This is a genomic window from Type-E symbiont of Plautia stali (genome assembly GCF_059731115.1).
The window spans coordinates 1,209,425-1,440,110 of sequence record NZ_AP035906.1 but is presented as its reverse complement, the minus strand read 5'-3'; the positions used below and the strand labels follow the sequence as shown (position 1 = coordinate 1,440,110).

Here is a 230,686-nt window from a genome sequence, read left to right as displayed (position 1 = left end):
ATTAGAATGACGCCGTTTTAAATAATGGTCTGCACCTTCCTGGCGGCAAGGACATTCACAGCTGCCACAAGATAGCGAAAAAAGGCCCTTTCATCAACTTGTTACAGGTAAAGAAGAAGTTAAACCGTGAACATTAACGTCGCAGAATTGTTAAGCGGAAATGACGTTCTGTTATTATTTGTCGTCTTAGCCCTGGGGCTGTGCTTAGGCAAATTACGTCTCGGCTCGGTACAGCTAGGAAATTCCATTGGTGTCCTCGTTGTTTCATTGATTTTAGGTCAGCAGCACTTTGCGATAAATACCGATGCACTCAGTCTCGGCTTTATGTTGTTTATTTTTTGTGTCGGTGTTGAAGCCGGACCTAACTTTTTCTCGATCTTTTTCCGCGACGGTAAAAACTACTTCCTTCTTGCCTTTGTTATGGTGGTCAGCGCCCTGCTCGTTGCGTTGGGACTCGGCAAAGTGTTCGGCTGGGATATTGGTCTCACGGCAGGCATGCTGGCCGGTTCCATGACCTCCACGCCGGTACTGGTTGGCGCGGGTGACACGCTGCGACAAAGCATCAGTGACAACCATCAGCTCAGCATGATGCAGGATAACCTCAGCCTCGGTTACGCCCTCACCTATTTGATTGGTCTGGTCAGCCTGATCTTTGGCGCTCGCTATCTGCCTCGTCTGCAACATCAGGACTTACCCACCTGCGCGCAGCAGATTGCACGGGAACGTGGTCTGGATGCTGACAGCCAGCGCAAAGTATTCCTGCCTGTGATCCGCGCCTATCGCGTTGGCCCGGAACTGGTGGAATGGAGCGGCGGTAAAAATCTGCGCGAGCTGGGCATTCATCGCCAGACCGGCTGCTACATTGAACGCCTGCGCCGTAACGGTATTCTCGCCAGCCCGGATGGGGATGCGATGCTGCAACTCGGCGATGAGATCTCGCTGGTGGGCTATCCCGACGCGCATGCACGCCTCGATGCCAGCTTCCGTAACGGCAAAGAGGTGTTCGACCGCGATTTGCTCGACATGCGCATCGTCACCGAAGAGATTGTAGTGAAGAACCACAATGCGGTGAATAAACGCCTGAGCCATCTGAAACTCACCGATCATGGTTGTTTCCTTAACCGGGTGATTCGTAGTCAGATTGAGATGCCGATTGATGACAGCATCATGCTGAACAAAGGCGATGTATTGCAGGTGAGCGGTGAAGCGCGCCGTGTGAAAAGCCTGGCGGATCGCATCGGCTTTATTGCGATTCACAGTCAGATGACCGATCTGCTGGCCTTCTGCGCCTTCTTTATCATCGGGTTGATGATCGGCATGATCACCTTCCAGTTCAGCAACTTCAGCTTTGGCATCGGTAACGCCGCCGGTTTGCTGTTCGCGGGTATCATGCTCGGCTTCCTGCGCGCCAACCATCCGACCTTTGGCTACATTCCGCAAGGGGCGCTGACCATGGTGAAAGAGTTCGGTCTGATGGTGTTTATGGCAGGTGTCGGCCTGAGCGCCGGTAGTGGCCTGCAACATGGCCTTGGCAGCGCGGGCGCCTTGATGTTGCTCAGCGGTCTGCTGGTGAGTCTGATCCCGGTGGTGATTTGCTATCTGTTTGGTGCCTACGTGCTGCGTATGAACCGCGCGCTGCTGTTTGGTGCCATCATGGGCGCTCGCACCTGTGCCCCGGCCATGGAGATTATCAGCGATACCGCACGCAGTAGCATTCCGGCACTCGGCTATGCAGGAACTTATGCGATTGCTAACGTTTTGCTGACGCTCGCCGGCACGCTTATTGTGATAATTTGGCCGCTTTTGCCTTTTTAAAAATATTTTTACTGCGTTCAGAACTTTCTATTTGGGGCGCAGTCTGAATAAGTGCCACTGCTTTTCTTTGAAATCCCCAAATTGTGGAGCCCGCCGGTCACTGACTTGCGGGTTTTTTTATGCCTGCAATTCCTGCTGCTTAAGGTTCTCCTAAGCGTAAATTGCGACCCTGCCACTCTGGTTTCGCTATTTTCCCATATTCATGCAACTTTCATCAAAGTTAAACACTCCAACAACCCACGATAAGATTAAGAGCCCGACTATTTATTGTTTGTCTGGTCGCTTTTACGCTATCAACTTTATTTTACTGGCAATTTCAGCACTGGTGTTTATGTGGTGGTCGCGCCACGAAAGCCTGGATATCGCGATCAGCCAGCAGTGGTTTGACCCACAGACGCAGACGTTTCCATGGCAACACAACCGCTGGCTGGATCTGATCAATCATCGCTTGTTCAAGGATGTGATCATCGCTGGAGCGGTATTGATGTTGTTACGAGGTGTGCAGAAGCGTGATGGCCGCCGCGTGTTGGTGGCCCTGCTGTTTGGTATGGGGCCATTAGTGGTGGGCATCCTGAAGGCGCACAGCGCGCACTCCTGTCCATGGGATTTGGCGATGTTTGACGGTAAGGCAGCCAGTTTTGTACTGCTGGACCCGACTCCGGCTAACAGCGGTCCCGGGCAATGCTTCCCCGGCGGTCACGCTTCCAGCGGCTTTGCCCTGATGGCGCTGTTCTTCCTGTGGTGGCCCGAGCGTCCGCGCCGCGCCGTACTGGCGCTGTTGTTCGGTATCGCGGTGGGCTTACTGATGGGATACGGACAGGTGATGCGCGGTGCCCACTTTTTCTCTCACAACTTGTGGGCTGGCTGGTGGGTGTGGCTGAGCCAGGTGCTGATTTTTGCTGGTGTTTCTTTTTGGGTAGACAAGATGAGGAAAAGCAAACGTGATGGAAGCGCTCAACCATAGCCTGTTTCTATGGATCAACGCCACGACGGATTCACCGCCATGGTTGATTAATCTGGCGACCTTTATCGCCAAAGATGTGATTGCCATTGTCCCGCTGCTGATTGTGGCCTTATGGTTTTGGGGACCGCGCGATCAGGTGCAATCTCAACGCGCGCTGGTACTGAAAACCGGCATGGCGCTGATTTATGCATTAAGCATTTCATGGTGCGTGGGCCAACTGTTGCCGCATCCGCGCCCGTTTGCCATTGGCTTCGGACATCAATTCCTGGCACACGCCGCCGATGACTCTTATCCCAGCGATCATGGCACCACCATCTTTACTTTTGCGCTGGCGTTCATCTTCTGGCATCGCCTATGGTCTGGCGTCATTCTGCTGGCCGTTGGCAGTGCGATCGCCTGGTCACGCGTCTATCTTGGCGTGCATTGGCCGATGGATATGCTGGGCGGATTTTTGGTGGGCTTGCTGGCGTGTCTGGCTTCGCATATGGCGTGGCAGTTGTATGGCGAACGCATGCTGGCCTTCACCCACCAACTGTATCGCGCCCTGTTCGCTATGCCGATCAAAAAAGGGTGGGTACGCGGATAAGGTAAAGGGCGGCTCACTCGGGCCGCCCGATAGGGGACTAGCTAAACCACTTCCCAAACCAGCCGTTGAATTTCATCATAATGAAGTCCCAGATACGGCCAATAAATCCGCCCTCCGGCACCGCTTCCATCACCACCAGCGGGCGCTGATCCACGGTTTTGCCATCCAGCTGGAAATCAATAGTCCCCACCACCTGATTCTTCTCCAGTGGCGCTTCCAGCTGCGGTGAATTCAGGGTGAAACTCGCCTTGAGGTTTTTCATCTGCCCTTTCGGCACGGTGATCGCGGCGTCTTTCGCGACACCGAGATTGACCTGACTCTGCTCACCAAACCACACGCGCTGCTGGGCAAAAGGCTTATCGCTTTTAATCGGTGTCACGGTTTCGTAGAAACGGAAACCCCACGTGAGGAGCTTCTCACTTTCACGGAAGCGAATCGCATCGGTTTGCGTGCCCAGTACCACCGAGATCAAACGCATGTCTCCGTCCACGGCGGACGCGACCAGGTTATTACCCGCGCCCGAAGTGTGTCCGGTTTTAATCCCATCCACCTTCAGGTTACTGCTCCACAACAGGCGGTTACGATTCATCTGCTTGATGTGATTAAAGGTGAACTCTTTCTCACTGTTTAACGCATACTCTTCAGGTACATCGCTGATCAAACGCTGGCCGATAATCGCCATATCGCGCGCGGTACTGTATTGCCCATCGGCATCCAGCCCGTGCACGGTCATAAAGTGGGTATTCTGTAATCCAAACGCCTTAACGTAGTTGTTCATCAGACCGATAAACGAGTCCTGGCTACCGGCGACATAATCGGCCAGCGCGATACAGGCATCATTGCCTGACTGAATCACCACGCCCTTGTTGAGTTCAGAGACCGGAATACGGTCACCCGGTTTCAGGAACATCAGTGAAGAACCGCGCAGCTTCGGGTTGCCGGTTGCCCATGCATCCTGGCCGATAGTGACCAGGTCATCGTTGTGGATCTTGCCGGCTTTTAGCGCCTGGCCGACCACGTAGCTGGTCATCATTTTGGTCAGGCTGGCGGGGTCCAACCGCTGGTCGGCATTGGACTCAGCCAATACCTTGCCGCTGTTGTAGTCCATCAAAATCCAGGCTTTGGCCTCAATTTGCGGTGCAGCAGGCGCCTGTTCAGCCTGAGTGGTGACGGGAAGGAACAGCACAAATAATGAAGTGGCAGCCAGCGGCCGCAAGGCAGAAATGACGGAGTTTTTTCTCATGAGCGTGACCAGATTGTCCTTGTTAAATCATGGTTTTCTAGCAGGTAAGACATGTCTTAATAAAAGCTACACGCTTACCACCTGCGAACAAAACCGTTCAACCGTAAAGTTTTATAGAGTTTATTAGAGTAACCCTGGCATCAACCCCGACGCGCTGCCACTTTTACTGTTACGCCGTAGTGGAAAAAGTGAGAGAAATTCCGATTTTTCGCAGAACGGTTAAGCCAGTCACAAAATTCCGCTAACCTGATGCCAATCAGCCCGAGGAGAACCACGATGGACTTAGCCGTTTTCGATCTGGACGAAACCCTGATTTGTGAAGACAGTACCAGCCTGTGGCTGCGCTGGCTGGTCTCACAGGGATTTGCCCCCGAAGCACTCATCTCTCAGGAACAAGCCTTAATGGAGAAATACCATGCCGGCACCCTGTCGATTGAAGAGTATATGAGCACCACGCTTTCCCCGCTCGCCGGTATGGCGACCCTGACGGTTGAGGGTTGGGTACGGCGTTTCATCCATCGCGATATTCTGCCACGCGTCTTCCCCGCCGCGCGGGAACGCATAAACTGGCATCAGCAACGCGGCGACACCGTGATGATCATTACCGCCAGTGGCGATCATCTGGCGGTGCCGATTGCGCAACGTCTGGGTGTACACGGCGCGTTGGCGATTGGCGTAGAAGTGGTTGACGAGCGTTACAGCGGCCAGATTTATGGCACCGCCACCTATCGTGAAGGGAAAGTCACCCGTCTGAGTGACTGGAAGGCTTTGCAACAGGATAAGCGCTTTGAAAAAACCTGGGCTTACAGCGACTCCATGAACGATTTACCCTTGCTCAACCACGCTGATCACGCCTGGGTCATTAACCCGGATGCGCTGCTGCAGCAGGAAGCGCAGCAGCGGGGATGGGAAGTATGCAGCTGGGTGCGTTAAGTTAACCACGCGAGGCGCTGGCGGGTTCCGCCAGCCCGACTTTTAGCAGCTTACCGTTGGCTTCATCGGTGAGCACATACAGATAACCATCCGGCCCCTGACGCACATCGCGAATACGTTCACCGCGATCCTCCAGCAGTCGCTGCTCTTCGACCACTTTCTCACCGTTCACCCGCAGGCGAATCAGGCTTTTTTCCTTTAATGCGCCGATAAACAGCGAGTTTTTCCACTGCGGGAAACGTGCACTGTTGTAAAACGCCATCCCGCTGATGGCTGGTGACACTTTCCACCAGAACTGCGGTTGTTCCGTGCCCGCCACGTGCGTGCCCTGCGCTTCCGGCACTTTCTGTCCGCTGTAATCAATGCCGTAGGTGGCCAATGGCCAGCCGTAGTTTTTGCCTTTCTGCGGGATATTCACTTCATCACCGCCGCGCGGGCCGTGTTCACTCTCCCACATTTGCTGTGTCCACGGATTGAAAGCTAATCCCTGTGGATTGCGCATGCCGTAAGACCAGATTTCTGCCCGCGCGTCTTTGCGCTGGACAAAAGGATTGTCTGCCGGGATTTCACCGTTCTGGGTCAGGCGCACGATTTTTCCTGAAAGCTTGTCGAGCTGTTGGGCGCTGAGGCTGGAAAAGTTGTCGCCAAAGGCAATGTAGAGATAGCCCTGACCATCAAATGCCAGCCGGGTTCCCATGTTGGCGCCGCTGGAGAGTTTGGGTGTCTGCTCCAGCACCACCTTGAAGTCGCTCAATTGACGGTTATCGTCGCTGAGCCGACCATAGCCGACCACACCGCCCGCTCGCCCCTCGTCATCTGCCGTGGTGTAACTGAGCCACACGCGGCGGCTTTGGCCGAAATCCGGTGCCAGCACCACATCCAGCAAGCCGCCCTGACGATTTGCCCACACTTTGGGTACACCGCTAATGGGTTGCGACAAGCCTTTTCCCGGCTGCCAACTGCGGAGTTGCCCGGAGCGTTCGGTTATTAACAACGTTTGATTGTCAGGCAGAAAAGCCACTGACCACGGATGATCAAGTTTGTCCTGTAGTACCTGAACCTGAACATCAGCAGCCAGAGTCGAATGGGCATAACTCAATGCGCCAAGCAACAGCGCGACAGGCAGTAAACGCATGGGATTCTCCTTTATCACGGTCTGCCGTTAAGGGTAGTCAGCCCGTAAGAAAGGATGTGCAGGATTTACAAAACATTAAGCCCGACATAGCGCCGGGCGACGGGATTAAGGCGCGGAGAAGGCTACGACATCACGAATCATTTCGTCGATGCCCGGACGAAGATCGTTGAGCGTAATTGGCGTACTGTTGTTCGGCAGGGATTTACCAAAGGCTTTGCGCACAACTTTGATCATTGGCTTACCGGTCTGCGCATCGACCGCTTCCACCTCGAGGAACAGCGCACTGTTTTGCGTACGGTGGCCAGTGGCCGCCATGGTGCTCGCTACAACTGCCGCAATCGGCACCACTTCGTAGAACTGCATCCCTTCGTTTTCTGCCGTCACGGCGGTGATGGCGCTTTTCACCCTGAGCGTATGTGCACCAGGCTTGCCCACCACCGGTTTACGTTCTGCGACCGCGCGTTTTAACTGACTATCGGTGTACTGACGGATTTGATCCAATGTTTGCTGGCTGATGCGTTCAGTCGGTCGCGCGGCGGGATAGTAAACCACGGGTTCGAACACAACATTGGTGTAATCCGCGCTGTGATAATCCGGCGAGATCCATCGCAATGTCGGTTTACTGCTGGGTGACTGTTCAGATTTTAACTGGCTGTAATCGCCGAGAAAGCCGGAAAACTGCTGTTTATTCGCAACATGAGAGGTACAACCCACCGCCAGCATGGCTAGCGTTAACGCGGGGATATAAAGACGAAATCGCATGAGAAGGCCCTTATAAGAGGTAAATCGCTTCTCAAGTGTAGAGCGCACGCTGCGCTTTGGCGGGAAATTTTCACAGAATGGGAGAAGAAACCACCTGCATTGCAGGTGGTTAGGGAATCACTCGAAGCAGGTCTCAGGATTCTCAGACAACGAAATGAACCTTTCGCCGCCTTTGGTCAGGGCAATAATGCCGCCGCTCTCAATATCATAAACCCACCCATGCAGACGCACTTTGCCTTTACGCAGCGCCACCGCTACCGAAGGGTGTGTTTTGATATTGTTCAGCTGAGCAATCACGTTCTCTTTGACCATTTCATTGAGACGGGTTTCAACTGCTTCATAGTTACGCTCTTCCACCACGGCTTTCGCCGCATTGGCGTAGTGCAACCAGTGATCGACCGCGGGCATGCTTTCTAAATCCGCATTAGACGCGATGGCGTTCATGGCACCACAGTTGGAGTGACCGCAAATGATGATCTCAGTCACACCCAGCGCAACGACCGCGTATTCAATCGTCGCGGAGACACCACCCGGTTCGGGACCAAACGGCGGCACAATATTACCGGCGTTACGGATCACGAACAGCTGGCCTGGCTCGGATTGGGTGACCAGTTCAGGCACCAGACGGCTGTCTGAGCAGGAGATAAACAGGGCTTTGGGATTCTGGTTTGACGCCAGACTTTTGAAAAGATCCTTCCTTTCAGGGAACACATTCTGTTGGAAATTCAGAAAACCTTTAACGATCTCTTGCATTTGTCTGCTCTCACTTTATCCGCATCTGCGCTGGCGGTACGATCTGCACCGTCAGCACGCGTTCAAATTCTTCAGTGCGGTGAATAACTTACAATCACCAACCGAACATTTAAGCAAAACAGGCTGGATTACACAACTCGGATCACCGTTAACGGTTCGCAGTCGCCAGCCTTATCGGCGACGATTTGAACGGATAACAGCTCCATTAAGCATAGCGGGAAACGCCCATTACGCGGTTAAGGAGATTCTTACATCACCTATACATTTTCCCTCGCAACCTCTGTACAATCCCCCGCCTATCCACACTAATTATGATGAATTATTATCCTTATGAGCCATGTCAAAAATCCGCCGCGCGTAGGCTTCGTCTCACTCGGCTGCCCAAAAAACCTCGTCGACTCAGAACGCATCCTGACGGAACTGCGTACTGAAGGCTACGATGTGGTGCCACGCTACGATGATGCGGAGATCGTCATCGTTAACACCTGTGGATTTATTGATAGCGCCGTACAGGAATCACTGGAAGCGATCGGTGAAGCGCTGAACGAGAATGGCAAAGTGATCGTCACCGGTTGCCTGGGTGCCAAAGTGGATCAGATCCGCGAAGTACATCCTAAGGTACTGGAAATCACCGGCCCGCACAGCTACGAGCAAGTGCTGTCGCACGTTCACACCTATGTGCCAAAGCCGGAACACAACCCGTTCCTGAGCCTGGTGCCCGAGCAAGGCGTTAAGCTGACGCCACGCCACTACGCTTACCTGAAAATTTCCGAAGGCTGTAACCACCGTTGCACCTTCTGCATCATCCCTTCTATGCGTGGCGATCTCGACAGCCGCCCGATTGGTTCGGTGCTCGACGAAGCCAAACGTCTGGTGGAAGCCGGCGTCAAAGAGCTGCTGGTGATCTCGCAAGACACCTCGGCTTACGGCGTGGATGTGAAGCACCGCACCGGTTTCTGGAACGGATCCCCGGTGAAAACCAGCATGGTCAGCCTGTGCGAACAGCTGGCGAAACTCGGCGTGTGGGTGCGTCTGCACTATGTCTACCCGTATCCGCATGTGGATGACGTGATTCCGCTGATGGCCGAAGGCAAAATCCTGCCGTACCTCGACATCCCATTACAACACGCCAGCCCGCGCATCCTGAAGCTGATGAAGCGTCCTGGTGCGGTTGAACGTACGCTGGAGCGCATCAAACGCTGGCGTGAAATTTGCCCGGAACTGACGCTGCGTTCGACCTTTATCGTCGGCTTCCCCGGCGAAACCGAAGAAGATTTCCAGATGCTGCTCGACTTCCTGAAAGAAGCGCGTCTGGATCGCGTTGGCTGCTTCCAGTACAGCCCGGTTGAAGGCGCGACGGCCAACCAACTGCCGGACCAGGTGCCGGAAGAGGTGAAGCAGGAGCGTTTCGATCGCTTCATGCAATTGCAGCAGAAAATCTCCAGCGAACGTTTGCAGGAGAAAATCGGCCGTGAAGTGTTGGTGATCATCGATGAAGTGGATGAAGAAGGCGCGGTGGGTCGCAGCATGGCCGATGCACCTGAGATCGACGGTGCGGTGTATCTGAATGGCGATCGTCAGGTGAAAGTCGGTGATGTGGTGCGTGTCAAAGTTGAACACGCCGATGAGTACGATTTATGGGGTACGCGCGTTTAACCGTGCAGCTGCTGGTGCGCACGTTTGCGCGCCAGATAATCGGTGTCCGATCTCAGCCGATCCCAGCATGATTTGAAGATGGCCGCCGCAGCGGCCTTTTCTTTTTCTGTGGTACGAGGTAGCTCGTTACCGTCTGCATCATATTTGCGTCCGCCTTTGTGATTACTGTAGCGACGCGCGCGGGTATAGCCCATCTGAATAAATTTTCGCGCCATATCCATGCCGACAAAGTCGTCCTGTGCACGATACTCCTCAAACAACTGCATGATCTGAACGGAAGATTCCTGAGCCAGTTCCACGGTTCGGAAGCGCCAGAATGGCAGAATTTCGCTCTTGTAAGGCTCCACCATTAACACCCCCTGCTCACCGCGCCCAACCTGATAAAGGTCTGGCCGCTGTCGGAAATCGATATTCTTAAAGTCTTGTTCGTAATCAAAGGGTTTCACTGCATTTCTCCTGCACGACATTATCACTTACTGCAATTATTTTTTTGCGGCTCTTAAGCAATGTGCTTTTACACCGATAACTTCTCTACTAGCCTACTTTGCTCAGGGAAAATCATGTTAACGAAAATGAAAATTGTGACTGCCATCATATTGATGCTGTTGGTATTCACCGCTATGCAGGCCATCTCCGGCTCACTGTTTTTATCTTCCCTGATCGCTGGCCAGCATAATTTCACCGCCAGTAACCAGCTGTCGCATCAACAACGTGAGTTCTCCGATAGCTGGCAAACGCTGGTGAAAACGCGCGTTATCATCAACCGCGTGGCGATTCGCATCCTGAAGAATCAGACCGATGATGCTTCACGCGCTGCCATCAACAAGCTGCTGGTTTCCGCGGGCGCCTCGCTTGATGAAGCGAAACAGCACTTTGACCGCTACAAAAGTGTCCCACGGATTGCGGGGCAAAGTGCGGCAGCCGCCGAGCTTATCGAGAGCAAATTCGCGAACTATTACCAACTGCTGAATCAATCCGCGACCTTCCTGCAAGCCAACAACTACGCCGCTTATGGCGAGCTGGATGCACAGCAAGCGCAGGATGATTTGGAAGCGGCCTACAAGCAGTGGCGTGGCGACAACGTGCAGTTAATCAATACACGCGCTGCAGATAACGATAGCACTTATCAGCATATGCTGGTGATGGTTGCTGTGATGGCGGTGATTGTGGTGCTGTTGCTGCTGGTGGTTTGGCTGCTGGTTCGCCGCATCCTGTTGGCGCCGATGAAGCAAGTTCAGCAGCAGATGAAGCGCTTTGCCGATGGCGACCTCTCCGCCAGTTTGAAGATTGAAGGACACAGTGAAATGGCCGCCATTGCCGCGAGCCTCAACCATATGCAGCAAGCACTGTTGGGCACTATTAACAATGTTCGCGACAGTGCGGATGCCATTTTCGGCAGTGCCAGCGCGATCGCCAACGGTAACAACGATCTCTCCTCCCGCACGGAACAACAGGCCGCCTCGCTGGAAGAGACCGCCGCCAGCATGGAAGAGCTGACCGCCACCGTTAAACAGAATGCCGATAACGCACGTCAGGCGACCCAGTTGGCGAAAAACGCATCGGAAACGGCTGACCGAGGCGGCAACGTGGTGGATGGCGTGGTGAAAACCATGCGCGATATCGCCGACAGTTCGAAGAAAATCGCCGACATCACCAGCGTAATCGATGGCATTGCTTTCCAGACCAATATTCTGGCGCTGAATGCTGCCGTTGAGGCCGCTCGCGCCGGTGAACAAGGTCGTGGCTTTGCGGTGGTCGCGGGTGAAGTCCGTAGCCTGGCGCAGCGCAGTGCACAGGCAGCGAAAGAGATTAAGCTACTGATTGAGGGCTCCGTGCAGCGCGTTAATTTAGGTTCACAACAGGTGAGCAGCGCCGGCGATACCATGCAGGAGATCGTCAGCGCGGTAACGCGCGTGACCGATATCATGGGCGAAATTGCGTCGGCCTCTGACGAGCAGAGTCGCGGCATCGATCAGATTGGTGTGGCAGTGAACGAGATGGATCGCGTAACGCAGCAGAACGCCACACTGGTGCAGGAATCCGCTAACGCCTCGGCTTCGCTGGAGCAGCAGGCCAGCAGCCTGTCTTCGGCGGTGGCGCGCTTTAAAACCGGGACGCGTGCAATGATGGCACCAGTGGCAAACACGGTGAAAGCCCCTGTCGCAGCACCACCGCGTGCCCTTCCGGCTGCCGGTGTGCAGAGCAACGATAATTGGGAAACTTTCTGAGTCGACATAAACCTGGTCGCCATGAATGGCGACCCTACAGGAACAAGTGCAGGTTTGTAGGGTGCGCATTAATGGCGATCCAATGTGCGAAAGTGGGATTTCGCAGAGTGCGCATTTATGACGAACCAATGTACGAAGTGGTATTTCACAGGGTGCGCATTTATGCGCACCAATTTGATATTTCAGGTCTTTAACTTCGGATCCAACGCATCCCGCAGTCCATCGCCCAACAGATTGAAGGCCAGCACCGTCAGGAATATCGCCAGACTGGGGAAGATCGCCACATGCGGGGCTATCACCATATCGGCACGCGCCTCATTCAGCATCGCGCCCCACTCCGGCGTGGGTGGCTGAGCGCCCAAACCCAGGAAAGACAAACTCGCTGCCGTGATGATCGACGTCCCGATGCGCATGGTGAAATAGACCACAATCGACGATACCGTACCGGGCAGAATGTGGCGCATGATAATCGTCCAGTCGGACGCGCCGATGCTGCGGGCTGATTCAATAAAGGTTTGGTGTTTCAGCACCAGCGTGTTGCCACGTACCAGGCGAGCAAATGCTGGGATACTGAAAATCGCCACCGCCACAATCACGTTGCTCATACCGCTGCCCATGATCGCCACCACCGCAATCGCCAGCAGAATACCGGGGAAAGCAAACAGCACGTCACAGATACGCATGGTAATCCGATCCCACCAGCCTTCGTAATAACCGGCCAGCAACCCCAGCAGCGTACCAATCAGCGCACCGATCGCCACCGAGAAGAAACCCGCAATCAGTGAGATGCGTGTGCCGACCAGCACGCGACTAAAAATGTCACGCCCCAGCGAATCCACGCCAAACCAGTGCATCATTGACGGTCCGTCATTCAGTCGGTCGTAGTCAAAATAGTTTTCAGCATCAAACGGAGCGATAAACGGGGCGATGAACGCCACCACAATCAACAGCAGCACAAATAAGCCCGCCACCATCGCCACATGTTGATGGCGAAAGCGGCGCCAGAATTCGCGCCACGGCGTACGTACCCGGGTTTCCGTCATCATCGGCATGGTTTTCAATGCCGCTGCGCGTCGCCAGTTCTTCAAGTGCGACTCCTTACCTGTAACGGATGGCCGGGTTGATCGCCGCATACAGCATATCGACAATCAAATTGATCAAAATAAACTCCAGCGAGAACAGCAGCACCTCGGCCTGAATCACCGGGTAATCGCGCATCTCAACAGAATCCACCAACAGACGGCCTAAACCGGGCCAGTTGAACACCACTTCCACCACAATTGAGCCACCGAGCAGGAAACCAAACTGCAGGCCCATCATGGTCACCACCGGAATCATCGCATTGCGCAGGCCGTGTTTCACCACCACCAGCGACTCACGAACCCCTTTGGCGCGCGCGGTACGCATGTAATCTTCCTGCATGACTTCGACAAACGAAGCGCGGGTAAAGCGTGCCATCACCGCCGCCACGGCTGCACCCAGGGTTATCGACGGCAAAATGTAGTGTTTCCAGCTGTCGGCACCGACCGTTGGCAGCCAACCCAGCTCAACAGAGAACACCTGCATCAGCAGCATGCCTAAGGCGAAAGCGGGAAAAGAGATGCCAGATACGGCCAGCGTCATGCCGATGCGATCGGGCCAGCGGTTGCGCCAGACAGCGGAGGTAATGCCGATGGTCATACCGAAAATCACCGCCCACACCATGCTGGTGAGCGTCAGCCACAGCGTCGGGAAGAAGCGCGCGGCTATCTCTTCTGAGACCGGACGTTTCGACACCATCGACTGGCCAAAATCCCCCTGCAACGCATTGAGAATAAAGTGCCAGAACTGCTGGATCAGCGGCTGATCGAGACCGAGTTCCTGACGCACCAGCGCCACCACCGAGGCATCCGCTTCCGGACCCGCAATCAGGCGCGCCGGATCGCCCGGCAACAGGTGGACAAACAGGAAAACCAGCACCGCGACAATCAGCAGCGTGGGGATCAACCCCAATAATCGTTTGAGAAAATAGTTGAGCATGCAAAATCCTGCGCAGCAGCGGCCAGCCTCGCAAGGCTGGCCGCGCCTGTTACTTCAGATCCGCCTCATCAAAATTGAATGAGGTGTCGGGCATGACATAAAAACCGGTGAGGTTTTTATTGTTCGCGGAGAGCAACTGCTCGACCACCAGCGGGATCCACGGATGGTCGTTCCATATACGATCCTGAGCGTCTTTGTACAGTTTGGCTTTCTGCTCACGATCGGTGGTTTTCAGTGCATCGCTCAGATCTTTATCCACCTTCGGATTGCTGTAGAACGCCGTGTTAAAGATGGCTGGCGGCCAGGAAGTGGTGGCAAACAGCGGCGTCAGTGCCCAATCTGCTTCACCGGTCGAGGCAGACCAGCCAGTGTAGAACATGCGTACACCGCTCTCTTTCTGCCCTTTACTCTCGACTTCTGCGGCACGCTGACCGGCATCCATCGCCGTGACTTTAACCTTCACACCGACCTGCGCCAGCTGCTGCTGAGTGAACTGCAACACTTTCTGCGCGGTGCTGTGGTTGTGAGATGACCACAAGGTCGTTTCGAAACCGTTCGGGAAGCCGGCTTCTTTCAACAGCTCACGCGCTTTGGCCGGGTCATATTTGATCGCCGGGTATTTCTGCGCGAAATCAATCGCCGGTGGCACGATACCGGTGGCTGGCGTGGCATAACCGGCAAACGCCACTTTGACTAACGCCTCACGATTGATGGCGTATTCCAGTGCTTCACGCACTTTTGGATTATCAAACGGCTTCTGCGTCACGTTGAGGCTGATATAGCGCTGCATAATCGATGGCGTGGTGACCACATCGAGCTTGCTGTTGCCCTGCAGTAGTTTGGCCTGCTCAAACGGCACCGGGAAAGCAAAAGTCGCTTCGCCGGTCTGCAACATCGCCGCACGGGTGTTATTGTCTACTACCGGGCGGAAAGTGATGCTGTCCAGCTTCGGATAGCCTTTCTTCCAGTAGCCATCCCACTTCTTCACTTTGACGAAGTCGGTCTGATTCCAGGTAACGAACTCATACGGACCGGTACCCACCGGATGGAAGCCAATGTCCTTACCGTATTTCTTCAGCGCGGTGGGCGAAATCATCACTGCCGCCGGGTGCGCCAGATTGTTGATGAAGGCCGAGAACGGCTGCTTCAGCGTAATCTTCACCGTGGTCGGATCCACCGCTTCGGTGCTGGCGACATACTTGAACAGGTTGTAACGCTTGAGATGATTATCCGGGTTGCTGGCACGGTCGATGTTGGCCTTGACCGCTTCCGCGTTGAAATCGGTGCCATCCTGGAACTTCACGCCCGAGTGCAGTTTGATAGTGTAAGTTAAGCCGTCGCTGCTCGCCTGATAGCTTTCCGCCAGCACGTTTTGCAGCTTCATGTCCTTATCAAAGCCGAACAGTCCCTGATAGAACGCCTTGGCCACCGACTGCGACAATGTGTCATTGGCGTCGTACGGATCCATAGTGGTAAAGGTTGACGCCACAGCAATCACCGCGTCCTTCGCTGCCCACGCTGGCATTGCCAACGCTGAACTCAACAACCCGGCAGTGATAACCCCTTTTCGCATAATATGGTGCATTGTTATCGTTCTCCTGTAATCCCTGTCATGCGCGACATCCGTGGATGACGCGGTTGCTTGCTGCTCAGGCACCGCTAATGGCGTGGCGGGCAACAAAATGCCCCGGTGCCACTTCCAGTAACGGTGCCACTTCTGGCTCATCACCCAAGGGGCGGATCGGGCTGGGGATCTCATCCACCATTAACGCCCGCTCGCGATGACGGTGCGCCGGATCGGCGACCGGCACCGCGGCCATCAGTTTTTTCGTGTAAGGATGGCGCGGCTGCTCAAACACCGCCTGGCGCGGCCCCATTTCCACAATCTGTCCGAGATACATCACGGCCACGCGATGGCTGATGCGTTCTACCACCGCCATATCGTGAGAAATAAATAAGAAGGCGATACCAAACTCGCGCTGCAAGTCGAGCATCAGATTGATAATTTGCGCCTGAATCGAGACATCCAGCGCCGAGACTGACTCATCGGCAATCACCACTTTAGGGTTCAGCGCCAATGCGCGAGCGATGCAGATGCGCTGGCGCTGGCCGCCTGAGAACTCGTGTGGATAGCGTTGCGCATGCTCCGGCAGCAAACCGACGCGCTCCAGCAGCCAGGCTACACGCTTCTCCGCCTGGCGCCGATCCATGGTTTTGTGCACCAGCAGCGGTTCCATAATCGAGAAACCCACCGTCAGGCGCGGATCGAGGGAGGCGTAAGGGTCCTGAAAAATGAACTGAATGTCGCGCCGCAGCGAAGCCAGCGCGTTGCCCTGCAACGCATCAATACGCTGACCATTAAAAGTAATGGTGCCGCCCTGGCTGGCAACCAGGCGCAGCAGCGATCGACCGGTGGTGGATTTTCCGCAGCCGGATTCGCCGACCAGCGCCAGCGTCTCGCCAGCGTGCAGATCAAAGCTGACCTTCTCCACCGCATGCACACGGCGCTTCACGCGATTCAATAACCCACCACGAATATCAAAGCGCGTCACCAGATCGCGTACCTGCAAGATCGGCGGCTCATCGCTGCGCACCGTATCCTGCGGTGTGGCGATCTCTTCTCGGCCATTGGTGTGCAGTAAGGGGAATTTAGCGGGCAGCGGCTGGCCGCTCATCGCTCCCAACCTCGGTACTGCCGCCAGCAAGGCGCGGGTGTAAGGCTGTTGCGGCGCATCAAACAGCTGCTGCACCGGCGCACGCTCAACCACATCTCCGCGATACATCACCTGCACGCGATCGGCCATCTCCGCCACCACACCCATGTCGTGAGTGATAAAAATCACCCCCATCTTCATCTCTTTTTGCAGCACGCGGATCAGCTGCAGAATTTGCGCCTGAATGGTGACGTCCAGCGCGGTAGTAGGCTCATCGGCAATCAGCAAAGCCGGTTTGCATGACAGCGCCATGGCAATCATCACGCGTTGACGCATGCCGCCGGAGAGTTGATGCGGAAAACGCGATAACACATTGTGGGCTTCAGGTATGCGCACCAGATCCAGCATGCGCCGTGCTTCGGTCTGCGCTTGTTGGTGGCTTTTGCCCTGATGTAAACGGATGGATTCGGCGATCTGCTCGCCCACGGTAAACACCGGGTTAAGCGAGGTCATCGGCTCCTGGAAAATCATCGCCATATCGGCACCGCGCACTTTGCGCATCTGGCTGGTGGTGGCGCGCATCACATCCAGCACCTCGCCGTTACGTCGACGCAGTTGGATCTCGCCACTGACATCGCCGCCCGCCTGCTGAATCAAGCGCATCAGCGCCAGCGAGGTGACCGATTTGCCCGAACCGGATTCCCCCACCAGTGCCAGCGTTTCCCCACGATGCAAATCCAGTGAAAGGTTACGCACCGCTTCGGTGATTCGCCCTTCATGCTCAAACCGTACGTTGAGGTCACGCACCGCCAAAACCTGCTCGGGTGCAAACTGCTGCTGCGTCATGCCTGCTCCTTAGCTATCGCGGTAAATCGCTACCTCGACTTCGCCACCCACATAGGCGAATCCCCGATACATCCCTTCACTGTTAAAGGGCAGCACCACATTGCCGTGCCTGTCGACGGCAATCAGCCCACCGCTGCCTTCCAGCTCCTGGACTTTGTCATGAATCACGTTGGCAGTGGCTTGCTGCAGGCTACGGCCGCCGTACTCCATCTGTGCAGAAACGTCATACGCTGCCAGAGTACGAATAAACACTTCACCGGTGCCGGTGCAGGAAACCGCCACGGTCTCATTATTAGCGTAGCAGCCCGCGCCGACGAGCGGCGAATCGCCCACGCGGCCGACCTGCTTGTTAGTCATACCGCCGGTTGAAGTGGCGGCCGCCAGATTACCCTGAAGATCGAGCGCCACCGCACCCACGGTGCCGAATTTGCGATCGGGATCGAGCGGATCGTCGCTGTGGCTTTGCGCAGCGCCGTCATGATCGAGCACCATCTGCTGGCTGCTCAGCGCACGCTGTAGCTGTTCCCAGCGTTCAGGCGTGGAGAAGAAATCCGGTGCAACCTGTTCCAGCCCCTGTTCAGCGGCAAAGGCTTCTGCACCCGCACCGATAAACAGCACGTGAGGGCTATTTTCCATCACCTTACGCGCCGCCAGGATCGGGTTACGAATGTGATTCACGCCCGCAACCGCGCCGACATCCAGGGTGCGGCCATCCATAATGCTGGCATCCAGTTCGTGAGTGCCCTGATGGGTAAACACCGCGCCTTTGCCTGCGTTAAACAGTGGGCACTCTTCCAGCAGCCGCACCGCCTCGGTCACCGCATCCAGCGCGCTGCCGCCCGTGGCCAGAATCTGCTGCCCTGCGGTAACGATTGCGTGCAATTGCTGACGATAGTGCTGCTCTTTTTCGGCGCTCATAGCGGCACGCGTGATTGCGCCCGCACCGCCGTGAATTGCGATAACTGCTTTAGCCATAACCGGTACCCTGTCAGCAAATCAGAACCAAAAACACTGATTTAGAATGGTTTTCATCTTTTTTAGGCAATTTTCGACTATAGAAAGGCACTCCCGGCTTGTAAAGCAGAAAGTGTATCTCCGGTCATAACCTTTTATTGTGGATTATGCTTTTTTAGTCACATGTGACTCGGCAGACAAATGTCACCATAATAGGCAGCAACTGAAATTCATCACGCAGAGACTGACATGGAACCTTTCACCGCAGGATTAATCTCCCTCGAAGACGCGCAGCAAAAAATGCTGCAACAGCTCACGCCCATTAGCGATTGCCTCAGCGTCTCGCTGTATGAGGCTGCAGGTCGCATCACCGCCAAACCGGTTACGTCTCCACTGGATGTGCCGCCGTTTGATAACTCCGCGATGGATGGTTATGCCGTACGTCTCAGCGATATCGTGCCGGACCGCGAATTCCCGGTCGCCGGCAAAGCTTTTGCCGGCGCGCCGTTCAACGGCGATTGGCCCGCTGGCAGCGTGATTCGTATTATGACCGGTGCGCCGATTCCGGCAGGCTGCGATGCCGTGGTGATGCAGGAGCATACCGAGCAGCGTGAGGGCGGTATCGTCATCACCGCTGAAGTGCGCGACGGCCAAAACATTCGTCGCATCGGCGAAGATATTCAGGCGGGCAAGCAGGTTCTGGATGCCGGTGTGCGTCTCGGTGCCGCCGAGTTGCCGCTGCTGGCTTCACTGGGGATTGCCGAAGTCAGCGTGCTGCGCAAACTGCGCGTGGCGATTTTCTCCACCGGCGATGAGCTGCAGGCGGTTGGCCAACCTTTGGCTGATGGGCAAATCTACGACACGAACCGTTTCACCGTATCGCTGATGCTCAACAAACTGGGCTGCGAAGTGATCGATTTGGGCGTGATTGCGGACGATCCCGAGGCGCTGCGCAAGGCATTCAGCGAAGCCGATCGTCAGGCGGATGTGGTGATCAGCACCGGCGGCGTCTCCGTCGGCGAAGCGGATTTCACTAAAGCAATGCTGGAAGAGTTAGGCGTGATTGCCTTCTGGAAGCTGGCGATGAAGCCGGGCAAACCGTTCGCCTTTGGCCGCTTAGCCAACAGCTGGTTCTGCGGGCTGCCCGGCAATCCAGTGTCTGCCGCCGTGACCTTCTATCAGCTGGTGCAGCCGTTACTGGCCACCCTCACCGGGCAGACCACGCGCATTATGCCGCTGCGCCAACGCGCTCGTGCGACTCAACGTTTGAAGAAATCGCCAGGACGCCTCGACTTCCAGCGCGGCATTCTCAGTCGTGGTGAAGACGGCGTGCTGGAAGTGCGCAGCACCGGCGCCCAGGGTTCGCACGTGTTTAGCTCTTTCGCCCTGGCCGACTGCTTTATCGTGCTGGATCGCGACCGTGCTGATGTGGAAGCTGGCGAATGGGTTGAGGTTGAAGTTTTCAATAGCCTGCTGGAGGGCTAATGAGCGTCGAACTGAGCCATGAAGAGATGCTGCGTTACAACCGTCAGATCGTGCTGCGGGATTTTGATTTTGACGGTCAGGAGAAGCTCAAAGCCTCGCGGGTGTTGATCGTCGGTCTCGGCGGGCTTGGATGTGCCGCCGCACCCTATCTGGCTTCGGCCGGCGTGGGCCATCTTACCTTGCTGGATTTCGACACCGTCAGCTTAAGCAATCTGCAGCGCCAGATTCTGCACAGCGATGCCACACTTGGCCAGCCCAAAGTGGAATCTGCGCGTCGGCAGCTCGCGGCAATTAACCCGCATTGCCAGCTCGAAGCGATTGATGCACAGCTGGATGATGCCCAACTCAGTGCTCTAATCGCGCGCCATGATGCGGTGCTCGATTGCACGGATAACGTTGGTGCGCGTGAGCAGATCAATCGTTTGTGTTACCAGCACAAGGTGCCGCTGATTTCCGGCGCGGCCATTCGTATGGAAGGTCAGCTCAGCGTATTTACCTGGCAGCCGGGCGAACCCTGTTATCGCTGCATTAGCCGCTTGTTTGGCGAGCAGACATTAAGTTGCGTGGAAGCTGGCGTGCTGGCGCCATTAGTGGGCGTGATTGGCGCGATGCAAGCTTTAGAGGCCATAAAAGTGCTGACCGCGTTGGGGCAACCTGCCCGTGCACGCTTGTTGATCTACGATGCGATGAGTGCAGAATTCCGCAACATGAAAGTGATGCAGGATAGGCATTGCGAGGTGTGCGGCGAGAAATAAGTAAGGTGCTGAAGGCCAGGAGTCGGCTCAGATAAGGTTCGACCTATCGCAAAGTCACTAAAAATTCAGCGGCCGCGTCTGAATGGATGATGGTGGGTTTGGTTGTTTTCGCTGAAGGTTAGGTGCAGGGTCAGATAAGGTCCGCCCGATCGCAAAGGAAACCGGCATCCATGCCGATCGGCTGGGCCATCCGTGGCCCAGACGCTTTGCTCTTCGGGCGAACCTTATCTTCCCTTTAAACTTTGGTGTGGCTATTTAAATCCAATCGTTGTTCGCGCAGGCTAAATTAACCAACAGAGAGCACGAATATTGATAAAGGCAGGAATGGTGGGTCCGGAGTAAAGCGTTCGCCGCAGGGATGCGGCGACCGAGGCTACAGGGATGTATTCACGCCGTCTTTACGGAGCGGCCCACCATTTATGCCTGAAGGTGCATGACTTCCCAGCGAACTGGCGAACTGGCGAACTGGCGAACTGGCGAACTGGCGAACCAAAGTAAAGCGCCCACCGCAGGAATGCGGCGGACGAAGCTATGAGTATGTAACGATTTAAACAATACCCTGACTGCGCAGATAATCTTCGTAGTTGCCGGTGAAGTCGATAATGCGATCGCCCTTCATCTCCATCACGCGGGTCGCCAATGAACTGACAAACTCACGGTCATGCGAAACGAAAATCAGTGTGCCTTCGTAACCTTCGAGTGCCAGGTTAAGCGACTCAATCGATTCCATATCGAGGTGGTTAGTGGGTTCATCCATGATCAAAATGTTCGGCTTCTGCATCATCAGCTTGCCAAACAGCATGCGGCCTTTCTCACCACCAGAGAGCACTTTAGCAGGCTTCTTAATTTCATCATGACCAAACAACAGACGGCCCAGAATACTGCGCACCGCTTGCTCGTCATCACCTTCCTGCTTCCACTGACTCATCCAGTCGAAAACGCTCAAGTCATCGGCGAAATCTTCTGCGTGATCCTGCGCGTAATAACCAATCAGCGCATTCTCGGACCATTTCACAGTGCCGCTGTCAGGCGTTAATTCGCCGACCAATGTTTTCAGCAAAGTGGTTTTACCGATACCGTTGGCACCGAGAATGGCCACTTTCTCACCGACTTCAACCATCAGATTGAGCTTATTAAACAGTGGGCCGTTATCGAAACCTTTCGTCAGTGCCTCAACTTCCAGCGCATTACGGAACAGCTTCTTATCCTGATCAAAACGGATATAAGGGTTCTGACGACTGGAGGCTTTCACTTCATCCAGCTTAATTTTATCGATCTGCTTGGCACGCGAAGTCGCCTGACGCGATTTAGAGGCGTTGGCACTAAAACGGCTAACGAATGATTGCAGGTCTGCAATTTGCGCTTTCTTCTTCGCGTTATCAGAAATTAAACGTTCACGCGCTTGCGTCGCCGCGGTCATATATTCGTCATAATTACCTGGATACACGCGCAGTTCACCGTAATCCAGATCCGCCATGTGTGTGCACACCATATTCAGGAAGTGACGGTCATGCGAAATGATAATCATGGTACTGTTACGTTCGTTAAGCACCTGCTCCAGCCAACGAATGGTATCAATATCCAGGTTGTTCGTCGGTTCATCGAGCAGCAAAATATCCGGGTTTGAGAATAATGCCTGCGCCAAAAGCACACGCAATTTCCAACCTGGTGCGATTTCGCTCATCGGACCGTAATGCTGTTCCACCGGAATGCCCACGCCCAGCAATAATTCACCGGCACGCGATTCCGCGCTGTAACCATCCATTTCGCCGTATTCGACTTCCAGGTCGGCCACTTTATAGCCTTCCTCTTCGCTCATTTCTGGCAAAGCATAAATACGGTCGCGCTCTTCCTTCACCGCCCATAATTCGGCGTGACCCATAATCACCGTATCCAGCACGCTGAATTGCTCAAAGGCAAACTGGTCCTGACGTAACTTACCGATACGCTCGTTAGGGTCGAGTGAAACATTACCGTTGGTCGGTACCAGGTCGCCGCCCAGTATTTTCATGAAGGTCGATTTACCGCTGCCGTTCGCACCGATTAAACCGTAACGATTACCGCCGCCAAACTTAACGGAGATATTCTCAAACAGCGGCTTACTGCCGAACTGCATAGTGATATTGCTGGAAACTAACACGGCATTGACCTTTGTTACGCGATGGAGGAAAAAACAGCGGGCATTATGCCAGAAACGGGCATCAGGACGCCACCTCTGCGCCTGTTAGCGTGAAGATGAAATGCTGAACGCGTTGTTGCAAAAAGAGAAATAAAAAAGCCGAAGACGATGTCGTCTCCGGCTCCCGCTTACAAGGATTGTGCAGATTATTTGATCAGGAAACTATCCAGGCTTTTACCGGAGTCCAGCGCTTTCTTAATCGCTGCTGGGGTACGGCCCTGGCCGGTCCATGATTTCTCTTCACCGTTCTCATCGGTGTAAGAATATTTAGCCGGACGCGGTGCACGCTTCGCGCGTTTTTTACCGGTTTCCAACGCACCCAGCAATTCGTTCGGGTCAATACCGTCAGCCAGCAGCATTTCGCGGTATTTAGACAGCTTTTCTTCTTTCTCGCGATTCTGCGCTTCTTCTGCATGAACTTCGTCGCGGCGCTCAGTCACCACCACGGTTAATTTCTCCAGAATCTCTTCCAGATCGGTCAATGGCAGTTCACGAGCCTGCGCACGTAATGTGCGAATGTTGTTCAGAACTTTAAATGCGTCACTCATCACAAGGTCCTTGCTTAAGGGGGGTTTAAATAAACTGTAGTGGCAAGATTACCCAATTCAAATAAAAAAATAAATTAATTTATGCGGACGGATAATTCCTAACTGATTAACGTATTCACAATTTGAGCGATATCCCCAGCGAGAAGCTTTAATTAACGGTGAATTAACAACAGCACTTTAGTACCACCGACTGGAACTGGTACCGATTTCAGAGGTTATTCCCGGCTGATAAACAAGCATTTAGCGGTTAATGCCTTGCCTGGCTGATGTGTGTTAGCAGAATAATGAAGATTAATGTTATGGCCGAAAATCTATTTTCACAGGTGATTATTCTATTTTGACAGTTGAGACCACAATCGCATTTTTATCCCCCCTTATCGATAAAAAGCCAGTGCATGCACCGGCTTTTACCCTCATAAAAACGTCACCTCAGGTTACAAGCTTTTCTTCACAGCGTGCGTCAACTGCGGTTGCGGTTCTTCATTTGACAGCCAGTCGTGCAAATAATGCTCGATCTGTTCCAGTGAACGATTTCGTGTTTCCGGTACAAAGCGAACCACAAAAATGGCTCCCCCTATTCCGATTAGCGCAAAAATAAAGAACGCTCCCGATAAACCCACCGATGCCAACAGGATCGGGAACATCAGCGAGATAAGGAAATTAGCGATCCACATTGCAAACACGGCGCCGCCCATAAATATCCCACGCAGACGTGTAGGGAAAATTTCAGACAATAGCAACCAGGTCACGGGTGAGAGTGCACCTTGCTGGAAGCTCAAAAACATCAGCATTCCCAGCAACACCATATAACTGCGCAGAACATCAGGTTGACCATTTACCGTCTCCGGCATGAAATAACTGACGGCACCAATAAATACCAGACAGGCGGTACAGCCAAACTGTCCTAACATCGTCATGGTACGGCGCCCAATGCGCCCCAGCAGCCAGATACCGACGAAAGTCATTAATACTGAAATAACACCATTGGCGATGGTGGCAATTAATGCTGCGTTATCGCTCATGCCCACGGCTTTTAACATGGTCGGAGCGTAATACATGATGGTATTCACCCCGGTTAACTGCTGTATGACCGCAATACCCACGCCAATCAAAAATAATTTAAACAGCCAGGGTTGACGAAGTTCACGCAGGCGTGGGCGCGTTTCATGTTGTTCTTCAGCTAAGGTTTCTTCTATTTCCGTGAGTTCCCACTCAACATCTTGTTTAGCTCGCGTGCGTTCCAGCACCTGACGCGCTTCTGCTAACCGCCCTTTCATCGCATACCAACGCGGTGAGTCGGGCATAAACAGCATGCCGAACCACAGCAGCACCGCAGGCACCGTCGCTACCGCCAGCATCCAACGCCAGGTGGTATCACCGCCCCATACCGCGTTAAAACCGGCGTTGGAGATGTAAGCCAACATCTGCCCGGAGACGATCATCAGTTCTTGCATGGTCACTAACTGGCCACGTTTGTTGGCGGGCGCCATCTCCGCGATGTACACCGGGACTGTCGCTGACGCGCCCCCCACCGCCACACCCAATACCAGGCGGAAGAAAATCATCCATTCAACGTCAGGTGCTAACGCGGTGCCGATTGCGCCAATAGCGAAAATCACCGCCAGCACCAGAATGATTTTTCTCCGCCCGGCCGCGGCGGCAAAGTGGCCTGATGCCAGGGCACCAAAAGCCGCGCCAAACAGCAGGCTGCTGGTGACCAACCCCGTGGTAAAGGGTGTCAGATGGAGATCGTTGCCCATAAATAACAGTGCGCCAGAAATCACACCGGTGTCATAGCCGAACAGCAACCCCCCTAAGGTGGCAATCATTGCTATCACCTTCACAAAGGGTTCAGTGCGCGTGCTGCTGTTCGGCCCTGATGCTTTGTTGGGGGTAAGGTAGTTTTCCCGCGGCATAATCCACTCCTGACAGTAAGAGAAGATTTAAAAATAGTTTATTTCAACCAACAGGAATAATTATGAAATTTAAATTTTGCGCTACAGATCATAAACCCCGCATTTACATGCGGAGCAGATCACAAAAAGGGGCTTTACTGCGTGTAAATCGGTGAAGAGTGATCAGAGGGGAATTTGCATTTAGTCAAAAATGAAAACTTTCGTTTCAAAATGGGCGAATTGTGATGCCTGATGCTGGGGCAACCCGCAGACTGCCCCTTTTACGACTAAGGCACCGTAGTGGCAGGGCCAAACACAGAATATTCCGGCAGATTAACGTTTTGATAAGGTTCCCAGCCGCCGCCCAGCGCTTTGTACAACGCGACTAAATCCAGTGCACTCTGCATTCGTGCCTGTGTCGATTGTGCTTCTGCCTGCGCTAACTGACGCTGTGCGTCCAACACATCCAGGAAGCTGGAAATCCCCTGCTTGTAGCTATCACTGGCGAGATCAAATGCTCTCTGCAATGCGCCAGTGGTTTCATCCAGAGCTGTCACCTGCTGCTGATCGGCGCGATAACTGACCAGGGCATTCTCGACATCCTGCAACGCAGTCAGCACCGTCTGGCGATATTCCAGCGCTGCATTGGCCTGCTGCGCGCGTGCCAGTTTCACGCTGGAGACCAAACGCCCGCCCTGAAAAATCGGAATGGAGAGCGAGGGCCCGATACTGTAGAAATGGCTGCTCCAGTCATCCAGATAGCTGGCATCGGTGTTGCGAACCCCGAGTTGACCCGTCAGTGACAGGCTGGGGAACAGATCCGCCACCGACACGCCAATGTTGGCAGTCTGCGCATGCAGATTGGCTTCCGCCTGGCGAATATCCGGACGTCGTCGCGCCAGCGTGGATGGAATCCCCACCGCCACCATTTTCGGCAACGCCGGTAACGCTTTACTGCTCATCAGCTCGTTATCCAGTGCGCCCGGCGTTTTGCCCAGCAATACCGCTAAACCATTCATGGCCTGACGTTCCTGCGACTGATAGCCCGGTAATTGCGCGTTCAGCGAGGCAAGTTGTGCGCGCGCATTTTCCACATCGGTGAGCGGCGCCATGCCGTTACGCTGCTGGCTTTGCGTCAGTTCCCAGGTTTGCTGCGCCACATCGATTTGCTGCTGCAGCGTATTGAGTACCGCTTGCGCGCCGCGCAATTGCAGATAGGCACGTGCCACTTCTGCTTCGAGTGACACCAGCGCATCATTGCGTTGTTCGATGGCAGCCTGCTGCTGCGCATCTGCGGCTTCCATCTGACGGCGCACTTTGCCCCACAGATCCAGCTCCCAGCTGGCGTCAAAGCTGCCCTGATAAAGGGTGACAGAATGATCGAGGCCGTTCAGTTGATTGGCGACGTCACTGTCCACCTGATCGTAAACCCCGTTGGATTTCAGTATGCCTTTTAGGCCCAACTGCTGACGTGTGACTTTAGCCGAGCCATTGAGTGACGGAAAAAGCCCGCCGCGCGCCTGCGCCAGTTGCTCACGCGCTCCAGCAATGCGCAACACCGACTGCTGCAGGGATAAGTTACCGGCAATGGCGCGTTCAATCAGGCTATCCAGTTGTGGATCATTAAAGCTTTTCCACCACAGTGGGTTGGTGGCCGCCGATTGCGGTTTTGAGGCTTCCTGCGACGGCAAATCGCGATAGCTGCCTGGCGTCTGCGCATGGGGTGGCTGATAATCAGGGCCCACAGCGCAACCCGCCAGAAGCAGAGACAGCGCCAGCAAACTCAAGCGCGGAGAGGTGATCATCTTAGTGTGCTCCTGCACTGCCTTCGCTCTTGATCGGCGAAAGCAACCAACAAAATGGAATCAACAGCAAGGCCACAATACTCAGGCCCATAAATACGTCGATGTACGCCAGGATTCGCGCCTGTGCAATCATCTCTTTGTACAGCTGACCCGTCGCCAGCGTCAGGGGATCGCCCACCGCAGACGTAAAGTCGCGAATCGACTGCGCCCAATGCTGCAAAGTAAGATTGAACGGCTCGTTGAGCGGCGTCATGTTATGCACCATACTCGCCGACCGCGCCTGCATACGCTCAGTGATCCCCGCCGTTGCCAGTGAAATACCGATCGATCCCGCCACATTACGGAACATGGTAAACAATGCCGATGCATCCGCATTGAGCCGTTGCGGCACCGTAATAAAAGCAATGGTCGTCAGCGGCACAAACAGGAAACCCAGCCCTATCGATTGCGCACTGCGCATTAATACCAGGGTGGTAAAATCAACATTCGGCGTCAAGGTCGTGGAATAGAAGAAGGCGCTGGCGAGGCAGGTAAAACCGAAAGCAATGATGTAGCGTGTTTGCACAATCGGCATCAGCTTCAGCACCAGCGGAATGGTCAGGACGATCAATATCGCACCGGGCGAGAGCACCAGCCCCGACCAGGTCGCGGTATAGCCCAGATCCTGCTGCGCCAGTTGTGGAAGTACCACCGAACTGCCGTACAGAATCATCGCCATGCCTGCCATCAGCAAACCGGCCACCCAGAAGTTACGATCTTTCATGACCGTGATATCTACCACGGGTTTACGCGCATACAGCAGCCAGTAGACGGCGCCGACAATGCCGATCACCGCCAGCATGCAAAACAGGCGAATAAAGTGCGAGGCGAACCAGTCTTCATCTTCACCACGGTCAAGGAACACCTGCAAACAGCCGAGTCCAAGGGTGATCAAGCTGATACCGATGTAATCGATTTTCAGCTTGCCCTTCGCCCATTTACGCTCCCAAGGTGGATCTTCCAGCAGTTGATAGATCGCCAGCACCGTTAAAATTCCGACCGGGATGTTAATGAAGAACACCCAGCGCCAGCTGTAGTTATCCGTGATCCAGCCGCCGAGTGTTGGGCCGATCACTGGCGCAACGATAATCGCAATCGAGGAGAGGCCAAAAGCTTTGCCACGATCTTCCGCTTTAAAGTAATCGAGGAGCACCGATTGCTGCACCGGCTGCAAACCGCCGCCGAAAAAACCCTGCAACACGCGGAACAGAATGATTTGCCATAGCTCAGTGGCGATACCGCACAGGAACGAGCAGATGGTGAACATGACAATACAGATCAGGAAGAACTGTTTACGCCCAAACAAGCGGCTAAAGAAGGCGGAAATGGGCAACACAATGCCGTTAGCCACCAGATAGGAAGTCAGCACCCAGGTGGATTCGTCGTAACTGGAAGAGAGTGAGCCGGCAATGTGCGGTAGCGCCACGTTAACGATGGTGGTGTCGAGGATCTCCATAAACACCGCCAGCGTCACCGTGATGGCGACCAGCCAGGGATTGCTGGCCGGACGCCAGCTTTCGCTCGCACTCATTCGACGGTGACCTTCGGCTCAACCGACAGGCCCAGTGGCAACGGATGATTCGGATCCAATCCTTTATCGATGACGATTTTCACCGGCACGCGCTGCACAATTTTCACGTAGTTACCGGTGGCGTTTTCAGCCGGGAAGGTGGAGAAACGCGAGCCGGACCCCATCTGCACGCTATCAACGTGCCCTTCCAGCTTCATATCTGGCCAGGCGTCGATACTGATATCTACTTTGTCGCCGGGATTCATCCGCGCCAGTTGGGACTCTTTGAAGTTGGCATTGATCCAGATATCAGGCGACACCAGTGAAAACAGTGCCGTGCCAGCCTGTACCAGCGTGCCGACCTGCACGTTGCGCTTGGTGACAAAGCCATCGTAGGGGGCGCGCACTTGGGTATAAGAGAGATTCAGTTCGGCGGTATTGAGCTGAGCCTGCGCCTGCTCAACCTGCTGCTGACGCGCTTCTACGTTGGTTTCCTGCTGACGAATCTGCAATTGCACCTGTGAAGCCACTTCGACCTGCGCTTTGGCGCTTTGCAGTTGTGCTTCAGCGGATCGCAGCTGCGCGGCTGCGGTATCGATGTTGCGTTGTGACGTCGCGCGCGGATCCACGCCGCGCTGACGACGATAGTCCGCCTGCGCATTTAAAAGATTGGCCTGCGCTTTGGCTTGATCGGCTAACGCCTGATCGCGCTGCGCAGGATACTGCACGCGTGACAGCGCTAACTGTGCCTGCGCCTGATGCAGTTGCGCCTGAGCCAGGCCAAGCTGGGCTTTAGCCTGATCGCGTTGGGCACTGGTATCGCGTGGGTCGATCTCCACCAGCAAATCGCCCTGCTTCACCCGCTGGTTATCTTTCACCAGCAGTTTCACCACATAACCGGCCGCTTTCGGTGCGATGGTCACGGCATCACCTTCGGTAAAGGCATCATCCGTGGATTCAATGTTGCGCGTGGTAAACCAGAACCACAGGCCCACCAACAGCATGATCACCACCACGATGGCGAGAATGACCAGTGGCTTTTTGCCGGGGCGTTTACGTTGTGGTTCGTTGTTGTCTTGACTGGAGTCTGAAGCGTGCTGCGCATCCTGCTGCTCGCGTGCGGGCGGCTGATTGTGGTTATCACTCATAGGTTATCATCGCTGGCTGTGATCCCGATCCACGGGCAAAAACGGTCAACTTAACCTTAGATCGAAAATTGACAAATGCCAGTACAACTTTACACAAGCCAACAATCAACGCATTTTCTGCCACTAAGTGCGATAACGCGCTGAATAATCAGCGCGTCAGCTCATCGGGCAGAACAAAATGGCAGGCTTAGTGTAGCCAGCGCAACAGGAACCAGCCACACAGCATCGACCACGCCAGCATGGGTAAAGAAAACAGGTGAAAGCGCCACCAGACTTTGCTGTCTTGCGCCATACGCAGCGCAATCAGGTTAGCCAATGAACCCGGCAGCAAGCCAAATCCACCAATGTTGACGGCCCAGGCGAGCACCTCTGAAGGCGGCACTTTTTGCAGCAACAGGATGGTGGCTGGCACATTACTGATCACCTGTGAAAGACCTATCGCCAGCAAGTATAAACCGCCTTCACTCAACTGGCTTATCGCGGCGAAATGCGGTTGTAGCAGGGGAAGATGCATCAGTAAAAACACATCGATGAACATCGCGACAAATACCAGCAACAAGCTCCAGTCAATACTGATCAATACGCTGCGCGCCATAATCAGGAAGCAGCCTGCCACCAACAACAGCGCCCATCCGGTCATTTTCAGCTCTAAAGCCACAATAAACATCAGATACAGCAGCACACTGATGATAAATAATGGTTTTTCCCATTGATGCGCTTCGCTTTGCGCGTGCTTTTGGATGGTTTGTTTAGGAAAACTCCACCAGGTGAGCGCCATCAGGCTGATCATCAACACGGCAACTAACGGTGCCATTTGCAAGATAAAGCCCGGCACGCTGAGCGTGCCGTGGCTCCATAACAGAATGTTTTGCGGATTACCCACCGGCGTCAGCAGCGATCCGGCATTTACCGCCAGCGCTTCAAAAATAATCAGACGAGAAATCGGCAGACGCGAGAATTTGCGTAGCGTCAGGGTCAGCGGCACCAGAATAAACAGCGCCACATCGTTGGTGAGAAAGGTGGAAAGCAGCGCAGCGGCACACACCATAAACAGTGCCAGTGTACGCTCATGTTGAAAGCGCTGCACCAGACGCGCGCCGAGCACATCAAAATAACCGCTGTTTTCCAACCCTTTGGTCAGCATCAATAGCCCGGTGAGCGTCATGATAGTGTGCCAGTCAACGGCGGCAGGCAATTGCGACCAACGATACTCTGCCAGCGGCAATAAAATCACACCCAACAGCAACAGCAAATGCAAAATACGATCACGCATTAAGGAACGCAGCACGATGGGCATGATGGCGGAAGACCTTGTAAGTTAGCGGCTCTCGTAAAACTTCTGGAAGACGGCGAGGGTTTCATCACTGACGTGATGTTCCAGGCCTTCAGAATCCCGGCGGGCAGTTTCCGGGCTGACACCTAACGCCAGCAGGAAAGTTTCAACAATATGGTGACGTACGCGGCTCGCTTCAGCCAGCTTTTCACCTTCAGGCGTCAGAAACACACCGCGATAAGGAACCTGTTCCACCAGACCGGTGGTGCCTAAACGCTTCAACATTTTTGCCACGGTGGGCTGTGAAACGCCGAGGCGCGCGGCCATATCGACCTGGCGGGCTTCACCAAATTCACGAATCAAATCAGAGATTAACTCTACGTAGTCATCAATAAGTTCACGTCGATGCGCTTCGCGCACCTGGCGAAATCCTTCGACATGCTCCTCTATATCTTTAAGCGGCCCCTGGGGCGTATTGGTGGCGCTCTTTGCACGACGACTCATTCAGCTTCCTCTTTATTATCTGCCGCACTTTACCTGCGGTGCGGGCCTGGCTGCGCTCATTGTAAACCAGGCACAAATAAGCACAAATTTTTCCTAAATAGTGTTGGCTAAAGAGTATAGCCAGTGCTATCTTTGTTCGTAATGTAAGCGAATAGCTTATTTAGGAGGCAACGATGAACGCACCCTATTTGCTGCTACTCCTTTTCCTGCTGTTTATCGCAGGTTTGTGCTTACTGTTACGTCGTTATTCATTCGGGAGGTGAACATGACCACCATGAAAAACTGCCTCGACTGTGGCAAATGCTTCCAGGTTGAGCAAAGCAAACCGGCTTTTGAGCTGAAATCGCTGCTGTGCCTGTTTAAACGCTCGCCTTTTGCCCTGCGTCTGATGCTGATTGAAAAGCTGACCGGCAAACAGCTGACCGAGCGCCCTTGCCCCAATCTCATCTGGCGCGGCTGATTCATCCATAAATTTCTTCTCAGGATCCGTTTCCTCAACGGATCCTTTGCACGATCTCACATTTTGTTACCTTTTTAGTCCTACTCTTTCTATTGTTATTGAACGAATTTCCGATCCCTGCGCTCACTGTGGCTGAATCGCTTCAGGCACTGACATAACTTTACCTTCAATAACGCTTAAACGATTAGGCTGCTAACTTTTAGCTTGCAACCTGTTGTGACGTCTGATTAATCTCCTCATAACAAAAAATTACATACTTATAACAAAATCAACCCAGGGTGGGTTTTTCGTAAGGAAGATTAGCAATGTCACTTAAAAAGCCTGAAGAGCAACCATCGGGCAGGAGACGATTTTTACAAAAATCGCTCTCGCTCATTCCCCTCGCCGCCGCAGCCAGTTCCGGTGTGGTGTCACTCTCCTCCCCCGCTGCCGACAAGCCGCAAGGCGTGTTATCCGACTATGTTCCCGCTTACTTCAACGATAAAGAGTGGAAATTTCTGCTCGCCGCGCTGGATCGCCTGATCCCTGCCGATGCCAACGGTCCTGGCGCCGTCAGTGAAGGTGTACAGGTGTTTATCGATAAGCAGATGGAATTGCCCTACGGCTATGGTCGCTTGTGGTACATGCAAGGCCCGTTCGCCGATTCGATTCCGGAAATGGGTTACCAATCCCATCTGGTGCCACGCGATACCTATCGGTTAGGCATCGCCTTAGCTGACCAGCACTGTCAGCAGCAGTACCAAAAAGATTTTTATCAACTGGAAACGGCGCAACAGGAAGAGGTTTTGCGTGCGCTGGAAGCCGACAAACTGCATAACGATGCCATTCACGGCAAGCTGTTTTTCGAGCAACTGCTGGAGAACACCAAAGAGGGTTATCTCGCCGATCCGATTCACGGCGGCAACCAAACGCTGGCCTCGTGGAAAATGATCGGTTTCCCCGGTGCACGTGCGGATTTCGTCGATACCGTACAGCAGCCTAATAAACCCTACCCTCTTGGCCCAGTCAGCATTTCCAGTAAAAGGAGCGTGTAATGGCGGCAGTAAAAAAAGCGCCCGTCGATGTGGTCATCGTCGGGTTCGGCTGGACCGGTTCGCTCATGGCGATGGAACTGGCCAGTTCTGGTTTGAATATTGTGGCACTGGAGCGCGGCGAAAATCGCGATACCTACCCCGACTTCTCCTATCCGCGTATTGCCGATGAACTGACTTATGGCATTCGTTTAAAACTGTTCCAAAACGCCTCGAAAGAGACCGTGACGGTTCGTCACACTACGCAGGAAACCGCGCTGCCATATCGTCGCTTCGGTTCCTTCCTGCCCGGTGATGGTGTGGGCGGTGCCGGTACCCACTGGAACGGTCAGCTGTGGCGTCCGCTGGAAGCTGATTTAAAAATGCGCAGCACAGTCATCGAAAAATACGGTGCTGACTTCATTCCTAAAGACATGACGGTGCAGGATTACCCCTTCTCTTATGCCGAGATGGAGCCCTATTTCGATAAGTTTGAGAAAATTTGCGGCGCGGCCGGTCAGGTCGGTAACCTCAACGGTGAAACCGTCGAAGGCGGTAACCCGTTCGAATCTCCGCGTAAAAATTGCTATCCCACCAAACCGTTAAAAACGCTGTATGCCGGCGAATTATTCTCTAAAGCCGCAAAGCAACTGGGCTATCACCCCTTTGAGTGCCCTGCAGCCAACACCACCGAACCCTGGACCAACCCTTACAACGTGCAACTTGGCGTGTGTAACTACTGCGGTTATTGCGAACGCTTCGGCTGTTTCAACTACTCCAAAGGTTCACCGCAAAGCTGTGTTATCCCTGCTCTGAAGCCGTTTAGTAACTTTGAGTTGCGCACGCAGGCGCACGTGATTCGTGTTAATACCGACAGCAGCGGTAAAAAAGCCACTGGCGTCACCTATATCGATGCGCAAGGTAATGAAGTCGAGCAACCGGCCGACCTGGTGATCCTCAGTGCCTTCCAGTTGCACAATGTGCGCTTACTGCTGTTGTCAAAAATCGGTAAGCCATACGATCCACAAACCGGTGACGGCGTGGTGGGCAGAAACTATGCCTATCAGATGACCGGCGGTATCAAGCTGTTCTATGACAACGACAATTGGTTCAATCCATTTGCCGCCACGGGTGCCACCTCCACCGTTATCGATGATTTCAATGCGGAAAACTTCGATCACAGCAAAGTCGGCTTTGTTGGCGGTGCCACCATTTCTGCGGCCTTCTCCGGTGGACGTCCCATCCAGCAGATGGGCATCCCTAAAGATGCGCCGCGTTGGGGTTCCGGCTGGAAACAGGCCATCAAAGATAATTATCTGCACAACATGAACGTCGGCTCGTCGGGTTCGGTGATGCCATATAAGCAGTGCTACCTCGACCTTGATCCTACGTACCGTGATATCTACGGCCAACCGTTGCTGCGTATGACCTTTGACTGGCAGCAGAATGAACTGAAGATGACCAACTTCATCAAAGATAAGGCCGAGGAGATCGTCAAGGTGATGAATCCTAAGCACTATGAAGTGGGCTTCAAAACGCTCAACAGCCATTACGATGTCCGCCCTTACCAATCAACGCACACCACCGGTGGTGCAGTGATGGGCGACGATCCGCGTACCAGCGTGGTGAATAAGTTCCTGCAAAGCTGGGATGTACCGAACGTATTCGTTACGGGCGCATGCTGCTTCCCGCAAAACCTGGCATACAACCCAACCGGGATTGTCTGTGCCACCGCATTATTCGCGGCGGATGCGATTCGCAACCGCTATCTGGCTAAGCCTGGTCCGCTGGTTCAGGCCTGATAAGGAGCGTTATAGTGAAATTTTCCGCACTCTTTTTCGCTCTCGGCGGCGCACTGATCAGCCACGCCGCATCGGCCGCGACCAATGCCTCGGTTAAGCAAGGCGAGTATCTGGCCAAAGCGGGCGATTGTGCCGCATGCCATACCGCAGCAGGCGGGCAACCTTTCGCCGGTGGGCTCAAAATGAGCACGCCGATTGGTGCCATATACTCCACCAACATCACGCCAGATAAAACGCACGGCATTGGCGACTACAGCTACGACGACTTCGTCAAAGCGGTACGTGGCGGTGTAGCGAAAGATGGCAGCTCGCTCTACCCCGCCATGCCGTTCCCGTCGTATGCCAAAATCAGCGACAGCGATATGCACGCGTTGTATGACTACTTTATGCAGGGTGTGAAACCGGTGAGTCAGGAGAATCGCAAAAGTGATATCCCCTGGCCGCTCAGCATGCGTTGGCCGCTGGCGTTTTGGCGCTGGACCTTTGCCGATGACAGCACTTACGCTCCTGTAGCCGGCCAATCGGCACAGTGGCAGCGCGGTGCTTATCTGGTGCAGGGGCTTGGTCACTGTGGCTCATGCCATACGCCTCGTGGCATCGGCTTCCAGGAGAAAGCCATGGATCAGAACAGCAAAGGCTATCTGACCGGCGGCACACTGGAAGGCTGGCATGCGCCAGATCTGACCGCCAGCCCGGCAGCGGGTTTGGGCAGTTGGTCTGAGCAAGATATCGCCACCTTCCTGAAAACCGGCGCGAATAAGCAAGGCGCTGCCTTTGGTTCGATGACGGATGTGATCGCGCACAGTACCCAGTATCTCAGTGATGAAGATCTGAATGCGATTGCCGTTTATCTGAAGTCTTTACCGGCTGCGGATAACACCGCTGCACCACAGGCCAGCGATGCGACGTCGCAAGCGCTGTTCAAAGGGGATGTCAGCCAGCCAGGCGCGCAGGTGTACGTGGATAACTGCGCTGCCTGCCATCGTACGGACGGTAAAGGCTATGCCAGTACCTTCCCGGCGCTGGCACACAATCCGGCCTTGTTGAGTGAAGACCCGTCATCAGTAATCAGTGTGATTCTGAAAGGCGGCCAGCGTGCGATTACGCAACAGGCGCCGACCGGTTTCACCATGCCAGATTTCGCCTGGCGCCTGGATGATCAGCAGGTCGCTGATGTCGCTAACTTTATTCGCAATGGATGGGGTAACAAAGCGGCACCGGTAACGGCCGATCAGGTGAAGAAGATCCGCGCCACGCTTCCTCCCGCCCCGCAAAAGTAAGCATAAAAAAACGGCCCGTAAAGGGCCGTTTCTTGTGGAACTCTGGTCTAAGCAAAAACTTAGAAGCTGTAGCCTACGCCAGCAATCCAGGTGCCTACGTCTACGCTACGGATACGGCTCTGCTCGTAACCCACGTCAACAGCAACGTTCTGGATTGGGTTGAACTGCATGCCTGCGCCGTAGGAGAAACCGTAATCGCTGGTGTCAGATTTAGACTGTGCAGCAGCGTCATTCGCCTGGTATTTACCGTAACCGATACCGACCACGCCGTAGATGCTTGCCCAGTCGTTCAGACGGTAAGCAGGACCACCGGTGATGCCGTAGTACTGGCCTTTGTTGTAAACGCCAGCGTCAGTGCGGTCTTTCTCGGTGTAGGTGAAAGAACCGATCCAACCCAGTGGGTTAGTACCATCTTCGTAACGGTATTTCAGGTTGAAGCCGTTTGCTTTGTTAGCAACGCCCTGATAATCGCTCTGCGCGTAACCAGCAGAAACGGTGCTCTGCGCCATGGCTGAACCTGCTGAAACTGCCAGTACACAAGCCAGTGCTGAAAGACATGCAATTTTTTTCATAAACCACCTCAAATGTGAATATACTTCTCTCCTGACAACGCTGAAAATATAACAAAAATTAGCAAGAAACTCTGCCCGCTATTTGTTGTCTAAGAGATTGTTTGGTGTAACAGAAAGTTAATGAAGTTTCCTATGTCATTCATTTTACTTATAAAAAGCATCATCTTTCTGCAACAATATTTCGGACAACAAATAATGCGTTTAAGGATATTCCTAAACTAACCTGACATTTCTTTACTTAAATGGCCCGAAAAACGGTTATTTTCCAGGCTGTCACCGCATTTATTTTCCCTCTTACACGCCTCCTTATTTCCTGAAGATTCCTTTACACTGACGTTTTGTTGCTGTGTTGTTAATCACTACAGGATTGAATTACAGGATGTCTACGCCTCTGACGAACACCAAAATGGTCCCGGTTTTGTTCCCGATTGCCGTGCTACTGATTGCTATGCTCTCGCTCCAGGGCGGTGCTTCATTGGCAAAATCGCTGTTCCCCAGCGTGGGGGCGCCGGGCATCACCGCACTGCGCCTCGGATTGGGCACCCTGATTTTGTGTGTCATCTTTAAGCCGTGGCGTTTACGATTTACCTCTGCACAGCGCAAACCGCTCTTGATGTACGGTCTGGCGCTGGGTTGTATGAACTATCTCTTCTATTTATCCATTCGCACCGTGCCGCTGGGCGTTGCCGTTGGCCTGGAGTTTCTCGGCCCCTTAACCCTGGCATTGGCCGGTGCGCGACGTCCGCTCGATTTCCTTTGGGTGCTTCTGGCGGTCACCGGTTTGTGGTTTCTGCTGCCGATTGGTGATGGCATCAGCCATATCGATCCGCTGGGTGCGCTGTTAGCCGTGGGAGCCGGTGCCTGTTGGGCGGTCTATATCCTGGCGGGGCAACGCGCCGGTGCGGAGCATGGCCCAGCAACCGTTGCCATGGGATCGTTAATTGCCTCGGTGATCTTTGTTCCTCTTGGATTAACCTTTGCGGCACCCGGCATCTGGCACTGGGAAATTCTGCCCCTGGCGCTGATTATCGCCCTGCTCTCCAGTGCCATTCCTTATTCACTGGAGATGATGGCCCTGACCCGTCTGCCCGCTCGCATTTTTGGCACGCTGATGAGCCTGGAACCCGCGATGGCAGCGCTTTCCGGGATGTTGTTCCTCGGGGAATTACTGACGCTGAAGCAGTGGATCGCGCTGCTGGCCATTATTGCCGCTTCGGCGGGTTCGACACTCACCATGAAACAGAAGAGTGCCAAAATAAGCGAAGTGGATATTAATAACCCGCAATAAATAATGCCAAATTCAGCCTGTTAAGCTGCAGGCTGAATATATAAGCATTCTCATTCCCATTTTTTTCATCGCAAGTTCCCTCTTTGTTATTATTTTGCAACATCATTGATAAACAATTAACACGGACCATAATCACCTGTTATATAAGACAAATAAATTAAACGCTCAATTCCCGCGCAACATTAAGGTTTATCTATTCCTGTCATCGGTTTAAACAATCCGGCATAGCCAAAAAACTGCTGCTATACTTATTCCCGTGCTTGATTAGGACAACCATCAATTAGAGGATATTAATGATGAGTACCGCAAAACTGGTTAAAACTAAATCGTCTGATCTCATTTACACCCGTAATGATGTTGCTGATAGCGATAAGAAAGCGACCATCGAGGTGCTCAACCGTCTGGTAGTGGAGTTTATTGATCTGTCACTGATCACTAAGCAGGCGCATTGGAATATGCGCGGCGCCAACTTTATCGGTGTGCATGAAATGCTGGATGGCTTCCGTACTGCCATCACCGATCATCAGGACACCATTGCAGAGCGTGTTGTACAGCTCGGCGGCGTGGCGCTGGGTACCACTCAGATCGTCAACGACAAGACGCCATTAAAAAGCTATCCGCTCAACATCCATACCGTTCAGGATCACCTGAAAGCCCTTGCCGATCGTTACGCGATTGTCGCGAACGATACGCGTAAGGCCATCAGTGAAGTAAGCGATGAAGACACTGCCGACATTTTCACGGCAGCATCGCGTGATTTGGATAAATTCCTGTGGTTCATCGAATCCAACATCGAATAATGTCAGTTACAGCGAAGGCGGGATATCCCGCCTTTTTTTATATCTGTAACATTTTGGTGCTTTTTTTGACGTTGTTAACAAAATCTTAATCCTGCCTTTCCCTTGCTCAGCCCTTGGTGCACACTGTGCCTGCACCACCACAGTACGATGCACTATTTTGGTGACCCATATTAGTGCAGACTTTTCGACTACAGCAAAATCGCTTCAGCCAGGCCCTGCATCCTGCTGATTTCGACCAAAATGAAAAGTTGGCATAATTTTTTCATATGAATAGCCGTACATCAGGCCATCAGGTCTGAAGGGTAATAAGGAAAATAATGATGAAGTCTTTGATTAAAGTCTCCGTGGCAGCCCTGGCGCTGGCCTTCTCGCTTTCTTCCACTGCAGCAGATAAGAAACTGGTCGTTGCGACCGACACCGCATTCGTTCCTTTTGAATTCAAACAGGGCAACGATTACGTTGGTTTCGATATCGACCTGTGGGCCGCTATCGCCAAAGAACTGAAGCTGGATTACACTCTGAAGCCAATGGATTTCAGCGGCATCATCCCAGCACTGCAAACCAAAAACGTTGACGTGGCTCTGGCCGGCATCACCATTACCGACGAGCGCAAAAAAGCCATCGACTTCTCTGACGGCTACTACAAAAGTGGTCTGTTAGTGATGGTGCGTGAGAACGAAAACAACATCAAAGGCATCGACGATCTGAACGGCAAAGTGGTTGCGGTGAAGAGCGGTACCGGTTCTGTTGATTACGCAAAAGCGCACATCAAGTCTAAAGATCTGCGTCAGTTCCCGAACATTGACAACGCCTACATGGAGTTGGGCACCAACCGTGCTGACGCCGTGCTGCACGACACGCCAAACATCCTGTACTTCATCCACACCGCCGGTAAAGGTCGCTTCAAAGCGGTTGGCGAGTCTATCGAAGCTCAGCAGTATGGTATCGCTCTGCCAAAAGGCAGCGATGACCTGCGTAACCAGATTAATGGCGCGCTGAAAACCCTGCGCGACAACGGCACGTACAACACAATTTATAAAAAATGGTTCGGCAGCGAGCCAAAATAATTCCGGCCTAAGCCGATTTTTCCAGCAGGGAGCTTAGTCTCCCTGCTTTTTACATTTCCATTGCAACAGATTTTGGAGTTACACCATGGAGTTTGACTGGAGCGTCATTTGGCCAGCCCTGCCGATTTTGATCGAAGGCGCCAAAATGACCCTGATAATTTCCGTACTCGGCTTAATTGGCGGGTTAATCATTGGTTTAGTCGCCGGTTTCGCGCGCGCGTACGGCGGATGGATCGCCAATAATATCGCGCTGGTGTTTATCGAGCTGATCCGCGGTACACCAATCGTGGTGCAGGTGATGTTTATTTACTTCGCCTTACCGATGGCCTTCCCGGACCTGCGTATCGATCCGTTTACCGCCGCCGTGGTCACCATCATGATTAACTCCGGTGCCTATATCGCGGAAATCACGCGTGGTGCCGTGCTGTCGATCAACAAAGGCTTCCGTGAAGCAGGCCTGGCGCTGGGTCTTTCCCGCCGTGAAACCTTACGTTACGTCATCATGCCGTTGGCACTGCGTCGTATGCTGCCGCCGCTCGGTAACCAGTGGATCGTGAGTATCAAAGATACCTCGCTGTTTATCGTGATCGGCGTGGCGGAACTGACCCGTCAGGGCCAGGAAATCATCGCCGGAAACTTCCGCGCGCTGGAGATCTGGAGTGCCGTTGCGATTATCTATTTGGTTATTACGTTGGTGTTGAGCTTTGTACTGCGCCGTATTGAGAAGAAGGTGAAAATCCTGTGATTGAATTTAAAAACGTCTCTAAAAACTTCGGCCAGACCAAAGTCCTGCATGACATCAACCTGAAGATCAATCAGGGCGAAGTGGTGGTGATTATCGGGCCATCTGGCTCAGGTAAATCGACCCTGCTGCGCTGCATCAACAAGCTGGAAGAGATCACTACCGGTGACCTGATCGTTGATGGCATGAAAGTTAACGATCCTAAAGTCGATGAGCGTCTGATTCGTCAGGAAGCGGGCATGGTATTCCAGCAGTTCCATCTGTTCCCGCAGATGAGTGCGCTGGATAACGTGGCTTTCGGCCCGATTCGCGTGCGCGGTGCGAAGAAGGACGACGCACAGAAACTGGCACATGAACTGTTGGGTAAAGTCGGCCTCGCCGAGCGTGCGCACCACTTCCCTGCCGAACTGTCCGGTGGTCAGCAGCAGCGTGTTGCCATTGCTCGTGCGCTGGCGGTGAAACCGAAGATGATGCTGTTTGATGAGCCAACCTCTGCACTCGATCCTGAACTGCGCCATGAAGTGCTCAAGGTGATGCAGGATCTGGCCGAAGAAGGCATGACGATGGTCATCGTAACGCACGAAGTGGGCTTTGCTCAGAAAGTGGCTTCGCGTCTGATCTTCATTGATAAAGGCACCATCGCGGAAGATGGCAATCCGGATGAGTTGATCACCAACCCACCGAGCGATCGTCTGCGTGAGTTCCTGCAGCACGTGTCATAAATGCCGAGGCGGCTGTAAAGCCGCCTCTTCTTCCGTAAAGAAATTTCCTTTCAGAATCTTCACCTTCCATCACTGACTATACTTTTTCTCTTGTGCCGTTGTGCGTTGCTCAAGGAGAAGGTCATGTCGTTTGCCCGCCCATCATGGTGCCCTACCATATGGATGCTGATCTGTCTGTTCCTCGTTCCCACCGCAAACGCGGTCAATCTACCGCAGGCCGCCGTCGCCGCTCAGCAAACGTCAACGCCCGCTGCCAGCACCCCCGCTGCAGGTGAGCCAACGCTGGAAGATAAAAAAGCCGCTTATGCCGCGCTGGCCAATATTCTGGAAAATAACGACTCGCGTCAGGAACTGATCGATCAGTTGCGTCAGGCCGCCACCAGCAAAGCCAATAATGAACAGCCGGTATTGGCTCCACCGCAGGCCGAACAGGAAGATCCCACGGTACTGGAGAGCGTCACCAACGTTACACGCGAATATGGAGGCGCCGTTGCCTCGCAGTTTGTCCGTTTGCACGACAACATCGTTAACGCGCCGCACAAATCCTTTAATCAGCAAACCTTCTTCAATGCACTGAAGTATTTCGCCGGGCTCGCCGCTGCCGTTTTTGCTTTCTACTGGTTCACGCGGCTGATGATGTATCCCGTGTGGCAGCGCATGGGCCGCTGGGGGCGCAATCATAATCTGGATCGCACCAAGTGGCTGCATCTGCCTGCCGCCATTATCGTCGCCTTTCTTCTCGACTTAGTGCTTCTGGCGCTGACGCTGTTTGTTGGTCAGATCATCAGTGACAACTACCACAACAACAACCGCACCATTGCCTATCAGCAGGGGCTATTCCTCAATGCCTTCGCGTTGATTGAGTTTTTCAAAGCGGTGTTGCGATTGATATTCTGCCCACGCTTCCCCACCCTGCGCTTCTTTCATCTTTCCGATGTGCGTGCCGCTTACTGGAACACACGTCTTAGCTGGCTCAGCGGCATCATCGGTTATGGTTTGCTCGTGGTGGTGCCGATTGTCGGCAATCAGGTGAATATGCAAATCGCTGCGTTGGTGAATGTGTTGATCATGTGCATCATGACTGGCTGGGCGCTGTGGCTGATTTTCCGCAACCGACGCAATATCCACGACGAGTTATCGCGTTTGGCCGATCGCAGTATGAGCTTCTTTGCCTTGTTTATCCGCGCCTTTGGTATGGTGTGGCATTGGCTGGCGAGTGCCTACTTTATCGCGCTGTTCCTGTTCTCGATCTTCAATCCGGGTGACAGTCTGAAGTTTATGATGTCGGCCACGGTGCGCAGCATGGCGATTATTGTTATCGCCGCGCTGATTTCCGGCATGCTAACGCGCTGGATTGGCAAAACGCTGACGCTGTCGCCGGATCTGCGCCGTAACTATCCGGAACTGCAAAAACGCGTCAATGATTGGGTCAAAGCGCTGCTAAAACTGGCGCGTGTGATCACCGTGTTCGCCACGCTATTGCTGCTGCTCAATGCCTGGAATCTGTTTGATCTCTGGCACTGGCTCACGCTGGGAGCCGGGCAGAAAATGGTGGATGTGCTGATTCGTATCGTGATGATTTTGCTGCTCTCCGCCATCGGCTGGACGCTGCTGGCCAGCCTGATCGAAAGCCGTCTGGCTTCGGATTCACACGGAAGGCCGATGCCCAGCGCACGTACGCGTACCTTACTGACGCTATTCCGTAATGCGCTGGCGGTGGTGATCAGCACCATCACCATTATGATTCTGCTGTCAGAAGTGGGTGTTAACATCGCGCCGCTGCTGGCGGGTGCCGGGGCGCTCGGTCTGGCGGTGTCGTTCGGTTCGCAAACACTGGTGAAGGATATTATCACCGGTATCTTTATTCAGTTTGAGAACGGCATGAACACCGGCGATTTGGTGACCATTGGCCCGATCACCGGCACGGTGGAGCGCATGTCAATTCGCTCCGTCGGCGTGCGTCAGGATACCGGCGCATATCACATCATTCCGTGGTCTTCGATTACCACTTTCGCCAACTTTGTGCGCGGTATTGGCTCGTTTGTCGCCAACTATGATGTAGACCGCAGTGAAGACACCGAGCGTGTGAATGCGACCTTGCAGGCAGCGGTGAAGGAGTTGCTGGAGAATCCGGATATTCGCGGCATGGTGATTGGCGAACCGAGTTTTTCCGGACTGGTGGGCCTGACCAACCAGTCCTTTACCGTGCGCGTGTCGTTTACCACCCAACCGCTGAAGCAGTGGACAGTGCGTTTTGCGCTGGATGACAAGGTGAAGAAGCATTTTGATGCTGCAGGGATTAAAGCGCCGCATCAGACGGTGGAAGTGATGCAGACAGGCAACGATGTGGGTTCCGCGGCCACGCTGGCAGCGCTGCCGCCGCCCAATCCATCATAAAAACACGTTGGTTGAAACCTTAGGACACCGGATTAAACGCTTACATTCGCGGGCTAAGACTCGCCCCTGCATCCGAACACATGCAGGCTGCAGCCTTTAACCGTCAGTCTCAACGCGAGAACTCAAGTGGGAAATTTCCAGTGCTCGCCTCAATGTTCAACCGATGTGGACTACGGTCTTGAGTCCGTACGATTCAGCACAAGTATTTAAATGAGCGATCCCGAGTTCGCACCCACTAACGACACAATGTGGAATGTGGCCTCAGGATTCGCTGGTTCAGCGCGCGAAGCGTTTAGTGCGCGCGGCTGGCGGCAGGAATGTCCAGGCGATAAAGCGGCTCTGTTTCTGCCCCTGTGCCATCTCGATGATGCGCACTTCCTCAACCTCGAGATCGCGCAACTGATCGCGCAACGCAGGCAGGTTCTCTTTGCGCGAAACCAGTGAGGTAAACCAGACAATGCGGTCGGCATAAGCCACGCTTTCATCGATCATCTTACCCACGAACTGGCGCTCGCCGCCCTCGCACCACAGTTCCTTGTGTTGACCGCCAAAGTTAAGCGGTGCATCTTTGCCTAAGCCCAGATTTCGCGTTTTGCGCTGACCGACCATCGCCGCTTCCTGCGCCGAACCGTGGAACGGTGGATTACACAGCACCGCATGATAGCGTTCATTTTTGTGCACCACACCGGCGAAAATGGCGGACTCGTCTTTCTGACGACGCAGACGCACGCCGCGCTGCAAGCCGGGATTGCTCGCGACAATCTGGTTTGCCGCCGTGATGGCTTCCGCCGTGATATCGGTGCCGGTAAAGCGCCAGCCGTACTCCGCATGCCCGATCAATGGATAAATAAGATTTGCCCCGCAACCGATATCCATCACATCGACATCGCGTGGCACTTTGCCGCCGTTGTCACTGGCCAGCAAATCAGCCAGCGCATGCACATAGTCAGCACGGCCCGGTACGGGTGGCGTCAGGTAGCCTTCCGGTAGCTGCCAGTTCAGGTTATAAAACAGCTTAATCAGCGCCTGATTGAGCAGCATTACCGCTTCAGGATCGGCAAAATCCACCGACAACTCGCCGTAGCCATTTGGACGGACTTTCACCGCCAGCGGCGGATGAGCCGCGGTCAGAGCAGCAAAATCATAACGGCCCTGATGGCGATTACGGGGATGGAATGGCGAGGTGGCGGTTGGCTTGTTCATAGATTCTCCGGATAGTAGCGCGGGCGTAAGATACGCTGGATGGCGGCATCGCACAATCCGCTTACACGATTATCTGTATTGCATTTAAACCTGATATCCCAAAATTGAGTCCAAAATAATTCGTGCTGCAGCAAGCTGCCGTTATGGTCATCCGCTAGCGTTTCCTGATGATAGCGACAGGAATGCCATAACAGCGTTGCGGTGCGAAGTTTAACAGACGAGCCAGGAGCGCTAATGCGACAACGTTATACTTATCAGCCAAGGAGCGGGCATGGTTTGCCACACGATCCGCTGAACGCCATTGTTGGTCCTCGCCCGATTGGCTGGGTGAGTTCGCTGAGCGCCAGTGGCCAGCGCAACCTGGCCCCGTACAGTTTCTTTAACTGCTTTAACTATCATCCGCCGATTATTGGTTTTGCCAGCAGCGGCTGGAAAGACAGTGTGCGCAATATCAGTGAAAGCAAAGAATTCGTCTGGAATCTGGCCACGCGCCCGCTTGCCGAAGCGATGAATGAAAGCTCTGCGTCAGTACCGCCTGAACAAGATGAGTTCGCGCTGGCGGGATTGACGCCGATTGCCGCCTCGCACGTGAACGTCAGTATGGTGGCAGAGAGCCCGGTGAACTTTGAGTGCCGTCTGACGCAGCTGATTCGCCTGCAGGATGTGCAAGGCACTGAACTGGAGAGTTGGCTGGTGTTGGGTGAAGTGGTGGCAATTCATATTGATGAGACGCTGCTGGAAGATGGCATTTACCAGACCGCTAAGGCACAACCTATTCTGCGAGCCGGCGGCCCATCGGCGTATTACGGCATCAGTGAGGATTTGCGGTTTGATTTGGTGCGCCCGGATGCGCGCCGCGGTTAAATTTTGTGGGTTGACGGTTACGGTTGGACTGCGGGTTGGACTGCGGGTTCGAATGCAGTTTGAATGCAGTTTGAAACACAAGTTTGGATTGCTGACTGAAATGCGGGTTGGCTTAAAACCGAGTTAACGCTGGCTGGGGGCGCAGGGGGTCTGGCGTCCTCGCGCCGCTGACGCGGTTCCCTCACTTCGTTCGTCTGCCTCACGGAACGGCGGGGATGGCACATCCCTGTGCCGCCCCGCCTTTCGCCCGCGTCCTGCGGGCTATCCTGGCAGACTCACTCTGCTCGGCGCTGCGGATTGCCTGCCCCCCTGCGCCCCCAGCCTGCTCATAAACTTTCATGCGTTTTGTTAAAGGCACTTTCATTCCCATAATCTTCAGTGTGTTTGTCACCAAGCTTATTTCTGTCCATAAGATTGAATTTGTGATGCTAATGAGAGCATCAGCCGACTCATAAACTTCAACCAATAAGAGCTCACATTGGCTCACAAACTTGAATGCGAGTTGATAAATACCGCACAAGTGTTAGTGGCCGTAGCACCTCTGATGCTGCAAGGGCTATCCGCAACGCTGAAGCTTTTACATTGGGCCGGGAGATCCACGCAGGGATGACCCAAATTTTACAATCTGCTGATGAGCTCAAGTGAATGCTGTTGAAAGGGGCACAATATTTGAGGCCGTAGCACCTCTGATGCTGCAAGGGCTATCCGCAGCGCTGAGGCTTTTACGTTGGGCCAGGAGATCCACGCAGGGATGACCCAAATTTTACAATCTGCTGATGAGCTCAAGTGAATGCTGTTGAAAGGGGCACAATATTTGAGGCCGTAGCACCTCTGATGCTGCAAGGGCTATCCGCAGCGCTGAGGCTTTTACGTTGGGCCAGGAGATCCACGCAGGGATGCGTGGATCAGTTCGGGGCCGACCAGGGATGGTCGATCCCCGAACGTTCCGTCGGCACGACGTGGAAGCCGAGGGCACCGCGCCAGCGGCGCGAGGACTGCCCGGCAGCAGCAGAGGTGCTACGGCCCGCACCCACATGCATTCAGCAGTTAAGCAGTTAAGCAGTTAAGCAGTTAAGCAGTTAAGCAGTTAAGCAGTTAAGCAGTTAAGCAGTTAAGCAGTTAAGCAGTTAAGCAGTTAAGCAGTTAAGCATAACTTAAAGGCTCTCAACTAGCACCGTTCTTCATCACCTCAACCGCACGGGCAATTTCCGGTGCCAGCCAGCGATCTTCCTGCCAGTTCGCCACCTCTGCCCGCAAACGGCGCAACGCCTGTTTCGTCCCTTCCGCCAACTCCGCCTCGCCATGGAAATCCAGCGCCTGCGCCGCCAGCAAATACTCAATCGCCAGAATCTGCCACACATTCCCCACCAGCTTCAGCAGTTTCAACGCAGCTCCCGTACCCAAGCTAAGATGATCCTCCTGCAAACCCGAGGTCACGTAATTATCCAGCACCGCCGGTTGTGCCAACTGACGGTTCTCCGCACACAACGACGCCGCCACGTACTGCGCAATCATCATGCCGGAATTCACGCCCGGCTGCGCCACCAGGAACGCCGGTAAACCGCTGACCAGTGGATTCACTAAACGATCCAGACGTCGCTCCGCAATGCTGCCAACCTCCGCCATGGCAATGGCCAGTAAATCGGCCGCCATCGCCACCGATTCACCGTGCGGATTGGCCTGCGACACCACACGCCAGTTATCCACGGTGCCGAGTACCAACGGATTATCGGTACAGGCATTCAACTCGGTATTCACCTGGCGCGCCGCGTGATCAAACTGATCGCGGCTGGCACCGTGCACCTGCGGCATCGAGCGTAAGCTCAACGCATCCTGCGTGCGCACACCCACGCTTTTTGCCAGCAGTGGGCTGTCGCTCAGCAACTGACGCAAACGCAGGCCACTCACTTGCATGCCAGGACTGGCTTTCAGCGCAATCACTTCGGCATCAAACGCCACTAACTGCCCGCGCAGCGCCTCAAAGCTCATTGCGCCGGTCACGTCGGCCCAATCCAGCAAGCGCATCGCATCATCCAGCGCCAGACAAGACAACCCGGTCATACACGGCGTGCCGTTCACCAGGCTCAAGCCCTCTTTCGCGCCAGGTCGATAAGGCGTTAATCCAGCCTGCGCCAGCGCTTGCTCTGCAGACACGATCTGTTGCTGATACTCAACATCGCCCACGCCAATTAGCGCGAGTCCGATATGCGCCATATGGCTGAGATAGCCCACTGAACCTTGCGACGGCACCTGCGGCGTAATCTGATGATTCAGCAGCGCCAGCAAATGCTGCACCAGTGCCACGGAGACGCCCGATTTGCCATGGCTATAGTTCGCAATCGCCGCACACAGAATGGCACGCACCTGTTCACGCGCCAGTAATGGGCCCACGCCACAAGCGTGACTCAATAGCGTATTACGTGACAACTGGCTCAGCTGCACTTCCGGCAAAGTGATATTGCACAGCGCCCCCAGCCCGGTATTGATGCCATAAGCGATATGCCCGCTGGCCACAATCTGCTCGACGATCTCACGCCCCTGAGCAATACGCTGCCAGGCGCTGGCGCTTAACGTCAGTTCGGCATTGTGCCGTGCCACCTGCACGACATCCTGCCAGGAAAGCGTTTCATCGCCCCACACTAATGTCATGCTGGTTGCTCCGTGTGATGGCTCTGATGGCTGGAGATAAACTGCTTAAAGCGCTGCGAGCCTTGTGCGCCAAACATCTCTTCTGGCGTCCCCTGACAATCAATGGTCCCCTGATGCATAAACACCACCCGGTTGGAAACGTTACGCGCAAAGCCCATTTCGTGCGTCACCACCAACATGGTGCGCCCCTCTTCCGCCAGGCTGCGCATCACTTTCAATACTTCGCCCACCAGCTCGGGATCAAGTGCTGAGGTTGGCTCATCAAACAGCATCACTTCCGGGTCCATCGCCAGTGCGCGGGCAATCGCCACACGCTGCTGCTGGCCGCCGGAAAGCTGTGCCGGATAAAAATCTTTGCGATTCAACAGGCCAACGCGATCCAGCAACTGCTCCGCCTGAGCGATGCAGCTTTTCTTATCGCGCTTCAGAACATAGTGCGGCCCTTCAATCACGTTTTGCAGCACCGTCATGTGCGACCACAGGTTAAAACTCTGGAACACCATGCCCAGACGCGAGCGCAAACGCTCTATCTGTTTAGGATTGGCCGCCAGCTGATGACCACGCGCATGGCGCTTCATCTCAATGGTTTCACCACCGACGCTCACCACGCCAGCATCCGGCGTTTCCAGCAGGTTGATACAGCGCAATAAGGTACTTTTACCCGAGCCGCTGGCGCCGAGAATTGAGATAACATCGCCTTGATGCGCCTGCAGCGAAATGCCTTTCAGTACTTCCATTGCGCCAAAGGATTTATGGATATCGGTGGCGCTTAAGGTTACGGGGGATGTGGATTGCATATCACTCTCCGGCAAGCGGTTTAACGGCGGGTAACGGCTTTTTTTCAACGCGATGCACCGGGGTTAAACGGCGTTCTAACAACGCGTAAAGCTGGACGATAATAAAGTTGAGGATCAGATAAATGGCGGCGGCGCAGATAAACACTTCCATGGTGCGATAGGTACGCTGAATGATCTGCTGCGCCACACCAGTGACATCCCACACAGTAACCAGACTGGCCAGCGCCGTGGACTTCACCAGCAGGATCGCTTCGGTGGAATACGCGGGCAATGCATAACGCAGCATGATGGGCGCGATGATGCGACGCAGTAGCAGCCAGCGCGACATGCCGCAGGCCAACCCGGCTTCGACCTGTCCGGGCGGCACCGCCAGCAAGGCACCGCGCAGGATTTCAGCGGTGTAAGCCGCGGTGCACAGCGACAGTGCCAATACCGCGCAGGTAAAGGGCTCGCGCAGGAACGGCCAGACAAAGCTATGGCGGATCACGCCAAATTGCCCTAATCCGTAATAGATCAGGAACAGTTGGATCAGCAGCGGTGAGCCGCGAAACACCAGAATGTAGCCGCGCGCAAAGCCGCTCAGCACCCGCCAGCGGCTCATGCGCAGTGACAGAATGCCGATAGCGAGAATGCCACCGCAGAGAAAGGCACTGATAAATAGGCCGAGCGTCACCGGCAGCGCGGCGCTCAGCTTGAGAAAGGTATCGGTCAGAAAGGCGAAGTCAATCATACTGCTGCTCCTTAATGCTGTGCCGCAGTGCGACTTTGCCACGCGCGTCCAAGGCGAGACTCTGCCCGGCGGAACGCATGATTAGACAGCAGCGTCAGCACCAGATAGCAGCCACCGCCAATCAGATAGAAAGTGAAGTAATCGCGCGTGGATCCCGCCGCCACCTGGCTGGCACGCATCAGCTCGACGATGCCGGTCACCGACACCAGCGCCGAATCTTTGAGGCTCATCTGCCAGACATTTGACATGCCTGGCAGCGCATAGCGCACAATCTGCGGCAGCAAAATGCGCTGGGCAATACGCCAGCGCGGCATACCGATCGCGACTGCCGCTTCCACTTCACCTTTGGCCAGCGCCAGACGCGCCGCACGATACACCTCACCTTGATAGGATCCAGAGATGAGCCCGATAGCCAGTGCACCAATCAGGAACGGCGGCGCTTCGATAAAACCATCCGCGCCAAACATCTGTCCCACCAGGGTAATCAGGCCCGATCCGCCAAAATAGAACAGGTAGATCACCAGCAGTTCCGGGATGCCGCGAAACACCGTGGAATAGGCTTCACCCAACCAGCGAACCCAGCGCTGCGGCGACAGTTTCGCTGCCGCCACGCCGGAACCGACCACCGCGCCAATCATCAACGCCGCCAGCGACAGCAGCAGCGTGGTGAAGGCAGCCCCCAAAATCAGGCGGCCCCAGCCATCAGCACCAAAACTCAGCAGGCTCATCATCTTTCACCTCACTTACGGGGTTACGTCAGTTTTAAACCACTTCTCACTCAGCTTTTTCACGGTGCCATCGGCCAGTGCGCCTTTAATGGCCTCGTCGAGTTTGGCTTTCAGATCGTTGTCAGCCATGCGCACGCCCATCGCCTCGCCCTCACCCCAAATCGGGCCACCCAACTGCGGGCCACTGAAGGTCAGGTTACTGTTCTCTTTGCGCGCCAGCATCGATTGGGCGAAGGTCACATCGTCGAACACCGCATCAATACGCCCCGCCTGAAGATCGAGAATCGCATCTGCTGAGGAAGTGTATTCGCGCACGTCGGCGACATCTTTGAAGTACTTATCAATAAAGGGCGTGTAAACCGTGCCGGACGCGATACCAATGGTTTTGCCTTTTAACGCCGCTTTCAGTGGTGCAATCGCGGTGTTGATCTCTTTCTCATCGTCATGCAGCTTGATGATGTTGTGATCGGCCGGCATCAGCGGACTGTCTTTGGTGGTGATAAAGGTGGCGGGAGTCGACGCGTAAGGCACGGTAAAATTAACCACTTTTTTGCGGTCCGGCGTGATGACGATGGCATCCATGATCACGTCATATTTGCCAGCATTCAGTCCGGCGATCATGCCGTCCCAGTTTTGCACCACCAGCTTGCACTGGATGCCCATGCGCTTACACAAGTCTTCCATCAGTTCAGGTTCAAAGCCGCCTAACTTGCCGCCCGGCAGCGTCAGGTTCCAGGGTTCATAGCTGCCTTCGGTAGCGATGGTGATCGATTTCCACTCTTTGGCCTGTACAGCAACACCGCTGATCATCAGGCTGGCAAACAGGGTCGTGAGGCAAAAACGGCGAATCGGGGCACGGTGCGTCATGCGGCTTCTCCTGGTCATTAATCGAATTGGCTGTCTCTGTTGGCTGATACAGCGCAGATGACATTTCATGTATATACAAGTTAGCTTGCGGCAGATCATTGTCGGCATAAGCTTTTTGTGAGCCAGCCAGAATAAAAAGTGATAATTACCACGTGGTCTTTACTTGTACATACAACCTAGCAAGCGGTGTGCCAGATCGGCAGAGGCGGCGGAATCAGGGAATGGTCACGGTGTGGACGTGTGGGTGCACATTTTTGGGGCGCGATTGCACTGTTATGGGGATGACAGGGTTTAAGATGGAAGCGAGATGCGGATGGCGCGTGGCATGAGTTTGCACTTCAACACCCATAAAAAACTGCCACCTTTAAAGGTGGCAGTCTGATGCAAATCAGCCCTGGCAAGCACGACGTCTTGCCATACGACTCAGGCGATTAACGCGGCTTTCCGGCCTGTAAAAATTCCTGCATCATCGGTTTCAACACTTTCTGCAGCTGCGCGGCGCGATCCTGCTGCCAGGCAAACGGCGGGGTTTCATCCATGTAATTCAGCTGCGCCAGTTCGAGCTGCACGGCCTGTACGCCCTGCTGCGGCTGACCGTAAGCACGCGTGATATAACCGCCTTTGAAACGGCCATTGACTACCCAGCTGTAATTGCTTTGTGCGGCACATACCTCTTTGATCGCTTCGATCACCGCCTCCGAGCAACTCTCACCGCTGTTGGTGCCAATGTTGATATCCGGCAACTGGCCGTCGAACAAGCGTGGAATCACCGAAGCAATGGAGTGGGCATCAAACAGCAACGCATAACCGTGTTCCGCTTTCAGTCGCGCCAGCTCTTGCTGGATCTGCTGGTGATACGGCTGCCAGATATTATCGAGATAACCCTGACGCGCGGCGGCGCTGGGGGTTTTCCCCTCGACGAAGGTTGGCGTACCGTCAAACAGCGTCTCAGGATAGAGGCCGGTGGTGGCGGTGGTGTACAACGGCTGGTTATCCGGCGGACGATTCAGGTCGATGACAAAACGTGAGTAGTGGCCAACCAGCACGCTGGCCCCTAAATCGCGCACAAAATCGTACAGCAGCGGAATGTGCCAGTCGGTATCCGGCAAACCGCGTGCCGCGTCGCTTAATCCGGCATCCACTTCAGGCGTTAACTGGGTGCCCGCATGCGGGATGCTGACCAGCAGCGGCAGCTTACCGGCGGTGAAATGAAAAGGTGTCATTGCGCTTCTCCACGATAAATAACCTGGCACGGCAACTCGCCGCCCAACCAGTAAACCAGTTCTGCCGGACGTGCCAGCGGCCAGTGTACAAAGTTCGCTACCTTCCCGACCTCCAGCGAACCGTGCGAATGCTGTAATCCCAGCGCTTTCGCGCCCCATAAGGTCACACCCGCCAGCGCTTCTTCCGGGGTCATGCCAAACAGCGTACAGCCCATATTCAACATCAGACGCAGCGACAGCGCCGGAGAAGTACCGGGATTGGCATCGCTGGCCAGCGCCATTGGCACGCCGTGTTTGCGGAACAGATCCACCGGCGGGCGTTGCGTCTCGCGCAGTAGATAGAACGCGCCCGGCAGCAACACCGCAACGGTGCCGTGCTGCGCCATCGCCTGCGCATCGGCTTCGGTGGCGTATTCAAGATGATCGGCAGACAAGGCGCCGTATTCGGCCGCCAGCGTGGCACCGCCGAGCGCGGACAACTGTTCAGCGTGCAGTTTGACCGGCATCCCCAGCGCTTTGGCTTGATCAAACACCGCGCTAACCTGCTCAGGGGAGAAGGCCAGATGTTCGCAGAAGGCATCGACCGCATCCGCCAGCCCTTCCGCCTTCACCTGCGGTAACAGGCGATTGCAGATGATATCGATCCAGCCCTGTGGGTTTTCTTTAAACTCGGGCGGGAAGCCGTGTGCGGCCAGACAGGTGGAGAGCACATCGGCGGGCACCGTTTCCGCCAGTTCGCGGATGGCGCGCAGCATGGTCAGCTCGCTGGTTTCATCGAGGCCATAACCCGATTTAATCTCCACTGTAGTGACGCCTTCTGCCAGCAATCGATCCAGACGCCAGCGCGCGCTTGCCACCAACTCCTGCTGTGATGCCGCGCGGGTAGCACGCACCGTGGAGAGAATACCGCCGCCCTGCGCTGCGATCTCGGCATAGCTGACGCCGTTCAGACGCTGTTCGAACTCCTGGCTGCGATCGCCGCCAAACACCAGATGCGTATGGCAATCGACTAAACCTGGCGTGATGATGCCACCGTCAAATTGCTGCTGCGTACGCGGGGCAAAATCCGGCAGTTCACTACGCGGTCCTACCCAAATCAGCTCGCCGTTATCCACCGCCAGCGCACCGTCGTCAATCAGGTTATAGTGCCCGTCTCGCATGGTGACGATATCGGCCCCCAGCCACAGGCTGTCGATCTGCTTCGCTTCTGCCATCCCACTCCCCTTCACGTCTGACGATTTACAGTGCGTCTCAAAGTATGTATATGTATATACAACTTTCCGCCCTAAAGGATCAACCATGGCCGTTTTTTTTGCCCCACGCGCGCTGCTGGCCGACGGCTGGCATGAAGACGTATTGATTACCACTGACGCATCCGGACAGATTGCTGAACTTACCCCTGACAGCACGCCAGGCTGCGCCACTCGCCTTGCTGGCCCGGTGATCCCTGCTATCGCTAACCTGCATTCGCACGCCTTCCAGCGCGCCATGGCCGGGCTGGCTGAAGTGGCGGGCGATCCGCAGGACAGCTTCTGGACCTGGCGCGATCTGATGTACCGCATGGTGCAGCGCCTGTCGCCTGAGCAGGTCGGCGATATCGCCACCCATCTCTACATCGATATGCTGAAAGGCGGCTATAGCCAGGTGGCGGAATTCCACTACTTGCATCACGATGCGCAGGGCAAACCCTATGCCGATGACGCGATGCTGCTCAACCTGATTGCCGCCGCCGAGACGGCCGGGATCGGTCAGACGTTGCTGCCGGTGCTTTACAGCTTCAGCGGATTTGGATCGCAACCCGCCAGCGATGGCCAGCGCCGTTTTATCCAGCAAACGGAGGCTTATTTGCAGCAACAGCAACGCGCAGCGCAATGGAGCGCCAATAAACCACTGCTTAATCATGGCATCTGTTTCCACTCGCTGCGCGCGGTGAATGAAACCCAGATGCGTGAAGTGCTGGCCGCCAGCGCTGCTGATGTGCCGGTGCATATTCATGTGGCGGAGCAGGAAAAAGAGGTGAATGACAGTCTGGCGTGGAGCGGTGAACGTCCGGTTGCCTGGCTGTATAATCGGTTTGAAGTGGATCAGCGCTGGTGCCTGATTCATGCCACCCATCTGGACGACAGCGAAATCCAACGCATGGCGGCCAGCGGTGCGATTGCCGGACTCTGTCCGACCACCGAAGCCAATCTGGGCGACGGCATCTTCCCGGCGGTGGAATACATTACCCAGGGTGGACGCTGGGGCATTGGCTCGGACAGCCATGTATCGCTCAGCGCGCAGGAAGAGCTGCGCTGGCTGGAGTACGGTCAGCGCCTGCGCGATCGCCGTCGCAATCGTATCACCCTGCCCCATCAGCCTTCTGTGGGCGATCTGCTGTGGCAGCAGGCGGCACAAGGCGGGGCACAGGCATGCGCGATTAACACCGGTGAACTGGCGGTGGGTAAACGCGCCGACTGGCTGGTGCTGGAAAACGATGCCTTCCTGGGCAGCGTGAGTTCAGCATCACTTCTTAACCGCTGGCTGTTTGGCGGTACGCAAACCCAGATCCGCGATGTGTTTGTTGCCGGTAATCAGGTGATCAGCGAGGGCCATCATCCCGCTGAAGAAGCCGCAGCCGCGCGCTTCGCCCAGGCCATGAGTGCACTGCAATGAGAACGTATTTCGACTACAGCCAGCTGCCCGTGAGCCGCTGGCGCAACGGCGGCGGCGAAACGCGTGAAATCGTCAGCTTTCCGCCAGGTGAGGCAGAGTTTGGCTGGCGCGCCAGTATTGCCACCATCGATGCTGACGGACCTTTCTCGCCGTTCCCCGGTATCGATCGTGTGATCACGCTGCTGAATGGCGATAGCGTGGTGCTGCGCAGCGAGAACGTCGAGCACGCGTTGTTGCCGCATCAGCCATGGGCGTTTCCCGGTGAATGGTCGATTGAGGCACAGATCAGCGGCAGCTGTCAGGATTTCAATATCATGACGCGCCGCGACAGTTGGCAGGCACAGGTGGAGGTTGTGCAACACGCCGCTACCAGCCAACACGGTGTCGCGTGGGTATTATCCGGCGAATGGCAGAGTACGGACGGCAAACGCATCACGGTTAATCAGGGAATGTGGTGGCTGGATGAAGAGACGCAGCTGGCACCGCGAACCTCGGATGCCAGCCTGCTATTTGTGGCGCTTAGCCGTGTCCTCTGAAACGACCCAGTAACTTATAGCGCGAGCCTGGATAGAGCAGGCGCGCGTAAGTCACAATCTTGTTGTCGCTCCAGGTCTGCCGACGAATCAACAAGCAGGGTTCGTGCTCATCCAGCGCCAGATGTTTACGCTGGCGCAAATCGGGCAGCACCGCTTCCACAATATGCTCACCGGCGGTCAACGGCGCCACACGCATCAAATAGGTGTAGGGCGTCAGTTGATGATAATCCTGACTGAGGTAATCCGGCGCCACCAGCGGGTTGACCAGACGATCTTCCAGTTGCACCGGCATATCGTTTTCGTAATGCACAATCAACGAATGATACAGCGTCTGCCCGGTGGATAAGCCCAACACAGCGGCCTGTTCTGGATCGGCCTTCATCTGCCCAATCGACAAAATTTTGCAGCTGTGGCGATGACCGCGCTGGGCAATTTCATCGGCGATGTTATGCACTTCCAGCATCGCGGTGTAACCCTTCATCTCCGCGACAAAGGTGCCCACACCCTGCATACGCACCAGGAACCCTTCGCTGGTGAGTTCACGCAGCGCGCGGTTAATGGTCATGCGGCTCACGCCCAGTTCGTTAACCAGTTCGCTTTCGGACGGTACGCGTTGATTCGCTTTCCAGTGACCTTCACGGATCTGGCTGACGATCGCCTGTTTCACGCGCTGATAAATCGGTGCTGGCTCATCGCCCATCGCTGCGGCCAGCTGCGCTATTGCCGTTTGCTCCGCCATATCCTGTTCCTTTTCCGAATAATGCCCAAAGTTTACTGTCTCAGCACGTAAATGTATATACATCCAATTGTGCAGACAGCCCGTTAACAGTGCAGCGTTCTCCCTGTTTCGGTGCAATGCGGCTGCGGCTGGATGACACATCCCGCATTGCGGCGCATTTCACAGAATCCAATCAATCTGGCACAGCCCTTGCTACTTGTATAGACAAGATTAGACACTTATGCTTCACTCAGCTCATTCAATGGTGCTACCCCATGCCACATCGCAAACCCAGGGCTTGCAGGTAGCACCCGATCACTTGTATAGACAGGAGTAGACTATGTCAGGTTCGGTTCAGGAAATTCGCCTCGTTCCCGGTGAAGTGGACCTCGCGACCTTGCGGGCGATTTATCAAAGCAAGGTGACGCTCACGTTAGCGGATGACGCTCGTGCGGCCATCGATCGCGCGAATGAAACCGTCGATGCCATCGTGGCATCAGGCAAAGTGGTGTACGGCATCAACACTGGCTTCGGCAAACTGGCACAGACACAGATTCCTGCTGAGCGTCTGGCAGAGTTGCAGCGTAATCTGGTGCTGTCACACAGCGTGGGATTGGGCAATTTACTGCCCGATAACGTCACGCGCTTAGTGGTCGCCACCAAAATCATCAGCCTGGCACGCGGTCACTCCGGCGTACGTATCCAGTTAATCGAAGCCCTGCTGGCGCTGTTTAATGCTGGTGTGATGCCGTGTATCCCGGAAAAAGGTTCGGTTGGCGCATCCGGCGATTTAGCCCCGCTGGCCCATCTGTCACTGATGTTGCTGGGCGAAGGCCAGGTACGCGTTGACGGAGGACTGATTCCTGCCACCGAAGGGCTGGCACGCGTCGGCCTGCAGCCGATTGTGCTGGGACCGAAAGAAGGTCTGGCACTGCTGAATGGCACCCAGGTTTCCAACGCCCTGGCACTGCGTGGCCTGTTTGAAGCTGAGAACCTGTTCGCCGCAGGTCTGATGGCCGGCGCGCTGTCACTGGAAGCGATCAAAGGCTCGGTAAAACCTTTCGATGCACGTATTCATCAGGCGCGCGGTCAGCACGGGCAAATCGCGGTGGCCGCTGCCGTTTCTTCCTTACTGGAAGGCAGTGAAATCCTCAGCTCACATACCAATTGTGGTCGCGTGCAGGATCCCTACTCGATTCGCTGCGTTCCTCAGGTGATGGGCGCGTGTTTAGACAACCTCAGCCATGCGGCGCGTGTATTGCAAATCGAAGCCAACGCGGCCTCTGATAACCCGCTGGTGTTCAGTGAAAGCGGTGATGTGATTTCGGGCGGTAACTTCCACGCCGAGCCTGTGGCGTTTGCCGCCGATATCATCGCATTGGCGATTGCCGAAATTGGCGCGATTTCCGAGCGCCGTATGGCCCTGTTGCTGGATACCGGTCTCTCAGGCCTGCCGCCATTCCTGGTGCGCGATGGTGGAGTGAACTCTGGCTTTATGATTGCTCAGGTCACCGCTGCCGCACTGGCTTCTGAAAACAAATCGCTGGCGCATCCGGGTAGCGTGGATAGCCTGCCGACCTCTGCGAACCAGGAAGATCACGTGTCGATGGCCACCTACGCCGCGCGTCGCCTCGGTGATATGTGCTTTAACACCGCTGCCGTGGTCGGCATTGAAGCCATGGCTGCGGCGCAAGGCATCGACTTCCATCGTCCACTGCAAAGCTCGACTGCGCTGGAACAAGAGATGAGTCGCATCCGCGAGAGCGTTGCCTTCCTTGATCAAGACCGTTTAATGGCGCCGGATATCGAATCCATGCGTCTGTGGGCCAGCAGTCACGCCTGGCCTGAATCTTTGACTGCGCTGCTGCCAAGCCAGCGTTCACCTTCCCTTTAAGGAATTGATGATGAGCGAAACTTTATCTCAGGCTGTTGCCCGTGAAATCCGTGCGCCGCGCGGTAACGAACTGCATTGTGCGAACTGGTTGATTGAAGCGGCTTACCGCATGATCCAGAACAACCTCGATCCTGATGTGGCCGAGCGCCCGGAAGATCTGGTGGTATACGGCGGTATCGGTAAAGCCGCGCGTAACTGGGAGTGCTTTGAGCAGATTCTGCGTTCACTGCGTGCGTTGCAGCCTGAAGAAACCCTGCTGATCCAGTCGGGTAAACCAGTGGGCGTGTTCCGTACTCATGCCGATGCACCTCGCGTGCTGCTGGCTAACTCTAACCTGGTGCCACACTGGGCTAACTGGGATCATTTCCACGAGCTGGATAAAGCCGGCCTGATGATGTACGGCCAGATGACCGCCGGTTCCTGGATCTACATCGGTGCACAGGGCATTGTGCAGGGCACCTTTGAGACCTTCGCCGAAGCCGGTCGCCAGCATTATGACAGCGATCTGAGCGGTCGCTGGATCCTGACAGCAGGCCTGGGCGGCATGGGCGGCGCACAACCGCTGGCGGGCGTACTGGCCGGTGCCAGCGTGCTGGCGATTGAATGCCAGGAATCCCGCATCGATTTCCGTCTGCGCACCCGTTACGTTGACCATAAAGCTTATACCTTAGACGAAGCGCTGGATCTGATTGAGAAAGCCACCAAAGCGAAGCAGGCAATTTCCGTTGGCCTGCTGGGCAACGCTGCGGAAATCGTGCCGGAGCTGGTGAAGCGCGCCGAAGCGGGTGGCATGAAGCCGGATATCGTCACCGATCAGACTTCTGCACACGATCCAATCAATGGCTATCTGCCAGTGGGTTGGGATCTGGATCGCTGGCAGGCCGAGCGCGTCAGCAATCCTAAAGCGGTCGAAAAAGCCGCTCGCGCGTCAATGGCGGTGCATGTGCAGGCCATGCTCGACTTCCATCATATGGGCGTGCCGACCGTGGATTACGGTAACAACATCCGTCAGGTAGCGTTGGATGAAGGGGTGAAAAACGCCTTTGATTTCCCGGGCTTCGTACCCGCCTATATTCGCCCGCTGTTCTGCGAAGGAAAAGGTCCGTTCCGCTGGGTGGCGCTGTCAGGCGATCCAGAGGATATCTACAAAACCGATGCCAAGCTGAAGGAGCTGTTCCCGGAGCACAAGAACCTGCACCGCTGGCTCGACATGGCGCAGGAACGTATTGCCTTCCAGGGACTGCCAGCGCGCATCTGCTGGCTGGGACTGGGCGAGCGCCATAAAGCCGCACTGGCATTCAACGAAATGGTGCGCAACGGTGAACTGAAAGCGCCTATCGTCATCGGCCGTGACCACCTGGACTGTGGTTCCGTCGCCTCACCAAACCGTGAAACTGAAGCGATGAAAGACGGTTCGGATGCTGTCTCCGACTGGCCGCTGCTGAATGCCCTGCTAAACACCGCAGGCGGCGCGACCTGGGTTAGCCTGCATCACGGCGGCGGCGTCGGCATGGGCTTCTCGCAGCATTCCGGCGTGGTGATTGTCTGCGACGGCACTGCCGAAGCCGACGCGCGCCTTGGCCGTGTGCTGTGGAATGACCCGGCAACCGGCGTGATGCGTCACGCGGATGCAGGCTATGAACTGGCGCAGAGCTGCGCGAAAGAACATGGCTTGAACCTGCCGATGCAGAAGTAAATTTCCCGGTGCGCATGACTGCGCACCTTTCTCCACATGTGTAAGGTCGGCATGCAGGTATGCCGACCGAGCGCCCCCGCTGCTATATTCCATTCCGCTATACCCTATAGCCAAATTATTCCTTTCCACGATAGACGCCGCCCTGCGCTTACCACTACAGTGGAGACATCACGTTACGTGTCAGAGAAATCGCAGCCATTGCTGCTGATGGAGAGCCTTACTTTATGAGCCTGCCTGCCGTCCTGCTGGAAAACGCCCTGAACTGGCGTCGTCAGTTACACCAACATCCTGAACTCGGTTATCAGGAGCAACAAACCAGTGAACTGGTTGCGAACGTGCTCGCTGAAGCAGGGTTACAGGTGTTCCGTGGCCTGGCAGGCACTGGCGTGATTGGCACACTGGAAAACGGCCCAGGCCCGGTGATTGGTTTACGCGCTGATATGGACGCGTTGCCGATTACCGAAAAAGGCGCGCCGGAGTGGAAATCTGCCCGTCCCGGCGTGATGCACGCCTGCGGTCACGACGGACACACGGCCATTCTGCTCGCGGCGGCCTGCCAACTGGCCGCGACGCGCAACTTCAAAGGCACGGTGCACTTCCTCTTTCAGCCCGCGGAAGAGAATCTTGGCGGTGCGCGGAAAATGGTGGAAGAAGGTTTGTTTACCCGTTTCCCAATGGATGCGGTGTACGCCATGCACAACTGGCCAGGTTTGCCGGTGGGCTCGCTGGCGGTGAATCCAGGTGCGATGATGGCCTCGCTCGATTCCTTTGAAATCACCCTGAACGGCAAAAGCTGTCATGCGGCGATGCCGGAGAGCGGTGCCGACCCGATGGTGGTGGCAGCAGAGCTGATCATGGCGCTGCAAACCATTCCGTCACGCCGTTTGTCACCGCTGGCGTCAGCGGTGGTAAGCGTGACGCAGATCCACGGCGGTGAGGCGATCAATGTGATTCCCGAGCAGATTGTGCTGCGTGGTACGGTGCGATGTTTGCAGACTGACGTACGTGACCGCGTGCGCAGTCTGATTGAAGATTTTGTCACTACCCTGCCGCGCCCGTTTGGCGTCAGCGGCGAGATTCACTGGTATTCGGGTTATCCCGTCACCGCCAACCATGCCGGTCCAGCGGAACAGGTGCGCGAGGTTGCCCAGCGCGTGTTAGGTGAATCGCAGATGCACTGGCAGGTGAATCCCTCCATGGCCTCGGAAGATTTCGCCTGTATGCTGGAATCCTGCCCGGGTGCTTACTTCTGGCTCGGTGCCGATGGCGCATCCCCCTCCGCCCCATTGCACAACGCGCATTATGATTTCAATGATGATCTGATACCGATTGGTATCCGCTTCTGGCAGCAACTGGTGGAGAGCGTGCTGGTCAAAGCCTGACTGGCAGGATTCGCGTAACCCAGGAATATCAATCGAGGTGGCATGTTGGTTAAAGCCTGACTGGCGGATTTCTAAAACCAGCAATCTCAATCGGCATTGTATCAGGCAGCAATAGATTCGACGGCGCGACTCAAGCTGAAGGGAATCGGTTACGTGCCCGCTATGCACCCACCCCGCAAAACCCCTCGATGCACGATTGCACGATTGCGCGATTGCACGATTGATTTTATATCCTCTCTCGACTGTGCGTTTGACCCGCAACCCAAGGCTGCGGGTATTGATTTACCCGTCAGATCCCAGCTTGCTGCAATCGCGTTTCCGCCTCATCCAGCGTCGCTGACTCCCCGGTGGCCACTAAGCAGCACGCCAGCTGTAAACGCAGCGCCTGCGGCACGGCACGTTCGCCGGCCAGCACCTGTTTGATCCAGTCTGCAGTGTCTTGCGCATTTTTACTTTCTGGCAGTTCCACGCTGATTTCTGGCTGGCGCTCTACCCACACTTCCGCCTCTGCGCCCGCACCGCCAATGTAGTTAATCGCCGGACAGCGTTGTGGGTTGGCATACACTTCACCTTCGGTGCCATTCAGCAGGATGGCGGGTGCATCAATATCCTGGAAGAACTTGCCGACGCGCGGCACATATTCCGGATGGGAAACACTCGCCAGACGCAACGCGGCACGTTCGGTAAACGGCGTCGCCAGCTTCGCCAGCGTATGTGCGCTGTTACGCACGCCCATACGCCAGCGCAGCGACAGCTGTTTTGCCATCGGTGCACACAGGTGATCGATGGTGATAAACGCCAGCTCACCGCTCTCCAGTTTCGCTTGTGCCTGCTGCGCAGTGGTGGCCGGCGCAATATCCAGCGCTGCCAGTACAGCTTCGGTGGTGATGCGGGTTGGATCGTCACTCACACCGTGCAGCAACACCGGAAACCCGAGTTTGCTTAATAGTAAAGCTAACAGCGGCGTGAGATTGCCCTGACGACGTGCGCCGTTGTAGCTGGGGATCACAATTGGCATCGGGCGATTGGCGGGCGGCTGCAACTGCATCATTTGCTGCTGCATGGCGTGGTAAAAACCGCGCATCTCCTCTTCGCCTTCGCCCTTGATACGCAGGGCGATCAGCACACCACCAAGTTCCAGTTCGGGTACTTGATCCGCCAGCATCGCGCTGTAAAGTGCAACGGCGGTGTCGAAATCGATATCGCGCGCGTGGTTCTTACCGCGCCCAATCTCTTTGATAATTTTATTCAGTTCCATCAGGGCATTCCCGCTTCCAGGGCGCGCCGATAACCGGCTGCCAAAAGGTCATTGATGTGCGTCTGGGCACACCTAAGATTTCTTACTTTTACGCTTCGCTGATTTTACCGGGGCTTTAACCACTGCTTTGACCGCTGGTTTGATGCTGGCTTCGGGCACCATAGGTTGCTCAATCGGAAACACCGGTAAGGCGGCCAGCAGCCGACTGCCATAAGCTTTATTAAGCAGTCGCCGATCGTATATCACGATCTCCCCAAAGCAGTGATGGCTACGAATCAGACGGCCGACCTGCTGAATCAACGTAAACGAAGCGCTCGGTAGACTCTGCACTTCGAACGGGTAGCGTTTCAGGCTCTTCAACCACTCCCCTTCGGTCAAAATTACCGGACTGTCTACCGGGGGAAAAGCGATTTTATGGATGTGCACCTGCGTCAGCAGATCGCCCTTTAAATCCAGGCCTTCAGCAAAAGACTGCAGTCCAACAAGAATACTGGTTTGCCCCGCTTCGACTCGCTGGCGATGCAGCTCCACTAAGCGCGAACGAGGTTGATCGCCCTGCACCAACATCGATAAGCGTAATGCGCTGACATGGCTGACAAACTGCTGCATCGCGCGCCCGCTGGCAAACAGCACCAGCACGCCTTTGTGCTTCTCTTCTGCCATTTGTTGCAGGAAAAAGCCTGCCATCTCGGCAATGTGCTCCGCTTCATTAGCCATCAGCGGTTCATAGCGCATTTGCGGGATCACCAGCTTGCCCTGATCGACATGATTAAATGGCGAATCCAGCGCCACAAAGCGATCGCCCGCTTTCTCGTTTAGCCCTGACATCTCTTGCAGCCGATTGAAGCTGTTCAGTGAACGCAAGGTCGCCGAGGTCACCACCACATGCGGAATCTTGCGCCACAGCAGTTTCTCCAGCTGATCGCTGACACGAATCCCGGCGCAGTGGAATAGCAGATGCGCCTGGCCGTCCCGAATTTCACGGGTAATCCATTTCGATACCGGCGCGTTGGAAGCTTTCTCCATCGCCGCCAGCCGCCATAGTTTACTGATTGATTCGAACCAGCCGAACTGGCGGTTAAGCTGAATAATCGCCCGATGCAGACGCATGATGTCGGCTTTGCCGGTTTGCTCACCCAGCTCATTGAGTAACCCTTCGCTCAAACCGCGCAGTGCATCGCTCAGTTTGAAAAGCCGTGCGCACATCGTCATCAGTTCTTCCGGCAACTCACCCAGCACAAAACGAAACTCACCCGGCTGATTGTGCGCGGGTAACAGCGGATTGAGCGCGTCGCACAGGATTTGCAGCAGTTCACGCATCTCATCGCAATGGCCTTTTAACCGCTCAGGGTTGGTCAGCGGTGGCGGCGATTTCGGGCGGAACTGTGCCATGATGGTTTCCACCAACCGCACAAACAGATCGAGCTGCAAACTGCTCCAGCCGGGAGTGATTTCCGCACTCATCTCCAGCGCGTCACGCGCCACTTCCGGCAGATGATGGCCCTCGTCCAGCACCAGCATCAGGTGTTTGGCAGGCGGTAAGACGGATTCATTCTCCATCGCCGCCATCACCAGCGCATGGTTCGCCACCACCACATCCGCCTGTTCTATTTCACGACGTGCAACAAAGAACGGGCATTCACGATACCAGCGACAGTGATGCCCCAGGCAGTTGGCTTTATCGGTGGAAAGGCGCTGCCACAGGCTGTCATCAATTGAGACATCGGAGTGATCGCGCAGGCCGTCCCATTTGTAGCTGCTGAGTTGCTTTTCCAGTTTGGCACAGAACTTCTGCTCTTCTTTCGACCCGGTTACCGCTTCTTCATCGAGATACAGCAGCAAATCGCCTTGCTGATCTTCCGTCGCAGCCAGCGCCGCGAGATTGCGCGGACAGACATAGCGGCCACGGCCGAATGCGGCAGTGAAGGTGAGATCGGGGATGATTTTTTTCAGCAGCGGCAGGTCTTTGCTGAAGATTTGATCCTGCAGCGCGACGTTGGCGGTGCTGATCACTAACCGTTTCTCCTCGGCGCGGCTTACCGCGATGCCGGGGATCAAATAAGACAAGGTTTTGCCCACGCCGGTGGGGGCCTCAATCGCCAGATGGCGGCCTTCATCACCGGCCAGGCTTTTCGCCACTTCAGCGATCATCTGACGCTGTGGCGCACGGGGGATAAAGTCAGGAACCTGCTGCTGCAGCGCCTTATACCATTGCGCAATCTGGCTTTTTATCGCTGCTGTCAGGGCCATGTTGATTACTGTTTGCTGAATTGGCCTGTATTTTTACACAGTATCGGCGCAGCGTCAGCTTTCACTGCTATTTTTTCGCGCTGGATTCAGAATTTCACGCATCGCGCGGATCAGCGTTTCGCGCGCGCGTCCACGGCGGAAGGCAAACGAAAACGGTGCGCGGAAGTGAAAATGCTGAGGTAACAAGCGGCATAGCGTGCCCTGCTGTTCTCCGCTTTGCGCGTAGTGTTCCGGCAAATAGCCGATATATCTCCCGGAGAGGATCAGCGTCAACTGCGCCTCTATACTCTCCACTGAGGCGTTAGTCTGGCGGAAGCCGCGCTTGTTTAACTCCTGCTGATTCCAGTAACGCCGCGTCACCATGCCGGTTTGCTGCACGGTGCGCATATCCGGATCGCCCTGCGCCAGTGGATGGTGAGGACTGCAATACAACCAGTGTTGTTCCTCATAAAGCGGAATGGTGACCAGATTGCTGGCACGCAGTGGAAAGTGCCCGATTGCCAGATCAAGGCGGTCTTCCAGTAACTGCTGCTGCAGTTCATTGGGATCGCGCACGCTGAGATTAAAAAATACCGCCGGAAAACGCTGATTAAAGCGCGCAATTGCTGCCGGCAGGTCCAGCGTACTGTCAGTCACTGTCGCATCCACTACGCCCAGTGAAAAGGTGCCACCTTGCGCGCTTTTCAGCGTCTCGACCTGCTCCTGCCAACCCGCCAGCGTGGCCAGCATTTCCTGGCTGTAGCGATGAAACTGCTCGCCTTTGGTAGTGAGGGTAAAGCCGCCACGTCCGCGCTGGCACAGAATAAACCCCAGCTGCGTTTCCAGCTCACTCATGTAAGCGCTGATGGCGGGGGTGGTCATATTCAGCGCCTGCTGTGCACGCGAGTAGCCCTGATTTTCCACCACGCTGGCAAACACCTGCAGCAGTTTGAGATTAGGTAATGTTTGCACCGCATTTCCTTCAGTGATTACTGACTAAAGTTAACCAATCTATGAAGTGATTATTTACTGTCAAGGATTTTTCCCGCGCCTCCCTCAGGCCATGATAAGACTCACTTAGCCGAAGGAGTTCGTGATGACCGATTTTCCTCAGCCGCAGGGTGGCAACGAGATGCCCCGTTTCGCTGGCCGTGGCACCATGATGCGTTTGCCCGCTGCCGAATCCCCTGCCGATCTTGATGTGGCGTTTGTAGGCATTCCGCTGGATATCGGAACATCGCAACGCAGCGGTACGCGCTATGGGCCGCGCGCCATTCGCGCCGATTCAGTGATGATTCGCCCGTATAACATGGCAACCGGCGCAGCCCCTTTTGAATCGTTGCGCGTCGGCGATCTCGGCGATGTGCCCATCAATACTTACAGCCTGCTGAAGTCGGTCGATATCATCGAAAACTATTATACCGAGCTGAACAATTGGCCGATTATCCCGTTAACGCTCGGTGGCGATCACACGCTGACGCTGCCGATTTTGCGCGCGCTGGCAAAGAAGCACGGGCCGATGGGCCTGATCCATATTGACGCCCATACCGATACTAACGATGAGATGTTTGGCGAGAAGATCGCCCACGGCACCACATTCCGCCGCGCGGTGGAAGAAGGCCTGCTTGACTGCCAGCGCGTGGTGCAAATTGGTCAGCGCGCTCAAGGCTACGCTGCCGATGATTTTCAGTGGGGTATCGATCAGGGCTTCCATCTGGTGCCTGCCGAACAATGCTGGTATCGCTCCATGGCGCCGCTGATGGCTGAAGTGCGAGCGCGCATCGGCGACGGTCCGGTGTATCTCAGCTATGACATCGACAGTTTCGATCCTGCATGGGCGCCCGGCACCGGTACACCGGAAGTGGGCGGCCTGACCTCGATGCAGGGGCTGGAGATTGTGCGCGGCTGTCGCGGACTCAATCTGGTCGGTGGCGATCTGGTCGAGGTGTCACCGCCGTACGATATCAGCGGCATGACCTCCCAGCTGGCGGCCAATATCCTTTATGAGATGCTGTGCGTATTGCCCGGCGTCCGTTACACAGAGAAGAAAGCATGACACAACAGAATTTGGTGTTTCCGGCGCGCGTGTTGCGCGGCGCGGGTGTGATCAATCAACTGGGCGAGATTTGCGCGGGGCTGGGCAAACGCGCCCTGCTGATCGGCGGCCATCAGGCATTACAATCGGTGGAAGCGCAGGTGCGCGCTCAACTGCTGTCAGCCAACGTGACGCTGCTGGCGCAGGAGTGGTTTGGTGGTGAGACCTCGATTAACCAGATTAACCGTCTGGCCGCCATCGCCACCGAGTTGCAGGCAGAGGTGATCATTGGCGTCGGCGGTGGTAAGTCGCTGGATACGGTGAAAGCCGTGGGTGCGCAGTTGGGGCTGCCGTTTATCACCATCCCGACCATTGCCGCCACCTGCTCAGCAGTGACGCCGTTGACCATTCGCTACGACGATAACGGCAATTTCTTCGATATTTTCCCGCTGCCACAGGCCCCTGCGGCAGTAATCATCGACAGTGAGTTGCTGGCCAAAGCCCCTGCTCGCTGGCTGGCTGCTGGTCTGGGCGACACCCTGGCAAAATGGTATGAGTTCCGCGCGGTTAGCGTCCGCCATCCGGCGCGCGAAGGCAATGCATTGTCATCGCTGGCACATAGCCAGATTTGCTATGACGTGATCGCGGAACACGGCCCGGCGGCCTATGCGGCGGTGTTGCGCGGCGAAAGCAGCGCCTCATTGGACCAGGTGCTGGATGCGATCTTTACCTGGGCCGGATTGACCTCGCTGATGAGCAACGGCGCCCACGCAGCGGCTTCACATGCGATTTATGAAGGTTTTACCTTCTGCGATAAGACACGTGAGTTTGGTCATGGCCTGCTGGTTGGCTTTGGCAACTTGTGCCTGCTGGCGCTGGAAGATCGCAGCGATGAAGAGGTGCTGGATGAGATGCGTCTGGCGCGTGACTGCGGTGTGCCATTGACGCTGCGTGAGATTGCCGAGTTGGATGATGCCGAGCTGGCGCTGATTGTGCGTGAATCTGTGCATGCGCCGGATATGGAGAATATGTCAGTCACCGTGACTGAAGCCCGTCTGCTGGAGGCAATGCAGCGGATTGAAGGGTTGGCTGAGCGGGTTTAATTCTGGGCCGAATACTAGTACGGAGTGAGAACGTATAGTGCAGGTGTGTTTAGTTCGGGGGGAGTCCTGTGCTGAGTGCGGGCCGTAGCACCTCTGCTGCTGCCGGGCAGTCCTCGCGCCGCTGACGCGGTTCCTTCGGCTTACACGTCGTGCCGACGGACCGTTCGGGGATCGACCATCCCTGGTCGGCCCCGAACTGATCCACGCATCCCTGCGTGGATCTCCTGGCCCAACGTAAAAGCCTCAGCGCTGCGGATAGCCCTTGCAGCATCAGAGGTGCTACGGCCTCAAATATTGTGCCCCTTCCAACAGCATTCACTTCAGTTGATCAGCAGACCGTAAAATTGGGGTCATCCCTGTGTGGATCTCTCATCCCAACGTAGAAGCCTTAGCGCTGCGGATAGCCCTTGCAGCATCAGCGGTGCTGCGGCCTTACGCAATGTGCCCTTTTCAACAGCAAGCACTTCAGCTAATCAGCTGGCTGGGATATCTGGATGACCTCAGACGCTATTATCGAAAACAGTCTGCCCTTTTCACCAGCACGCACTTCAGCAGCAGTCTGGAAGATCTGGATCAACATGCCCGCTATGGACTAAAACCAGGCTGCATTTAACAGCAAGCACGATGGTTAATGAGCAGGCTGGGGGCGATTTGGCCTAGACAATCCGCAGCGCCGAACTGAGTGAGTCTGCCAGGATAGCCCGCAGGACGCGGGCGAAAGGCGGGGCGGCACAGGGATGTGCCATCCCCCGCCGTTCCGTCAGGCAGACGAACGAAGTGAGGGGACCGCGTCAGCGGCGCGAGGACGCCAGCGCCAAAGCGCCCCCGGCCTGCGTCACCGCCTATTAGTAACAGCAGCGCCTGAAAATAAAATTGCGGAGATAAAAATTAACCTGCATACCCAAGGCACTGCGACAGGTTTAGGTGCAAATTTTTACACCTACACCCTATGCACGAGCCAGCAGCGTCACCACTTCCTGCACATCTGCGACGTCATCCAACTCCACGCAAATCGCTTCCAGCTGTTCAACCTGCTCAACCGGCAACACGCGCCCCGCTAAGCTGCGGTATTTAGCCAGCAGCGCTTCAAGGCTCAGCGGATTCGCGGGCGCACCCGATGGCACCGGCACATGCTGCTGCCACTGCTCGCCCTGTTGGGTTTCAATCCGCACCCACGGCTCATCATCCCGCCCCTGCTGCTCATCAATCACCAGCTCAATCCTCGCCATAAAGGCTTCCACATTTGGATGCAGACGTTTGGCATCATCGTAGCTGGACAATTCAGCGGAGCCGTACAGCGCACGCGCCGCCAGTGCATACGGCAGGCTCATCTGTGCACTCGCCAGGCTCTGCAGCTCACGTCCGCCGCACATCTCCAGCAGGAACGGATTCAGCCCTACCACGATACGTTCAATCTGCTCGACACGCACCGGGTGTTCTTTCAGCAGTAACCCCAGTGCATCAATCGCCGAATGCGTCCCGCGACAAGCGGCATACGGCTTGATCGAGCAGCGCGCCAGCTTCCACACCACGCCAAGGTCGGCGGTTAATGCAGCGGGTTGCTGTGTTTCAGATGCCAGGGTTTGCAGGAATCCGCCCCACTTCGCTTCAAATACCGCCGAGGGTCCGTTGATACCGCGCTGCGCCAACAAGGCCGCCTGCACGCCACCTTCAGCTGCACGTGCGGCATGCAGCTTTTTGGTGTGCGAGCCGTCGTGAATAAAGCCCCACAGCCCACCGCTAAAGCTGGCGGCAATGCCCATGGCCGACGCGCACTGCTCGCGATCCAGCAGCAGCAGTGAACACACCGCCGCTGCGGCACCAAACACGCCACAGCTGGCGGTGGAGTGCCAGCCTGCGCCGTTATGCGCAGAGTAGCCGCCGCAAGCTTCCAGCACCCGGCGTCCGACGTCATAACCGATCACCATTGCCACCAGCAGCGCCTGGCCGTCAACCGGCTGCGTCGCCAAAGGCAGTGCCGCCAGAATGGCGGGAATAACCACCGCGCCAGAGTGATCGCAGCCGCCGGTATCATCCAACTCATACATATGTGCGGCCACGCCGTTGAGCCATGCCGCCTGGCGTGGACTCACCTGCTTTGCACTTCCCCACACTTGTGCCTGCTGATGCCCACCTTCTGCGAGCGCCAATGACAAACACTCGCGCCAGATAGGACTGTCGCTGCCCGCCAGTGACGCCCCGAGCGTATCCAGCAGATGGCGCTTCGCCTGTTCGACCAGCGCGTCAGGCAGCTGTTCAAAACGGGTGTCGGCGATAAATGCCGCCAGTTGTTCAAGCGTCGAGGCCATGCGCACCTCCCGTGATGCGGGTAAACACTTCTGCCGGATGGGAAAAATCATTGTCCGGCTGCGTTTGCCAATGCGCCGCCACCTGCTCCGCTGTGGCGATCCACACATTGTGCTGTTGCAGCGTCTCGATCAGTTCACGTAGCAAGCCGATGCGCCCGGCAGTGCCGATAATTTCCGGATGCAGGCGCAGCAGATAACACAGGCCAAATCGGTGGAAGCCCTGGAAGTCTTGTGTCATGTTCGCCAGCGTTTCGGCATAAGGTGCAATCCGCGACTGCCCCGGCGGGATGGCCGGGCTCAGGTTAAAGGCAAAATAGGGTTCATCTTCCAGCGTGTAGTGCATTGGCAATTCCACCAGCCGCGTGCCGGGATGGAAGTACGGCAGATCGTCGCCGCGCCAGCTTGATGACCAGCGAATACCCTGATCCATCAGCGCCTCCGCCAGACCCGGTTTCCACTGTCCTGCTGGTGTGCGGAAACCCTGAATCGGTTTGCCAGTAAGCTGTGCCAGCTGGTCACAGCCGCGCGTCACGCTGGCGAGCTGCTGCTCCAGCGACAACGCCGAGAAGTCTTCATGGCGCTCGCCGCTGCAGGCAATTTCATGGCCATTGGCCACGATGCGTTTAATCAGTTCAGGCTGCTCTGTCGCCACAATTGCCGGTAAGCACCAGCTGGCTTGCAGCTGTTTTTCTGCCAGTAACGCCAGCAAGCGATCCACACCGCGTAGGGTGCCATAACGCCATACCGACAGGGTTTTATCGCGTCCGACGACGGCAGGTGCCTGGGTCAAAATACCGTGGATATCATTGAAATCGATGGTCAGGATGGCGGCGGACTGGAAGCCCAGCGGCCAGCGGGAAGATTCAGTCATGCTGTTGCTCCTGCAGATACCACTGCGCCACCGCATCACAGCGCGCAAACCACACATCGTCACGCGCCGTCATATGTTCAAACAACTGCTCCAGCAGCAGGATACGTCCCGGCTGGCCGGAAATTTTCGGGTGGAACAAGGTGGTCAGGCACAGGCCTTCATCCATTGCGCCGTCGAATTCGCGCTGCCAGTTATCACGTGTATGCGCATAGCTGGCAATACGATCGCCGCCTTTCGGGAAGTCAGGCTGGCGCGTATAGGCCAGCGAGGCGTAATCATCCATCTCCCACTTACCGGGGATCTCGACCAGCGGCGTGTGACCCGCCACCGGGATGCTGTAAGGACGATCGTCCCCGCGCATGCTGCTGGAGTAAATCACCCCAGCATCACGCAGAATTTGTGGCGTTTCGGCATGCCAGTCACCTGACGGCGTGCGGAAACCGCAGGCGGTGATGCCCAAATGCTGTTTAAAGATTTCAGCGGATTTCGCCATCACGGCACGCTGTTCATCCGGCGAAATCGCCCAGAATGATTCGTGACGATAGCCGTGATAGGCCACTTCGTGGCCTTGTTCGATAATCGCCTGACACTGCTGCGGCCACTGTTCCACCACCCACGCTGGTACAAAAAACGTGGCGGGAATCTGGAAAGCACGCAGCAGGTCGAGCAATCGCCCGAGCGCACGGTACGGCCCATACGCACCAAAGGTGAAATATTCTGGCGTTGACCACAGGCTGCCATTCAACATGGCATCGCCGGTGGGACCATCAAGGTCAAACGCCAGCGCCATACAGCCGCGTTTCCCCTGCGGCCAGCGCACTGCGCCCGGTTGTTGCATCGCTACGCTCCTTTAGCCCTGGTTCACGGTCGCCTGAGTCACGCCATTGTCAGCCAGACCCCATTTCGCGAGGATCTTCTGGTAGCTGCCATCGGCAATCATCGCGTCAATCGCTGCCTGAATAGCTGTGGTCAATTCGCCTGCATCTTTACCAATTGCCATGCCGGTGTACTGGAAGGAGAAGGCTTTATCGAGCGGCTTATATTTACCTTTCTCAAGATCCATGATGTATGGCAGCGTTTCACTCCCCTGCACCACGCCATCCAGACGGTTCTGACGCAGCTGGGTACGTGCATCCGCCGTCCCTTCGGCGCCAACGACGATGATGGCTGGCTTACCAGCGGCTTCGCAGTGCGCTTTAGACCAGTTGGCAATCTCTACCGGGAAGGTAGTACGACGGCTGGTGCCAACCTTCTTACCACACAGATCCATGGCGCTGTTGATGTCGCTGCGAGCGGCCTGGGTGTAGAACTGTGGGCCGGTTTTGAAGTAGTCGATAAAGTTCACCACTTTCTGGCGCTCTTTGGTGTCGGTCATACCGGACATCACCAAATCAACACGCTTGGTCACCACCGCGTTCACCATCTGCTCAAAGGCGATCTCCTGCCAGTTGATCTTCACGCCCAGCTTGGCCGCAATCGCCTGGCCGAGATCGTAATCCACACCGGTAAGCTGGCTGGTGGCCGGATCTTTAAAATCCATTGGCGGATAGTTCGGCATGATTGCCACGGTCAGGCCTTTTTCTTTAATAGCCGCTGGTACGGCGATATCCGCCCAGGCAGTAGATTGCAGTAACAGCGCGGCACTGATGGCACTCAATAACAGTTTTTTCATGTTTTTCACCCCGGTCACGTTAAAGAAGAATCGCGTTAATAAAGTTTTTCATCCGTGGGTTTTGCGGGTTCAACAGAATGTCTTCTGGTGCGCCCTGCTCGATGATGCGTCCCTCGTCCATAAACACCACCTGGTTCGCCACCTCACGGGCAAAGCCCATCTCGTGAGTGACCACCAGCATGGTGGTGCCCTCTTTTGCTAACTGGCGCATCACCGCCAACACTTCGCCGACCATCTCCGGATCCAGTGCCGAAGTGGGTTCGTCAAACAGCATCAGTTTCGGTTTCATCGCCAGCGCACGGGCAATCGCCACACGCTGCTGCTGCCCGCCGGACAGTGACTGCGGATAGTCGTGCGCTTTATGTGCCAGGCCGACGCGATCCAATAGCGCCATCGCCTCTTCCGCCGCTTCACGCTTCGGACGCAGCAACACGCGGCACGGCCCTTCGATAATGTTCTCCAGCGCGGTTTTGTGCGGAAACAGGTTAAAGCGCTGGAACACCATGCCAGTTTGCAGACGCTGGCGGGCAATTTGCTTATCGCTCAGCGCATGCAGTTTGTTGCCCGCAATGCGATAGCCCGCTAATTCGTTGTCGACCCAAATGCCACCCTGATCGACCTTTTCCAGCTGGTTGATGCAGCGCAGGAAGGTACTTTTACCGGAGCCGGATGGCCCGAGGATGCACATCACCTCGCCGTAATTCACTTCGAGGCTGACATCCTTCAGCGCATGGAACTGGTCGAAATATTTGTTCACCTTGACGGCGCGCACGATGTTTCTCATCTCTCTCTCCCAATTACTGACGCTGGCGGTGGCCGCGTGAGAAGAAGCGCTCAAGGCGACTCTGACCAAACGACAGCACGGTGACAATGATCAGGTACCAGATGCCGGCTACGAACAGCAGTTCCATCACGCGCGCATTGGCGAAGTAAATGGTTTGCGTGTTGTAGAGCAGTTCGGAGTACTGAATCATGCTGGCCAGACTGGTGGTTTTGATCATGCTGATGAATTCGTTACCCACCGGCGGCAAAATCACACGCATCGCCTGCGGCAGAATAATGCGCTGCAGCGCTTGCAGACGCGGCATACCAATCGCTTTCGCCGCTTCGTACTGTCCGGTATCCACGGACAACAACCCGGCGCGCACCACTTCGGAGGTATAAGCCCCCTGGTTGATGCTCAGACCCAGCAGTGCCGCAAGGAATGGCGTCATGATGGTGACGGTTTGTACGCTGAACACGCCGGGAATACTGATGGTGGGAAACACCAGCGCGAGGTTAAACCACAGCAGCAGTTGCAGAATCAGCGGCGTGCCACGGAAGATCCAGGCGTAACCCACGGCGATGTAGTGCAGCACCGGATTGGGCGACATATACATAATCGCGGTGATCACACCGAACAGGATGCCGAGCCCCATCGCCAGCACCGACATAATCAGCGTGTTCACCACGCCATTAAGGATTGCCTGGGCAGTAAAGAACTGGCCGACAAACGACCATTCAATGTTGCCGTGGGCGAAGGCGTTGACCAGCAATGCCATCAGCACCAGGATCACCGCTGAAGCCGTGATGCGGCCGTAATAGCGGCGTGGCACCACCTGATAGCGATCCAGATCGTAATGCATCTGCTCGCGGCTATTTTTCAAGCTGGGTTCAACCGGGGTGGATTGGGACATAGACGTCTCCTCAGGCGCGCGGGCCAGCGTAATCTTCAGTCCAGCGCTGCTGGTCCTGCATCAGGATTTGCAAGCGCGCGAGCTGTTCGCGTACGCGTGCCGGGGCGGTGCCGCCATAGCCACTGCGTGCCGCCAGTGCCGCTTCCAGCGTCAGGGCACTGCGCACTTCTGGCGTTAAACGTGCATCGACGGCCTGCAACTGCGCATCGCTCAGGTCGGACAGGCCGCACTCTTCGCGTTCACACAGTTGCACCAGCTGACCGGTGATTTCATGGGCTTCACGGAACGGCACGCCGCGCATCGCCAGCCAGTCGGCCACTTCGGTGGCCAGAGTGAAACCGTCCGGTGCCTGTTCGCGCATGACGTCGGTGTTGAATTTCAGTGTCGACATCATGCCGGCCATGGCAGGCAGCACCAGCAGCAGCGTGTCCACGGCATCAATCACGTTACGTTTGTCATCGCTGAGATCGCGGTTGTAGGAGAGCGGCATGGCTTTCATGGTGGTGAGCAACGCCATCAGGTTGCCGACTAAACGGCCTGAACGACCGCGCGTCAGTTCGGCGATGTCCGGGTTTTTCTTCTGCGGCATGATTGAGCTGCCGGTAGCATAGCTGTCATGCAACTCCACCCAGCGGAACTGGCGCGAAGCCCACATGCACACTTCTTCGCACAGGCGCGACAGGTTGATACCTATCATGCTGGTGACGAACAGGAATTCTGCGGCGTAATCGCGGCTGGCCACCGCATCAATCGAGTTTTCGCAGGGTGCGAGGTAAGCCAGATCTTCAGCCGCTTTTTCCGGCTGGCGCGCAATCGCCGATCCGGCCATCGCTGCCGCACCAAGCGGGCAGCGGGCACTGCGGCGATCCCAGTCCTGCATGCGCTCGATATCGCGGGCAAAAGATTGCGCATGGGCCAGCAGTTGATGACCAAACACAATCGGCTGTGCCTGCTGTAAATGGGTAAAGCCTGGCGCCACGCTTTCGGTGTGCTGTGCGGCCTGCTCAACCAAAGATTGCTGCAGTGCCAGTAACGCACTGACCACTTTGCGGCCGTTATCACGCAGGTAGAGGCGCAAATCGTTGACGGTCTGATCGTTACGCGAACGACCTGCACGCAGTTTGCCGCCCAGTGGCCCTAAGCGTTCAGTCAGCGCGCGTTCAATGAAGGTATGGACATCTTCATCAGCCGCAATCGGGTGCAGATTGCCTGCACGATAATCAGCATCCAGCGCATCAATCGCCGCCAGCATAGTATTGAGTTCTTCGCTGCTCAGCAGATCGCCGCGAGCCAGCTCACGGGCATGTGCCCGGCATCCCGCTAAATCGTAAGGTGCCAGGGCAAAGTAATAATCCGGGCTGCGCGACAGCGCGGTTAAACTGGCCGCCGGTGCCGCTTTAAAGCGCGCACCCCATAACAGTTCGGCATTATCAGACATGCTATTTCCCCTTGCAGATACTCGTCAGCGATATGAAAAAGATATGAATGAACCAGAGGTGATAATAAAAACTTATTTCACGCTCGCACTGGTAAATACGTCATGTTTCAGGTTCACTGTACTTTCACCGCAATTATTCCGGAGTTGAATAGCAAAGATGGAAAGTAAAGTTTCCCAGTCTGGAAACAATGCAAATAATCGCGGCGATAATGCGGTTCTGGCACTGAGTAATATCGACTTAAAATTGCTACGGGTATTTAAATGCGTAGTGGAAGCCGGAGGATTAACCGCTGCCAGCAACGAACTGAATATTGGTTTAGCCGCCATCAGTAAGCAGGTTTCCGATCTGGAGATTCGCCTCGGCATGACGTTATGCAGCCGGGGGCGCGAAGGCTTTGAGCTGACGCAGTACGGCATTAATGTCTATCAGGCCACGCTGGAGCTGTTCGTTTCGCTGAATCTGTTCCGCGAACGTCTGCACAACAGCCGTAATGAACTGCTGGGCGACATCGCGATTTGCGTGGTGGATAACACCATTTCTGATCCGCACTCCCCGGTCACCGCGGCGGTGCAACAGTTGCACCAGAAAGCACCAAAGGTGCAGATTCGCTTACAGACTGCGCAATTAGATGATATTGAACGCGGGATGAGTGAAGGCCGATTTCATTGTGGTATTGCGCCGGTTTATGAAATGAAAAGTGATTTTGATTACTTCCCACTTTATAAAGAATATTCGAAATTATATTGCTCCATGTCACATCCTTTATATTCTGGATCTTGTGATAAGAATATATCGGTGGAAATATTACGTGAGCAGAAAATCATTAATCATTTATATGTTACGCCGCGCGATGACCGTCGCCTCATTCCATTACAGGACAGCGGTGCGCAAGCCGTACAAGTTGAATCCGTCGCCATGCTGATTTTAACCGGGCACTTTATTGGTTATTTACCCGAACATTATGCCGCGCCCTTTATTGCGCGTGGGCAGCTGTGTGAATTGGGCGATGAATCGGTGCGCCGCGAAAATCCGTTCTGCCTGATGATGAAAAAAGGCCGGAAAATTAATCCGATTATCCGGCTATTTATGCAATCACTGGGCCTGACAGAGGCAGATGAGGCGCACTGAGTTGGTGCAATCATCCCACCACTTTATACATCACCGTGGTGGCATCTAGCGCCCCTTCCGTCGATTCAGCGTACAACGGAATGGAGCCCGCGAGTTGCTCAGCCTGCTGCATCAGTCGACGCGCAATTCCCTGGCGACGAGCAGCGGGATGCACCAGCAATTTACTGATCTCCGCGCGATGACGCCCATTCGGCATGGCGCTAAACCCGACCATTACCGTCGCAACAATCACACCCTGCTGCCGCGCCACCAGCAGCTGATTATCGCCGCTTGCCAGGCTGTAGATTTTATCCTGCCAGAAGCGTTCCATCGCTGCGCGATCGTCGGCATCAATAAAACCGACGCTGGCCCCGTCAGCCACGCAACCCTGCAGCACCTCGGTCAACGCGGCTAGCAGGGGCTGTGCCTGAGTGGCACTTAACTGTTCAATTTCAATCATGGTTTGCACACCACCAGAATGTAACGTGCGCCGCCTTCAGGATGCGCCTGGAATGATGATTTGCCGGTGAGATGAAAACGCAGGCAATCCCCCGCCTGCAATGTCCAGCGTTGATCGTCCATGGTGAACGTCAGCTCGCCGGATTGCAGCCAGATATGCTGTTCCAGCCCCTGTACCGGCGGCGCGTCATAATCGATGCGCGCGCCGGGTTGCAACACGCTCTCAACCAGCTCGGCCTTGAAATGGCTGGCGGGCGGCGAGACACTGCGACGCAAATAACCGCTGGCATCGTCGCGCCAAACGCTCTGGTCGCTCGCTTTCAGCAGCAGCGCGGCTTCCTCTTCCACTTCACTCAACAGGCGCGACATGGTCAAGCCATAGGCGACACACAGTCGGTTAAGCAAAGCGGCTGTGGGGCTGGTCTCCGCCCGTTCAATGCGCGACAATGAAGCCCGACTGATGCCGGTAGCCATCGCCAGTTCGTCCAGTGACCAGCCACGTTGCACCCGCAATTCGGCTAAACGCGCGGCCAATCGATCTTCGGTATCCGGTACAGACATGTCCACCTCTCATTTATGGGAAATAAATCTCACAAGTGAGATATCACCTGATATTGCGCAAAACGTCAAGTTGTACAGAAACAAAAGAGTTGTACAACATAGGCGTGGCGGTTAAGGTGTTGTAATGCAGGTCAGAATTTTCGAGGACGCCATGGCCTTATACAGTATCGGCGATGTTGCCGAACGCTGTGGAATCAACCCAGTAACACTACGCGCCTGGCAGCGCCGTTACGGTTTATTAAAACCCCAGCGTACAGAAGGCGGTCATCGCCAGTTTGATGATGAAGATGTTCAGCGCATTGAGGAGATCAAGCGTTGGATAGAAAGCGGTGTGCCTGTTGGCAAGGTGAAAGCCCTGCTGGAAGGCCAAACCGTTAATGTGCACGATGGCTGGACCGCGCTGCAGGAAGAACTGATGAGCGTGCTGCGTCACGTTCGTCCGGCTAAATTGCGCACCAAAATTGCCACCATTGGCCGCGAACATCCAGTGGATGCGCTGATCGATCACGTGTTTGTCCCGGTGCGCCAGCGCCTGGGACTGGATCAACATACCGCCCGTACCATGTGCAGCCTGCTGGATGGCGCGCTGATTGATTACGTGGCGTTTTGCCTGGCGGGCGGCCGTAAAAAAGCCGGCAAAGATGCATTGATGATTGGCTGGGGCGTGGAAGATCGCACTCGCCTGTGGCTGGAAGCCTGGCGCTTGTCGCAGCAGGGCTGGCGTATGGATGTCTTAGCCGAGCCGCTGGATATGCCGCGTCCTGAGCTGTTCCCCGGTCAGAATCTGTTTATCTGGACCGGTAAAAAACCGACGCGTCGGCAGCTGGAGCAGTTTGAACACTGGCAGGCACAAGGGTTTGCCACCCATATTCATGATCCCGCCTGACAAAAAATCGCACACACGGCCTTTGCCTTGCCGGGTGTGCGCGTTATCATGCCGCACTCCATGACTTTTCTCAGGTTTCCCTTATGAACTGGAATAAAATTCTCATTGGCTCCCTGTTTGCCGTGATGGCCATTGGTGGCATGGGCGGCATGATGCTGGTGGGCTACAGTCTTATCCTTCCCAGCCACTGAGTTGACGTTGCACGCGTTCTAACACGCGGTCGCAAATCAGTGCCAACAGGGCGACCAGCAGCGCCCCCTGAATCACATAGGCGGTGTTAAAGCCGCTCAGTCCGATAATCACCGGCGATCCCAGGCTTTCTGCGCCCACTGTCGACGCGATGGTCGCGGTGCCGATGCTGATCATCACCGAGGTACGCACCCCTGCCATGATCACCGGTGCGGCCAGCGCCAGCTCAATCTGCCATAAGCGCCGCCATGGCCCCATGCCCAGCCCCACGGCAATTTCCCGGTTGCTGTCCGGCACGCTGTCTAAACCTGCCAGCGTTCCCTGCAAAATCGGCAACAGCCCGTAAAGAAACAGCGCTATGATGGCCGGTGTCGCGCCAAAGCCCATCACCGGCACGGCTATCGCCAGCACCGCTACCGGTGGGAAGGTCTGCCCCGCTGCCGCCAGCGTCTCCAGTAACGGCCTGAACGCCCGCCCGGCGCGTCGCGTCGCAAAAACACCACTGCCTACGCCAAAAATAATCGCCAGTGCGCTGCCGCTGATCACCAATGACAGATGTGCGAGGGCCAGCCGCCAGAAGCTCTCTTGCTGATACAGCGGACGTTCCAGCTGCGGGAACCAGTGGGCAAACAGCGGTCCGCTGTGCGGCAACCCCCACAGCAGCAGCAGAAACACCGCCAGCAGCCAGTACAGTGGATCGCGCCAGACACGCATCAGATTGCCTCCCGCTGGCGCAGCAGATCGCTAAAGTGCAGGACACCCAACGGCTGTTGATGTTGATCGATCACCGGCAGTTTGTCGGTGCGCCGAGCGATAAACTGAGACAGCGCCTCGCGCAGCGTCAGGTGCGCGGCTATTGGCTCACCGTCCAGCCACTCGCCGCGCCGCGCGGCGCTGCCAGCACGTCCCAATGCCAGCAGTCGCACGCCAAGCTCGCTGCGGCCAAAGAATTCGCGGGCGAAATCCGTGGCAGGCTGCGTCAGCAACTCAATCGGCTTGCCTTGCTGCACGATTTCACCGCCGTCCATCAGCACCAGTTGATCCGCCAGCGTCAGCGCTTCGTCGATGTCGTGCGTCACCAGCACCACCGTGCGTCCTGACAGCTTCTGAATACGCAGCATCTCCTGTTGCAGCGCCTGACGGTTCACCGGATCGAGCGCGCCAAAGGGCTCATCCATCAGCAACAATTCGGGATCGGCAGCCAGCGCGCGCGCCACGCCAACCCGCTGCTGTTGTCCGCCGGAAAGTTGATGGGGAAAACGCGTCGCCAGATGCGTATCCAGATTGAGCAGCGCCAGCAGCTCCTCTACGCGCTGTTGAATTTTTGCCTGCGGCCAGCCGAGCAGTGACGGTACCGTGGCAATGTTCTTTGCCACGTTCCAGTGCGGGAACAGGCCAATCGACTGGATGGCATAGCCAATACGCCGCCGCAGTGCACGTGCATCCATGCGTTCAATCGGTTCACCGGCAAAGCGGATTTCGCCGCTGTCATGCTCCACCAGCCGGTTGATCATTTTCAGCGTGGTGGATTTGCCCGAGCCGGAGGTGCCGATCAGCACGGTGAAACTGCCCTTCTCAATATGCAAAGTGAGATCGCGCACCGCTGCTTTGCCCGCAAACATTTTGCTTACCTGGTGAAACTCAATCATCGGTTCTCTCCAGTAGTGCCGACAGTAAACGCAATGCGGCATCAAACACCACCGCCAGCGCCACCACCGGAATCACGCCCAGCAACACCAAATCCAGTGCGCTGCTGAGTAATCCCTGAAATACAATGGCGCCAAAGCCACCGGCACCAATCAGCGCCGCGACCACCGCCAGTCCAATGGTTTGCACCACCACCACACGCAAGCCCGAGAGCCATACTGGCAGCGCCAGCGGGAGTTCGGCGTGCCAGAACTGTTGCATCGCGCTCATGCCCATACCGCGCGCGGTTTCCCGTACCTCCTGCGGCACCTGCTGCAACCCCGCCACCACGCTGCGCACCAGCGGCAGCAGCGCATACAGCACCAGCGCAATCAGCGCCGGAGCCAGACCAATACCGCTGATGCCCCAACTTGCCAGCACCGGGAAGTGAGCCACCAGCCCTGCCAGCGGCGCAATCAGCAGACCAAACAGCGCCACGGAAGGCACAGTCTGGATCAGGTTGAGTACGCTGAAAGCGGCACTTTGCCAGCGCGGTCGTCGGGCAATCACCAGGCCGAGCGGCAAACCAATGAATACCGTCGGCAACAGCGTGCCAGCCAGCAACAGCAGATGCTGGCTGAAGGCGGCATCAAATACTGCCGTGCGGTTGGCATACTCTTTCATCAGGGAGAGGTGGTCGAGGTGACCGCTGAGCAATAACAGCAGCGGAACAATCCAGATTTGCAGATTCAGCAGAATTCGCCACGGGGTGCTGGTTGTCAGCTGGCGGATGGCCTCGGCTGCCAGTAACAGCGCCAACGCCGCGGCACACCATAAACCGCTGCCAAAGGCCGTGCGTGCCAGCGGGCTGCCGCTGTTAGCCAGCTGCGCCGCCGTCTGCCCGCCAATAAACACCAGCAGCGCAAACAGTATCTCGGCATCCAGCAAGGCCATCACCAGATTGCGACGCCGGGGCTTCCACCACAATCCTTGCCATAGCCACAGTAACGGCAACAACAGCAGCCAGGACTGCGTCACCTGCCACAGCATCAGCGGCTGTCCGGACACCAGGCGATTGGCGGCGAAACTGAGTAACGGCAAAGCCAATAGCGCGCAAGTGATCAGCAGCGTTAGCACCAGCAGCACCGGCTGCTGGCGCGGTCTCGATAACAGTAACGGCACCGCTTACAGCAACTTATTCTGCTGTAGCCACTGTTTCGCCACCTGGCTGGCATCCTGACCATCAACCGCAATCTGCGCATTGAGTTGTTGCAGGGTTTTCTCATCCAGCTTGCTGAACACCGGCTGCAACCAGTTGCCGATCTCCGGATACTGTTTCAGCACGCTTTCCCGAATCACTGGCGCAGGGGCATAAATTGGCTGGACGCCTTTGGGATCGGTCAGGGTTTGCAAACCGAGCGCGGCCACCGGGCCATCGGTGCCATAGGCCATGGCTGCGTTGACGCCGGAGGTTTGCTGTGCCGCCGCCTTGATGGTTACCGCCGTATCACCGCCCGCCAGCGACAGCAGCTGAGACTGATCCAGCTTGAAGTTGTAGGCTTTTTCAAATGCCGGTAGCGCATCGCTGCGTTCGATAAATTCGGCTGAGGCCGCCAGCTTGAAGGTGCCGCCCTTTTTCAGGTAGGCGCTGAGATCGTCGAGGGAGTTAAGGTTATTTTTCTGTGCCACATCGCCGCGCACCGCGATGGTCCAGGTATTGTTGGCGGGCGCAGGGGTTAACCACACCAGATGATTTTTATCCGCATCGAGCTTTTTCACCTTCTCATAGCCCTGCTGCGCATTTTTCCAGGCCGTGTCTTTCTCATCGTTAAAGAAGAACGCGCCATTACCGGTGTATTCCGGATAAATATCCAACTCGCCCGCAGTGATGGCCCCGCGTACCACCTGGGTGGTGCCGAGCTGGATTTTGTTGACGGTTTTTACCCCGTGTTTGTCCAGCACCTGCAGGATGATATTGCCCAGCAGCGAACCTTCGGTATCAATCTTTGAACCGACCTTGACCGGATCGGCCGCATTCGCAGCGCCCACACTCATCGCTAATGCGATCATCCCCAATAAACCCTGCTTAATCATGCCGCTGTCCTCTGCTTATGTTTTCAGTCTGTGACTATCAAGCGTAGCCTGGCGAAACAGGATGGGGGCGGTCAAGCGCCTCAGTTCGAGCTTTTTCTGCTATTTAATGCGCATTTCTTATAACCCATTCGCAGGACTTATAACCAAATGGAATTTTTAATGCGTAAGTACAGGCTTATTCTCATAGTCCCACTCTTTACAATAAAATACATAACATCATGTCCGACTTAGCTTCTCCGGCGCACGTGGCGCTGGCAGGGAATACGCCGACTGGCGAAACCAAATGGATTCGCAGCGCGGCTGACGTATCGAATCTCGTGAATAACAGCAACGAGTCTCGCAGCAATGCGCGCATCGTGGTGGCCATCGCCCTTGGCGGTGTGTTCCTCGATGCCTATGACCTCGGTGCACTCGCCTTTGGTATCAAAGACGTCACACGCGAATTTAACCTGACGCCGACCGGCACCGGAATGGTGGCTTCGGCGATTACCTTCGGCGCGATTGTCGGTGCGCTGATTGGCGGTTATCTCACCGATAAAATTGGCCGTTACCGCGTGTTTATGGCCGATATGTTCTTCTTTGTGGTTGCAGCGCTGGCCTGTGCCTTTGCCCCTAACGAATACGTTTTGGGCGGTGCACGCTTTGTGATGGGATTGGGCGTGGGCATCGATCTTCCTGTCGCCATGGCGTTTCTTGCCGAGTTTTCAAAACTGCGCGGGCAGGGAAATAAAGCGGCCAGCGTGGCGATGTGGTGCCCCACCTGGTATGCGGCAATCAGTATTTCCTACCTGCTGGTATTGCTGCTGTATGCGGTGCTGCCGGAAAGTCACACCGACTGGTTGTGGCGACTGATCCTCGGCTTCGGCGCGGTACCTGCGCTGCTGATTATTGCCATTCGCAGCCGTTATATGAGTGAGTCTCCAGTGTGGGCGGCCAATCAGGGCAACCTGCACGGCGCCGCGCAGATCCTGCAGCGCTCCTACAACATCAATGCCCATGTCGCGGAAGATGCCGATCTCACGCAGGCCAAGCCGGTGCGCAAAGCCAGCTGGCGTAACTATGGCGCGCTGCTGCAGGGGGTTTATCGTCGTCGTACTATTCTGGCGACCGTCACCTCCATCGCCTCTTCGTTCGCCTACAACGCGGTGGCCTTTGGCCTGCCGGTGATCATCTCCAGCTTCTTTGCGCAATCGATGCTGACCACTATTTTGGTGTCGCTGGCGTTGAATCTGCTGTTCGCTTTCGTGGGTGGCTTGCTGGCCGTGCGTCTGGTGCCGCGTCTCGGCGCGTGGAAGATGTCGGTGGCGGGTTACAGCTGTCAGTGCATTGCCCTTCTGGGGTTAGCGCTGATTGGTCGCCCGGAAGGCGGTGAACAAGCGGCACTGGCGATTGCGATGCTGGCGCTGTTCCTGTTTGGTCAGGGGTTTGGCCCGGGCTCACACACCATGACCTTTGCCTCGCTGAGCTACCCCGCTTCACTGCGCGGCGTGGGGGTTGGTTTTAACCAGACGCTGATGCGCGGCAGTTCAACCGTGTCGCTGTTCCTGTTCCCACTACTGGTGGCGACATTCGGCACCGGCGTATTCTGGGTGATTTTCCTCGCCCCGCTGATTGGCTTGCTGGCGCTGCTGGCGATCCGCTGGGAGCCCTCAGGCTACGATGTGGATGCGGAAGACTTCACTTAAGACAACAACGCCCCGTTAAGGGGCGTTTTTTATGCGGTCAGGCGGAAATCGCCGAACGTATGGGGAATGCGCGGGAAGGTGTGCAGGAACCAGGGCGTAAATTGTTCGGGCTGATCCTGCATCTCCTGCTGAATCTGCTCAATCGAGCGATAACACCAGGCATCCGCTTCTTCCGGATTCAGGTTGGGTTCAATATCACTGGTGGCGAAGAACACATGGCCATACTCGTGCTCGGTCAGACCGTTGCTTAATGGCAGGTTGTAGCTCAGTTCGAACACTGGCGTCAGCGCTACTTGCATCCCCATCTCTTCACGCAAGCGACGTTCAGCGGCATCCCGGGTCGATTCCTGCGGATAAGGGTGGCCGCAGCAGGTGTTGCTCCACAAGCCGCCACAATGATATTTACCGTTTGCACGACGTTGCAGCAGCAGTTCATGGCGCGAATTGAACACGTAGACCGTCACCGCACGATGCAGCAATCCTTTCTCATGTACTTCCAGCTTTTCCATCTTGCCGGTGGGACGATCGAGGTGGTCGACGAGAATAACTTCAATGGCGGGCATGACAACTCCTTCAGATAATTCTCAGCTATTGTACACAACCTCAAAGACTGAAACTGAGGAAATCGCGCACATTCCGTGCGCTTAAGTAGAGAAATTTAAGCTTAGCAGTCATCAGACAAAGCGGTAACGACTCAGGATGTAGAATTCAAATCGGCCAACCATGGGCGCTATAAAGTCGTCATCGTTATCAGCCAGGATGCGGAGGCGTGCACAGTCCCGGGCCGCCTTGAGTCTGTCGTCGCCACGCTCTGACCGCTCAATTCCGCCTATGCGCACAGATAAGGCGGCCCCCTCTTAAAGGGCAGCCTGATTTGACTGAGTGATTACCTGACAGGCATTCGCGCTTAAAGCCGCCCCTTCAGCTTTAGCTCGGATTCGATTGTCGTATCGCGGGCAGTTGTATGACGGCTTGCGCCCCACACTTCGTCATACTCATAGCCGGTAAGATCTTTAATCACCCCACGCGTTTCGGCATCGCAACCTCTCGCCGTGCCACCCAGTTTGCGACGCGCCACCTCTTTAATCAGCAGCTTGTGGCTGCGCTGTGTCAGCTTGAACTTAAAGGTCAGCCAGAAACTCGCCGCCAGCAGTGCCGTGGTGACAAACACCATCAGCCCGACAATCGCATGGATGGCACTCTCCGGCTGTGCGCCGTTGCCTTTCACAAAACCACTCTCCTGCAGCACGATACCAATCATGAAAATGGCGATGGCCACCGAGCTTTTGCGCGTCAACACCATCACCCCGGCAAAAATCCCTTCACGCCGCTTACAGGTCACCATCTCATCAATATCGGGAATGAAGCTGTAAATGTTCCACGGGATGTAAAACAGCCCGGCGCGCACGATGCCCAAAAACAGAAAGACCGCGCTGAACAGCAACGTGGGCACCTGCCATTGCCACAAATACACGGCAAACAGGAACAGGAAGATAGCGACGATACTCAGGTAGGACATACGCAGCGCGTTGGAGGGCGTCATATTAAAGCGGCCAAGCAGCATCATGAAAATGAAAGTGCCGGGAATCGACATAAACATCATGTTACTTAGCAGCAGTGAAGCCAGTGAGGCATCCTGCTTCAGGCCGTAGATCACGAAATAGGTGAACACCGCCAGAAAGGCATCCATCGCGGTGAAGGAGCAGATATAAATCAGCAGATGCTGACGAAAGGCTTTGATTTTGAACGACGATGCCAAATCGACAAACAGATACTTTAGGTGGGCCTTCAGGCTCCCCTGGCGCGCCGAATGTTGCGCCACATCCTCTTCCGGCTGAATATCTTTGGCTTCCCAGGTGGTCAACCAGGTAATAAACACCGCCACGCAGTAAATCACCGAGAAGATGACGCCGGTCAGCGTATAGGTAATGGCGTTGTCTTTGCCGGTATAGGTCATGATGATGCCCGGCACTGAGACGGCAAGGAAACTGCCAAGCGCCGAGAACATCAGGCGCACGCCCGAAAGACGCGTGCGCTCGCTGAAGCGATTGGTCATCTCCGAGGACAAGGTTTCCCACGGCACCAGCACCATTGCCGACAGCAGCTCGATGGTGAGATAAGTGCCGAGATAGTACCAGTAGCCCATATCCGTCACCCACAACGCGTAATACAGCAGCATTAAGGGAGAGGAGATCAGCAGGAAGAAACGGCGGCGGCCAAATTTACGCCCCAGCCAGGTGTTGCCGAAGTTGTCAGTAATGTAGCCCATGATCGGGCTTAATATCGCATCGATGACGCGGGCGATGGCAAATATCGAGCCCGCTTCAAACACCGATAATCCGCAGTAGGTGGTATAGAAAAACAGCAACCAGGTGCCAATCACCGCAAAGGCACCGCCGCCAAAGAGATCCGTCAGGCCGTAGCCGATTGCGACGCCATAACCGACGCGACGTTCTGTAGGTTTAACCATCGATCCGATTCCTGTTCTGGTAGGGTATGTAATAGCGGCAAGGTGCTATGCCCTGCCGCCGTTGTTATCAACAGAATTGGAAATCAACTGAATAAACGAATGCGTTATCCGGCGTTGGCGAGCATCTGTGCTTTCACACACAATTCCGCCGCTTTGAAAGCATGCGTTTGCGTCATCGCATGCTCGGTGCGATGGAGACAGTCATTGATGAGCTGTCCAAAGAACGGGAAGCCGACTTCGCCGGAAACGGCATAGCGGAACTCTCCTTCTTTGTTCACCAGATACACCACATCCTGCTCGCCACGTGTGAGATCGGTGTATTTGCGGATCTCGATATAACCATCGGTACCGAGCAGCGTCATGCGCCCATCACCCCAGGTGGATAAGCCATCCGGCGTAAACCAGTCGCAGCGGAAGTAGCCAGTGGCGCCGTTCTCACCCGCCAGCATCGCATCGCCAAAGTCCTCAAATTGCGGGTGCTGTGGATGGCGGAAATTCCGCACCTGGCTCGCCACCACCGTGGCGTCGCTGTTGCCGGTGTAGTAGAGGAATTGCTCAATTTGATGGCTGCCGATGTCACACAGGATGCCGCCAAAATAGCGACGCTGATAGAACCAGTCGGGCCGTCCGGTGCCTTCACGATGTGGACCCGTGCCAAGGGTTTGTACCACCTGCCCGATAGCCCCTTTTTCCACCAATTGCCCGGCAAACACCGCGCTCTCCACGTGCAGACGTTCGCTGTAATACACCGCATATTTGCGCCCGGTTTTAGCGCACATCGCTTTGGCGTCTTCCAGCTGTTCCAGGCTGGTGAGCGGGGCTTTATCCGTGAAGTAATCCTTGCCCGCTGCCATCACTTTCAGCCCCAGCGCACAGCGTTCCGAGGGAATCGCCGCGCCTGCCACCAGTTGTACCTGCGTATCGGCCAGAATGGTCTCCAGCGAATCGGCGATCTGCACCTGCGGGAACTGCTGCACAAACTTATCGACTTTGGCGGGATCGGGATCGTATACCCACTTCAGCGTGGCTCCGGCCTCGGTCAGGCCATTGCACATGCCGTAAATGTGGCCGTGATCCAGTCCTGCCGCCGCAATGATAAATTCCCCCGGCTGCACCACCGGCTGTGGTTTGCCTTTCGGCGCGTAGTTCATGCCATCCTGCTTATTCATGGTTGTTTCCTCACGCAAAGTTTTTGCCCAGTGGGATGTCATCGACATCGGCGAAGTTATCGACCGAAGCCTGTTTTTCGTAGAAGTGCGGTGCATGGGCGATCAGGCCGCCGGTGCGGTAGAAGGCATCATTTTTGGCGATCGGTAACGACACAATGCTTTTGGTGATGGCCGATTTGTAGATGGCGGTAATCAACTCCAGCGAGCGTTTGCCCTGCTCGCCGTCAATCAACGGCACACGCTGTTTCTCAATCGCCGAGAAGAAGTCATCGACCTGTCCGGCGTGCAGTGTCCAGGTGAGCGGTGCCGTGCTGGCATGAAAGCGATCCAGCTCCTGCTCCAGCACCAGATTGTTCTCTTTTTCCGGGAAGCCATTATCTGCCGCCTGCATGGCGACCGCTTTCCACGGTGCCGAGAGACGCGCTTTTTCTCCCTGCAGCACGATTTTCTGATCTTCACCGTGATGCACAACGGAAGCGGTCAACTGCGCCAGCGTGCCGTTGGGGTAGCGGAAAATCGCGGCGCTGAGGTCTTCCACTTCGGCATTGTCATGCGCCACGTTGCCGATCATCGCCACCACTTCACTGGGCGCACCGAGCATCCATTGCATCGCATCGATGTGGTGTACCGCATGGTTAAGCGTGCAGCCGCCGCCCTCTTTCTCCCAGGTGCCGCGCCACCACAGGTCGTAGTACGAATGGCCACGCCACCAGAATGAATCGATTTGCGCGTGGCAAATTTTGCCCGCCAGGCCCGAATCTACTGCCGCTTTCAACTGCCAGAACGCGTCGGTGAAGCGGTTCTGCGCCACCACTGACAGAATTTTGCCACTGGCTTTTTGCGCAGCAATCATCGCATCGCACTCTTCCAGCGAGGCCGCCATAGGCTTTTCGCACAGCACATGCTTGCCCGCCTGCAGGGCCGCAATGGTGTTTTCCGCATGCACATAAGGCGGCGTACAGACGTCGACCACGTCGATATCTGCGCCCTCGGCCAGCATCTCGCGGTGATCCTGGTAAACCCGCACATCGTGCAGGCCGTAGCGCTGCAATTTCTCCCGCGCTTTTTCAGGATACACGTCCGCTACCGCGACAATTCTGCCGCGCTCAGGAAACTGCAGAAACGCCTGGATATGTGAATTGGCAATATTGCCCATGCCCACTATCGCAATTTTTAACATCGAGATTCTCCGCCGATAACCGCTGTTGAGGTGTCTGCGAGGAACATAAAAAAGCGCTGCGGGTCGGACAATCTGTTTTTGTGAGAATGCTCGCAGAGCAAGGCATGAGTTTGTGAACCAAATGTAAAAGCGCCTTAATATCAGTCCACTGCGTCTGCAAAAATTTGCAAAAATTGATTGGGATGGGGATCACACTATGGCTGGCAAGCTCAGAATGGATGAAATTTCAGCAATCACCGGCTACTCGGTGAGTACGGTTTCACGCGTGTTGAGCGGCAAATCCTACACCAGCGAAAAAGCGCGTGAGGCGATAGTCGACTGCGCGCGCAGGCTAGGTGTATTGCAGGAAATGGTGAGTGGACGCCTGCTGATCAATGAGATTGTGGTGTTTGCCCCAGGGCGCACTTTCACGCCGCGTGGCGATCATTTTTACCATGAGGTGACGCGTGGAATCGCCGAGGCCTGCGCATCGCATGATGTGCATATCAGCTATTGCCCACTGGAGGAACAGCGCGCCGATGTGAAGCTGTTTCTGGAGAAAGCCGGAGCAAAAAACATCAGCGCCATCATCATCATCGGCACCGACGATCAAGCGATCTTTAGCCTCGCGGCGTCACTCGGTAAACCCTGTGTGCTGATTAACTCTCGTGATAAAGATATGCGGCTGGATGCGGTGTCACCCGATCATCGGGCGATTGGTTTCAGCGCTATGCAGCATCTGTTTGAGCAAGGCCACCGCCGGGTGTTGACCGTCACCTGTCTGCGACGTGAGACGCTGTTTTTGCGTCTGGAAGGGATCAAAGACGCCTACCGCCATTTTCATATGCCGTTTAATGCACAGCAGGATTTGATTGTCATCGAAGCCTACTCCTCGCAGGACACCGAGATCGCACTGAATCACTGGCTGGATACGCACCCACGCGATCAGTGGCCTGATGTGATTTTGCCCGGCGGCAAAGGCATTATTACCGGCGTGCAGAATGCACTGCTGTCACGCGGCTTGCGCATTCCCGAAGATATTTCGCTGATGACCACGGATCTAGCCAGCCGGCTGGAAGGATCGCCAGAGATGCCCATCACCGGCTTTGCGGTGCCGTGCCGTGAACTGGGTTATGAGGCAATCCAGCTGATCCAGAATCGCCTCAATCGTCCGCAGTCGTCGATTTACAATCTGTTGTTGCAGGGGAAACTGGTGGATCGCGGCACGGTGGCGAATGCCACTCGCCATGCCGCGCGTGAAGAGATCCGCAACGCGTTTCCGTGAGATGCCCCAAAGCAGAAACGCACGTCATCAGCGCATCGTGCCTGTGCACCCAAGCCCAACATCAAAACCTCAGCGCTGATGCTAAACCTTTTGAATTACCGATCCGTTCAAGCCTCAAGCACATAGCCTTTTCTAACAAACCACACCTAAGCTCAGAAGCAGGCTGGTGCCGCTCAGGGGCCGGCAATCCGCAGCGCCGAACAGAGTGAGTCTGCCAGGAGAGACCGCATGGATGCGGTCGAAAGGCTGGGCTGGAACAGGGATGTTCCATCCCAGCCGGTCCGTAAGGCGGACGAATGACGTGAGGGTACCGCGTCAGCGGCGCGAGGACCGCCGGCCCCTGAGCGGCACCAGATTGCGTTATCACTTGTGGTAAATCGCCCAGCCTTACAACTTAAAGCTCTGCACCACCAGCTCCAGCTGCACGCTCTGCTCTTCCATGGCGCGCGCGGCAGCCGACACCTGCTCAACCAGCGCGGCATTCTGCTGGGTGCTGCCATCCAGCTGCGTGATTGCCAGGTTAACCTGCTCAATCCCCATACTCTGCTCACGACTAGCAGACATGATTTCGCTCATCAAAGTAGTCACGCTGCTCACGCCCTGCATCAGCTCATCCATGGTTTGACCGGCTTGTTCCACCAGTTGGCTGCCGGTATCGATATTGGCCACCGACTCCTCAATCAACTTCTTGATCTCACGCGCTGAGTTAGCTGAGCGCTGCGCCAGATTTCGCACTTCTGACGCCACCACGGCAAATCCACGCCCCTGCTCACCCGCTCGGGCCGCTTCCACCGCCGCGTTAAGTGCGAGGATATTGGTCTGGAAGGCGATGCTGTCAATCACGCTGATGATATCCACCACTTTACGGGATGAGTGATTAATCGCACCCATGGTGGTGACCACCTGACGCACCACGTCCGTTCCGCGCGCCGCCACCTGCGAGGCACCGTCCGCCAGCTGATTGGCGTGGGTAGCATTGTCGGCGTTCTGACGTACCGTGCCGGTCAGCTCTTCCATTGACGCGGCGGTTTCGACAATCGAACTCGCCTGCGATTCAGTACGCGCAGACAGATCGGCATTGCCGCTGGCAATTTCACGCGAGGCAGAGGTAATCGCCAGTGCGCTGTCGCCGACCTGACGCATCAGCCCCTGCAGATACTCAATAAACTGGTTAAAGCTCTGCGCCACCGCGTTAAATTCCGGGCTGTTGCTGGCAGGCAGACGCTGGGTTAAATCCGCGCCGCCGGTCGACAGGGCTTCGATATTGCGGTTCAGCAGGCTAAGACGTTTCATCATGGCGCGCACAAAGCCGAGCAGCACCAGCAGCAGGATCACCGCCAGCGGGATCTGCACCAGGCCCAGGCGAGTCAGCATGCTGTGGGTTTGCGCATCCAGCAAACTGGACGGCACATCGCTGGCGAGATACCACGGGCTACCGGCGATCGCCTGCAGGAACAGCGTGTGCTCGCCATCTTCGCCTTCAAAGGTGGTTTGCGTAGGCTGATTACCTGCCTGGCTCAGCAGACTTTTCAGCGCACCCGCCATCGGCAGCTGCGTATCCGCGAGATTTTCCAGCTTCGGTGCACCTTCCAGCAGTGCGGCGTTGCCCACCACTTTGCCATCCGCTTCAACGATCAACACACGTCCGTGAATGGCGTCGCCCATCTGTTTCGCCAGTTGGTTGAAGAAACCGAGCGTTACGTCGATGGTTGATACCCCCCACACCGTGCCATCACGATAAATCGCCATCGCACAGTTGGTACGCGGCTGCGGGCTGGCCGCATCCTGATAGGCTTTAGCCCAGGCACATTGCCCTTTGGCCGCGGCCATACCGTCTTTGTACCACGGCTGCTCCCAGTATTTGTCGGCCGCATCCGAGTTCCAGTAAGTGTTGACCTGTAACTGGTTGCTGGCGTTACGGGCGAAGAACGAACTGTCTTTTTCCTTCGCCGGATCGCGGCGATTAGGCAGTGGCCAGATACCGCCGCCAAATACGTTGCTGTCCTGATACTGGTTCACCAGCGCAGGCAGCAAGTTGTCGATGGCCGCGCTATCCATCACGCCTGCGGCTTCGGTAATGGCACGTTGCTGCGCCTGCACGCGGTTCATCTGTTCCACAATACGTCCCGCCAGGCCATCCACCTCATAGCGCACTAATCGGCTTTCGTTTTGACTCAACTGCGGTGCCACAAACTGATTGATCACCACCACGGTAACCAGCATCAGTACCACGAAAAATGCGACCAACGTCGCGGTAAAACGAGATTGTGTAGTTTTTAACATCAGTGTGCCCTTACCCTGGTTGGCGAGTTGCCTGATCGAGGTTAACGGCGTGTTACAGAGGAACTTGAGGTGAGCAAGATCACAAAAATGCAAATAGTTGATTTAGGTGATCATTAGGAGGGTGACTAACGTTGCGCTTACTCATCAGGGTGCGGGCAACCGCCCGCAGAGAGGGCTATTGCGGCGGATCCACCACTTCCTGACGTGGCCGAAAGATATGGTCATTACCTTCTGCCTGCAAACGCTGCAGCAGCTGTTGTCCACCGCGGTCATCGGCCTGAGCAAACTGACGTTCCGCTTCGGTGATCGGTGTCGCCCACAGCAGATTCGGACGATCGCCATCGCGCTTGGGCAGTCGGAACTGGGCAACTTCCGGTGCTAAGCCATTGGCCAGCAGGAAACTCTCGAAGCCCACTGGTGCCACTTCCGATGCCAGCGTGTGCCCTTCGCCAATCCACGTCAGCCGCGCCCACGGCAAGTGCGCGAATTCTGCCAGCGCGCTGGCCATCTGCACCGCATTGGCTTCGGTCATCACTTCACCGTCTACTGCCATCGCCAGCTCAACACGGCGGTACTGCGGGGCCAGCTCATCAAACAGGTAATCCACCTGCGGCATGGGCCGAATCCCCATACCCAGCGTGAGAAAAACCCACACGCCATTGTGCCAGTGCTGAGAGATGGCCATTGGCGGCCAGCTCCCTTGATCGATAGCGTAATACTTTACCGACTCACCAAACTGCGCCTGGTAGCACTGCATTAGCTCATGCTGCACAACATCCCATAAATGGCCGTCATGCCAGTCACGCCAGAAGTGGCGCTGCTGCTCGGCGCGTGCATAGTAATCATTGGTGGAAGCGGATCCGAGCGGTGCGGTCAGGCGATTCTCTTTGATGCAGCCAGCAGAGAAACTCACCTGCTTATCCTGATACAGACTCCAGCCGGGGATCACCGCCAGCAGTTGGCCGTAATACCACAGGGCTGCACCGTCATCACTCGGTTCCCACAAAATCTGTAGACCGGCAGGGTCGAGCATCGGCTCGGCTTCTAAGGTGCGGCAATACTCTGCGCTGAGCAGAGGCGCAATGCCCTGCTCCATCGCTTCACAATCTTCACGCGCCGGTGCAGGCAACAGATTGCGCAGCCAGCAGCCGCGCACCGCATACTGACTGCGAAACAGGTCGTTGGGCCAGATGTAAAAGTAGGCCGTGCGCGCATCCTGTTCGACGATGGCGGTCAGTGTGTTTTGCTGATTTGGCACCTCAGCAATCAGAGGTTGGTGTGTCATAACGCCTCGACAAAGCCTTGAGGGATCCATTTTCCCTGAGAATAGAGCAGGATCGGCACTCGCACCATGTGACACAAGGGTAAAACTCTCAAAGTGCAGTCAGGAAGCGTGAGAATGACTGATGAATGCCGGCACAACGCCCTGACAAACTTCAAATTAATTCGCGATTCATTTGCCGCCTCGCATGCTATTGTCTGCACATTCCTCCTTGCGGAGCTGCTCAGCATGGTGCTGCAAAACCTCGATTTGAACCTGCGCGATGTCGTGATTTTCGCGATTTTAGTGTGGCTGTTTCTTCGCTATACATGGGTGATGTCAGCGCTCACGCTTATACTCGGTGGTGCGGTGCTATTGATGGTGTTACCCATCGACATTTACTACAGCTTGCTGCCATTAGCGCTGCTGGGAGTGGGATTAGGGATGCTGCTTCATCATTATCAGCAGCGCCAGCTCACCCTTAAACGTGAAGCCCGCACACCGCGCACCTACACCAAAAAGCAGGACGAGCTGCATTTGTAGCGTTAGCGTCCCATGCGTTGCATGGCGCGGGAATAAGCCCCGCGCTGAATCGACCAGCGCAGCAAACCGGCAATCACCGCGATCTCTTTATCCACGCGCCACTGTGTCAACGGGCTAATCGGCTGCTGAATTTGCTGTTGCGCCCAGTCCGGTAACAACCCCATCCCGGCTTTTAGCATCACCCGCATCGCCGGTTTCGCCTGCCAGCTTGGGGCCGGTGCATTGATTAATAGCTGCATCACTTCCAGCGTGCGTTCATCGCAAATCAGTTCCGGGCGCATGGCCTGCAGATAAGCCTCCACCGCCTGCACCGTTTTTGGCACCTTTTCCGCCCCTAAGGCTTCGGCGATGATCGCCGCCTCCTCGTAATAGCGATCCTGCTCGGCCAGTGAGAGCTGCGGATTTTTATAGCGCAGATGCGCGGCGAGGAAGCGGCTGGTTTCGGCGACGTGTACCCAGGTGAGCAAATGCGGATCGCTGGCAGCATAAGGTTGCCCGGCATTATCGATACCTGTAACACGCAGATGGATGCGTTTAACGCGTTCAATCAGGATATTGGCGTCTACCGTGTTACCAAAAGTGGTGACGGCGATAAACTGGCTGGTGCGCCGCAGACGACCCAGCATGTCCTGACGGAAATTGGAGTGATCCCATACGCCTGCCAGCGCGGCCGGATGCAGCATTTGCAGCATCAAGGCGCTGATGCCACCACATAACATCGAAGGAAAGTCGCCGTGCACGCGCCAGATTACGTGGTCAGGGCCAAACAAACCCGGATCGCCCAGCGGCTGCGAAATATCGAATTCGTTGAGTGCGAGGCCGTTAAGACGAAAGACTTGCTGCTGGATACGATTGCGGAGGTTCATGACGTTTGTCGGTTATGCCCGTTGGCAGAATAAGCTCGGGCCTATCATATACTGCCAGGGGTAACGGTGCGATTCATCCTGCGACAAACCGCACCGTTCCACAAAGTGGCGACAACTAACGCTTACAGATAATCAAACTGCCCGTCTTGGGTGCGTACCGAATCGAGGCCAATCATCACGTTGAATTTGCCCGGCTCGGCGACATGCTGCATTTTTTGATTCCAGAATTTCAGTGCATCCACATCAATCTTAAAGCTCACGGTCTGTGACTCGCCCGCTTTCAGCATGATGCGTTTGAAGCCACGCAGCTCCTGTACTGGGCGGCTGATGCTGGCCACCGGATCGTTGAGATACATCTGTACCACCGTGGCACCATCACGTTTGCCGGTGTTGGTAACGGTGACGCTCGCTTCAACGGATCCATTGCGCGGCATGGTTTTGGCGGACATTTTCACCGGCGAAACGGTGAAAGTGGTGTAGCTCAGACCGTAACCAAACGGATACAGCGGGCCATTCACCGCATCGTAGTAATGCGAGGTGTACTTGTTCGGCTTCGCGAAGTTGTACGGACGCCCGGTTGGCAAGTGGTTGTAGTAAATCGGCAGCTGGCCTACAGAACGCGGGAAGGACATCGGCAGTTTGCCCGATGGGTTGTAATCGCCAAACAGTACGTCCGCAATCGCATTCCCCCCTTCAGTGCCGCTGAACCAGGTTTCTACCATCGCATCCGCGATACGATCTTCATTCACCACCGTCAGTGGACGGCCATTCATCAGTACAATCACCAGCGGCTTGCCGGTCGCTTTCAGCGCCGCCAGCAGTTTTTGCTGGCTTGGCGGAATCACCAGGTCACTGCGACTGGAGGCCTCATGCGCCATCCCCTGCGCTTCACCCACAGCGGCGACCACGACATCCGCTTTCTTCGCCTGGGCAACGGCTTCATCAATCAATTCCTGCGGCGAGCGCTTATCCACGCTAACCGCCTGTTCGTAGAGGTTGAGGAAGTCCTGAATACCTTTGTTATCGGTGATGTTGGCCCCTTTGGCATACAGCACGGTGCCTTTGCCCGCCATCGCATTGCGAACGCCCTGCAGCAGCGGAATCGACTGTTTCGCCACGCCCGCGGCTGACCAGCTGCCCATAATGTCACGCTGGCTGTCAGCCAATGGCCCCACCAGCGCCACGGTGGCGTCTTTTTTCAGCGGTAAGGTTTCATGCCAGTTTTTCAGCAGCACGATGCTCTTACGCGCCACGTCACGCGCTTCGGCACGATGCAGACGGCTCTCGGCATTGGTGTCCTGCGGATCGCTGCCTTTCGGCCCTAAATGGCTGTAGGGATCGTTAAACAAGCCCATATCATATTTGACGTTCAGCACGTGACGCGCTGCATCGTCGATCTCCGCCATGGTAACGGCGCCACTCTTTACCAGCCCAGGCAAGTATTTGCTGTAGTACTCATCGCTCATACTCATATCGATGCCGGACTTCAGCGCAATACGCACCGCATCCTGCGGATCGCTAGCCACGCCGTGTTTCAGCAGCTCTTTAATCGCGCCGTGGTCGCTGATGGTAATGCCTTTGAATTTCCACTCACCGCGCAGCAGGTCTTTCAGCAACCAGCCATCCGCCGTAGCAGGCGTACCGTTGAGCGAGTTAAGCGCCACCATCACGCCGCCGCTGCCGGCATCCAGCGAGGCTTTGTACGGTGGCAAATAGTCCTGGAACAGACGCTGTGGGCTCATATCGACGGTGTTGTAATCACGTCCGCCCTCCACTGCGCCATAGGCAGCGAAGTGCTTCACGCTGGTCATGATCGAATAACGGTCAGCGGCGCTTTTGCCCTGCATGGATTTCACCATCGCGCTGCCCATTTGCGAGGACAGAAAAGTGTCTTCTCCGAAGCCTTCAGACACGCGTCCCCAGCGCGGCTCGCGCGTAACATCCACCATCGGCGCCCAGGTCATATTGAGACCATCGTCGGCGGCTTCATAAGCGGAGATGCGGCCGACTTCACCGATCGCATCCAGATCCCAGCTGGCCGCGAGGCCGAGCGGGATCGGGAAAATAGTACGCTGACCGTGCACCACGTCGTAAGCGAAGAACAGCGGAATTTTCAGGCGGCTGAGTTGCATCACCTGATCCTGCATCGCGCGAATATCCGGACGCGTGACGGTATTGAAGATTGCGCCAACCTGACCGTGCTGGATCATGTCGCGCACTGCCTCCTTCGGCGTGTCTGGCCCCACGCTGATCAAGCGCATCTGCCCGATTTTTTCATCAAGGGTCATTTTGCCGAGCAGCTGGTTAACAAAGGCGTCACGCGCCTGTTCCGTCATCGGATGGGGGCCAAACAGGTCATCTGCGAAGGCAGGCTGCATGGCAAGGGAAACAGCGAGGCTAACAGAGCAAATCCATTTCATCAGGTCGGGTTCTCTTAAGTGACTGCGCAATATCGAAATAACCGGGGCAGTGTGCCACAAGTTCAGGATAGCAGGTAGCCACCGATGTCACACCGCGACCATGCCGTTGACGCGTGCTAAAGTAGATGCGCAACGTTAACGACAAGGACAGGTTCATGAATAACAACACCTCACACCCTACACTGCTGGCTGAACTGCGCCGCCTCGTCGGCCCTTCACACCTGTTAACTGAGGCGGAACAAACCGCACGCTATCGTAAGGGTTTCCGCTCCGGTGAAGGCGATGCGCTGGCGGTGGTGTTCCCCGGTTCCTTGCTGGAACTGTGGCGGATATTGCAGGCGCTGGTGCAGGCCGATGCGGTGATTTTGATGCAGGCCGCCAACACCGGCCTGACCGAAGGCTCCACGCCTAACGGCAATGATTACGATCGCCCGGTGGTGATCATCAGTACTTTGCGCCTCGATAAATTGCAGCTGATTGATGGCGGCAATCAGATTCTGGCCTTCCCTGGCAGCACCCTTTATCAGCTGGAAAAAGCCCTTAAGCCGCTGGGACGTGAACCACACTCGGTGATCGGTTCCTCTTGTATCGGCGCGTCGGTCATGGGCGGGATTTGTAATAACTCCGGCGGTTCACTGATCAAACGCGGCCCGGCCTACAGCGAAATGGCGCTTTATGCGCAGATTGATGCCGACGGCAAACTGAAGCTGGTCAATCATCTCGGCATGGATCTCGGCCACTCGCCGGAAGAGATGCTCGGTCGACTGGATGACGATCGCTGGCAGCAGAGCGATGTGCGCTGGGATGAACGTCATGCTTCAGATCATGAATATGCAGAACGCGTGCGTGATATCCATGCGGATACACCCGCTCGCTTCAACGCCGATGAGCGCCGCCTGTTCGAGGCTTCGGGTTGCGCGGGCAAACTGGCGGTATTCGCCGTGCGTCTTGATACCTTCCCCAGCGAACCGAAGCAGCAGGTGTTTTATATCGGTACTAACGATCCGGCGGTATTGGGCGATCTGCGCCGCCATATTCTGGCCGAGTTTAAAAACTTACCGGTAGCGGGCGAATACATGCACCGCGACATTTTCGATATCGCCGAAGTGTACGGCAAAGACACCTTTGTGATGATCGACAAGCTCGGCACCGACAAAATGCCACTGTTCTTCACGATGAAAGGTCGGGTGGATGCCTGGCTGGGTAAGCTGAGTTTTGTTAAACCGCACTTCACCGATCGCGTATTGCAGCGCGTCAGCGGTTGGCTACCTGCCCATCTGCCGAAACGCATGAAGCAGTATCGCGATAAGTTTGAGCATCACCTGATGCTGAAAATGTCCGGTGAAGGCGTGGCAGAGGCGCAGGAGTATTTGCACGAATACTTCCGCGAAGGCGGTGGCGAGTTCTTTGCCTGTGACGGCAAGGAAGGCGCACATGCTTTCCTGCATCGCTTCGCCGCTGCCGGTGCCGCAGTGCGCTACCACGCGGTGCATGCGGATGAAGTGGAAGATATTCTGGCGCTGGATATCGCGCTGCGTCGTAACGATCAGGATTGGTTTGAGCGCTTACCGGCGGAGTTTGATAACGATCTTAGTCATCGCCTTTATTACGGCCACTTCTTCTGTCATGTCTTCCACCAGGATTACATCGTGAAGAAAGGCGTGGATGCGCATGCGTTGAAGGAGAAGATGCTGGCGATCCTCAGCGAACGCGGTGCCGAGTATCCCGCCGAGCATAACGTCGGGCATCTGTATCAGGCAAAACCGCAGTTGCAGGCGTTTTATCGTCAGCTGGATCCGACCAATACCTTTAATCCGGGGATCGGTAAAACCAGCAAACAGAAAGGTTGGGCGGTTAAGGCTTGATAAATTAATGGGCGGCCCGAGAGCCGCCCACTGGATTATGGCAGTTGCTCGCCCTCTTCCTGCGTGGCCGCTGGCACGGCTCGACGTTCAATGATCATCGTCTGCGGTGTGGACAGCACAATGCCCTCTTTGCGCAGGCGCGTCAGAATATCGAACAGCAGATCACTCTTGGCACTGGAGATCTGACGCTGGCCCGCTACGTTACCGGTGACGCTCAGCACAATACCGGCGGAGGTCAGATCCTTAAACGACACGGATGGCTCTGGCGTTTCCAGAATACGTTCATTCTCCTCGTAAACCTCCAGCAGAATCTCACGCACGCGCACCGGATCGATGTCCAGCGGGAAGGTCAGCAGAATGGTCACCACGCCCTGCGCATTGCCCATGGTGGCGTTACGAACGTTCTGCGAGATGAACTGTGAGTTCGGCACAATCACCGTGGATTTATCACTCAGCTGAATTTCGGTGGCGCGCACGTTGATGCGGCGAATATCCCCTTCAATGCCGCTGATGCTCACCAGATCGCCCACTTTTACCGGGCGCTCGGTTAGCAGAATCAAACCAGAGATAAAGTTCTTCACGATCTCTTGTAAGCCGAAACCGATACCGACCGACAAGGCACTGACGATCCACGCCAGTTTGTTCCACTGCAGGCCCATAATCGACAGCGTCAGCAGAATGATCAGCACATAACCGATGTTGCTGAACAGCGTCACCAGCGACACGCGCATGCCGACGTCCATGGTGGTCTTCGGCAGGAAATCTTTATCCAGCCAGCGACGCACCGAACGCAGTACGTAAATCCCCACCACCAGACACAGGATGGCATTGACCATGTGCGCGGGCACGATGTTCAACGACTCCAGCCCTTTGCCGCCCCAGAACTCAATCACTTTCTGAATCAGCTCAATCGGTGTCGACGAGGCAAAGGTGCCGTTGAGTAGCGCCAGCGCCACAATACCGATCAGTGCGGTTTTACCAATAGCGCCCAGCAGCGTGGCCGCCTGTTGCAGATGACGTTCATCAATGTTCAATGACGTCTGCAGGCGTTTGCCGGTGGCATTGTTGGTGGAGAACAGGCTTTCACAACCGTCATTGATCAAATGGCTAAGGAAGTAGAATGAACCGAACAGAATACCGCACCAGATCACCTCATAACCGAGGAAGCGGGCCAGCGTGACATAACCGATGATCAGCGAAATCAATATCGCGAGCGCGGTAAGCGTCAGCGCCAGCTGAACCAGTCCAACAATGGTCGGGCGCGCTTCTGGCGCATTGCCTTCTTGCACCATACGGCGGCGTACGCGATTGGTACGCATGCTGATCGCCATACCGGTGGTGCCAATCAGCAGCGCCGTCAGGCCATTGGCGAAGATGGTGGTGTTCAGGCTGGTGCCAACGCTGTAGTTAAAGGCTTCCGCCGTCTGGAAAATAAACACCAGTCCTGCCGTAATCGGTGGGAACGGCTTCAACGCCTGCGCCACTTCATTGGAGATGCTCGGTAAGCGCCAGCTTGGGCGACGCGTGGACAGGAAGGCGCGGCCTAACCCGGCGATGAGGCCGCAATAGACGCTGAGTTGCACCAGACGCTCAACAAAATCCTGCACGTCGGTCGAGACTTCATCGCGGCGGGTAAACGCCAGCGCGATAAAGTTGAAGGTCAGCACCACGGCCGCCAGGGTGGTCAAGGCAATGGCTGCGGCCAGGAAGCTACGACGCAAGCGCCCCTCTGGCAGTTTATTGATGCTCACCCAGGCCAAAAACTCTTCGCTATAGCGACGGCCCAGGGTCATCACCAGCATCGCCGCAATCAACCAGCCAATGGTGCCGAAACGCCAGCCGGGTTCCCAGGAGAGCGCCGCTGTGTCCTGCAGTTCAGCGATAAAGTCGCTGATCTTCTCACCGTCCAAATCCTGACGGCTGACCATCGGTGCCCAAAAACGCGGCCCCAGGATACTGCCAGAGTTGAGCGCCAGCTGGCTTTTCAACTGATCACGACGCAGGTTGACGATCTGTGAGGAGAGCACCAGCGCGCCATTTTTAATGCCGTCGGCCTGCTTGATTTGGTCATCCAGCTTGCTTTTCTGGTTCTCCAGCGAAGCGCGTTTACGCGTCACTTCCGGCGTCTCTTTCACGCCGCTGTCCGGCTTAGGTGCCGGACCCAGTACCGCTAACTGTGCATCCAGCTGCTGACCCTGCGGGATCAGTGCCTGGCTTAGGGTTTCTGCATTACCAGAGAGCTCCAGCGCCATTTCATTAAGCTGGTTGAGCTGGCTCTCATTGGTATCGCCTGACACCTGGCCTTTAATCTTATCGAGGATTTTCTGCATCTTAGGCAGCTCGACCGCAGGATTCACCTTCGGTGCGGCATCTTCTTGCTGTGCCGCAGCGGCAGTGTTGTCATCCGCGTAGCTCAGTGCCGGGCTTAGCAGCACCAGCAGCAGTAAAAATGGGGTTACGAGTGATCGAAGCTTGAACATATAAATGAGATTCCAGCGCAATTTCAGCCGATAAATGCCAGTTAACTTTGAATGGCGGCCAGTGTAGAGCGTAGCCGAAGCGGAAACTATAGGAATGAAGCGATAACTCACAGACGCACAATCCATTGTGCATCTGTGAAGGGAAACAGACGTCGTGATTACTCGTTGCTGGCCGTTTGCGACGATTTCTGCTTCTTGTAGGCCAGCGCCGCTGCCGGAACCGGCGCCGCTTTGCCGGTTTCCAGCCAGTCGCGCAGACGGTTGGCATCGGCAAAGTGGGTGTACTTGCCAAACGCATCCAGCACCACCAGCGCCACCGGACGGTTATTGATCACCGTGCGCATCACCAGGCAGTGGCCAGCTTCATCGGTATAACCGGTTTTAGTCAATGCGATACGCCAGTCGTTTTTGTACACCAGGTGATTGGTGTTACGGAACGGCAGCGCATAGTTCGGATGCTTAAACACCGCCGTATCCTCTTTGGTGGTGCTCAGTTCACCAATCAACGGATATTGACGCGTGGCTTTTGCCAGCTTGATCAAGTCTTCCGCATTGGAGACGTTGTGAATCGACAAACCTGTCGGTTCAACATAGTGGGTATGCGTCATGCCCAGCGCACGCGCTTTGGCATTCATCGCGCGGATAAAGGCGTCATAGCCACCTGGATAGTGATGCGCCAGGCTGGCGGCAGCACGGTTTTCCGATGACATCAGCGCCAGCAGCAGCATATTGCGGCGGCTGATTTCACTGTTCAATTTGACGCGCGAGAACACACCGCGCATCTCTGGCGTGTGGCTGATATCCACCGACAGCATCTCGTCCATCGGCAGTTTCGCATCCAGCACCACCATTGCAGTCATCAGCTTGGTGAGTGACGCGATAGGCCGCACACGATCCGGATGGCTGGAGAACAGCACTTTATTGGTTTCAAGATCGACAATCATGGCACTGCCGGAGGCGATTTGCGGTTGGGCAATCGGCGCCAGATTAGACAGCGCAGCAGGCGCGGCCAGTGCCGGAGTGACAGCTGCCGGTGCGGCGACAAACAGCGCCAGCGACAGCAAGGAAATACGCATTTTTACAGACATCGTGTCAAAAAAATCCGGTAGGGAGTTTTGCGCCGTGTTTAAGACACAGGCCGCGCGCATCAAACCAGACGGGATGCGGGCTGGCAGCAGCATAATACGCGCTTATCTGCGAAATTTCTTAGGTAGATTGTTTCTGAGCGTTAAAAAAACGGGAGACCTAATGGCCCCCCGTTCACGGTGTCGTTGCAGGTTAGAACAATCGTGGTCCGTAACCCCACAACACCACGGTCAGTGCCAGCAGCACTTCAAACACCAGCACACCAATCGCCAGTGTCGATCCTGAGAAGCGCATGCTCTCTTCACGATCAATATTGAGGAACACCGGAATGCCGATGTACAGCAGATAGCCGGTATAGAGTAACGCCACCGCGCCGACCAACACACACAGCCACACCAGCGGATAAAGAGCCACCAGCCCACTAATAAACAACGGGGTAGCGACATAGCCAGCAAACACGGTACAGCGCTGAACGCTGGGACGCTGCGGATAATCGCGCGCCATCCAATGAATGACGCGGCCCATCACCGCCACGCCGCCTAAGATAATCAGATAGAAAAGAATGCCGAGACCGATGCCGGTCAGCAGGTTGAGTTGCACGAACTGCCCTTCGCCCAGATTCCAGCCCAGTTGTGTGGTACCGATAAAGGCACAGATCACCGGGATCGCTGCCATCATCAAAACATGGTGGGTGTAGTGGTGCGAAACGCTCTCGTTTTCTTGCTTGATATCGCGCATTTCCTGGTTAGGATGCGCCAGAAGACCCCAGACATGATTCATAAAATCACTCCTCTGATGCGACGGGCTGCCACTTCAGCGATCAGGCTGTCTCACTCAGGCAGCTTCCCTTCAAGTATAATCGGCGCGGCTGTTTTTGCGGACAGCGGCACAAAAAAAGCCGCTGGCGTATAAACTGTTACCTGAATCACTCGCGACAGGGAGGAAAATTTGCATCTCGATATCAATGGATTAATTACGCAGTACGGCTATCTGGCGTTGCTGATTGGCTGTATCGCGGAAGGGGAAACTTTTACCCTGCTGGGCGGCGTGGCGGCGCATGAAGGCCTGCTGCACTTCACCGGCGTGGTGCTGGCCGCGATGGTGGGAGGAATTATCGGCGATCAGCTGCTGTTCTGGCTGGGCCGTCGCTACGGTACGCGCATTCTACGCCGTTTCCGTAAATATGAAGATACCATTCGTAAAGCCAATCGCCTGATTCAGAAGCGCCCGAGTCTGTTTGTGATTGGCGTGCGCTTTATGTACGGCTTCCGCATTATTGGCCCGATCATTATCGGTACCAGCCGGTTAAAACCGCTGCGCTTCTTTGTGCTCAACGTGATAGGCGCCGCGCTCTGGTCGCTGATCTTTGTCACCCTGGGTTACTTCGCCGGGGAGATCATTACTCCGTGGCTGCATAAACTCGACCAGCATCTTAAACATTTGCTGTGGCTGGTGGCGGCGATTGTGTTCGGCATCGCGCTGCGTTACGTGATTCGCCGCTGGAACCGCCGCCGGGCGGATTAGTGGTGACAACCTTTAAACTGTGGGTTGGCCAACATAAAGCCACCGTCAACAATAAACGATTGTCCGGTGGTATAGGTCGCCCATTCCGAACACAACCACGCGACTAAACTTGCCACTTCACGCGTATCGCCGGGCCGTCCAATCGGAATTTCCGGCATACGTGTGCTGCGCGCCTGATCGTCAGTCAGATGGTTCATCGCAGTAGCAATCGCGCCCGGTGCAACCGCATTCACCAGAATGTGATGGGGCAACAAACTCAGCGCCATCGATTTGGTCAGACCGCCGAGCGCATGTTTCGCCGCGGTGTAAGCGGTGGCATCCGGCAATGGAGTGTGTTCATGCACTGAAGTGATGTTAATGATGCGCCCGCCATCGCCCTGATCGACCATATGGCGGGCGGCGATCTGTCCGCAGATAAATGAACCATCCACATCGACGCTGAACGTTTTCCGCCAATCTTCAAAGGTGACGTCGAGAAAATCGGCTTTCATCATCACGCCCGCATTGTTGACCAATACGTCAATGCGACCCAGTGAATTGATGAGCTGCGCCAGTTGCTTGCCCCCTTCTTGCGGGTCGGAGAGATCCAGCTGCCGCACCTGTGCGGTTTGCCCTTTGCTTTCGACCAGTCGCGCTGTTTCCTGCGCCCCCGCCTCATCTGAGCGCCAGGTGATCCCTAACGTGTAGCCCGCTTCGGCCAGCATGACGGCACAGCTGCGGCCAATGCCGGAATCGGATGCGGTAACCACGGCCACTTTCTGTTTGCCCAGTGCCATAACATTCTCCTGCGTGATGGGTGTCCTCACAGTATAGAAGTTATCGATCTGTGCCTCGGATCAGCCGAAAAAACCCTTTCGTCTATAGTTAACAATCAGATGCAGTCAAGGAGGCAGGATGAGCAAAATTAAACGCAGAATTGATGATCACGGCGTGATTGGGGATTTACGGACCTGTGCATTGATCGCCAATGAGGGCACCATTGATTATCTCTGCTGGCCCGAGTTAGACAGCCCATCCGTGTTTGCTGCGTTGCTGGATGGCGATGATGCCGGTCTGTTCTCACTGGCACCCGACTGGAAAAATGCGCGCCAGCAGCAGCTCTATCTGCCGGACACCAATATTTTACAGACGCGCTGGTTGGGCGATGCGGGCGTGGCGGAGATCACCGATTACATGCCGATCTGCGACCAGCCCAATAAAGTGCCGCGACTGGTACGTCGGGTCAAAATGGTGCGCGGCTCGGCCACCTTCAATTTGCTGTGCGCCCCGCGCCATGATTATGCCCGTGCTGAAACCCATACCGAACTGCGCCCCGGTGGCGTGGCCTTTCTTGCTGAAGGCCAGCCCGCGTTACGGCTGAGTGCTACGGTGGTGATGACCCGTGAAAACCACAGTGCAGTTGCCGAATTTACCCTCAAAGCCGGGGAATCTGCTGAGTTTGTATTTGGCAGCGATGACGATCCCTTCGTGGCGGAGATTGCCACTGAACAGTGCTTCAGCGACACACTGGCCTACTGGCGGCGCTGGAGCAGCCACAGTACGTATCGCGGACGCTGGCAGGAAATGGTGACGCGATCCGCACTGGCACTCAAACTACTTACCTCGAAACAGCACGGTTCGATTGCGGCTGCAGCAACCTTTGGTTTGCCGGAAGAGTTAGGCGGCGAGCGCAATTGGGATTATCGCGCCTCGTGGATTCGGGATGCCTCCTTCAGCATGTATGCGCTGATGCGGCTGGGCTATGTGGAAGAAGCGCGAGACTTCACCCACTGGGTGGGGCGTTGCGTCGAGCACAGCCATGACGACACGCCGCACCTGCAGGTGATGTATCGCCTGGACAGCGGCACCGAACTGCATGAAACCGAGTTGCTCAATCTTTCCGGCTATGCCAACTCGCGCCCGGTGCGCATCGGCAATGATGCGTGGCGGCAGACCCAGCTGGATATTTACGGCGAACTGATGGATGCCATTTACCTTGCCAATAAATACGGTGAAGCCATTTCACAACGTGGCTGGCGGCATGTGTCCGACATGATTGATTATGTCTGCGGCAACTGGAACCAGCCCGATGCCGGTATCTGGGAGATGCGCGGTGAGCCGGAGCACTTTCTGCATTCGCGCCTGATGTGCTGGGTGGCGTTGGATCGCGCCCTGCGTCTCGGTCTGAAGCGTTCATTGCCGATGCCCTATGAGCGCTGGGATCGTGTGCGCAGTGAAATTCGCGACGACATCTGGCAAAACTTCTGGAACCCGGAACTGGGCCATTTCACTGCCACACGCGGCGGCAAGTTCCTGGACGCATCCATGCTGTTGATGCCGCTGGTGCGCTTTGTCAGCTCCACCGATCCTGACTGGATCGCCACCCTTGACGCGATTAAAACCCACCTGGTGAGCGACGGTTTAGTGCGCCGCTATAACATTAGCGAAACGCCTGCCGATGCCTTAACCGGGGGTGAAGGTTCCTTTGCCGCCTGTTCCTTCTGGTATGTGGAGTGTCTGGCGCGGGCCGGGCGCGTGCATGAGGCGCATTTTGAGTTTGAAAAGCTGCTGAGCTATGCCAATCCCCTAGGATTGTACGCCGAGGAATTTACTACGCATGGCGAAGCGCTGGGGAATATGCCGCAGGCGCTGTCGCATCTGGCGTTAATCAGTGCCGCTTTTTTCCTCAATCGTAAATTGAGTAATGAAGTGACGCTGTGGCAGCCTTAAGAAAATTCACATTTTGGGCGGTACGGCAACGAGATGGGTCGGGAAATGCCCACTAATTAAGTAAAGTATCATCAGCCTTTGAAAATCCTGATTCCCATCACTGCGCCTATGCACATATAATGCGCACCGGGTCATTGAGACCAAGATGGATTCGACACACTGACAAGCCTGAAACACGGCTATAACGACTTGAAAAACATGAAAAAGAGCATTCGCGCGTTCGCTTCACTTGCTTTAGTACTGGCGGCGTTCAGCCAGTCGGCATTCGCAGTAGTGTATCCGCTGCCAGCGGCTAACAGCCGTTTGATCGGCGAAAACCTTGAAATCACCGTGCCTGATGACAGCCGACTTCCGCTGGAAGCCTTCGCTGCTCAGTACCAGATGGGCCTCAGCAACATGCTGGAAGCCAATCCGGGCGTTGATGTTTATCTGCCAAAAGCGGGCACCAAAATGGTGATCCCTCAGCAGTTGATCCTGCCTGACGCCCCGCGTGAAGGCATCGTGATCAACAGCGCGGAAATGCGTCTTTACTATTATCCGAAAGGCACCAAGACCGTGGTTGTGCTGCCAATCGGTATCGGCGAACTGGGCAAAGACACGCCAGTGAACTGGACTACGACGGTTCAGCGTAAAAAAGCCGGTCCAACCTGGACGCCGACCAAAGCGATGCACGCAGAATACGCATCACGTGGCGAAAGCATTCCAGCGGTATTCCCGGCAGGTCCGGATAACCCGATGGGCCTGTATGCGCTGTATATCGGCCGCCTGTACGCAGTTCACGGTACTAACGCCAACTTCGGTATCGGTTTACGCGTGAGCCACGGCTGTGTGCGTCTGCGTGCTGACGACATCAAATGGCTGTTCGACAACGTGCCGGTTGGTACTCGCGTACAGTTTATCGATCAGCCGGTGAAAGCCACCGTTGAGCCAGATGGTTCTCGCTATGTAGAAGTGCACAACCCACTCTCTACTACCGAAGAGCAGTTCAACTCACGTGAAGTGGTGCCGATTACACTGACCGCTGCTGTGACCAAAGTGATTGCCGATGGCAGCACTAACCAGGATGCAGTGAACAACGCTATCCAGGCGCGTAACGGTATGCCAGTTAAGATCAATGGCCCGCAGGGTGAAGTGATGCCTGCGCCGGTGCCGGTACAGGAATCTTCTGACGCCACGCCGAAAGAAGAGCCGATGACTCCGCAAGGTGCCAGCGGCGTTGCACCGCAGAGTGATGTGGCTCCGGCTGCTCAGCCTGCACCAGCGACCGGCAACAGCCTGTAATCGCTGACTCGCCATCCAGTAAAAAGCCAGCCCATTGCGGCTGGTTTTTTTATGAGCACAAAAACGTATTACCCGAATCGACTGACCACAAAATGGTGACTTATGTGGTCGTTCTGATCTATTACCTGTGTGCCCGGTAGTCCCTTGATGCGCGCCTGGATGCCTGGGCATCATTCCCGCCGCCGTCTCAGCGCCAGCCAGCCCGCCACCAGGGTAAACACCAGCACCACAATCACCAACAGTAAGAAGCCGTGCGGATTATTTGCCAGCGGAATCCCGCCCACGTTCATACCGAAAAAGCCGGCAATGATGTTAATCGGCAGCGCCAGCACGGTGATCACCGTCAGTAAAAACAGCGTGCGGTTACTCTGCTCCATCAAACTCGCGGCAATCTCTTCCTGCAACAAGCGAATGCGTTCCATCAGTCCCGCCAGGTCATTCAATGCCACGCTGAACTCTTCCGTAAAGATGCGCAATTCACTGAGCGGTTCGCGCTTAAGCCACTTTGGTGGCCGATTTAACAAACGAAATAGCGCGGCGGGTTCCGGTGCCAGCAAACGCTGCACACGCAGTAGCATACGGCGTAAATGGCCCAACTCACTGCGGTTGGTTTTAATCGCTGCACTGAGCAAACGCTCTTCAATGGCATCCACCGCCTGACTGGAGCGACGCACCACTTGCTCCAATTGCGCTTCCTGCTCACCCAGCAACCACAACAGCATCGCATCCGGCTCGGCGAACGGGAGACGATCAATTTGCTGATGCATGCGTTCAATCATTCCCACCGGGCGATAACGCGCGGTGACAATGGTGTGCGCACAGCACCAAATCCACAACGTCGCGTTCTGTGTGCTGCGCTCTTCTTTGCTGAACGTCACATCATTGAGCACCGCCAGCAGCGCATCGTTTTGATGGGCCAAACGTGTGCGCGGTGAAGCAGAATGGATCTCATCGAAAAAATCATCGTCTACATTAAAGTGGTCCTGAACCCAGCGCTCGGCACGGGCATGATTCAGGTTGATGTGTAGCCAAAGAAAATAGGATTCCGGCAAATCTTGCTGCGCGAGCTGCGAAGCTTCACGCGCGTTGAGCCGCTGTGGCGGTGCTTCCGGCGTGAACAGATAGCCATGAATAAGACCGGCCACTTCATTATTGAAGTCCGGCAATGAGGCAAGCGGCAAGACAGGCTGGAGCATGGCAGCGTGAGGATCCCGAAGCGGTCAGATCCACAGACTGCGACAGCCGTGTTACAGCAAGATGACAGAGCGTGATCGCGATCATCATTCTGTCATACAAACCACGTATCACACTGCGGGTAACGGATGCCAATCGAGCATCGTCAATCCACACCGGGGTGTGTTATGGCTGAAAACAGTTTACCTGCATCTACATCAACATCATCGTCCCAAAACGGACGCCCGAATCTTAACCAGGGCAACGGAAAAATCTCACGCATCATCTTCCTGATCCTGCTGTGCGGCGGCCTGCTGTTCACCGCCATCAACCTGTTTAATGACGTGGAGGAGACCGGCGCGCCTGTCACCAGCTATACGCCGTTCCTGCTGCTGGGCGTGGCTTTAGTGATTGCGCTCGGCTTTGAGTTTGTTAACGGCTTCCACGATACCGCCAATGCGGTCGCCACCGTGATTTATACCCATTCGCTGTCGCCGGGTGTGGCCGTGGTGTGGTCTGGCTTCTGCAACTTCCTCGGCGTGTTGCTCTCCAGCGGCGTGGTGGCGTTTGGCATTATCTCGCTGCTGCCAGTGGAGCTGATTCTGCAGGCAGGCAGCGGCAACGGCTTCGCCATGGTGTATGCGCTGCTGTTCTCGGCCATCATCTGGAACCTTGGCACCTGGTATTTCGGCCTGCCAGCCTCCTCTTCGCATACGCTGATCGGTTCGATCATCGGCGTGGGCGTGGCGAATGCCCTGCTGCACGGTCGTAGTGGTACCAGCGGTGTGGATTGGGATCAGGCGATCAAAGTGGGTTACGCCCTGCTGCTGTCGCCGATTGTCGGCTTTATCTGTGCGGCGCTCCTGCTGCTGGCGATGAAGGCCTTTATCCGCAACCGCCAGCTGTATGAAGCACCAAAGGGCAATCAGCCTCCACCGGCATGGATTCGCGGCCTGCTGATCCTGACCTGTACCGGCGTCTCTTTCGCTCACGGCTCAAACGACGGTCAGAAAGGCATGGGCCTCATCATGCTGATTCTGGTCGGCACCATGCCGATTGCCTACGCCCTGAACCGTTCGCTGCCGCCGGATCAAATCCCGCGCGTGGCCGCGTTAACTCAGGTCACTGAACAGCAGCTGCTAACGCTGCAACCGGCACCGGCTGCAATGCCCGCACCGCGTGAAGTACTGACCGAGTTTGTGCGCACCAGCCAGAACCGCCCTCAGGTACTCCCTGCCCTTGGCATGATGCTGGGCGATATCGGCGACCAGATCCGTCGTTATGGTGCGGTGGAGAATATCCCGGCGCAGGCGGTGACCAACACCCGTAACGATATGTATCTTGCCTCCGAAACTATCAAACATCTGCAATCGGCCAAAGTCGCGCTGCCGGAAGAGATTGCCAGCAATCTCACTGCGGTGAAGAAAGAGCTGGATGCCGCCACGCGCTTCATCCCGATGTGGGTGAAAGTGGTGGTCGCGATTGCCCTTGGCCTTGGCACCATGGTGGGCTGGCGTCGCATTGTGGTCACCGTCGGTGAGCGCATCGGCAAAACCCATCTGACCTACGCACAGGGTGCCAGTGCGGAGCTGGTGGCGATGGCGACCATCGGCGCAGCGGATGTCTTCGGCTTGCCGGTTTCCACTACGCACGTGCTGTCATCAGGCGTAGCGGGTTCAATGGCCGCCAACAAATCTGGTCTGCAGCTCTCAACGATTCGTAACCTCGCGCTGGCGTGGGTACTGACGCTGCCGGTCTCGGTCTTACTTTCAGGGCTGCTTTACGCTCTGTTTATTCATCTGTAACGGGGAAAAGTCATGGCGACACACGACAATAGCTTCCACAGCGAGACCTTTAATACGCGTCTGCTGCAGGAGTTTTACGACAGCTACGACGAAGAGCTGGAAATGGAGCTGGACGATCTACGCTTCAATGATAATGGTGAGCCACAGCAGGAAGGCGATAAGGCCTTTCGCCGCCGCTACTTCCGTGAGCTGCTGCATCTGCAGGGCGAGCTGGTGAAGTTACAGGATTGGGTGATGCGTACCGGACATCGCGTGGTGATTTTGTTTGAAGGCCGTGATGCCGCCGGGAAAGGCGGGGTGATCAAGCGTATCACCCAGCGTTTAAACCCGCGCACCTGTCGCGTCGCCGCCCTGCCCGCACCGAACGATCGTGAGAAAACACAGTGGTATTTCCAGCGCTACATCGCTCACTTGCCTGCAGCAGGTGAAATTGTGATGTTTGACCGCAGCTGGTACAACCGCGCAGGTGTTGAGCGCGTGATGGGCTTCTGTAACGAAGCCGAAGTGGAAGAGTTTTACCGCAGCGTGCCGGAATTCGAAAAAATGCTGACCCGCAGCGGCATTCAGATCATCAAATACTGGTTCTCGATTACCGATGAAGAGCAGGAGCTGCGCTTCCTGAGCCGCATCCACGATCCGCTGAAACAGTGGAAATTGAGCCCGATGGATCTCGAAAGTCGTCGCCGCTGGGAAGATTACACCGAAGCCAAAGAAGAGATGCTGGAGCGCACCCATATTCCTGAAGCGCCATGGTGGGTGGTACAAGGTGTGGATAAGAAACGTGCGCGCCTGAACTGCATCAGCCATCTGCTGCAACAGGTGCCCTACGAAGAGAGTGAGAGCAAAACCATTATGTTACCGACGCGCGAACGTCATGAAGATTATCGCCGCGCGCCAGTTCCTGAAAATATGGTGGTTCCAGAGAAGTATTAATTAACAGTTTGCACGGCTGCCTGGCGGCCGTGCTGCTGTTGCAGACGCAACGTAATGGCAAATGCGCCCAGCACCATCAGGGCCGCCGCCAGATACACTGACTGCATCCCCCAATGACCAATTAGCAACCCCGCCACCGGCCCCGTCAATCCCAGCCCTAAATCGAGAAACGCCGAATACGTCCCCAGCGCCGATCCCTGATCCTGTTGCTGCACGCGTTTAACGGCTTCCACACCCAGCGCCGGGAACACCAGCGAGAAACCACCGCCGGTCAGGAACGCGCCGATATCCACCAGCCAGCTGCTGTCGGCCTGCCAGATTAACAGCAGACCGGCACACTCCAGCACAAACGACACCAGCGACACTTTCAACCCGCCAAAACGGGTGATATAGCGGCCGCCGGCGAGTCGCACCAGCACAAAGCCCAGGCTGAACAAAGTCAGGGCAAAGGCGGCGCCGCTCCAGTCGCGGCTGGCAAAATAGAGCGTGATAAACGTCGAGATGACGCCAAAGCCGATGGTGCCGAAGCCCAGTGCCAGCCCGAACAGCCAGACCCGGCTGACCACGCGATGAAAAGGAATACGCACGCCCGCTGTGACGCTGACCGCCGCCTTACGACTCGCCATGCAGAAACCGATCACGCCCATCAACGCCACGAGTCCGGCAAACCCACTGAGGCCGAACATTTGATTGAGCAGCACCCCGAGCGGTGCGCCTATCGCCATCGCAAAGTAGGTGGCAACGCCATTCCAGGAGATCACACGCGCCGTCTGCAGCGGTCCGACAAGGTTCATCCCCCACAGTGTCGAACCCGTGCTGCTAAAGCTTTCTCCCACGCCCAAAAACAGCCTACCCAGCGCTAACAGCGCCAGACTCAGCATGGGTGTTGCGGTAAATAACGCGGCGAGAAGAGAGAGCACGCCGCTCATGCCGCAGCACACCAATCCCATCATCACCACGCGTTTCGGGCCATAGCGATCGGCCAGGCGGCCCGAATGCGGACGACTGAGCAGCGTGGCGAAGTACTGCAGGCTGATGATCAGCCCGGCGATGAACGAGCTGAAACCCAGCTGGTTATGCACAAATCCCGGCAGCACCGCGAGCGGCAGCCCTACTGAGAGATAGCAGAAGAAGGTGAAGACAATAACGGAAATGATGCGTTTATTTAACTGAGCATGACTCAGTACAGCGGCGTCAGACATAAGTGATGGCATTACAAATGAATGTGAAACGCTACTATAGCGCAATTAGCGTTGAGCTTGAACCTGACTTTACCTGGAACTGTGTCATGGCTTAATTCTGTATATTTCTATTATCGCTTTTATTGAAATATCGTCCCGGTAATTTCACTTTCCATTAATAATCAAACTTAATTCAATTTCATTTACGCATTGTTCTGACAAATCTGAAAAAAAACAATAATCGGAAAACGATTAACCAAAAACATTCCATTAAAAGAGCAGCAAAACCAACTGTTAATCTCTTCAGGTCGAATGAGTGCAGAGAGAGGCGCGCGCAATCATTCACATTAAGACATAGATCCCGCCCCTGATTGCCTTTAGGTTACAGATTATTCAATCAAACTTTGATCGTTACTTTCGGTGCGTAATCTAGATGATGACGTGGAACCCTCGCACCTGATTAACTCCATCTCTAACCTCTGTTCATTCTGTTCCCTACCGACCAGGAGAGATTATGAAGATAATCACCAGTGGAAGCGGATATCCTGAAAAAAGAAATATCATCACCAACCCACACAATAAATATATTGATTGTCGCAAAAAGAATATCTACTTCTATTTAAATGCCGTAAGAGCAAGAATCTTACATAAAAATAAAAAATTTATTTTTCTCCCGCTTCCCGGCTTGCTGCCACATGATGCGGATGTCATTCACCTCTTCAACGAAGTGGCCGATACCAAAAGGAACTGGATCGCCACTTTTGAAACCGAAATCCCGCGCGTACTGCCGGTGCCTGGAGTGGCGAAGTTCGACAATCCTCAACTCAAGTCGCAACTGCAATTAATCGCCAGATCGGAATGCCTGACGTTAATTGCCATTTCTCAAGCGACGCTCGACATCCAGCTGAAGCTGCTCGACGCGTTTCCCGCGATCAAAGCCGCTGTCAGGCACAAGCTCCACGTCCTGCATCCGCCGCAGCCGCTGCTGTGCGTCAAACCGCGTCTGATCTCGCCGGGAGAAATTCGTTTCATCTTTATCGGCAATGAGTTCTATCGCAAAGGCGGCGCGGAAGTGGTGCTGGCTATCTCCCAATTAACTGAAGAGGATGTGTTCAGTCGCGGTCAGATTCAGGTGACGCTAATCGGTGACATCACGCAACGGCATAATATCGCCCACCGACATTTTCAGGATGATGAGGCGTTCTACGCGCGCATTGAACACCTCATCAAAATCTCGCCGCACATTCAGCATTTCACCACCCTGCCCAACAATCAGGTGCTGACCTTGCTGCAGCATTCGCACGTGGGATTGCTGCCCAGCTGGCAGGATACTTACGGCTTCTCGGTGCTGGAGATGCAAGCCAGTGGCTGTCCGGTGATCACCACCAACATTCGCGCCTTGCCGGAGATCAATCCACCCGGTACAGGGTGGCTGATTCAGCAGCCGGTCAATGACGAATATGAGTTAGTGGTGGATTCTCAGGAGAGCAAACTGCTGATACGCCGACAAATTGTGCAACAGCTTAAGGGGCATATCATTGATATTTTGAGTAATCCGGGCGTGATCACGCAATATTCTGCGCAATCACTGAAGCGAATTGCTGAGCAGCACGATCCGGGAAAATTCAGCGAGCAACTTGCTCACTTCTATTCAGCCAGCAAGCAGATGCACTACACAACGGCGTTTAAATGAGGAAGGGTTAAACCGGTGCGGTTAACTGAAGGGCGTGGCGTTCAATTGCCGTGGCAATCTCAGCAGATACGCGCAGAGTGCGGATCTCACTGAACAGCCCATCGGCTTCGTTATAGGCTTTACGCAGATAACCGAGCCACTGTTTGATGCGGGCGACGTGATACATGCCGGTATCGCCCTGCTTCTCCAGCTGCGTGTACTTCAGCAGCAGTTCGACCACATCCGGCCACGGCATCGGCGCTTCGTTGTATTTCACCACACGGCCGAGGTTCGGGATGTTGAGCGCACCGCGCCCCAGCATTACCGCATCGCAACCGGTGATGCGCAGACAGTCTTGCGCATCCTGCCAGCTCCAGATCTCACCGTTGGCGATCACCGGAATCGACAGACGCTGGCGAATTTCACCAATCGCCTGCCAGTTGATGCTCTCAGCGCGGTAGCCATCTTCTTTGGTGCGACCGTGCACCACCAGTTCGCTGGCACCGGCCTGCTGCACCGCGTCGGCAATTTCAAAGCGGCGCTCACCCGAATCCCATCCCAGACGCACTTTCACCGTGACGGGAAGGTGATCGGGCACGGCTTCACGCATTGCTTTCGCGCCGCGATAAATCAGCTCAGGATCTTTGAGTAAAGTGGCGCCGCCGCCGCTGCCGTTCACCAGTTTTGATGGACAGCCGCAGTTGAGATCGACGCCCCAGGAGCCGAGTTCTACTGCACGCGCGGCGTTTTCTGCCAGCCACTCAGGATATTGCCCGAGTAGCTGCATACGCACGCGCGTACCGGAAGCCGTTCGGCTGCTGTTGTGCAGCTCGGGACACAACCGGTAGAAGGATTTTACTGGCAGCAGCTGATCGACCACGCGTAAAAACTCAGTAACGCACAGATCATAATCATTTACCCCGGAGAGCAGTTCGCGTACCAGAGAATCCAGCACGCCCTCCATCGGCGCCAGTAATACCCTCATCGCGTTAGATGTTCCCGCTCTTTTTCGCTGCCGGACGACGACGACCGCTGTTGGCGGCTGGCGCGTTTTGAGCGGCACTGCTGCCCTGACGACGTGCAGGACGCGCTTCGCCCTGTGGACGTGCGCCATTGCCACCCTGTGGACGCTGACCGTTGCCGCTGTGCGGACGAGAGACGTTACCGCCCTGCCCACGCCCCTGGCCACCCTGACCGCGGCCCTGGCCGCGACCCTGCTGCTGGCGACCATTCTGGATCGGTTCCGCTTTGATGCTAGGGTCCACTTCGAAACCTTCCAGCTCAATGCGCGGAATCTCACGCTTCAGCAGGCGTTCGATATCACGCAGCAGTTTGTGTTCATCGACACACACCAGTGACAGCGCAGCGCCGGTTGCCGCAGCACGACCAGTACGACCAATACGGTGGACGTAATCTTCCGCCACGTTTGGCAGCTCGTAGTTCACCACGTGTGGTAATTCTTCGATATCCAGACCACGCGCGGCGATATCCGTTGCCACCAGCACACGAATGCCACCGGATTTGAAGTCAGCTAACGCACGGGTACGCGCGCCCTGGCTTTTGTTGCCGTGGATTGCCGCTGCGGTGATGCCATCTTTGTTCAACTGTTCAGCCAGATGGTTGGCGCCGTGTTTAGTACGGGTGAACACCAGCACTTGCTGCCAGTTATCGCGACCAATCATCAGCGACAGCAGTTCCCGCTTACGCTTCTTATCAACGAAGTGTACCTGCTGTGAAACTTGCTCAGAGGCGGTGTTACGACGCGCCACTTCCACCTGCTCCGGGTTGGTCAGCAGTTTTTCCGCCAGGGTTTTGATCTCATCCGAGAAAGTGGCAGAGAACAACAGATTCTGCCGTTTCGCTGGCAGACGCGCCAGTACACGGCGGATGTCATGGATGAAGCCCATATCGAGCATGCGATCCGCTTCATCCAGCACCAGAATCTCAACCTGTGACAGATCGACCGCATTTTGATGCGCCAGATCCAGCAGACGGCCTGGCGTCGCCACCAGCACATCCACACCCCCGCGCAGTTTCATCATCTGCGGGTTGATGCTCACGCCACCGAAGACCACCAGTGAGCGGATATTAAGATACTGACTGTATTCACGAACGTTCTCGCCCACCTGCGCCGCCAGTTCACGGGTTGGGGTGAGGATGAGTGCACGCACCGGACGGCGACCACGCGCCGTGCTCGGATTGGCAGAAAGACGCTGCAACAGTGGCAGCGTGAAACCGGCGGTTTTACCGGTACCGGTTTGGGCGCTCGCCAGCAGGTCACGACCCGCCAGCACCACGGGAATAGCCTGACGCTGAATCGGCGTCGGTTCCTGGTAGCCTTGTTCCGCTACCGCACGCAAAATATCGGCACTTAAGCCGAGAGAGTCAAATGACATGCAGGTGTATTACTCCGAACCGCCCTGTTCGCCGTCAGCGATGTAGTTTTCAGGGGGTATATGACGCAAGCCTGGTGGGCTCACGTGTGAAAAGGGCACAAACTACCATGCGTAAGGGCGGGAGTTTAGCAGGTTTCCGCTGCCACCGCGACTGACAATAGTCACGGCGCTGTAACATGATGTTGGTAGTCTTCCCGCTGTGGCACGAGTCGCGCCGTTGCTCTCTGTGACCGTTATTGCGCTGCGCATAACAAAAAAGGAGCCGCATGCGGCTCCTTTCGGTTCGCGACTGAGCTTTCGCTTAGCTGCGCTTTTTCTCCACGCGATGCGCGGGTTCTTTCGCCAGCAGTGATACCAGCGCCGGACCCACCAGCATCACCACGCCCAGGCAACCGATCAGCAGGTTGTTGTGGATGAAGCGGGAGATCAGGAACAGCGTCAGCATCGCCGCGCCGAAGTAGTACGTTGTTGTGACTTCTTCCAGCGCGTCACCCATGCGACGCAAACGGGCACTACGCTGCAGAGCCAGCATGGCGATAAACACCACTGCATAAGCTGCTACCAGGGTACTGCTCACTTCAACCAGCGCCTTGTGTTTCCAGCCCCAAACCAGCGCGGCGATCACCAGCAGGTGCATCGCAATATGCAAACAGGTTTGACCGGTAACGATCTGAACACGATTAGACCATTTCATTCTCTTCTCCTGGCAGACCCAACAGGTCGCCCAAGTGTATCTGGCTGCGGCCAGACGGATTTCCTCAATGTAAAGCAAATTTCGGATAACGCCCTAATTTTCTGCGCCCTTCACCATCCATTTGTGACAAAGACTACACTTTGTGCTGTTGATGATGAAAAGGAGCGCGTCGAAGTATGCCACAAAACACGCAAGGATTTTCATTTAAAGTCCTGACGATCAATACCCACAAGGGGTTCACCAGCTTTAACCGTCGCTTTATCCTGCCGGAATTGCGTGACGCAGTCCGCGCCACGTCGGCGGATATTGTCTTCCTGCAAGAGGTGATGGGCACCCACGCTATCCATTCGCTGCACATTGAGAACTGGCCGGAAAATTCTCATTACGAGTATCTGGCAGATACCATGTGGCATGATTTTGCCTATGGCCGTAACGCAGTTTATCCCGAGGGACATCACGGGAACGCGATATTGTCACGTTTCCCCATTATTGAATATGAAAATCTCGATATTTCTGTGGCGGGAAGCGAAAAGCGCGGCATGTTGCACTGTCAGATTCGCCTGCCGGATCGCCCCGATCCGCTGCATGTCATCTGTGTGCATTTAGGGCTCAAAGCGCAGCATCGTCAGGCACAGATGAAGATGATGAGCGATCGCATCAATGCCCTGCCGCACGATGCGCCGCTGGTGGTGGCCGGAGATTTCAACGACTGGCAAGTGCACGCCAACCGCTTCCTCAAGCGCAGCGCAGGGTTGCAGGAAGTGTTTAGCATGAAAAATGGTCGCCCGGCACGCACCTTCCCGGCACGTTTTCCGCTGCTGCGACTGGATCGTATCTATATCCGTAACGCCACCGTGAGCCAGCCCTGGGCGCTGCCGGTCAAACCCTGGTCTCACCTTTCCGATCACGCTCCCCTGGCCGTGGAGATTTTCCTATGAATTTCAGCTGGCGTGAGGGCAACCAGTTGCGGTTGCTGGAGAACGGCGAGCAGTTCTTCCCCTGCGTTTCAGCAGCCATTCAGCGTGCCGAGCGTTCGCTGCTGCTGGAGACGTTTATTCTGTTTGAGGATGACGTTGGCAACGCGCTGCATGGCGATCTGCTGGCGGCGGCGCAGCGTGGCGTCAAAGTCGAGGTGATGGTGGATGGCTACGGTTCACACGATCTCTCCGACGCCTTTGTGAACACGCTGACTGAAGCCGGCGTCCGTTTTCTCTATTATGATCCGCGTCCGCTGGTGCTGGGCATGCGCACCAACGTGTTCCGTCGTCTGCATCGTAAAATCGTGGTGGTCGATGATGCCCTCGCCTTTGTGGGCGGCATCAACTTCTCTGCAGAGCACAATACCGATTACGGCCCGGAGGCAAAGCAGGATTATGCGGTCGAGGTGACGGGGCCGGTGGTGCTGGATATTGCTCGCTATGTACAGCAGGCCATCGGTAGCAAGCAGACCACGCGACGCTGGTGGGGAGGACGTTCACAGCGGCTGGCGGTTAATGCGATGCCCGGTGAGGCACAGGTTTTGTTTGTTTATCGCGACAATGACGACCATCGCGACGACATTGAGCAGCACTATCTCGATATGCTGCGCAAGGCCAAACAGGACGTCATCATCGCTAATGCCTATTTCTTCCCTGGCTATCGCCTGTTACGTGAAATGCGCAGTGCCGCACAGCGTGGCGTGCGTGTACGGCTGATCGTGCAGGGTGAACCGGATATGCCGATTGTCAAAGTGGGCGCCGAAATGCTCTACAACTATCTGGTGGATGCCGGGGTTGAAGTCTATGAGTATTGCCGCCGCCCGCTGCACGGCAAAATTGCGGTGCAGGATCAGCACTGGGCCACCGTAGGCTCCAGCAATCTCGACCCACTGAGTTTATCGCTCAATCTGGAAGCCAATCTCATCGTGCACGATCGCACTTTCAATCAGACGCTGCGCGACAATCTGGAAACCCTGCTTCAGCACGATTGTGTGCGCGTGCAGGATGACAAATTGCCGCCGCGCACCTGGTGGCATCTCACCAAAAGTGTGATTGTGTTCCATTTCCTGCGTCACTTCCCGGCCATTGCCGGTTGGTTGCCCGCGCATACGCCTTTACTGGCGCAGGTTGATCCCCCGGTGCAACCAGAAATGGAAACCCAGGATCGGGTCGAAACCGGCAACGAAGGAGCGAAACCCTGATGAGCAAAAAACATTCTCGCTGGCAATGGACCAAGAAAATCCTCACCTGGCTGTTCTTTATTGCGGTGATCGTACTGCTGGTGATCTACGCGCGCAAAGTGAACTGGCAGGACGTGTATCAGGTGATCGTCGGCTACAACCGCTATGTGGTGCTGGGCGCAGCGGCGCTGGTGGTGGTCAGCTATCTCACCTATGGCGTGTATGACTTAATCGGTCGCGCCTACTGTGGACACAAGCTGGCGAAGCGTCAGGTGATGCTGGTGTCGTTTATCTGCTACGCCTTTAACCTGACGCTCAGCACCTGGGTCGGCGGCGTGGCGATGCGTTATCGCCTCTATTCCCGCCTCGGCCTGCCCGGTGGCACCATCACACGCATCTTTTCCATGAGTATTGCCACCAACTGGCTGGGCTATCTCCTGCTGGCGGGCGTGGTGTTTGTCGCCGGCATGGTACCGATCCCGCCGCGTTGGTTTATTGGCGAAAACACTTTGCGCATTATTGGTGCCGTGCTGTTAGTACTGGTCGCGATTTATTTGTGGGCTTGTGCCTTTGCGAAAAAACGTCGCTGGACGATAAAGGGGCAACATTTACAGCTGCCCTCGCTGCGCATGGCGCTGATTCAGTTTGCCGTCTCCAGCGCGAACTGGCTGGTGATGGGCACCATTATCTGGCTGCTGCTGGCGCGTCAGGTGGATTATCCGCAGGTACTGGGGGTGTTACTGATCAGCAGTATTGCTGGAGTGATCATTCATATTCCGGCGGGCATCGGGGTGCTTGAAGCGGTATTTCTGGCGCTGCTGGCTGGCGAGCATGTTTCGCACGGCACCATCATTGCCGCCCTGCTGGCCTATCGCGTGCTGTACTTTATTTTGCCGCTGCTGCTGGCGCTGGTGTTGTATCTGATGCTGGAGAGTCGCGCAAAACATCTGCGGCAGAAGAATGAACAGAAGATGGCGAAATCAGACGCGGGATAACTAGTAAAGCACTCGCGCTTGGTGGGCGCCATCAATGGCGCACCCGAAAATTCTGTGCAGATTGATACGGTCGATATTGGTGCGCTGGCTAAAATCAATTGCGCCCCCTACAAGCATCCTGTTCTGAGGTTGTAGGGGGCGCATTGATACCAGCCAGAAGCGGTGCTGCAGAGTTAACGGCGGTTGCCGAAAATACGCAGCAGCATCAGGAACAGGTTGATGAAATCGAGATACAGCGTCAGCGCACCCATGATCGAGTAGCGACGCATATTCTCTTTGTCATTGACGTTGATGGTCTCGCCAATCGATTTCAACTTCTGAGTGTCATAAGCGGTCAAACCGACAAACACCACCACACCAATATAGGTGATCGCCCACATCAGCGCCGGGCTTTTCAGCCAGAAGTTCACCAGTGACGCCAGTACGATACCAATCAATGCCATAAACAGCAGGCTACCAAAGCGGCTGAGGTCGCGTTTGGTGGTGTAGCCGTAGAAGCTCATGGCACCGAACATCCCTGCCGTCACGAAGAAGGTGCTGGCAATAGATGAATAGGTGTAGACGAGGAAAATACTCGCCAGCGTCAGGCCCGTCAGCGCCGAATAGAGCATAAACAGCCCGGTGGCTAAGGTACTGCTCAGACGATGCACCATGCCCGACAGCACAAACACTACCGCCAGCTGCACAATAATCAGCCCGAAGAAGGTGATGCGATTAGCAAACACCAGCTCCATCACCGCAGGTGTGCGCGCCGCAAACCAGGAAACAAAAGCGGTCAGCAGCAAACCACAGGTCATCCAGCCATAAACCTGTGCCATATAAGTCTGCAGCCCGGTTGACGCCTGCTGCACGATTGAATCATTACGTGGATATCGGTCCATGATGCACCTCTTTAAGTTAGACAAACGCTCTAAGTGTGGAGTCTACACCGCATTGCGTCAACGGCGCGTCAAGCACTGCTGATATCGGCCATTTACGCGCTGGGCAAACCAGGCGGTGGTCAGATTGCGGGTGATTTTCGGGCTCTCCAGTTTAATGCCCGGCAGCATCTCGCGCGGCAGGCGTTTACCGGCCATTTTATCAGCCAGAATAAACGTCTGCTTCCAGAGCGTGCTGTTGCTGAAGCTTTCCGTATCGCCCTTCTCCAGATCGCGACGGATCTCCCGATTGCTCATATCCAGCTGCTTGCTCAACGTGCGCACCGCTAATTCAGTGGAACCGGCTTGCTCGCTGCCGTACATAATTAAGTCACCATCCAGCGCCAGTTTGATGCCGCTGGCACGCGCCACTGCTGCCTGGAAAGCGGCGTTACGACTGGCGTACCATCCGGCATTGAAATCGGCAAAACGGTACAGCATCTGGCTGTAATCCGCCGGATAGCCGAGCAAATGCAGCGTACCGAAATAGATGCCGCCACGACGCGTGAAGACTTCACGGCGAATCGAGCCATCAATCGAATACGGATAACCTTTGGCATGCGCTTCGGCAAATTCAATGCTGACCTGCATCGGGCCGCCGGTGTGAATCGGATTGAGATTGCCAAACAGCTTCTGCCCCATCGGCACCATATCGATGAAATCATCGAAAATTGCGCTCAGCTCTTTCTCACTGCGCACCTTATCCAGTCGCGCGGCGTAGCTTTCCCCGGTGGGCGATTTAATCAGTAAGGCGGTGCGCACTAAGAACGCGGGAACGTGCACTTTGGCGGCGCGGCGGTCAATTTCACCCCAGGCGATTTTGGGTAAACCGGGCACAGGCGCATCGGCACTGAAATTGGACTCCTGATCGGTGACCGCGATCACCGCACAGACGTTACTGGCGCTGGGATCGATCTGCTGGACGCGAAACGCGGTGTAGATGTCGTCTGCCCAGGCGCTTTTTTGGCTGACATCGCTCGGCAGTAACTTTTGAATCTGAGATTTGACGTCGGCAGGTTGCCGCGCGGGGGCCTGCGGTTCTTTTTTGGTACTACATCCGGCCAGTACCAGCGCGGTGAGCAGCGCCGCGCCTTTGAGCATTTTAGTGGTATTCATCTTGTTCCCTGACAGGCCAGCAAAACCCGTACCTTAACGTTTTCAACTCGCTACGGCTATCAGAGCAGGTCGGTTTTACGCGCTACTTCCAGCGTTCGGCGGCTTGATGGTCGCTGTCGCGCGCATCGACCCAACGATCGCCCTGTTCGGTGGCTTCACGCTTCCAGAACGGCGCACGGGTTTTCAGGTAATCCATGATGAACTCGGTAGCAGCAAATGCGCTACTGCGATGGGCGCTGCTGACGCCCACAAACACAATTTCATCACCAGGGAACAGTTCGCCCACGCGATGGATCACCGTCACCTGCTGCAACGCCCAGCGCTGACGCGCCTCTTCGACTATTTCCGCCAGCGCTTTTTCTGTCATACCCGGATAGTGTTCCAGGGTTAAAGCGGCCACGCTGTCACCGAGATTGTGATTGCGCACTTTGCCGGTAAAGGTGACCACCGCGCCATCGCTGTCATGCGCGGCGAGTTGGCGATACTCCTCGCCGACATCAAAAGGCTCAACGCCAACGCGAATACGAGTGGCCATGCTCATCCTCCGGTGACCGGTGGGAAGAACGCCACTTCATCGCCCGCACGCAGCGGGTGGCTCATCGGTACCAGCGTCTGGTTGACCGCTGCCAGCAATTTGCCGGATTCGAGCGCCAGCGCCCAGCGATCGTTCCTCTCCGCCAGCGCTGCACGCAAGGTTGCTACATCCTGATATTCCGGTTTCAGCTCTAACGCGCTGGTGCCGGTCAATTCGCGCACCTGCGCAAAAAACAGCACCTTAATCATGTGCCACCGCCTGAAAATCGCCGGATTTGCCGCCGCTTTTGCTGAGCAAACGCAACTGATCGATCACGATATCTTTCTGCACCGCTTTGCACATGTCGTAAATGGTCAGCGCGGCCACCGATGCGGCGGTCAGCGCTTCCATTTCCACGCCGGTTTTTCCGGTCAGACGGCAACGAGAGGTGACGCGCACGCGGTTGTGCTCAGGCTCGGCCACCAGCGTCACTTCCACCTTGCTCAACATCAGCGGATGGCACAGCGGGATCAACTCCCAGGTGCGTTTCGCTGCCTGGATCCCGGCAATGCGCGCCGTGGCGAACACGTCGCCTTTATGATGGCTGCCGTCGATGATCATCTGCAGCGTTTCCGCGCTCATCAGCACCAGCGCTTCAGCCTGGGCTTCACGCACTGTTTCGTTTTTACCGGAGACATCCACCATGTGGGCTTCGCCGGCGGCATTGATATGAGTTAATGATGACATGCTTACAACTTCTTCAAATGAGAGACAAAATTACAAGGGCGCGTGCGTGCATCCAGCTGTTCTTCAATGATGCGTTCCCAGCCGCTGCGGCAGGCGTTGGTCGATCCCGGCACGGCAAAAATCAGCGTCTGATTCGCCAGCCCGGCGACCGCACGTGATTGCAGCGTGGAACTGCCAATCTCTTCGTATGAGATCATCCGGAACAGTTCGCCAAAGCCGTCGATTTCACGGTCGAACAGCGGCAGCAGCGCTTCCGGCGTGCTGTTTTTGCTGTTAAATCCGGTGCCGCCATTGACGATCACCACCTGCACATCATCACTGGCAATCCAGCGCGACACCGTGGCGCGAATGCGGTAACGGTTATCAGGCACGATCGCGCGATCCACCACCTGGTGCCCGGCTTCTGTCAGTGCCTCACGCAAGTAGTCGCCCGAGCTATCATTGCTGGCATCACGGCTGTCCGAGACGGTCATCACCGCCACATTCAAGGCGACAAACTCGCCGGTAGGTTTACCCATGGCTGTAACTCCTGTGTTTAGCCGCCAATGAAAGAGAGGTTTTGTGTGATGCCGGTGTTGCCCTGATGCAGGAAGTGCGTCTGCTTTTTCTGGCCGAGACTGTGGGCAATCCGCGCCTGTAATTCATCCTGCTGATCGTCCGATGCCAGTAAATCGCGCAGCGAAACACCGCCGTCGCCAAACAGGCACAGATGGAGATTGCCCATTGCCGACACGCGCAGACGGTTGCAGCTGGCGCAGAAATCTTTTTCGTAGGGCATGATTAAACCGACTTCGCCCTGATAGTCAGGATGGCGGAACACCTGCGCCGGACCGTCACTGCGTCCACGCGGCTGAAGCTGCCAACCCTGCATGATCAGTTGATCGCGAATCACCTCACCCGAGATGTGATGACGACGGAACAGATCACCGCCCTCGCCGGTTTCCATCAGTTCGATAAAGCGCAGCTGAATTGGACGGATGCGGATCCAGTCGAGGAAGGTCGCCAGGCTGTGGCTGTTGAGATCGCGCATCAGCACGCTGTTGACTTTGACCTTCTCGAACCCGGCGTCAAACGCGGCATCAATTCCGGCCATCACTTCCGCGAATTTGTCCTGGCCGGTGATGGCGTGAAACTGGCGCGCATCAAGGCTATCGACGCTGACGTTGATGTTGGTGAGTCCCGCGTCACGCCACGCACGAACATCACGCGCCAGGCGATAGCCGTTGGTGGTCACGGCGATCTGGCGTATGGCATCGTTTTCGCGCACCGCAGCGATGATATCGGTGAAGTCACGGCGCATAGAGGGTTCGCCGCCGGTCAGGCGCACTTTTTCCGTGCCCGCAGCCGCAAAGGCACGCGTCACGCGGCGAATCTCGTCCAGCGAGAGGAAACTTTTGTTGTGATTACCGTTCGGTCTATAGCCGTCTGGCAAACAGTAGGTACAACGGAAGTTACACACATCCGTGACCGACAGACGCAGATAGTAGAAGCTGCGCGCATAGGCATCTGTAAATTGTGGCACCTGAACACCTTTCCAAATACGGGAGATGCAGTCATTTCTTTCTGCACCCTGGCAGCGATGCTGCGGCCAGGCATCCATATCGTTATGACTTAGGCATGCAAGGCTTGGGAGTCTGTTGTCATTATGGACAACACGGTTAATTCGAATGGTAGCGCGATTTCTCCCTCGCATCCATCAGTGAATTTCGCTATATATATTGATATATAACGTTTTTTCACCGCATTATCGCCGCAGGATACGGTAAAATGCGCGACAGATATTGATACACATCACTTCAACTGCACGACAACCTGCAGTTGTCCGTTAAAAGGAACAGCATGAATCGTACCCTGGCAGATTTGGATCGCGTGGTAGCACTGGGCGGCGGGCACGGCCTGGGTCGTGTGATGTCGGCGCTGGCACCGCTGGGCTCACGCCTGACCGGCATCGTGACCACCACCGATAACGGCGGATCCACCGGACGCATTCGTCGTTCGGAAGGCGGTATTGCCTGGGGAGATATGCGTAATTGCCTGAACCAGTTAATCATGGAACCGAGCGTAGCCTCGGCAATGTTTGAGTACCGTTTTGCCGGTAACGGCGAACTGGCCGGTCACAACCTCGGTAATCTGATGCTCAAAGCGCTCGATCACCTTAGCGTGCGGCCGCTGGAAGCCATCAACATCATTCGCAATCTGCTCAAAGTCGATGCCTTCTTGATTCCGATGTCGGAGCAACCGGTAGACCTGGTGGCGCAGGATTGCGAAGGCAATATGGTGTATGGCGAAACGGCAATTGATGAAATGAAGCTACCGCCGCAAGAGTTGATGCTGCATCCCAATGTCACTCCCACTAAAGAAGCACTGGATGCGATTGCGGAAGCGGATTTGATCCTGATTGGCCCAGGCAGTTTTTACACCAGCCTGATGCCAATTCTGCTGATGGAGGAGATGGCACGCGCGCTGCGCCGTACGCCCGCCACCATGGTGTTTATTGGCAATCTTGGACGTGAGTTAAGCCCGGCCGCCAGCCTGACGGTGGCGGATAAACTGGCAATGATGGAAAAAGCCATCGGCAGGCGAGTGATTGATGCCGTGGTGGTCAGCCCGTCAGCGGACGTCAGCGGTGTGGAAGATCGCCTGATTGTACGCGAACCGCTGGAGGCCGCCGATATCAAGTATCGCCACGATCGCCAGCTGCTGCGGATTGCATTGGAACATGCGATTCAGGCGGTTTAACCTCGCGCAGGCAGTGCGCATAAATACGCACCTTACGAGGGCGAATGTTAAGTAGGGTCGCAATTCAGGCACGACCTGGCACATAGGTAGCAGATCAGACCGGGCACATAGTTAACACGTATGTGCTCAGTCGATTTGAATGATACGTCTTTCTGCACGGTCAGGAAGCGGCAATAAACAACTCACGCAGTTGATGCAGCTGGTCACGCACGCTGGCCGCCTCTTCAAATTCCAGATTCTGCGCATGCTGCTGCATCTGCACCTCCAGCTCGTGAATTTTCTTCTGCATCGCCTGTGGCGTCAGTGCCAGATAGTTGGCTTCTTCTTCCGCCGCTACGCGTGAGGCGGTTTTGCCCTTGCCGCGTGTTTTCACCACGTTTTTGCCCAGCTCAAGAATATCGGTGATTTTCTTGTTGAGGCCTTGCGGCACAATGCCATTCTCTTCGTTGTAACGCTGCTGCTTCTCACGACGACGCTCGGTTTCGCCCATCGCGCGCTCCATCGAAGGGGTGATCTTATCGGCGTACAGAATCGCCTTACCGTTGATGTTACGCGCCGCACGGCCAATAGTCTGGATCAGTGAGCGTTCGGAACGCAGGAAGCCCTCTTTATCCGCATCGAGGATCGCCACCAGCGACACTTCCGGCATGTCGAGACCTTCGCGCAGTAAGTTGATGCCCACCAGCACATCGAACTCACCGAGACGCAAATCACGAATGATCTCCATACGTTCAACCGTATCGATATCGGAGTGCAGATAGCGCACCTTCTCGCCGTGCTCCACCAGATATTCGGTAAGATCTTCCGCCATGCGTTTGGTCAGCGTAGTGACCAGCACACGTTCATTGATCGCCACGCGTTTGCGAATTTCTGATAGTAAGTCATCCACCTGAGTGGCGACCGGACGCACTTCCAGAATCGGATCCAGTAGCCCGGTGGGACGTACCACCTGATCAATCACTTCGTCACCGGATTTTTCCAGCTCATAGTTACCCGGCGTGGCCGAAACATAGATGGTTTGCGGTGCCAGCGCTTCAAACTCTTCAAAACGCATCGGACGGTTATCCAGCGCCGAAGGCAAGCGGAAGCCATATTCTACCAGCGTCTCTTTACGTGCGCGGTCGCCGCGATACATGCCGCCAATCTGGGGGATGGTGACGTGCGATTCGTCCACCACCAGCAATCCATCGGCGGGCAGGTAGTCAAATAAGGTCGGCGGTGGCTCGCCCGGACCGCGACCCGAGAGATAGCGCGAGTAGTTTTCAATGCCAGAGCAGTAGCCGAGTTCGTTCATCATTTCGAGATCGAACTGGGTACGCTGGCTGATGCGCTGCTCTTCCAGCAGTTTATTGTTCTCCAGCAGCACCTTGCGACGATCCACCAGCTCGACTTTGATCTCTTCCATCGCCTGCAGAATACGTTCGCGTGGCGTCACGTAGTGCGTTTTCGGATAGATAGTGAAACGCGGGATCACGGACTCAATCTGCCCGGTCAACGGATCGAACAGCGACAGACGCTCAACTTCTTCGTCAAACAGTTCGACACGCAAGCCGATATCGTCGGATTCAGCCGGGAAGATGTCGATCACTTCGCCACGCACGCGGAAGGTGCCACGCTGGAACACCTGATCGTTGCGGGTATATTGCAGCTCCGCCAGACGGCGCAGAATGCTGCGCTGGTCGATAATCATGCCGCGCGTAAGGTGCAGCATCATTTTCAGATAGAGATCGGGATCGCCCAGGCCGTAAATCGCCGAGACCGAGGCCACCACAATCACATCACGGCGCTCCAGCATCGCTTTGGTGGCTGAGAGACGCATCTGTTCAATGTGTTCGTTGACCGCCGCATCCTTCTCAATAAAAGTGTCGGAACTCGGCACATAGGCTTCAGGCTGGTAGTAATCGTAATAAGAGACAAAAAACTCCACCGCGTTATCCGGGAAGAACTCTTTCATCTCACCGTATAACTGCGCCGCCAGCGTTTTATTGGGCGCCATCACCATCGTCGGCCGATTGAGGTCGGCAATCACGTTGGCGATGGTAAAGGTTTTGCCCGATCCGGTTACCCCGAGCAGGGTCTGATGCGCGAGCCCATCCTCCAGCCCCTCTTCAAGACGACGAATGGCCTCGGGCTGATCGCCTGAAGGTTTGAAATCAGAGTTGAGTTTGAAGGCTTTACTCATGGTTTTGCGGTTCCTGCAGAAGATGTCAGCGAGCAGGCTGATAATTCTACTCTGCTATGACGAATTTGCCAGAAAAAAATACTGGATATATTTACAGATATCTTGCACGATAACGGGGAAAGCAGCTGTCTCGCTTCAGTGCAATTTAAGCGGCAAAAGGCAAAAGCTTGTTGCGCAAGGTTATCCCCAGAGCCGTGACGCTTTTAACATTTGTCAAGAGAGCGTCATTAAATTGCAGTCCGATGACAAGGCAGAAAAATCTCAGGCTTGCTTTTAATTAACCTTCTGATTTTATTGGTAATGACTCAGAAGTCCAGTTTCGCAGCATAATGTATGCAGGCCGCGTATTTCCTCGCTTCCACGCGGTTTTCAGTCGCTAATGCACAAGGTTATCCACAGGAATAGTGGATAACTGAATCCAGCCCCGAGCCCATCAGCTGTGTATAATTTTCCCCGCTCTTATCCTGGCGTGCGAAATATTTTTTTTTTCGTTTTTTTTTCCGCCTGCCTTAAACCGCTTTAACTATCCTTTTGGCAAGTCAAGCACCATTGTTGTCGAAAAAACCGTACCTTAAGACCACTTATTTCTTCAGTGATTGCCATATCAATGAACAGATGCACCAGAAACGTTAAGCATTCAGCACCGTCAAAGTGCAGTCAGGTTATTACTCAGTGGGATTATTAAGTATTTCTCACCTTTTAAGCCCGCTTTCGCTGGATTCTGACTCAGAATATCCCGTTCCATTAACCTGGCCTGGTAATTGCAGTAGTTTAACGATGGAGTGACGAGTCCATACGGCTTGCCTTGCAGGCCATCAACAGCAGTGTCCACCTTAATCGTGCACGACTGTATGCCAGACGACACAGAGCGGGAGCATTCAGGCAAATAATCTGGAAGGAGTATGTCAGATGCTGAGTTTACGTTCGGTGAATCAGTTTTACGGTCACAACCATATCCTGTGGGATGTGGATCTCGATCTGCCGCCCGGCACCTGTACGGGTGTGCTGGGCAGTCCTGGCATGGGCAAAACCACGCTGGTGAACTGCATTATGGGTCGCTTGCCCATTAACAGTGGCTCAATGATCTGGCAGGAAGATGGCTCGCCACCCGAGAATTTGTTGCTGCAGCCCGCCGAACAGCGTGCGCGCATGGGAATTGGCTATGTGCCGCAAGGTCGCCATATCTTTTCGCAGATGAGCGTGGAAGATAATTTAATGATCGCGCTGATGGCCGCTCAGGACGATCGCAGCCGTGCCATTCCTGAAATGGTGTTTGACCTGTTCCCGGCACTCTATTCCTTGCGTCATCAGCGCAGTGGCGAATTGCCGATGGATCAACAGCAGCAGCTGGCACTGGCGCGAGCATTGGTGCTGCAACCTAAACTGCTGATTCTGGATGAGCCGACCGAAGGAATGTCGCCGTGGCTGGAAGAGGAGATGGGCAACCTGATCCGCCGTCTTAATCGCGATTACGGCCTGACCATTTTACTGCTGGAGCAGCATGTCTCCTTCATCCGCCGCGTGGCAGACTATTTCCTGCTGCTTCACCGTGGTCGCAATGTGGCGCAGGGTAAAGTCGCTTTGCTGGATGATGTGACGGTGAATAAGTGGCTGACAGCGACATGATGATGTGGTCGCCATCGATGAACTGCAGCCAAAATGTTGCATCACATTCTGACATTTGAGGTGCTGGTCTATGGCGGCCCTACGGACGAAATGATGTCAGGTGCGCACTGTTGCGTACCTGACATCGAATCGCCATCCATAACGATCCTACGGGCGGTATGAAGTAGAGTGCGCATGAATGCGCATCTGAAACAGGCTCATGACTGCGGCAACGTTAAATACTGACCGCACTCGGCCTGTTGTGCTTCGCTGTCCAGATAGGGAATTTCACCGAGGAACGGTGCATCAATACGTTGACGCAGCGTGGCCATGTACTCGGCATGTCGTTTACCTGGCGGCTGAATATCATTGGCAATCCAACCGGCTAACCTCAACCCTCGCGCCTTCACCGCTTCCGCTGTCAGCATCGCGTGGTTAATACAACCTAGCTTCACCCCCACTACCAGAATCACCGGCAGTTGTTCCGCTTCGACCCAGTCAGCATAGGTCTGCGTCTCGGATAATGGCGTAAACCAGCCGCCCGCACCTTCAACCAATACCCATTCGGCCTGCTGCTCCAGCGCGCGCAATCCGGCTGACAGCGCAGAAAACGCAATCGGCCTGCCCTCTTCCGCGCTGACAATATGCGGTGACGTCGGCTCGACAAATGCCAGTGGATTCACCTGCTCATAGCTGAGCGCCAGGCTGCTGTAGCGCTGCAACGCCAGCGCATCACTGTTACGCACGCCCTCTGGGGTGATCTCGCAGCCCGATGCCACGGGCTTGTATCCTGCGGTGCGTAAACCTGCTGCGCTTGCCGCCTGCAACAGTGCGCCACTGGCGACCGTTTTGCCCACTTCGGTATCCGTTCCGGTAATAAACCAGCGTGTCATTTGCTCAAAACTCCGTACATCAAGTGATAACTAAGACGATAACCCTGCGGATCCTGCGGCCAGTGCTGCTCCAGTTGCGTGAGCTGCGAGCGTGTGAGCGGCTGTGCGCCACGGCCGTCGTGCAGATGCGTAGCACCAATGCCTTTCAAAGAACGCATGGCACTCAGCGCGCTGGGGAAATGCAACGTGATAGTCTGCGGCTGGCACTGCGCCAGTAAGCCTGTGAGAGCGGCAGAGAACTGCGCTGCGCTGAGAAAACGATTGGCGTGCTGACGGCCATCTAACCGAGCCCAGGCTTCATGCACTTCATGCAGGGAGCCATCGAGCAAGGTTGAGAACAGCACGCTGCCACCCGGCCGTGTGACGCGCAAAAACTGCTGCAACGCCAGGCGCAGATCGCTGCTCCACTGCACCGCCAGATTGCTCCACACGCCATCAACGCACGCATCCGGCAGCGGCAGGTTATCGATATCGCCTTGCAGATAGTGCTGCGCCGAGCACTGCTCACGCGCGGCGTCCAGCATCGCGCTGGAGAGATCCAGCGCCGTCAGTTCGCGTCCACGATCGCGCCAGTAGCGGCTGTACCAACCGGTGCCACAGCCCGCATCCAGCAGATGCGGCCCGAAGCCCGCGGGTGCCAGCGCCAGTAGCGCATCGCCGCTCTGCCGTTGCAGCTCGGCATGCTGCTCGTAATGCTGTGCGGCACGGCCAAACGCTTTGGCGACCGCCTGCTTGTTAACCTGCAGCGTCATACAGCGCCTCCAGCAGACGATCAATATCGTCGTTATGATGGGCAGCAGTGAGCGTAATGCGCAGCCGCGCCGTGCCCGGCGGCACCGTCGGAGGACGAATGGCGCTAACCCAGCATCCCGCTTGTGCCAGTCGTTGTGACAACGCCAGCGCCGCGCTATTTTCCCCGACGATCAACGGCTGAATAGCACTGGCTGATGGCATCAGTTGCCAGGGCAAATCAGCGGCACCCGCCCGGAATCGCGCAATATGACTATTCAGCCGCTCACGCAGTTCATCGCCCTGCTGGATCTGGTGCAGCGCCGCCAGCAGCGCACAACACTGTGCCGGTGGCATCGCGGTGGAGTAGATCAGATGGCGTGAAAACTGCTCGACGTAATCCGCTGTGGCATCGTCACTCAGCAGCGCTGCACCGCTGACGCCAAAGCCCTTGCCAAACGTGACAATCAGCAATTCCGGCTTCACGCCCTGTTGCCAGCAACTGCCGCGCCCCTGCTCACCGTGCACGCCAATACCGTGCGCATCATCCACCAGCAGCCAGCCGTTGGCACGGCGCGTCTCTTCAGCAAGAGCGGCGAGCGGTGCGCTGTCGCCATCCATGCTGAATACGCCTTCGGTCACCACCAGCGTACCGCCTTCCGACGGGCTAGCCAGCAGTTTTGCCAGACTCTCCGGCTGGTTGTGCGCAAAGCGGCGTAATGTGGCGGGACTGTGGCTGGCAGCATCCAGTAATGAAGCATGCGCCAGCTTATCAGCAAGAATGCGATCCTGCTTTTCAGCCAGCAGGTGGATCACCGCCTGGTTGGCGGCAAAGCCAGAGATAAACAGCAGCGCACGCTTGTAACCCAGCCAGTCAGCCAGTTGCTCTTCTAACTGCGCATGATGACGGCTATAGCCCGTCACATGACCCGACGCGCCCGCTCCCGCCCCCGCTTCTGCTGCGCCCTGTTGCCAGGCCGCAATCACCGCTGGATGCTGGCTCAGCCCGAGATAATCATTGCTGGAGAAGTGACGGTATGAACGCCCCTCCAGGGTTATCTCGCGCACGCTGTTGTGTTCAACCCGGCGTCGCAGACGCCAGCCATCGGCATCACGTCGCGCCGCCAGCGCCTGTTCGATGCGAGATGACCAGCCCATCACACCGCCGCGTTGTAGAACTGCTCGGTATCAGCGTGCACCAGCTGCTCACTGAGCTGATACTGCTGTTCGTTATCACCGGCGGTAGTAGCGGTATGCTCTGGATTCAGGCCCAGCTTGCGGAACAGAATCAGATCTTTGTCCTCTTCCGGGTTTGGCGTGGTCAGCAGCTTGCAGCCGTAGAAAATCGAGTTAGCACCGGCCATAAAGCACATCGCCTGCGTCTGTTCGCTCATCTGTTCACGACCTGCGGACAGGCGGACGTGCGACGATGGCATCATGATACGCGCCACGGCGATGGTGCGGATAAAGTCGAACGGCTCAACGTCATCGTTATCGGCCAGTGGCGTGCCTTTGACTTTCACCAGCATGTTGATCGGCACGCTCTCGGGCGGTGTCGGCAGGTTCGCCAGCTGCACCAGCAAGCCAGCACGATCTTTCACGGTTTCACCCAGGCCGACGATGCCGCCAGAGCAGACTTTGATACCTGCGCCGCGCACTTTATCCAGCGTATCCAGGCGTTCCTGATAGCTGCGGGTGGTGATGATGCTGCCGTAGAATTCCGGCGAGGTATCGAGGTTGTGGTTGTAAAAATCGAGCCCCGCTTTGGCCAGGCGTGCCGCTTGCGTATTTTCCAGCGTGCCCAGCGTCATGCAGGTTTCCATGCCCATGGCTTTAACGCCCTGCACCATCTGCTCCAGATACGGCATGTCGCGTTCGTGCGGGTTTTTCCACGCAGCGCCCATGCAGAAGCGGCTCGATCCTGCCGCTTTGGCTTTACGCGCCGATTCCAGCACCGCTTCCACTTCCATCAGCCGCTCGGACTCCAGCCCGGTCTTGTAGCGCGCACTCTGCGGGCAGTATTTACAATCTTCCGGGCAGGCACCGGTTTTGATCGACAGCAGCGTACTGACCTGCACCTGACGCGGGTCAAAATGCTGACGGTGAACTTGCTGTGCTTCGAACATCAGCTCAAGGAAAGGTTTATCGAACAGAGCCTGGGCTTGTGTCAGTGTCCAGCGGTTTGCCATTGCTTACTCCAAAAAAAGGGGTTCATCCCGACGATTAACGTGGTTATACTTGTAAACTAAATCTTTTCAAAATGGTTTACAAGATCGATGTTCACCCAAGACGACCTCAACTTTGACCGCCAGCATATCTGGCATCCTTACACGTCAATGCGCGATCCCCTGCCCTGTTATCCGGTGGTCGCGGCGCACGGTTGCCAGCTCCAGCTGGCCGATGGACGCGAACTGGTCGACGGTATGTCGTCGTGGTGGGCAGCGATTCATGGCTACAACCACCCGCGCCTTAATCACGCGCTGACGCAGCAAATGGCTAAGATGTCGCATGTGATGTTCGGCGGCATTACCCATCCGTCGGCAGTGGCGTTAAGCCGTCAGCTGGTCGAGATGACCCCTGAAGCGCTGGAGTGCGTGTTCCTCGCCGATTCGGGGTCGATTGCCGTCGAAGTGTCGATGAAAATGGCGTTGCAGTACTGGCTGGGGCGCGGTGAAACGCGACAAAAATTCCTGACGTTAAAACGTGGCTATCACGGCGATACTTTTGCCGCGATGTCGGTGTGCGATCCGGAAAATTCGATGCACAGTCTGTGGCGCGGCTATCTGCCCGAGCATCTGTTTGCCGCTGCGCCGCAGTGCGGTTTTGATGACGAGTGGAACGAAGCGGACTTCGCTGATTTCGCCCGGTTAGCCGAGACGCACCATCGCGACATTGCCGCGGTGATCCTTGAACCGATTGTGCAAGGCGCAGGCGGCATGCGCTTCTATCACCCGCGCTATTTACAACAGGTGCGCGAGTTGTGCGATCGCTATGGCATCCTGCTGATCGCCGATGAGATCGCCACCGGCTTTGGGCGCAGCGGCAAGCTGTTTGCCTGCGAGCACGCTGGGATTACGCCAGATATTCTCTGCCTCGGTAAAGCGCTGACCGGCGGCACCATGACGCTCTCCGCCACGCTGACCACGCGCGAAGTGGCCGACACCATTAGCCGCAGTGCGGCGGGCTGCTTTATGCATGGCCCGACCTTTATGGGCAATCCGTTGGCCTGTGCGGTGGCCGTTGAAAGTCTGACGATGATCAACGAGGGTCTCTGGCCTGCGCAGGTGGCGGCGATTGAACAGCAATTGCGTCGTGAGTTGTTGCCGTTGCGTGAGCATCATGCGGTGGTGGATGCACGCGTGCTGGGCGCGATTGGTGTGATTGAAACGCGTTCACCGGTCAATATGGCGGCGCTGCAGCAATTCTTTGTCGAGCGTGGCGTATGGATTAGGCCGTTCGGCAAGCTGATCTATCTGATGCCACCTTATCTGATTTCTGCCGCAGAGCTGGCGCAGTTAACCCAGGCGGTGCGCGCGGCGTTGGACGTTGAGGCACATTTCCTGGCCTAAGCGAACTGGAAGTGGCGCGCATTTTCCACCATGATGGAGAGCACACTGCACAACGGAAAAAGGAGAAGTCATGCGCGTAGTTAGCCAGGATTTTAAAGACGGCGATAAAATGCCCGAACGTCACGTTTTCAATGGGATGGGACGTCAGGGTGACAATCTGTCACCTCATCTGGCGTGGGATGAAGTGCCTGCTGGGACAAAGAGTTTTGTGGTGACCTGCTTCGATCCTGATGCCCCCACCGGTTCTGGCTGGTGGCACTGGGTCGTGGCAAATATTCCGGCTGACGTCACCGAGCTGCCACAAGGTTCCGGTTCAGGCGTGGTCGAGCTGCCGCAGGGTGCGATTCAAACCCGTACCGACTTCGGTCAAACCGGTTACGGTGGCGCAGCACCACCACAGGGTGATCCGCATCGCTATATCTTTACGGTGCACGCGATGGACACCGATAAGATTGATGTCGACGCCGGCGCGAGCGGCGCCATGGTCGGCTTTAATGTGCACTTCCATGCACTGGCAAGCGCGTCGATTACAGTTCTGTATTCTTAAAATGAGAACGGCGCCGAATGGCGCCGTTTTATCATCAATCCAGGGTGTGAATCACCACCCACATCGGGCCTTGTCCCACCGCGTAACGCGCCAGCGGTTGCAACAGACCGCGATCGGCAATCTTGTAGACTTCGATATGGTGCGACTTCTGACCTGCCGCCACCAGATATTGACCGCTGTTGTCGATATTAAAGCCGCGCGGCTGAGTTTCGGTCGGCTGATAACCTTCAATCGCCAGCACTGAGCCATCTTCGCTGATGCTAAATGCGGTAATGGTGCTGCTGGTTCGGTCACAGGCGTAGAGGAAACGGCCGTCTGGCGTGATATGGATATCAGCCGCCCAGCGCGTGTCGCTGAAATCTTTTGGCATCATATCCAGACTCTGCACACGCTCAACCTGACCATGCACGTTGTTCAGTGCCCACACATCCACGGTGCTATCAAGTTCATTCACCACATAGCCGTACGCGCCATTTGGATGGAATGCCATATGGCGCGGACCCGCACCTTCAACTGTGGTGACCTGTGCTTGCTCGCGCGGTGCCAGAGTGCCATCGGCGTTAAGCTGGAACAGGCAGATACGATCCTGCTTCAGTGCTGGCACAAACAGCGTTTGGTTGCTGAGATCGATATTGGCTGAATGGCAGCCATCCATGCCGCCAATCACCTGGCTTGGGGCTTGCGGCAAACCATCGCTGTCGATCGGGCTGATGCTGACGCATGCATCATTGTAAGAACCGCAGAACAGGAATTTACCCTGGCGATCGGTCGAAATATGCGTTGGGCTGCCCGGCAGTGGCGCTTCACCCGCCAGACTCAGAGAACCGTCGGCCGCAATGCGATACGCTAATACGCGAAAATTCGGACGAACACCGACATAGAGGAAATCTTTCTTCGGGCTCACCACCATCGGCTGCACCTGACCGGCCACATCCGTGACCTGCAATAACGTCAGTGCGCCATCTTCCTGCAACTGCCACGCATGGATCTGCTGGCTCTCGGGACTGGCGGTATACACGACTTGTTTCATGCGTTTTTCCTTATTCGCTGCCTGATGAAAGGGATAACTGTAGCGCGTTTCATTTTGCCGCGCTGGATTCATTTGTGCCCTGTTTTTTGTCTCAGGGCCGCTGCCGGGTGTAGACTCAATGCTTTGCTAACTCCCGGACGGAAAGTGTAATGAGCTACCGCGTAATCGCCCTTGACCTCGACGGCACCCTGCTAACCCCCACTAAAACCATTTTGCCTGAATCGATCGAAGCTTTAGCCCGCGCACAACAGGCCGGGGTCAAAGTGCTGATTGTGACCGGTCGCCACCACTGCGCCATTCATCCTTTTTATCAGGCGCTGCAGCTGGATACACCCGCAATCTGCTGTAACGGCACCTACTTGTACGATTATCAGGCGAAAAAAGTATTAGCTTCCAATCCGCTGGAAAAAAGCCAGGCCACCCGCGTGATTGAGATGCTCGATCAGGAGAACATTCACGGCCTGCTGTATGTCGATGATGCGATGCTGTATCAGGAGCCGACGGGCCACGTGACGCGCACTCTGAACTGGGCACAATCTCTGCCGGAAGCGCAGCGTCCGCTGTTCCTGCAGGTGCCAAGCCTGGCGCAGGCAGCGCTGGATGCAAAATCCATCTGGAAGTTCGCCCTCTCCCATCCTGACACCCGTGCATTACAGCAGTTTGCTGAGCGCACCGAAGCGGAACTCGGTTTGGCGTGTGAATGGTCGTGGCACGATCAGGTGGATATTGCTCAGGCAGGCAACAGTAAAGGTAAGCGTCTGGCGCAATGGGTAGAAAGTCAGGGCTTGAGCATGCAGGATGTGCTGGCGTTCGGCGATAACTACAACGATCTCAGCATGCTGGAACAGGTCGGTTTAGGCGTGGCGATGGGCAATGCTGATGACGCGATTAAAGCGCGCAGCAAAAAGGTGATTGGCACCAATCTGGAGCCAGGTATTGCCGAAGTGATTTATCAGGAAGTCCTGTAAGCACAGGATGTTCGCGGTGCGCACCACGGCGCACCTTGCGAATGCTTAAGGTGCGGCCGCTGCTGCACCTGATTGTTAATAATGAGGGTCACACCGGGTGCTTTCATCCGCACATCGCACACATTTTGTCTGATCGCCCTTGATGACCCTAAGGTCAAGCCGTAATCGCCACACTCTTAATTTGCGCATACAGCCATTGATCAGGCCGGATCCCCAACTCGTCGCGCGCCCAGGGGGAAATTCGCGCCCACAACTCGCTAATGCCAATACGCAGCTTGACCTCAACCTGATCGTCAATCTCTAATAATTCGACCACCTGAGCTGGCAAAATATTGCGCACCGAGGTGTTTTGTGGCGGCTGTAAGGCCAGTGACACATCACCGGACGCGATACGAATACGTAGTGCGGTTTTCAGCGGCTGGTTAACACGGCTTACCCAGATATGCTGATCCCCCAAAGAGAGTGCCGTCATCGGGTAATCGGGATGCTGTTCCAGCACCTGCACCCTTAGCACGCTGCTGCGATCGGCTATCGGCAGCCACGGGCGCATCGCCGCACTGCTCCATACCTTCTCCAGCGAACCAAAGGCTTTGACTTTGCCGCTGTCGAGCACCAGCACGTTGTCCGCCAGTTGCAGAATTTCATCCAGGCTATGTGAGACATAAAGAATCGGAATATCGACCTGTTTCGCCAGCTTTTGCAGATAAGGCATCAGTTCGCGTTTGCGTGGCAGATCCAGTGACGCCAGCGGCTCATCCATCAATAAGATGTCGGGCGCGGTAAGCAGTGCACGGCCAATCGCCACGCGCTGTTTCTCGCCGCCTGACAACGAGGCCGGAAAACGGCTCAGCAGAGGCTCAAGGCCAAGTAATGCCACCAGCGCGTTAAACTGCGGCTTCATGGCAGCAGCCATGCCATATTGCAAATTGCCGCGCACCCGATAGTGCGGAAACAGCCGAGCGTCCTGGAACACATAGCCAACGCGGCGTTTTTCCGGCGGCAGATTGACCTGCGTCGCCGAATCAAACAGCAGACGATCGTTGAGCTGAATCTGGCCGCTTTGTGGCTGTGTCAAACCGCCAATCGCGTTAATCAGCGACGTTTTGCCCGCACCGGATACACCAAAAACAGCCGTAATGCCGCTGCCGGGAACCTGCACGTTGACGTCCAGTTGGTGATCGCCCAGCAACTGGGAAATATTGAGATTAAGCATCAGGCGGCACCTAACCGCTTACGGCCCCAACGTGCCAGCAGCTCAGAGGCCACCAAAGATAACAGCGCCAGCGCAATGGCCACCGCACACAAGCGTGCGGCAGTGCCTTCTGCGCCGGGGGTTTCAATCAGGGTGAACATCGCCGAGGGAATGGTGCGTGTCTCGCCGGGGATATTCGAAACGAAAGTGATGGTGGCGCCAAACTCACCCAGTGAACGGGCGAATGCGAGAACGGTGCCGACAATGATGCCCGGGAGCGTGAGCGGCAAGGTGATAGTGAAGAACACGCGCCAGCGACCGGCACCGAGCGTGCGTGCTGCCTGTTCCAGTTTGGTATCCACCGCTTCCAGTGCCAGACGAATCGCCCGCACCATCAGCGGAAAAGCCATCACGGCCGAAGCCAGTACCGCCCCACGCCAGCTAAAGGCCAGGGTGAAACCGAACCAGTCGTAAAGCCACTCGCCGATAAATCCGCGTCGGCCCAATGCAATCAGCAACAGATAACCCACCACCACAGGCGGTAAGACCAGCGGTAAATGGATCACGCTATCGAGCAGGGTTTTGCCTGGAAACCGGCAACGCGCCAGAATCCAGGCCATCATGATGCCAAACGGCAAGCTAAACAGCACCGCTACGCTGGAAACTTTTAAGCTGAGAAACACGGCCTGCCATTCGGGATCACTGAGTATCATTTCTTCGGCGCAAATCCATACTGTTTAAACACAGCAGCGGCGTCCGGCCCCTGCAAATATTTGTAGAAGGCTTCAACCGTTGCGTTCTGATGATCTTTTACCACCGCCATCGGATATTCCACTGGCTTGTGGCTATCGTCCGGGAAGCGTCCTACTACCTGCACTTTGTCACTGGCAACCGCATCAGAACCGTACACGATGCCATACGGTGATTCATTGCGTTCGACCAGCGCCAATGCGGCACGGACGTTGTTAGCCGGTGCAAGCTGCGGCGACACCGTATCCCACGCGCCCAGCTTTTGCAGCGCTTCTTTGGCATAAATCCCGGCCGGGACATGATCCGGATCGCCCACCGCCAGACGTTCGCCTTTCAGCAAACTTTTCCAGTCAGTTTTTGCATTGATAGTGACCGCTTTTGCGCTGTCGCTTTTCGGTGCCACTAATACTAAATCATTGCCCAGCAACGTGTAGCGGGTGTTCTCTACCACACTCTTTTTATCCACCGCATAGTCCATCCACTGCTGATCAGCAGAGATAAACAGATCGGCCGGCGCGCCCTGTTCAATCTGGCGTGCCAGAGTGGATGAAGAGGCGAAGGACGATACCACTTCAACGCCGCTCTTTTTCTGATATTGCGTGGCAATATCCTGCATCGCATTGGTTAACGATGCCGCAGCAAACACAGTGATCTTCTCTGCCGCCACGGCGTGACCGGCCATGGAAACAGTGAGTACGGTAACAGCAGCCCAGCCGTAATTGATTTTCAGCATTTTTTACTCCTTGTTACGTTATATATTCGATAATACAACGTGGGAACAAATGCTGTCATGAACTTAATATCGGCAGGATTGAGGGGAAGTTAAAGAAAAAACGCCCGCTGAGTGCGGGCGCTTATAAAATCAGTGTTGCGAGCTGTTGGCAGGACGATCGTCGCGGCGGCCAAATTTGGAGATGACGTTGAACACTTCACCCAGGCCGTAAATCAGACCGAGCATAATGGCCATCACAATTGGCACCATGATGACAGCCACAGCCAGGCTTTTAAGCAGTTCCAGCATGGAAACCTCACGCAGAAAATAAAAAAGTGATTGTAACGGTTAGGGAAAAAAACGCACTGCCCTTTTCGTGCTTTTACTTTTGGCCTTACACTTGTCGTACTCACTTAAGGAGCTGACATGCAGGCAGAACTTTCTCTTCACATTCGTCTTCAGCAGAAGCTGTTTGCCGACCCTCGTCGCATCGAACTGCTGAAACGCGTGCAGGAAACCGGCTCCATCAGCCAGGGCGCTAAATTAGCGGGCATCAGCTACAAAAGTGCCTGGGATGCCATCAACGACATGAACCAAATGGCTGATCAAACCTTAGTCGACCGCGCCACCGGAGGCAAAGGCGGTGGCGGCGCGCAGCTGACGCGCTATGGCGAGCGTCTGATTCAGCTGTTTCACCTGATGGAGCAGATCCAGCAGAAAGCTTTTGATGCGCTGCAAAACGACAGCCTGCCGCTCGACAGTTTACTGGCGGCGATTGCGCGTTTCTCCCTGCAAACCAGTGCGCGCAATCAGCTATTTGGCACGGTGATGGCGCGCGATCACCATCAGGTGCAGCAGCACATTGAGGTTCAGCTGGCCGACGGCGTCACGCGTTTGCAGGTGGCAATCACTGAACGCAGTGCCGAACGTCTGCAGCTCGACAGTGGCAAAGAAGTGCTGGTGCTGATCAAAGCACCGTGGATTCAGGTGAGCCGGGATGTGGTAAACAGCGATAATCAATTGCAGGTAACGATCAGCGCCATCGAGCCAGGTGAACAGGTCAGCGAAGTGTTGATGACATTGCCGAGTGGTGAAACCCTGTGTGCAACGGTGAACAACGCGCAGGTGCAACAGCAGAATCTGCAGCCGGGCGACAGCGTGACCGCCAGTTTTAATGCGGAACACGCCATCATCGCCACTCTGCTCTGAAATCCAGGCCATGATTTGACTTCGTCTGCGTCGCTCGCTACAACTGAGTAACACGATGCATAAAACGGAATGAATCATGGCTTCATTGCAAATTTCGCAAGGCATATTTCACCTTAGCGACACCCGAGCACTGTCCCTTAACGATCTGACTCTCAAAAGCGGCGAAAGCTGGGCCTTTGTTGGCGCCAACGGCAGCGGTAAATCCTCACTGGCGCGCGCACTTTCTGGTGAACTCTCGCCGGGTAAAGGCGCGGTTACCCAGGACTTTCAGCGTCGCACGCGCCTCTCGCTGGAGCAGCTGCAAAAGCTAGTGGCGCAGGAGTGGGAACGCAACAACACCGATCTGCTGAGTGAAGGCGAAGACGATACTGGCCGCACCGCCGCACAGATCATTCAGGATGAAGTGAAGGATGAGGCGAGGTGTCAGGCGCTGGCCCAGCAGTTTGGCATCACCTATCTGCTCGATCGCCGCTTCAAATACCTCTCCACCGGCGAGACGCGCAAAACCTTGCTGTGCCAGGCGCTGATGGCGCAGCCCGATTTATTGATTCTCGATGAACCTTTCGATGGGTTAGATGTTGCCTCACGCGCCAGCCTGGCGGAGACGCTGAGCGATCTGCACCAGCATGGCTTTACCGTGGTGCTGGTGCTCAACCGTTTTGACGATATTCCTGACTTTGTGCAACAGGTCGGTGTGCTGGCAGAGTGCACCCTCACCCACGTCGGTGAACGTCAGGCGATTCTGGCGGAAGCGCTGGTGGCGCAGCTGGCACACAGCGAAAAGCTTGACGGCATGGCTTTACCAGAAGCGGATGCGCCGGATCAGTTGCCGCAGCTGGCAGAAGACGCGCCACGCGTGATTCTGCGTAATGGCGTGGTGTCGTATAACGATAAAGCGGTGATCGACGGGCTGAGCTGGCAGGTGAATCCCGGCGAGCACTGGCAAATTGTGGGGCCCAACGGCGCGGGTAAATCCACTCTGTTGAGTCTGGTGACCGGCGATCATCCGCAAGGCTACAGCAACGACTTAACCCTGTTTGGTATCCGTCGCGGCAGCGGTGAAACCATTTGGGACATCAAGCAGCACATTGGCTACGTCAGCAGCAGTTTGCATCTCGATTATCGTGTCAGCTGCAACGTGCGCACCGTGGTGCTGTCGGGCTTTTTCGATTCGATCGGCTTGTATCAACCCGCTTCGGATCGGCAGAAAGCGCTGGCGCGCCAGTGGCTGGCCTTATTGGGCATGGACAATCATCTGGCCGATGCGCCGTTCCACGGTTTGTCCTGGGGCCAGCAGCGCCTGGTGCTGATTGCGCGTGCGCTGGTCAAACACCCTACCTTGTTGATTCTGGATGAGCCGCTGCAGGGATTGGATCCGATTAACCGCCAGCTGGTGCGCCGCTTTGTTGATGTGCTGATTGGTGAAGGACGAACGCAGTTACTGTTTGTCTCACACCATGCCGAAGATGCGCCGCAGTGTATTACTCATCGCCTGAGCTTTGTGAAGCAGGATGAAGGGTACGGATTCCAGCAGGATGATTTGCGCTAACCTCGTCGTCATCAACCCCGCCCCTGCATCGTAGGGGCATATTTATGCTTCAATCCGGTCTTCTGCTAAACCCTTTTACATTGTCGCGTGCGCATTGATATGCACCTCATTGAATAGCCGATGTAACCGCTACCATTTACCCGCCTGGTATTTCAGCAAACGCGCGCTATAACCCCACAAAATGAGAATCGTCACCTTGTGTAAACGATACCATTTATCCAGACTGGATCACGCTTTGGGGCCCGCCTTTGTGCTACCTTGATCGCAGTGATTTTGATCCGTTTGCCGTTTACCAGGACTCGTTATGGAAAAATTTAATCCGGTTGATCATCCGCATCGCCGTTATAACCCATTGATCGATCAGTGGGTGTTGGTCTCACCGCATCGTGCCAAGCGTCCGTGGCAGGGTGCGCAGGAAACGCCTGCGCTGGAACAACTGCCTGCGCACGATCCTGACTGCTTCCTGTGCGCTGGTAATACCCGTATCACCGGGGATAAAAACCCGGACTACAAAACCACCTATGTTTTCACCAACGACTTTGCCGCGCTGATGACCGATACACCCGATGCGCCGCAAAGCGACGACATGCTGATGCGCTGTGAGAGCGCACGCGGCACCAGCCGGGTTATTTGCTTCTCACCTGACCACAGTAAAACGCTGCCGGAATTGCCGCTCAGTGGACTGGAAGATATTGTGCGCACCTGGCAAGAGCAGACCGCCGATCTCGGTCAGCACTATCCATGGGTGCAGGTGTTTGAGAACAAAGGCGCAGCGATGGGCTGCTCAAATCCCCATCCGCACGGCCAGATCTGGGCTAACAGTTTTCTGCCCAACGAAGCGCAAAAAGAAGATGATAATCAGCGCCGCTACTTTGACGAAAAAGGTTCGCCGATGCTGGTGGATTACGCCGCACGCGAGCTGAAAGACGGTAGTCGTACCGTGGTGGAGACCGAACACTGGCTGGCCGTGGTGCCGTGGTGGGCGGCGTGGCCATTTGAAACCCTGCTGCTGCCGAAAGCCCATATCAAACGCATTACCGATCTCACCCCGGCGCAGCGTAGCGATCTGGCGCTGGCGCTTAAGCAGCTCACCAGCCGCTACGACAACCTTTTCCAGTGCTCCTTTCCCTACTCAATGGGCTGGCACGGCGCGCCCTTTAATGGCGAATCCAACGAGCACTGGCAGTTACATGCTCATTTCTATCCGCCGCTGCTGCGTTCGGCCACGGTACGTAAATTTATGGTTGGCTACGAAATGCTGGCCGAAACCCAACGTGATTTAACGGCGGAACAGGCAGCAGAACGTCTGCGTTCTGTCAGCGATATCCATTTCCGCGAGGCGCAATAAATGTCATTAAAGTCCACTACTCAACAGGTTTTCGCTGACACCTTTGGCTATCAACCGACGCACAGCATTCAGGCGCCAGGCCGCGTGAATCTGATTGGTGAGCACACCGATTACAACGACGGCTTCGTGCTGCCGTGCGCCATTGATTACCAGACGGTGATTGCCTGCGCCAAACGTGACGACCGCCAGGTGCGCGTGGTCGCGGTTGATTATGACAATCAACAAGACAGCTTCTCGCTGGATGCGCCGATTGAAGCGTTAAAAGAGCCGATGTGGGCCAACTACGTGCGCGGTGTGGTGAAACATCTGCAGAAGCGTGATGCCAGCTTTGGCGGTGCCGATCTGGTGATCAGCGGCAACGTGCCACAGGGTGCGGGCCTGAGTTCATCGGCGTCACTGGAAGTAGCGGTCGGCACCGTGTTCCAGCAGCTCTATCAGCTGAAGCTGGACGGCGCTGCGATTGCGGTTAACGGTCAGGAAGCGGAAAACCAGTTCGTTGGTTGCAACTGCGGCATTATGGACCAGCTGATTTCTGCGCTGGGTCAGCCCGATCACGCCATGCTGCTGGACTGCCGCACACTCGGCACACGCGCCGTCTCGATGCCGGAAGATGTCGCGGTGGTGATCATCAACTCTAACTTCCGCCGTAGCCTGGTGGGCAGCGAGTACAACACCCGCCGTGAGCAGTGCGAAACCGGTGCACGCTTCTTTAACAAACCGGCGCTGCGCGATGTCACGCTGGAAGAGTTTGCCGCGTCGGAATCATTGCTGGATGCGCTGGTGGCAAAACGTGTACGCCATGTCATCACCGAAAATGCCCGTACACTGGAAGCCGCCGATGCGCTGAGCAGTGGCGATCTGAAGCGCATGGGTGAACTGATGGCCGAATCCCACGCCTCAATGCGTGATGATTTCGAAATCACCGTACCGCCTATCGACCAGCTGGTTGAGATCGTTAAGGCTGAAATCGGTCCGCGTGGCGGCGTGCGCATGACCGGCGGCGGTTTTGGCGGCTGCATCGTGGCACTGATGCCAACCGATCTGGTGGATCAGGTGAAAGCCGCGGTTGCCGAAAAATACGAAGCGCAGACCGGCATCAAAGAAACCTTCTACGTGTGCAAAGCGTCAGCAGGAGCAGGCCAATGGTAAGCGACGTCAACTCTCATGCGCCAGACGGGCAACCGTGGCGCATCACCGTGCTGCGCAATCGCAACGGCATGGTGGTCACTTTTATGGACTGGGGCGCGACCTGGCTCTCCGCGCGCGTGCCGATGCAGGATGGCAGCGTACGTGAAGCGCTGCTCGGCTGCGCGACACCATCGGATTATCTGCATCAGGATGCTTATCTCGGTGCCACGGTTGGCCGTTACGCCAACCGTATCGCCTCGGCTGAGCTTAAGCCACTGAATCTACTGCTGGCGGCCAATCAGGGCGCACATCAGCTGCACGGCGGCCCGGAAGGCTTCGATAAACGCCGCTGGCAGATCGTTAGTCAGAGCGAAACCGAAGTGCACTATCGTATCGATTCACCCGATGGCGATCAGGGTTTCCCCGGCAACCTGATTGCCGATGTGATTTACCATCTCGACGATGATAACTGCCTGTCGATCAGCTATGACGCGCAGACCGACAAGCCCTGCCCGGTGAACCTCACCAACCATGCTTACTTCAATCTTGACGCGCATCATGGCGATGCACGCCAGCATCGCTTACAACTGCACGCGGATCGTTACTTACCGGTCGATAGCGAAGGCATCCCTAACGCGCCACTGAAAGCCGTGGCCGGCACCAGCTTCGATTTCAATCATCCGAAGTGTGTGATGGATGACTTCCTCGCCGATGACGATCAAAAAGCGGTGAAAGGCTATGACCACGCGTTTCTGCTCAGCACCGCTGGCGACAGCACTCAGCCCGCCGCCGAACTGTGGTCGGCCGATGGCAAGCTGGCGCTGACCGTGTTTACCGCCGCACCGGCGCTGCAGTTCTACTCCGGCAACTATCTGGATGGAACACGCGCCCGTGAACAGGGCAGCTATACTGCTTTCCAGGGCATCGCGTTGGAGAGTGAATTTTTACCGGATTCGCCCAACCATACCGAGTGGCCGCAGCCTGATTGCTGGCTGCAACCCGGCGATCGCTGGCAGTCTGTGACGCGTTATCGCTTCACACCGCAGTAAGCCAGCGGATGAAAAACGCGCACTGCGTTAGCGACAGGCTTACGCCGTGCGTTGTTTTCCGCTATGGTATGGCGCTATCAGTGTGCCGCTTTTCAGGTGGCCGCAGCCGGTTTCTATAATCATCGAAACATCAAGCATTAAGGAGTTAAGCTATGGCCGTAACTAAGCTGGTTCTGGTGCGACACGGCGAAAGCCAGTGGAACCAGGAAAACCGCTTCACCGGATGGTATGACGTGGATCTGTCAGACAAAGGTCGCACTGAAGCCAAAGCAGCCGGTCAACTGCTGAAGAAAGAAGGTTTCGTGTTTGATTTCGCTTATACCTCCGTGCTGAAACGTGCCATCCACACCCTGTGGAACGTGCTGGATGAGCTGGATCAGGCGTGGCTGCCGGTTGAGAAAACCTGGCGTCTGAACGAGCGTCACTACGGTGCGCTGCAGGGTCTGGATAAAGCTGAAACCGCCGCCAAATACGGCGACGATCAGGTAAAACAGTGGCGTCGTGGCTTTGCCATCACCCCACCAGAACTGGATCGTGCGGATGAGCGTTTCCCGGGCCACGACCCACGTTACGCATCACTGACCGACGCACAGCTGCCAACCACCGAGAGCCTGGCACTGACCATCGAACGTGTTATTCCTTACTGGAATGAAAGCATTCTGCCGCGCATCAAAAGCGGTGAGAAAGTGATCATTGCAGCACACGGTAACTCACTGCGTGCGTTGGTAAAATACCTCGATAACCTGAGCGAAGATGAAATCCTCGAACTGAACATCCCAACTGGCGTGCCGTTGGTGTATGAGTTCGATGAGAACTTCAAACCGCTGAAGCGTTACTACCTGGGTGATGCCGACGAGATTGCCGCGAAAGCTGCAGCCGTGGCTAACCAGGGTAAAGCCAAGTAATTCCCGGCTTAAAAACAAAAAGGCCAGACGCGAGTCTGGCCTTTTTATTACGCGTTAAGCAATTAGCCGCGGCGTTGTTTGATCGCCTGCGCCAGTTGACGCAAGGCTTTCTCGGTGTCTTCCCAGCCGATGCAGGCATCGGTGACGCTCTGGCCGTAAACCAGCTCTTTACCGCTGTCGAGGCTCTGATTCCCTTCCACCAGATGGCTCTCGATCATCACGCCAGTAATCGCCTGCTCACCGCCCGCGATCTGCTGCGCCACATCATCAGCGACCACCATCTGACGCTGGAACTGCTTGCTGCTGTTGGCATGGCTAAAGTCGATCATCACCTGCGGACGCAAGCCCGCTTTCTCCAGACCGGTTTTCACCGCTGCCACGTGTTCAGCGCTGTAGTTCGGCTCTTTGCCGCCGCGCAGAATGATATGGCAATCTTCGTTACCGCTGGTTTCGACAATCGCCGAATGACCGAATTTGGTGACGGAGAGGAAGCAATGCGGCGCGCTGGCGGCACCAATCGCGTCGATGGCCACTTTGATTGTGCCATCGGTGCCGTTTTTGAAGCCGACCGGGCAAGATAAACCGGAAGAGAGTTCACGATGCACCTGGGATTCGGTGGTACGCGCACCAATCGCGCCCCAGCTCATCAAATCCGCCATGTACTGCGGGGTGATCATATCCAGGAATTCACCTGCCGCTGGCAGACCGATGTCGTTGATGTCCACCAGCAGCTTGCGCGCCAGACGCAGGCCATCGTTGATCTGGAAGCTGCCATCCATAAACGGATCGTTGATCAGCCCTTTCCAGCCCACCGTGGTACGCGGTTTTTCGAAATAAACACGCATGACCACTTCCAGCTCGCCTTTCAACTCGTCACGCAGCGTCAGCAGACGGCTCGCATACTCTTTAGCGGCTTCGGTATCGTGGATTGAGCAAGGACCGATCACCACCAGCAGACGATCGTCCTGACCGTGCAGAATGCGGTGAATCGCCTGACGTGCCTGAGCAACGGTTTCAGCGGCTTTATCGGTAGCGGGGAATTTTTCGAGCAAAGCAACAGGCGGTAATAATTCTTTGATTTCTCTGATGCGTAAATCGTCGTTCTGATAATCCATACATAATTCCATTCAAATTTCTGGCCCCGCGTTCGCCGGGCGCAACCCGTTAAATGTATCCCTTCAGGCTGCGAGTGTAAATTCCACGCTCGCGTAAATGCTTCTGTGAAATTTGCATTTATACGCCCATGAACTAAGCTTTATAAACGTAAGCACTGAGGAATGAGGTTCTTGCGCTATTTAATTTTTAAGCGAAGCGTTAACGATGGAATTATATTCCGTCACGGTACGTTATTTTCGTCACTCAGCACCAGTGGTGTTTGACGGCAACTCTCCATCGATTAAAGGAGCATAATGATGAATAAGTTTGCAATTATCTTTCTGACGGCAGCGATGACCCTGGGCAGCGGTGTAGCAATGGCTGCAGCGAATAATAATGGTGAAGCGAATGCCTCAGCGGAAGCTGGTGCGGCTGCAGGTGGCGCTAAACAGAATCTGCCACCGAATAATGTTGATAACAGCAAAATCAATAATGGCAGCACTAATACTAACAGCGCGGCGACTTCCGGCACTGATTCCAGCAATATGTCCGCTGAAGAAGTTCACAAAAATACCCTGTGTAAAGATGGTAAATGCCCGGATGTGAATAAAAAAGTTGAAACGAAGGAAGGTGGTGGAGACGTCAACAAGAAAACTGACGGCACTTCACAGTAATCTTTTTTAGTCACACAAAGGGAGAGCTTCGGCTCTCCCTTTGTTTTTCCGCATCTGCTTTTCCGCTATGCTAAAACCATGAAATTCAGAGGAACTGTTTCATGGCTTCACTGCTGCTTATTGATGACCATCCGTTAGTTGAAGTCGCGCTGGACGCGGCCTGCGTTCACTCCCCTATCCCGGTAAAACTGCACGCCGCCGCGACTGAAGCTGAAGCGCGCCAGCTTTTACAGCAGCATCAATTTGATCTTATTGTGCTCGATATCGGCCTGCCGGACAGCGATGGCCTCGAACTGTTGCGCCGTCTGCGCGCCCGCGATCCAGCTTGCCCGGTGTTGATCTATTCCGCTCAGCAGAATCGCCACACTTTGCTGAGTGCCGTGTCGCTCGGTGCGGCGGGCTATGTGGTAAAGAGCCAAAGCATGGCGCAATTGCTGAGTGCGATTCTGGCGGTGCTTGGCGGTCAGCAAGCGTTTCCACCGCTGCCCGAGCGTATCGAGCTGCCGCTCACCGAGAAAGAGCAGCAAATCGTCGCACTGCTGGTGCGCGGGCTGTCTAATTTGCAGATTGGTGAACAGTTGCATATCAGCAATAAAACCGTCAGCACCCACAAGAAAAACATTCTGGAGAAAACCGGCGTGCAGTCGGTGGTGGAGCTGGCCGAACTGTGGAAAGCCCAACAGTGAAAGTCATCTTGTGGCTGTGTCTGCTGTTGATCAGCTTAACGGCTCGCGCCGACTTACAGCCCGCCAGCAGCGTGATGCTCCCCGCCATGATGCCAGCACCGCATGTCGAGCCATGGCCGCAACCCACCTTACGCGTTGCCGTCCCGGCGCAAAACAGCGCGCCCTGGGCAATGCGCATTGGCGATCGTATCTGGGGAATTGATGCCGATTACCTTAGTGCACTGAGCCAACTCACTGGCACGCGCTTTAGCCTGCAAAGTTACGCCGATCGTTCGCAGCAGCTGGCGGCACTGGAACGCGGCGACGTCGATTTCGTGTTGAGCAACGAACATGCGCAGCTGCCGGAAAACATCCTGGTCAGCGACAGCTGGGTTAATAGCCCGATCCGCATTTACCGCAATCGTAATAATCAACGCGCGGTGATGTTCAACAGTGAAAATGCCCAGCTCACCATCGCGCAAGCCACACTGGCGCAACTGCCCGATGCCTTTGTGCAAAACCATCGCTGGCACAGCCTGCCGGGCGATTTGCAGGCACTGTATGCACTGCTCAATCAGCAAAGCGACTATCTGGTGGCGGATGAAACCAGCGCTGGCTTTCTGCTTAATCAACTGCAGCAGGGGCAGATTTACCAGATCACCGCCGATCCCGGCGCCGGGGAACTGTCGCTGCGCGCACTGGCGCGCGATCCCACACTGATTCACTGGCTCAATACTCAGCTGCGCCTGCTGCCCGCGGAGTTCAGTAATCGCGTGCAACAGCGCTGGAGCCCGCCTTTGCTGCGTTATCAGGATACGCAAACGCTGATGCTGTCGGCTGCAGAGAAACAATGGCTGGCCGCACAGAGCGAGATTCCTTATGCCGCAGAAGTGGATAATGCCCCCTGGAGCTATCGCGATGGCAACGGCAATGCGCGCGGCTTTGGTATTGATCTGCTTAATGCGTTAAGCCAAAGCACCGGGCTGCGTTTCACACCGCGCTGGGTGAGCAATCCCCAACAGGCGCAGACGCTGATGCAGCAACATAAGGTGATGCTGAATTTGCTACAACCCCTGAACGGCGACGATACCAGCAGCAACACATTGCCAGTGTGGCGCGCGATTTGGGGGATTTACACGCTTAATACGCAGCAGCCGATGAGCTGGCAATCCCTGCAACATCAGCGAGTGGGCGTGCTGCGCGCCGATCTGGCGCAACGGCTTCTGCCTGAGAACATCACGCCCCAACTGTTCGATGACCGTGCGCAACTCTGGCAAGCCCTGAACAGCGGTCAGATTGATGCACTGGTGGATAATGTATTGTCTGCACGCTGGCGCATGGCCAGCCACGCGGATAATCGTGTCCATTTAGCCTTTGCCGCCAGCGATGTTGCCTGGCCGCTGGCACCTCAGGTAAGCCAGGATCAGCCGCAACTCCAGGGGGTGCTGGATCATGCACTGCAGCAAATCCCAGCGGATACGCTCAATCAGATGCGCATTAACTGGTCGCAGCCGCCCCAACCCGGCACCAGTATGGCGATGCGCAATGTGCCGCTGATGATTTTGATGGCGGCCGGGATGGTCATTTTGCTGCTGTTAGTGCTGCTGCTGCGCCGCTACCTGCAACAGCGGCGCGATCGCCTGCAGCGCCAGCAGGCAGAGCGCGCTAATGCCGCTAAAAGCCAGTTCCTTGCCACCGCCAGCCACGAGTTGCGTACGCCAATGCAGGCGATTCTCGGCCTGCTGGAACTGGAGCAACAGCAACACCCCAGCGAACGTCTGACGCTGATGTACAGCAGCGCGCGCTCGCTGATGGCGCTGCTGAACGATCTGCAAGACCATGCACGCATTGAGAATCAGAGTTTTCGCCTGGCACCGCATCCGCTCCATCTGGCAGATTGGCTGCAGCAACAGCAGCAGTTCTATCACCCTTTGATGCGTGAATCCGGTCCGGTGTTGTTGGTTGAGGCACTGACGCCGCTGCCGACACGGGTGATGCTGGATGGCGATCGCCTGCAGCAGGTGGTGAACAATCTGGTGGCCAATGCGCTGAAGTTCACGCGCAAGGGTGAAGTCAGGCTGTCGCTCGCCGTCACCGATCAGATTCAGTTAGCGGTCGCCGACAGCGGCAGCGGTATTCCACTCAGCGAACAGGCCCAGTTGTTTGAACCCTGGTATCAGGCACCGTCGGGCAAAAGCCACGCCGTGCAGGGTAGCGGCCTGGGGTTGTTTATCTGTCGTGAGATCGTGCAACGTATGGGCGGTCAGTTAACGCTGACCTCTGAACCGGACAAAGGCACTACGGTGGAGGTGCGATTACCGCTCGATATCTGTGAAGATACGCCCGCCGAGCGCCCTGCTGACTGGCCACGCTATCCGCATCTGCGCGTGGCGATTGTTGATGACCATCCCACCAATCTGTTGGTCTTGCAGCAACAGCTGGCCCGATTCGCTATAACGGCCATGGTATTCGAAGAGGGGCGTAGCCTGTTGCGCGCCGATGCGCTTCAGCCGTTTGATGTGCTGTTGATTGACCAGATGATGCCGCGTCCGGATGGATTAACACTGCTGCGCATTTTACGCCGCCGCCAGCAGCGACGCAGCAAACCGGCACTGCGCGTACTCTGCTCCGCCGACGTGCAATTGCTGAAGGTAGCGTTGCAAGAAGACGAAGCGCTGTTGTTGAAACCGATTGAGCTGGATGATCTCGCGGCTCTGCTGACACGCACGGTGCGCGATCCTCTCCGACAACTGCCCGACAGTTTAATGATTCTGGCCCAGCACAATGAGGCCTTTATCCCGCGCATTTGCCAGACACTGCAACGCACCCTGCAGCAGGATCGCGATGCGCTACTGGCGGCCAGCGTCGAGCATGACTGGCCCGCTGTCGAGCGTGCCGCCCATCGCATGAAAGGCAGCTGGCTGTTACTCGGCATGGATGAGATGGCCGAACGTTGTCAGCAGCTCACCGATCAGGCAAAACAGCAGCGTCTGGACGATGATGCGCTCAATTTACTGATATCATTAACGAACAGGTTACTGGAACAACTGGAAAGTTATGGCACACACTCATTCTCACGGCGCGCATAACGGCAATCGTACGCGTCTGGCGGCGGCGTTTGGCGTCACCGCGCTGTTTATGATTGCCGAAGTGATTGGTGGCGTGGTATCGGGTTCGCTGGCGCTGCTGGCGGATGCCGGACATATGCTCACTGACGCCGCCGCGCTGTTGATGGCGCTGCTGGCCGTGCAGTTTGCTCAGCGCAAACCCAGCGCCCGCCACACCTTTGGCTTACTGCGCCTTACCACACTTGCCGCCTTTGTGAATGCCATCGCGCTGCTGGTGATTACGGCACTGATTGTCTGGGAAGCGCTGCGCCGTTTCTATCAACCTCAGCCGGTGGCTGGCGGATTAATGCTGGGGATTGCGATTGCCGGTTTGCTGGCTAATCTGCTCTCTTTCTGGCTGTTACATCGTGGCAGTGAAGAAAAAAATCTCAACGTACGTGCGGCGGCGCTGCATGTGCTGGGCGATCTGCTCGGCTCCGTTGGCGCGATTGTTGCCGCTATCATTATCATGCTGACCGGCTGGACACCGATCGACCCGATCCTCTCACTGCTGGTTTCGCTATTGGTGGTACGCAGTGCCTGGTCGTTGCTGCGGGAAAGTCTGCATGAGCTGCTGGAAGGCGCACCGAGCGGGATTAACGTGGATAAACTGGCACGCGAGTTGACACGCAACATCGCGGAAGTGCGCAATGTGCATCATATACATGTGTGGCAGGTGGGAGAAAAGCCGGTGCTGACATTACATGTGCAGGTAATTCCACCTTACGATCATGACGGGCTGCTGGTGCGTATTCATCAGTATTTGCACGAACACTATCAGATTGCGCATGCCACTGTGCAGATGGAGTACCAGCCATGTACCGGTCATGATTGCGAACTCTGCGCGGAGCAGAGCTCGCATCATCACTCACATGAACATCTCACGCTGGATGGTCACGCCCATCACCATCACTGATTCGACAGCGCGCGCGACCCGTGTTCGCGCGCACTTTGCATCCACAAGCGGGAACCGTTAAGCGCGATCAACGTCAGAATCGCGTATTCCAGCGACATCGCATACACGCCCTGACGCGCAAAGATCATCACGCTAATCACGTTAATCACCACCCACAGTAGCCAGTTCTCGACGTATTTCCGCGTCATCAGAATCATCGCCACAATCGACAGCACCATCATGCAGGAATCCCAGAACGGGAAGGCATCCGGCTGCAGTTGAGGCATCGTCACGTTCAGGCCGAGACTCTGCATGATACCCACGGCGATTTTGGTCAGAAACGCGAACACCGGATCGATATACAGCGTCATCAGCGCAATGGCGATGACGCACGCCGCGCCCCAGCCAAGCGCCTTCGGCAACGGCAGCCAGCGAATTTTCAGTGCGGCTTCATTGGCGGTGTTTTGTCGACTCCACGCGTACCAGCCGTAAACATTGGCGACAAAGAAGAACAGCTGCAGCAGTAAGCTGGCATACAGCTGAATCTGGAAGAAGATCACCGCAAACAGCGTGACGTTAATCAGCCCGAAGAAGTAGTTGATGATCTTTTCCTGGCTGGCGAGCCAGATACACAGCAGACCCGCAATGGTGCCCACCGCCTCGATCCATGACAGGTCGTAGCCACCCACGCCAATTGGAATGTGAACCAAAATATTTTGTGTGCTGAAGAAGTCCATGATCTGCACCTGTGTGAAAGCCGCCTTACGCGTTCCCTTTCACCTTGAGTTTGAGTTGTGCTGCAAAGTCTAGCATGCGGTTAAGCGGTATCAATGCGGCTTCGCGCAGCGCATCATCGACATGGATTTCATGCTCGCTGCCGCCGTGCTCCAGCCCTTCGGCAATGGCTTTCAGGCCATTCATCGCCATCCACGGACAGTGCGCGCAGCTGCGACAGGTCGCGCCCTCACCTGCCGTCGGCGCTTCCAGCAGTTCTTTGTCCGGCACCGCCTGTTGCATTTTATAGAAGATGCCGCGATCGGTGGCGACGATCATTTGCGGATGCGGCAGGGTTTTCGCCGCCTGAATCAGCTGGCTGGTGGAGCCCACGGCATCCGCCAGATCGACGATCGCCTGCGGGGATTCCGGATGCACGAGGATCGCCGCATCAGGATAGAGCGTTTTCATGCGCTGCAGGGCCTGAGTTTTGAACTCGTCATGCACGATGCACGCGCCCTGCCAGCACAGCACGTCTGCTTTGGTCTGTTGGGTGACGTAACGGCCGAGATGGCGATCCGGTGCCCAGATAATTTTCTCACCGAGGCTGTCGAGATGTTCAATCAGCTCCACCGCAATACTGGAGGTGACAACCCAATCTGCGCGCGCTTTCACCGCGGCTGAGGTGTTGGCGTACACCACCACGGTACGGTCCGGATGTTCGTCACAGAAGCGATTGAACTCCTCAATCGGGCAGCCAAGATCGAGTGAACACTCTGCATGCAGCGTCGGCATCAACACGGTTTTTTCCGGGCTGAGAATTTTGGCGGTTTCACCCATAAAACGCACGCCCGCCACCAGCAGCGTTTTTGCCGGATGGGTGCTGCCGAAGCGCGCCATTTCCAGTGAGTCCGAGACGCAGCCGCCGGTCTCTTCCGCCAGCGCCTGAATTTCAGGATCGGTGTAGTAATGCGCGACCAGCACCGCATCACGCTCTTTTAATAAGCGTTTGATTTCAGAGATGTAGTGGGATTTTTCATCCTGGCTGAGACGCGCCGGTTTCGGCGGAAAGGGATAAATCGCGCTTTCAGGATCGAACATCAGACTCATGACACGGCTCTCGTTTTCTCAATTTAACAAAATCGCCTGTTACAGCGATGATGCGGCATCAAAACCGCCATCGTGTTTTATATGCTAAACACGATAGCGGAATTGCGCGAGAGTGTCGTCTCTTTTTTATGCGGTTTACAAGCCACCTAACGATTTCTGCGGGTTTTCCAGTTCCAGCAAGAACGCTTTGACCGCCAGACCGCCTGCGAAGCCAGTGAGCTTACCGTTGCTGCCAATCACCCGATGGCAGGGCGCCATGATCGATAGAGGATTTTTACCGTTGGCCGCCCCCACCGCGCGCATGGCTTTTGGGTTGCCAATCTGTTCCGCGATTTGCTGATAGCTGCGGGTTTCACCAAACGGAATCGTCAGCAGCGCTTGCCAGACTTTTTTCTGGAATTCAGTGCCAACCGTGTCGTAAGGGATGTCGAATTGCTGACGCTCTCCGGCGAAGTATTCACGCAGCTGACGCTCGGCCTCACACAGAATGGGATGCTGATCGTTGCGGCTGATGGGCTTCAGTGGCACGCGTTGCGAGCCTTCGTTTTCCCACAGAATCGCTGACAACCCGTTATCGGTCGCGATCAACGTCAGTTCACCAACCGGCGTTGGGATGATTTTGGCATGATACATAAGACACCTCCGGCATAAATCAGTGTGTCATTATCGCACTTCCGCCGCGATAAACTGGCTGTTTTCGGTCATGAGCATAAACTGGTTAGCTGTCCGAAAGCAGCGAGTTTTGCTCAGCCACTTGCGCGACGATACCCCAAATAGTGCAAGGCGCAGGAAGGCGGCAAACGAGTGACAAACCGATCAGTCGATTTGCACAGCGCTTGTGCTGGCCCGAAGGGGGAACCTTCTTTAGGAGGTTCATCTTCTCTATGAGCTGACTTGAGTCAGTGATTCAGGGGAACGAGCGCAACCAACGCTTCTGAGCTTTGAATTCTGGAAGGTATATGCGGTTTATTTGCTGGAGACGATGATGTTTGATCCCGAGATTGCATACCAGGCGCTGACCTCGCGCGACAGTCGTTTCGACGGCGTGTTCTTTGTCGGCGTGACCTCAACCGGCATTTACTGTCGGCCCATTTGCCCGGTGAAAGCGCCGATGCAGAAGAACTGCCTGTTTTTTGGCAGCGCTGAAGCCGCCGAAAAAGCGCTTTTCAGGCCCTGCCTGCGCTGCCGTCCTGAGTTAGCGCCGGGCTTCGCACCGGTCGATAGTCATCATCGCATCGCCGACCGGTTGATTCGTCGCATCGAAGAGGGCCTGCTGGAAGAGCAAGAGACACTGGTCGACATCGCCGGCGAGTTTGACCTGAGTGAGCGCCAGCTTCGCCGCGTGATCCAGCAGGAGTTGGGCGTGTCACCACTGGAGTTGCGCCAAACTCGTCGCATGCTGCTGGCGAAGCAACTCCTGACGGAGACTTCATTACCCGTTACCGAAATCGCCTACGCCAGCGGCTTTCGCAGTTTGCGCCGCTTTAATGATGTATTTCAGGCACGTTACCGTATGACGCCTTCGCGCCTGCGCAAACAGAGTCAACCAGAGAGCATGACCACGGTGCAGGAGAGCGCTGAGCTGCGTTTGAGTTATCGCCCACCTTACGACTGGGATGCCATTCTGGATTTTCTTCAGCAGCGTGTGATGAAAGAGGCAGAGTGGGTCAATGATGGTGCTTATCACCGCACCGTGGCGCTGGGGAACTGTCGGGGCTGGGTACGCGTCAGCCATTTGCCGGAGAAGCAGGCACTCAAGGTGCAGTTCACTACTACCTTAACCCCGGTTTTGCCTGCCCTGCTGCGTCGCCTGCGCGACCTATTTGATCTCGATGCCCAACCACAGCGCATCAGCGAGCAGCTAAGCCAGGATCCGCTATTAGCTGACAGTCTGACACGTTATCCGGGATTGCGCGTTCCTGGGGCGTTTGACGGCTTTGAGTTGGGGGTGCGCGCAATTCTTGGCCAGCAGGTGACGGTTAAGGCTGCGACCACCTTGAGCAGTCGTGTGGCGCAGCGTTTCGGCGAGCCTCTCGTTACGCCATGGCCGGAACTTTCTCGCCTGCCACCGACTGCGGAATCGCTCGCTACCGCAACCATTGATGATATTGCCAGCCTCGGTATTGTGAGCGCTCGCTCTCAGGCGATTCAGGCGCTGGCACAGGCGTGTGCCTCCGGTGCGCTGCGCTTTAATGGCGCGGTGAATCCTGACGTGGTTCAGCAGCAGCTGCTGGCATTGAAAGGCGTAGGGCCATGGACGGCGAGTTATATTGCCATGCGCGCCCTGCGCTGGCCGGATGCGTTCCCTAAGGAGGATATTGCGATTCGTAATAACCTCGGTGGGGTGAGTGCCAAAGTGGCAGAGCAGTTATCACAGGTCTGGCGCCCATGGCGCAGCTATGCGGTGCTGCATATCTGGAAGAGTTTGACGCCTGATAAATCGGCTGACAGAAAGAAAAAGGCATGACTGTGCGTACGTTTTGGGAATGGGGTCATCTGTCGTGCATTCTAGCTGCTAGTAAACAACGACAGAGCGTTCCAGTCGGCAATAAGGGGCGGTTGCGTAAAGACGCCGTGAATACATCCCTGTAGGCTTTGGTGGCGCATCCCTGCGCCACAAGCTTTACTTCACCGCCCCTTATTGCCGCCTTCATGGCACATCTCTGCGGTTTTTTAAAAGCATTCCAAAGCCACACAAGTCCGGCAAGGCGGGAGCGGAAGAGCGAAGCGTCCGAGCCATGGATGGCGAGGCCGATCCACAGGGATGTGAGATTCCTTCGCGATACGTCCCGCCTTGACGGGCTGATGCACAGACCCACAGCAATCCCACCAAACAATTAGATATTAATGAGCACACAGTCTCATCCAAACAGGTACGCGCTTTTACAAAGCAGCAACCAAGTCACAAAAGCCAGTCAAGGCGGGAGCGGAAGAGCGAAGCGTCCGAGCCATGGATGGCGAGGCCGATCCACAGGGATGTGAGATTCCTTCGCGATCCGTCCCGCCTTGACGGGCTGACGCACGGGCTCACAGCAATCCCAGCTAACTTCTTTGAGAAACGCAGAAAAGCAAAAAGGCGCCTTTAGGGCGCCTTTCTACATAGTGGTGGGTCGTGCAGGATTCGAACCTGCGACCAATTGATTAAAAGTCAACTGCTCTACCAACTGAGCTAACGACCCGCTCGAGGAGCGGCTTACAACTTTAAACTTGATGGTGGGTCGTGCAGGATTCGAACCTGCGACCAATTGATTAAAAGTCAACTGCTCTACCAACTGAGCTAACGACCCATCAAGGTTGTAAAGCTTCTGAAGAAAACATCTAACATTCAGCAGGTTAAGATGGTGGGTCGTGCAGGATTCGAACCTGCGACCAATTGATTAAAAGTCAACTGCTCTACCAACTGAGCTAACGACCCATCTTCAGGCTGCCGGACGCTTTGTTAAACTGCCCGGGCAACGGCGGCATATATTACTGATTTAGCGGGAGGGCGCAACCCTTATTTATCACCAAATCACTCAATTGCTTACCTTTCATGCTGCAAGACCAGAAATCATACGAAATCCGGTCTCTGCTGCACAAATTACATCCCAGCCAGACGCTTTTGCGCCAGCTTGGCAGATTCGCTGGTCGGGAATTGTTTGATCACTTGTTGATAGACCGCTTTGGCTTTCGCCGTATCGTTCTTCTCTTGCATGATCACGCCAACCTTAAACAGCGCTTCCGGGGCTTTCGGCGATTTCGCGTAATTCTTTACCACAGTGGCAAAATAATAAGCGGCATCATCTTTCTTGCCCTTGTTGTAATACAACTGACCGAGCCAGTAATTGGCATTGGGCTGGTAGGTGGAGTCAGGATATTTCTTCACCCACGCCTGCAGGGCCGTGATGGCCTGATCGAACTGTTTCTTCTCAAGAATCAGCGCAACTGCCGCATTGTAATCGGTATTCGCATCGCCGGTTTGTGCAGGGGCAGCGGAACTTCCACTGGCATTGCTACCACCTGCATCAGCGTTTCCCGCTGCTGCACCTGCGCCCGCCGCTGCGGCATCACCGCCACCGCTCGCCTGTGCGCCCGCATTACCACTGCTCAACGTATCGATCTGCTGATAGAGCTGCTTTTGGCGCTCAATCACCTGATTAAGTTGATAGCTGTTCTGCTGGATTTGGCCGCGCAGCGAATCGATATCGCTTTGGTTGTCACTCATCTGCTGCTGCAACTGCTGCAGAAGCTGAGCCTGGGCATTGGAGATACGTTCAAGATTGGTGACACGGTCTTCGACCGAGCCTGAGCCAACGCTACTGATTGACGCCTGGGCATTAGCGGCCCAGGGGGCCGCTACGCCAACCAGTAACGACAGACTCAATAGATGAAGTCTGAAGTTACTCATCATGTCATGCTCTTAGTAAACCAGTACGGCACGACGGTTTTTAGCGTAAGCCGCTTCGTCATGACCCAGTACAGCTGGTTTTTCTTTACCGTAAGAAACGATAGACATCTGGTCAGCAGAAACGCCTTTACCCTGCAGGTACATTTTCACTGCGCTAGCACGACGTTCGCCCAGGGCGATGTTGTACTCAGGGGTACCGCGCTCATCCGCGTGACCTTCGATGGTGACTTTGTAAGACGGGTTGCCGCGCAGGAATGCTGCGTGCTGATCCAGCATCTGAGCATAGTCAGAAGCCACGTCATACTTGTCCAGACCGAAGTAAACGATGTTGTTCTGCTGCAGCTGCTGCATCTGCAGACGCGCTTGCTCATCAGAAGACATGTTACCGTTCTGGCCAGCACCGTAAGCGCCGTTGTCTGCGCCCATACCAGTCTGGTCGTTGTTGTTGTTTTTGTGCGAGCTACATGCAGCTACCGCGATTACCGGCAGAGCCAGCATCAAACCCTTCAGCACTTTGTTCAGTTGCATTTCTTTATCCTATTATTTTGTTTGCTATACATTGTCATCCCCCGCTATGCAGGGGACTCATGCATTACAGATACGGCGACCAGGCAGGGAATTTGACCTGTCCATCAGTTGCCGGAAGACGCGCTTTGAAACGCCCATCTGTTGAAACCAACTGCAACACGGAACCCATCCCCTGAGTAGAGCTATAGATTACCATCGTGCCGTTAGGCGCCAGACTTGGCGTCTCATCCAGGAACGTGTCCGTTATTGTTTGAACGGCTCCCGTTACCAGATCCTGTTTGGCGACATGCTGAGCGCCACCGGCGCTGCTGATCATCACCATGGTTTTGCCGTCAGTTGACACATCCGCATCCTGGTTCTGAGAACCTTCCCAGGTAATACGTTGTGGCGCACCGCCGTTGATACCCACTTTATAAATCTGAGGCGCACCTGCCTGATCCGAGGTATAGGCCAGTGTCTGGCTATCCGGGAACCAGGTCGGTTCGGTGCTGTTGTAGCGACCGTCGGTCACCTGACGCGTCTGACCTGAGGCCAGATCCATCACGTACAAGTTCAGGCTGCCAGTTTTAGACAGCGCGAACGCCAGTTTTGTACCATCCGGCGAGAAGGCCGGCGCACCGTTGTGGCGCGGGTAAGAGGCCACCTGACGGATGGCACCGTTTGACAGCGTTTGTACTACCAACGCCGATTTACCGCTTTCAAAGGTCACGTAGGCTACTTTGCTGCCGTCTGGAGACCAGGCCGGTGACATCAACGGTTCTGGTGAACGGTGCACGGTAAACTGGTTGTAGCCATCGTAATCAGATACGCGCAATTCATACGGGAACTGGCCGCCGTTGGTTTGCACCACATACGCGATACGCGTACGGAATGCGCCTTTGATACCGGTCAGCTTCTCAAACACTTCATCACTGGCGGTGTGGCCTGCATAACGCAGCCATTGCTTAGTGACTTTGTAAGAGTTCTGCGCCAGCACCGTGCCAGGTGCACCGCCAGTGTCCACCAGCTGGTAAGCGATCTGGTAGCTACCGTCCGGGTTTGGCGTGACCTGGCCCACGACAACCGCATCAATACCCAATGCGCTCCAGGCAGCAGGTTGCACTTCCTGCGCGCTGGTCGGCTGCTGTGGCAGACGTGAACGATCCAGCGGGTTGAATTTACCGCTATTGCGCAAGTCAGCCGCGACGATGCCGCCAATGTCTTCTGGCGCCGCGCCTGGGCCAGCCCATTTGAACGGCACCACACCAATTGGACGTGCGGTGTTCACGCCCTGCGTAATTTCAATGCGCACTTCTGCGTGCAGCATGGCTGCCCACAGCAGTACAAAAAAACCTAAGGTTACACGAAGTGCCTGCTTCATCTTTTCTCCCTTATCTGAACCTGAGTCCACGATAATTCGCACAGTTCCTGAAAAACACGAGTGTTCATAAATTACGGCAAGCTAACCTTAGTTCAACCTGCCGTGAGTTACTGCATTATTCCGGTTTGAAACGCATTGGGGCGTTTTTAAACACTTCATACACCGCTTGCGATGGCGGCTTAGGAATTCGAGCCTGCTTCGCGGCGGTGATTGCAGCCTGGCACAATGCCGGGTCGCCACCTTCTGCTTTGACATCAATCAGCAAACCGTCAGGTGCCAATTTGATACGCAGATTACACTCTTTACCCTTAAAGGTATCCGCATCGTAGAAGCGACTTTGAATCGCACCAACGACCTGGCCCATATAAGAGTTAATCTCAGCGCCTGATGCACCCGCTTTCTTCTGATTCCCCTGCCCTGCCGCACCGCCAGAAGCCGTGCCACTTTTCGGTGCATTCTTACCGGACGAGAGACCACCTAACAGGTCATCAACGTCACTTTCATTCTTGGCAGCTTCAGAAGCGGCTTTCTTTTTAGCATCTGCGGCTGCTTTCGCTTTGGCTGCTGCATCAGCTTTCGCTTTCGCGGCAGCATCCGCTTTAGCTTTCGCGTCGGCAGCCGCTTTCTCTTTCGCTGCCTCAGCGGCTTTCTCTTTTGCTTCTGCGGCAGCCTGCTCTTTCGCTTCTTTCGCTTCCTGAGCCGCTTTCGCTTTAGCGTCCGCAGCAGCCTGCGCTTTGGCCTCGGCGGCAGCTTGCGCTTTCGCTTCGGCGGCGGCTTTGGCTTGCTCTACCGCTTTCTCTTTCGCCGCTTCAGCAGCCGCTGCTTTGGCCTGTTCGTCCGCTTTCTTCTTCGCGTCCGCTGCAGCCTGCTTCGCCTCTTCTACCGCTTTGGCTTTGGCATCTGCCGCCGCTTTAGCTTGCGCATCCGCTTCAGCTTTGGCGTCGGCCTTAGCTTTTGCGGCGGCCGCTTCAGCTGCCTTCTGCTGATCCTGCGCCTGCTTCGCAGCTGCTTCAGCGGCTTTCTGCTGCTCAGCTTGCTGTTTGGCCTGCTCTTTGGCTTCCTGCTGCGCCTGCAAACGCTCTTTTTCCATCTCTTTCAAGCGCTGCTGCTCAGCGGCTTGCTTCTGCTGTAACTCTTCAGCCTGCTGCTGTGATTGTTTCTGGCGCTGCTGCTCGGCACGTTGGCTGTCGCGTTGCTGATTCTGCTGGCGGTTGTACTGTTCAACCACCGCGCCGGAATCGACCATCACGGCATCAATGTCACTGCCGCCGCCACCGCCGCTGGATTCGATCTTTTCGTTAAACGAGCTCCAGATCAGCAGGGCGATCAGCACGATGTGCAGAATCACCGAAATGATTATCGCGCGTTTTAACTTGTCGTTCTGCTCGGTTACCTTCGACACTCTCGGATCCCAAAAACGGTTCGCTTTAAATCGGCTGTGTCATCAAACCGACAGATTTCACGCCTGCCTGATGTAACAGGTTCAACGCCTTGATGATTTCGTCGTAAGGCACGTCTTTCGCTCCACCAATCAGGAACACCGTCTTCGGATTGGCTTCAATGCGACGCTGTGCTTCGCTCACCACCTGTTCCGGCGGCAGCTGCGTCATACGATCGTGATCCACCACCAGGCTGTATTGCCCGACGCCAGCCACTTCAACAATGACCGGGGGATTATCATCCGTTGAGACCGTTTTCGAGTCGGTCGCATCAGGCAGATCCACTTCCACGCTTTGCGTAATAATCGGCGCAGTTGCCATGAAGATGAGCAGCAACACCAACAGTACGTCCAGCAGTGGAACTATGTTGATTTCCGACTTAAGGTCGCGGCGCCCGCGACCACGGGTTCTGGCCATCGTTAACCTCGACTTACTTCGTGTTGTCGGTGGAGAAAGCCTGACGATGCAGGATAGCCGTGAACTCTTCCATAAAGTTGTCGTAGCCCTGCTCCAGCTTGTTGACGCGCTGGTTCAGACGGTTATACGCCATAACGGCAGGAATGGCCGCGAACAAACCGATGGCAGTGGCGATCAGCGCTTCGGCAATACCCGGCGCAACCATCTGCAACGTCGCCTGTTTCACCGCGCCAAGCGCGATAAAGGCGTGCATGATCCCCCACACCGTACCGAACAGACCGATATACGGGCTGATGGAACCAACGGTGCCAAGGAAAGGAATGTGGTTTTCCAGCGCTTCCAGCTCACGGTTCATTGAGATGCGCATCGCACGGCTGGCGCCCTCGACCACCGCTTCTGGCGCGTGGTTGTTAGCACGGTGCAAACGGGCAAACTCTTTGAAGCCCGAATAGAAAATTTGCTCAGATCCGCCCAGCTCATCGCGGCGTCCCTGGCTTTCCTGATACAGGCGCGATAACTCGATGCCTGACCAGAACTTATCTTCAAAGGCTTCGGCTTCGCGACCCGCCGCATTCAGGATGCGCGTGCGCTGAATAATGATCGCCCATGAGGCAATAGAAAAGCCGATCAAAATCAACATGATAAGTTTGACCAGAAGGCTCGCCTTCAGGAACAAATCAAGAACATTCATGTCAGTCACTGCTTGAACTCCGCGACAATAGACTTGGGAAGCGCAATCGGCTTCATTAGATGTGGGTTGATGCAGGCAATCAGGACTTCTGCTTCATTCAGCACTTTGCCTTCTGCATTCACGATACGCTGCGAGAACGTCATGGTGGCGCGAGTCATGGCGGTCACTTCACTCTGGATATCCAGAAGATCGTCAAGACGTGCTGCGGCAACAAAGTCTATCGTCATGCGTCGTACCACAAACGCCACCTGTTCTTCTAACAGGGCTTGTTGATTGAAATGGTGCTGGCGCAACATCTCGGTACGTGCTCGTTCATAGAAAGCAAGATAACTGGCGTGGTAAACCACACCACCGGCGTCGGTGTCTTCGTAATAGACCCGAACCGGCCAGCGAAACAGCGTTGTACTCACTCTACATCCCGGTCTCATTTTAAACGTTGCTACTATACGCAAGTGAGATCGGCTTGGGAATGGTCCGCCAGAGCCAGGAGAAAATAATTATCACACGTTAACAACTGGAAGGAATTTCAGGATATTTCTTGACCAGGCGCTGACATAAACTCACGTCAGCGCCCGAATAAAGCGGATAAAAACAGCCTCGGGGACTCAATGATAGAACCAATAGATTCCCAGAATGAGTACGATCATCGCAGGCAACGGTGAAAACACGGCTCGCCAACGCGTTTGCAATGGACGGAAGCCCGTACCATGAATCACGCCGGTGCACACCGCCCAAATCATCAATAATCCATGCCAGATGGCTAAGTCGCTCGTGCGGGCGGCAAAGCGTGACGGTTGCCAGATAACACAGCCCGCCAGCCACAGCGCCAGTATCAGCGAAAGGGCCCGTAACGGGCCCTTGTCCATCAGACGATACAGCGTCTGAATCAGTGTGCGCATCAGTGTTGTTTATCCTTTGCGCCACTCTCTTCTGCTTGCTCAATCGCCAGCGCCGTGATCACGCCAAACGCACAGGCCAGCAAAGTGCCAAGAATCCAGGCAAAATACCACATGCTCAATCTCCTTAATCAGTACAGGGAGTGCGTATTGCTCTCAATGTGTTCTTTGGTGATACGGCCAAACATCTTGTAATAACACCACGCGGTATAGGCGAGGATAATCGGGACAAAGATGATGGCGGCGAAGGTCATCACTTTCAGCGTCAGCAGGCTTGAGGTGGCATCCCACATGGTCAGGCTAGTGCCCGGCACGGTGCTGGAAGGCATAATGAACGGGAACATCGCGATGCCTGCAGTCATGATGACGCATGCCAGCGTCAATGAAGAAAAGACAAACGCCCAGGCGCCCTTCTCCATGCGCGAACAGAGCACGGTCAGCAGCGGCAGCACTACGCCAAGCAGCGGGAACAGCCACAAGATTGGCGTCTGCTCGAAGTTCACCATCCACGCACCGGCTTCACGCACCACTTCTTTGCCCAGCGGGTTGGATGCAGCGTGATGATCGATGACGCTTTTCACCACATAGCCATCTATTCCGTATTTCACCCACACACCGGCTAATACGAAGCACACCATCATCACCAGCGCACTGATTTGCGCGGTGCCGCGCGCACGCAGGTGCAGATCGCCGTTGGTACGCATCTGCAGATAGGTCGCGCCTTGCGTCAGGATCATCGCGACGCTGATCACGCCCGCCAGCAAGCCAAACGGATTGAGTAACTGGAAGAAGTTACCGGTGTAGAACAGACGCAGATACTCATCCGCATGGAAAGGTACGCCCTGCAGCAAGTTGCCGAAGGCCACGCCAATCACCAGTGGTGGTACAAAGCTGCCGATGAAAATGCCCCAGTCCCAGGTGTTGCGCCAGCGCATGTCCTCAATCTTCGAACGGTAGTCAAAACCCACCGGGCGGAAGAACAGCGAAGCCAGCACCAAAATCATCGCCACATAGAAGCCGGAAAACGCGGCGGCGTAAACCATTGGCCAGGCGGCAAACAGCGCGCCACCCGCAGTGATCAGCCATACCTGGTTGCCGTCCCAGTGCGGGGCGATGCTGTTAATCATGATACGTCGTTCGGTATCGGTACGGCCAAGGATGCGCGTCAGCATACCGACCCCCATATCAAACCCGTCGGTAACCGCAAAGCCAATTAGCAGCACGCCAATCAGCAACCACCAGACAAAGCGCAATACTTCATAATCAAACATGGTTGCTCTCCTTATCCACGAACGGGCTGAGCAGCCGCTTTCACGGTCTCATGATGGTAGCGGCCAGTCTTCAGGCTGCTGGGTCCCAGACGGGCGAACTTGAACATCAGGTACATTTCCGCCACCAGGAAAAGGGTGTAGAGACCGCAGATCAAAATCATTGAGAACAGCAGATCGCCAACGGTCAGTGAGGAGTTCGCCACGGCGGTCGGCAGCACTTCACCAATCGCCCACGGCTGACGACCATACTCAGCGACAAACCAGCCTGATTCGATGGCAATCCATGGCAGCGGAATACCGTACAGCGCCGCCTTGAGCAGCCAGCGGCTCTTACCAATGCGGTTGCGAATCACACTCAGGAATGACAGTGCGATAATGCCCAGCAGCAACACGCCACACAGCACCATGATGCGGAAGGCGAAATAGAGCGGAGCCACACGTGGAATCGAATCCTGTGTCGCTTTCTGAATCTGCGCTTCAGTCGCATTCGCCACATCCGGGGTATAGCGCTTCAGCAGCAAGCCATAACCGAGATCCTGTTTGCTGGCTTCGAACTGGCTACGCACCGCAGGATCTTTGCTGCCCGCGCGCAGTTCATTCAGCAACGCGTAGGCTTTCATGCCGTTGCGGATACGCACTTCATGCTGCGACAGCAGATCTTTCAGACCGGTGACCGGTGTATCCACCGATCGCGTCGCGATCAGCCCGAGCAAATACGGGATTTGAATCGCGTACTTGTTCTCCTGCGAATCCTGATCGGGAATACCAAACAGCGTGAAGGCCGCAGGTGCAGGCTGCGTTTCCCACTCGGCTTCAATCGCTGCGAGTTTGGTTTTCTGTACGTCACCCATTTCATAACCGGATTCATCACCCAGCACGATAACGGACAGAATCGCCGCCATGCCGAAGCTGGCCGCGATACCGAATGAGCGCTTAGCGAAAGCCACATCGCGGCCTTTCAGCAGATACCAGGCACTGATACCCAGCACAAACATCGCGCCAGCGGTGTAACCTGCCGCCACGGTGTGGACAAATTTCACCTGCGCAACCGGGTTGAGCACCAACTCGGAGAAGCTCACCATCTCCATGCGCATGGTTTCGAAATTAAATTCGGATGCGATCGGGTTTTGCATCCAACCGTTCGCCACCAGAATCCACAGCGCAGACATGTTAGAACCGAGCGCCACCAGCCAGGTGACCGCCAGGTGCTGGACTTTGCCAAGGCGATCCCAACCGAAGAAGAACAGACCAACAAAGGTGGATTCAAGGAAGAACGCCATCAAGCCTTCAATGGCGAGCGGCGCACCAAAGATATCGCCGACGTAGTGGGAGTAATATGACCAGTTGGTCCCGAACTGAAACTCCATGGTGAGACCGGTTGCGACACCCAGCGCAAAGTTGATACCGAACAACTTGCCCCAGAACTTGGTCATGTCTTTATAAATTTGCTTACCCGTCAGGACATATACGGTTTCCATGATCGCCAACAAAAACGCCATACCCAGCGTTAAGGGGACGAACAGGAAATGGTACATCGCCGTCAGGGCAAACTGTAAACGCGACAGCTCGACAATATCTAACATGATGACTCCTTGCTCCTCGCATGAATTTACTCTGCGGCTGACAACGGTAAACAACGAACATTGACGTGCAGAATAAGATCCAGGAACGACTGATTATTGATTCCAGTTTTATTACTGACAGAACAGAGAAATCTGTAGCCCGAAATGAGTGAGTAACAGTGTTGAAAATTTCCCGAAAAACCGATCGCTTCAATCTGTTTCGAGCAGGAGTGTGATGCAAGAAGGCGGCAGAATTGCGCTAACAACGCCTGGCTCAAACTCCTGAAAATTCGCGGAAAAGACTGAATTGATGCAGCGCAATTTATACCGTTTGTCGTGCGTGATGCCAGCAGTAAAGTTTGTTATATCTCACCCTTTATTGATCTGGATTAAGACAATATTTTTTCAGATATGTAGTGTTAGCGTTGTTGTTAATTAGTTGTCATGAACGCGTGATGCAATTAAGGAAATAATTACTTCTCCCGTATTTTTTTAACGTTAATACCGGATACTCAGGTTTAATTTCCCCTGTGAGATCACGCACATTTTCCTATCTTTACCTTACCAACTCAGTAAGCATAGCCGCAGATTTTATCTCCGTTACGGTTTTTCCCTGCTTTTTGTGTGACTCTGCACAGGGCGCTGTTGCCACTGGCTTCCCCTCCCTTTCAGGCATAAAAAAGCCACCCGAAGGTGGCTTCATGCGCATCCACAGTGATGACTTATTTGATTGGCAGAACTGCTTTAACGGCGTCGCCAATGTCAGCCAGGCTGCGTACGGTTTTCACACCGGCCGCTTCCAGCGCGGCGAATTTCTCGTCAGCGGTGCCTTTACCACCAGCAATGATGGCGCCTGCGTGGCCCATACGTTTGCCTTTCGGTGCAGTTACACCCGCGATGTAGCCGACAACCGGCTTGGTCACGTGCTCTTTAATGAAGGCTGCGGCTTCTTCTTCAGCGCTACCACCGATCTCACCGATCATGACGATCACTTCGGTCTGTGGGTCATCCTGGAACATTTTCAGGATATCGATGAAGTTTGAACCTGGGATCGGGTCACCACCGATACCGACGCAGGTTGACTGGCCGTAACCAATGTCAGTGGTCTGCTTAACGGCTTCATAAGTCAGGGTACCTGAACGGGATACGATACCGACACGGCCTGGCTGGTGAATGTGGCCCGGCATGATACCGATCTTACATTCGCCTGGGGTGATCACGCCTGGGCAGTTCGGGCCGATCATGCGCACGCCAGCTTCATCCAGCTTCACTTTCACGGTCAGCATATCCAGCGTTGGGATGCCTTCGGTGATGGTGATGATCAGTTTGATGCCTGCGTCGATGGCTTCCAGGATACCGTCTTTGCAGAACGGAGCTGGAACGTAGATCACGGTCGCGGTCGCGCCTGTGGCTTCTACCGCCTCACGCACGGTGTTAAACACTGGCAGACCCAGATGCGTGGTGCCGCCTTTGCCTGGCGTGACACCGCCAACCAGCTGCGTACCATAGGCCAAAGCCTGCTCAGAGTGGAAAGTCCCCTGGCCACCGGTGAAACCCTGGCAAATGACTTTGGTGTTTTTGTCGATAAGAATGGACATTATTTACCCTCCGCGGCAGCAACAACACGCTGCGCAGCGTCTGTCAGGCTGGTTGCTGCAATGATGTTCAGACCGCTGTCGGCCAGTTTCTTCGCGCCCAGCTCGGCGTTGTTACCTTCCAGACGTACCACTACTGGCACGTTCACACCCACTTCTGCAACTGCACCGATGATGCCGTCTGCGATCAGGTCGCAACGCACGATGCCGCCGAAGATGTTAACGAATACCGCTTTAACGGCATCGTCAGACAGGATGATTTTGAAGGCTTCGGTTACGCGCTCTTTGGTCGCGCCGCCGCCGACATCAAGGAAGTTAGCTGGCTGGCCACCGTGGTGTTTCACGATGTCCATGGTACCCATTGCCAGACCGGCACCGTTCACCATACAGCCGATGTTGCCATCCAGCGCAACGTAGTTCAGTTCCCACTGTGTTGCGTGTGCTTCACGTGGATCTTCCTGGCTTGGATCGCGCATTTCACGCAGCTCAGGCTGACGGAACAATGCGTTACCGTCGGCGCCCAGTTTGCCATCGAGGCAGATCAGGTCGCCCTGCTTGGTGATCACCAGCGGGTTGATCTCAACCATCGCCAGGTCGCGTTCCAGGAACATGGTCGCCAGACCCATGAAGATTTTGGTGAACTGGCTAACTTGCTTACCGGACAGGCCCAGTTTGAACGCCAACTCACGACCCTGGTATGGCTGAGGTCCGGCCAGCGGATCCAATGCCATTTTGTGGATCAGGTGCGGGGTTTCTTCCGCCACTTTCTCGATTTCCACGCCGCCTTCGGTGGAAGCCATGAAGATCACGCGACGGGTAGCACGGTCAACTACCGCACCCAGATACAGTTCCTGGTCGATGTCAGTCGCGGCTTCAACCAGAATCTGGTTTACCGGCTGGCCATCAGCATCAGTTTGGTAGGTCACCAGACGCTTGCCCAACCAATGCTCAGCAAATGCACGGATATCTTCCTTGCTGTTCACCACTTTCACGCCACCCGCTTTACCGCGGCCACCGGCATGTACCTGACATTTTACTACCCACGGACCTGCGCCAATTTTAGAGGCGGCTTCTTCTGCTTCACGTGGCGTAGCGCAGGCGTAACCAGTTGGAGCTGGCATGCCATAGCGAGCAAACAACTGCTTCGCCTGGTATTCATGTAAGTTCATGATGTTCTATCCATTCAGATATGAGTTTGGGCGCACCGTTGTGCGATGCGCCCGGCGAAAATTAGACGTCCAGCAGCAGACGTGCCGGATCTTCCAGCATCTCTTTCACCGCGACCAGATAGCCCACGGATTCACGGCCATCGATCAGACGGTGGTCATAAGAGAGTGCCAGATACATCATTGGCAGGATCACAACCTGACCATTGACCGCCATCGGGCGCTCTTTGATCGCGTGCATGCCCAGAATCGCGCTCTGCGGTGGGTTGATGATCGGGGTAGACATCAGAGAACCGAACACACCGCCGTTGGTGATGGTGAAGTTACCGCCGGTCAGCTCGTCAACCGTCAGCTTACCGTCACGGCCTTTCACCGCCAGTTCTTTAATTTTCTTCTCGATGTCAGCCATGCTCAGCGCATCAACATCTTTCAGCACTGGGGTTACCAGGCCGCGCGGCGTAGACACCGCGATGCTGACGTCGAAGTAGTTGTGGTAAACCACATCTTCGCCATCGATAGAAGCGTTCACTTCTGGATAGCGTTTCAGGGCTTCAACCACCGCTTTGATGTAGAAGGACATGAAGCCCAGACGCACACCGTGACGTTTCTCAAACGCGTCGCCGTACTGCTTACGCAGATCCATGATCGGCTTCATGTTGATTTCGTTGAAGGTGGTCAGCATCGCGGTGCTGTTTTTCGCTTCCAGCAGACGCTCAGCCACACGCTTACGCAGACGCGTCATTGGTACGCGTTTTTCGCTGCGGTTAGCCACAGCAGCCTGTGGTGCCGCGGCCGCTGCTGCAGGCGCCGCTTTCGCGCCGTCAGCTTTCTTCGCGACATGCTTCTCAACATCTTCACGCGTCAGACGACCGCCGACACCGGTGCCTTTAATCTGGCTCGCGTCGAGGTTGTTTTCAGCGATCAGGCGACGAACCGCTGGGCTCAGCGCATCGTTGCTCTCTTCTTCCAGAGACGCGGTTTTACGCTGTTCTGGTGTCGCTTCTTTCGTTTCTACTTTCGCAGAGGTCTCTTTACCACCGCTGTTGCCTTCCACCAGGCGGCCTAACAGCTGGCGCGAGAGCACCGTAGCGCCTTCGTCTTCCAGAATCGCTTCCAGTACACCGTCTGCTGAAGCAGGCACTTCAAGCACAACTTTGTCCGTTTCAATCTCAACCAGTACTTCATCGCGACTGACCGCATCGCCGGGTTTTTTGTGCCAGGTTGCAACCGTTGCGTCCGCTACGGATTCAGGCAAATCGGGAACCAGAATTTCTACGCTACTCATTTTCTTTCCTTTTAATTAACCAAGGTTCAGCGCGTCGTTAACCAGGTCTTGCTGCTGTTGTTGATGTACGGACATGTAGCCCACGGCTGGTGAAGCAGAAGCCGGACGACCTGCGTAACGCAGTGACGCACCGAAGGGAACCACTTCGCGGAAATGATGCTGACTGCAATACCATGCGCCCTGATTCAGTGGCTCTTCCTGACACCAGACGAAATCCTGCACATGTGCATAATTTTTCAATACGTCCTGCACCACTTTGTGCGGGAACGGATAGAGCTGTTCGATACGCACGATGGCGACATCGGTCTGCTCATTCTTGCGACGCTGTTCCAGCAGATCGTAATAAACCTTACCGGAACACATCACCACGCGTTTCACTTGCTTCGGATCCAGATCGTCAATCTCGCCAATCGCCGGTTGGAAGCTACCATTGGCCAGCTCTTCCAGGCTGGAGACCGCCAGTGGATGGCGCAGCAGCGATTTCGGTGACATCACAATCAGCGGACGGCGCATACCGCGCAGCGCTTGACGACGCAGCATGTGGTAAACCTGTGCTGGCGTTGACGGCACGCATACCTGCATGTTCTGTTCAGCACAGAGTTGCAGATAGCGCTCCAGACGCGCAGAGGAGTGCTCTGGACCCTGGCCTTCATAACCGTGTGGCAGCAGCATCACCAGGCCACACATACGGCCCCACTTCTGCTCGCCGGAGCTGATGAACTGGTCGATCACCACCTGAGCACCGTTGGCGAAGTCGCCGAACTGCGCTTCCCAAATGGTCAGCACGCGCGGTTCTGCGGTGGCATAGCCGTATTCAAAGGCCAGTACCGCTTCTTCTGACAGCACGGAATCCCAGACCTTGAACTGACCCTGGCCGTTATGGACATGGTGCAGCGGGGTATAGGTTGAGCCGTTGGTTTGGTTGTGGATCACCGCATGACGGTGGAAGAAGGTGCCACGGCCGGAGTCTTCACCCGACAGACGAACAGGAATGCCTTCATCTACCAGCGTGGCGTACGCCAGGTTTTCCGCGCCGCCCCAGTCAAATGGCTTGTTGCCTTCCGCCATCTCTTTACGGTCGTTGTAAATCTTCGCCACGCGCGACTGCACTTCGACGGCTTCCGGTACACTGCTGATGCGGCGCGCCAGCTCTTGCAGGCGTTTGTACTCAACCGTGGCAGGATAGTTTTCATCCCACTCGTGGTTCAGGTACGGCGACCAAGTGAAGGAGTGCAGGCTCATCGGACGCCATTCTGGCACCACGCATTCGCCTTCATCCAACGCATCACGGTAGAGATTGACCAGTTCGGTCGCATCTTCTAACGTCGCCACACCTTCGCTTTCCAGCTGATCGGCGTAGATCTTACGTGGCGTTGGGTGTTTCTTGATTTTCTGGTACATCAGCGGCTGGGTTGCACTTGGCTCATCCGCTTCGTTATGGCCGTGACGGCGGTAGCACACCAGATCGATAAACACGTCGCGTTTAAAGGTGTTGCGATAATCCAGCGCCAGGCGAGTCACGAAGGCCACCGCTTCTGGATCGTCCGCATTCACGTGGAAGATTGGCGCCAGCACCATCTTGCCGATGTCGGTGCAGTAAGGCGTTGAACGCGCATCTTTCGGGTTCGAGGTGGTGAAACCGACCTGGTTGTTAATCACGATGCGAACGGTACCGCCCACTTCGTAACCGCGCGCCGCAGACATGTTCAGGGTTTCCTGCACCACGCCCTGGCCGATCACCGCCGCATCACCGTGGATGGTGATCGGCAGAACTTTGTTGCTGCTTGGCTCAGCCAGACGATCCAGACGTGCACGCACCGAACCCATGACCACTGGGCTTACGATTTCGAGGTGTGACGGGTTAAACGCCAGCGCCAGGTGCACTAAACCACCTTCGGTTTCAACGTCAGACGAGAAGCCCATGTGGTACTTCACGTCGCCAGTGCCAAGGTGCTCTTTGTGTTTGCCGGAGAATTCGTCAAACAGATCCTGTGGCTTTTTACCCAGTACGTTGATCAGGACGTTGAGACGACCACGGTGTGCCATCCCCAGTACCACTTCACGCGTGCCGCTTTTGCCTGCATGGCGGATCATTTCGCGCAGCATCGGCACCAGTGCATCACCGCCTTCCAGTGAGAAGCGTTTTGCACCTGGAAATTTCGCGCCGAGGTATTTTTCCAGACCTTCAGCCGCGGTCAGCTCTTTCAGGAAACCTTTTTTCTCGTCGCTGCTGAATGACGCATGGCCGACCACCGATTCCAGACGCTGCTGAATCCAGCGTTTCTCATCGGTGTTGTTGATGTGCATGTACTCTGCACCAATCGAGCCACAATAGGTCTGCTGCAGCGCCGCGAACAGATCAGCCAGCTTCATGGTCTCTTTACCAATGGCAAAGGAACCTACGTTAAAGCTTTCCTGAAAATCGGCGTCGGTGAGATCGTGATAAGAAGGGTCAAGATCCGCAACCCGATCTTGTTTCCACAGGCCGAGCGGATCGAGGTTAGCGTGCTGATGGCCGCGGAAGCGGAACGCATTGATCAGCTGCAGCACTTTAACCTGTTTGGAATTAGTAGCCGGATCGGTGACTGAGGATGTGTAGCGGGTCGCATCTTTTGCCAGGCGGCGGAAGTAATCACGCGTGGTGGAGTGAAACTGCTCAGGTTTCACGCCAGTGCCGGGCAGCTGTTGGAACAGCTCGCGCCACATTTCATCAACTGAGTCAGGATCGGTCAGGAAATCCTCATAGAGTTGCTCTATGTAGGATTGGTTCGCGCCGGCCAGCCAGGAGGAGTCCAGCCAGGGTTTCATCGCGCTGTTCTGCATTGTGATCCCTTAAGCATTAATCTGCTTTTTATGAGGTTTCATTTGTTGCCGCTTTCGCGGCTTGCCGTAGTGAGTTCAGCGATACGAACCTGTGCGCAACCGGCGCCTGGCCCGTAAGGGAACCTTTATAAGCGTGGTCAGTACCGCGCTTATAAAGGCTTCCGTAAACTGCCGGGAACCTTAAGTTCCCGGACAGTGACTTCAGTGTGTTACGCCCCGCGTTGCAGCAGCATCGACTTAATATGGCCGATAGCGCGCGTCGGGTTTAGTCCTTTCGGGCACACGCTCACACAGTTCATGATGCTGTGACAGCGGAATACACTGAAAGCATCGTTCAGATTGTCCAGACGCGCATCGGTTTCGGTATCGCGGCTGTCGATCAGGAAACGGTAAGCGGCTAACAAACCTGCCGGACCGATGAACTTGTCCGGGTTCCACCAGAACGATGGGCACGAGGTCGAGCAGCAAGCGCACAGAATACACTCGTACAATCCATCCAGGTGCTCACGGTCTGCCGGGGTCTGCAGATGCTCGCGTGCTGGCGGATTTTCCCCATTATTCAACAGGAAAGGCTTAATCTTCTCATACTGCGTATAGAATTGTCCCATATCAACGACGAGGTCGCGGATCACCGGCAAACCAGGCAGTGGACGGATAACAATTTTCTTCGTGCCATTACCCAGTGCGGAGACTGGCGTGATGCAGGCCAGACCGTTTTTACCGTTCATGTTGAGGCCGTCAGAACCGCAAACACCCTCACGGCATGAGCGACGGAAGGCCAGCGTTGGGTCCTTCTCTTTCAGACGAATCAACGCGTCCAGCAACATCATGTCACGACCGTCTTCTGACTCCAGCGTGTATTCCTGCATACGCGGCTTGTCATCGACTTCCGGGTTGTAACGATAGATAGAAAATTCGAGTCTCATGATGATCTCCGCAATTAGTAGGTACGCGCTTTCGGCGGGAAGGCCGCACGCAGTTTCGGTTGCATGTTCACCTCACGGCGCGTCATGCTTTCCGTTTGCGGAACATAGAGGCTGTGACACAGCCAGTTAGCATCATCACGTTCCGGGTAGTCGAAGCGGCTGTGTGCGCCACGGCTTTCGGTACGGAAGTTTGCGGCGACCGCCGTGGCGTACGCGGTTTCCATCAGGTTATCCAGCTCAAGGCACTCGATACGCTGGGTGTTGAAATCTGGCGAACGGTCATCAAGACGCGCTGACTTCAGACGTTCACGAATCACTTTCAGCTCTTCCAGACCTTCACGCATCGCATCACCTTCGCGGAAGACCGAGAAGTTGTTCTGCATGCAACGCTGCAACGCTTTACGGATTTCAACCGGATCTTCACCCGTGGTGTTGTTTTCCCAGCGGTTGAAGCGCGCCATGGCGGCATCAATGTTTTCCTGCGTGGCTTCGCGCAGTTCACCCTGCTCTTCCAGACACTCCAGCAGGTGCACACCCGCCGCGCGGCCAAATACCACCAGGTCGAGCAACGAGTTACCGCCGAGACGGTTAGCGCCGTGTACTGATACACAAGCAATTTCGCCTACCGCGAACAGGCCCGGAATCACTTCGTCTTCACCCTGCTCATTCACGCGCAGCGCCTGACCGGTCACTTTGGTCGGCACGCCGCCCATCATGTAGTGGCAGGTTGGAATAACCGGAATCGGCTCTTTAATCGGATCGACGTGCGCAAAGGTACGCGACAGCTCAAGGATACCCGGCAGACGCGATTCCAAAACTTCTGCGCCCAGATGATCGAGTTTCAGCTTGATGTGCGGGCCCCATGGACCGTCACAACCACGGCCTTCACGAATTTCCACCATCATGGAGCGTGCGACCACGTCACGACCTGCCAGGTCTTTGGCGTTTGGCGCATAACGCTCCATGAAGCGTTCGCCGTGTTTGTTCAGCAGGTATCCACCTTCACCACGGCAACCTTCAGTGACCAGTACACCCGCACCGGCGATACCGGTTGGGTGGAACTGCCACATTTCCATATCCTGCACCGGCACACCGGCACGCAGCGCCATACCTACGCCGTCACCGGTGTTGATGTGCGCGTTAGTGGTGGACTGGTAAATACGGCCTGCACCGCCCGTTGCCAGAATGGTCGCTTTCGCTTTGAAGTAAACGGTTTCACCGGTTTCCATGCAGATAGCGGTACAGCCGACAATCGCACCGTCTTCATTTTTCACCAGATCCAGCGCATACCATTCGGAGAAGATGGTGGTTTTGTTTTTCAGGTTCTGCTGATACAGGGTATGCAGCAGTGCGTGGCCAGTACGGTCGGCTGCCGCAGCGGTACGCGCCGCCTGCTCACCGCCGAAGTTCTTCGACTGACCACCAAACGGACGCTGGTATACGCGGCCGTCATCAAGACGGGAGAAAGGCAGCCCCATGTGTTCCAGTTCCAGAATCGCTTCCGGACCGACGTGACACATATACTCGATCGCGTCCTGGTCACCGATATAGTCGGAGCCTTTGACGGTATCGTACATATGCCATTCCCAGTTATCTTCATGGGTGTTACCCAGCGCAACGGTAATACCGCCCTGCGCCGATACGGTATGAGAACGGGTTGGGAAAACTTTGGATAACAGGGCACAAGTCTGGCCCGATTGGGAGATTTGCAGAGCCGCGCGCATTCCCGCGCCACCCGCGCCGATCACCACGGCATCAAATTCTCTGACTGGCAAACTCATTTACACACCCCACACAACAACGATTCCATAAACGGCATACGACAACAGCGCGACCACAATCACAAACTGCAGCAGCAAGCGGGTTGCTACTGGTTTAACGTAGTCGGTCAGGACCTGCCACATACCAATCCAGCCGTGGACCAGAATCGAGAACAGCGTCAGTATCGTAAACACTTTCGTGAAGGCAGAGGCGAAGAAGCCGTGCCAGGCGTCATAGGTCAGGGTGCCGGTCATCACCACAAAACCAAGGAGGTAGATGATGTAGAGCGTCATTAAGATTGCAGCAGCACGCAGTAACAGCCAGTCATGAATACCGTTGCGTCCTAATGCAGAAGCATTGCTTACCATACGAGGACTCCAGCCAAAATTGAGAGCACGACAGTGATACCAAAAGCCGCCTGCGCGGAACGGGTTCCCACCTGCAGGGTTTCTTCCATAAAGCCAAAATCAGCCAGCATGTGACGAATACCGCCCACGACGTGGTACGCCAGCGCAGTCAGGATGCCCCACATGATGAATTTGGCGAAGAAGCTGTCCATGATGGAAGCCGCTTGCTGGAAGCCTTCAGGAGAAGAGAGAGAGAGACCCAGTAACCAGAGCAGTATTCCGAGAGCGACAAAGGTGATCACGCCGGAGACGCGGTGGAGAATGGACGATATTGCAGTAACGGGAAACCGGATCGTCGAGAGATCCAAGTTAACAGGTCTTTGTTTTTTCACGGTTTTGCCCACACAGCTCTTTTTTATTTTGCTTCCTCCGGACCTGAGTCGCATCAGAGCACAGCGCGTGTTCAGACTGCAACCGCCACCAAAAAAGCAACATCCAGTGTTAAGTGAAGCGAAAAAAACGCTGGGTGGCTCCTGGTGTCAGGATATTCCGGAGACCTGGCGGCAGTATAGGAGGATCACATTCTGATTACAATTCCCCTACAATCTCTTTGGTCACATTTAGGCTGAACAGTGATCCGACTCACGAATTTCACAATTCATACATTTTTAATTATCTGATTTGACAAAAGATCAACATTTCAGTTACAAACAAACGCATTAAAGCCCTATGATGCACAAAAGTTATGGGGATACACTTTCCCCTAAGCTCAAGTTATGTAACATTGCCTTTACGAGCAACACAAAGCATCAGGTTATTGGTTACCAAGAAGTTATGTCGTGACAGGATCTTTAACATCCGCGCTGTTCAGCATGTCATGCCCGAACGCCACCGACTGGCCCTAATACATCTCCCTGTAACCCTGCACGACAAACGTTACCGCAGAGTGATACTGTGAAGATTGTGGTTTTACACAACATGAAGGCTATTCTGGTGTCTAAGATCCTTACCTACTAAGGCGCTATGGAGACGAAAAATGACAGATAAAAAAGTGACGCTAACCCTACAAGATAATGCTTCCGTTGAACTGGATGTGATGCAAGGTACGCTGGGACAAGACGTTGTTGATGTCCGCACACTTGGCAATCACGGCCTGTTCACTTTCGATCCCGGTTTCACCTCTACTGCGTCATGCGAATCTAAAATCACTTTTATTGATGGTGATGAAGGCATTCTGTTACACCGCGGCTTCCCGATTTCCGAACTGGCAACCCACTCCAACTACCTCGAAGTGTGTTACATCCTGCTGAATGGCGAAGCTCCGACCCAAGCCCAGTTTGAAGAATTCCGCACCACCGTTACCCGCCACACCATGATCCACGAGCAAATCACCCGACTGTTCCATGGCTTCCGCCGCGACTCGCATCCAATGGCGGTAATGTGTGGTGTCACTGGCGCCCTGGCGGCGTTCTATCACGACTCCTTAGACGTCAACATTGAACGTCACCGTGAAATCGCTGCCTTCCGCCTGCTGTCCAAAATGCCGACCATGGCAGCGATGTGCTACAAATATTCGATTGGCCAGCCGTTCGTTTACCCACGTAACGACCTGTCCTACGCAGGCAACTTCCTGCATATGATGTTCGCCACACCGTGTGAAGAGTACAAAGTGAACCCGGTGCTGGAACGCGCCATGGACCGTATTCTGATTCTGCATGCTGATCATGAGCAGAACGCCTCTACCTCAACCGTGCGTACCGCCGGTTCTTCTGGTGCAAACCCATTTGCCTGTATCGCTGCGGGTATCGCTTCACTGTGGGGACCGGCACACGGTGGCGCCAACGAAGCTACCCTGCGTATGCTGGAAGAGATCAGCACCGTTGAGCACATCCCAGAATTCGTACGTCGCGCGAAAGACAAAAACGATTCGTTCCGTCTGATGGGCTTCGGTCACCGTGTTTACAAAAACTATGACCCTCGCGCCACCGTGATGCGTGAAACCTGTCACGAAGTGCTGAATGAGTTGGGTATGAAAGATGACCTGCTGGAAGTGGCGATGGAGCTGGAACATATCGCGCTGAACGACCCGTACTTCATCGAGCGTAAACTCTATCCAAACGTCGATTTCTACTCTGGCATTATTCTGAAAGCGATGGGTATTCCTTCTTCCATGTTTACCGTGATCTTCGCGATGGCGCGTACCGTGGGTTGGATTGCACACTGGAAAGAGATGCACGACGAAGGCATGAAGATTGCGCGTCCACGTCAGCTGTACACCGGTTACACCGAGCGTCCATTTAACTCGGCGCTGAAAAAGTAATCCACAGCTGAATGAGTGTGAAAAAAGGCTGCCATTTCATTGAGATGGCAGCTTTTTTATTGTTCGAATTATGGCGTCAAAACTGACATCCCGGGCACCAGTAAAATGGCCGCGACGATAGCGTGCCCTTCTCAATCAGCGTGCCGCAGCGCCGACATCTCTTGCCCTGGCGATGAAACACCTCAAAGCGAAACGCCGCATCGGCATGGTATTTCTTCATACTGCCGCGCATCTGATACGACAAACGTGGCACCGCCAGCATCGCCTCACTTAATGCATTGAGCTGTGCCTCAGTGAGATCCTGCGCCCGATGCGACGCCAGCAATCCGGCATGCCATAAAATCTCCACACGCAAATAGTTACCCAATCCCGCCAGAAAGGCCTGATCGAGTAACAATCCGCTGAACTGACGGCGACGAAAACGCGGCGATAGCAGCCGCTCACGCACCTCTGCCACCGTTAAAGTGGCATCGAGCACATCGGGCCCCACGCGCTGCAGAAAGGGATGTGCGCCGACGGTATCTGCATTGAGCAGTTCGATATCCGAAGCGCTGTAGAGCAGGATGGTCTGTTCGGCGTTTGCCAACCGCACGCGCAACTGCCGCGAAGTGTTGGGTTCAGTGCCGGTCGGCACCACTCGCCACACACCGTACAATTGATTATGGCTATAGAGAATTAAGCCATTCGAAAAATGCGTCAGCAGTGCTTTGCCACGTGTTTCAAAAGCCGTAATGGTTTCACCCATTAGTGCTGGTTCGTAGGTTTTCAATTCAGGAAAGGCAAACCACACATCAGTGAGTGGCCTGCATTCCATCGCCGCTGCCAGTTGATCCGCCGCACGGCGGATCTCCGGTCCTTCAGGCATAACTTCTCCTGTTAATGCGTCGATCCACCGACCACGCGGATGTCATTTTCAGTGCTCAGCATCACCTGCAACGAGGTTTCCAGCGCCAGGATCACGCTGGCCGTCGCCATACTGGCGACGCCGGGATGGTTCACCGCCTGTTCAGGCATATAGGGGATATGAATAAAGCCCCCGCGTGCCGGACTGTTGGTGGTCTTCAGCCAGTGCAACAGGCTGTACATCACGTGATTACAGGTAAATGTGCCGGCCGTTTGCGATACCGAGGCCGGCACACCCACTTCACGCAGTGCTGCAACCATCGCTTTAATCGGTAAGGTGGAAAAATAGGCGGCAGGTCCATCCATCACGATGGGCTGGTCGATCGGCTGCTGCTGATCGTTGTCGGGAATACGCGCATCATCCACGTTGATCGCCACACGTTCGACGGTGATATCAACACGCCCACCGGCCTGGCCCACGCATAATACTCGGTCAGGTTGAATCTCATCCAGCGCTTGCGTTAGCACCTTTCCGCAGGTGGCAAACACCACGGGTAGCTGGCGTACCACAATTCGGGCTCCGGCAATCTCTTTACCGTCAAAACTGCGCACCGCTTCCCATGAAGGGTTAATGGTTTCGCCACCGAACGGCTCAAACGCCGTCATCAATACCGTTTTCATTGCGACCTCACAAGAACATCAGGAAGTAGAGCAGGAATACGTTTACCACCAACAGTAGCACACCGGTTGGCACCTGAGCCTTGATCACCCCGTTTCGATCCGGCAACTCCAGTAACCGCGCGGGTACGATGTTGAAGTTCGCCGCCATCGGCGTCATCAGGGTGCCGCAATAGCCAGAGAACATGCCAATTGCCGCCATGACCGCCGGATTGCCGCCGTGTTGCAGCACCAGAATAGGAATCCCAATGCCAGCCGTCACTATCGGGAAAGCGGCAAACGCATTGCCCATCACCATGGTTAACAGGGCCATGCCAATCGCATACACCGCAACCGCAATCAGGCGATTGTCCACTGCCAGATACTGTTCAGTCAGATGTGAAATCGCAGTGCCGACGCCCGCGCTGGTGAATAACAGACCAAGCGTGGCAAGAATTTGCGGCAGAATAAATGCCCAACCCACCGCATCCAGCAGGCGGCGAGTTTCCTGCATCGACTGCAGCGGTTTTTCATGGGTGATTTGCAGCGCGATGACCCAGCCCAGCACGCAGCCGACCATCATCGAGAACAGGGTCACCAGCGTTGAATGATTACCCGGGCCAAACACAGCATCTTGCAAACCCGGGATGTTGTTAAACGCCAGCACACCAATCACGGTGACCACCGGAATCGCCAGCGCGGGTAAAAACAGCTTATTACGCAGACGCTGTGCACTTTCGCGCTTCTGCTGATCGCTGCGCTGATGATAGCTGCCGAGGCGCACGCCGCCGAAACCGGCAATTAACGCCATCAACACCACCGCAATGCCGACGCCAATGTGCAGCATGCGTTTACCCGCAGCGGCATCGCCTGCCCACTGCCCCATCAGTTGATAAGCACCATCACCAATCAGGAACATCAGGCCATACAGCGCCCAGAATAAACCGGTGGTAAAGCGTCTTGGGTTAGCCGCATCGCGCCAGGAGAGAACGGCGACCACCAGCAGGATTACACCTGCCAGCCACATCAGATATTGTTGCTGAAACATTATTTCCCGCCTTTGGCGTGCAACGCCTGCTGATTAATGGCACCCAATTCACGCGCCAGCTGGCGGTCAAGGCGCACCAGTCGCGCCGAATGGATCAGGAAGGCACAGAGTGCGGTGGGAATACCCCACAAGGCGATATGCAGCGGCTCGGTGCTAATGCCTGCCGACTCCTGCATAAAGTTGTGCATGAAGATAATCGCGCCGAATGCGACAAAGATATCTTCACCAAAGAACAGCCCGACGTTATCGGTGGCTGCCGACATGGCGCGCAAGCGATGGCGCACTTCATCGGGTACTTCGCCATAGCGGTTTTCAGTGGCGCCTTCTGCCATCGGTGCCAGCAGTGGGCGCACCATCTGCGGATGACCTCCGAGGCTGGTTAAACCGAGTGCCGCGGTGATTTCACGCACGAACAGATAGACAATCAGCAAACGGCCCGCCGTTGCGGTTTTGATCTGCGCGATCCAGCTTTGTGCGCGCTCCTTCAAACCGTGGCGCTCCAGCAAACCGATCACGGCCAGCGGCAGCAGCAAAATCAGCGGCAGGTTGCGGGTGTTCAGGAAGCCGGAACCAAGTTTCTCCAGAATATCGGCCAGCGGCAGATGCGCGGCCAGGCCGGTAACAAAACCGGCAACAATCACCACCAGCACCGGGTTAAAGCGCAACACGAATCCCAGAACGATGGCGGCAATGCCGAGTAACGGCCAGAGATTGACCACGTTATCCATGTTTTTCCCCTCATCAGAAATAAAAAGCCCGATACAGATCGGGCGAGTTGTTATTTGTTATGCGCTGGTCACAGTAATTTGATGGGTAGCAAAAGCCGCACGCAACGTGCGCGCAAATTGCAGCGCATGTGCGCCATCACCATGTAAGCAGACGGTCTCGGCATTCACTTTCACCCACTCCCCGCTGATACTCTGCACCTGACGCTGCTGCACCATGGTGAGCGTTTGCGCCAGCGCCTGCTCGGCTTCTTCAATCATCGCGCCTGGCTGGCTGCGCGGCACCAGTGCGCCGGTTGCCAGATAGCCACGGTCGGCGAATACCTCTTCCCGCGTGCGCAAGCCATGATGCGCAGCCGCCTTGATGGAAGCACTGCCCGCCAGACCGACCAGAATCAATGCGGGATCCACCGCTTTCACCGCGCGGGCAATCGCATCGGCGAGCGTGGCATCCGCCGCGGCCTGGTTGTACAGCATACCGTGCGGCTTCACATGCACTAAACGCTCACCTTCACTTTCGGCGATGCTCTTTAATGCACCGATCTGATAGATCATCTGCGCATACACCGTTTCCGGCGGCAGCTGCATCGCGGTGCGACCAAAGTTCTCGCGATCCGGAAAGCTCGGGTGGGCGCCGATCGCCACACCTGAGGCTTTGGCCCAGCGCACCGATTGCAGCATGGTTTGCGCATCACCGGCGTGGAATCCACAGGCGATATTGGCCGAACTCACCAGCGTTAGCAGCTCCTGATCGCTGGCGCTGCCTTCGCCCAGGTCAGCATTAAGATCAATCTTCATGTGCAAGCCCCCAGGCTATTTGGTCGAAGGAGCGTTGCTGATGTTGTTTCGCCAGCAGCGCTTCTTCTAGTGTGCAATGGATAAAGTGAATCGGCTCACCGAGGCGAATCTGCGCCAGTTGATACAGGTCAGCTTCGATAACACAGGCGATACGCGGATAACCGCCCGTAGTTTGCGCATCGGCCATCAGCACAATCGGTTGGCCATTAGGCGGCACCTGCACTACACCGGGCACTAACCCATGTGACAACAAATCACGCGTGGCTTTACGCTGCAGTTGACGCCCCTGCATGCGGTAACCCATACGATTGCTCTGCGGGCTGAGCTTCCACGGGCTGCGCCAGAAACCTTCCTGGGCTTCGCGGGTGAACTCGTTGTACTCCGGGCCCGGCAAGGCGCGAATACGGTTGCCCCACAACAACTGACGTACGCCCGCTTTGCCTTTGAAGGTGCGGGAGGGTTTGCCCAACGGCAACTGATCGCCATCCTGCAACTTACGACCCTGGAAACCACCAAAACCAGCTTTGAGATCGGTACTGTGCGAACCGAGCATCTCATCGATGGCGAAACCACCATTCACTGCCAGATAACTGCGCATACCGCGCACCGGCATCGCCAGTGATAAGACCTGGCCTTTTTTCACCGGTAAGCGCCAGCCAGTCCACACCGGTTTGCCATCCAGATCGGCATTACAACCTGCTCCGGTCAGCGCAAACCAGCCGTCACGTTTAAATTCCGCTTTAAACTGGCCAAGCACCATCTCTAATACCGCGCTCTCTTCCGGGTTGCCCACCAGCATATTGGCGGTACGCATTGAGGGTTGATCCAGCGCTCCGCTAACGCTAATACCATATTGCCGCCAGCCGGTACGACCCTGATCCTGAATCGAGGTCATCAATCCGGCACGTAGAATGTTTAACATACGCCCTCCTGTTGCGGCACAAAGCGCACGCTGTCACCGGGGCGCAGCAGTGTCGGCGGGTGTTGTAAGGGGTCAAACAGGCTGACGGGCGTATGGCCAATTAGCTGCCAACCGCCAGGTGCGGCCAATGGGTAGATACCCGTCTGACTGCCACCGATGCCGACTGATCCACTGGGAACGATAACTCGCGGTTCAGCACGGCGCGGCGTGTGCAAACGCTCATCCAATCCGCCCATATAGGGAAAACCCGGCTGGAAGCCGATAAAATAGACCACGTAATCAACACTGCTGTGCAGCTCGACGACCTGCTTTGGCGTCATGCTGGCGCCATCTGCCACCACCTGCAGATCAGGCCCACCCGAGCCACCGTACACCACCGGAATCTCTACCCGACGCGATTCAGGGATCTGTTCTTCACTCTCTTCCCACCAGCGCTGTAAACGCTCGATGGCATCCAGTGCATTCAATTGCGGATCGCGCAGTAGCAGCGTCAGGTTATTCATCCCCGGAATCACTTCCTGAACCTGTTCATTGTGCTGCAGGCGCTGGCACAGTCCCCAGATGCGCTGCTGGCTGGCGAGTGAAACGGGGGGTTCCAGCTCCAGTACCACTGCTCGCTCACCCAGTAGATAACAACGTGCTCGTTGCAAAACCCACCTCCCGGTCATGATTAGCGCGGACAAAAAATGTCCACAAATCGCTTTGCTTATAATGAAAGTCAATAAGTTATGCGAAAGTGACAGAGATGTGTCAACAGATTTGCGTCCTTAACGTGGATTAAGGACGCAGAGAGAGAGATCAGGCAGGATTGTCGATATCAATAAAGGTTACGTCGAGGCCATAGCTCTGCGCCAGCCATTCGCCCAGCGCCTTGATACCGGCGCGCTCGGTGGCATGATGTCCGGCGGCGAAAAAGTGCAGACCTTGTTCACGTGCGCTGTGAATGGTTTGCTCAGAAACTTCGCCCGTGATAAATGCATCTACACCAAAAGCAGCCGCGCTATCGATAAAGCCCTGTCCGCCGCCACTACACCAGGCGATACGTTTTATCAGTGCCGGGGCATTATCACCACAGTGCAACGGTTTACGACCTAAACGTTCGGCGATTTTCGCCGCCAGCGCTTCACCGCTCAACGGTTCAGTCAATTCGCCCCACGGCACCAGCGGCTGAATTTCCCCTTTCACGTCAATATCAAATAACTTTGCCAGCTGCGCATTGTTGCCGAGCTGCGGATGGGCATCGAGCGGCAGGTGCCAGCCATACAGGTTGATATCATTGAGCAGCAACGTGCGCAGGCGTTGGCGTTTCATTCCTTTAATCAGCGGCGATTCGCTTTTCCAGAAATATCCGTGATGGACCAGAACAGCGTCAGCATTGCGCTTGACCGCTTCATCCAGCAGCGCCTGACAGGCGGTCACGCCCGTGATGACAGTTTTCACTTCCGCGCGACCCTCTACCTGCAAACCATTGGGTGCATAGTCACTGAAGGCGCTGGTGTTCAGCTGCTGATTAACAATATGTTCTAACTCAACATGATTCATTTAGTACGGCTCCCTGATCGCCTCAGGCCGCGCTGCGCGCGCGCTCAAAGGCGTCTAGTGTCTTTTTACGTGCGTCCTTATGTTCCACGATTGGCGCGGGATAATCGAGTTTCTTATTGTTTTTCTTCGCCCACACCTGCGGCTGATGAATGTCACTCTCCGGCACATCTTTCAATTCCGGTAGCCACTGACGGATAAATTCGCCTTTCTCGTCAAAGCGTTCCCCCTGAGTCGTAGGATTGAATATGCGAAAGTACGGTGCCGCGTCGGTGCCCGTTGAGGCCGCCCACTGCCAGCCACCGTTGTTGGCCGCCAGATCGCCATCGATCAGTTGCTGCATGAAGTAGCGCTCACCGTCATGCCAGTCGATCAGCAGGTCTTTTACCAGAAAGCTGGCAACAATCATGCGCAGGCGATTGTGCATCCAGCCCAGTGTGTTGAGTTGGCGCATTGCCGCATCGACGATGGGATAACCGGTTTTGCCCTGCTGCCAGGCGGTGAGATGCGCCTCGTTTTTCTGCCACTGTACGTTATGCGTCCACTCCACAAACGGCTGGTGCTTGCACAACGCTGGAAAGGCCACCATCAGATGACGGTAAAACTCGCGCCAGATCAGTTCATTAAGCCAGGTAAAGGCTTTACCCTCGTTCAGTGCATCTGGGTGTTCTTTCAGAATACGATGCAAACATTGGCGCGGAGACAGCACCCCAATCGCCAGATAAGGCGATAAGCGGCTGGTGCCATCTAGTGCCGGTAAATCGCGCACCTCAGGATAGTGCTGCACCGATTGTTTGCCGAAATGGCGCAATTGCTTCAGCGCTGCCTCTTCCCCAGCGGGAAACAGCGATGCATCGAAATCTTCCTGCGGATAATCAAAAGCAGGGATTTTCTTACCCGCACTGATCGGCGCATCACGGCGCGCTTTCGGTGCATGATGACACTCCGGTAACCCCTGATGCAGTCGACGGACAAAGGCGCGGCTGAACGGTGTGAAGACTTTAAACATGGTGTGATTGCCGGTCTGCACGCTGCCAGGCGGCAATAACAGGCTGTCATCAAAGCCCTGACAAATTACGCCCTGGGCATCGAGACGCTTTTCGGCGGTCGCATCACGTTCGCGCTCATTAATTTCATACTGATAGTTGTAATACAACTCATCCACCTGATGCTGGTCGCAAAACGCACTCAGGTAATCCACAGAAGCAGCAAAGTCATCGCACTGATGGTAATGCAACGGAATACCGCGCTCGGCCAGTGAATCTTGCAACGCACACAGATTCTGATGAATAAAAGCCGCCTGCCTCGGTGCCATATGGTGTTGCTGCCACTGTTTGGGCGTGGCAATAAACAGCGCCAGCACCCTGGCATGGCTGTCGCGGCAGGCAGCAGCCAGCGCAGTGTTGTCATTGATGCGCAGATCGTTACGCAACCAGACTAAGTGGGTGGTCATAATGCTCCGGGATTATTGTCCGTAGCGCAGACGCAGCGCTTCCGGGTAAGGATCAAAGTAACGTTGCTGCGCCAGCCACGGATGCGGATATTCCGCCATATAGTGTTTCAGCATGGTGATGGGAACCAACAGTGGCTGGACGCCAGTGCGATAACGATCGATTAGCTGTGCCAGTTCCTGACGCTGCGGTGACGACAACTGCGGGCGGAAGTAGCCCTGCACATGCATCAGCACATTGGTATGATTACGACGCGAAGCTTGATGTGACATCAAATGCATCAGGCGAATCCGGTATTCATAGGCGTAATCATCCAGCGAATCCCACTGCTCCATCGCGGCCACAAAGCGTCCCATCTCGCGATACTCATCCTGCGCATGCGACAGCAGCAGCAACTTGTATCGACTATGGAAGGCGATCAGCTTGTGGCGGGTTAAACCGCTGCGCCACATTTCATTGAACTCATGCAGCGCATACACGCGGCCCATAAAGTTTTCGCGGATAGCATCATCATGCAAACGGCCATCTTCCTCTAAAGGCAGCCATGGCATCTCTTTTTGCAGAAAAGCAGTGAAAACGCCGGTGCCCGCTTTGCGATTGTCATTGGTATCGGGCTGATAGACGCGCACGCGCTCAAGACCGCAGCTGGGTGATTTTGCGCAGAGAATATAGCCGCAAAGGTGATGCAGGGATTTCACGCGATCGGCCGACCAGCGCTCCATCTCATCGGTCACCTCTTGCCCGCCATCTTTACTGAAACAAAGATGGATTTGATCATCCGACTCTTTGACCAGACGCAGTGCGGGACGCGGCGTGGGCAAGCCAATTGCCATTTCCGGACACACCGGTTCAAAGCGGATAAAGGGAGTCAGTTCTTCAGTTGCAAAAGCGAAACGCTTGTGGCCACCGTCAAAACGGACCTTATCCCCGAGCAGGCAAGCGCTGATACCGACAGGAATTTTTTCGCTCATACTTGTACAACCTCCAAATTCTTGTAGAGGTTTAAGTGTAGCTGAAACGGCGAGGGATAACAGCGGGTAACCGGGGAATACAGACAAAGTTTAGAATAAAAAAACCCGGCGCTTGATTGAAGCTGCCGGGTTCTTAGAGAGTCGAGAGAGCACTTACCAGTGGATGCTGCCTATCGCTTCTGTCTGCGCCAGCCAGACTGGCTTGGTGCTGGTCTTACACCAGACGCGGTGCAGATAGCTATAGAAACGGGCACGATCCTGGCGGAACAGCATGACGGGCAAGGCAAGTATGCCGACCAATACCGCCAGAAAACGGCGCAACACGATTTTATAGAGTGGATATGCCTGATACATGATTGCCTCCTGGGGTAATTTTTGCATTGAAATGTGATCTGCCTCAGATATTACGCCTGGTTGTGTAATTTTACTACTCATCCGACCACTAATTTCGGTCTTTTTTTGTGCTTTTCGACTTTCGCTGAAAGTAAGTTACATAATTGTAAAAATATGGATATTGCACCGTTACAAACATCATGACGGACGCGGTGACCAATTCTTGATAAAGTGCCGTGTTAACTTTACCTGTGGCAGGAGTCAGCGTGACGACCATCTTGATTGTTGAAGATGAAAAAGAGATTCGCCGTTTCGTGCGCCTGGCGCTGGAAGGCGAAGGTCTGAAAATTGTGGAAGCGGAGCAATTACAGCGCGGGCTGATTGAAGCAGCGACACGAAAGCCGGATTTAGTGATCCTCGATCTTGGGCTGCCGGATGGCGACGGCAACGACTTTATCCGTGAAGTGCGCCAGTGGAGCAGCATGCCGGTGATTGTGCTGTCTGCGCGCAGTGATGAGCAGGACAAAATCGATGCACTGGATGCCGGTGCCGATGATTATCTGACCAAGCCGTTTGGTATTGGCGAATTGCTGGCCCGCGTGCGCGTGGCGTTACGTCGCCATCAAAGCAGCCAGCCTGAGCCGATCGTGAAATTTGGGGAGGTGAGTGTCGATCTGGCTGCGCGCCGCGTGCTGCGTAACGAACAGGAAATTCACCTGACGCCCACCGAGTTTCGCCTGCTGAGTTTGTTGCTGAACAATGCCGGAAAAGTGCTGACGCAGCGTCAGTTGCTGAATCAGGTGTGGGGGCCGAATGCGGTGGAGCACAGTCATTATCTGCGCATTTATATGGGACACCTGCGCCAGAAGCTGGAAAGCAATCCCACCCAACCCAACCATCTGCTGACCGAAACCGGTATCGGCTATCGGTTTATGCCATAAAAAAACGACCCATGTTGTCACATGGGTCGTTCCATAGAAAACGCGTGAAAAGGCGCACATAGCGCGCCTCGACGTTTAATTACGCGTTTTTCAGCACTTCGCTGACAATCTCTACGGCTTCTTTCTCGATCTGCTGGCGATGCTCAGCGCCAAGGAAGCTTTCACAGTAGATTTTGTAAGCGTCTTCCGTGCCTGACGGACGCGCAGCAAACCAACCGTTTTCAGTCATCACTTTCAGACCACCGATTGACGCGCCGTTGCCCGGTGCTGCGGTCAGACGTGCAGTAATCGGATCGCCCGCCAGCGTGTCAGCACTCACCATTTCCGGTGACAGCTTAGACAGTGCCGCTTTTTGCGCTGAGGTCGCCGGCGCCTGCAGACGGTTATAGCTTGGCGCGCCGAAGCGTGCTGCCAGTTCGTCATAGTGCTGCTGCGGGTTCTTGCCGGTCACCGCAGTGATTTCGGCTGCCAGCAGGCACAGGATGATACCGTCTTTATCGGTTGACCAGGCGGAACCATCGAAGCGCAGGAAGGAAGCTCCCGCGCTCTCTTCGCCGCCGAAACCGAAACTGCCATCAAACAGACCATCAACAAACCATTTGAAGCCGACTGGCACTTCAACCAGCTTGCGACCGATGTCGTTGACCACGCGGTCAATCATTGCGCTGGAGACCAGGGTTTTACCCACAGCCACATCTTTGCCCCACTGCGGGCGATGCTGGAACAGGTAGTTGATCGCTACCGCCAGATAATGGTTCGGGTTCATCAGGCCAGCAGGCGTGACGATGCCGTGACGGTCGTAATCCGGGTCGTTACCAAACGCCAGATCGAACTTATCTTTGTACGCCAGCAGACCGGCCATCGCGCACTCAGACGAACAGTCCATACGCACCACGCCATCTTTGTCCAGATGCATGAAGCGGAAAGTCTGATCGACTGCATCATTAACGATGGTCAGATCCAGCTTGTAATGTTCAGCGATACGCTGCCAGTACGCGATACCGGAACCACCCAGCGGATCAACGCCGATTTTCAGGCCCGCTTTCTGGATTGCCGGGAAGTCAATGACCTCAGCCAGACCTTCCACATAAGGCTGAATCAGATCCTGCTCAACGATATGGCCGCTTGCCCAAGCCTGATCCAGTGGCAGACGCTTCACGTCTTTCAGCTCACCTTTGATCAGCTGATTAGCGCGATCTTCCACCACTTTGGTGACGTTGGTATCAGCCGGGCCACCGTTTGGTGGGTTGTACTTGATGCCACCGTCTTCTGGCGGGTTGTGTGAAGGCGTGATGACGATACCGTCCGCCTGCGCGCCACCGCGTTTGTTGTGTTCCAGAATGGCGTTGGAGATCGCCGGCGTTGGCGTGTAGCCATTGTCCTGCTGCACGATCACATCTACACCGTTCGCCGCCAGCACTTCCAGCACCGACAGAATGGCCGGCTCAGACAGTGCGTGAGTATCTTTACCCACGTAGCACGGACCGGTGATGCCATTCTTTTTGCGCTCTTCCGCGATGGCTTGCGCAATCGCCAGAATGTGCACTTCATTGAAGCTTTGGCGTCCCGCGCTACCGCGGTGGCCAGAAGTGCCAAATTTCACCGCATGGTCCGGGTTCGCCACATCTGGCTTCAGGACGTAATACTGCGAGGTTAATTGTGCAACGTTAATCAAATCGCTCTGCTGGGCGGGCTGCCCGGCACGGGGGTGATTGGCCATTGGCGCTTCTCCCTGACGCTTCAGTTTAAATGGTGCCGCGAACTTTCTCTGTCAGTTCCTGAGGGAACTGCATCGCCAGCATGATGTGTTCCACCATGCTGCATTTGCGGCCTGTATTGGTATTGGTGATCACCCAGTACGGTGTGCCAGGAACGTGCTTCGGCTTAGTATGGGTGCCATTTTGCAGCAGCGTATGCTCGTCACCCGCAAAATAGACGCGAGTGCGGCCCTGCAGCGAGGCAGTGGCTTCAGCAAAGGCAGCTGGATCAAGACGATAGAGCGTTGACAGTACCAGCATAAAGCGATTAACCGCCTTATTCTGCTCAGCATACTCATCAGAGAGCAGCAGTTCACGCACGGCGCGTACGCGATCCTGAGGACGCGCTTCGCTGCGCACTGGCTGCGCTTCCTTGACCGAAGCCGAAGCCGCAGCGACAGGTGCAGTCGGTGCGGTCTGGCCCGCGGTAAACTTCAGCATGCGGCGCAAAATATCCGAGGCGCTTTCACCAATGTGCTGCGTGTGGCTGGCAATATAACGGTAGAGTTCTTCGTCAACTTCAATCGTTTTCATCTTATTCCGTACAATTCTGGCAAATGACAGAACCACGCTTTATTGCAACGGCCTTAGCAAAATCGAGCTGTGCAAAACGTGAGCGGGCTCTAACATAAGGATTATAAAGTTAAATCCGTGGCAGCCGATAGCGCTGGCGTCGTTTCAGGGCAAAAGTCGGAATATGCCCTAATGCCTGGCCGGCTGGCTCCTGGACAGGTGAATCCATGATACCCTAAGCCAAGGTCACAACCGTAAGAACTTTAGCCATGATTTTGAACGCCCGTCTGCAAACTGAACAATCTCCCCCTGAAGCGTCCCCGATTCTGTTAATTCATGGCCTGTTTGGCAGCATGGATAACCTTGGCGTGCTGGCACGCGGCGTACGGGATGCTCGCCCCACGCTACAAGTGGACGTACGCAACCATGGTTTATCTGAGCGCAGTGAGGTGATGAATTATCACGCCATGGCGCAAGATATCGTTGAGACGCTGGATGCACACCAGATTGAACGCGCTGGCGTGATAGGTCACTCGATGGGCGGTAAGATCGCCATGGCATTGAGCGCAGTGGCCCCCGAACGTATTGAGAAGATGGTGCTGATCGATATCGCGCCCGTGGATTACCAAACCCGCCGCCACGATGAAATCTTTGCCGGTATTCGCGCCGTCACCGCCGCGGGTGTAACGCGTCGTAGCGAAGCGGCCGAGGTGATGCGTCAACATGTCACTGAAGAGGGGGTAATTCAGTTTATCCTCAAGTCCTTTGTCGAGGGCGAGTGGCGCTTTAACGTGCCGGTGCTGTGGGACAACTACACCACGATTTCTGGCTGGGAAGAAGTTCCCGCCTGGCCACATCCCGCATTGTTTATCCGCGGTGGCGATTCTCCTTACCTCGACAATCAGCACCGCGATGCACTGCTACGCCAGTTCCCGCAGGCACACGCACACGTGATTAGCGGGGCCGGTCATTGGGTACATGCTGAAAAACCTGATGCGGTTTTGCGCGCAGTTCGTCGCTTTTTTAACCTGTAAAAGCAAAAGCTTGCCGTATGCGGTTTAGGGTTGGCGTCGCGGATGGTGCTGGAGTATGATGTCGCGCTAAAAATTTGCCGCGGATGATTTTTTCGCCGTGGTCGGGCCGATAATGTATAAATCGCGCAGCGCCTTTCCGCCGTTCGCGCCCACTCAGTTTCACAAATCATGGCAAAAGAACAGACAGACCGTACCACGCTTGATCTTTTTGCAGACGAGCGGCGTCCTGGTCGACCCAAAACCAGCCTGCTGACACGTGACGAACAGTTGCGTATCAACAAACGTAACCAGCTCAAGCGCGATAAAGTGCGAGGGCTGCGTCGTGTTGAGCTGAAAATGTCCAGCGAAGCGGTTGACGCCCTGAACACGCTGGCCGAGCAACAAAACATCAGCCGCAGCGAGTTGATTGAACAAATGCTGCTGGCGCAACTCAAACTGTCTTAGCGCGCTGACCGCACGCAGGAACACAAAGTTCAGGCTTTACTCGTTCCGCCCTTTTCAACGGTCTGCTATCATTCGCTAACATGTGCAGTCAATTGACTTACTTTCACAATCAGGCTTTAAGAGGTTACTTAACCCATGGCAATCGTAGGCATTTTCTTCGGCAGCGATACCGGCAACACTGAAAACATTGCAAAAATGATCCAGAAACAACTGGGTAAAGATGTCGCCGAAGTGCATGACATTGCTAAGAGCACCAAAGAAGATCTCGCAGCGTTCGACATCCTGCTGCTGGGCATTCCTACCTGGTATTACGGCGAAGCACAGTGTGACTGGGATGACTTCTTCCCTTCGCTGGAAGAGATCGACTTTAATGGCAAACTGGTGGCGCTGTTTGGTTGTGGCGACCAGGAAGACTACGCAGAATATTTCTGTGATGCGATGGGCACGATTCGCGACATCATTGAGCCAAATGGCGCGGTGATCGTGGGCCACTGGCCGACCGAGGGCTATCATTTTGAAGCCTCTAAAGGTCTGGCCGATGACAAACACTTCCTCGGCCTGGCAATTGACGAAGACCGTCAACCTGAGCTGACCAACGAACGTGTTGATGCCTGGGTGAAACAGATTTTTGATGAGCTGCAGTTAAAAGAGATCATCGAAGCCTGATGCCTCGCCTCCCCAATGTGAGCGCTGGCTCACATTGGGACAAAGGAATTTCCTATAAAAATAATAGCTACGGTTTTTTAACTTTTCCCCGCAAATCTGTAGAATACCCGCAATGGTCATCCGCTTATTCCTCTGATTGTTGACTGAGGCTGAGTGAAATGGAAACCCAAACCACACCGTTCCGCGCTGACGTAGGCGATGTTTATCCTTACGACTTTTGTTGATTTGCGCGATACCCCGGTTTTCATTTCACTGCTTGAGTTCTATAATGAGACGCAAATGAGAATACGTGTGACCTAAACATTCAAGGCCCCTGCGCCGTAAGTGACATGCAAAGTAACAGGACAATATCCGAATGACTGACAACAACTCCGCATTGAAGAAGGCTGGCCTGAAAGTCACTCTGCCAAGATTGAAAATTTTGGAAGTGCTTCAGGGACCGGGCCCCGAGTCCCATCACGTCAGTGCGGAAGATTTGTATAAGCGCCTGATCGATATGGGCGAAGAGATTGGCCTGGCAACGGTATATCGCGTTCTTAACCAGTTTGATGACGCGGGTATCGTCACCCGTCATAACTTCGAAGGCGGCAAATCCGTATTCGAACTGACTCAGCAGCATCACCATGACCACTTGATCTGCCTGGATTGTGGCAAAGTAATCGAATTCAGCGATGAATCAATCGAAACGCGTCAGCGTGAGATTGCCACTCGCCATGGCATTAAACTCAGTAACCACAGCCTGTACTTGTACGGCCACTGTGCACTGGGAGACTGCCGCGAAGACGAGACGCTCCACGATAAGTAATTGAGTGTGCTATGCAATATAAAAAAACCGGTGCTGGTCACCGGTTTTTTTATGCCTGTTATCAAGCGATAAAGGTCTCGTGGAGGTAGCGCCAGCGAGGAATGGTGGTGCTGCAATCCAGCACAGCCAAAGAGATGCGCGTTTGATGGGTGCCGTTCAACATCTGCAGTTCACGATACTGAATCGTCACTTCCTGGCTCTGTTGAGAAATGATGGCATGCTCACTGGTGGCAATGCGCAGCCCTTCCCGCTGACCGTGCAGTTTGCGAAACAGCACTTCGGTCTCATTCAGATCCAGCTGCTTACCCAGCGGCGTCACCATTTTGAAATCCGGGTGAAAGTGTGACAAAAGCAGTTCCATGCTGTCATCACTGCCTTCTACCTGGTTAAAAACACGTTCAATAAGCTGATGTAATACCACCACACTATGCTTAGCTTCCAGGGCGAGACTTGTCATTTTATTTCCTTTGATAACCCGCAGAGCTTTGTTGAGAGCGCATAGCCTACCTGAAATACAATTTTTCACACTCGCAAATGGGTTAATTTTGCTAAAGTCAGAATTGTCGCAAAATAGACAACAAGCTCAGCTTGCCGCCTTCAGCATAATTAATTGCCCGTGGCGAATTACAGGCAATAAAAAAGGGCGATTGCTCGCCCTTTCATGATCATATTGTGCTATTGACGAAAGATATTACTCGCCAATCTTCGCGAAAGTATCGCGCAGTCCAACCGTGCGGTTAAACACCAATTCACCCGGCTGTGAGTAGACGCTATCGGCACAGAAATAACCTTCACGTTCAAACTGATAAGCTGCGGTAGTGGCCGCCTCACGCAAACCAGACTCCACGAAGCCCTGTTTGATCTCCAGCGAGTTCGGGTTAATGGTGGTGAGGAAATCCTCAGCCGCCGCGGGGTTTGGCACGCTGAACAGACGGTCGTAAAGACGGAACTCAGCTGGCAGTCCATGAATGGCGGAAACCCAGTGGATCACACCTTTCACTTTGCGACCATCCGCCGGATCCTTGCTCAGGGTGTCAACATCACAAGTGGCATAGATGCAGGTAATGTTACCCTCTTCGTCTTTCGCCACACGCTCAGCACGAATCACATAAGCATTGCGCAGACGCACTTCTTTACCCAGAACCAAACGTTTGTACTGTTTGTTGGCTTCTTCACGGAAGTCAGCGCGATCGATCCACACTTCACGGCTGAACGACACTTCACGCGTGCCCATCTCCGGCTTGTTTGGATGATTAGGCATGGTCAGCGTTTCTTCGTGGCCGGCGGGCAGGTTTTCGATCACCACTTTCAACGGGTCAAGTACCGCCATCGCGCGTGGTGCGTTCTCATTGAGATCGTCACGAATACAGGATTCCAGCGACGCCATCTCAACGATATTGTCCTGTTTAGTCACGCCGATGCGGCGGCAGAATTCACGAATCGAGGCCGCGCTGTAACCACGACGGCGCAGACCTGAAACGGTCAGCATGCGGGGATCGTCCCAGCCTTCCACCACTTTCTCGGTGACCAACTGCGTCAGCTTGCGCTTCGACATCACCGCATATTCCAGATTCAGCCGCGAGAATTCGTACTGGCGCGGATGCTGCGGAATGGTGATATTGTCCAGCACCCAATCGTAAAGGCGACGGTTGTCCTGGAACTCCAGCGTACACAATGAGTGGGTAATGCCTTCGATCGCATCCGAAATGCAGTGGGTGAAGTCGTACATCGGGTAGATGCACCACTTGCTGCCGGTCTGATGGTGATCGGCAAACTTAATGCGGTATAGCACCGGATCGCGCATCACAATGAAGCTCGATGCCATGTCGATTTTGGCACGCAGACAAGCTTTACCTTCCTCGAAACCGCCATCACGCATTTTCTGGAACAGCGCGAGGTTCTCTTCCACGCTGCGGTCGCGGTACGGGCTGTTTTTACCCGCCGCAGTCAGGGTGCCGCGATATTCACGGATCTCTTCCGCTGACAACTCATCAACGTAAGCCAGACCTTTATTGATCAGCTCAACGGCGTAGTTAAACAGTTGGTCGAAATAGTCTGAGGAGTAACGAATGTTGCCGCTCCACTCAAAGCCCAGCCATTGCACGTCACGCTTGATGGATTCAACGAACTCCAGGTCTTCTTTCACCGGGTTAGTATCGTCAAAACGCAGGTTGCACTGTCCTTGATAATCTTGGGCGATACCAAAGTTCAGGCAGATTGATTTCGCATGGCCAATATGCAGATAACCATTGGGCTCAGGCGGGAAACGGGTATGCACACTGCTGTGCTTACCGCTCGCCAAGTCTTCGTCGATGATCTGACGAATAAAGTTCGTTGGGCGGGCTTCAGCCTCACTCATCTCAAAATCCTCAAAACAATAGCGGGTGATTTGTACCACGAAGTAACGGAGTATGATCCACAAAGCGCAGGAGGGAAACAACCGTTTGTTGGTCGTTTTAAAACAAAAAAGGCAGGAATTGCTTCCTGCCTTCTGGCTAAATCACAAGGACTTAGTTTTTCACTTCATACAGCGGCGTGACGCCTGCAACCACCGAACCGCTGGCCAGCAGATTCAGTCCGGCGAAATCATCGCTGTTGCTGACCACCACCGGGCTAATCATTGAGCGCGCGTTGGCGTTGAGGAAGTCCAGATCCATCTCCAGAATCGGCTGACCGGCAGTGACGGTTGCTCCCTCTTCTACCAGACGTGTGAAGCCTTTTCCTTCCAGCGCCACGGTGTCCAGGCCCATGTGCACCACGATCTCAACGCCGTTAGCGGCTTCCAGACAGAACGCATGGTTGGTGTTGAAGATTTTCACCACGGTACCGGCGATCGGAGCCACCACCGTTTTGTCGGTTGGCTTGATTGCCAGACCATCGCCCACCGCTTTGCTGGCGAACGCCTCATCCGGCACCGCGTCGAGCGCGACAATCTCACCGGTCACCGGTGCCACCAGCGTAGCAATCACCGCTTTTTCAGTGTTCAGCACGGCCTGGGGTTTAGTCACGACCGGCGCAGCGGTGGCAGGAGCGGAAGCCGCAGCAACCGGGCCTTTGCTCAATACCGTTTTCATTGCGGAGGCGATGCTTTCAGCCTGAGTGCCGACAATCACCTGCACGCTCTGCTTGTTCAAACGAATCACACCAGACGCACCCAAACGTTTCGCCACGCCTTCATTCACCTGGGCTGAGTCTTTGACGTTCAGACGCAGACGAGTAATGCAGGCATCGATGTTGGTCAGGTTGTCTGAACCGCCGATGGCGGCAATGTAACGACGTGCCAGTGATTCGGTCTGGCTTTCACCGTTACCGCTGTGATCAACGTTGACGTCGTAGCCGTCAGTTTCATCGCCCGCAGACAATTCACGACCCGGCGTCATCAGATTGAATTTCTGGATAGTGAAACGGAATACCACATAGTAGATGGCGAAGAACACCAGACCTTGTGGAATCAGCATCCACCAATTCACCGCCAGCGGGTTACGCGTTGACAGCACCATATCCACCAAACCGGCACTGAAGCCGAAGCCTGCAATCCAGTGCATGCTCGCAGCAATAAATACCGAGATACCGGTCAATACGGCATGGATCACATACAACACCGGTGCCACGAACATGAAGGAGAATTCCAGCGGTTCAGTGATCCCCGTGAAGAAGGCCGCGAAGGCCGCAGCCAGCATAATACCGCCGACTTTCGCGCGGTTTTCTGGACGTGCGCAGTGGAAGATAGCCAATGCTGCACCCGGCAAGCCAAACATCATGATCGGGAAGAAGCCCGCCTGATAGCGACCGGTGATGCCCGGGATACCCGTGCCATTCGCGATTGATTGTGCACCGCCAAGGAACTTAGGAATATCGTTAATGCCTGCCACGTCAAACCAGAATACGGAGTTCAGTGCGTGATGCAGACCGACCGGAATCAGCAAGCGGTTAAAGAAGGCATACACGCCTGCGCCCACCGAGCCCATTTTCTGAATGTGCTCACCGAAGTTCACCAGGCCGCCGAAGATGATTGGCCAGATGTACATCAGGATAAACGCCACAACGATCATCAGGAAGGAGACAAGGATCGGCACCAAACGGCGCCCGCTGAAGAACGACAGCGCTTTGGGCAGCTCAACATGGCTAAAGCGGTTATACACTTCAGCGGAGAGAATACCGACCAGAATACCCACGAACTGGTTGTTGATCTTGCCGAAGGCAGCAGGCACCTGATCGACCGGAATCTTCTGAATCATCGCTACTGCGGCAGGTGAACAGAGTGTCGTCACCACCAGGAAGCCCACGAAGCCGGTTAACGCGGCCGCACCATCTTTATCTTTGGACATACCGTAAGCCACACCGATGGCAAACAGCACTGACATATTTTCGATAATGGCAGAACCGGACTTGATCAGCAGAGCGGCCAGCGCATTGCCTGCACCCCAGCTGTCTGGATCAATCCAATACCCTACCCCCATCAAGATTGCCGCTGCCGGCAGTGTCGCTACCGGCACCATAAGCGCGCGGCCGACCTTTTGCAGATATCCTAAAATACTCACCTTTTTCTCCCCCTATGAGACTGGCGTTTGCCGTAGCGCGGGTTGATTTTATTATCCCTACGCTCGGTACCTTGATGACATCTTTCACCACGAGGCGCAGTGTAAAGATAAATTAATTCGCCTCGCAAATTAAAACCACAGTAACTGTGACTTTAATCACCATAATGGACGTTTATCACTGCGAAATGCTAGCCACCACCACAAACTTATTTTATGATGAAAAATATCAGGTCGCACTTTTCCCTGCTGGTTGCGCTTAAACCGATTACGCTTAATGGCAGCAACCTAAACCAGCATCGGCGACAACATTTTCCTAATCTTAATTGAGGTGAAAACATGAGACTGATCCCTTTGGCCACACCGACCCAGGTGGGTAAATGGGCTGCACGCCACATTGTTAACCGCATTAATGCGTTTAAGCCTAACGCAGAACGTCCCTTCGTGCTGGGCTTGCCAACCGGTGGTACGCCACTGGAAGCTTACAAGCACCTGATTGATATGCACAAAGCGGGCCAGGTTAGTTTCAAGCATGTGGTGACGTTCAATATGGACGAATACGTGGGCCTGCCAAAAGAGCATCCGGAAAGCTACCACAGCTTCATGTACCGCAACTTTTTCGATCACGTTGATATCCAACCAGAAAATATCAATCTTCTGAATGGCAATGCGCCAGATATTGACGCAGAATGTCGCCAGTACGAAGAGAAGATTCGCTCTTACGGTAAAATTAATCTGTTTATGGGCGGCGTGGGCAACGACGGACACATTGCCTTTAATGAGCCGGCTTCTTCACTCTCTTCCCGCACCCGCATCAAAACCCTGACGCACGATACCCGCATCGCCAACTCGCGTTTCTTTAACGGCGATGTCGATCAGGTGCCAAAGTACGCTCTGACCGTGGGTGTGGGTACGCTTCTGGATGCCGAAGAAGTGATGATTCTGGTGACGGGCCATCTTAAAGCGCAGGCGTTGCAGGCCGCTGTAGAAGGTAACGTTAATCATATGTGGACCATCAGCTGCCTGCAGCTGCATGCGAAATCTGTGGTGGTGTGTGACGAACCGGCCACCATGGAACTGAAAGTGAAAACCGTGAAATATTTCCGCGAAATGGAAGCGGAAAATATGAAAGGTGTGTGAGAACACGTTGTGAAAAACCTGCTGCCGTAAGGTGGCAGGCTTAGCCGGGAGAGAAAAACGATGTACGCATTAGTGAACGGCCGGATTTTTACCGGTCATGAAATTCTGGACAATCATGCAGTGGTGATTGCAGATGGCCTGATTGAGCGCGTGTGCCCACGAGATGCGCTTGATGCAACGATGACACAGCAGGATGTGGCTGGTGCGTTTATCGCTCCCGGATTTATTGATTTGCAGTTAAACGGCTGCGGCGGCGTGCAGTTTAACGATGATATCGATGCGCTGAGCGTGGAAACGCTGGAAATCATGCAGCGTGCCAACGAAAAATCAGGCTGCACCAGCTATCTGCCAACGCTGATCACTAGCACCAATGCTTTGATGAAGCGTGCCATCGAAACCATGCGCGCCTATCTGGCCAAACACCCTAATCAGGCGTTAGGCCTACACCTGGAAGGTCCATGGCTGAACAAAGCCAAAAAAGGTACCCATAATCCAGATTTGATTCGTCTGCCCGATGCGGAGATGGTCGATTTTCTTTGCGCCAACGCAGACGTGATCACCAAAGTGACGCTGGCGCCAGAAAATGCCGGTGCCGAGGTGATTGGCAAGCTGCGCAATGCCGGCATTATTATTTCTGCGGGCCATTCAAACGCCACTTATGAAGAAGCCAAAGCGGGCTTTAGTGCGGGTGTCTCTTTTGCCACTCACCTTTATAATGCCATGCCAACCTTTGCAGGGCGTGAACCTGGTCTGATCGGTGCGCTGTTTGATTCACCTGATGTATACTGCGGCATCATTGCGGATGGTTTACATGTCCACTACGCTAACGTGCGTAATGCAAAGCGCATCAAAGGTGACAAGCTGGTGTTGGTAACGGATGCGACCGCACCCGCTGGCGCGTCAATTGATAAATTCATTTTTGCAGGCAAAACAATATACTATCGCGACGGCCTTTGCGTTGACGAAAACGGTACCTTAAGCGGTTCTGCGCTCACCATGATTGAAGCGGTGCAAAACAGCGTCGAACATTGCGGTATCGCGCTGGATGAAGCTTTGCGCATGGCAACGCTCTACCCGGCCCAGGCAATGGGTGTGGAAAAACAGCTGGGTTCAGTGACAGCAGGAAAAGTCGCTAACCTCACTGTCTTTACCCGCGATTATCAAATCACTAAGACGTTAGTCAATGGAGACGACGTCCTCAGCGAGTAAGTACTGAATGACCACTGGCGGCCAGACTCAAATAGGAAATGTCGATCTTGTCAAACAACTCAATAGTGCAGCCGTTTACCGGCTAATTGATCAACAAGGGCCGATATCGCGCATACAGATCGCCGATCTCAGCCAGCTTGCGCCCGCCAGCGTCACGAAAATTACCCGCCAGCTTATTGAGCGCGGCCTGATCAAAGAGGTAGAGCAACAAGCCTCTACCGGTGGTCGCCGCGCCATTTCCATCATTACCGAAACTCGCCATTTTCATACCATCGGCGTTCGCTTAGGACGCAATGATGCCACGCTGACATTATTCGATCTGAGCGGAAAATCGCTGGCGCAGGAAGATTATCCCCTGCCTGAGCGCACCCAGGAAACGCTGGAGAATGCGCTGTTCAATGCCATCACGGCATTTATGGCGGCGCATCAACGCAAGATTCATGAATTAATCGCGATCGCGGTGATTCTGCCAGGCCTGGTGGACCCGATTAACGGCATTATTCGCTATATGCCGCACATCGCTGTCAGCCACTGGCCGCTGGTATCCAGCTTGCAGAAACGCTTTAACGTCACCAGCTTTGTCGGTCACGATATCCGTAGTCTGGCGCTGGCGGAGCACTATTTCGGTGCAAGTCGTGACTGTGCAGACTCCATACTGGTGCGTTTACATCGCGGTACCGGCGCGGGCATCATCGCTAACGGCCATATTTTCCTCGGCAGCAACGGCAACGTGGGCGAAATTGGCCACATCCAGGTCGATCCCTTGGGTGAGCGCTGCCACTGCGGCAACTTTGGCTGTCTGGAAACGATTGCCGCCAATGGCGCGATTGAAAATCGCGTGCGCCATTTGCTCAACCAGGGCTATCCCAGCACGCTGACGCTGGATAACTGCCTGATGCCGCAAATTTGCCGTGCCGCCAACCAGGGCGATGCGCTGGCCTGCGAAGTGATTGAGTATGTAGGGCGTTATCTCGGGAAAGCGATTGCGATTGCCATTAACCTGTTCAACCCACAAAAGGTGGTATTGGCGGGGGAAATCACCGACGCAGACAAAGTGCTGTTCCCGGCGATTGAAGGCTGCATTAATACCCAAGCGCTGAATGCCTTCCGCAAAAACCTGCCGGTGGTGCGTTCCGAACTGGATCACCGTTCCGCTATTGGCGCTTTTGCCCTGGCGAAACGTGCGATGCTGAATGGTATTTTGCTGCAGCATCTGCTGGAAGAATAATTGAAGCCTGCCGTCTGGCGGGCCCGACCGGAAGCCAATATGACCATCAAAAGCGTAATCTGTGACATCGACGGCGTGTTGATGCACGACAATACCGCCGTGAAAGGCGCGAATGAGTTTCTGCAGCGCATCCTTGAAAAAGAGATGCCGCTGGTGGTGCTGACCAACTATCCGTCGCAAACCGCTCAGGATCTGGCAAACCGTTTTGCCAATGCGGGTGTCGAGGTACCGGATTCAGTGTTCTATACCTCGGCGATGGCGACAGCCGATTTCCTGCGTCGTCAGGAAGGCAAAAAAGCCTACGTGATTGGCGAAGGCGCGCTGATTCACGAACTGTATAAAGCCGGATTTACCATCACCGATGTGAATCCCGATTTTGTGATTGTTGGGGAGACGCGCTCCTTTAACTGGGAAATGATGCATAAAGCGGCTTTCTTTGTGGCTAATGGCGCACGCTTTATCGCCACCAACCCGGATACCCACGCACGCGGTTTTGTGCCAGCCTGCGGTGCACTCTGCGCCGGTATCGAAACCATCTCCGGTCGCAAACCGTTTTACGTCGGTAAGCCGAGCCCGTATATCATGCGTGCTGCGCTAAATAAGATGCATGCCCACTCGGAAGAGACGGTGATTGTCGGCGATAACCTGCGCACCGATATTCTGGCCGGATTCCAGGCGGGCCTGGAAACCATTCTGGTGCTCTCCGGGGTTTCGACGCTGAGTGACATTGATGCGATGCCTTTCCGCCCTGACTGGATTTACCCTTCAGTGGCCGATATCGACCTGTTCTAAACCTTCTCTTATCGCGTTTACTTATCGCCCTGCCCGCACGTCGTGTGAGCAGGGCGTTTGTTTTTACATCCCTTTATTATGATTCTGTGCGCCGTTAATTGCGCAGGAAATCATCCAAAACGCCAATTCATTAGACGCCATCTAATTTAATTGACATTTAATTAGATGAAATTCAATTTTTAAGCCATCACAACAATCTTTTTATCAAAAGATCGCAATTTAACTTGCGTTGACACCACCTGATAGCGCATTTTCTTATACATCACGCAGTCAAGGCTGCCGGACAAACGTAGAAATAACATCGCCGCAAGGTGAGATCAGGAGTCAGTTATGTGTTCGATTTTTGGTGTGCTGGATCTGAAATCCGATCCTGTTGAACTGCGCAAGAAAGCGCTGGAGTGTTCCCGTCTGATGCGTCACCGTGGACCGGATTGGTCTGGCGTGTATGCCGATGACAAAGCCATTCTGGTGCATGAGCGCCTGTCGATTGTTGACGTTAACAACGGTGCACAGCCGCTGTACAACGCTGACCACACCCACGTACTGGCCGTGAACGGCGAGATCTACAACCATCAGGCTTTGCGTGCTGAACTCAGCGATCGTTACGCGTTTCAGACCGGTTCTGACTGCGAAGTGATTCTCGCGCTGTATCAGGAAAAAGGTCTCGATTTCCTCGATGATCTGCAAGGTATGTTCGCCTTTATTCTGTGGGACAGCGTGAAGCAGCAGTATCTGATTGGTCGTGACCACATCGGGATTATCCCGCTGTACATGGGCAACGATGAGCACGGCAACCTGTTTGTCGCCTCTGAAATGAAAGCGCTGGTGCCGGTTTGCCGCACCATCAAAGAATTCCCGCCGGGAAGCTTCCTGTGCAGCAGCGATGGCGAAATCCGTCGTTACTGGCAGCGCGACTGGATGGATTTCGCTGCCGTTGCCGAGAACACCACTGACGCTGCGGGCCTGAAGCATGCACTGGAAGAGTCAGTGAAAAGCCACCTGATGTCTGACGTGCCTTATGGCGTGCTGCTGTCTGGCGGCCTCGACTCCTCTATCATTTCTGCCGTGACGAAGCGCTTTGCGGCAAAACGTGTGGAAGATGAAGATAAAAGTGATGCCTGGTGGCCACAGCTGCACTCTTTTGCGGTAGGTCTGGAAGGCTCACCTGATCTGAAAGCGGCCAAATCAGTGGCGGAACATCTGGGCACCGTGCACCACGAGATTCACTTCACCGTGCAGGAAGGTCTGGATGCGATTCGCGATGTGATTTACCACATCGAAACCTATGACGTCACCACCATTCGCGCCTCTACGCCGATGTATTTGATGTCGCGTAAAATCAAGGCAATGGGCATCAAAATGGTGCTGTCTGGTGAAGGTGCGGACGAAGTGTTTGGTGGTTACCTGTATTTCCACAAAGCACCTGACGCTCAGGAATTCCACGAAGAGAACGTGCGTAAACTGCTGGCGCTGCACATGTTTGACTGTGCGCGTGCCAACAAAGCGATGTCGGCATGGGGCGTTGAAGCGCGCGTACCGTTCCTCGATAAGAAATTCCTTGATGTGGCGATGCGCATCAACCCGGAAGACAAAATGTGCGGCAGCAACGGCAAAATGGAGAAACACATTCTGCGTGAATGCTTCTCTTCTTACCTGCCGGAGAGCGTGGCATGGCGTCAGAAAGAGCAGTTCTCTGATGGCGTAGGCTACAGCTGGATCGATAGCCTGAAAGAAGTGGCCGCGAAGCAGATCACCGATCAGCAGTTGTCTACCGCGCACTTCCGTTTCCCGTACAACACGCCGAACTCGAAAGAAGCGTATTTGTACCGCGAAATCTTTGAAGAGCTGTTCCCGATTGCCAGTGCAGCAGAGTGTGTACCGGGCGGTCCATCCGTCGCCTGTTCATCGGCTAAAGCGATTGAGTGGGATGAAGCCTTCAAGAACATGGATGACCCATCTGGTCGTGCTGTCGGCGTGCATCAGTCTGCCTACAAATAAGCTTGTGAATGAGTAGGATAAGGGGTCTGAAAAGGCCCCTTTTTGTTTTCATCGTCGATGTTGCGATCGAAAACTGCTGAATAAATCGCCACCCTGGTTACAAGCCAGTCAAACAGGCGTTTTAAGGCAAAAAACGGCAAAAAACTTGTTGACGCTACAAAGCTCAATACGCATAATGCGCCCCGCAACGCCGATGAAGGTTAGCGAAAAAAGATGGCTACGTAGCTCAGCTGGTTAGAGCACATCACTCATAATGATGGGGTCACAGGTTCAAATCCCGTCGTAGCCACCATCTTTTCGCGGGAGTGGCGAAATTGGTAGACGCACCAGATTTAGGTTCTGGCGCCGCAAGGTGTGCGAGTTCAAGTCTCGCCTCCCGCACCATTTCAGTCTTCGGCAGCCGGATGGGGTATCGCCAAGCGGTAAGGCACTGGTTTTTGATACCAGCATTCCCAGGTTCGAATCCTGGTACCCCAGCCAATCCGATATTTACTCGTGGATGCGAGTCGACAGATGGGATATCGCCAAGCGGTAAGGCACCGGTTTTTGATACCGGCATTCCCTGGTTCGAATCCAGGTATCCCAGCCATTATCGGAAGTAATAAGCAGTAAACTCAGGCTACGTAGCTCAGCTGGTTAGAGCACATCACTCATAATGATGGGGTCACAGGTTCAAATCCCGTCGTAGCCACCAAATTTTTGGGGTGTCGCCAAGCGGTAAGGCTCTGGTTTCTGATACCAGCATTCCGGGGTTCGAATCCCTGCACCCCAGCCATATTAAAGATAATTTGTAACGCCATTAATTGGGGTGTCGCCAAGCGGTAAGGCTCTGGTTTCTGATACCAGCATTCCGGGGTTCGAATCCCTGCACCCCAGCCAATTAAAGACAATTTGAAAACGCATTATTGGGGTGTCGCCAAGCGGTAAGGCTCTGGTTTCTGATACCAGCATTCCGGGGTTCGAATCCCTGCACCCCAGCCAAATTGCACAATAAAGCCCGCTTTTGCGGGCTTTATTGTTTTCTGCATCCGGGAAACTGCCATGAGCGCCCTGCGACGCTCTGCCATCTATAAGCCCAACGCGTACTTCAGCGCCTTACGTTTCAGCGCTCCAGCATTCTCCGCTGCAATCAATCCCAGATTACGCACAAAACGCAATGGGGCCAGCGTGTTGCTAAAGGCAAAATAGAACAGATCCATCCCACCCTGCATTAGCAAATTATCGTTATAGCGTTGACGATGATAACGCTGTAACACCGCATCCGATGACCATAACTGAGCCTGGCTGCGCGCCTCCACCAACGTATTAATCAACGCATCAACATCGCGATACCCGAGGTTTACGCCCTGTCCGGCAAGGGGATTGATGGTGTGTGCTGCATCACCCACCAGCGCCAATCCCGGCAAAACGTAGCGCGTAGCGTGGCGACGAACTAACGGGAATGAGGCTGCTTTCTTGACCTGAACCCGCCCAACGCGTGCCGGGAAATGGGCGTGAATCTCTTTTTCAAGCTGTGACAATGGCAACGCCTGTAGCTGGCGAATACGCGCCGGTGCGTCATACCACACCAGAGAAGCGTGGCGATCAAACAGCGGCAGAAAAGCACGTGGCCCCTCTGGCGTAAATTGCTGCCAGGTCGAATCCCCCGCATCATGCTCACATTCGACGCTAATCAGCATGCAGGACTGCGCGTATTGCCAGCCACGCACGCCAATTCCCGCCAGCTGGCGCACGCGCGAGTTGGCGCCATCCGCGCCAACCACCAGCCGCGTATCCAGCGTGGTGCCATTATCCAGCTGGACCTGCCAGCCGCCACGATGCGATTGAAGCTGCTGCAGGCTGGCGGGACAAATCAGCGTGATCCCCTCTTCCTGCATCTTTTCCCACAGCGCACGTTGCAGCACGCTGTTTTCCACCATATATCCCAGCTCTGGCAAGCCCAGCGAGGCAGCATCAAAGGTCACATGTGCACTTTGCCACTCCCAGGTTTCGAGCTTGCGATAAGGCGCACAGCGCATCGCCAGCACGCGTTCCCACACATTCAACTGACGCAGCAGTGCTACCGACGAGGCTCCAATCGCGGAAATGCGGACATCGGACGGACTTTCTGCATCAAACGCAGCGGGTTCGGCACGTTCAATCACCGCCACACGAAATTGCTGCTGTGCCAGTCCACAAGCCAGCGCGGCACCAACCATACCGCCGCCCACCACCACCACATCAAAATGTGAATCCTGCATTGACTCTAATCCTTCTGCTTGTCGTGATAGCTCACGTCATCACGTTGATAGATAAAGTGTACCGGAAATTTGCTGCACAATCTCAGACCCTGCTGTGCTGGTCACAACAGCAGCAAAGCATTACAATACGCGCCCTGCACTTCCCTGCTCTGAATCAATGGCTAGTTCGATGACCAAAAAACTGCATATTAAAACCTGGGGCTGTCAGATGAATGAGTACGATTCATCAAAGATGGCCGATCTGCTGAACAGCACGCACGGTTACACCCTGACCGAGGACGCTGAAGAGGCGGATGTCCTGCTGCTCAACACCTGCTCGATCCGTGAGAAGGCGCAGGAGAAGGTTTTCGCGCTGTTAGGACGCTGGAAGAAATTGAAAGCGATAAATCCTGACGTGATTATTGGCGTCGGCGGCTGTGTCGCTTCGCAGGAAGGTGAACGCCTGCGTGAACGCGCCAATTGCGTGGATATTGTATTTGGTCCACAGACGCTGCATCGCTTGCCAGAGATGCTGAATCAGGTGCGCGGGACGAAAAGCCCGGTGATTGACATCAGCTTCCCGGAAATCGAGAAATTTGACCGTCTGCCAGAACCGCGTGCAGAAGGCCCGACGGCCTTTGTCTCCATTATGGAAGGCTGTAACAAATACTGTACTTTCTGCGTGGTGCCTTACACCCGAGGCGAGGAAGTGAGCCGTCCATGTGACGATATTCTGTTGGAAATCGCGCAACTGGCTGCGCAGGGCGTGCGAGAAGTGAATTTACTGGGCCAAAACGTCAACGCCTATCGCGGCACGACCTTTGATGACCAGCTCTGCAGCTTCGCGGAACTGTTGCGTCTGGTGGCGGCCATTGATGGCATCGACCGCATCCGCTTTACCACCAGCCATCCGATTGAATTCACTGATGACATTATTGATGTCTACCGTGACACGCCAGAGCTGGCGAGCTTCCTGCACTTGCCCGTTCAGAGCGGTGCCGATCGTATCCTGACGCTGATGAAGCGTGCGCACACCGCGCTGGAATATAAAGCCATAGTCCGCAAGCTGCAGAAAGCACGTCCTGATATTCAGATGAGTTCAGATTTCATCATTGGTTTCCCTGGCGAAACGCAGCAGGATTTTGAGCAGACCATGAAACTGGTGGGCGACGTGAATTTCGATGTCAGCTTCAGCTTTATCTACTCGGCCCGTCCGGGTACGCCTGCCGCTGATTTGCCTGACGATGTTTCGGAAGAAGAGAAAAAGCAGCGCCTGTATATTCTGCAGGATCGCCTCAATCAGCAGGCGATGGCGTGGAGCCGCCGCATGCTCGGCACCACACAGCGTGTGCTGGTAGAAGGCATCTCACGTAAAAATGTCATGGAACTGACCGGACGCACCGACAACAACCGCGTGGTGAACTTCGAAGCGCCTGTTGAGATGATCGGTAAGTTTGTTGACGTGGAAATTGTCGATGTCCATGCCAACTCGCTGCGTGGCAAACTGATCCGCACTGAAGATGAAATGGCATTGCGTGTCAGCCTCAGCCCCGATGCGGTGATAGCCCGCACGCGCCGTGAAAATGACATCGGTGTCGGTCTTTACCAGCCTTGATACTCCAACTTTGCGCGGCAGTGCACAAGGTGCTGCCGCCTGTTTCATCCCGTGCCCCTTGCATTCCACCTGCAACGCCCAAATATCGCTTCTGTAACTTGCAGCCGGGCCTTGCCCCATAAATAATTCCGTATAGATGCTCAATCTGTGATGGAGCATTGGATACACCTTCTTCAACTGGCCCTGAGTGACCCAAAGGATTCATTTGAATATCGAAACTCGTGAAATCGCCCTTGAACCGGCTGATAACCGCCGACTGATGAGCCTGTGCGGTCCGTTTGATGACAATGTGAAGCAGCTGGAAAAACGCCTCGGTGTCGAAATCAACCGCCGGGACAACCATTTCAAACTGGTGGGCCGATCGCTCAGCGTTGACGCAGCCATCAACATTCTGCGTGACCTGTACGTGAGTACTGCGCCAGTGCGTGGCCAAATCCCGGATATTGAACCGGACCAGGTGCATCTGGCGATCAAAGAGAGCCGTGTACTGGAGCAAACCGCCGAAAGCGTGCCGGAGTTTGGTAAGGCGATTCACATCAAAACCAAGCGCGGTGTGATTAAACCCCGTACGCCCAATCAGGCGCAGTATGTGGCTAATATCCTCGACCATGACATCACCTTCGGTGTGGGCCCAGCTGGTACCGGTAAAACCTATCTGGCGGTGGCCGCTGCCGTTGATGCCCTGGAACGTCAGGAAATCCGCCGTATTTTGCTGACGCGCCCTGCGGTAGAGGCCGGCGAAAAACTAGGCTTCCTGCCGGGTGACCTGAGCCAGAAAGTCGATCCTTACCTGCGTCCGCTCTACGATGCCTTGTTTGAAATGCTCGGCTTTGAGCGCGTGGAAAAGCTGATGGAGCGCAATGTGATTGAAGTGGCTCCGCTCGCTTACATGCGCGGCCGCACACTCAATGACGCCTTTGTGATTCTCGATGAAAGTCAGAACACCACCATCGAGCAGATGAAGATGTTTCTGACACGTATCGGTTTCAACTCCAAAGCGGTGATCACCGGTGACGTCACACAGATTGACCTGCCGCGCAGCACCAAATCCGGCCTGCGTCATGCCATTGAGGTTTTAGCGGAAGTCGATGAAATCAGTTTTAACTTTTTCCACAGCGAAGACGTGGTGCGTCATCCGGTTGTCGCACGCATCGTGAATGCTTATGAAGCGTGGGAAGAAGCCGATCAGAAGCGCCGTGACAAACTGGCAGAAGAGCGCAAGCGTGAAACACTAGCGTCTCAACTTGCCGCCCCATCCAGCCCGCAGGAGCCTTCATGAGCGCGGTGATTTTAGATTTACAGTTGGCCTGTGCCGATGAAAATGGCCTGCCAGCCGAACCCGCTTTCCAGCGCTGGCTCGAAGCCGCCGCGACGCCTTTCCAGCCGGAAAGTGAAGTCACCATCCGTCTGGTGGATGAAGCGGAGAGTCATGAGCTTAATCTGACTTATCGCGGTAAGGATAAGCCGACCAACGTGCTCTCTTTCCCGTTTGAAGCGCCCCCCGGGATTGAGCTGCCACTGCTGGGCGACCTGATTATTTGTCGTCAGGTTGTTGAGCAAGAAGCGGAAGAGCAAGGCAAAACCGTTGAAGCCCACTGGGCGCATATGGTAGTCCACGGCACGCTACACCTGCTAGGCTATGACCATATTGAAGATGAAGAAGCCGAAGAAATGGAGGCGCTGGAGACCGAGATAATGCTTGCTCTTGGTTATCCTGACCCGTACATTTCGGAGAAAGAAGACGCCTGATCCCTTTAGGTTCAGGTTATTGCGCTGCTGGCGCGGATGCCAGCAGTTCCTTTCCCTCACCAGAGAGAACGAAATAAAAACGCCATGAGCGACGACCATTCTCAAAACAGCGACGCACCCAGTAGTAAAAAGGGATTTTTCTCCCTGTTAATTAACCAACTTTTTCACGGTGAACCCAAAAACCGTGATGAGCTACTGGGACTGATCCGCGATTCTGAGCAAAAAGAGCTGATCGACCAGGACACCCGCGACATGCTCGAAGGGGTGCTGGATATTGCCGAGCAGCGCGTGCGTGACATCATGATCCCGCGCTCCCAGATGATCACCCTTAAACGCAACCAAAGCCTTGAAGAGTGCCTTGCGGTCATTATTGATTCCGCCCACTCACGCTTCCCGGTGATCAGCGAAGATAAAGACCACGTCGAAGGCATTTTGATGGCCAAAGACCTGCTGCCGTTTATGAGCAGCGCGTCTGAACCTTTCAGCATTGAGAAAGTGCTGCGCACCGCCGTTGTCGTGCCTGAAAGTAAGCGTGTTGACCGCATGCTGAAAGAGTTCCGTTCCCAGCGCTATCATATGGCGATTGTCATTGACGAATTCGGTGGCGTTTCCGGACTGGTCACGATTGAAGATATCCTCGAATTGATTGTCGGTGAAATTGAAGATGAATATGACGATGAAGAAGATCGTGATATCCGTCAGTTAAACCGCCATACCTATACCGTACGTGCGCTTGCGCCTATCGAGGATTTTAACGAGGTATTTGGTACCAGCTTCAGTGATGATGAAGTGGATACCATTGGCGGTCTGGTGATGCAGGGATTCGGCCACCTTCCCGCGCGCGGTGAGAGCATCGACATTGATGGTTACCAATTCAAAGTCGCGATGGCCGACAGCCGCCGTATCATCCAGGTGCATGTGAAAATTCCGGAAGACTCTCCACAACCGCAACTGGAAGACGAATAATTTTATGGCTTTAGCCTCTCTCTACTCGCAGCAGCGGGTTCGCCTGCTGCTGGCTTTGATTGCGGGTGCCGTTGGCACCCTTTCCTTTTCTCCCTATGATTTTTGGCCTGCCGCATTAGTTTCCCTGGCGGGACTGCAACTGTTGCTACTGGATCGCCGCAGCCCTCAAGCCGCCGCGATTGGCTTCGTCTGGGGCTTTGGGCTGTTCGGCAGTGGCATTAACTGGGTTTACGTCAGCATCGCCACCTTTGGTGGTATGCCTGGCCCGGTTAACGTCTTCCTGGTGATATTGCTGGCCGCTTACCTGGCGATTTATCCGATGCTGTTTGCGGCGGTGCTTAATCGCCTGTGGCCACGTGCGACCTTGTGGCGTCTGGTGCTGGCGGCACCGGCATTGTGGCAAATCAGCGAATTTCTGCGTGGCTGGATCCTGACCGGATTCCCGTGGCTGCAGTTCGGCTACAGCCAGATCGACGGTCCACTCAAAGGCCTTGCGCCGCTGGCGGGCGTTGAAACCATCACTTTCCTGTTGATGGTGATCGCCGGTCTGCTGGTGCATGCGCTTTATCATCGTACGGTGAAGAGCCTGGTGGCGGCCGCGGTATTGCTGCTGCTGCCATGGCCACTGCGCATGTTGCAATGGTATCAGCCGTTGCCGGAACGCAGCGTGGACGTGGCGATGGTGCAAGGCAACATTCCCCAGTCGATGAAGTGGGACCCACAGCAGTTGCTGAATACGTTGCGTGTGTACACCTCTTACAGCCAGCCTTATATGGGCAAAGCGCCCATCATTATCTGGCCGGAATCGGCGATTACCGACCTTGAAAGCAATCAGCAGCCGTTCCTCAAAGCGCTGGATGCCGAACTGCGCGAGCGCGGCAGCTCGCTAATTACCGGGATTGTCGATTCACGCGTTGAAGGGGATAACCGCTACCACGATTACAACTCCGTGATTGTGCTGGGCGGCGAGCAGCCTTACAGCTATCAAAGCCATAACCGATATCAGAAAAACCATCTGGTGCCGTTCGGGGAGTTTGTGCCGCTAGAAGATCTGCTGCGTCCGCTGGCGCCGTTCTTCGATCTGCCGATGTCATCGTTCAGCCGTGGTGCCTATGTGCAGCCGCAGTTGAAGGTGGCGGGTTATGATCTTACCAGCGCCATCTGCTACGAGATTGTGTTGGGCGAGCAGGTACGAGCCAACTTCCGTCCTAATACCAACTTCCTGCTGACCGTATCTAACGACGCCTGGTTTGGTCACTCCATCGGCCCCTGGCAGCATTTCCAGATGGCGCGTATGCGTGCACTGGAATTGGGCCGTCCGCTGTTGCGATCCACCAATAACGGTGTCACGGCGGTGGTGAATGCCAACGGCGAGGTTGAAAAAGAGATCCCGCAGTTCACGCGTGACGTGCTGGAAGCCAGGGTAACACCCACCACTGGTGAGACCCCTTATGCCAAAGCAGGCATCTGGCCGGTATGGATTCTGACGTTAATCGGCATCGTTCTGGCGATTATTCGTCGCCGCCACTGACACTCCGATCACATTCTGACAGGCGAAGTGCTCACTTCGCCTTTTTTTTGCGCTGTTTTCCGCTCCCATCGGCTACGCTTTACCAGATTCTCTGCTGGCTTTTTCACGCATTTCACCGTGCTGGCACGATCATTGCTATTTATTTCAGTGATTTTCTCAACATCAGCGTTTTGTCAGCGTAATGCCATGTTCACGCACTATTATTTGGCACTGACACGCACCGAAACGGCGCAATGGCTTTTTATTGCCTCTTAATGGTGCGGAGCGGCTCGCAAAAAACAAACTTTTTTGTTTCATTGCGTTAACAATTCGCTATGTTAATCACTATCCTGCGCGCAGTTGCGCTAAGGGATAACTAAAAAAGCAGCACGAAATACACACAACATCACAATCTGCGCAGTTTATGTTCTGCGCGACATCCATTCAAAGGAGTAGGAACATGCAGACACGCAAAGTGGCATTATCTCTTCTGCTGTTGGGAGCAGCAGCGGGAGCGGCCCAGGCGGAAGATCTCACCGGCACCCTGAAAAAAATTAATGATAGCGGCGTGATCGTCGTTGGGCATCGTGAGTCATCAGTTCCCTTTTCTTACTACGACAACCAGCAAAAAGTGGTAGGCTATTCACAAGACTACTCAAACGCCATCGTAGCGGCGATCAAAGCCAAGCTGAACAAGCCTGATCTGCAAGTAAAAATGCTGCCGATCACCTCTCAGAACCGTATTCCACTGCTGCAAAACGGCACTTACGATTTTGAATGTGGTTCTACCACCAACAACCTGGAACGTCAGCAGCAAGCCGCCTTCTCCGATACCGTCTTCATCATCGGTACGCGTCTGCTGGTGAAAAAGGGTGGCGATATCAAAGATTTCGCAGACCTGAAAGGCAAAACCGTTGTCGTGACCTCTGGTACCACTTCTGAAGTTCTGCTGCACAAGCTGAACGACGAGAAGAAAATGGATATGCGCATCATCAGCGCCAAAGACCATGGCGATTCTTTCCGTACGCTGGAAACCGGTCGTGCCGTGGCCTTCATGATGGATGACGCGCTGCTGGCGGGTGAACGTGCTAAAGCGAAGAAACCAGACGACTGGCAGATCACTGGCACACCTCAGTCGAAAGAAGCCTACGGCTGTATGCTGCGTAAAGAAGACCCGCAGTTCAAACAGCTGATGGATGAAACCATCGCGAAAGCGCAGACCTCGGGTGAAGCCGCTAAGTGGTTCGATACCTGGTTCAAACAGCCAATCCCACCGAAGAATCTGAACATGAACTTCGAGCTGTCTTCTGACATGCAGGCGCTGTTCAAAGCACCAAACGATAAAGCACTCTGAATTAACAATGAAAACAAGGGCAGTTAGGCTGCCCTCTCGATTGCTGAACACGCGGTGCGGACAGACAGACTGCAACAGGTCGTTCCCCTGAAGCAGGACGCAAGACACCGCTCAACAATCTTATGGGTAGCCTCGCTACCCTTTTTTTACCGGAGCTCGTTATGGGTATCGATTGGAACTGGGGCATCTTTTTACAACAGGCCCCGTTCGGCAATACGACTTACCTCGGCTGGCTGTGGTCCGGATTTCAGGTTACCGTTGCGGTTTCCTGCTGCGCCTGGATTATCGCCTTCCTGGTAGGTTCCTTCTTCGGCATTCTGCGTACCGTGCCCAATCGACTGCTGTCGACCATTGGTACCTGCTACGTGGAACTGTTTCGTAATATCCCGCTGATCGTCCAGTTCTTCTTCTGGTATCTGGTGGCGCCAGAACTGGTTGGCGAAAAACTGGGGATGTGGTTTAAAGCAGAACTGGACCCCAATATTCAGTTCTTCGTTTCCTCAACCATTTGCCTCGGCTTGTTCACTGCTGCGCGCGTTTGTGAACAGGTACGTGCCGCGATTCAATCATTGCCACGCGGTCAGAAAAACGCAGGGTTGGCGATGGGGCTGACGCTGCCACAAACTTATCGCTACGTGCTGCTGCCGAATGCCTATCGCGTGATTGTGCCGCCGATGACCTCGGAAATGCTGAACCTGGTGAAAAACTCTGCCATCGCTTCGACCATTGGTCTGGTGGATATGGCGGCGCAGGCCGGTAAGTTGCTCGACTACTCGGCGCACGCCTATGAATCTTTCACCGCCATTACCCTGGCTTACGTGGGTATTAACCTGGTGATCATGCTGATTATGAGTTTGGTAGAACGTAAAATTCGCCTGCCCGGCAATCTGGGAGGCAAATAATGTACGAGTTTGACTGGAGTTCGATTCCTCCCAGCCTGCCCTATTTGTGGAATGGCTTGATCATCACCTTCAAGATTACCGCCGTCGCCGTGGTGTTCGGCATTATCTGGGGCACGATTCTGGCCGTGATGCGTCTGTCGCCGTTCGCGCCGATTCGCTGGTTCGCTAAGCTGTACGTCAACCTGTTCCGCTCCGTCCCGCTGGTGATGGTGCTGCTGTGGTTCTATCTGGTGGTGCCTGCATTACTGCAACAGGTATTGGGACTTTCCCCCAAAACTGACATTCGCCTGATTTCCGCCATGATTGCTTTTGCACTGTTTGAAGCGGCCTACTATTCGGAAATCATCCGAGCGGGTATCCAGAGCATCTCACGCGGACAGTCGAATGCTGCGCTCGCGTTGGGTATGACGCACTGGCAATCAATGAAATTGATCATCCTGCCGCAGGCGTTCCGCGCCATGGTGCCATTGCTGCTGACGCAGGGCATTGTGCTGTTCCAGGATACCTCGCTGGTGTATGTGTTAAGCCTGGCTGACTTCTTCCGTACCGCCTCGACGATTGGCGAGCGTGACGGTACCCAGGTTGAAATGGTTCTGTTTGCCGGTCTGGTCTATTTTGTGATCAGCCTGAGCGCTTCACTGTTGGTTAGCTATCTGAAAAGAAAGAGGACGGTTTAAATGATTAGCCTGAAAAATGTTTCTAAGTGGTATGGTCACTTTCAGGTGCTGACCGACTGCTCCACCGAAGTGAAAAAAGGTGAAGTGGTGGTGGTCTGTGGACCGTCCGGCTCAGGTAAGTCAACCTTGATTAAAACGGTGAACGGTCTGGAACCGGTGCAGGAAGGCAGCATTCAGGTTAACGGTACCGAAGTGAACAACAAGAAAACCAACCTGGCACAACTGCGCAGCAAAGTTGGTATGGTGTTCCAGCACTTCGAACTGTTCCCGCACCTCAGCATTGTCGATAACCTGGTGCTGGCGCAGGTCAAGGTGTTAAAGCGAGATAAAGCCGCTGCGCGTGAGAAAGGTCTCAAGCTGCTGACGCGTGTTGGTCTGGCTGCGCATGCGGAGAAGTTCCCTGGACAGCTCTCGGGCGGCCAGCAACAGCGTGTGGCGATTGCCCGCGCGCTGTGTATGGACCCGATCGCGATGCTGTTTGACGAACCGACATCTGCGCTCGACCCAGAGATGATCAATGAAGTGCTGGACGTCATGGTGGAGTTGGCGAACGAAGGCATGACCATGATGGTGGTGACGCACGAGATGGGCTTTGCGCGCAAAGTGGCCAATCGCGTGATCTTTATGGATGAAGGGAAAATTGTCGAAGACACTAACAAAGATGACTTCTTTAATAACCCGCAGTCCGACCGCGCAAAAGACTTCCTCGCGAAGATCCTGCATTAATTAGCGCCATCCATCGCGCCACTGCATGGCTGTGATTTCCCATCACGCACGCAGCGGCGCGATGCATCTTATCGTTTTCTGCTCATTAAGGTTCAAAAGGCTGACGCTGGAAATGATCGTGCCCACACTCCGGGCAGCGCGTTAAGCTCTCCGGTGTATAGATCGCCCGGGTAAAACCGCACTTCTCACACACCAGATTACCCAACCCCACCACTTCACCGCTTTGATAAACACCGTGATGTCGTAGATCCTGAAACACCTCGCGCCACTCTAACTGGCTTTTGTCCGTGATATCCGCCAGTTCTTTCCATACGCTCTCGCGAATGACGCGCAAAAATACGGAGTCACCGAGCACATCTGAAGATTCCTGATAACTGAGCGCGAACTCATGTAAATCACGCCTGACCGCCCGCATCACCTCATTCACTTCAGAAGAGGTCAGCGTCTTTTTCGCTAATAACTCCTGCCGTGCCTCAGCGACCAGGGCATCAACATCACGCTCGCCCTGCTCCAGCCGCTGGGTTAATGCCGCTATCGTTGCACGATACTCCTGCGCCACGTTATTCATTTTGTTCTCCTTTCCGCGGGAATAGCTGATAGTAAGTTTAGCTGTTCTGTCATATTTGCCGTGACGAAAGCGGAGTAAATCGCAAAAGGGTGAAAGCGGCGGCGCATTGAGTAGAAATCCACTCAGCCGGGGCGTGAAATGTTGTTGAGGAAGAGCCTTATGGGTATGCTATGCGGATCTAAATGTATGCGAACCCGTCATACTTCAAGTCGCAGGTGCGTTGGCTGCACGTGTTCACGCCGTCGCTTACTTCGTTAAGCGCGAGCGTATTCACACCTTTGCCGCCCGCCTGTAACGTGAACTATTCAGGGTTAACGATTTTCATAAAGGACCACAGGCAGCCATGCAAGAGCAATACCGCCCGGAAGAGATAGAATCCCGCGTCCAACAGCACTGGGACGAAAACGAAACCTTTAAAGTGACCGAGCAGGAAGGCAAAGAGAAATACTACTGCCTTTCTATGCTGCCCTATCCTTCTGGCCGCCTACACATGGGCCACGTGCGTAACTACACCATCGGCGATGTGATTGCGCGCTATCAGCGCATGCTGGGTAAAAATGTCCTGCAGCCGATTGGCTGGGATGCGTTTGGACTGCCAGCCGAAGGCGCTGCGGTTAAAAATAACACCGCACCCGCGCCATGGACTTATGACAACATCGAATACATGAAGAACCAGCTCAAACTGCTGGGCTTTGGCTATGACTGGAGCCGTGAATTGGCCACCTGCCAGCCAGAGTACTATCGCTGGGAACAGTGGTTCTTCACCAAGCTGTATGAAAAAGGCATGGTCTATAAAAAGACCTCAGCGGTGAACTGGTGCCCACATGACCAAACCGTGCTGGCTAACGAACAGGTTATCGACGGCTGCTGCTGGCGCTGTGACACCAAAGTTGAGCGCAAAGAGATTCCTCAGTGGTTCGTAAAAATCACCGCTTACGCGGAAGAACTGCTCAACGATCTGGATAAGCTGGAAGACTGGCCTGAAACGGTCAAGACCATGCAGCGTAACTGGATTGGCCGTTCTGAAGGTGTGGAAATCACCTTCGATGTGGCGTACAGCGAAGAGAAATTAACAGTTTACACCACACGTCCGGACACCTTCCTCGGTGCCACCTATGTTGCTGTGGCAGCTGGCCACCCACTGGCGCGCCAGGCTGCGGCCAGCAACCCTGCGCTGTCTGACTTCATCGCAGAATGCAGCACCACCAAAGTGGCTGAAGCCGATATGGCGACGATGGAGAAGAAAGGCATGGCCACCGGCCTGTTTGCTATCCATCCGCTGACGGGCGAAGAGATCCCAGTTTGGGTCGCTAACTTTGTCCTGATGGAATACGGCACCGGCGCAGTGATGGCTGTTCCAGGCCATGACCAGCGTGACTGGGAGTTCGCGACTAAGTACAACCTGAACATCAAGCCAGTGATCCTGAATCTGGATGGTTCAACGCCTGATCTGAGCGAAGCGGCGATGACCGATAAAGGCGCGCTGTTCAACTCGGGTGAGTTCAACGGTCTGGATCATCAGGCAGGCTTCAACGCCATTGCTGATGCATTGGCGGCGAAAGGCGTCGGCGTGCGTAAAGTCAACTATCGTCTGCGCGACTGGGGTGTGTCCCGTCAGCGTTATTGGGGCGCGCCAATTCCAATGGTGACACTGGAAGACGGCACCGTGATGCCAACGCCAGAAGATCAGCTGCCAGTGATTCTGCCAGAAGATGTGGTGATGGACGGTATCACCAGCCCGATCAAAGCCGATCCTGAGTGGGCGAAAACCACGGTTAACGGCCAGCCAGCGCTGCGCGAAACCGATACCTTTGACACCTTTATGGAATCATCCTGGTATTACGCGCGTTACACCTGTGCCAATTACAACGAAGGCATGCTGGATCCTGCCGCTGCGAACTACTGGCTGCCGGTGGATCAGTATGTCGGTGGTATCGAACACGCCATCATGCACCTGATGTATTTCCGCTTCTACCACAAGCTGCTGCGTGACGCAGGCCTGGTGAACTCTGATGAGCCAGCCAAACGTCTGCTGTGTCAGGGTATGGTACTGGCCGATGCGTTTTATTACACCGGCGCGAACGGCGAGCGTAACTGGGTTTCTCCGGTTGATGTTAGCGTTGAGCGCGATGAAAAAGGTCGTATTGTTAAGGCTGTCGACAACGCAGGCCGCGAAGTGGTTTATGCCGGCATGAGCAAGATGTCCAAGTCGAAAAACAACGGCATCGATCCACAGCTGATGGTTGAACGTTACGGTGCCGATACCGTGCGTCTGTTCATGATGTTTGCTTCACCAGCAGAAATGACGCTGGAATGGCAGGAATCGGGTGTAGAAGGTGCGAACCGCTTCCTGAAGCGCGTGTGGAAACTGGCCTACGAACACGTAGCGAAAGGTGCCACCGTGGCGCTGGACCTCAATGCACTGAACGACGATCAGAAAGCGCTGCGTCGCGATCTGCACAAAACCATCGCCAAGGTGGCCGATGACGTGGGTCGTCGCCAGACATTCAACACCGCTATCGCTGCCATCATGGAGTTGATGAACAAGCTGACTCGTGCCCCGCAGGAGAGCGCTCAAGATCGCGCACTGATGCAGGAAGCGCTGGTGGCGGTCGTTCGTCTGCTCTATCCGTTCACGCCGCACGCCAGCTATGTTCTGTGGCAGGCGCTGGGCGGAGAAGGTAGTGTCGATGAAGCCAGCTGGCCGGTTGCGGATGAATCCGCGATGGTGGAAGATTCACTGCTGGTCGTTGTACAGGTGAATGGCAAAGTGCGCGGCAAGATTACCGTTGCGCCGGATGCTACGCAGGAGCAGGTTCAGGCGCGTGCTGCGCAGGAGCACATTGTGGCGAAATATCTGGAAGGCGTCACACTTCGTAAAGTGATTTATGTCCCTGGCAAACTGCTTAACCTGGTCGTAGGTTAAGTTCAGGAGGAACTGTGCGACAACTGATTATCAGGCTCTTTGTCCTGCTTGCGGTGATGATCACCGCAGGCTGTGGTTTTCACCCGCGTGGCACCACCATGGTGCCTAACGAGATGAAAACGCTGATCGTCCAGAGTGGCGATCCGTATGGCCCAATGGCGCGCACCGTGCGCCAACAGCTGCGTATCAATGATGTCACCATTGTTAATGACAGCAAACAGGCCAGTGCCAAATACCCGACACTGCGCTTAGGTGCAGAAGTGCTGGGGCGTGATACCGCGTCAGTGTTTATCAGCGGCACCACTGCTGAGTATTCACTGGTGATGACAGTGACCGCGCAGGTTCTGATCCCGGGCAAAGGCATCTACCCGATCAGCACCACCGTGTACCGTTCTTTCTTCGACAACCCGAATGCCGCACTGGCGAAGGATGCCGAGCAAGACATGATCGTGCAGGAGATGCGCCAGCGTGCCGCCGAGCAACTGGTGCGTAAACTGTTAACGGTTCATGCCGCGCAGGAAAGCAACAAAGACACGTTGCCACAGCCGGAGATCATCGCACCAGGTGAGAATTCACCAGAAGTGCCCTCTTCGTCAGCAACCAGTCTGCAATGATCAGGATTTATCCTGAACAACTGAGCGCGCAGCTTCGTGAGGGGCTGCGCGCCTGTTATTTTCTGACCGGCAATGAACCGTTGCTGATTCAGGAAAGTGCCGATGCCATTCGCGCGGCCTCATCTTCTCAAGGCTTTGAAGAACACTTCAGTGTCACTCTTGATGCGCAAACCGACTGGGATGCGATCTTTGCCAGCTGTCAGGCACTCAGCCTGTTCACTCAACGCCAGACCTTAACGCTGCAACTGCCAGAAAACGGTGCCAATGCAGCGATGGCCGAGCAACTGGTTAAACTCGCCAGCCTGCTGCACAGCGATATCCTGCTGGTGCTGCGCATGGCAAAACTGACCAAAGCGCAGGAAAACAGCGCCTGGTTTAAAGCGCTCAGCGCTCATGCCGTGCTGGTTCCCTGCCAGACGCCCGAACAAGCGCAGTTGCCGCGCTGGGTCGCGAGCCGTGCCAAAGCCATGAAGTTGAGTGTTGATGACGCGGCGATTCAACTGCTGTGCTACTGCTACGAAGGCAATCTGCTGGCGCTGGCGCAAGCGCTGGAACGTCTGTCACTGCTGTGGCCAGATGGCAAACTCACTCTGCCCCGCGTGGAAGACGCGGTAAATGACGCTGCACACTTTACGCCCTTCCACTGGGTGGATGCCCTGCTGGCGGGCAAAAGCAAGCGCGCCCTGCATATTCTGCATCAGCTGGAAAAAGAGGATGCTGAAGGGGTGATTTTACTGCGTTCTCTGCAACGTGATTTACTGACGCTGCTGCATTTGCAGCGCAATCAGGGTAAACAGGGCTTGCGTGCGCTAATGGATCAACAGCGCATCTGGCAAAACCGTCGCGCACTGTTTACCGATGCGCTGCAACGCCTTGATGCACGTCGTCTGCAACGCGCCGTCCATCTGCTCGCCGAACTGGAGCTGACCATGAAGCAGGATTACGGTCAAAACCTTTGGCCGCAGCTTGAAACCTTGTCGCTGCTGCTGTGTCACCGCGATTTTCCCCTAAGCTTTACGGATGTCTAAACTTTACGCGCTGTTTGGCGGCACCTTCGACCCTATCCACTTTGGCCATCTGCGCCCGGTGGAAGCGCTGGCGCAACAGGTAGGGTTGAAAAAGGTCACGCTGCTGCCGAATAATGTGCCGCCGCATCGGCCACAGCCCGAAGCCAGTGCCCGGCAACGCGTGGAAATGCTGCGCTGTGCGATTGCGACCCGCCCCCTGTTTGATATTGATACGCGAGAACTGGAGCGGGATACGCCGTCATGGACGGTGGCAACCCTTGAAGCACTCCGTGCGGAACGCGGTGCAAAACAGCCCCTCGGGTTTATCATCGGACAAGATTCTCTGCTAACGTTAGCCAAATGGCATCGCTGGCAGGATCTCCTCTCTTTGTGCCATCTGTTGGTGTGCCAGCGACCGGGCTATGCGACGCAGATGGAAACGCCTGAGATGCAGCAGTGGCTGGATGTGCATCGTGCACAGCACGCTGAACAGTTGCATCAATCTCCGGCAGGCCTTATCTGGCTGGCTGATACGCCGCTGTTCGACATCTCCGCCACGGAAATACGCCAGCGTCGTCACCTGGGGCAATCCTGCACCGATCTGCTGCCCGATGCGGTTATCGACTACATCGATCGCGCTGGCTTATATCGCGGTTGATCGTTGCGTGCTATACTGCGCCGCTTCATTTTAGGCTATGTTTTCCGGGCATTCAGCCTTCTCGTAATCACCTGTTTTTAAGGGGAACCTTTTGCAAGGTAAAGCACTCCAAGATTTCGTTATTGATAAGATTGACGATATTAAAGGCCAGGACATCATTGCTGTTGATGTGCAGGGCAAATCGAGCATCACCGATTGCATGATCATCTGCACCGGCACGTCGACGCGTCATGTGGTTTCGATCGCCGATCACGTGGTTCAGGAATCCCGTGCCGCGGGTTTAAAACCGCTAGGCGTCGATGGTAAAGCTGCCGCTGATTGGGTCGTCGTTGATCTTGGCGAAGTGATCGTACACGTGATGCAGGAAGAGAGCCGCCAGCTGTATGAGCTGGAAAAGCTCTGGAGCTAAGCCTTGAAACTGCAGCTTGTGGCCGTCGGCACCCAAATGCCTGACTGGGTTCAGACCGGTTTCATGGAGTATCTGCGCCGCTTCCCCAAGGATATGCCGTTTGAACTGACCGAAGTGCCTGCGGGTAAACGCGGCAAGAACGCGGACATCAAGCGCATCCTGGAAAAAGAGGGTGAAGCGATGTTAGCGGCCGTCGGCAAAGGCAATCGCATCGTCACGCTGGATATTCCTGGGCAGCCGTGGGAAACCCCACAGCTGGCGCAACAGCTTGAGCGCTGGAAACAAGATGGCCGCGATGTCAGCTTGTTGATTGGCGGCCCGGAAGGACTGGCGCCGGCCTGTAAAGCCGCTGCCGAGCAGAGCTGGTCGCTGTCCACGTTGACGTTGCCTCACCCGCTGGTGCGTGTGCTGGTAGCCGAAAGCCTGTATCGTGCCTGGAGCATCACCACGAATCATCCTTATCACCGTGAATAAACGCCTGACAACCTCCAGACAATAAACGCAGCGGATGAAATTACAGAGCAACGCCTTTCGCGATTACACTGCCGAACAGAAACTCTTTGTCCGCCGGGCTTTGGTGGCTTTTGTTGGCATTTTCCTGCTCTCCAGCGTGCTGGTGGTCAACCTCTATCACTTGCAAATCCTGCGTTTCGACGATTACAGCACCCGTTCCAATGAGAACCGCATCAAGCTGGTGCCCGTTGCGCCCAGCCGCGGCATCATCTTTGATCGCAATGGCGTCCCGCTGGCGCTGAACCGCACCATTTACCAGGCTGAACTGGTACCCGAAAAAGTCGATGACCTGAAGCAGACGCTGCAGGATCTGCGCCCGGTGCTGGATCTGACGGACGACGATCTCGACGCCTTTGAAAAAGAGCGTAAGCGCTCACGTCGTTTCACCTCCATTCCGGTAAAAACCGCACTCAACGAAGTGCAGGTGGCGCGCTTTGCCGTCAATCAGTACCGCTTCCCCGGTGTGGAAGTGAAAGGTTATCAGCGCCGCTATTATCCTTACGGCCAGACGCTGACGCATGTAGTGGGCTACGTCTCTAAAATTAACGACCGCGACGTTAAACGCCTCGATGATGAAGGTAAATGGCCTAACTATGCGGCAACGCATGATATCGGCAAGTTGGGCATCGAGAACTATTACGAAGATGTGCTGCATGGCAAAACCGGCTACGAAGAGGTTGAAGTGAACAACCGCGGCCGGGTGATCCGCCAGTTGCATGAGCAATCTCCACAGGCCGGCCGTGATATCTATCTGACCGTTGACCTGAAACTGCAGCAATATATTGAAACCCTGTTGACCGGCAGCCGTGCCGCCGTGGTGGTCAGCGATCCGCGTACCGGTGAAATTCTGGCGCTGGTGTCCACCCCCAGCTATGACCCCAATCTGTTTGTCGATGGTATCTCCAGTAAGGATTACAAAGCCCTGCTGAGCGATGAGAACCGTCCACTGTATAACCGTGCGTTGCAGGCTTCTTACCCACCCGCCTCAACGGTGAAACCTTATGTTGCCGTCTCTGCGCTTAGCGCAGGCGTGATTAACCGCAACACCAGCCTGTTTGACCCCGGCTGGTGGCAGTTGCCCGGTTCGGAAAAGCGCTACCGCGACTGGAAAAAATGGGGACACGGCCGTCTTAACGTCACCAAGTCGCTGGAAGAGTCTGCCGATACCTTCTTCTATCAGGTCGCCTACGACATGGGCATCGATCGCCTGTCAGAGTGGATGACCAAATTTGGCTATGGCCATCGCACCGGTATTGATTTGCCGCAGGAAAGTCCCGGCAACATGCCAACGCGTGAGTGGAAGCTGAAGCGCTTTAAGAAGCCGTGGTATCAAGGTGACACCATTCCGGTGGGTATTGGTCAGGGTTACTGGACTGCAACGCCGGTGCAGATGAACAAAGCCATGATGATTCTGATCAATGACGGCATTATCAAAGTGCCGCATTTACTGCGCGCCACCCGTGAAGGTCAGGCCATGGTGCCGTATCGCCAGCCGCCGGATGCGCCGATTGGCGACATCCACTCGGGATATTGGGAAATCGCCAAAGATGGCATGTACGGCGTGGCCAACCGCGCGAACGGGACGGCGCACAAAAGTTTTGCTGATGCACCTTACAAAATCGCTGCGAAATCCGGTACTGCGCAGGTATTCGGTCTGAAAGAGAACGAAACCTATAACGCGCACAAAATTGCTGAACGCTTGCGTGACCATAAGTTAATGACGGCATTCGCGCCTTACGATAAACCGCGCGTTGCCGTGACCATGATTCTGGAGAACGGCGGTGCTGGCCCGGCAGTGGGTACGGTGATGCGTCAGATTCTCGACCACATAATGTTAGGTGACAACAATACCGTGCTGCCTGAAGCCGCACCGACGCCGCCTGGCTACGAAGGTGAATAAAGATGTCCATGAACGATAGCCCGCAGAAAAGATCGATCTGGACGCGTATCCATATCGATCCCCTGTTTATGCTGATCATCCTTGCGCTACTGACCTACAGCGCCATCGTTATCTGGAGCGCCAGCGGTCAGGATCCGGGCATGATGGAGCGTAAACTCGGTCAGATTGCCATGGGTATCATTATCATGCTGGTGATGGCGCAGGTGCCGCCGCGCGTGTATGAAAGTTGGGCGCCCTATCTCTATATTGTCTGCGTGATATTACTGGTGGCGGTGGATGCCTTTGGCCATATCAGTAAAGGGGCGCAGCGCTGGCTCGATCTTGGCTTTGTGCGTTTCCAGCCCTCCGAAATAGCCAAAATAGCGGTGCCGCTGATGGTGGCGCGCTTTATTAACCGCGATGTCTGCCCACCGACGCTGAAAAATACTGGCATTGCGCTGGTGTTGATCTTCATGCCGACGCTGTTAGTGGCGGCACAGCCTGACCTCGGCACCTCGATTCTGATCGCCGCGTCCGGCCTGTTTGTGCTGTTCCTGTCGGGGATGAGCTGGAAGCTGATTGCTGTGGCGGTGCTGCTGGTGGCGGCTTTTATTCCGGTGCTGTGGTTCTTCCTGATGCATGATTATCAGCGCGACCGCGTGATGATGCTGCTCGATCCAGAGAGTGACCCGCTCGGTGCCGGTTATCACATTATTCAGTCCAAGATTGCGATAGGTTCAGGTGGTTTACGTGGCAAAGGCTGGCTGCATGGCACCCAGTCACAGCTGGAGTTTTTGCCTGAACGTCACACCGACTTTATCTTTGCGGTACTGGCAGAAGAACTCGGCCTGGTCGGCGTATTAGTGCTATTGGTACTGTATCTGCTGCTGATTTTGCGCGGCCTGATTATTGCGGCGCGCGCGCAAACCACCTTTGGTCGCGTGATGGCCGGTGGTTTGATGTTGATTTTATTCGTCTATGTTTTCGTTAACATTGGTATGGTAAGTGGTATCTTACCCGTGGTCGGTGTTCCGCTGCCGCTGGTGAGCTACGGCGGGTCGGCGTTGATTGTATTAATGGCCGGATTTGGCATCGTGATGTCGATCCATACTCATCGAAAAATGTTATCTAAAAGCGTTTAAGAGGCTGCACATGCGTAAGGATTGGCTTGGGGTTGCACTGGCATCATTGGTACTGGCTGCCTGTTCCGCACCGGAACAGCAGAATAATAC

206 protein-coding genes, 11 tRNA genes and 1 riboswitch (1 of these 218 only partly in view) are annotated in these 230,686 nt (G+C 55.2%); of the genes, 95 read left to right on the top strand and 122 right to left on the bottom strand.

The window, feature by feature from the left end; translation table 11 throughout:
- Nucleotides 1-126 precede the first annotated feature (126 nt).
- The 3 genes from AC6I8L_RS06515 (at nt 127) to ybjG (ending at nt 3,365) form a co-directional block, all read left to right on the top strand.
- Nucleotides 127-1,815: an aspartate:alanine antiporter gene (locus AC6I8L_RS06515; protein WP_058961969.1), complete on the top strand. Its 1,689-nt coding sequence runs from the start codon at nt 127-129 to the stop codon at nt 1,813-1,815.
- Nucleotides 1,816-2,017: 202 nt separating this feature from the next.
- Nucleotides 2,018-2,779: a phosphatase PAP2 family protein gene (locus AC6I8L_RS06510; protein ID WP_072226607.1), complete on the top strand. Its 762-nt coding sequence runs from the start codon at nt 2,018-2,020 to the stop codon at nt 2,777-2,779.
- Nucleotides 2,760-3,365: an undecaprenyl-diphosphate phosphatase gene (gene ybjG, locus AC6I8L_RS06505; RefSeq protein ID WP_058961968.1), complete on the top strand. Its 606-nt coding sequence runs from the start codon at nt 2,760-2,762 to the stop codon at nt 3,363-3,365. Before AC6I8L_RS06510 ends, ybjG begins: the two co-directional genes overlap by 20 nt.
- Nucleotides 3,366-3,402: 37 nt before the next feature.
- Here ybjG and AC6I8L_RS06500 read toward each other — a convergent pair whose 3' ends face one another.
- Nucleotides 3,403-4,608 carry a serine hydrolase gene (locus AC6I8L_RS06500; protein ID WP_082678150.1) on the bottom strand — a complete coding sequence of 402 codons (1,206 nt, stop codon included), beginning with the start codon at nt 4,606-4,608 and terminating at the stop codon, nt 3,403-3,405.
- Between the two features lie 276 nt (nt 4,609-4,884).
- On the opposite strand from AC6I8L_RS06500, the gene AC6I8L_RS06495 reads away from it, so the two are divergent.
- Nucleotides 4,885-5,541 (top strand): HAD family hydrolase, encoded by a 657-nt coding sequence (locus AC6I8L_RS06495; protein ID WP_058961967.1) that lies wholly within the window; start codon nt 4,885-4,887, stop codon nt 5,539-5,541.
- A gap of 1 nt (nt 5,542) precedes the next feature.
- Here the strand turns inward: AC6I8L_RS06495 and AC6I8L_RS06490 are convergent, their stop codons facing one another.
- From AC6I8L_RS06490 to AC6I8L_RS06480, 3 genes are all read right to left on the bottom strand, one after another.
- Nucleotides 5,543-6,676 (bottom strand): PQQ-dependent sugar dehydrogenase, encoded by a 1,134-nt coding sequence (locus AC6I8L_RS06490; protein ID WP_058961966.1) that lies wholly within the window; start codon nt 6,674-6,676, stop codon nt 5,543-5,545.
- A 105-nt stretch (nt 6,677-6,781) separates the two neighbouring features.
- Entirely contained in the window at nt 6,782-7,438 is a 657-nt protein-coding gene (locus AC6I8L_RS06485; protein WP_058961965.1) for a DUF3313 domain-containing protein, read from the bottom strand.
- Between the two features lie 117 nt (nt 7,439-7,555).
- Nucleotides 7,556-8,191: a carbonic anhydrase gene (locus tag AC6I8L_RS06480; protein ID WP_058961964.1), complete on the bottom strand. Its 636-nt coding sequence runs from the start codon at nt 8,189-8,191 to the stop codon at nt 7,556-7,558.
- 330 nt (nt 8,192-8,521) lie between these two features.
- Here AC6I8L_RS06480 and rimO point away from each other — a divergent pair, with 330 nt between their 5' ends.
- Nucleotides 8,522-9,847 carry a 30S ribosomal protein S12 methylthiotransferase RimO gene (gene rimO / locus AC6I8L_RS06475; protein WP_039336388.1) on the top strand — a complete coding sequence of 442 codons (1,326 nt, stop codon included), beginning with the start codon at nt 8,522-8,524 and terminating at the stop codon, nt 9,845-9,847.
- On the opposite strand, the gene AC6I8L_RS06470 is transcribed toward rimO, so the two are convergent.
- Nucleotides 9,844-10,293, bottom strand: coding sequence for a DUF4385 domain-containing protein (locus tag AC6I8L_RS06470; protein ID WP_058961963.1), 450 nt, complete (start codon nt 10,291-10,293; stop codon nt 9,844-9,846). The genes rimO and AC6I8L_RS06470 overlap by 4 nt on opposite strands.
- Before the next feature lie 114 nt (nt 10,294-10,407).
- Here AC6I8L_RS06470 and AC6I8L_RS06465 point away from each other — a divergent pair, with 114 nt between their 5' ends.
- Complete coding sequence (locus AC6I8L_RS06465) at nt 10,408-12,075, top strand: methyl-accepting chemotaxis protein (RefSeq protein WP_058961962.1); 1,668 nt, start codon at nt 10,408-10,410, stop codon at nt 12,073-12,075.
- Nucleotides 12,076-12,257: 182 nt separating this feature from the next.
- Here AC6I8L_RS06465 and gsiD read toward each other — a convergent pair whose 3' ends face one another.
- From gsiD to AC6I8L_RS06440, 5 genes are all read right to left on the bottom strand, one after another.
- Nucleotides 12,258-13,163 (bottom strand): glutathione ABC transporter permease GsiD, encoded by a 906-nt coding sequence (gene gsiD / locus AC6I8L_RS06460; RefSeq protein ID WP_038647910.1) that lies wholly within the window; start codon nt 13,161-13,163, stop codon nt 12,258-12,260.
- 10 nt (nt 13,164-13,173) lie between these two features.
- Nucleotides 13,174-14,094 (bottom strand): glutathione ABC transporter permease GsiC, encoded by a 921-nt coding sequence (gsiC, locus tag AC6I8L_RS06455; RefSeq protein WP_034820789.1) that lies wholly within the window; start codon nt 14,092-14,094, stop codon nt 13,174-13,176.
- 49 nt (nt 14,095-14,143) lie between these two features.
- Nucleotides 14,144-15,679 carry a glutathione ABC transporter substrate-binding protein GsiB gene (gene gsiB, locus AC6I8L_RS06450; RefSeq protein ID WP_058961961.1) on the bottom strand — a complete coding sequence of 512 codons (1,536 nt, stop codon included), beginning with the start codon at nt 15,677-15,679 and terminating at the stop codon, nt 14,144-14,146.
- A gap of 64 nt (nt 15,680-15,743) precedes the next feature.
- Nucleotides 15,744-17,594, bottom strand: coding sequence for a glutathione ABC transporter ATP-binding protein GsiA (gene gsiA, locus AC6I8L_RS06445; RefSeq protein ID WP_058961960.1), 1,851 nt, complete (start codon nt 17,592-17,594; stop codon nt 15,744-15,746).
- 9 nt (nt 17,595-17,603) lie between these two features.
- On the bottom strand, nt 17,604-18,569 hold the full coding sequence (locus AC6I8L_RS06440; RefSeq protein WP_058961959.1) for an isoaspartyl peptidase/L-asparaginase family protein: 966 nt from the start codon (nt 18,567-18,569) through the stop codon (nt 17,604-17,606).
- A gap of 228 nt (nt 18,570-18,797) precedes the next feature.
- On the opposite strand from AC6I8L_RS06440, the gene moeA reads away from it, so the two are divergent.
- A complete protein-coding gene (gene moeA, locus AC6I8L_RS06435; protein WP_058961958.1) occupies nt 18,798-20,033 on the top strand; it encodes a molybdopterin molybdotransferase MoeA in 1,236 nt (411 codons plus the stop codon).
- A complete protein-coding gene (gene moeB / locus AC6I8L_RS06430) occupies nt 20,033-20,788 on the top strand; it encodes a molybdopterin-synthase adenylyltransferase MoeB (RefSeq protein ID WP_058961957.1) in 756 nt (251 codons plus the stop codon). The genes moeA and moeB overlap by 1 nt, the downstream gene beginning before the upstream one ends.
- Before the next feature lie 547 nt (nt 20,789-21,335).
- Here the strand turns inward: moeB and AC6I8L_RS06425 are convergent.
- From AC6I8L_RS06425 to mntR, 8 genes are all read right to left on the bottom strand, one after another.
- Nucleotides 21,336-22,928 carry an ABC-F family ATPase gene (locus AC6I8L_RS06425; RefSeq protein WP_034820853.1) on the bottom strand — a complete coding sequence of 531 codons (1,593 nt, stop codon included), beginning with the start codon at nt 22,926-22,928 and terminating at the stop codon, nt 21,336-21,338.
- A gap of 185 nt (nt 22,929-23,113) precedes the next feature.
- On the bottom strand, nt 23,114-23,515 hold the full coding sequence (locus tag AC6I8L_RS06420) for an H-NS family histone-like protein (protein ID WP_034820857.1): 402 nt from the start codon (nt 23,513-23,515) through the stop codon (nt 23,114-23,116).
- A 434-nt stretch (nt 23,516-23,949) separates the two neighbouring features.
- On the bottom strand, nt 23,950-25,431 hold the full coding sequence (locus AC6I8L_RS06415; RefSeq protein ID WP_058961956.1) for a sugar porter family MFS transporter: 1,482 nt from the start codon (nt 25,429-25,431) through the stop codon (nt 23,950-23,952).
- 266 nt (nt 25,432-25,697) lie between these two features.
- A complete protein-coding gene (locus tag AC6I8L_RS06410) occupies nt 25,698-27,215 on the bottom strand; it encodes an efflux transporter outer membrane subunit (protein WP_058961955.1) in 1,518 nt (505 codons plus the stop codon).
- A gap of 1 nt (nt 27,216) precedes the next feature.
- Nucleotides 27,217-28,785 (bottom strand): DHA2 family efflux MFS transporter permease subunit, encoded by a 1,569-nt coding sequence (locus tag AC6I8L_RS06405; protein ID WP_034820876.1) that lies wholly within the window; start codon nt 28,783-28,785, stop codon nt 27,217-27,219.
- Nucleotides 28,782-29,912, bottom strand: a complete 1,131-nt coding sequence (locus AC6I8L_RS06400) for an HlyD family secretion protein (RefSeq protein WP_058961954.1) — start codon at nt 29,910-29,912, stop codon at nt 28,782-28,784. Before AC6I8L_RS06400 ends, AC6I8L_RS06405 begins: the two co-directional genes overlap by 4 nt.
- Nucleotides 29,913-30,099: 187 nt before the next feature.
- A complete protein-coding gene (locus AC6I8L_RS06395; RefSeq protein ID WP_058961953.1) occupies nt 30,100-31,209 on the bottom strand; it encodes an SLC13 family permease in 1,110 nt (369 codons plus the stop codon).
- Nucleotides 31,210-31,230: 21 nt separating this feature from the next.
- Nucleotides 31,231-31,689, bottom strand: a complete 459-nt coding sequence (mntR, locus tag AC6I8L_RS06390; protein ID WP_034820884.1) for a manganese-binding transcriptional regulator MntR — start codon at nt 31,687-31,689, stop codon at nt 31,231-31,233.
- 265 nt (nt 31,690-31,954) lie between these two features.
- On the opposite strand from mntR, the gene AC6I8L_RS06385 reads away from it, so the two are divergent.
- The 4 genes from AC6I8L_RS06385 to AC6I8L_RS06370 all read left to right on the top strand — a co-directional run bounded on the left by AC6I8L_RS06385 (nt 31,955) and on the right by AC6I8L_RS06370 (nt 36,241).
- Nucleotides 31,955-32,149, top strand: a complete 195-nt coding sequence (locus tag AC6I8L_RS06385) for a hypothetical protein (protein WP_045814029.1) — start codon at nt 31,955-31,957, stop codon at nt 32,147-32,149.
- Nucleotides 32,150-32,454: 305 nt separating this feature from the next.
- A complete protein-coding gene (locus AC6I8L_RS06380) occupies nt 32,455-33,183 on the top strand; it encodes a gluconate 2-dehydrogenase subunit 3 family protein (RefSeq protein ID WP_058961952.1) in 729 nt (242 codons plus the stop codon).
- Complete coding sequence (locus AC6I8L_RS06375; RefSeq protein WP_058961951.1) at nt 33,183-34,961, top strand: GMC family oxidoreductase; 1,779 nt, start codon at nt 33,183-33,185, stop codon at nt 34,959-34,961. The genes AC6I8L_RS06380 and AC6I8L_RS06375 overlap by 1 nt, the downstream gene beginning before the upstream one ends.
- An 11-nt stretch (nt 34,962-34,972) precedes the next feature.
- Entirely contained in the window at nt 34,973-36,241 is a 1,269-nt protein-coding gene (locus AC6I8L_RS06370; protein WP_058961950.1) for a c-type cytochrome, read from the top strand.
- Nucleotides 36,242-36,300: 59 nt separating this feature from the next.
- On the opposite strand, the gene ompX is transcribed toward AC6I8L_RS06370, so the two are convergent.
- Nucleotides 36,301-36,813, bottom strand: coding sequence for an outer membrane protein OmpX (ompX, locus tag AC6I8L_RS06365; RefSeq protein WP_034820897.1), 513 nt, complete (start codon nt 36,811-36,813; stop codon nt 36,301-36,303).
- A 379-nt stretch (nt 36,814-37,192) separates the two neighbouring features.
- Here ompX and rhtA point away from each other — a divergent pair, with 379 nt between their 5' ends.
- From rhtA to ybiO, 6 genes are all read left to right on the top strand, one after another.
- Complete coding sequence (gene rhtA, locus AC6I8L_RS06360) at nt 37,193-38,101, top strand: threonine/homoserine exporter RhtA (protein ID WP_058961949.1); 909 nt, start codon at nt 37,193-37,195, stop codon at nt 38,099-38,101.
- 296 nt (nt 38,102-38,397) lie between these two features.
- Entirely contained in the window at nt 38,398-38,901 is a 504-nt protein-coding gene (gene dps / locus AC6I8L_RS06355) for a DNA starvation/stationary phase protection protein Dps (protein ID WP_038647945.1), read from the top strand.
- A gap of 320 nt (nt 38,902-39,221) precedes the next feature.
- The gene (gene glnH, locus AC6I8L_RS06350; RefSeq protein ID WP_058961948.1) at nt 39,222-39,968 is read left to right on the top strand and encodes a glutamine ABC transporter substrate-binding protein GlnH; all 747 of its coding nucleotides are present in this window, start codon (nt 39,222-39,224) and stop codon (nt 39,966-39,968) included.
- A gap of 85 nt (nt 39,969-40,053) precedes the next feature.
- Complete coding sequence (glnP, locus tag AC6I8L_RS06345; protein WP_038647949.1) at nt 40,054-40,713, top strand: glutamine ABC transporter permease GlnP; 660 nt, start codon at nt 40,054-40,056, stop codon at nt 40,711-40,713.
- Nucleotides 40,710-41,432 carry a glutamine ABC transporter ATP-binding protein GlnQ gene (gene glnQ, locus AC6I8L_RS06340; protein WP_058961947.1) on the top strand — a complete coding sequence of 241 codons (723 nt, stop codon included), beginning with the start codon at nt 40,710-40,712 and terminating at the stop codon, nt 41,430-41,432. The genes glnP and glnQ overlap by 4 nt, the downstream gene beginning before the upstream one ends.
- Before the next feature lie 162 nt (nt 41,433-41,594).
- Nucleotides 41,595-43,829: a mechanosensitive channel protein gene (ybiO, locus tag AC6I8L_RS06335; RefSeq protein WP_236699787.1), complete on the top strand. Its 2,235-nt coding sequence runs from the start codon at nt 41,595-41,597 to the stop codon at nt 43,827-43,829.
- 276 nt (nt 43,830-44,105) lie between these two features.
- Here ybiO and rlmF read toward each other — a convergent pair whose 3' ends face one another.
- On the bottom strand, nt 44,106-45,032 hold the full coding sequence (rlmF, locus tag AC6I8L_RS06330; RefSeq protein ID WP_058961945.1) for a 23S rRNA (adenine(1618)-N(6))-methyltransferase RlmF: 927 nt from the start codon (nt 45,030-45,032) through the stop codon (nt 44,106-44,108).
- Nucleotides 45,033-45,266: 234 nt separating this feature from the next.
- Between rlmF and AC6I8L_RS06325 the strand changes: the two genes are divergently transcribed.
- Nucleotides 45,267-45,896, top strand: coding sequence for a flavin reductase family protein (locus tag AC6I8L_RS06325; protein ID WP_038647961.1), 630 nt, complete (start codon nt 45,267-45,269; stop codon nt 45,894-45,896).
- Nucleotides 45,897-47,060: 1,164 nt separating this feature from the next.
- Here AC6I8L_RS06325 and AC6I8L_RS06320 read toward each other — a convergent pair.
- The 7 genes from AC6I8L_RS06320 to hutI form a co-directional block, all read right to left on the bottom strand.
- Nucleotides 47,061-48,545: an HAL/PAL/TAL family ammonia-lyase gene (locus AC6I8L_RS06320; RefSeq protein ID WP_058962212.1), complete on the bottom strand. Its 1,485-nt coding sequence runs from the start codon at nt 48,543-48,545 to the stop codon at nt 47,061-47,063.
- Nucleotides 48,542-49,342 (bottom strand): ABC transporter ATP-binding protein, encoded by an 801-nt coding sequence (locus tag AC6I8L_RS06315; RefSeq protein ID WP_034820922.1) that lies wholly within the window; start codon nt 49,340-49,342, stop codon nt 48,542-48,544. The genes AC6I8L_RS06320 and AC6I8L_RS06315 overlap by 4 nt, the downstream gene beginning before the upstream one ends.
- Before the next feature lies 1 nt (nt 49,343).
- Nucleotides 49,344-50,072 (bottom strand): ABC transporter permease, encoded by a 729-nt coding sequence (locus AC6I8L_RS06310; protein WP_034820924.1) that lies wholly within the window; start codon nt 50,070-50,072, stop codon nt 49,344-49,346.
- Between the two features lie 11 nt (nt 50,073-50,083).
- The gene (locus AC6I8L_RS06305; protein WP_034820926.1) at nt 50,084-50,803 is read right to left on the bottom strand and encodes an ABC transporter permease; all 720 of its coding nucleotides are present in this window, start codon (nt 50,801-50,803) and stop codon (nt 50,084-50,086) included.
- 12 nt (nt 50,804-50,815) lie between these two features.
- Nucleotides 50,816-51,667, bottom strand: a complete 852-nt coding sequence (locus AC6I8L_RS06300) for a transporter substrate-binding domain-containing protein (RefSeq protein WP_058962211.1) — start codon at nt 51,665-51,667, stop codon at nt 50,816-50,818.
- A 431-nt stretch (nt 51,668-52,098) separates the two neighbouring features.
- On the bottom strand, nt 52,099-52,890 hold the full coding sequence (hutG, locus tag AC6I8L_RS06295) for an N-formylglutamate deformylase (protein ID WP_058962210.1): 792 nt from the start codon (nt 52,888-52,890) through the stop codon (nt 52,099-52,101).
- Nucleotides 52,887-54,104 carry an imidazolonepropionase gene (gene hutI / locus AC6I8L_RS06290; RefSeq protein ID WP_058962209.1) on the bottom strand — a complete coding sequence of 406 codons (1,218 nt, stop codon included), beginning with the start codon at nt 54,102-54,104 and terminating at the stop codon, nt 52,887-52,889. The genes hutG and hutI overlap by 4 nt, the downstream gene beginning before the upstream one ends.
- A gap of 85 nt (nt 54,105-54,189) precedes the next feature.
- Between hutI and AC6I8L_RS06285 the strand changes: the two genes are divergently transcribed.
- The gene (locus AC6I8L_RS06285) at nt 54,190-55,545 is read left to right on the top strand and encodes a formimidoylglutamate deiminase (RefSeq protein ID WP_058962208.1); all 1,356 of its coding nucleotides are present in this window, start codon (nt 54,190-54,192) and stop codon (nt 55,543-55,545) included.
- Nucleotides 55,542-56,081 carry a HutD/Ves family protein gene (locus AC6I8L_RS06280; protein ID WP_058962207.1) on the top strand — a complete coding sequence of 180 codons (540 nt, stop codon included), beginning with the start codon at nt 55,542-55,544 and terminating at the stop codon, nt 56,079-56,081. Before AC6I8L_RS06285 ends, AC6I8L_RS06280 begins: the two co-directional genes overlap by 4 nt.
- Here the strand turns inward: AC6I8L_RS06280 and hutC are convergent.
- Nucleotides 56,065-56,820 (bottom strand): histidine utilization transcriptional repressor HutC, encoded by a 756-nt coding sequence (gene hutC, locus AC6I8L_RS06275; protein ID WP_034820947.1) that lies wholly within the window; start codon nt 56,818-56,820, stop codon nt 56,065-56,067. The two genes, AC6I8L_RS06280 and hutC, sit on opposite strands and share 17 nt — an antisense overlap.
- A 319-nt stretch (nt 56,821-57,139) precedes the next feature.
- Between hutC and hutH the strand changes: the two genes are divergently transcribed.
- The 3 genes from hutH (at nt 57,140) to AC6I8L_RS06260 (ending at nt 61,771) form a co-directional block, all read left to right on the top strand.
- On the top strand, nt 57,140-58,693 hold the full coding sequence (hutH, locus tag AC6I8L_RS06270; protein ID WP_058962206.1) for a histidine ammonia-lyase: 1,554 nt from the start codon (nt 57,140-57,142) through the stop codon (nt 58,691-58,693).
- A 10-nt stretch (nt 58,694-58,703) separates the two neighbouring features.
- A complete protein-coding gene (hutU, locus tag AC6I8L_RS06265) occupies nt 58,704-60,389 on the top strand; it encodes a urocanate hydratase (protein WP_058962205.1) in 1,686 nt (561 codons plus the stop codon).
- Between the two features lie 224 nt (nt 60,390-60,613).
- Complete coding sequence (locus AC6I8L_RS06260; protein ID WP_058962204.1) at nt 60,614-61,771, top strand: M20 aminoacylase family protein; 1,158 nt, start codon at nt 60,614-60,616, stop codon at nt 61,769-61,771.
- 289 nt (nt 61,772-62,060) lie between these two features.
- Here AC6I8L_RS06260 and ybiB read toward each other — a convergent pair whose 3' ends face one another.
- From ybiB to AC6I8L_RS06245, 3 genes are all read right to left on the bottom strand, one after another.
- Entirely contained in the window at nt 62,061-63,029 is a 969-nt protein-coding gene (ybiB, locus tag AC6I8L_RS06255; protein WP_058962203.1) for a DNA-binding protein YbiB, read from the bottom strand.
- Between the two features lie 72 nt (nt 63,030-63,101).
- Complete coding sequence (gene dinG / locus AC6I8L_RS06250; RefSeq protein ID WP_058962202.1) at nt 63,102-65,279, bottom strand: ATP-dependent DNA helicase DinG; 2,178 nt, start codon at nt 65,277-65,279, stop codon at nt 63,102-63,104.
- Between the two features lie 54 nt (nt 65,280-65,333).
- Nucleotides 65,334-66,230: a LysR family transcriptional regulator gene (locus tag AC6I8L_RS06245; RefSeq protein ID WP_058962201.1), complete on the bottom strand. Its 897-nt coding sequence runs from the start codon at nt 66,228-66,230 to the stop codon at nt 65,334-65,336.
- Between the two features lie 124 nt (nt 66,231-66,354).
- Between AC6I8L_RS06245 and speB the strand changes: the two genes are divergently transcribed.
- Complete coding sequence (gene speB, locus AC6I8L_RS06240; protein WP_058962200.1) at nt 66,355-67,314, top strand: agmatinase; 960 nt, start codon at nt 66,355-66,357, stop codon at nt 67,312-67,314.
- Nucleotides 67,311-68,396, top strand: a complete 1,086-nt coding sequence (locus tag AC6I8L_RS06235; protein ID WP_058962199.1) for an iron-containing alcohol dehydrogenase family protein — start codon at nt 67,311-67,313, stop codon at nt 68,394-68,396. The genes speB and AC6I8L_RS06235 overlap by 4 nt, the downstream gene beginning before the upstream one ends.
- A 947-nt stretch (nt 68,397-69,343) precedes the next feature.
- On the opposite strand, the gene AC6I8L_RS06230 is transcribed toward AC6I8L_RS06235, so the two are convergent.
- From AC6I8L_RS06230 to argH, 7 genes are read right to left on the bottom strand one after another with little or no spacing between them, the layout of a single operon-like run.
- The gene (locus tag AC6I8L_RS06230; RefSeq protein ID WP_058962198.1) at nt 69,344-70,705 is read right to left on the bottom strand and encodes an MmgE/PrpD family protein; all 1,362 of its coding nucleotides are present in this window, start codon (nt 70,703-70,705) and stop codon (nt 69,344-69,346) included.
- Nucleotides 70,689-71,576, bottom strand: a complete 888-nt coding sequence (locus AC6I8L_RS06225; protein WP_058962197.1) for a polysaccharide deacetylase family protein — start codon at nt 71,574-71,576, stop codon at nt 70,689-70,691. The genes AC6I8L_RS06230 and AC6I8L_RS06225 overlap by 17 nt, the downstream gene beginning before the upstream one ends.
- Nucleotides 71,569-72,414, bottom strand: coding sequence for a polysaccharide deacetylase family protein (locus tag AC6I8L_RS06220; protein WP_034820981.1), 846 nt, complete (start codon nt 72,412-72,414; stop codon nt 71,569-71,571). Before AC6I8L_RS06220 ends, AC6I8L_RS06225 begins: the two co-directional genes overlap by 8 nt.
- A 12-nt stretch (nt 72,415-72,426) precedes the next feature.
- Nucleotides 72,427-73,248 (bottom strand): ABC transporter substrate-binding protein, encoded by an 822-nt coding sequence (locus AC6I8L_RS06215; RefSeq protein WP_058962213.1) that lies wholly within the window; start codon nt 73,246-73,248, stop codon nt 72,427-72,429.
- A gap of 19 nt (nt 73,249-73,267) precedes the next feature.
- A complete protein-coding gene (locus AC6I8L_RS06210) occupies nt 73,268-74,032 on the bottom strand; it encodes an amino acid ABC transporter ATP-binding protein (protein WP_038648005.1) in 765 nt (254 codons plus the stop codon).
- Between the two features lie 13 nt (nt 74,033-74,045).
- The gene (locus AC6I8L_RS06205; protein WP_058962196.1) at nt 74,046-74,924 is read right to left on the bottom strand and encodes an amino acid ABC transporter permease; all 879 of its coding nucleotides are present in this window, start codon (nt 74,922-74,924) and stop codon (nt 74,046-74,048) included.
- Between the two features lie 10 nt (nt 74,925-74,934).
- Nucleotides 74,935-76,362, bottom strand: coding sequence for an argininosuccinate lyase (gene argH / locus AC6I8L_RS06200; protein WP_058962195.1), 1,428 nt, complete (start codon nt 76,360-76,362; stop codon nt 74,935-74,937).
- 157 nt (nt 76,363-76,519) lie between these two features.
- Between argH and AC6I8L_RS06195 the strand changes: the two genes are divergently transcribed.
- On the top strand, nt 76,520-77,491 hold the full coding sequence (locus AC6I8L_RS06195) for a LysR family transcriptional regulator (protein ID WP_058962194.1): 972 nt from the start codon (nt 76,520-76,522) through the stop codon (nt 77,489-77,491).
- A gap of 10 nt (nt 77,492-77,501) precedes the next feature.
- Here the strand turns inward: AC6I8L_RS06195 and AC6I8L_RS06190 are convergent, their stop codons facing one another.
- Both AC6I8L_RS06190 and AC6I8L_RS06185 read right to left on the bottom strand, forming a co-directional pair.
- Nucleotides 77,502-77,930, bottom strand: a complete 429-nt coding sequence (locus tag AC6I8L_RS06190; RefSeq protein WP_498014296.1) for a GNAT family N-acetyltransferase — start codon at nt 77,928-77,930, stop codon at nt 77,502-77,504.
- On the bottom strand, nt 77,927-78,490 hold the full coding sequence (locus tag AC6I8L_RS06185; protein WP_058961578.1) for a helix-turn-helix domain-containing protein: 564 nt from the start codon (nt 78,488-78,490) through the stop codon (nt 77,927-77,929). The genes AC6I8L_RS06190 and AC6I8L_RS06185 overlap by 4 nt, the downstream gene beginning before the upstream one ends.
- 151 nt (nt 78,491-78,641) lie before the next feature.
- On the opposite strand from AC6I8L_RS06185, the gene AC6I8L_RS06180 reads away from it, so the two are divergent.
- A complete protein-coding gene (locus AC6I8L_RS06180; RefSeq protein ID WP_058961622.1) occupies nt 78,642-79,376 on the top strand; it encodes a MerR family transcriptional regulator in 735 nt (244 codons plus the stop codon).
- Nucleotides 79,377-79,459: 83 nt separating this feature from the next.
- Nucleotides 79,460-79,567, top strand: coding sequence for a YohO family small membrane protein (locus tag AC6I8L_RS06175; protein ID WP_230598998.1), 108 nt, complete (start codon nt 79,460-79,462; stop codon nt 79,565-79,567).
- On the opposite strand, the gene AC6I8L_RS06170 is transcribed toward AC6I8L_RS06175, so the two are convergent.
- Genes AC6I8L_RS06170 through osmF form a run of 4 tightly spaced genes read right to left on the bottom strand, consistent with a single transcriptional unit; the run spans nt 79,548 to nt 83,285 of the window.
- Entirely contained in the window at nt 79,548-80,279 is a 732-nt protein-coding gene (locus AC6I8L_RS06170; RefSeq protein ID WP_058961579.1) for an ABC transporter permease, read from the bottom strand. The two genes, AC6I8L_RS06175 and AC6I8L_RS06170, sit on opposite strands and share 20 nt — an antisense overlap.
- Nucleotides 80,279-81,214 (bottom strand): ABC transporter ATP-binding protein, encoded by a 936-nt coding sequence (locus AC6I8L_RS06165; RefSeq protein ID WP_058961580.1) that lies wholly within the window; start codon nt 81,212-81,214, stop codon nt 80,279-80,281. The genes AC6I8L_RS06170 and AC6I8L_RS06165 overlap by 1 nt, the downstream gene beginning before the upstream one ends.
- Nucleotides 81,207-82,373, bottom strand: coding sequence for an ABC transporter permease (locus AC6I8L_RS06160; protein WP_058961581.1), 1,167 nt, complete (start codon nt 82,371-82,373; stop codon nt 81,207-81,209). The genes AC6I8L_RS06165 and AC6I8L_RS06160 overlap by 8 nt, the downstream gene beginning before the upstream one ends.
- Before the next feature lie 3 nt (nt 82,374-82,376).
- On the bottom strand, nt 82,377-83,285 hold the full coding sequence (osmF, locus tag AC6I8L_RS06155; RefSeq protein WP_058961582.1) for a glycine betaine ABC transporter substrate-binding protein OsmF: 909 nt from the start codon (nt 83,283-83,285) through the stop codon (nt 82,377-82,379).
- Between the two features lie 218 nt (nt 83,286-83,503).
- Between osmF and AC6I8L_RS06150 the strand changes: the two genes are divergently transcribed.
- The gene (locus AC6I8L_RS06150) at nt 83,504-84,970 is read left to right on the top strand and encodes an MFS transporter (RefSeq protein ID WP_058961583.1); all 1,467 of its coding nucleotides are present in this window, start codon (nt 83,504-83,506) and stop codon (nt 84,968-84,970) included.
- Between the two features lie 29 nt (nt 84,971-84,999).
- Here AC6I8L_RS06150 and idi read toward each other — a convergent pair whose 3' ends face one another.
- The 4 genes from idi to AC6I8L_RS06130 all read right to left on the bottom strand — a co-directional run bounded on the left by idi (nt 85,000) and on the right by AC6I8L_RS06130 (nt 89,789).
- Nucleotides 85,000-85,533 carry an isopentenyl-diphosphate Delta-isomerase gene (gene idi / locus AC6I8L_RS06145; RefSeq protein ID WP_058961584.1) on the bottom strand — a complete coding sequence of 178 codons (534 nt, stop codon included), beginning with the start codon at nt 85,531-85,533 and terminating at the stop codon, nt 85,000-85,002.
- A gap of 344 nt (nt 85,534-85,877) precedes the next feature.
- Complete coding sequence (locus AC6I8L_RS06140) at nt 85,878-87,440, bottom strand: MFS transporter (protein ID WP_058961585.1); 1,563 nt, start codon at nt 87,438-87,440, stop codon at nt 85,878-85,880.
- Between the two features lie 104 nt (nt 87,441-87,544).
- On the bottom strand, nt 87,545-88,609 hold the full coding sequence (locus AC6I8L_RS06135) for a Gfo/Idh/MocA family protein (protein ID WP_058961586.1): 1,065 nt from the start codon (nt 88,607-88,609) through the stop codon (nt 87,545-87,547).
- A gap of 10 nt (nt 88,610-88,619) precedes the next feature.
- The gene (locus AC6I8L_RS06130; protein WP_058961587.1) at nt 88,620-89,789 is read right to left on the bottom strand and encodes a Gfo/Idh/MocA family protein; all 1,170 of its coding nucleotides are present in this window, start codon (nt 89,787-89,789) and stop codon (nt 88,620-88,622) included.
- Nucleotides 89,790-89,985: 196 nt separating this feature from the next.
- On the opposite strand from AC6I8L_RS06130, the gene AC6I8L_RS06125 reads away from it, so the two are divergent.
- Nucleotides 89,986-91,053: a LacI family DNA-binding transcriptional regulator gene (locus tag AC6I8L_RS06125; protein ID WP_034821032.1), complete on the top strand. Its 1,068-nt coding sequence runs from the start codon at nt 89,986-89,988 to the stop codon at nt 91,051-91,053.
- A gap of 387 nt (nt 91,054-91,440) precedes the next feature.
- Here AC6I8L_RS06125 and AC6I8L_RS06120 read toward each other — a convergent pair whose 3' ends face one another.
- Both AC6I8L_RS06120 and AC6I8L_RS06115 read right to left on the bottom strand, forming a co-directional pair.
- Nucleotides 91,441-93,336, bottom strand: a complete 1,896-nt coding sequence (locus AC6I8L_RS06120; protein WP_058961588.1) for a methyl-accepting chemotaxis protein — start codon at nt 93,334-93,336, stop codon at nt 91,441-91,443.
- A 175-nt stretch (nt 93,337-93,511) separates the two neighbouring features.
- A complete protein-coding gene (locus AC6I8L_RS06115) occupies nt 93,512-94,621 on the bottom strand; it encodes a suppressor of fused domain protein (RefSeq protein ID WP_058961589.1) in 1,110 nt (369 codons plus the stop codon).
- 114 nt (nt 94,622-94,735) lie between these two features.
- On the opposite strand from AC6I8L_RS06115, the gene AC6I8L_RS06110 reads away from it, so the two are divergent.
- Entirely contained in the window at nt 94,736-95,140 is a 405-nt protein-coding gene (locus AC6I8L_RS06110) for a hypothetical protein (RefSeq protein ID WP_236699774.1), read from the top strand.
- Nucleotides 95,141-95,142: 2 nt separating this feature from the next.
- On the opposite strand, the gene AC6I8L_RS06105 is transcribed toward AC6I8L_RS06110, so the two are convergent.
- Together AC6I8L_RS06105 and bglX are read right to left on the bottom strand one after the other, a co-directional pair.
- Nucleotides 95,143-96,006: an oxygenase MpaB family protein gene (locus tag AC6I8L_RS06105; protein WP_058961590.1), complete on the bottom strand. Its 864-nt coding sequence runs from the start codon at nt 96,004-96,006 to the stop codon at nt 95,143-95,145.
- A gap of 122 nt (nt 96,007-96,128) precedes the next feature.
- Nucleotides 96,129-98,426 carry a beta-glucosidase BglX gene (gene bglX / locus AC6I8L_RS06100; protein ID WP_045816664.1) on the bottom strand — a complete coding sequence of 766 codons (2,298 nt, stop codon included), beginning with the start codon at nt 98,424-98,426 and terminating at the stop codon, nt 96,129-96,131.
- 155 nt (nt 98,427-98,581) lie between these two features.
- Here bglX and dld point away from each other — a divergent pair, with 155 nt between their 5' ends.
- Nucleotides 98,582-100,291 (top strand): D-lactate dehydrogenase, encoded by a 1,710-nt coding sequence (dld, locus tag AC6I8L_RS06095; RefSeq protein WP_058961591.1) that lies wholly within the window; start codon nt 98,582-98,584, stop codon nt 100,289-100,291.
- Between the two features lie 35 nt (nt 100,292-100,326).
- Here dld and AC6I8L_RS06090 read toward each other — a convergent pair whose 3' ends face one another.
- The 3 genes from AC6I8L_RS06090 to AC6I8L_RS06080 all read right to left on the bottom strand — a co-directional run bounded on the left by AC6I8L_RS06090 (nt 100,327) and on the right by AC6I8L_RS06080 (nt 104,637).
- Entirely contained in the window at nt 100,327-102,771 is a 2,445-nt protein-coding gene (locus tag AC6I8L_RS06090; RefSeq protein WP_058961592.1) for a DUF3772 domain-containing protein, read from the bottom strand.
- A 158-nt stretch (nt 102,772-102,929) separates the two neighbouring features.
- Nucleotides 102,930-103,859: a D-alanyl-D-alanine endopeptidase gene (gene pbpG, locus AC6I8L_RS06085; RefSeq protein ID WP_034821245.1), complete on the bottom strand. Its 930-nt coding sequence runs from the start codon at nt 103,857-103,859 to the stop codon at nt 102,930-102,932.
- Between the two features lie 190 nt (nt 103,860-104,049).
- Entirely contained in the window at nt 104,050-104,637 is a 588-nt protein-coding gene (locus tag AC6I8L_RS06080) for a Yip1 family protein (RefSeq protein ID WP_058961593.1), read from the bottom strand.
- 168 nt (nt 104,638-104,805) lie between these two features.
- Between AC6I8L_RS06080 and AC6I8L_RS06075 the strand changes: the two genes are divergently transcribed.
- Nucleotides 104,806-105,381 carry a DedA family protein gene (locus AC6I8L_RS06075; protein ID WP_058961594.1) on the top strand — a complete coding sequence of 192 codons (576 nt, stop codon included), beginning with the start codon at nt 104,806-104,808 and terminating at the stop codon, nt 105,379-105,381.
- Here AC6I8L_RS06075 and AC6I8L_RS06070 read toward each other — a convergent pair.
- On the bottom strand, nt 105,378-106,157 hold the full coding sequence (locus tag AC6I8L_RS06070; RefSeq protein WP_058961595.1) for an SDR family oxidoreductase: 780 nt from the start codon (nt 106,155-106,157) through the stop codon (nt 105,378-105,380). The two genes, AC6I8L_RS06075 and AC6I8L_RS06070, sit on opposite strands and share 4 nt — an antisense overlap.
- A 118-nt stretch (nt 106,158-106,275) precedes the next feature.
- Here AC6I8L_RS06070 and AC6I8L_RS06065 point away from each other — a divergent pair, with 118 nt between their 5' ends.
- Both AC6I8L_RS06065 and AC6I8L_RS06060 read left to right on the top strand, forming a co-directional pair.
- Nucleotides 106,276-108,090, top strand: a complete 1,815-nt coding sequence (locus AC6I8L_RS06065) for a glycoside hydrolase family 15 protein (RefSeq protein ID WP_058961596.1) — start codon at nt 106,276-106,278, stop codon at nt 108,088-108,090.
- Between the two features lie 198 nt (nt 108,091-108,288).
- The gene (locus tag AC6I8L_RS06060) at nt 108,289-109,371 is read left to right on the top strand and encodes a L,D-transpeptidase family protein (protein WP_058961597.1); all 1,083 of its coding nucleotides are present in this window, start codon (nt 108,289-108,291) and stop codon (nt 109,369-109,371) included.
- Between the two features lie 170 nt (nt 109,372-109,541).
- Here the strand turns inward: AC6I8L_RS06060 and AC6I8L_RS06055 are convergent, their stop codons facing one another.
- The gene (locus AC6I8L_RS06055; RefSeq protein ID WP_058961598.1) at nt 109,542-110,567 is read right to left on the bottom strand and encodes a transporter; all 1,026 of its coding nucleotides are present in this window, start codon (nt 110,565-110,567) and stop codon (nt 109,542-109,544) included.
- A 165-nt stretch (nt 110,568-110,732) separates the two neighbouring features.
- Between AC6I8L_RS06055 and AC6I8L_RS06050 the strand changes: the two genes are divergently transcribed.
- Both AC6I8L_RS06050 and ppk2 read left to right on the top strand, forming a co-directional pair.
- Nucleotides 110,733-112,349 carry an inorganic phosphate transporter gene (locus tag AC6I8L_RS06050; protein ID WP_034821070.1) on the top strand — a complete coding sequence of 539 codons (1,617 nt, stop codon included), beginning with the start codon at nt 110,733-110,735 and terminating at the stop codon, nt 112,347-112,349.
- A gap of 12 nt (nt 112,350-112,361) precedes the next feature.
- Nucleotides 112,362-113,282 (top strand): polyphosphate kinase 2, encoded by a 921-nt coding sequence (ppk2, locus tag AC6I8L_RS06045; RefSeq protein WP_058961599.1) that lies wholly within the window; start codon nt 112,362-112,364, stop codon nt 113,280-113,282.
- Here ppk2 and AC6I8L_RS06040 read toward each other — a convergent pair.
- On the bottom strand, nt 113,279-114,484 hold the full coding sequence (locus tag AC6I8L_RS06040) for an MFS transporter (RefSeq protein ID WP_072226593.1): 1,206 nt from the start codon (nt 114,482-114,484) through the stop codon (nt 113,279-113,281). The genes ppk2 and AC6I8L_RS06040 overlap by 4 nt on opposite strands.
- 493 nt (nt 114,485-114,977) lie before the next feature.
- Between AC6I8L_RS06040 and AC6I8L_RS06035 the strand changes: the two genes are divergently transcribed.
- The gene (locus tag AC6I8L_RS06035; protein ID WP_479398138.1) at nt 114,978-116,156 is read left to right on the top strand and encodes a glycosyltransferase family 4 protein; all 1,179 of its coding nucleotides are present in this window, start codon (nt 114,978-114,980) and stop codon (nt 116,154-116,156) included.
- A gap of 7 nt (nt 116,157-116,163) precedes the next feature.
- Here the strand turns inward: AC6I8L_RS06035 and dusC are convergent, their stop codons facing one another.
- The 3 genes from dusC to AC6I8L_RS06020 all read right to left on the bottom strand — a co-directional run bounded on the left by dusC (nt 116,164) and on the right by AC6I8L_RS06020 (nt 119,225).
- On the bottom strand, nt 116,164-117,120 hold the full coding sequence (gene dusC, locus AC6I8L_RS06030; protein WP_058961601.1) for a tRNA dihydrouridine(16) synthase DusC: 957 nt from the start codon (nt 117,118-117,120) through the stop codon (nt 116,164-116,166).
- A gap of 4 nt (nt 117,121-117,124) precedes the next feature.
- Nucleotides 117,125-118,531 carry an ATP-dependent RNA helicase RhlE gene (gene rhlE / locus AC6I8L_RS06025; protein ID WP_034821085.1) on the bottom strand — a complete coding sequence of 469 codons (1,407 nt, stop codon included), beginning with the start codon at nt 118,529-118,531 and terminating at the stop codon, nt 117,125-117,127.
- A gap of 301 nt (nt 118,532-118,832) precedes the next feature.
- Complete coding sequence (locus AC6I8L_RS06020; protein WP_034821088.1) at nt 118,833-119,225, bottom strand: YbhQ family protein; 393 nt, start codon at nt 119,223-119,225, stop codon at nt 118,833-118,835.
- Between the two features lie 176 nt (nt 119,226-119,401).
- On the opposite strand from AC6I8L_RS06020, the gene AC6I8L_RS06015 reads away from it, so the two are divergent.
- The 3 genes from AC6I8L_RS06015 to AC6I8L_RS06005 are packed head-to-tail and all read left to right on the top strand — an operon-like array spanning nt 119,402 to nt 122,378.
- Nucleotides 119,402-120,163, top strand: a complete 762-nt coding sequence (locus tag AC6I8L_RS06015) for an endonuclease/exonuclease/phosphatase family protein (protein ID WP_058961602.1) — start codon at nt 119,402-119,404, stop codon at nt 120,161-120,163.
- Nucleotides 120,160-121,404, top strand: a complete 1,245-nt coding sequence (gene clsB / locus AC6I8L_RS06010) for a cardiolipin synthase ClsB (RefSeq protein WP_058961603.1) — start codon at nt 120,160-120,162, stop codon at nt 121,402-121,404. Before AC6I8L_RS06015 ends, clsB begins: the two co-directional genes overlap by 4 nt.
- Nucleotides 121,404-122,378, top strand: a complete 975-nt coding sequence (locus tag AC6I8L_RS06005; protein ID WP_058961604.1) for a lysylphosphatidylglycerol synthase domain-containing protein — start codon at nt 121,404-121,406, stop codon at nt 122,376-122,378. The genes clsB and AC6I8L_RS06005 overlap by 1 nt, the downstream gene beginning before the upstream one ends.
- Before the next feature lie 173 nt (nt 122,379-122,551).
- Here the strand turns inward: AC6I8L_RS06005 and AC6I8L_RS06000 are convergent, their stop codons facing one another.
- The 7 genes from AC6I8L_RS06000 to moaA form a co-directional block, all read right to left on the bottom strand.
- Entirely contained in the window at nt 122,552-123,259 is a 708-nt protein-coding gene (locus AC6I8L_RS06000) for a Bax inhibitor-1/YccA family protein (protein WP_058961605.1), read from the bottom strand.
- 57 nt (nt 123,260-123,316) lie between these two features.
- Nucleotides 123,317-124,411 carry a DUF1615 domain-containing protein gene (locus AC6I8L_RS05995; protein WP_058961606.1) on the bottom strand — a complete coding sequence of 365 codons (1,095 nt, stop codon included), beginning with the start codon at nt 124,409-124,411 and terminating at the stop codon, nt 123,317-123,319.
- 82 nt (nt 124,412-124,493) lie between these two features.
- Entirely contained in the window at nt 124,494-124,946 is a 453-nt protein-coding gene (gene moaE / locus AC6I8L_RS05990) for a molybdopterin synthase catalytic subunit MoaE (protein WP_058961607.1), read from the bottom strand.
- A 2-nt stretch (nt 124,947-124,948) separates the two neighbouring features.
- Nucleotides 124,949-125,194: a molybdopterin synthase sulfur carrier subunit gene (moaD, locus tag AC6I8L_RS05985; RefSeq protein ID WP_058961608.1), complete on the bottom strand. Its 246-nt coding sequence runs from the start codon at nt 125,192-125,194 to the stop codon at nt 124,949-124,951.
- Entirely contained in the window at nt 125,187-125,672 is a 486-nt protein-coding gene (gene moaC / locus AC6I8L_RS05980; protein ID WP_038648103.1) for a cyclic pyranopterin monophosphate synthase MoaC, read from the bottom strand. Before moaC ends, moaD begins: the two co-directional genes overlap by 8 nt.
- Before the next feature lie 2 nt (nt 125,673-125,674).
- Nucleotides 125,675-126,190: a molybdenum cofactor biosynthesis protein B gene (gene moaB / locus AC6I8L_RS05975; protein WP_034821116.1), complete on the bottom strand. Its 516-nt coding sequence runs from the start codon at nt 126,188-126,190 to the stop codon at nt 125,675-125,677.
- 17 nt (nt 126,191-126,207) lie between these two features.
- The gene (gene moaA, locus AC6I8L_RS05970; protein ID WP_058961624.1) at nt 126,208-127,194 is read right to left on the bottom strand and encodes a GTP 3',8-cyclase MoaA; all 987 of its coding nucleotides are present in this window, start codon (nt 127,192-127,194) and stop codon (nt 126,208-126,210) included.
- Nucleotides 127,183-127,317, bottom strand: a riboswitch (molybdenum cofactor riboswitch). Its footprint overlaps the gene before it by 12 nt.
- 194 nt (nt 127,318-127,511) lie before the next feature.
- Here moaA and AC6I8L_RS05965 point away from each other — a divergent pair.
- The gene (locus AC6I8L_RS05965) at nt 127,512-128,411 is read left to right on the top strand and encodes a gluconeogenesis factor YvcK family protein (RefSeq protein ID WP_034821119.1); all 900 of its coding nucleotides are present in this window, start codon (nt 127,512-127,514) and stop codon (nt 128,409-128,411) included.
- A gap of 160 nt (nt 128,412-128,571) precedes the next feature.
- Here AC6I8L_RS05965 and uvrB read toward each other — a convergent pair whose 3' ends face one another.
- Nucleotides 128,572-130,593 carry an excinuclease ABC subunit UvrB gene (gene uvrB / locus AC6I8L_RS05960; protein ID WP_034821123.1) on the bottom strand — a complete coding sequence of 674 codons (2,022 nt, stop codon included), beginning with the start codon at nt 130,591-130,593 and terminating at the stop codon, nt 128,572-128,574.
- A 909-nt stretch (nt 130,594-131,502) separates the two neighbouring features.
- Between uvrB and AC6I8L_RS05955 the strand changes: the two genes are divergently transcribed.
- Nucleotides 131,503-132,219 carry an ABC transporter ATP-binding protein gene (locus AC6I8L_RS05955; RefSeq protein WP_034821129.1) on the top strand — a complete coding sequence of 239 codons (717 nt, stop codon included), beginning with the start codon at nt 131,503-131,505 and terminating at the stop codon, nt 132,217-132,219.
- A 197-nt stretch (nt 132,220-132,416) separates the two neighbouring features.
- Here the strand turns inward: AC6I8L_RS05955 and bioD are convergent, their stop codons facing one another.
- The 4 genes from bioD to bioB are packed head-to-tail and all read right to left on the bottom strand — an operon-like array spanning nt 132,417 to nt 136,009.
- A complete protein-coding gene (gene bioD, locus AC6I8L_RS05950; RefSeq protein WP_058961610.1) occupies nt 132,417-133,091 on the bottom strand; it encodes a dethiobiotin synthase in 675 nt (224 codons plus the stop codon).
- Nucleotides 133,088-133,843 (bottom strand): malonyl-ACP O-methyltransferase BioC, encoded by a 756-nt coding sequence (bioC, locus tag AC6I8L_RS05945; protein ID WP_058961611.1) that lies wholly within the window; start codon nt 133,841-133,843, stop codon nt 133,088-133,090. The genes bioD and bioC overlap by 4 nt, the downstream gene beginning before the upstream one ends.
- Nucleotides 133,827-134,978, bottom strand: coding sequence for an 8-amino-7-oxononanoate synthase (bioF, locus tag AC6I8L_RS05940; protein ID WP_058961612.1), 1,152 nt, complete (start codon nt 134,976-134,978; stop codon nt 133,827-133,829). The genes bioC and bioF overlap by 17 nt, the downstream gene beginning before the upstream one ends.
- Complete coding sequence (gene bioB / locus AC6I8L_RS05935) at nt 134,978-136,009, bottom strand: biotin synthase BioB (RefSeq protein ID WP_038648116.1); 1,032 nt, start codon at nt 136,007-136,009, stop codon at nt 134,978-134,980. Before bioB ends, bioF begins: the two co-directional genes overlap by 1 nt.
- An 87-nt stretch (nt 136,010-136,096) precedes the next feature.
- Here bioB and bioA point away from each other — a divergent pair, with 87 nt between their 5' ends.
- Together bioA and AC6I8L_RS05925 are read left to right on the top strand one after the other, a co-directional pair.
- On the top strand, nt 136,097-137,389 hold the full coding sequence (gene bioA / locus AC6I8L_RS05930; RefSeq protein ID WP_058961613.1) for an adenosylmethionine--8-amino-7-oxononanoate transaminase: 1,293 nt from the start codon (nt 136,097-136,099) through the stop codon (nt 137,387-137,389).
- A 70-nt stretch (nt 137,390-137,459) separates the two neighbouring features.
- Nucleotides 137,460-137,936, top strand: a complete 477-nt coding sequence (locus tag AC6I8L_RS05925) for a kinase inhibitor (protein WP_034821147.1) — start codon at nt 137,460-137,462, stop codon at nt 137,934-137,936.
- Between the two features lie 34 nt (nt 137,937-137,970).
- Here the strand turns inward: AC6I8L_RS05925 and pgl are convergent, their stop codons facing one another.
- Nucleotides 137,971-138,966, bottom strand: coding sequence for a 6-phosphogluconolactonase (gene pgl, locus AC6I8L_RS05920; RefSeq protein ID WP_058961614.1), 996 nt, complete (start codon nt 138,964-138,966; stop codon nt 137,971-137,973).
- A gap of 149 nt (nt 138,967-139,115) precedes the next feature.
- Between pgl and AC6I8L_RS05915 the strand changes: the two genes are divergently transcribed.
- Nucleotides 139,116-139,934: a pyridoxal phosphatase gene (locus tag AC6I8L_RS05915; protein ID WP_498014281.1), complete on the top strand. Its 819-nt coding sequence runs from the start codon at nt 139,116-139,118 to the stop codon at nt 139,932-139,934.
- Nucleotides 139,935-140,088: 154 nt separating this feature from the next.
- Here AC6I8L_RS05915 and modC read toward each other — a convergent pair whose 3' ends face one another.
- The 4 genes from modC to AC6I8L_RS05895 all read right to left on the bottom strand — a co-directional run bounded on the left by modC (nt 140,089) and on the right by AC6I8L_RS05895 (nt 142,897).
- Nucleotides 140,089-141,147: a molybdenum ABC transporter ATP-binding protein ModC gene (modC, locus tag AC6I8L_RS05910; protein WP_058961615.1), complete on the bottom strand. Its 1,059-nt coding sequence runs from the start codon at nt 141,145-141,147 to the stop codon at nt 140,089-140,091.
- Nucleotides 141,147-141,839 (bottom strand): molybdate ABC transporter permease subunit, encoded by a 693-nt coding sequence (gene modB / locus AC6I8L_RS05905; protein ID WP_058961616.1) that lies wholly within the window; start codon nt 141,837-141,839, stop codon nt 141,147-141,149. The genes modC and modB overlap by 1 nt, the downstream gene beginning before the upstream one ends.
- On the bottom strand, nt 141,836-142,609 hold the full coding sequence (gene modA, locus AC6I8L_RS05900; RefSeq protein ID WP_058961617.1) for a molybdate ABC transporter substrate-binding protein: 774 nt from the start codon (nt 142,607-142,609) through the stop codon (nt 141,836-141,838). The genes modB and modA overlap by 4 nt, the downstream gene beginning before the upstream one ends.
- Nucleotides 142,610-142,738: 129 nt before the next feature.
- Nucleotides 142,739-142,897, bottom strand: a complete 159-nt coding sequence (locus AC6I8L_RS05895) for an AcrZ family multidrug efflux pump-associated protein (protein WP_013508338.1) — start codon at nt 142,895-142,897, stop codon at nt 142,739-142,741.
- A gap of 117 nt (nt 142,898-143,014) precedes the next feature.
- Between AC6I8L_RS05895 and modE the strand changes: the two genes are divergently transcribed.
- The 6 genes from modE (at nt 143,015) to gpmA (ending at nt 149,776) form a co-directional block, all read left to right on the top strand.
- Entirely contained in the window at nt 143,015-143,797 is a 783-nt protein-coding gene (gene modE, locus AC6I8L_RS05890; protein ID WP_058961618.1) for a molybdenum-dependent transcriptional regulator, read from the top strand.
- 76 nt (nt 143,798-143,873) lie between these two features.
- Nucleotides 143,874-145,346 (top strand): molybdate ABC transporter ATP-binding protein ModF, encoded by a 1,473-nt coding sequence (gene modF, locus AC6I8L_RS05885; protein ID WP_058961619.1) that lies wholly within the window; start codon nt 143,874-143,876, stop codon nt 145,344-145,346.
- A 304-nt stretch (nt 145,347-145,650) separates the two neighbouring features.
- Nucleotides 145,651-146,694 carry a galactose-1-phosphate uridylyltransferase gene (gene galT, locus AC6I8L_RS05880; RefSeq protein ID WP_058961620.1) on the top strand — a complete coding sequence of 348 codons (1,044 nt, stop codon included), beginning with the start codon at nt 145,651-145,653 and terminating at the stop codon, nt 146,692-146,694.
- Nucleotides 146,695-147,843, top strand: coding sequence for a galactokinase (gene galK / locus AC6I8L_RS05875; protein ID WP_058961621.1), 1,149 nt, complete (start codon nt 146,695-146,697; stop codon nt 147,841-147,843). It begins immediately after the preceding gene.
- Nucleotides 147,837-148,871: a galactose-1-epimerase gene (galM, locus tag AC6I8L_RS05870; protein WP_498014277.1), complete on the top strand. Its 1,035-nt coding sequence runs from the start codon at nt 147,837-147,839 to the stop codon at nt 148,869-148,871. The genes galK and galM overlap by 7 nt, the downstream gene beginning before the upstream one ends.
- A 152-nt stretch (nt 148,872-149,023) precedes the next feature.
- Nucleotides 149,024-149,776, top strand: coding sequence for a 2,3-diphosphoglycerate-dependent phosphoglycerate mutase (gene gpmA / locus AC6I8L_RS05865; RefSeq protein ID WP_034821185.1), 753 nt, complete (start codon nt 149,024-149,026; stop codon nt 149,774-149,776).
- Nucleotides 149,777-149,838: 62 nt separating this feature from the next.
- On the opposite strand, the gene aroG is transcribed toward gpmA, so the two are convergent.
- Nucleotides 149,839-150,891, bottom strand: coding sequence for a 3-deoxy-7-phosphoheptulonate synthase AroG (aroG, locus tag AC6I8L_RS05860; RefSeq protein WP_034821187.1), 1,053 nt, complete (start codon nt 150,889-150,891; stop codon nt 149,839-149,841).
- A gap of 294 nt (nt 150,892-151,185) precedes the next feature.
- On the opposite strand from aroG, the gene AC6I8L_RS05855 reads away from it, so the two are divergent.
- The 4 genes from AC6I8L_RS05855 (at nt 151,186) to zitB (ending at nt 156,233) form a co-directional block, all read left to right on the top strand.
- Complete coding sequence (locus AC6I8L_RS05855; RefSeq protein ID WP_058962371.1) at nt 151,186-151,545, top strand: YbgS-like family protein; 360 nt, start codon at nt 151,186-151,188, stop codon at nt 151,543-151,545.
- Between the two features lie 101 nt (nt 151,546-151,646).
- Complete coding sequence (locus AC6I8L_RS05850; RefSeq protein ID WP_058962370.1) at nt 151,647-152,231, top strand: response regulator transcription factor; 585 nt, start codon at nt 151,647-151,649, stop codon at nt 152,229-152,231.
- Nucleotides 152,213-155,299 carry an ATP-binding protein gene (locus AC6I8L_RS05845; RefSeq protein WP_058962369.1) on the top strand — a complete coding sequence of 1,029 codons (3,087 nt, stop codon included), beginning with the start codon at nt 152,213-152,215 and terminating at the stop codon, nt 155,297-155,299. Before AC6I8L_RS05850 ends, AC6I8L_RS05845 begins: the two co-directional genes overlap by 19 nt.
- A complete protein-coding gene (gene zitB, locus AC6I8L_RS05840) occupies nt 155,268-156,233 on the top strand; it encodes a CDF family zinc transporter ZitB (RefSeq protein ID WP_058962368.1) in 966 nt (321 codons plus the stop codon). The genes AC6I8L_RS05845 and zitB overlap by 32 nt, the downstream gene beginning before the upstream one ends.
- Here the strand turns inward: zitB and pnuC are convergent.
- From pnuC to AC6I8L_RS05825, 3 genes are all read right to left on the bottom strand, one after another.
- Complete coding sequence (pnuC, locus tag AC6I8L_RS05835) at nt 156,227-156,949, bottom strand: nicotinamide riboside transporter PnuC (protein ID WP_034829177.1); 723 nt, start codon at nt 156,947-156,949, stop codon at nt 156,227-156,229. The two genes, zitB and pnuC, sit on opposite strands and share 7 nt — an antisense overlap.
- A gap of 25 nt (nt 156,950-156,974) precedes the next feature.
- Nucleotides 156,975-158,036: a quinolinate synthase NadA gene (gene nadA / locus AC6I8L_RS05830; protein WP_058962367.1), complete on the bottom strand. Its 1,062-nt coding sequence runs from the start codon at nt 158,034-158,036 to the stop codon at nt 156,975-156,977.
- A gap of 135 nt (nt 158,037-158,171) precedes the next feature.
- A complete protein-coding gene (locus tag AC6I8L_RS05825) occupies nt 158,172-158,669 on the bottom strand; it encodes a methylated-DNA--[protein]-cysteine S-methyltransferase (RefSeq protein ID WP_058962366.1) in 498 nt (165 codons plus the stop codon).
- Between the two features lie 352 nt (nt 158,670-159,021).
- Here AC6I8L_RS05825 and AC6I8L_RS05820 point away from each other — a divergent pair, with 352 nt between their 5' ends.
- A complete protein-coding gene (locus tag AC6I8L_RS05820; RefSeq protein ID WP_058962365.1) occupies nt 159,022-160,503 on the top strand; it encodes an AlkA N-terminal domain-containing protein in 1,482 nt (493 codons plus the stop codon).
- Between the two features lie 636 nt (nt 160,504-161,139).
- On the opposite strand, the gene AC6I8L_RS05815 is transcribed toward AC6I8L_RS05820, so the two are convergent.
- The 22 genes from AC6I8L_RS05815 to sdhC all read right to left on the bottom strand — a co-directional run bounded on the left by AC6I8L_RS05815 (nt 161,140) and on the right by sdhC (nt 180,936).
- Nucleotides 161,140-161,215, bottom strand: a tRNA-Lys gene (locus AC6I8L_RS05815).
- Between the two features lie 32 nt (nt 161,216-161,247).
- Nucleotides 161,248-161,323 (bottom strand) — tRNA-Lys (locus tag AC6I8L_RS05810).
- A gap of 52 nt (nt 161,324-161,375) precedes the next feature.
- Nucleotides 161,376-161,451, bottom strand: a tRNA-Lys gene (locus AC6I8L_RS05805).
- A 165-nt stretch (nt 161,452-161,616) separates the two neighbouring features.
- A complete protein-coding gene (cpoB, locus tag AC6I8L_RS05800; protein WP_058962357.1) occupies nt 161,617-162,426 on the bottom strand; it encodes a cell division protein CpoB in 810 nt (269 codons plus the stop codon).
- A gap of 9 nt (nt 162,427-162,435) precedes the next feature.
- Nucleotides 162,436-162,951, bottom strand: coding sequence for a peptidoglycan-associated lipoprotein Pal (gene pal / locus AC6I8L_RS05795; protein ID WP_034829168.1), 516 nt, complete (start codon nt 162,949-162,951; stop codon nt 162,436-162,438).
- Between the two features lie 64 nt (nt 162,952-163,015).
- Nucleotides 163,016-164,311 carry a Tol-Pal system beta propeller repeat protein TolB gene (gene tolB / locus AC6I8L_RS05790; protein ID WP_479398125.1) on the bottom strand — a complete coding sequence of 432 codons (1,296 nt, stop codon included), beginning with the start codon at nt 164,309-164,311 and terminating at the stop codon, nt 163,016-163,018.
- 115 nt (nt 164,312-164,426) lie between these two features.
- Nucleotides 164,427-165,713, bottom strand: coding sequence for a cell envelope integrity protein TolA (gene tolA / locus AC6I8L_RS05785; protein WP_034829166.1), 1,287 nt, complete (start codon nt 165,711-165,713; stop codon nt 164,427-164,429).
- 25 nt (nt 165,714-165,738) lie between these two features.
- On the bottom strand, nt 165,739-166,167 hold the full coding sequence (gene tolR, locus AC6I8L_RS05780) for a colicin uptake protein TolR (RefSeq protein ID WP_034829164.1): 429 nt from the start codon (nt 166,165-166,167) through the stop codon (nt 165,739-165,741).
- Between the two features lie 13 nt (nt 166,168-166,180).
- On the bottom strand, nt 166,181-166,867 hold the full coding sequence (gene tolQ / locus AC6I8L_RS05775) for a Tol-Pal system protein TolQ (protein ID WP_034829162.1): 687 nt from the start codon (nt 166,865-166,867) through the stop codon (nt 166,181-166,183).
- Nucleotides 166,864-167,286 (bottom strand): tol-pal system-associated acyl-CoA thioesterase, encoded by a 423-nt coding sequence (gene ybgC, locus AC6I8L_RS05770; protein WP_202404442.1) that lies wholly within the window; start codon nt 167,284-167,286, stop codon nt 166,864-166,866. The genes tolQ and ybgC overlap by 4 nt, the downstream gene beginning before the upstream one ends.
- A gap of 177 nt (nt 167,287-167,463) precedes the next feature.
- Nucleotides 167,464-167,757, bottom strand: a complete 294-nt coding sequence (gene ybgE / locus AC6I8L_RS05765) for a cyd operon protein YbgE (protein ID WP_045833524.1) — start codon at nt 167,755-167,757, stop codon at nt 167,464-167,466.
- Nucleotides 167,757-167,870, bottom strand: coding sequence for a cytochrome bd-I oxidase subunit CydX (gene cydX / locus AC6I8L_RS05760; RefSeq protein ID WP_058962355.1), 114 nt, complete (start codon nt 167,868-167,870; stop codon nt 167,757-167,759). The genes ybgE and cydX overlap by 1 nt, the downstream gene beginning before the upstream one ends.
- A 15-nt stretch (nt 167,871-167,885) precedes the next feature.
- A complete protein-coding gene (cydB, locus tag AC6I8L_RS05755) occupies nt 167,886-169,025 on the bottom strand; it encodes a cytochrome d ubiquinol oxidase subunit II (protein WP_058962354.1) in 1,140 nt (379 codons plus the stop codon).
- 11 nt (nt 169,026-169,036) lie between these two features.
- Complete coding sequence (gene cydA, locus AC6I8L_RS05750) at nt 169,037-170,608, bottom strand: cytochrome ubiquinol oxidase subunit I (protein ID WP_058962353.1); 1,572 nt, start codon at nt 170,606-170,608, stop codon at nt 169,037-169,039.
- Between the two features lie 701 nt (nt 170,609-171,309).
- Complete coding sequence (gene sucD / locus AC6I8L_RS05745; RefSeq protein ID WP_034829155.1) at nt 171,310-172,185, bottom strand: succinate--CoA ligase subunit alpha; 876 nt, start codon at nt 172,183-172,185, stop codon at nt 171,310-171,312.
- Nucleotides 172,185-173,351 (bottom strand): ADP-forming succinate--CoA ligase subunit beta, encoded by a 1,167-nt coding sequence (sucC, locus tag AC6I8L_RS05740; protein WP_034829153.1) that lies wholly within the window; start codon nt 173,349-173,351, stop codon nt 172,185-172,187. The genes sucD and sucC overlap by 1 nt, the downstream gene beginning before the upstream one ends.
- A 61-nt stretch (nt 173,352-173,412) precedes the next feature.
- Nucleotides 173,413-174,633, bottom strand: coding sequence for a 2-oxoglutarate dehydrogenase complex dihydrolipoyllysine-residue succinyltransferase (odhB, locus tag AC6I8L_RS05735; RefSeq protein WP_034829152.1), 1,221 nt, complete (start codon nt 174,631-174,633; stop codon nt 173,413-173,415).
- Between the two features lie 15 nt (nt 174,634-174,648).
- A complete protein-coding gene (gene sucA / locus AC6I8L_RS05730; RefSeq protein WP_160832598.1) occupies nt 174,649-177,456 on the bottom strand; it encodes a 2-oxoglutarate dehydrogenase E1 component in 2,808 nt (935 codons plus the stop codon).
- A gap of 209 nt (nt 177,457-177,665) precedes the next feature.
- On the bottom strand, nt 177,666-178,382 hold the full coding sequence (locus tag AC6I8L_RS05725) for a succinate dehydrogenase iron-sulfur subunit (protein ID WP_034829149.1): 717 nt from the start codon (nt 178,380-178,382) through the stop codon (nt 177,666-177,668).
- Nucleotides 178,383-178,396: 14 nt separating this feature from the next.
- Nucleotides 178,397-180,163, bottom strand: coding sequence for a succinate dehydrogenase flavoprotein subunit (gene sdhA / locus AC6I8L_RS05720; protein ID WP_034829148.1), 1,767 nt, complete (start codon nt 180,161-180,163; stop codon nt 178,397-178,399).
- On the bottom strand, nt 180,164-180,511 hold the full coding sequence (sdhD, locus tag AC6I8L_RS05715; RefSeq protein ID WP_058962135.1) for a succinate dehydrogenase membrane anchor subunit: 348 nt from the start codon (nt 180,509-180,511) through the stop codon (nt 180,164-180,166).
- Nucleotides 180,505-180,936 carry a succinate dehydrogenase cytochrome b556 subunit gene (gene sdhC / locus AC6I8L_RS05710; RefSeq protein ID WP_176505733.1) on the bottom strand — a complete coding sequence of 144 codons (432 nt, stop codon included), beginning with the start codon at nt 180,934-180,936 and terminating at the stop codon, nt 180,505-180,507. The genes sdhD and sdhC overlap by 7 nt, the downstream gene beginning before the upstream one ends.
- 590 nt (nt 180,937-181,526) lie before the next feature.
- Here sdhC and AC6I8L_RS05705 point away from each other — a divergent pair.
- The gene (locus AC6I8L_RS05705) at nt 181,527-182,810 is read left to right on the top strand and encodes a citrate synthase (protein ID WP_034829145.1); all 1,284 of its coding nucleotides are present in this window, start codon (nt 181,527-181,529) and stop codon (nt 182,808-182,810) included.
- A gap of 76 nt (nt 182,811-182,886) precedes the next feature.
- Here AC6I8L_RS05705 and nei read toward each other — a convergent pair whose 3' ends face one another.
- From nei to AC6I8L_RS05650, 11 genes are all read right to left on the bottom strand, one after another.
- The gene (gene nei, locus AC6I8L_RS05700) at nt 182,887-183,675 is read right to left on the bottom strand and encodes an endonuclease VIII (protein ID WP_058962136.1); all 789 of its coding nucleotides are present in this window, start codon (nt 183,673-183,675) and stop codon (nt 182,887-182,889) included.
- An 11-nt stretch (nt 183,676-183,686) separates the two neighbouring features.
- The gene (gene pcp, locus AC6I8L_RS05695) at nt 183,687-184,334 is read right to left on the bottom strand and encodes a pyroglutamyl-peptidase I (RefSeq protein WP_058962137.1); all 648 of its coding nucleotides are present in this window, start codon (nt 184,332-184,334) and stop codon (nt 183,687-183,689) included.
- 7 nt (nt 184,335-184,341) lie between these two features.
- Nucleotides 184,342-185,358 carry a DUF979 domain-containing protein gene (locus tag AC6I8L_RS05690; RefSeq protein WP_058962138.1) on the bottom strand — a complete coding sequence of 339 codons (1,017 nt, stop codon included), beginning with the start codon at nt 185,356-185,358 and terminating at the stop codon, nt 184,342-184,344.
- On the bottom strand, nt 185,358-186,086 hold the full coding sequence (locus AC6I8L_RS05685) for a DUF969 domain-containing protein (protein WP_034829137.1): 729 nt from the start codon (nt 186,084-186,086) through the stop codon (nt 185,358-185,360). Before AC6I8L_RS05685 ends, AC6I8L_RS05690 begins: the two co-directional genes overlap by 1 nt.
- Before the next feature lie 57 nt (nt 186,087-186,143).
- Complete coding sequence (gene pxpA, locus AC6I8L_RS05680; protein WP_058962139.1) at nt 186,144-186,881, bottom strand: 5-oxoprolinase subunit PxpA; 738 nt, start codon at nt 186,879-186,881, stop codon at nt 186,144-186,146.
- Nucleotides 186,871-187,803, bottom strand: coding sequence for a 5-oxoprolinase subunit PxpC (pxpC, locus tag AC6I8L_RS05675; RefSeq protein ID WP_058962140.1), 933 nt, complete (start codon nt 187,801-187,803; stop codon nt 186,871-186,873). Before pxpC ends, pxpA begins: the two co-directional genes overlap by 11 nt.
- A complete protein-coding gene (pxpB, locus tag AC6I8L_RS05670; RefSeq protein WP_034829131.1) occupies nt 187,797-188,453 on the bottom strand; it encodes a 5-oxoprolinase subunit PxpB in 657 nt (218 codons plus the stop codon). The genes pxpC and pxpB overlap by 7 nt, the downstream gene beginning before the upstream one ends.
- 148 nt (nt 188,454-188,601) lie before the next feature.
- The gene (locus tag AC6I8L_RS05665; RefSeq protein WP_058962141.1) at nt 188,602-189,345 is read right to left on the bottom strand and encodes a type 2 GTP cyclohydrolase I; all 744 of its coding nucleotides are present in this window, start codon (nt 189,343-189,345) and stop codon (nt 188,602-188,604) included.
- Between the two features lie 22 nt (nt 189,346-189,367).
- A complete protein-coding gene (phrB, locus tag AC6I8L_RS05660) occupies nt 189,368-190,795 on the bottom strand; it encodes a deoxyribodipyrimidine photo-lyase (protein ID WP_058962142.1) in 1,428 nt (475 codons plus the stop codon).
- Between the two features lie 12 nt (nt 190,796-190,807).
- Complete coding sequence (locus AC6I8L_RS05655; protein ID WP_034829125.1) at nt 190,808-191,764, bottom strand: YbgA family protein; 957 nt, start codon at nt 191,762-191,764, stop codon at nt 190,808-190,810.
- 153 nt (nt 191,765-191,917) lie between these two features.
- Nucleotides 191,918-192,118 carry a YbfA family protein gene (locus AC6I8L_RS05650; RefSeq protein WP_058962143.1) on the bottom strand — a complete coding sequence of 67 codons (201 nt, stop codon included), beginning with the start codon at nt 192,116-192,118 and terminating at the stop codon, nt 191,918-191,920.
- A gap of 245 nt (nt 192,119-192,363) precedes the next feature.
- Between AC6I8L_RS05650 and kdpE the strand changes: the two genes are divergently transcribed.
- Nucleotides 192,364-193,038 carry a two-component system response regulator KdpE gene (gene kdpE / locus AC6I8L_RS05645; RefSeq protein WP_058962144.1) on the top strand — a complete coding sequence of 225 codons (675 nt, stop codon included), beginning with the start codon at nt 192,364-192,366 and terminating at the stop codon, nt 193,036-193,038.
- A 79-nt stretch (nt 193,039-193,117) separates the two neighbouring features.
- Here kdpE and pgm read toward each other — a convergent pair whose 3' ends face one another.
- Nucleotides 193,118-194,758 (bottom strand): phosphoglucomutase (alpha-D-glucose-1,6-bisphosphate-dependent), encoded by a 1,641-nt coding sequence (gene pgm, locus AC6I8L_RS05640; RefSeq protein ID WP_058962145.1) that lies wholly within the window; start codon nt 194,756-194,758, stop codon nt 193,118-193,120.
- A 25-nt stretch (nt 194,759-194,783) separates the two neighbouring features.
- Nucleotides 194,784-195,329, bottom strand: coding sequence for a replication initiation negative regulator SeqA (seqA, locus tag AC6I8L_RS05635; RefSeq protein ID WP_058962146.1), 546 nt, complete (start codon nt 195,327-195,329; stop codon nt 194,784-194,786).
- Between the two features lie 248 nt (nt 195,330-195,577).
- On the opposite strand from seqA, the gene ybfF reads away from it, so the two are divergent.
- From ybfF to fur, 4 genes are all read left to right on the top strand, one after another.
- Nucleotides 195,578-196,342 carry an esterase gene (gene ybfF / locus AC6I8L_RS05630; RefSeq protein ID WP_058962147.1) on the top strand — a complete coding sequence of 255 codons (765 nt, stop codon included), beginning with the start codon at nt 195,578-195,580 and terminating at the stop codon, nt 196,340-196,342.
- Between the two features lie 168 nt (nt 196,343-196,510).
- Nucleotides 196,511-196,786: a LexA regulated protein gene (gene ybfE, locus AC6I8L_RS05625; protein WP_034829114.1), complete on the top strand. Its 276-nt coding sequence runs from the start codon at nt 196,511-196,513 to the stop codon at nt 196,784-196,786.
- A gap of 135 nt (nt 196,787-196,921) precedes the next feature.
- The gene (fldA, locus tag AC6I8L_RS05620) at nt 196,922-197,452 is read left to right on the top strand and encodes a flavodoxin FldA (RefSeq protein ID WP_058962148.1); all 531 of its coding nucleotides are present in this window, start codon (nt 196,922-196,924) and stop codon (nt 197,450-197,452) included.
- 355 nt (nt 197,453-197,807) lie between these two features.
- Nucleotides 197,808-198,257, top strand: a complete 450-nt coding sequence (gene fur / locus AC6I8L_RS05615; protein WP_058962149.1) for a ferric iron uptake transcriptional regulator — start codon at nt 197,808-197,810, stop codon at nt 198,255-198,257.
- A gap of 61 nt (nt 198,258-198,318) precedes the next feature.
- Here the strand turns inward: fur and AC6I8L_RS05610 are convergent, their stop codons facing one another.
- The 3 genes from AC6I8L_RS05610 to nagE form a co-directional block, all read right to left on the bottom strand.
- Nucleotides 198,319-198,714 carry a hypothetical protein gene (locus AC6I8L_RS05610; RefSeq protein ID WP_038648263.1) on the bottom strand — a complete coding sequence of 132 codons (396 nt, stop codon included), beginning with the start codon at nt 198,712-198,714 and terminating at the stop codon, nt 198,319-198,321.
- Nucleotides 198,715-198,948: 234 nt separating this feature from the next.
- The gene (gene glnS / locus AC6I8L_RS05605; RefSeq protein ID WP_058962150.1) at nt 198,949-200,616 is read right to left on the bottom strand and encodes a glutamine--tRNA ligase; all 1,668 of its coding nucleotides are present in this window, start codon (nt 200,614-200,616) and stop codon (nt 198,949-198,951) included.
- A 151-nt stretch (nt 200,617-200,767) separates the two neighbouring features.
- The gene (gene nagE / locus AC6I8L_RS05600; protein ID WP_058962154.1) at nt 200,768-202,792 is read right to left on the bottom strand and encodes an N-acetylglucosamine-specific PTS transporter subunit IIBC; all 2,025 of its coding nucleotides are present in this window, start codon (nt 202,790-202,792) and stop codon (nt 200,768-200,770) included.
- Between the two features lie 342 nt (nt 202,793-203,134).
- On the opposite strand from nagE, the gene nagB reads away from it, so the two are divergent.
- The 13 genes from nagB (at nt 203,135) to AC6I8L_RS05535 (ending at nt 210,143) form a co-directional block, all read left to right on the top strand.
- Entirely contained in the window at nt 203,135-203,935 is an 801-nt protein-coding gene (gene nagB, locus AC6I8L_RS05595) for a glucosamine-6-phosphate deaminase (protein WP_058962151.1), read from the top strand.
- 60 nt (nt 203,936-203,995) lie between these two features.
- Entirely contained in the window at nt 203,996-205,144 is a 1,149-nt protein-coding gene (gene nagA / locus AC6I8L_RS05590) for an N-acetylglucosamine-6-phosphate deacetylase (RefSeq protein ID WP_058962152.1), read from the top strand.
- Between the two features lie 7 nt (nt 205,145-205,151).
- Nucleotides 205,152-206,372: a DNA-binding transcriptional regulator NagC gene (gene nagC, locus AC6I8L_RS05585; protein WP_034829098.1), complete on the top strand. Its 1,221-nt coding sequence runs from the start codon at nt 205,152-205,154 to the stop codon at nt 206,370-206,372.
- A 39-nt stretch (nt 206,373-206,411) separates the two neighbouring features.
- On the top strand, nt 206,412-207,164 hold the full coding sequence (locus AC6I8L_RS05580) for an HAD-IIA family hydrolase (RefSeq protein WP_034829095.1): 753 nt from the start codon (nt 206,412-206,414) through the stop codon (nt 207,162-207,164).
- Between the two features lie 330 nt (nt 207,165-207,494).
- A complete protein-coding gene (gene asnB, locus AC6I8L_RS05575) occupies nt 207,495-209,162 on the top strand; it encodes an asparagine synthase B (RefSeq protein WP_058962153.1) in 1,668 nt (555 codons plus the stop codon).
- A 215-nt stretch (nt 209,163-209,377) separates the two neighbouring features.
- Nucleotides 209,378-209,454 (top strand) — tRNA-Met (locus AC6I8L_RS05570).
- A 7-nt stretch (nt 209,455-209,461) separates the two neighbouring features.
- Nucleotides 209,462-209,546 (top strand) — tRNA-Leu (locus tag AC6I8L_RS05565).
- A gap of 21 nt (nt 209,547-209,567) precedes the next feature.
- Nucleotides 209,568-209,642 (top strand) — tRNA-Gln (locus tag AC6I8L_RS05560).
- Nucleotides 209,643-209,676: 34 nt separating this feature from the next.
- Nucleotides 209,677-209,751 (top strand) — tRNA-Gln (locus AC6I8L_RS05555).
- Between the two features lie 28 nt (nt 209,752-209,779).
- Nucleotides 209,780-209,856, top strand: a tRNA-Met gene (locus AC6I8L_RS05550).
- Between the two features lie 6 nt (nt 209,857-209,862).
- Nucleotides 209,863-209,937, top strand: a tRNA-Gln gene (locus AC6I8L_RS05545).
- Between the two features lie 29 nt (nt 209,938-209,966).
- Nucleotides 209,967-210,041, top strand: a tRNA-Gln gene (locus AC6I8L_RS05540).
- Nucleotides 210,042-210,068: 27 nt separating this feature from the next.
- Nucleotides 210,069-210,143 (top strand) — tRNA-Gln (locus AC6I8L_RS05535).
- Nucleotides 210,144-210,229: 86 nt separating this feature from the next.
- Here the strand turns inward: AC6I8L_RS05535 and ubiF are convergent.
- The gene (gene ubiF, locus AC6I8L_RS05530; protein WP_058960791.1) at nt 210,230-211,402 is read right to left on the bottom strand and encodes a 3-demethoxyubiquinol 3-hydroxylase; all 1,173 of its coding nucleotides are present in this window, start codon (nt 211,400-211,402) and stop codon (nt 210,230-210,232) included.
- Nucleotides 211,403-211,571: 169 nt separating this feature from the next.
- On the opposite strand from ubiF, the gene miaB reads away from it, so the two are divergent.
- From miaB to AC6I8L_RS05485, 9 genes are all read left to right on the top strand, one after another.
- On the top strand, nt 211,572-212,996 hold the full coding sequence (miaB, locus tag AC6I8L_RS05525; RefSeq protein WP_058960792.1) for a tRNA (N6-isopentenyl adenosine(37)-C2)-methylthiotransferase MiaB: 1,425 nt from the start codon (nt 211,572-211,574) through the stop codon (nt 212,994-212,996).
- 205 nt (nt 212,997-213,201) lie between these two features.
- Complete coding sequence (locus AC6I8L_RS05520; protein ID WP_058960793.1) at nt 213,202-214,275, top strand: PhoH family protein; 1,074 nt, start codon at nt 213,202-213,204, stop codon at nt 214,273-214,275.
- The gene (gene ybeY, locus AC6I8L_RS05515; protein ID WP_058960794.1) at nt 214,272-214,745 is read left to right on the top strand and encodes an rRNA maturation RNase YbeY; all 474 of its coding nucleotides are present in this window, start codon (nt 214,272-214,274) and stop codon (nt 214,743-214,745) included. The genes AC6I8L_RS05520 and ybeY overlap by 4 nt, the downstream gene beginning before the upstream one ends.
- A gap of 84 nt (nt 214,746-214,829) precedes the next feature.
- Nucleotides 214,830-215,711, top strand: coding sequence for a CNNM family magnesium/cobalt transport protein CorC (gene corC, locus AC6I8L_RS05510; RefSeq protein WP_034829075.1), 882 nt, complete (start codon nt 214,830-214,832; stop codon nt 215,709-215,711).
- A 4-nt stretch (nt 215,712-215,715) separates the two neighbouring features.
- Entirely contained in the window at nt 215,716-217,242 is a 1,527-nt protein-coding gene (lnt, locus tag AC6I8L_RS05505; protein ID WP_058960795.1) for an apolipoprotein N-acyltransferase, read from the top strand.
- Nucleotides 217,243-217,681: 439 nt separating this feature from the next.
- The gene (locus AC6I8L_RS05500; protein ID WP_058960796.1) at nt 217,682-218,575 is read left to right on the top strand and encodes a glutamate/aspartate ABC transporter substrate-binding protein; all 894 of its coding nucleotides are present in this window, start codon (nt 217,682-217,684) and stop codon (nt 218,573-218,575) included.
- Between the two features lie 161 nt (nt 218,576-218,736).
- Nucleotides 218,737-219,477: an amino acid ABC transporter permease gene (locus AC6I8L_RS05495; protein WP_034829069.1), complete on the top strand. Its 741-nt coding sequence runs from the start codon at nt 218,737-218,739 to the stop codon at nt 219,475-219,477.
- Complete coding sequence (gene gltK, locus AC6I8L_RS05490; RefSeq protein WP_058960797.1) at nt 219,477-220,154, top strand: glutamate/aspartate ABC transporter permease GltK; 678 nt, start codon at nt 219,477-219,479, stop codon at nt 220,152-220,154. Before AC6I8L_RS05495 ends, gltK begins: the two co-directional genes overlap by 1 nt.
- Complete coding sequence (locus AC6I8L_RS05485; RefSeq protein WP_034829065.1) at nt 220,155-220,880, top strand: amino acid ABC transporter ATP-binding protein; 726 nt, start codon at nt 220,155-220,157, stop codon at nt 220,878-220,880.
- 85 nt (nt 220,881-220,965) lie between these two features.
- Here AC6I8L_RS05485 and AC6I8L_RS05480 read toward each other — a convergent pair whose 3' ends face one another.
- Entirely contained in the window at nt 220,966-221,448 is a 483-nt protein-coding gene (locus tag AC6I8L_RS05480) for a zinc ribbon-containing protein (protein WP_058960798.1), read from the bottom strand.
- A gap of 343 nt (nt 221,449-221,791) precedes the next feature.
- On the opposite strand from AC6I8L_RS05480, the gene leuS reads away from it, so the two are divergent.
- The 9 genes from leuS to rlpA all read left to right on the top strand — a co-directional run.
- Nucleotides 221,792-224,374: a leucine--tRNA ligase gene (leuS, locus tag AC6I8L_RS05475; protein WP_058960799.1), complete on the top strand. Its 2,583-nt coding sequence runs from the start codon at nt 221,792-221,794 to the stop codon at nt 224,372-224,374.
- A gap of 14 nt (nt 224,375-224,388) precedes the next feature.
- Nucleotides 224,389-224,988 (top strand): LPS assembly lipoprotein LptE, encoded by a 600-nt coding sequence (gene lptE / locus AC6I8L_RS05470; RefSeq protein WP_058960800.1) that lies wholly within the window; start codon nt 224,389-224,391, stop codon nt 224,986-224,988.
- Entirely contained in the window at nt 224,985-226,016 is a 1,032-nt protein-coding gene (holA, locus tag AC6I8L_RS05465; protein ID WP_038648309.1) for a DNA polymerase III subunit delta, read from the top strand. The genes lptE and holA overlap by 4 nt, the downstream gene beginning before the upstream one ends.
- Nucleotides 226,009-226,653 carry a nicotinate-nucleotide adenylyltransferase gene (nadD, locus tag AC6I8L_RS05460; RefSeq protein WP_058960801.1) on the top strand — a complete coding sequence of 215 codons (645 nt, stop codon included), beginning with the start codon at nt 226,009-226,011 and terminating at the stop codon, nt 226,651-226,653. The genes holA and nadD overlap by 8 nt, the downstream gene beginning before the upstream one ends.
- Nucleotides 226,654-226,744: 91 nt before the next feature.
- Nucleotides 226,745-227,062 (top strand): ribosome silencing factor, encoded by a 318-nt coding sequence (gene rsfS / locus AC6I8L_RS05455; RefSeq protein WP_038648315.1) that lies wholly within the window; start codon nt 226,745-226,747, stop codon nt 227,060-227,062.
- Nucleotides 227,063-227,065: 3 nt separating this feature from the next.
- Nucleotides 227,066-227,536, top strand: a complete 471-nt coding sequence (gene rlmH / locus AC6I8L_RS05450; RefSeq protein ID WP_058960802.1) for a 23S rRNA (pseudouridine(1915)-N(3))-methyltransferase RlmH — start codon at nt 227,066-227,068, stop codon at nt 227,534-227,536.
- A gap of 34 nt (nt 227,537-227,570) precedes the next feature.
- On the top strand, nt 227,571-229,475 hold the full coding sequence (mrdA, locus tag AC6I8L_RS05445; protein WP_034829051.1) for a peptidoglycan DD-transpeptidase MrdA: 1,905 nt from the start codon (nt 227,571-227,573) through the stop codon (nt 229,473-229,475).
- An 8-nt stretch (nt 229,476-229,483) separates the two neighbouring features.
- Nucleotides 229,484-230,596 carry a peptidoglycan glycosyltransferase MrdB gene (gene mrdB, locus AC6I8L_RS05440; protein ID WP_058960853.1) on the top strand — a complete coding sequence of 371 codons (1,113 nt, stop codon included), beginning with the start codon at nt 229,484-229,486 and terminating at the stop codon, nt 230,594-230,596.
- A 10-nt stretch (nt 230,597-230,606) separates the two neighbouring features.
- Nucleotides 230,607-230,686, top strand: partial view of an endolytic peptidoglycan transglycosylase RlpA gene (rlpA, locus tag AC6I8L_RS05435; protein WP_058960803.1) — the 5' end (the start) only. The gene runs 1,021 nt beyond the window's last position; the window shows 80 of its 1,101 coding nt (coding positions 1-80); it begins with the start codon at nt 230,607-230,609; its stop codon lies beyond the right edge, outside the window.

Excerpts from the sequence above, each read along its gene's own strand:
- AC6I8L_RS05495 (WP_034829069.1), top strand. The coding sequence starts at position 218,737 with ATGGGTATCGATTGGAACTGGGGCATCTTTTTACAACAGGCCCCGTTC.
- AC6I8L_RS06000 (WP_058961605.1), bottom strand. The coding sequence starts at position 123,259 with ATGGACCGATATCCACGTAATGATTCAATCGTGCAGCAGGCGTCAACC.
- moaE (WP_058961607.1), bottom strand. The coding sequence starts at position 124,946 with ATGGCCACTCGTATTCGCGTTGGCGTTGAGCCTTTTGATGTCGGCGAG.
- sucD (WP_034829155.1), bottom strand. The coding sequence starts at position 172,185 with ATGTCCATTCTTATCGACAAAAACACCAAAGTCATTTGCCAGGGTTTC.
- AC6I8L_RS06190 (WP_498014296.1), bottom strand. The coding sequence starts at position 77,930 with ATGATTGAAATTGAACAGTTAAGTGCCACTCAGGCACAGCCCCTGCTA.
- AC6I8L_RS06465 (WP_058961962.1), top strand. The coding sequence starts at position 10,408 with ATGTTAACGAAAATGAAAATTGTGACTGCCATCATATTGATGCTGTTG.
- AC6I8L_RS05580 (WP_034829095.1), top strand. The coding sequence starts at position 206,412 with ATGACCATCAAAAGCGTAATCTGTGACATCGACGGCGTGTTGATGCAC.
- tolB (WP_479398125.1), bottom strand. The coding sequence starts at position 164,311 with ATGAAGCAGGCACTTCGTGTAACCTTAGGTTTTTTTGTACTGCTGTGG.
- gsiB (WP_058961961.1), bottom strand. The coding sequence starts at position 15,679 with ATGCACCATATTATGCGAAAAGGGGTTATCACTGCCGGGTTGTTGAGT.
- hutG (WP_058962210.1), bottom strand. The coding sequence starts at position 52,890 with ATGACACCTTTTCATTTCACCGCCGGTAAGCTGCCGCTGCTGGTCAGC.
- AC6I8L_RS06310 (WP_034820924.1), bottom strand. The coding sequence starts at position 50,072 with ATGATTGACTTCGCCTTTCTGACCGATACCTTTCTCAAGCTGAGCGCC.
- mrdA (WP_034829051.1), top strand. The coding sequence starts at position 227,571 with ATGAAATTACAGAGCAACGCCTTTCGCGATTACACTGCCGAACAGAAA.
- pxpA (WP_058962139.1), bottom strand. The coding sequence starts at position 186,881 with ATGAAGATTGATCTTAATGCTGACCTGGGCGAAGGCAGCGCCAGCGAT.
- modF (WP_058961619.1), top strand. The coding sequence starts at position 143,874 with ATGGCTTCATTGCAAATTTCGCAAGGCATATTTCACCTTAGCGACACC.
- moaC (WP_038648103.1), bottom strand. The coding sequence starts at position 125,672 with ATGTCATCATTAACTCATATCAATGCCGCCGGCGAAGCCCACATGGTG.
- hutI (WP_058962209.1), bottom strand. The coding sequence starts at position 54,104 with ATGGCAGAAGCGAAGCAGATCGACAGCCTGTGGCTGGGGGCCGATATC.
- AC6I8L_RS06125 (WP_034821032.1), top strand. The coding sequence starts at position 89,986 with ATGGCTGGCAAGCTCAGAATGGATGAAATTTCAGCAATCACCGGCTAC.
- hutU (WP_058962205.1), top strand. The coding sequence starts at position 58,704 with ATGAGCGAAACTTTATCTCAGGCTGTTGCCCGTGAAATCCGTGCGCCG.
- AC6I8L_RS06220 (WP_034820981.1), bottom strand. The coding sequence starts at position 72,414 with ATGCAACAACCGGGCGCAGTGCGCTGGCCGCAGGGGAAACGCGGCTGT.
- AC6I8L_RS05665 (WP_058962141.1), bottom strand. The coding sequence starts at position 189,345 with ATGAATCATGTTGAGTTAGAACATATTGTTAATCAGCAGCTGAACACC.
- moeA (WP_058961958.1), top strand. The coding sequence starts at position 18,798 with ATGGAACCTTTCACCGCAGGATTAATCTCCCTCGAAGACGCGCAGCAA.
- aroG (WP_034821187.1), bottom strand. The coding sequence starts at position 150,891 with ATGGATTATCAGAACGACGATTTACGCATCAGAGAAATCAAAGAATTA.
- phrB (WP_058962142.1), bottom strand. The coding sequence starts at position 190,795 with ATGACCACCCACTTAGTCTGGTTGCGTAACGATCTGCGCATCAATGAC.
- gsiC (WP_034820789.1), bottom strand. The coding sequence starts at position 14,094 with ATGCTCAACTATTTTCTCAAACGATTATTGGGGTTGATCCCCACGCTG.
- AC6I8L_RS06005 (WP_058961604.1), top strand. The coding sequence starts at position 121,404 with ATGAGCAAAAAACATTCTCGCTGGCAATGGACCAAGAAAATCCTCACC.
- AC6I8L_RS06050 (WP_034821070.1), top strand. The coding sequence starts at position 110,733 with ATGGCTGAAAACAGTTTACCTGCATCTACATCAACATCATCGTCCCAA.
- AC6I8L_RS06230 (WP_058962198.1), bottom strand. The coding sequence starts at position 70,705 with ATGGCCTCGACGCTTGAACAACTGGCGGCATTTATCGCCGACACCCGT.
- leuS (WP_058960799.1), top strand. The coding sequence starts at position 221,792 with ATGCAAGAGCAATACCGCCCGGAAGAGATAGAATCCCGCGTCCAACAG.
- glnS (WP_058962150.1), bottom strand. The coding sequence starts at position 200,616 with ATGAGTGAGGCTGAAGCCCGCCCAACGAACTTTATTCGTCAGATCATC.
- dusC (WP_058961601.1), bottom strand. The coding sequence starts at position 117,120 with ATGAGGGTATTACTGGCGCCGATGGAGGGCGTGCTGGATTCTCTGGTA.
- bglX (WP_045816664.1), bottom strand. The coding sequence starts at position 98,426 with ATGAAATGGATTTGCTCTGTTAGCCTCGCTGTTTCCCTTGCCATGCAG.
- nadA (WP_058962367.1), bottom strand. The coding sequence starts at position 158,036 with ATGAGTCTGATGTTCGATCCTGAAAGCGCGATTTATCCCTTTCCGCCG.
- pnuC (WP_034829177.1), bottom strand. The coding sequence starts at position 156,949 with ATGGACTTCTTCAGCACACAAAATATTTTGGTTCACATTCCAATTGGC.
- AC6I8L_RS06300 (WP_058962211.1), bottom strand. The coding sequence starts at position 51,667 with ATGACGCACCGTGCCCCGATTCGCCGTTTTTGCCTCACGACCCTGTTT.
- moeB (WP_058961957.1), top strand. The coding sequence starts at position 20,033 with ATGAGCGTCGAACTGAGCCATGAAGAGATGCTGCGTTACAACCGTCAG.
- nagA (WP_058962152.1), top strand. The coding sequence starts at position 203,996 with ATGTACGCATTAGTGAACGGCCGGATTTTTACCGGTCATGAAATTCTG.
- cydB (WP_058962354.1), bottom strand. The coding sequence starts at position 169,025 with ATGTTTGATTATGAAGTATTGCGCTTTGTCTGGTGGTTGCTGATTGGC.
- gltK (WP_058960797.1), top strand. The coding sequence starts at position 219,477 with ATGTACGAGTTTGACTGGAGTTCGATTCCTCCCAGCCTGCCCTATTTG.
- AC6I8L_RS06440 (WP_058961959.1), bottom strand. The coding sequence starts at position 18,569 with ATGGCTAAAGCAGTTATCGCAATTCACGGCGGTGCGGGCGCAATCACG.
- AC6I8L_RS05725 (WP_034829149.1), bottom strand. The coding sequence starts at position 178,382 with ATGAGACTCGAATTTTCTATCTATCGTTACAACCCGGAAGTCGATGAC.
- dinG (WP_058962202.1), bottom strand. The coding sequence starts at position 65,279 with ATGGCCCTGACAGCAGCGATAAAAAGCCAGATTGCGCAATGGTATAAG.
- ppk2 (WP_058961599.1), top strand. The coding sequence starts at position 112,362 with ATGGCGACACACGACAATAGCTTCCACAGCGAGACCTTTAATACGCGT.
- pgm (WP_058962145.1), bottom strand. The coding sequence starts at position 194,758 with ATGGCCAATCACCCCCGTGCCGGGCAGCCCGCCCAGCAGAGCGATTTG.
- miaB (WP_058960792.1), top strand. The coding sequence starts at position 211,572 with ATGACCAAAAAACTGCATATTAAAACCTGGGGCTGTCAGATGAATGAG.
- AC6I8L_RS05650 (WP_058962143.1), bottom strand. The coding sequence starts at position 192,118 with ATGTATCAGGCATATCCACTCTATAAAATCGTGTTGCGCCGTTTTCTG.
- AC6I8L_RS05690 (WP_058962138.1), bottom strand. The coding sequence starts at position 185,358 with ATGTTTCAGCAACAATATCTGATGTGGCTGGCAGGTGTAATCCTGCTG.
- nagB (WP_058962151.1), top strand. The coding sequence starts at position 203,135 with ATGAGACTGATCCCTTTGGCCACACCGACCCAGGTGGGTAAATGGGCT.
- hutC (WP_034820947.1), bottom strand. The coding sequence starts at position 56,820 with ATGGCGGAGCAAACGGCAATAGCGCAGCTGGCCGCAGCGATGGGCGAT.
- AC6I8L_RS05895 (WP_013508338.1), bottom strand. The coding sequence starts at position 142,897 with ATGCTGGAACTGCTTAAAAGCCTGGCTGTGGCTGTCATCATGGTGCCA.
- AC6I8L_RS06405 (WP_034820876.1), bottom strand. The coding sequence starts at position 28,785 with ATGAGTGCGAGCGAAAGCTGGCGTCCGGCCAGCAATCCCTGGCTGGTC.
- bioA (WP_058961613.1), top strand. The coding sequence starts at position 136,097 with ATGTTCACCCAAGACGACCTCAACTTTGACCGCCAGCATATCTGGCAT.
- argH (WP_058962195.1), bottom strand. The coding sequence starts at position 76,362 with ATGTCTGATAATGCCGAACTGTTATGGGGTGCGCGCTTTAAAGCGGCA.
- mntR (WP_034820884.1), bottom strand. The coding sequence starts at position 31,689 with ATGAGTCGTCGTGCAAAGAGCGCCACCAATACGCCCCAGGGGCCGCTT.
- moaB (WP_034821116.1), bottom strand. The coding sequence starts at position 126,190 with ATGGGTAAACCTACCGGCGAGTTTGTCGCCTTGAATGTGGCGGTGATG.
- AC6I8L_RS06065 (WP_058961596.1), top strand. The coding sequence starts at position 106,276 with ATGAGCAAAATTAAACGCAGAATTGATGATCACGGCGTGATTGGGGAT.
- AC6I8L_RS06120 (WP_058961588.1), bottom strand. The coding sequence starts at position 93,336 with ATGTTAAAAACTACACAATCTCGTTTTACCGCGACGTTGGTCGCATTT.
- mrdB (WP_058960853.1), top strand. The coding sequence starts at position 229,484 with ATGAACGATAGCCCGCAGAAAAGATCGATCTGGACGCGTATCCATATC.
- dps (WP_038647945.1), top strand. The coding sequence starts at position 38,398 with ATGAGTACCGCAAAACTGGTTAAAACTAAATCGTCTGATCTCATTTAC.
- seqA (WP_058962146.1), bottom strand. The coding sequence starts at position 195,329 with ATGAAAACGATTGAAGTTGACGAAGAACTCTACCGTTATATTGCCAGC.
- odhB (WP_034829152.1), bottom strand. The coding sequence starts at position 174,633 with ATGAGTAGCGTAGAAATTCTGGTTCCCGATTTGCCTGAATCCGTAGCG.
- AC6I8L_RS06280 (WP_058962207.1), top strand. The coding sequence starts at position 55,542 with ATGAGAACGTATTTCGACTACAGCCAGCTGCCCGTGAGCCGCTGGCGC.
- ybiO (WP_236699787.1), top strand. The coding sequence starts at position 41,595 with ATGCTGATCTGTCTGTTCCTCGTTCCCACCGCAAACGCGGTCAATCTA.
- AC6I8L_RS06060 (WP_058961597.1), top strand. The coding sequence starts at position 108,289 with ATGAAAAAGAGCATTCGCGCGTTCGCTTCACTTGCTTTAGTACTGGCG.
- AC6I8L_RS05995 (WP_058961606.1), bottom strand. The coding sequence starts at position 124,411 with ATGAATACCACTAAAATGCTCAAAGGCGCGGCGCTGCTCACCGCGCTG.
- AC6I8L_RS05685 (WP_034829137.1), bottom strand. The coding sequence starts at position 186,086 with ATGGATAACGTGGTCAATCTCTGGCCGTTACTCGGCATTGCCGCCATC.
- AC6I8L_RS05915 (WP_498014281.1), top strand. The coding sequence starts at position 139,116 with ATGAGCTACCGCGTAATCGCCCTTGACCTCGACGGCACCCTGCTAACC.
- AC6I8L_RS06175 (WP_230598998.1), top strand. The coding sequence starts at position 79,460 with ATGAACTGGAATAAAATTCTCATTGGCTCCCTGTTTGCCGTGATGGCC.
- corC (WP_034829075.1), top strand. The coding sequence starts at position 214,830 with ATGAGCGACGACCATTCTCAAAACAGCGACGCACCCAGTAGTAAAAAG.
- AC6I8L_RS06320 (WP_058962212.1), bottom strand. The coding sequence starts at position 48,545 with ATGACATTAGTGTGGGGCGATGAAACGCTTTCCTGGCAGGATGTCGTG.
- pxpC (WP_058962140.1), bottom strand. The coding sequence starts at position 187,803 with ATGTTAAACATTCTACGTGCCGGATTGATGACCTCGATTCAGGATCAG.
- bioC (WP_058961611.1), bottom strand. The coding sequence starts at position 133,843 with ATGACGCTGCAGGTTAACAAGCAGGCGGTCGCCAAAGCGTTTGGCCGT.
- speB (WP_058962200.1), top strand. The coding sequence starts at position 66,355 with ATGACCGATTTTCCTCAGCCGCAGGGTGGCAACGAGATGCCCCGTTTC.
- osmF (WP_058961582.1), bottom strand. The coding sequence starts at position 83,285 with ATGATTAAGCAGGGTTTATTGGGGATGATCGCATTAGCGATGAGTGTG.
- AC6I8L_RS05925 (WP_034821147.1), top strand. The coding sequence starts at position 137,460 with ATGCGCGTAGTTAGCCAGGATTTTAAAGACGGCGATAAAATGCCCGAA.
- cpoB (WP_058962357.1), bottom strand. The coding sequence starts at position 162,426 with ATGATGAGTAACTTCAGACTTCATCTATTGAGTCTGTCGTTACTGGTT.
- galM (WP_498014277.1), top strand. The coding sequence starts at position 147,837 with ATGGTAAGCGACGTCAACTCTCATGCGCCAGACGGGCAACCGTGGCGC.
- fur (WP_058962149.1), top strand. The coding sequence starts at position 197,808 with ATGACTGACAACAACTCCGCATTGAAGAAGGCTGGCCTGAAAGTCACT.
- AC6I8L_RS06415 (WP_058961956.1), bottom strand. The coding sequence starts at position 25,431 with ATGCCGCGGGAAAACTACCTTACCCCCAACAAAGCATCAGGGCCGAAC.
- zitB (WP_058962368.1), top strand. The coding sequence starts at position 155,268 with ATGGCACACACTCATTCTCACGGCGCGCATAACGGCAATCGTACGCGT.
- AC6I8L_RS06490 (WP_058961966.1), bottom strand. The coding sequence starts at position 6,676 with ATGCGTTTACTGCCTGTCGCGCTGTTGCTTGGCGCATTGAGTTATGCC.
- rhlE (WP_034821085.1), bottom strand. The coding sequence starts at position 118,531 with ATGTCATTTGACTCTCTCGGCTTAAGTGCCGATATTTTGCGTGCGGTA.
- holA (WP_038648309.1), top strand. The coding sequence starts at position 224,985 with ATGATCAGGATTTATCCTGAACAACTGAGCGCGCAGCTTCGTGAGGGG.
- rimO (WP_039336388.1), top strand. The coding sequence starts at position 8,522 with ATGAGCCATGTCAAAAATCCGCCGCGCGTAGGCTTCGTCTCACTCGGC.
- sucC (WP_034829153.1), bottom strand. The coding sequence starts at position 173,351 with ATGAACTTACATGAATACCAGGCGAAGCAGTTGTTTGCTCGCTATGGC.
- AC6I8L_RS06130 (WP_058961587.1), bottom strand. The coding sequence starts at position 89,789 with ATGTTAAAAATTGCGATAGTGGGCATGGGCAATATTGCCAATTCACAT.
- bioB (WP_038648116.1), bottom strand. The coding sequence starts at position 136,009 with ATGGCAAACCGCTGGACACTGACACAAGCCCAGGCTCTGTTCGATAAA.
- AC6I8L_RS06090 (WP_058961592.1), bottom strand. The coding sequence starts at position 102,771 with ATGTTCAAGCTTCGATCACTCGTAACCCCATTTTTACTGCTGCTGGTG.
- hutH (WP_058962206.1), top strand. The coding sequence starts at position 57,140 with ATGTCAGGTTCGGTTCAGGAAATTCGCCTCGTTCCCGGTGAAGTGGAC.
- AC6I8L_RS06285 (WP_058962208.1), top strand. The coding sequence starts at position 54,190 with ATGGCCGTTTTTTTTGCCCCACGCGCGCTGCTGGCCGACGGCTGGCAT.
- clsB (WP_058961603.1), top strand. The coding sequence starts at position 120,160 with ATGAATTTCAGCTGGCGTGAGGGCAACCAGTTGCGGTTGCTGGAGAAC.
- modE (WP_058961618.1), top strand. The coding sequence starts at position 143,015 with ATGCAGGCAGAACTTTCTCTTCACATTCGTCTTCAGCAGAAGCTGTTT.
- gpmA (WP_034821185.1), top strand. The coding sequence starts at position 149,024 with ATGGCCGTAACTAAGCTGGTTCTGGTGCGACACGGCGAAAGCCAGTGG.
- AC6I8L_RS06165 (WP_058961580.1), bottom strand. The coding sequence starts at position 81,214 with ATGATTGAGTTTCACCAGGTAAGCAAAATGTTTGCGGGCAAAGCAGCG.
- nei (WP_058962136.1), bottom strand. The coding sequence starts at position 183,675 with ATGCCTGAAGGACCGGAGATCCGCCGTGCGGCGGATCAACTGGCAGCG.
- AC6I8L_RS06185 (WP_058961578.1), bottom strand. The coding sequence starts at position 78,490 with ATGTCTGTACCGGATACCGAAGATCGATTGGCCGCGCGTTTAGCCGAA.
- AC6I8L_RS06305 (WP_034820926.1), bottom strand. The coding sequence starts at position 50,803 with ATGATGAGCCTGCTGAGTTTTGGTGCTGATGGCTGGGGCCGCCTGATT.
- modB (WP_058961616.1), bottom strand. The coding sequence starts at position 141,839 with ATGATACTCAGTGATCCCGAATGGCAGGCCGTGTTTCTCAGCTTAAAA.
- AC6I8L_RS06510 (WP_072226607.1), top strand. The coding sequence starts at position 2,018 with ATGCAACTTTCATCAAAGTTAAACACTCCAACAACCCACGATAAGATT.
- galK (WP_058961621.1), top strand. The coding sequence starts at position 146,695 with ATGTCATTAAAGTCCACTACTCAACAGGTTTTCGCTGACACCTTTGGC.
- cydA (WP_058962353.1), bottom strand. The coding sequence starts at position 170,608 with ATGTTAGATATTGTCGAGCTGTCGCGTTTACAGTTTGCCCTGACGGCG.
- AC6I8L_RS06035 (WP_479398138.1), top strand. The coding sequence starts at position 114,978 with ATGAAGATAATCACCAGTGGAAGCGGATATCCTGAAAAAAGAAATATC.
- AC6I8L_RS05825 (WP_058962366.1), bottom strand. The coding sequence starts at position 158,669 with ATGTATCATGCCAAAATCATCCCAACGCCGGTTGGTGAACTGACGTTG.
- galT (WP_058961620.1), top strand. The coding sequence starts at position 145,651 with ATGGAAAAATTTAATCCGGTTGATCATCCGCATCGCCGTTATAACCCA.
- pgl (WP_058961614.1), bottom strand. The coding sequence starts at position 138,966 with ATGAAACAAGTCGTGTATACCGCCAGTCCCGAGAGCCAGCAGATCCAT.
- AC6I8L_RS06380 (WP_058961952.1), top strand. The coding sequence starts at position 32,455 with ATGTCACTTAAAAAGCCTGAAGAGCAACCATCGGGCAGGAGACGATTT.
- AC6I8L_RS06500 (WP_082678150.1), bottom strand. The coding sequence starts at position 4,608 with ATGAGAAAAAACTCCGTCATTTCTGCCTTGCGGCCGCTGGCTGCCACT.
- AC6I8L_RS06375 (WP_058961951.1), top strand. The coding sequence starts at position 33,183 with ATGGCGGCAGTAAAAAAAGCGCCCGTCGATGTGGTCATCGTCGGGTTC.
- AC6I8L_RS06235 (WP_058962199.1), top strand. The coding sequence starts at position 67,311 with ATGACACAACAGAATTTGGTGTTTCCGGCGCGCGTGTTGCGCGGCGCG.
- AC6I8L_RS05820 (WP_058962365.1), top strand. The coding sequence starts at position 159,022 with ATGTTTGATCCCGAGATTGCATACCAGGCGCTGACCTCGCGCGACAGT.
- AC6I8L_RS06015 (WP_058961602.1), top strand. The coding sequence starts at position 119,402 with ATGCCACAAAACACGCAAGGATTTTCATTTAAAGTCCTGACGATCAAT.
- modA (WP_058961617.1), bottom strand. The coding sequence starts at position 142,609 with ATGCTGAAAATCAATTACGGCTGGGCTGCTGTTACCGTACTCACTGTT.
- AC6I8L_RS06315 (WP_034820922.1), bottom strand. The coding sequence starts at position 49,342 with ATGCAATCCACATCCCCCGTAACCTTAAGCGCCACCGATATCCATAAA.
- asnB (WP_058962153.1), top strand. The coding sequence starts at position 207,495 with ATGTGTTCGATTTTTGGTGTGCTGGATCTGAAATCCGATCCTGTTGAA.
- ubiF (WP_058960791.1), bottom strand. The coding sequence starts at position 211,402 with ATGCAGGATTCACATTTTGATGTGGTGGTGGTGGGCGGCGGTATGGTT.
- AC6I8L_RS06150 (WP_058961583.1), top strand. The coding sequence starts at position 83,504 with ATGTCCGACTTAGCTTCTCCGGCGCACGTGGCGCTGGCAGGGAATACG.
- AC6I8L_RS06210 (WP_038648005.1), bottom strand. The coding sequence starts at position 74,032 with ATGAGAAACATCGTGCGCGCCGTCAAGGTGAACAAATATTTCGACCAG.
- ompX (WP_034820897.1), bottom strand. The coding sequence starts at position 36,813 with ATGAAAAAAATTGCATGTCTTTCAGCACTGGCTTGTGTACTGGCAGTT.
- AC6I8L_RS06480 (WP_058961964.1), bottom strand. The coding sequence starts at position 8,191 with ATGCAAGAGATCGTTAAAGGTTTTCTGAATTTCCAACAGAATGTGTTC.
- bioD (WP_058961610.1), bottom strand. The coding sequence starts at position 133,091 with ATGACACGCTGGTTTATTACCGGAACGGATACCGAAGTGGGCAAAACG.
- AC6I8L_RS05850 (WP_058962370.1), top strand. The coding sequence starts at position 151,647 with ATGGCTTCACTGCTGCTTATTGATGACCATCCGTTAGTTGAAGTCGCG.
- AC6I8L_RS06385 (WP_045814029.1), top strand. The coding sequence starts at position 31,955 with ATGACCACCATGAAAAACTGCCTCGACTGTGGCAAATGCTTCCAGGTT.
- AC6I8L_RS05855 (WP_058962371.1), top strand. The coding sequence starts at position 151,186 with ATGATGAATAAGTTTGCAATTATCTTTCTGACGGCAGCGATGACCCTG.
- AC6I8L_RS05480 (WP_058960798.1), bottom strand. The coding sequence starts at position 221,448 with ATGAATAACGTGGCGCAGGAGTATCGTGCAACGATAGCGGCATTAACC.
- sdhC (WP_176505733.1), bottom strand. The coding sequence starts at position 180,936 with ATGCGACTCAGGTCCGGAGGAAGCAAAATAAAAAAGAGCTGTGTGGGC.
- moaD (WP_058961608.1), bottom strand. The coding sequence starts at position 125,194 with ATGATTAAGGTGCTGTTTTTTGCGCAGGTGCGCGAATTGACCGGCACC.
- AC6I8L_RS06205 (WP_058962196.1), bottom strand. The coding sequence starts at position 74,924 with ATGTCCCAATCCACCCCGGTTGAACCCAGCTTGAAAAATAGCCGCGAG.
- modC (WP_058961615.1), bottom strand. The coding sequence starts at position 141,147 with ATGCTTAATCTCAATATTTCCCAGTTGCTGGGCGATCACCAACTGGAC.
- AC6I8L_RS05655 (WP_034829125.1), bottom strand. The coding sequence starts at position 191,764 with ATGAGCGAAAAAATTCCTGTCGGTATCAGCGCTTGCCTGCTCGGGGAT.
- AC6I8L_RS06485 (WP_058961965.1), bottom strand. The coding sequence starts at position 7,438 with ATGCGATTTCGTCTTTATATCCCCGCGTTAACGCTAGCCATGCTGGCG.
- AC6I8L_RS06195 (WP_058962194.1), top strand. The coding sequence starts at position 76,520 with ATGGAAAGTAAAGTTTCCCAGTCTGGAAACAATGCAAATAATCGCGGC.
- AC6I8L_RS06135 (WP_058961586.1), bottom strand. The coding sequence starts at position 88,609 with ATGAATAAGCAGGATGGCATGAACTACGCGCCGAAAGGCAAACCACAG.
- nagC (WP_034829098.1), top strand. The coding sequence starts at position 205,152 with ATGACCACTGGCGGCCAGACTCAAATAGGAAATGTCGATCTTGTCAAA.
- rlmF (WP_058961945.1), bottom strand. The coding sequence starts at position 45,032 with ATGAACAAGCCAACCGCCACCTCGCCATTCCATCCCCGTAATCGCCAT.
- bioF (WP_058961612.1), bottom strand. The coding sequence starts at position 134,978 with ATGGGCTGGTCATCTCGCATCGAACAGGCGCTGGCGGCGCGACGTGAT.
- pcp (WP_058962137.1), bottom strand. The coding sequence starts at position 184,334 with ATGAAAACGGTATTGATGACGGCGTTTGAGCCGTTCGGTGGCGAAACC.
- ybeY (WP_058960794.1), top strand. The coding sequence starts at position 214,272 with ATGAGCGCGGTGATTTTAGATTTACAGTTGGCCTGTGCCGATGAAAAT.
- AC6I8L_RS06215 (WP_058962213.1), bottom strand. The coding sequence starts at position 73,248 with ATGAAAAAACTGTTATTGAGTGCCATCAGTGCCGCGCTGTTACTGCAA.
- AC6I8L_RS06080 (WP_058961593.1), bottom strand. The coding sequence starts at position 104,637 with ATGAATCATGTCTGGGGTCTTCTGGCGCATCCTAACCAGGAAATGCGC.
- AC6I8L_RS06040 (WP_072226593.1), bottom strand. The coding sequence starts at position 114,484 with ATGTCTGACGCCGCTGTACTGAGTCATGCTCAGTTAAATAAACGCATC.
- ybgE (WP_045833524.1), bottom strand. The coding sequence starts at position 167,757 with ATGCGCACACTGATTCAGACGCTGTATCGTCTGATGGACAAGGGCCCG.
- AC6I8L_RS06020 (WP_034821088.1), bottom strand. The coding sequence starts at position 119,225 with ATGAAATGGTCTAATCGTGTTCAGATCGTTACCGGTCAAACCTGTTTG.
- sucA (WP_160832598.1), bottom strand. The coding sequence starts at position 177,456 with ATGCAGAACAGCGCGATGAAACCCTGGCTGGACTCCTCCTGGCTGGCC.
- pbpG (WP_034821245.1), bottom strand. The coding sequence starts at position 103,859 with ATGTCTGTAAAAATGCGTATTTCCTTGCTGTCGCTGGCGCTGTTTGTC.
- sdhA (WP_034829148.1), bottom strand. The coding sequence starts at position 180,163 with ATGAGTTTGCCAGTCAGAGAATTTGATGCCGTGGTGATCGGCGCGGGT.
- AC6I8L_RS06400 (WP_058961954.1), bottom strand. The coding sequence starts at position 29,912 with ATGAGTGATAACCACAATCAGCCGCCCGCACGCGAGCAGCAGGATGCG.
- AC6I8L_RS06260 (WP_058962204.1), top strand. The coding sequence starts at position 60,614 with ATGAGCCTGCCTGCCGTCCTGCTGGAAAACGCCCTGAACTGGCGTCGT.
- AC6I8L_RS06170 (WP_058961579.1), bottom strand. The coding sequence starts at position 80,279 with ATGCGTGTCTGGCGCGATCCACTGTACTGGCTGCTGGCGGTGTTTCTG.
- fldA (WP_058962148.1), top strand. The coding sequence starts at position 196,922 with ATGGCAATCGTAGGCATTTTCTTCGGCAGCGATACCGGCAACACTGAA.
- AC6I8L_RS05705 (WP_034829145.1), top strand. The coding sequence starts at position 181,527 with ATGACAGATAAAAAAGTGACGCTAACCCTACAAGATAATGCTTCCGTT.
- AC6I8L_RS06410 (WP_058961955.1), bottom strand. The coding sequence starts at position 27,215 with ATGATCACCTCTCCGCGCTTGAGTTTGCTGGCGCTGTCTCTGCTTCTG.
- nadD (WP_058960801.1), top strand. The coding sequence starts at position 226,009 with ATGTCTAAACTTTACGCGCTGTTTGGCGGCACCTTCGACCCTATCCAC.
- lnt (WP_058960795.1), top strand. The coding sequence starts at position 215,716 with ATGGCTTTAGCCTCTCTCTACTCGCAGCAGCGGGTTCGCCTGCTGCTG.
- gsiA (WP_058961960.1), bottom strand. The coding sequence starts at position 17,594 with ATGACGCAGCAGCAGTTTGCACCCGAGCAGGTTTTGGCGGTGCGTGAC.
- AC6I8L_RS05485 (WP_034829065.1), top strand. The coding sequence starts at position 220,155 with ATGATTAGCCTGAAAAATGTTTCTAAGTGGTATGGTCACTTTCAGGTG.
- AC6I8L_RS06180 (WP_058961622.1), top strand. The coding sequence starts at position 78,642 with ATGGCCTTATACAGTATCGGCGATGTTGCCGAACGCTGTGGAATCAAC.
- ybfE (WP_034829114.1), top strand. The coding sequence starts at position 196,511 with ATGGCAAAAGAACAGACAGACCGTACCACGCTTGATCTTTTTGCAGAC.
- AC6I8L_RS06140 (WP_058961585.1), bottom strand. The coding sequence starts at position 87,440 with ATGGTTAAACCTACAGAACGTCGCGTCGGTTATGGCGTCGCAATCGGC.
- AC6I8L_RS05500 (WP_058960796.1), top strand. The coding sequence starts at position 217,682 with ATGCAGACACGCAAAGTGGCATTATCTCTTCTGCTGTTGGGAGCAGCA.
- glnP (WP_038647949.1), top strand. The coding sequence starts at position 40,054 with ATGGAGTTTGACTGGAGCGTCATTTGGCCAGCCCTGCCGATTTTGATC.
- AC6I8L_RS06495 (WP_058961967.1), top strand. The coding sequence starts at position 4,885 with ATGGACTTAGCCGTTTTCGATCTGGACGAAACCCTGATTTGTGAAGAC.
- ybjG (WP_058961968.1), top strand. The coding sequence starts at position 2,760 with ATGGAAGCGCTCAACCATAGCCTGTTTCTATGGATCAACGCCACGACG.
- AC6I8L_RS06115 (WP_058961589.1), bottom strand. The coding sequence starts at position 94,621 with ATGACACACCAACCTCTGATTGCTGAGGTGCCAAATCAGCAAAACACA.
- AC6I8L_RS06055 (WP_058961598.1), bottom strand. The coding sequence starts at position 110,567 with ATGCTCCAGCCTGTCTTGCCGCTTGCCTCATTGCCGGACTTCAATAAT.
- AC6I8L_RS06325 (WP_038647961.1), top strand. The coding sequence starts at position 45,267 with ATGCGACAACGTTATACTTATCAGCCAAGGAGCGGGCATGGTTTGCCA.
- AC6I8L_RS06420 (WP_034820857.1), bottom strand. The coding sequence starts at position 23,515 with ATGAGTGACGCATTTAAAGTTCTGAACAACATTCGCACATTACGTGCG.
- AC6I8L_RS06395 (WP_058961953.1), bottom strand. The coding sequence starts at position 31,209 with ATGCCCATCGTGCTGCGTTCCTTAATGCGTGATCGTATTTTGCATTTG.
- AC6I8L_RS05965 (WP_034821119.1), top strand. The coding sequence starts at position 127,512 with ATGAATCGTACCCTGGCAGATTTGGATCGCGTGGTAGCACTGGGCGGC.
- ybgC (WP_202404442.1), bottom strand. The coding sequence starts at position 167,286 with ATGAGACCGGGATGTAGAGTGAGTACAACGCTGTTTCGCTGGCCGGTT.
- sdhD (WP_058962135.1), bottom strand. The coding sequence starts at position 180,511 with ATGGTAAGCAATGCTTCTGCATTAGGACGCAACGGTATTCATGACTGG.
- AC6I8L_RS06105 (WP_058961590.1), bottom strand. The coding sequence starts at position 96,006 with ATGAACCTCCGCAATCGTATCCAGCAGCAAGTCTTTCGTCTTAACGGC.
- AC6I8L_RS05610 (WP_038648263.1), bottom strand. The coding sequence starts at position 198,714 with ATGACAAGTCTCGCCCTGGAAGCTAAGCATAGTGTGGTGGTATTACAT.
- ybiB (WP_058962203.1), bottom strand. The coding sequence starts at position 63,029 with ATGGAACTGAATAAAATTATCAAAGAGATTGGGCGCGGTAAGAACCAC.
- dld (WP_058961591.1), top strand. The coding sequence starts at position 98,582 with ATGAATAACAACACCTCACACCCTACACTGCTGGCTGAACTGCGCCGC.
- AC6I8L_RS06225 (WP_058962197.1), bottom strand. The coding sequence starts at position 71,576 with ATGACTGAATCTTCCCGCTGGCCGCTGGGCTTCCAGTCCGCCGCCATC.
- AC6I8L_RS06110 (WP_236699774.1), top strand. The coding sequence starts at position 94,736 with ATGACTGATGAATGCCGGCACAACGCCCTGACAAACTTCAAATTAATT.
- tolR (WP_034829164.1), bottom strand. The coding sequence starts at position 166,167 with ATGGCCAGAACCCGTGGTCGCGGGCGCCGCGACCTTAAGTCGGAAATC.
- glnH (WP_058961948.1), top strand. The coding sequence starts at position 39,222 with ATGAAGTCTTTGATTAAAGTCTCCGTGGCAGCCCTGGCGCTGGCCTTC.
- AC6I8L_RS06070 (WP_058961595.1), bottom strand. The coding sequence starts at position 106,157 with ATGGCACTGGGCAAACAGAAAGTGGCCGTGGTTACCGCATCCGATTCC.
- cydX (WP_058962355.1), bottom strand. The coding sequence starts at position 167,870 with ATGTGGTATTTTGCCTGGATTCTTGGCACTTTGCTGGCCTGTGCGTTT.
- rhtA (WP_058961949.1), top strand. The coding sequence starts at position 37,193 with ATGTCTACGCCTCTGACGAACACCAAAATGGTCCCGGTTTTGTTCCCG.
- ybfF (WP_058962147.1), top strand. The coding sequence starts at position 195,578 with ATGATTTTGAACGCCCGTCTGCAAACTGAACAATCTCCCCCTGAAGCG.
- pal (WP_034829168.1), bottom strand. The coding sequence starts at position 162,951 with ATGCAACTGAACAAAGTGCTGAAGGGTTTGATGCTGGCTCTGCCGGTA.
- idi (WP_058961584.1), bottom strand. The coding sequence starts at position 85,533 with ATGCCCGCCATTGAAGTTATTCTCGTCGACCACCTCGATCGTCCCACC.
- AC6I8L_RS05955 (WP_034821129.1), top strand. The coding sequence starts at position 131,503 with ATGCTGAGTTTACGTTCGGTGAATCAGTTTTACGGTCACAACCATATC.
- uvrB (WP_034821123.1), bottom strand. The coding sequence starts at position 130,593 with ATGAGTAAAGCCTTCAAACTCAACTCTGATTTCAAACCTTCAGGCGAT.